The sequence below is a fragment of the Janthinobacterium sp. SUN137 genome, assembly GCF_030587265.1.
GTDB lineage: Bacteria > Pseudomonadota > Gammaproteobacteria > Burkholderiales > Burkholderiaceae_D > Janthinobacterium > Janthinobacterium kumbetense.
Genome location: NZ_JAPWHZ010000003.1, coordinates 115,344 through 342,322, shown reverse-complemented (window position 1 = coordinate 342,322; position 226,979 = coordinate 115,344). Strand labels below are relative to the sequence as shown.

203 protein-coding genes and 2 riboswitches (2 of these 205 cut by a window edge) are annotated in these 226,979 nt (G+C 63.5%); of the genes, 113 read left to right on the top strand and 90 right to left on the bottom strand.

Annotated features, from left to right (window positions below; translation table 11 throughout):
* The 5 genes from O3298_RS16460 to O3298_RS16440 all read left to right on the top strand — a co-directional run.
* On the top strand, positions 1 to 1,975 hold the 3' portion of the coding sequence (locus O3298_RS16460) for a TonB-dependent siderophore receptor (RefSeq protein WP_305060021.1). 374 nt of this gene lie to the left of the window's left edge; 1,975 of the gene's 2,349 nt are visible here — the last part of the coding sequence; its start codon lies off the left edge, out of view; the stop codon is at positions 1,973 to 1,975.
* A 133-nt stretch (positions 1,976 to 2,108) separates the two neighbouring features.
* Positions 2,109 to 2,606 (top strand): Fur family transcriptional regulator, encoded by a 498-nt coding sequence (locus O3298_RS16455; RefSeq protein ID WP_305060020.1) that lies wholly within the window; start codon positions 2,109 to 2,111, stop codon positions 2,604 to 2,606.
* 117 nt (positions 2,607 to 2,723) lie between these two features.
* Complete coding sequence (locus tag O3298_RS16450) at positions 2,724 to 3,824, top strand: branched-chain amino acid aminotransferase (RefSeq protein ID WP_289911536.1); 1,101 nt, start codon at positions 2,724 to 2,726, stop codon at positions 3,822 to 3,824.
* Between the two features lie 69 nt (positions 3,825 to 3,893).
* Positions 3,894 to 4,610 carry a hypothetical protein gene (locus tag O3298_RS16445; protein ID WP_289915726.1) on the top strand — a complete coding sequence of 239 codons (717 nt, stop codon included), beginning with the start codon at positions 3,894 to 3,896 and terminating at the stop codon, positions 4,608 to 4,610.
* A gap of 73 nt (positions 4,611 to 4,683) precedes the next feature.
* Positions 4,684 to 6,099 carry an MFS transporter gene (locus tag O3298_RS16440; RefSeq protein ID WP_305060019.1) on the top strand — a complete coding sequence of 472 codons (1,416 nt, stop codon included), beginning with the start codon at positions 4,684 to 4,686 and terminating at the stop codon, positions 6,097 to 6,099.
* A gap of 4 nt (positions 6,100 to 6,103) precedes the next feature.
* On the opposite strand, the gene O3298_RS16435 is transcribed toward O3298_RS16440, so the two are convergent.
* A complete protein-coding gene (locus tag O3298_RS16435) occupies positions 6,104 to 7,738 on the bottom strand; it encodes an acyl-CoA synthetase (RefSeq protein ID WP_305060018.1) in 1,635 nt (544 codons plus the stop codon).
* Positions 7,739 to 7,865: 127 nt separating this feature from the next.
* Between O3298_RS16435 and O3298_RS16430 the strand changes: the two genes are divergently transcribed.
* From O3298_RS16430 to bla, 12 genes are all read left to right on the top strand, one after another.
* Positions 7,866 to 8,567, top strand: a complete 702-nt coding sequence (locus O3298_RS16430) for a Crp/Fnr family transcriptional regulator (protein ID WP_152283032.1) — start codon at positions 7,866 to 7,868, stop codon at positions 8,565 to 8,567.
* Between the two features lie 62 nt (positions 8,568 to 8,629).
* On the top strand, positions 8,630 to 9,223 hold the full coding sequence (locus tag O3298_RS16425) for an AraC family transcriptional regulator (protein WP_305060017.1): 594 nt from the start codon (positions 8,630 to 8,632) through the stop codon (positions 9,221 to 9,223).
* Between the two features lie 24 nt (positions 9,224 to 9,247).
* On the top strand, positions 9,248 to 9,646 hold the full coding sequence (locus O3298_RS16420) for a DUF2946 domain-containing protein (protein ID WP_305060016.1): 399 nt from the start codon (positions 9,248 to 9,250) through the stop codon (positions 9,644 to 9,646).
* Between the two features lie 62 nt (positions 9,647 to 9,708).
* A complete protein-coding gene (locus O3298_RS16415) occupies positions 9,709 to 10,305 on the top strand; it encodes an SCO family protein (RefSeq protein WP_305060015.1) in 597 nt (198 codons plus the stop codon).
* 20 nt (positions 10,306 to 10,325) lie between these two features.
* Positions 10,326 to 10,796 (top strand): copper chaperone PCu(A)C, encoded by a 471-nt coding sequence (locus tag O3298_RS16410; RefSeq protein ID WP_099380679.1) that lies wholly within the window; start codon positions 10,326 to 10,328, stop codon positions 10,794 to 10,796.
* 122 nt (positions 10,797 to 10,918) lie between these two features.
* A complete protein-coding gene (locus O3298_RS16405) occupies positions 10,919 to 11,593 on the top strand; it encodes a CerR family C-terminal domain-containing protein (RefSeq protein WP_305060014.1) in 675 nt (224 codons plus the stop codon).
* Positions 11,590 to 12,798: a multidrug effflux MFS transporter gene (locus tag O3298_RS16400; protein ID WP_305060013.1), complete on the top strand. Its 1,209-nt coding sequence runs from the start codon at positions 11,590 to 11,592 to the stop codon at positions 12,796 to 12,798. Before O3298_RS16405 ends, O3298_RS16400 begins: the two co-directional genes overlap by 4 nt.
* A 99-nt stretch (positions 12,799 to 12,897) precedes the next feature.
* Entirely contained in the window at positions 12,898 to 14,244 is a 1,347-nt protein-coding gene (locus O3298_RS16395) for a DUF3422 family protein (RefSeq protein ID WP_305060012.1), read from the top strand.
* A gap of 104 nt (positions 14,245 to 14,348) precedes the next feature.
* A complete protein-coding gene (locus O3298_RS16390; RefSeq protein ID WP_289911525.1) occupies positions 14,349 to 15,848 on the top strand; it encodes a hypothetical protein in 1,500 nt (499 codons plus the stop codon).
* Positions 15,849 to 15,911: 63 nt separating this feature from the next.
* A complete protein-coding gene (locus tag O3298_RS16385) occupies positions 15,912 to 16,304 on the top strand; it encodes a BlaI/MecI/CopY family transcriptional regulator (RefSeq protein WP_099664459.1) in 393 nt (130 codons plus the stop codon).
* On the top strand, positions 16,301 to 18,064 hold the full coding sequence (locus tag O3298_RS16380; protein WP_305060011.1) for a M56 family metallopeptidase: 1,764 nt from the start codon (positions 16,301 to 16,303) through the stop codon (positions 18,062 to 18,064). The genes O3298_RS16385 and O3298_RS16380 overlap by 4 nt, the downstream gene beginning before the upstream one ends.
* A gap of 60 nt (positions 18,065 to 18,124) precedes the next feature.
* Positions 18,125 to 19,087, top strand: a complete 963-nt coding sequence (gene bla, locus O3298_RS16375; RefSeq protein ID WP_305060010.1) for a subclass B3 metallo-beta-lactamase — start codon at positions 18,125 to 18,127, stop codon at positions 19,085 to 19,087.
* Between the two features lie 7 nt (positions 19,088 to 19,094).
* On the opposite strand, the gene O3298_RS16370 is transcribed toward bla, so the two are convergent.
* A complete protein-coding gene (locus O3298_RS16370; protein WP_289915704.1) occupies positions 19,095 to 19,418 on the bottom strand; it encodes a tetratricopeptide repeat protein in 324 nt (107 codons plus the stop codon).
* Between the two features lie 183 nt (positions 19,419 to 19,601).
* Between O3298_RS16370 and O3298_RS16365 the strand changes: the two genes are divergently transcribed.
* From O3298_RS16365 to O3298_RS16325, 9 genes are all read left to right on the top strand, one after another.
* Positions 19,602 to 20,462, top strand: a complete 861-nt coding sequence (locus tag O3298_RS16365) for an AraC family transcriptional regulator (RefSeq protein WP_305060008.1) — start codon at positions 19,602 to 19,604, stop codon at positions 20,460 to 20,462.
* A gap of 119 nt (positions 20,463 to 20,581) precedes the next feature.
* A complete protein-coding gene (locus tag O3298_RS16360; RefSeq protein WP_305057216.1) occupies positions 20,582 to 22,741 on the top strand; it encodes a TonB-dependent siderophore receptor in 2,160 nt (719 codons plus the stop codon).
* A gap of 4 nt (positions 22,742 to 22,745) precedes the next feature.
* On the top strand, positions 22,746 to 23,870 hold the full coding sequence (locus O3298_RS16355; RefSeq protein ID WP_305060007.1) for an ABC transporter substrate-binding protein: 1,125 nt from the start codon (positions 22,746 to 22,748) through the stop codon (positions 23,868 to 23,870).
* Between the two features lie 29 nt (positions 23,871 to 23,899).
* Positions 23,900 to 24,937: an iron ABC transporter permease gene (locus O3298_RS16350; RefSeq protein ID WP_305060390.1), complete on the top strand. Its 1,038-nt coding sequence runs from the start codon at positions 23,900 to 23,902 to the stop codon at positions 24,935 to 24,937.
* Complete coding sequence (locus tag O3298_RS16345) at positions 24,934 to 25,719, top strand: ABC transporter ATP-binding protein (RefSeq protein WP_305060006.1); 786 nt, start codon at positions 24,934 to 24,936, stop codon at positions 25,717 to 25,719. Before O3298_RS16350 ends, O3298_RS16345 begins: the two co-directional genes overlap by 4 nt.
* Positions 25,716 to 27,452: an ABC transporter ATP-binding protein gene (locus O3298_RS16340; RefSeq protein ID WP_305060005.1), complete on the top strand. Its 1,737-nt coding sequence runs from the start codon at positions 25,716 to 25,718 to the stop codon at positions 27,450 to 27,452. Before O3298_RS16345 ends, O3298_RS16340 begins: the two co-directional genes overlap by 4 nt.
* Positions 27,449 to 29,191 carry an ABC transporter ATP-binding protein gene (locus O3298_RS16335; RefSeq protein WP_305060004.1) on the top strand — a complete coding sequence of 581 codons (1,743 nt, stop codon included), beginning with the start codon at positions 27,449 to 27,451 and terminating at the stop codon, positions 29,189 to 29,191. Before O3298_RS16340 ends, O3298_RS16335 begins: the two co-directional genes overlap by 4 nt.
* A 70-nt stretch (positions 29,192 to 29,261) precedes the next feature.
* Positions 29,262 to 31,349 (top strand): TonB-dependent siderophore receptor, encoded by a 2,088-nt coding sequence (locus O3298_RS16330; RefSeq protein ID WP_305060003.1) that lies wholly within the window; start codon positions 29,262 to 29,264, stop codon positions 31,347 to 31,349.
* 9 nt (positions 31,350 to 31,358) lie between these two features.
* On the top strand, positions 31,359 to 32,516 hold the full coding sequence (locus O3298_RS16325) for a DUF1624 domain-containing protein (protein WP_305060002.1): 1,158 nt from the start codon (positions 31,359 to 31,361) through the stop codon (positions 32,514 to 32,516).
* A gap of 7 nt (positions 32,517 to 32,523) precedes the next feature.
* On the opposite strand, the gene O3298_RS16320 is transcribed toward O3298_RS16325, so the two are convergent.
* From O3298_RS16320 to O3298_RS16310, 3 genes are all read right to left on the bottom strand, one after another.
* Entirely contained in the window at positions 32,524 to 34,395 is a 1,872-nt protein-coding gene (locus O3298_RS16320) for a hypothetical protein (protein ID WP_305060001.1), read from the bottom strand.
* Positions 34,396 to 34,502: 107 nt separating this feature from the next.
* Positions 34,503 to 35,033, bottom strand: coding sequence for an isochorismatase family protein (locus tag O3298_RS16315; RefSeq protein ID WP_099664454.1), 531 nt, complete (start codon positions 35,031 to 35,033; stop codon positions 34,503 to 34,505).
* 42 nt (positions 35,034 to 35,075) lie between these two features.
* Complete coding sequence (locus tag O3298_RS16310) at positions 35,076 to 35,993, bottom strand: LysR family transcriptional regulator (protein WP_289911510.1); 918 nt, start codon at positions 35,991 to 35,993, stop codon at positions 35,076 to 35,078.
* Positions 35,994 to 36,114: 121 nt separating this feature from the next.
* Between O3298_RS16310 and O3298_RS16305 the strand changes: the two genes are divergently transcribed.
* The 3 genes from O3298_RS16305 to mmsB are packed head-to-tail and all read left to right on the top strand — an operon-like array spanning position 36,115 to position 39,789.
* Positions 36,115 to 37,332: an ABC transporter substrate-binding protein gene (locus O3298_RS16305; RefSeq protein WP_305060000.1), complete on the top strand. Its 1,218-nt coding sequence runs from the start codon at positions 36,115 to 36,117 to the stop codon at positions 37,330 to 37,332.
* Between the two features lie 26 nt (positions 37,333 to 37,358).
* Positions 37,359 to 38,873, top strand: a complete 1,515-nt coding sequence (locus tag O3298_RS16300; protein ID WP_305059999.1) for a CoA-acylating methylmalonate-semialdehyde dehydrogenase — start codon at positions 37,359 to 37,361, stop codon at positions 38,871 to 38,873.
* A 10-nt stretch (positions 38,874 to 38,883) separates the two neighbouring features.
* A complete protein-coding gene (gene mmsB / locus O3298_RS16295) occupies positions 38,884 to 39,789 on the top strand; it encodes a 3-hydroxyisobutyrate dehydrogenase (RefSeq protein WP_305059998.1) in 906 nt (301 codons plus the stop codon).
* Here the strand turns inward: mmsB and O3298_RS16290 are convergent.
* Entirely contained in the window at positions 39,786 to 40,175 is a 390-nt protein-coding gene (locus O3298_RS16290) for a DUF1090 family protein (RefSeq protein ID WP_180278561.1), read from the bottom strand. The two genes, mmsB and O3298_RS16290, sit on opposite strands and share 4 nt — an antisense overlap.
* Before the next feature lie 134 nt (positions 40,176 to 40,309).
* Between O3298_RS16290 and O3298_RS16285 the strand changes: the two genes are divergently transcribed.
* From O3298_RS16285 to O3298_RS16270, 4 genes are all read left to right on the top strand, one after another.
* Positions 40,310 to 41,152 carry a tetratricopeptide repeat protein gene (locus O3298_RS16285; RefSeq protein ID WP_305059997.1) on the top strand — a complete coding sequence of 281 codons (843 nt, stop codon included), beginning with the start codon at positions 40,310 to 40,312 and terminating at the stop codon, positions 41,150 to 41,152.
* Entirely contained in the window at positions 41,149 to 42,150 is a 1,002-nt protein-coding gene (locus tag O3298_RS16280; protein ID WP_305059996.1) for a tetratricopeptide repeat protein, read from the top strand. The genes O3298_RS16285 and O3298_RS16280 overlap by 4 nt, the downstream gene beginning before the upstream one ends.
* 68 nt (positions 42,151 to 42,218) lie before the next feature.
* On the top strand, positions 42,219 to 43,433 hold the full coding sequence (locus O3298_RS16275; RefSeq protein ID WP_305059995.1) for an AGE family epimerase/isomerase: 1,215 nt from the start codon (positions 42,219 to 42,221) through the stop codon (positions 43,431 to 43,433).
* A complete protein-coding gene (locus O3298_RS16270; RefSeq protein ID WP_305059994.1) occupies positions 43,430 to 44,362 on the top strand; it encodes a carbohydrate kinase in 933 nt (310 codons plus the stop codon). The genes O3298_RS16275 and O3298_RS16270 overlap by 4 nt, the downstream gene beginning before the upstream one ends.
* Positions 44,363 to 44,390: 28 nt before the next feature.
* Here O3298_RS16270 and O3298_RS16265 read toward each other — a convergent pair whose 3' ends face one another.
* Complete coding sequence (locus tag O3298_RS16265) at positions 44,391 to 45,485, bottom strand: LacI family DNA-binding transcriptional regulator (RefSeq protein WP_305059993.1); 1,095 nt, start codon at positions 45,483 to 45,485, stop codon at positions 44,391 to 44,393.
* The gene (locus tag O3298_RS16260; RefSeq protein WP_305059992.1) at positions 45,469 to 47,382 is read right to left on the bottom strand and encodes a glucokinase; all 1,914 of its coding nucleotides are present in this window, start codon (positions 47,380 to 47,382) and stop codon (positions 45,469 to 45,471) included. The genes O3298_RS16265 and O3298_RS16260 overlap by 17 nt, the downstream gene beginning before the upstream one ends.
* Positions 47,383 to 47,728: 346 nt before the next feature.
* Between O3298_RS16260 and O3298_RS16255 the strand changes: the two genes are divergently transcribed.
* The 5 genes from O3298_RS16255 (at position 47,729) to O3298_RS16235 (ending at position 53,638) form a co-directional block, all read left to right on the top strand.
* Positions 47,729 to 49,042, top strand: a complete 1,314-nt coding sequence (locus tag O3298_RS16255) for a carbohydrate porin (protein WP_099664440.1) — start codon at positions 47,729 to 47,731, stop codon at positions 49,040 to 49,042.
* 357 nt (positions 49,043 to 49,399) lie between these two features.
* Positions 49,400 to 50,653: an ABC transporter substrate-binding protein gene (locus tag O3298_RS16250; protein ID WP_099664439.1), complete on the top strand. Its 1,254-nt coding sequence runs from the start codon at positions 49,400 to 49,402 to the stop codon at positions 50,651 to 50,653.
* 115 nt (positions 50,654 to 50,768) lie between these two features.
* On the top strand, positions 50,769 to 51,653 hold the full coding sequence (locus O3298_RS16245; RefSeq protein WP_010397323.1) for a carbohydrate ABC transporter permease: 885 nt from the start codon (positions 50,769 to 50,771) through the stop codon (positions 51,651 to 51,653).
* A complete protein-coding gene (locus tag O3298_RS16240) occupies positions 51,650 to 52,519 on the top strand; it encodes a carbohydrate ABC transporter permease (RefSeq protein ID WP_034777933.1) in 870 nt (289 codons plus the stop codon). Before O3298_RS16245 ends, O3298_RS16240 begins: the two co-directional genes overlap by 4 nt.
* A gap of 9 nt (positions 52,520 to 52,528) precedes the next feature.
* The gene (locus tag O3298_RS16235; protein ID WP_099380230.1) at positions 52,529 to 53,638 is read left to right on the top strand and encodes an ABC transporter ATP-binding protein; all 1,110 of its coding nucleotides are present in this window, start codon (positions 52,529 to 52,531) and stop codon (positions 53,636 to 53,638) included.
* 67 nt (positions 53,639 to 53,705) lie between these two features.
* On the opposite strand, the gene O3298_RS16230 is transcribed toward O3298_RS16235, so the two are convergent.
* The 3 genes from O3298_RS16230 to O3298_RS16220 form a co-directional block, all read right to left on the bottom strand.
* Positions 53,706 to 55,361: a ParB-like protein gene (locus O3298_RS16230; RefSeq protein ID WP_305059991.1), complete on the bottom strand. Its 1,656-nt coding sequence runs from the start codon at positions 55,359 to 55,361 to the stop codon at positions 53,706 to 53,708.
* A 77-nt stretch (positions 55,362 to 55,438) separates the two neighbouring features.
* Positions 55,439 to 56,479 carry a ParB/Srx family N-terminal domain-containing protein gene (locus O3298_RS16225; protein ID WP_305059990.1) on the bottom strand — a complete coding sequence of 347 codons (1,041 nt, stop codon included), beginning with the start codon at positions 56,477 to 56,479 and terminating at the stop codon, positions 55,439 to 55,441.
* A gap of 88 nt (positions 56,480 to 56,567) precedes the next feature.
* Positions 56,568 to 57,113, bottom strand: coding sequence for a TetR/AcrR family transcriptional regulator (locus tag O3298_RS16220; RefSeq protein WP_305060389.1), 546 nt, complete (start codon positions 57,111 to 57,113; stop codon positions 56,568 to 56,570).
* A gap of 229 nt (positions 57,114 to 57,342) precedes the next feature.
* On the opposite strand from O3298_RS16220, the gene O3298_RS16215 reads away from it, so the two are divergent.
* Entirely contained in the window at positions 57,343 to 58,722 is a 1,380-nt protein-coding gene (locus O3298_RS16215) for an MFS transporter (RefSeq protein WP_305060388.1), read from the top strand.
* A gap of 3 nt (positions 58,723 to 58,725) precedes the next feature.
* Here the strand turns inward: O3298_RS16215 and O3298_RS16210 are convergent, their stop codons facing one another.
* Positions 58,726 to 59,943: a hypothetical protein gene (locus O3298_RS16210; protein ID WP_305059989.1), complete on the bottom strand. Its 1,218-nt coding sequence runs from the start codon at positions 59,941 to 59,943 to the stop codon at positions 58,726 to 58,728.
* Between the two features lie 240 nt (positions 59,944 to 60,183).
* Between O3298_RS16210 and O3298_RS16205 the strand changes: the two genes are divergently transcribed.
* Together O3298_RS16205 and O3298_RS16200 are read left to right on the top strand one after the other, a co-directional pair.
* On the top strand, positions 60,184 to 60,558 hold the full coding sequence (locus tag O3298_RS16205) for a type II toxin-antitoxin system RelE/ParE family toxin (protein WP_305060387.1): 375 nt from the start codon (positions 60,184 to 60,186) through the stop codon (positions 60,556 to 60,558).
* Positions 60,515 to 60,853: a DNA-binding protein gene (locus O3298_RS16200; protein WP_305059988.1), complete on the top strand. Its 339-nt coding sequence runs from the start codon at positions 60,515 to 60,517 to the stop codon at positions 60,851 to 60,853. The genes O3298_RS16205 and O3298_RS16200 overlap by 44 nt, the downstream gene beginning before the upstream one ends.
* 13 nt (positions 60,854 to 60,866) lie before the next feature.
* Here the strand turns inward: O3298_RS16200 and O3298_RS16195 are convergent, their stop codons facing one another.
* From O3298_RS16195 to O3298_RS16185, 3 genes are read right to left on the bottom strand one after another with little or no spacing between them, the layout of a single operon-like run.
* Positions 60,867 to 61,889 (bottom strand): Gfo/Idh/MocA family oxidoreductase, encoded by a 1,023-nt coding sequence (locus O3298_RS16195; RefSeq protein ID WP_289915662.1) that lies wholly within the window; start codon positions 61,887 to 61,889, stop codon positions 60,867 to 60,869.
* A 28-nt stretch (positions 61,890 to 61,917) separates the two neighbouring features.
* Complete coding sequence (gene iolG / locus O3298_RS16190) at positions 61,918 to 62,904, bottom strand: inositol 2-dehydrogenase (RefSeq protein WP_305060386.1); 987 nt, start codon at positions 62,902 to 62,904, stop codon at positions 61,918 to 61,920.
* Positions 62,897 to 63,763 (bottom strand): MurR/RpiR family transcriptional regulator, encoded by an 867-nt coding sequence (locus O3298_RS16185; RefSeq protein ID WP_034757651.1) that lies wholly within the window; start codon positions 63,761 to 63,763, stop codon positions 62,897 to 62,899. Before O3298_RS16185 ends, iolG begins: the two co-directional genes overlap by 8 nt.
* Before the next feature lie 251 nt (positions 63,764 to 64,014).
* Between O3298_RS16185 and O3298_RS16180 the strand changes: the two genes are divergently transcribed.
* From O3298_RS16180 to cobA, 11 genes are all read left to right on the top strand, one after another.
* Positions 64,015 to 65,061, top strand: coding sequence for a sugar ABC transporter substrate-binding protein (locus O3298_RS16180; RefSeq protein WP_251351991.1), 1,047 nt, complete (start codon positions 64,015 to 64,017; stop codon positions 65,059 to 65,061).
* A 171-nt stretch (positions 65,062 to 65,232) separates the two neighbouring features.
* On the top strand, positions 65,233 to 66,354 hold the full coding sequence (locus tag O3298_RS16175; RefSeq protein ID WP_289912220.1) for an ABC transporter permease: 1,122 nt from the start codon (positions 65,233 to 65,235) through the stop codon (positions 66,352 to 66,354).
* A 3-nt stretch (positions 66,355 to 66,357) separates the two neighbouring features.
* Positions 66,358 to 67,143 (top strand): ATP-binding cassette domain-containing protein, encoded by a 786-nt coding sequence (locus tag O3298_RS16170; protein WP_251351989.1) that lies wholly within the window; start codon positions 66,358 to 66,360, stop codon positions 67,141 to 67,143.
* Positions 67,144 to 67,151: 8 nt separating this feature from the next.
* On the top strand, positions 67,152 to 69,098 hold the full coding sequence (gene iolC / locus O3298_RS16165; RefSeq protein WP_305059987.1) for a 5-dehydro-2-deoxygluconokinase: 1,947 nt from the start codon (positions 67,152 to 67,154) through the stop codon (positions 69,096 to 69,098).
* Positions 69,095 to 70,936, top strand: a complete 1,842-nt coding sequence (gene iolD, locus O3298_RS16160) for a 3D-(3,5/4)-trihydroxycyclohexane-1,2-dione acylhydrolase (decyclizing) (RefSeq protein WP_305059986.1) — start codon at positions 69,095 to 69,097, stop codon at positions 70,934 to 70,936. The genes iolC and iolD overlap by 4 nt, the downstream gene beginning before the upstream one ends.
* The gene (gene iolE / locus O3298_RS16155) at positions 70,933 to 71,847 is read left to right on the top strand and encodes a myo-inosose-2 dehydratase (RefSeq protein ID WP_289917219.1); all 915 of its coding nucleotides are present in this window, start codon (positions 70,933 to 70,935) and stop codon (positions 71,845 to 71,847) included. The genes iolD and iolE overlap by 4 nt, the downstream gene beginning before the upstream one ends.
* Positions 71,844 to 72,638, top strand: a complete 795-nt coding sequence (gene iolB, locus O3298_RS16150; RefSeq protein WP_305059985.1) for a 5-deoxy-glucuronate isomerase — start codon at positions 71,844 to 71,846, stop codon at positions 72,636 to 72,638. The genes iolE and iolB overlap by 4 nt, the downstream gene beginning before the upstream one ends.
* Positions 72,639 to 72,651: 13 nt before the next feature.
* Positions 72,652 to 74,151 (top strand): CoA-acylating methylmalonate-semialdehyde dehydrogenase, encoded by a 1,500-nt coding sequence (locus O3298_RS16145; protein ID WP_305059984.1) that lies wholly within the window; start codon positions 72,652 to 72,654, stop codon positions 74,149 to 74,151.
* A 76-nt stretch (positions 74,152 to 74,227) separates the two neighbouring features.
* Positions 74,228 to 74,866 carry an ANTAR domain-containing response regulator gene (locus O3298_RS16140; RefSeq protein ID WP_099664422.1) on the top strand — a complete coding sequence of 213 codons (639 nt, stop codon included), beginning with the start codon at positions 74,228 to 74,230 and terminating at the stop codon, positions 74,864 to 74,866.
* Positions 74,867 to 75,023: 157 nt separating this feature from the next.
* Positions 75,024 to 76,202, top strand: a complete 1,179-nt coding sequence (locus O3298_RS16135; protein WP_289913942.1) for a CmpA/NrtA family ABC transporter substrate-binding protein — start codon at positions 75,024 to 75,026, stop codon at positions 76,200 to 76,202.
* A 14-nt stretch (positions 76,203 to 76,216) separates the two neighbouring features.
* Positions 76,217 to 76,981 (top strand): uroporphyrinogen-III C-methyltransferase, encoded by a 765-nt coding sequence (gene cobA / locus O3298_RS16130; protein ID WP_305059983.1) that lies wholly within the window; start codon positions 76,217 to 76,219, stop codon positions 76,979 to 76,981.
* Position 76,982: 1 nt separating this feature from the next.
* On the opposite strand, the gene O3298_RS16125 is transcribed toward cobA, so the two are convergent.
* Positions 76,983 to 77,975 (bottom strand): cyclase family protein, encoded by a 993-nt coding sequence (locus O3298_RS16125; protein ID WP_305059982.1) that lies wholly within the window; start codon positions 77,973 to 77,975, stop codon positions 76,983 to 76,985.
* 108 nt (positions 77,976 to 78,083) lie between these two features.
* Between O3298_RS16125 and O3298_RS16120 the strand changes: the two genes are divergently transcribed.
* The 6 genes from O3298_RS16120 to O3298_RS16095 all read left to right on the top strand — a co-directional run bounded on the left by O3298_RS16120 (position 78,084) and on the right by O3298_RS16095 (position 93,367).
* The gene (locus tag O3298_RS16120) at positions 78,084 to 78,974 is read left to right on the top strand and encodes a LysR family transcriptional regulator (protein ID WP_305059981.1); all 891 of its coding nucleotides are present in this window, start codon (positions 78,084 to 78,086) and stop codon (positions 78,972 to 78,974) included.
* Between the two features lie 200 nt (positions 78,975 to 79,174).
* Positions 79,175 to 82,165 carry a CHASE domain-containing protein gene (locus O3298_RS16115; RefSeq protein WP_305059980.1) on the top strand — a complete coding sequence of 997 codons (2,991 nt, stop codon included), beginning with the start codon at positions 79,175 to 79,177 and terminating at the stop codon, positions 82,163 to 82,165.
* 75 nt (positions 82,166 to 82,240) lie between these two features.
* Positions 82,241 to 85,660, top strand: coding sequence for an exodeoxyribonuclease V subunit gamma (gene recC, locus O3298_RS16110; RefSeq protein ID WP_305059979.1), 3,420 nt, complete (start codon positions 82,241 to 82,243; stop codon positions 85,658 to 85,660).
* Positions 85,657 to 89,328, top strand: a complete 3,672-nt coding sequence (recB, locus tag O3298_RS16105; protein WP_305059978.1) for an exodeoxyribonuclease V subunit beta — start codon at positions 85,657 to 85,659, stop codon at positions 89,326 to 89,328. Before recC ends, recB begins: the two co-directional genes overlap by 4 nt.
* Positions 89,318 to 91,285 carry an exodeoxyribonuclease V subunit alpha gene (recD, locus tag O3298_RS16100; protein ID WP_305059977.1) on the top strand — a complete coding sequence of 656 codons (1,968 nt, stop codon included), beginning with the start codon at positions 89,318 to 89,320 and terminating at the stop codon, positions 91,283 to 91,285. Before recB ends, recD begins: the two co-directional genes overlap by 11 nt.
* A gap of 159 nt (positions 91,286 to 91,444) precedes the next feature.
* On the top strand, positions 91,445 to 93,367 hold the full coding sequence (locus O3298_RS16095; RefSeq protein ID WP_305059976.1) for a methyl-accepting chemotaxis protein: 1,923 nt from the start codon (positions 91,445 to 91,447) through the stop codon (positions 93,365 to 93,367).
* Positions 93,368 to 93,374: 7 nt separating this feature from the next.
* Here O3298_RS16095 and O3298_RS16090 read toward each other — a convergent pair whose 3' ends face one another.
* Positions 93,375 to 94,274: a LysR family transcriptional regulator gene (locus O3298_RS16090; RefSeq protein WP_305059975.1), complete on the bottom strand. Its 900-nt coding sequence runs from the start codon at positions 94,272 to 94,274 to the stop codon at positions 93,375 to 93,377.
* 109 nt (positions 94,275 to 94,383) lie between these two features.
* On the opposite strand from O3298_RS16090, the gene O3298_RS16085 reads away from it, so the two are divergent.
* Positions 94,384 to 95,316 (top strand): DMT family transporter, encoded by a 933-nt coding sequence (locus tag O3298_RS16085; protein WP_305059974.1) that lies wholly within the window; start codon positions 94,384 to 94,386, stop codon positions 95,314 to 95,316.
* Between the two features lie 119 nt (positions 95,317 to 95,435).
* Here the strand turns inward: O3298_RS16085 and O3298_RS16080 are convergent, their stop codons facing one another.
* The gene (locus O3298_RS16080) at positions 95,436 to 96,314 is read right to left on the bottom strand and encodes a serine hydrolase (protein WP_152255233.1); all 879 of its coding nucleotides are present in this window, start codon (positions 96,312 to 96,314) and stop codon (positions 95,436 to 95,438) included.
* A gap of 416 nt (positions 96,315 to 96,730) precedes the next feature.
* Here O3298_RS16080 and O3298_RS16075 point away from each other — a divergent pair, with 416 nt between their 5' ends.
* From O3298_RS16075 to O3298_RS16065, 3 genes are read left to right on the top strand one after another with little or no spacing between them, the layout of a single operon-like run.
* A complete protein-coding gene (locus O3298_RS16075; RefSeq protein WP_305059973.1) occupies positions 96,731 to 97,990 on the top strand; it encodes a sensor histidine kinase in 1,260 nt (419 codons plus the stop codon).
* On the top strand, positions 97,987 to 98,736 hold the full coding sequence (locus O3298_RS16070; protein WP_305059972.1) for a LytTR family DNA-binding domain-containing protein: 750 nt from the start codon (positions 97,987 to 97,989) through the stop codon (positions 98,734 to 98,736). Before O3298_RS16075 ends, O3298_RS16070 begins: the two co-directional genes overlap by 4 nt.
* A gap of 42 nt (positions 98,737 to 98,778) precedes the next feature.
* Positions 98,779 to 99,207 (top strand): DsrE family protein, encoded by a 429-nt coding sequence (locus tag O3298_RS16065; protein WP_305059971.1) that lies wholly within the window; start codon positions 98,779 to 98,781, stop codon positions 99,205 to 99,207.
* Between the two features lie 51 nt (positions 99,208 to 99,258).
* On the opposite strand, the gene O3298_RS16060 is transcribed toward O3298_RS16065, so the two are convergent.
* Positions 99,259 to 99,477: a molybdopterin-binding protein gene (locus tag O3298_RS16060; RefSeq protein ID WP_034757699.1), complete on the bottom strand. Its 219-nt coding sequence runs from the start codon at positions 99,475 to 99,477 to the stop codon at positions 99,259 to 99,261.
* 177 nt (positions 99,478 to 99,654) lie between these two features.
* On the opposite strand from O3298_RS16060, the gene O3298_RS16055 reads away from it, so the two are divergent.
* Positions 99,655 to 100,155, top strand: coding sequence for a hypothetical protein (locus O3298_RS16055; protein ID WP_289913920.1), 501 nt, complete (start codon positions 99,655 to 99,657; stop codon positions 100,153 to 100,155).
* Positions 100,156 to 100,217: 62 nt separating this feature from the next.
* Here the strand turns inward: O3298_RS16055 and O3298_RS16050 are convergent, their stop codons facing one another.
* Positions 100,218 to 101,273 (bottom strand): sulfate ABC transporter substrate-binding protein, encoded by a 1,056-nt coding sequence (locus O3298_RS16050; protein WP_099664405.1) that lies wholly within the window; start codon positions 101,271 to 101,273, stop codon positions 100,218 to 100,220.
* Positions 101,274 to 101,735: 462 nt separating this feature from the next.
* On the opposite strand from O3298_RS16050, the gene O3298_RS16045 reads away from it, so the two are divergent.
* A complete protein-coding gene (locus O3298_RS16045) occupies positions 101,736 to 102,266 on the top strand; it encodes a GNAT family N-acetyltransferase (RefSeq protein WP_099402317.1) in 531 nt (176 codons plus the stop codon).
* Between the two features lie 66 nt (positions 102,267 to 102,332).
* Here O3298_RS16045 and O3298_RS16040 read toward each other — a convergent pair whose 3' ends face one another.
* Entirely contained in the window at positions 102,333 to 103,145 is an 813-nt protein-coding gene (locus O3298_RS16040; RefSeq protein ID WP_305059970.1) for a class II glutamine amidotransferase, read from the bottom strand.
* Between the two features lie 234 nt (positions 103,146 to 103,379).
* On the opposite strand from O3298_RS16040, the gene O3298_RS16035 reads away from it, so the two are divergent.
* Together O3298_RS16035 and O3298_RS16030 are read left to right on the top strand one after the other, a co-directional pair.
* Entirely contained in the window at positions 103,380 to 104,213 is an 834-nt protein-coding gene (locus O3298_RS16035) for an EAL domain-containing protein (protein WP_305059969.1), read from the top strand.
* A 125-nt stretch (positions 104,214 to 104,338) separates the two neighbouring features.
* The gene (locus O3298_RS16030; RefSeq protein WP_369811599.1) at positions 104,339 to 105,088 is read left to right on the top strand and encodes a YcbK family protein; all 750 of its coding nucleotides are present in this window, start codon (positions 104,339 to 104,341) and stop codon (positions 105,086 to 105,088) included.
* 25 nt (positions 105,089 to 105,113) lie between these two features.
* Here O3298_RS16030 and O3298_RS16025 read toward each other — a convergent pair whose 3' ends face one another.
* Positions 105,114 to 105,317 (bottom strand): DUF3460 family protein, encoded by a 204-nt coding sequence (locus tag O3298_RS16025; protein ID WP_289913918.1) that lies wholly within the window; start codon positions 105,315 to 105,317, stop codon positions 105,114 to 105,116.
* Between the two features lie 74 nt (positions 105,318 to 105,391).
* Here O3298_RS16025 and O3298_RS16020 point away from each other — a divergent pair, with 74 nt between their 5' ends.
* Complete coding sequence (locus O3298_RS16020) at positions 105,392 to 106,273, top strand: LysR family transcriptional regulator (RefSeq protein WP_099664400.1); 882 nt, start codon at positions 105,392 to 105,394, stop codon at positions 106,271 to 106,273.
* On the opposite strand, the gene O3298_RS16015 is transcribed toward O3298_RS16020, so the two are convergent.
* Entirely contained in the window at positions 106,249 to 106,716 is a 468-nt protein-coding gene (locus tag O3298_RS16015) for a PACE efflux transporter (protein ID WP_099664399.1), read from the bottom strand. The genes O3298_RS16020 and O3298_RS16015 overlap by 25 nt on opposite strands.
* A gap of 182 nt (positions 106,717 to 106,898) precedes the next feature.
* On the opposite strand from O3298_RS16015, the gene O3298_RS16010 reads away from it, so the two are divergent.
* From O3298_RS16010 to O3298_RS16000, 3 genes are all read left to right on the top strand, one after another.
* A complete protein-coding gene (locus O3298_RS16010; RefSeq protein ID WP_099664398.1) occupies positions 106,899 to 107,354 on the top strand; it encodes a hypothetical protein in 456 nt (151 codons plus the stop codon).
* A gap of 158 nt (positions 107,355 to 107,512) precedes the next feature.
* A complete protein-coding gene (locus tag O3298_RS16005; RefSeq protein WP_305059968.1) occupies positions 107,513 to 108,358 on the top strand; it encodes a DUF5672 family protein in 846 nt (281 codons plus the stop codon).
* A 118-nt stretch (positions 108,359 to 108,476) separates the two neighbouring features.
* Complete coding sequence (locus O3298_RS16000; RefSeq protein WP_305059967.1) at positions 108,477 to 110,642, top strand: bifunctional diguanylate cyclase/phosphodiesterase; 2,166 nt, start codon at positions 108,477 to 108,479, stop codon at positions 110,640 to 110,642.
* Here O3298_RS16000 and O3298_RS15995 read toward each other — a convergent pair.
* The 12 genes from O3298_RS15995 to flgB form a co-directional block, all read right to left on the bottom strand.
* Entirely contained in the window at positions 110,639 to 111,682 is a 1,044-nt protein-coding gene (locus O3298_RS15995) for a hypothetical protein (protein WP_305055147.1), read from the bottom strand. The two genes, O3298_RS16000 and O3298_RS15995, sit on opposite strands and share 4 nt — an antisense overlap.
* 5 nt (positions 111,683 to 111,687) lie before the next feature.
* A complete protein-coding gene (gene flgL / locus O3298_RS15990) occupies positions 111,688 to 112,599 on the bottom strand; it encodes a flagellar hook-associated protein FlgL (RefSeq protein ID WP_099664395.1) in 912 nt (303 codons plus the stop codon).
* A 10-nt stretch (positions 112,600 to 112,609) separates the two neighbouring features.
* Complete coding sequence (gene flgK / locus O3298_RS15985) at positions 112,610 to 113,971, bottom strand: flagellar hook-associated protein FlgK (protein ID WP_305059966.1); 1,362 nt, start codon at positions 113,969 to 113,971, stop codon at positions 112,610 to 112,612.
* An 81-nt stretch (positions 113,972 to 114,052) separates the two neighbouring features.
* Complete coding sequence (locus O3298_RS15980; protein ID WP_369811596.1) at positions 114,053 to 114,445, bottom strand: flagellar biosynthesis protein FlgJ; 393 nt, start codon at positions 114,443 to 114,445, stop codon at positions 114,053 to 114,055.
* Positions 114,442 to 115,554, bottom strand: coding sequence for a flagellar basal body P-ring protein FlgI (locus O3298_RS15975; RefSeq protein WP_070219890.1), 1,113 nt, complete (start codon positions 115,552 to 115,554; stop codon positions 114,442 to 114,444). The genes O3298_RS15980 and O3298_RS15975 overlap by 4 nt, the downstream gene beginning before the upstream one ends.
* Before the next feature lie 9 nt (positions 115,555 to 115,563).
* Positions 115,564 to 116,226 (bottom strand): flagellar basal body L-ring protein FlgH, encoded by a 663-nt coding sequence (gene flgH, locus O3298_RS15970; RefSeq protein ID WP_180278556.1) that lies wholly within the window; start codon positions 116,224 to 116,226, stop codon positions 115,564 to 115,566.
* Positions 116,227 to 116,237: 11 nt separating this feature from the next.
* Positions 116,238 to 117,026 carry a flagellar basal-body rod protein FlgG gene (gene flgG / locus O3298_RS15965; RefSeq protein WP_171985002.1) on the bottom strand — a complete coding sequence of 263 codons (789 nt, stop codon included), beginning with the start codon at positions 117,024 to 117,026 and terminating at the stop codon, positions 116,238 to 116,240.
* Positions 117,027 to 117,058: 32 nt separating this feature from the next.
* Complete coding sequence (locus O3298_RS15960; RefSeq protein ID WP_305059964.1) at positions 117,059 to 117,787, bottom strand: flagellar basal body rod protein FlgF; 729 nt, start codon at positions 117,785 to 117,787, stop codon at positions 117,059 to 117,061.
* A gap of 26 nt (positions 117,788 to 117,813) precedes the next feature.
* Positions 117,814 to 118,992: a flagellar hook protein FlgE gene (locus O3298_RS15955; protein ID WP_305059963.1), complete on the bottom strand. Its 1,179-nt coding sequence runs from the start codon at positions 118,990 to 118,992 to the stop codon at positions 117,814 to 117,816.
* A gap of 58 nt (positions 118,993 to 119,050) precedes the next feature.
* Entirely contained in the window at positions 119,051 to 119,704 is a 654-nt protein-coding gene (locus O3298_RS15950) for a flagellar hook capping FlgD N-terminal domain-containing protein (RefSeq protein WP_099664390.1), read from the bottom strand.
* 3 nt (positions 119,705 to 119,707) lie between these two features.
* A complete protein-coding gene (gene flgC, locus O3298_RS15945; RefSeq protein ID WP_034757795.1) occupies positions 119,708 to 120,124 on the bottom strand; it encodes a flagellar basal body rod protein FlgC in 417 nt (138 codons plus the stop codon).
* Between the two features lie 8 nt (positions 120,125 to 120,132).
* A complete protein-coding gene (flgB, locus tag O3298_RS15940) occupies positions 120,133 to 120,495 on the bottom strand; it encodes a flagellar basal body rod protein FlgB (RefSeq protein ID WP_034758109.1) in 363 nt (120 codons plus the stop codon).
* Between the two features lie 254 nt (positions 120,496 to 120,749).
* Between flgB and flgA the strand changes: the two genes are divergently transcribed.
* Positions 120,750 to 121,397, top strand: coding sequence for a flagellar basal body P-ring formation chaperone FlgA (flgA, locus tag O3298_RS15935; protein ID WP_099664389.1), 648 nt, complete (start codon positions 120,750 to 120,752; stop codon positions 121,395 to 121,397).
* 5 nt (positions 121,398 to 121,402) lie between these two features.
* On the opposite strand, the gene O3298_RS15930 is transcribed toward flgA, so the two are convergent.
* The 17 genes from O3298_RS15930 to O3298_RS15850 form a co-directional block, all read right to left on the bottom strand.
* Positions 121,403 to 122,155 carry a glycoside hydrolase family 73 protein gene (locus O3298_RS15930; RefSeq protein WP_305059962.1) on the bottom strand — a complete coding sequence of 251 codons (753 nt, stop codon included), beginning with the start codon at positions 122,153 to 122,155 and terminating at the stop codon, positions 121,403 to 121,405.
* A complete protein-coding gene (gene flgN / locus O3298_RS15925; RefSeq protein ID WP_077403142.1) occupies positions 122,142 to 122,582 on the bottom strand; it encodes a flagellar export chaperone FlgN in 441 nt (146 codons plus the stop codon). The genes O3298_RS15930 and flgN overlap by 14 nt, the downstream gene beginning before the upstream one ends.
* Positions 122,579 to 122,869, bottom strand: a complete 291-nt coding sequence (flgM, locus tag O3298_RS15920) for a flagellar biosynthesis anti-sigma factor FlgM (RefSeq protein ID WP_034757812.1) — start codon at positions 122,867 to 122,869, stop codon at positions 122,579 to 122,581. Before flgM ends, flgN begins: the two co-directional genes overlap by 4 nt.
* A gap of 16 nt (positions 122,870 to 122,885) precedes the next feature.
* Positions 122,886 to 123,947, bottom strand: coding sequence for a flagellar motor protein MotB (locus O3298_RS15915; protein ID WP_099664387.1), 1,062 nt, complete (start codon positions 123,945 to 123,947; stop codon positions 122,886 to 122,888).
* On the bottom strand, positions 123,874 to 124,788 hold the full coding sequence (gene motA, locus O3298_RS15910) for a flagellar motor stator protein MotA (protein WP_034757817.1): 915 nt from the start codon (positions 124,786 to 124,788) through the stop codon (positions 123,874 to 123,876). The genes O3298_RS15915 and motA overlap by 74 nt, the downstream gene beginning before the upstream one ends.
* A 56-nt stretch (positions 124,789 to 124,844) precedes the next feature.
* Positions 124,845 to 125,588: a FliA/WhiG family RNA polymerase sigma factor gene (locus tag O3298_RS15905; protein ID WP_077403148.1), complete on the bottom strand. Its 744-nt coding sequence runs from the start codon at positions 125,586 to 125,588 to the stop codon at positions 124,845 to 124,847.
* Between the two features lie 33 nt (positions 125,589 to 125,621).
* Positions 125,622 to 126,089, bottom strand: coding sequence for a flagellar basal body-associated FliL family protein (locus O3298_RS15900; RefSeq protein ID WP_251349230.1), 468 nt, complete (start codon positions 126,087 to 126,089; stop codon positions 125,622 to 125,624).
* 5 nt (positions 126,090 to 126,094) lie between these two features.
* On the bottom strand, positions 126,095 to 127,234 hold the full coding sequence (locus O3298_RS15895) for a flagellar hook-length control protein FliK (protein WP_305059961.1): 1,140 nt from the start codon (positions 127,232 to 127,234) through the stop codon (positions 126,095 to 126,097).
* Positions 127,231 to 127,509 (bottom strand): hypothetical protein, encoded by a 279-nt coding sequence (locus tag O3298_RS15890; protein WP_289915605.1) that lies wholly within the window; start codon positions 127,507 to 127,509, stop codon positions 127,231 to 127,233. The genes O3298_RS15895 and O3298_RS15890 overlap by 4 nt, the downstream gene beginning before the upstream one ends.
* Before the next feature lie 31 nt (positions 127,510 to 127,540).
* A complete protein-coding gene (fliS, locus tag O3298_RS15885; protein WP_070219791.1) occupies positions 127,541 to 127,930 on the bottom strand; it encodes a flagellar export chaperone FliS in 390 nt (129 codons plus the stop codon).
* Positions 127,931 to 127,980: 50 nt separating this feature from the next.
* Positions 127,981 to 129,390 carry a flagellar filament capping protein FliD gene (gene fliD / locus O3298_RS15880; RefSeq protein WP_289915603.1) on the bottom strand — a complete coding sequence of 470 codons (1,410 nt, stop codon included), beginning with the start codon at positions 129,388 to 129,390 and terminating at the stop codon, positions 127,981 to 127,983.
* A gap of 89 nt (positions 129,391 to 129,479) precedes the next feature.
* The gene (locus O3298_RS15875) at positions 129,480 to 129,917 is read right to left on the bottom strand and encodes a flagellar export protein FliJ (RefSeq protein WP_077403163.1); all 438 of its coding nucleotides are present in this window, start codon (positions 129,915 to 129,917) and stop codon (positions 129,480 to 129,482) included.
* Between the two features lie 8 nt (positions 129,918 to 129,925).
* Positions 129,926 to 131,236: a flagellar protein export ATPase FliI gene (gene fliI / locus O3298_RS15870; RefSeq protein WP_077403166.1), complete on the bottom strand. Its 1,311-nt coding sequence runs from the start codon at positions 131,234 to 131,236 to the stop codon at positions 129,926 to 129,928.
* Complete coding sequence (gene fliH, locus O3298_RS15865; RefSeq protein ID WP_034787861.1) at positions 131,233 to 131,922, bottom strand: flagellar assembly protein FliH; 690 nt, start codon at positions 131,920 to 131,922, stop codon at positions 131,233 to 131,235. Before fliH ends, fliI begins: the two co-directional genes overlap by 4 nt.
* On the bottom strand, positions 131,919 to 132,959 hold the full coding sequence (locus O3298_RS15860) for a flagellar motor switch protein FliG (RefSeq protein ID WP_077403172.1): 1,041 nt from the start codon (positions 132,957 to 132,959) through the stop codon (positions 131,919 to 131,921). Before O3298_RS15860 ends, fliH begins: the two co-directional genes overlap by 4 nt.
* Entirely contained in the window at positions 132,937 to 134,667 is a 1,731-nt protein-coding gene (fliF, locus tag O3298_RS15855; protein ID WP_305059960.1) for a flagellar basal-body MS-ring/collar protein FliF, read from the bottom strand. The genes O3298_RS15860 and fliF overlap by 23 nt, the downstream gene beginning before the upstream one ends.
* Positions 134,668 to 134,727: 60 nt before the next feature.
* The gene (locus tag O3298_RS15850) at positions 134,728 to 135,066 is read right to left on the bottom strand and encodes a flagellar hook-basal body complex protein FliE (RefSeq protein WP_034787870.1); all 339 of its coding nucleotides are present in this window, start codon (positions 135,064 to 135,066) and stop codon (positions 134,728 to 134,730) included.
* A gap of 551 nt (positions 135,067 to 135,617) precedes the next feature.
* Between O3298_RS15850 and O3298_RS15845 the strand changes: the two genes are divergently transcribed.
* The 7 genes from O3298_RS15845 (at position 135,618) to O3298_RS15815 (ending at position 142,076) form a co-directional block, all read left to right on the top strand.
* Complete coding sequence (locus O3298_RS15845; RefSeq protein WP_257218649.1) at positions 135,618 to 136,496, top strand: FliM/FliN family flagellar motor switch protein; 879 nt, start codon at positions 135,618 to 135,620, stop codon at positions 136,494 to 136,496.
* A 1-nt stretch (position 136,497) separates the two neighbouring features.
* Entirely contained in the window at positions 136,498 to 136,863 is a 366-nt protein-coding gene (locus tag O3298_RS15840) for a FliM/FliN family flagellar motor switch protein (protein WP_077403184.1), read from the top strand.
* Positions 136,860 to 137,630, top strand: a complete 771-nt coding sequence (gene fliP, locus O3298_RS15835; RefSeq protein ID WP_251349167.1) for a flagellar type III secretion system pore protein FliP — start codon at positions 136,860 to 136,862, stop codon at positions 137,628 to 137,630. The genes O3298_RS15840 and fliP overlap by 4 nt, the downstream gene beginning before the upstream one ends.
* Positions 137,631 to 137,633: 3 nt before the next feature.
* On the top strand, positions 137,634 to 137,906 hold the full coding sequence (locus O3298_RS15830) for a flagellar biosynthetic protein FliQ (protein WP_034757874.1): 273 nt from the start codon (positions 137,634 to 137,636) through the stop codon (positions 137,904 to 137,906).
* Positions 137,907 to 137,917: 11 nt separating this feature from the next.
* A complete protein-coding gene (locus O3298_RS15825; protein ID WP_077403190.1) occupies positions 137,918 to 138,715 on the top strand; it encodes a flagellar biosynthetic protein FliR in 798 nt (265 codons plus the stop codon).
* Between the two features lie 137 nt (positions 138,716 to 138,852).
* Positions 138,853 to 139,992 carry a flagellar biosynthesis protein FlhB gene (locus O3298_RS15820; RefSeq protein WP_077403194.1) on the top strand — a complete coding sequence of 380 codons (1,140 nt, stop codon included), beginning with the start codon at positions 138,853 to 138,855 and terminating at the stop codon, positions 139,990 to 139,992.
* The gene (locus O3298_RS15815; protein ID WP_099664380.1) at positions 139,989 to 142,076 is read left to right on the top strand and encodes a flagellar biosynthesis protein FlhA; all 2,088 of its coding nucleotides are present in this window, start codon (positions 139,989 to 139,991) and stop codon (positions 142,074 to 142,076) included. The genes O3298_RS15820 and O3298_RS15815 overlap by 4 nt, the downstream gene beginning before the upstream one ends.
* A 68-nt stretch (positions 142,077 to 142,144) precedes the next feature.
* On the opposite strand, the gene O3298_RS15810 is transcribed toward O3298_RS15815, so the two are convergent.
* The 10 genes from O3298_RS15810 to O3298_RS15765 form a co-directional block, all read right to left on the bottom strand.
* Entirely contained in the window at positions 142,145 to 143,245 is a 1,101-nt protein-coding gene (locus O3298_RS15810; RefSeq protein ID WP_305059959.1) for a hypothetical protein, read from the bottom strand.
* Positions 143,246 to 143,301: 56 nt separating this feature from the next.
* The gene (locus tag O3298_RS15805) at positions 143,302 to 144,180 is read right to left on the bottom strand and encodes a flagellin (protein WP_099664379.1); all 879 of its coding nucleotides are present in this window, start codon (positions 144,178 to 144,180) and stop codon (positions 143,302 to 143,304) included.
* A 172-nt stretch (positions 144,181 to 144,352) separates the two neighbouring features.
* Positions 144,353 to 145,231 carry a flagellin gene (locus tag O3298_RS15800; RefSeq protein ID WP_077403203.1) on the bottom strand — a complete coding sequence of 293 codons (879 nt, stop codon included), beginning with the start codon at positions 145,229 to 145,231 and terminating at the stop codon, positions 144,353 to 144,355.
* A 184-nt stretch (positions 145,232 to 145,415) separates the two neighbouring features.
* Complete coding sequence (locus O3298_RS15795; protein WP_099664378.1) at positions 145,416 to 146,267, bottom strand: flagellin; 852 nt, start codon at positions 146,265 to 146,267, stop codon at positions 145,416 to 145,418.
* Between the two features lie 184 nt (positions 146,268 to 146,451).
* Entirely contained in the window at positions 146,452 to 147,303 is an 852-nt protein-coding gene (locus tag O3298_RS15790; protein WP_099664377.1) for a flagellin, read from the bottom strand.
* Positions 147,304 to 147,475: 172 nt separating this feature from the next.
* Positions 147,476 to 148,072, bottom strand: a complete 597-nt coding sequence (locus O3298_RS15785) for an acyltransferase (protein WP_305051622.1) — start codon at positions 148,070 to 148,072, stop codon at positions 147,476 to 147,478.
* Positions 148,065 to 148,808, bottom strand: coding sequence for a CatB-related O-acetyltransferase (locus tag O3298_RS15780; RefSeq protein ID WP_305059958.1), 744 nt, complete (start codon positions 148,806 to 148,808; stop codon positions 148,065 to 148,067). Before O3298_RS15780 ends, O3298_RS15785 begins: the two co-directional genes overlap by 8 nt.
* Positions 148,805 to 149,938: a DegT/DnrJ/EryC1/StrS aminotransferase family protein gene (locus tag O3298_RS15775; protein WP_289915595.1), complete on the bottom strand. Its 1,134-nt coding sequence runs from the start codon at positions 149,936 to 149,938 to the stop codon at positions 148,805 to 148,807. The genes O3298_RS15780 and O3298_RS15775 overlap by 4 nt, the downstream gene beginning before the upstream one ends.
* On the bottom strand, positions 149,935 to 152,544 hold the full coding sequence (locus tag O3298_RS15770) for a tetratricopeptide repeat protein (RefSeq protein ID WP_305059957.1): 2,610 nt from the start codon (positions 152,542 to 152,544) through the stop codon (positions 149,935 to 149,937). Before O3298_RS15770 ends, O3298_RS15775 begins: the two co-directional genes overlap by 4 nt.
* Positions 152,545 to 152,774: 230 nt before the next feature.
* Positions 152,775 to 154,451, bottom strand: coding sequence for an electron transfer flavoprotein-ubiquinone oxidoreductase (locus O3298_RS15765; RefSeq protein ID WP_174718100.1), 1,677 nt, complete (start codon positions 154,449 to 154,451; stop codon positions 152,775 to 152,777).
* A 264-nt stretch (positions 154,452 to 154,715) separates the two neighbouring features.
* On the opposite strand from O3298_RS15765, the gene O3298_RS15760 reads away from it, so the two are divergent.
* A complete protein-coding gene (locus tag O3298_RS15760; RefSeq protein WP_034752351.1) occupies positions 154,716 to 155,492 on the top strand; it encodes an SDR family oxidoreductase in 777 nt (258 codons plus the stop codon).
* A 100-nt stretch (positions 155,493 to 155,592) separates the two neighbouring features.
* Here the strand turns inward: O3298_RS15760 and O3298_RS15755 are convergent, their stop codons facing one another.
* The gene (locus O3298_RS15755; protein ID WP_305059956.1) at positions 155,593 to 156,159 is read right to left on the bottom strand and encodes a LuxR C-terminal-related transcriptional regulator; all 567 of its coding nucleotides are present in this window, start codon (positions 156,157 to 156,159) and stop codon (positions 155,593 to 155,595) included.
* Positions 156,160 to 156,306: 147 nt separating this feature from the next.
* On the opposite strand from O3298_RS15755, the gene O3298_RS15750 reads away from it, so the two are divergent.
* Positions 156,307 to 157,005 (top strand): CoA transferase subunit A, encoded by a 699-nt coding sequence (locus O3298_RS15750; protein WP_099664372.1) that lies wholly within the window; start codon positions 156,307 to 156,309, stop codon positions 157,003 to 157,005.
* Between the two features lie 157 nt (positions 157,006 to 157,162).
* On the top strand, positions 157,163 to 157,813 hold the full coding sequence (locus tag O3298_RS15745; RefSeq protein ID WP_251349161.1) for a CoA transferase subunit B: 651 nt from the start codon (positions 157,163 to 157,165) through the stop codon (positions 157,811 to 157,813).
* Between the two features lie 52 nt (positions 157,814 to 157,865).
* Here O3298_RS15745 and O3298_RS15740 read toward each other — a convergent pair whose 3' ends face one another.
* Entirely contained in the window at positions 157,866 to 158,276 is a 411-nt protein-coding gene (locus tag O3298_RS15740; RefSeq protein ID WP_077409084.1) for a DoxX family protein, read from the bottom strand.
* A 237-nt stretch (positions 158,277 to 158,513) separates the two neighbouring features.
* Complete coding sequence (locus tag O3298_RS15735; protein WP_289905371.1) at positions 158,514 to 159,851, bottom strand: dicarboxylate/amino acid:cation symporter; 1,338 nt, start codon at positions 159,849 to 159,851, stop codon at positions 158,514 to 158,516.
* 215 nt (positions 159,852 to 160,066) lie between these two features.
* On the opposite strand from O3298_RS15735, the gene O3298_RS15730 reads away from it, so the two are divergent.
* The 3 genes from O3298_RS15730 to O3298_RS15720 are packed head-to-tail and all read left to right on the top strand — an operon-like array spanning position 160,067 to position 163,644.
* Positions 160,067 to 160,948, top strand: coding sequence for an alpha/beta fold hydrolase (locus O3298_RS15730; protein ID WP_077403235.1), 882 nt, complete (start codon positions 160,067 to 160,069; stop codon positions 160,946 to 160,948).
* A gap of 53 nt (positions 160,949 to 161,001) precedes the next feature.
* Positions 161,002 to 161,352 (top strand): RidA family protein, encoded by a 351-nt coding sequence (locus tag O3298_RS15725; protein WP_034784210.1) that lies wholly within the window; start codon positions 161,002 to 161,004, stop codon positions 161,350 to 161,352.
* A gap of 39 nt (positions 161,353 to 161,391) precedes the next feature.
* Entirely contained in the window at positions 161,392 to 163,644 is a 2,253-nt protein-coding gene (locus tag O3298_RS15720) for a bifunctional (p)ppGpp synthetase/guanosine-3',5'-bis(diphosphate) 3'-pyrophosphohydrolase (RefSeq protein ID WP_099664369.1), read from the top strand.
* A 41-nt stretch (positions 163,645 to 163,685) separates the two neighbouring features.
* Here the strand turns inward: O3298_RS15720 and O3298_RS15715 are convergent, their stop codons facing one another.
* From O3298_RS15715 to O3298_RS15705, 3 genes are all read right to left on the bottom strand, one after another.
* Positions 163,686 to 164,636 carry a cation diffusion facilitator family transporter gene (locus O3298_RS15715; RefSeq protein ID WP_305059955.1) on the bottom strand — a complete coding sequence of 317 codons (951 nt, stop codon included), beginning with the start codon at positions 164,634 to 164,636 and terminating at the stop codon, positions 163,686 to 163,688.
* A gap of 116 nt (positions 164,637 to 164,752) precedes the next feature.
* The gene (locus O3298_RS15710; RefSeq protein WP_305055162.1) at positions 164,753 to 165,628 is read right to left on the bottom strand and encodes a pirin family protein; all 876 of its coding nucleotides are present in this window, start codon (positions 165,626 to 165,628) and stop codon (positions 164,753 to 164,755) included.
* A 57-nt stretch (positions 165,629 to 165,685) separates the two neighbouring features.
* Positions 165,686 to 166,285 carry an FMN-dependent NADH-azoreductase gene (locus O3298_RS15705; RefSeq protein ID WP_099664366.1) on the bottom strand — a complete coding sequence of 200 codons (600 nt, stop codon included), beginning with the start codon at positions 166,283 to 166,285 and terminating at the stop codon, positions 165,686 to 165,688.
* A gap of 124 nt (positions 166,286 to 166,409) precedes the next feature.
* On the opposite strand from O3298_RS15705, the gene O3298_RS15700 reads away from it, so the two are divergent.
* Positions 166,410 to 167,315 carry a LysR family transcriptional regulator gene (locus tag O3298_RS15700; RefSeq protein WP_099664365.1) on the top strand — a complete coding sequence of 302 codons (906 nt, stop codon included), beginning with the start codon at positions 166,410 to 166,412 and terminating at the stop codon, positions 167,313 to 167,315.
* Between the two features lie 17 nt (positions 167,316 to 167,332).
* Here O3298_RS15700 and asd read toward each other — a convergent pair whose 3' ends face one another.
* A complete protein-coding gene (asd, locus tag O3298_RS15695) occupies positions 167,333 to 168,181 on the bottom strand; it encodes an archaetidylserine decarboxylase (protein WP_251349155.1) in 849 nt (282 codons plus the stop codon).
* 284 nt (positions 168,182 to 168,465) lie between these two features.
* On the opposite strand from asd, the gene O3298_RS15690 reads away from it, so the two are divergent.
* The 6 genes from O3298_RS15690 to O3298_RS15665 all read left to right on the top strand — a co-directional run bounded on the left by O3298_RS15690 (position 168,466) and on the right by O3298_RS15665 (position 175,690).
* The gene (locus O3298_RS15690; protein WP_305059954.1) at positions 168,466 to 170,649 is read left to right on the top strand and encodes a TonB-dependent siderophore receptor; all 2,184 of its coding nucleotides are present in this window, start codon (positions 168,466 to 168,468) and stop codon (positions 170,647 to 170,649) included.
* A 118-nt stretch (positions 170,650 to 170,767) separates the two neighbouring features.
* Positions 170,768 to 172,006, top strand: a complete 1,239-nt coding sequence (locus O3298_RS15685; RefSeq protein WP_099668119.1) for a DEAD/DEAH box helicase — start codon at positions 170,768 to 170,770, stop codon at positions 172,004 to 172,006.
* A gap of 67 nt (positions 172,007 to 172,073) precedes the next feature.
* Positions 172,074 to 172,691, top strand: coding sequence for an LON peptidase substrate-binding domain-containing protein (locus O3298_RS15680; RefSeq protein WP_305059953.1), 618 nt, complete (start codon positions 172,074 to 172,076; stop codon positions 172,689 to 172,691).
* Positions 172,692 to 172,833: 142 nt separating this feature from the next.
* Positions 172,834 to 173,577 carry a DNA-binding protein gene (locus O3298_RS15675; RefSeq protein WP_046684938.1) on the top strand — a complete coding sequence of 248 codons (744 nt, stop codon included), beginning with the start codon at positions 172,834 to 172,836 and terminating at the stop codon, positions 173,575 to 173,577.
* Positions 173,578 to 173,703: 126 nt separating this feature from the next.
* Entirely contained in the window at positions 173,704 to 174,690 is a 987-nt protein-coding gene (locus O3298_RS15670; RefSeq protein ID WP_289905363.1) for a chemotaxis protein CheB, read from the top strand.
* A 52-nt stretch (positions 174,691 to 174,742) separates the two neighbouring features.
* On the top strand, positions 174,743 to 175,690 hold the full coding sequence (locus O3298_RS15665; protein WP_305059951.1) for a cupin-like domain-containing protein: 948 nt from the start codon (positions 174,743 to 174,745) through the stop codon (positions 175,688 to 175,690).
* A 3-nt stretch (positions 175,691 to 175,693) separates the two neighbouring features.
* Here the strand turns inward: O3298_RS15665 and O3298_RS15660 are convergent, their stop codons facing one another.
* On the bottom strand, positions 175,694 to 176,599 hold the full coding sequence (locus O3298_RS15660; protein ID WP_305059950.1) for a DMT family transporter: 906 nt from the start codon (positions 176,597 to 176,599) through the stop codon (positions 175,694 to 175,696).
* Positions 176,600 to 176,650: 51 nt separating this feature from the next.
* Between O3298_RS15660 and O3298_RS15655 the strand changes: the two genes are divergently transcribed.
* The gene (locus tag O3298_RS15655) at positions 176,651 to 177,208 is read left to right on the top strand and encodes an XRE family transcriptional regulator (RefSeq protein ID WP_251349148.1); all 558 of its coding nucleotides are present in this window, start codon (positions 176,651 to 176,653) and stop codon (positions 177,206 to 177,208) included.
* A 7-nt stretch (positions 177,209 to 177,215) separates the two neighbouring features.
* Here O3298_RS15655 and O3298_RS15650 read toward each other — a convergent pair whose 3' ends face one another.
* From O3298_RS15650 to trpS, 4 genes are all read right to left on the bottom strand, one after another.
* Positions 177,216 to 177,947: a bifunctional 2-polyprenyl-6-hydroxyphenol methylase/3-demethylubiquinol 3-O-methyltransferase UbiG gene (locus O3298_RS15650; RefSeq protein WP_305059949.1), complete on the bottom strand. Its 732-nt coding sequence runs from the start codon at positions 177,945 to 177,947 to the stop codon at positions 177,216 to 177,218.
* On the bottom strand, positions 177,944 to 179,197 hold the full coding sequence (locus O3298_RS15645) for a voltage-gated chloride channel family protein (RefSeq protein ID WP_305059948.1): 1,254 nt from the start codon (positions 179,195 to 179,197) through the stop codon (positions 177,944 to 177,946). Before O3298_RS15645 ends, O3298_RS15650 begins: the two co-directional genes overlap by 4 nt.
* Positions 179,198 to 179,232: 35 nt before the next feature.
* Positions 179,233 to 180,822, bottom strand: a complete 1,590-nt coding sequence (locus tag O3298_RS15640) for a pyridoxal-dependent decarboxylase (protein WP_305059947.1) — start codon at positions 180,820 to 180,822, stop codon at positions 179,233 to 179,235.
* A gap of 129 nt (positions 180,823 to 180,951) precedes the next feature.
* Entirely contained in the window at positions 180,952 to 182,031 is a 1,080-nt protein-coding gene (gene trpS, locus O3298_RS15635) for a tryptophan--tRNA ligase (protein WP_289913851.1), read from the bottom strand.
* Positions 182,032 to 182,348: 317 nt separating this feature from the next.
* Between trpS and O3298_RS15630 the strand changes: the two genes are divergently transcribed.
* Complete coding sequence (locus O3298_RS15630) at positions 182,349 to 184,292, top strand: CocE/NonD family hydrolase (RefSeq protein ID WP_305059945.1); 1,944 nt, start codon at positions 182,349 to 182,351, stop codon at positions 184,290 to 184,292.
* Here the strand turns inward: O3298_RS15630 and O3298_RS15625 are convergent.
* From O3298_RS15625 to O3298_RS15610, 4 genes are all read right to left on the bottom strand, one after another.
* Positions 184,289 to 185,146, bottom strand: a complete 858-nt coding sequence (locus O3298_RS15625) for a DMT family transporter (protein WP_305059944.1) — start codon at positions 185,144 to 185,146, stop codon at positions 184,289 to 184,291. The genes O3298_RS15630 and O3298_RS15625 overlap by 4 nt on opposite strands.
* Before the next feature lie 7 nt (positions 185,147 to 185,153).
* Complete coding sequence (locus O3298_RS15620) at positions 185,154 to 185,975, bottom strand: ABC transporter substrate-binding protein (RefSeq protein ID WP_305059943.1); 822 nt, start codon at positions 185,973 to 185,975, stop codon at positions 185,154 to 185,156.
* A gap of 100 nt (positions 185,976 to 186,075) precedes the next feature.
* Positions 186,076 to 187,359 carry a TCR/Tet family MFS transporter gene (locus tag O3298_RS15615; RefSeq protein ID WP_099664352.1) on the bottom strand — a complete coding sequence of 428 codons (1,284 nt, stop codon included), beginning with the start codon at positions 187,357 to 187,359 and terminating at the stop codon, positions 186,076 to 186,078.
* A gap of 156 nt (positions 187,360 to 187,515) precedes the next feature.
* A complete protein-coding gene (locus O3298_RS15610) occupies positions 187,516 to 188,166 on the bottom strand; it encodes an HD domain-containing protein (RefSeq protein WP_289913843.1) in 651 nt (216 codons plus the stop codon).
* A gap of 319 nt (positions 188,167 to 188,485) precedes the next feature.
* Between O3298_RS15610 and O3298_RS15605 the strand changes: the two genes are divergently transcribed.
* The 3 genes from O3298_RS15605 (at position 188,486) to O3298_RS15595 (ending at position 192,646) form a co-directional block, all read left to right on the top strand.
* On the top strand, positions 188,486 to 188,977 hold the full coding sequence (locus tag O3298_RS15605; RefSeq protein WP_035818113.1) for a chemotaxis protein CheW: 492 nt from the start codon (positions 188,486 to 188,488) through the stop codon (positions 188,975 to 188,977).
* Between the two features lie 309 nt (positions 188,978 to 189,286).
* Positions 189,287 to 190,927: a methyl-accepting chemotaxis protein gene (locus O3298_RS15600; RefSeq protein WP_289913841.1), complete on the top strand. Its 1,641-nt coding sequence runs from the start codon at positions 189,287 to 189,289 to the stop codon at positions 190,925 to 190,927.
* Between the two features lie 72 nt (positions 190,928 to 190,999).
* Entirely contained in the window at positions 191,000 to 192,646 is a 1,647-nt protein-coding gene (locus tag O3298_RS15595; protein WP_289913839.1) for a methyl-accepting chemotaxis protein, read from the top strand.
* Here O3298_RS15595 and O3298_RS15590 read toward each other — a convergent pair.
* Positions 192,643 to 193,335: a ribonuclease HI family protein gene (locus O3298_RS15590; RefSeq protein ID WP_305059942.1), complete on the bottom strand. Its 693-nt coding sequence runs from the start codon at positions 193,333 to 193,335 to the stop codon at positions 192,643 to 192,645. The two genes, O3298_RS15595 and O3298_RS15590, sit on opposite strands and share 4 nt — an antisense overlap.
* 143 nt (positions 193,336 to 193,478) lie before the next feature.
* On the opposite strand from O3298_RS15590, the gene O3298_RS15585 reads away from it, so the two are divergent.
* Together O3298_RS15585 and O3298_RS15580 are read left to right on the top strand one after the other, a co-directional pair.
* The gene (locus tag O3298_RS15585) at positions 193,479 to 194,687 is read left to right on the top strand and encodes an NAD(P)/FAD-dependent oxidoreductase (RefSeq protein WP_305059941.1); all 1,209 of its coding nucleotides are present in this window, start codon (positions 193,479 to 193,481) and stop codon (positions 194,685 to 194,687) included.
* A 59-nt stretch (positions 194,688 to 194,746) separates the two neighbouring features.
* Positions 194,747 to 195,313 carry an Rrf2 family transcriptional regulator gene (locus O3298_RS15580; protein WP_289905349.1) on the top strand — a complete coding sequence of 189 codons (567 nt, stop codon included), beginning with the start codon at positions 194,747 to 194,749 and terminating at the stop codon, positions 195,311 to 195,313.
* An 11-nt stretch (positions 195,314 to 195,324) separates the two neighbouring features.
* On the opposite strand, the gene O3298_RS15575 is transcribed toward O3298_RS15580, so the two are convergent.
* The 4 genes from O3298_RS15575 to O3298_RS15560 form a co-directional block, all read right to left on the bottom strand.
* The gene (locus O3298_RS15575) at positions 195,325 to 195,678 is read right to left on the bottom strand and encodes a hypothetical protein (protein WP_305059940.1); all 354 of its coding nucleotides are present in this window, start codon (positions 195,676 to 195,678) and stop codon (positions 195,325 to 195,327) included.
* A gap of 36 nt (positions 195,679 to 195,714) precedes the next feature.
* The gene (gene mgtA / locus O3298_RS15570) at positions 195,715 to 198,399 is read right to left on the bottom strand and encodes a magnesium-translocating P-type ATPase (protein ID WP_289913833.1); all 2,685 of its coding nucleotides are present in this window, start codon (positions 198,397 to 198,399) and stop codon (positions 195,715 to 195,717) included.
* A gap of 386 nt (positions 198,400 to 198,785) precedes the next feature.
* Positions 198,786 to 199,397 carry a TetR/AcrR family transcriptional regulator gene (locus O3298_RS15565; protein ID WP_305055178.1) on the bottom strand — a complete coding sequence of 204 codons (612 nt, stop codon included), beginning with the start codon at positions 199,395 to 199,397 and terminating at the stop codon, positions 198,786 to 198,788.
* Positions 199,398 to 199,419: 22 nt separating this feature from the next.
* Positions 199,420 to 200,637 (bottom strand): Bcr/CflA family efflux MFS transporter, encoded by a 1,218-nt coding sequence (locus O3298_RS15560; protein ID WP_305055179.1) that lies wholly within the window; start codon positions 200,635 to 200,637, stop codon positions 199,420 to 199,422.
* A 163-nt stretch (positions 200,638 to 200,800) separates the two neighbouring features.
* Here O3298_RS15560 and O3298_RS15555 point away from each other — a divergent pair, with 163 nt between their 5' ends.
* The gene (locus O3298_RS15555) at positions 200,801 to 200,959 is read left to right on the top strand and encodes a hypothetical protein (protein WP_171985004.1); all 159 of its coding nucleotides are present in this window, start codon (positions 200,801 to 200,803) and stop codon (positions 200,957 to 200,959) included.
* A gap of 80 nt (positions 200,960 to 201,039) precedes the next feature.
* Here O3298_RS15555 and gcvP read toward each other — a convergent pair whose 3' ends face one another.
* The 3 genes from gcvP to gcvT form a co-directional block, all read right to left on the bottom strand.
* A complete protein-coding gene (gene gcvP / locus O3298_RS15550) occupies positions 201,040 to 203,940 on the bottom strand; it encodes an aminomethyl-transferring glycine dehydrogenase (RefSeq protein WP_099664341.1) in 2,901 nt (966 codons plus the stop codon).
* A 103-nt stretch (positions 203,941 to 204,043) separates the two neighbouring features.
* Positions 204,044 to 204,424 (bottom strand): glycine cleavage system protein GcvH, encoded by a 381-nt coding sequence (gcvH, locus tag O3298_RS15545; protein ID WP_077403327.1) that lies wholly within the window; start codon positions 204,422 to 204,424, stop codon positions 204,044 to 204,046.
* Positions 204,425 to 204,495: 71 nt separating this feature from the next.
* A complete protein-coding gene (gene gcvT / locus O3298_RS15540; RefSeq protein ID WP_251349130.1) occupies positions 204,496 to 205,617 on the bottom strand; it encodes a glycine cleavage system aminomethyltransferase GcvT in 1,122 nt (373 codons plus the stop codon).
* Between the two features lie 74 nt (positions 205,618 to 205,691).
* Positions 205,692 to 205,797, bottom strand: a riboswitch (glycine riboswitch).
* 28 nt (positions 205,798 to 205,825) lie between these two features.
* A riboswitch (glycine riboswitch) is annotated at positions 205,826 to 205,912 on the bottom strand.
* Between the two features lie 169 nt (positions 205,913 to 206,081).
* Here gcvT and O3298_RS15535 point away from each other — a divergent pair.
* The 7 genes from O3298_RS15535 to def all read left to right on the top strand — a co-directional run bounded on the left by O3298_RS15535 (position 206,082) and on the right by def (position 216,147).
* Entirely contained in the window at positions 206,082 to 206,654 is a 573-nt protein-coding gene (locus O3298_RS15535) for an ATP-dependent Clp protease proteolytic subunit (protein ID WP_289913826.1), read from the top strand.
* A gap of 147 nt (positions 206,655 to 206,801) precedes the next feature.
* Complete coding sequence (locus O3298_RS15530) at positions 206,802 to 207,437, top strand: phosphatase PAP2 family protein (protein ID WP_305059939.1); 636 nt, start codon at positions 206,802 to 206,804, stop codon at positions 207,435 to 207,437.
* 190 nt (positions 207,438 to 207,627) lie between these two features.
* A complete protein-coding gene (gene smc / locus O3298_RS15525) occupies positions 207,628 to 211,155 on the top strand; it encodes a chromosome segregation protein SMC (RefSeq protein ID WP_305059938.1) in 3,528 nt (1,175 codons plus the stop codon).
* Positions 211,152 to 212,315, top strand: coding sequence for a cell division protein ZipA C-terminal FtsZ-binding domain-containing protein (locus O3298_RS15520; RefSeq protein ID WP_251349126.1), 1,164 nt, complete (start codon positions 211,152 to 211,154; stop codon positions 212,313 to 212,315). Before smc ends, O3298_RS15520 begins: the two co-directional genes overlap by 4 nt.
* Before the next feature lie 14 nt (positions 212,316 to 212,329).
* A complete protein-coding gene (ligA, locus tag O3298_RS15515; RefSeq protein ID WP_305059937.1) occupies positions 212,330 to 214,696 on the top strand; it encodes an NAD-dependent DNA ligase LigA in 2,367 nt (788 codons plus the stop codon).
* A 24-nt stretch (positions 214,697 to 214,720) separates the two neighbouring features.
* Positions 214,721 to 215,614: a UTP--glucose-1-phosphate uridylyltransferase GalU gene (gene galU, locus O3298_RS15510; protein ID WP_077403348.1), complete on the top strand. Its 894-nt coding sequence runs from the start codon at positions 214,721 to 214,723 to the stop codon at positions 215,612 to 215,614.
* Positions 215,611 to 216,147 carry a peptide deformylase gene (def, locus tag O3298_RS15505; protein ID WP_076569759.1) on the top strand — a complete coding sequence of 179 codons (537 nt, stop codon included), beginning with the start codon at positions 215,611 to 215,613 and terminating at the stop codon, positions 216,145 to 216,147. Before galU ends, def begins: the two co-directional genes overlap by 4 nt.
* A 177-nt stretch (positions 216,148 to 216,324) precedes the next feature.
* Here def and O3298_RS15500 read toward each other — a convergent pair whose 3' ends face one another.
* The 4 genes from O3298_RS15500 to map form a co-directional block, all read right to left on the bottom strand.
* A complete protein-coding gene (locus O3298_RS15500; RefSeq protein WP_305059936.1) occupies positions 216,325 to 217,089 on the bottom strand; it encodes a flagellar brake protein in 765 nt (254 codons plus the stop codon).
* Between the two features lie 152 nt (positions 217,090 to 217,241).
* Positions 217,242 to 217,991 carry a pseudouridine synthase gene (locus O3298_RS15495; protein WP_034752263.1) on the bottom strand — a complete coding sequence of 250 codons (750 nt, stop codon included), beginning with the start codon at positions 217,989 to 217,991 and terminating at the stop codon, positions 217,242 to 217,244.
* A gap of 40 nt (positions 217,992 to 218,031) precedes the next feature.
* Positions 218,032 to 220,599 carry a [protein-PII] uridylyltransferase gene (locus tag O3298_RS15490; RefSeq protein WP_289913815.1) on the bottom strand — a complete coding sequence of 856 codons (2,568 nt, stop codon included), beginning with the start codon at positions 220,597 to 220,599 and terminating at the stop codon, positions 218,032 to 218,034.
* Positions 220,600 to 220,633: 34 nt separating this feature from the next.
* Positions 220,634 to 221,446 (bottom strand): type I methionyl aminopeptidase, encoded by an 813-nt coding sequence (gene map / locus O3298_RS15485; protein ID WP_099668116.1) that lies wholly within the window; start codon positions 221,444 to 221,446, stop codon positions 220,634 to 220,636.
* A 390-nt stretch (positions 221,447 to 221,836) separates the two neighbouring features.
* On the opposite strand from map, the gene rpsB reads away from it, so the two are divergent.
* The 7 genes from rpsB to ispC form a co-directional block, all read left to right on the top strand.
* Positions 221,837 to 222,589 carry a 30S ribosomal protein S2 gene (rpsB, locus tag O3298_RS15480; protein ID WP_010397614.1) on the top strand — a complete coding sequence of 251 codons (753 nt, stop codon included), beginning with the start codon at positions 221,837 to 221,839 and terminating at the stop codon, positions 222,587 to 222,589.
* Between the two features lie 158 nt (positions 222,590 to 222,747).
* Positions 222,748 to 223,659 carry a translation elongation factor Ts gene (gene tsf / locus O3298_RS15475; protein WP_034752260.1) on the top strand — a complete coding sequence of 304 codons (912 nt, stop codon included), beginning with the start codon at positions 222,748 to 222,750 and terminating at the stop codon, positions 223,657 to 223,659.
* A 148-nt stretch (positions 223,660 to 223,807) separates the two neighbouring features.
* Entirely contained in the window at positions 223,808 to 224,524 is a 717-nt protein-coding gene (gene pyrH / locus O3298_RS15470; RefSeq protein WP_034752258.1) for a UMP kinase, read from the top strand.
* A 178-nt stretch (positions 224,525 to 224,702) separates the two neighbouring features.
* The gene (gene frr, locus O3298_RS15465) at positions 224,703 to 225,263 is read left to right on the top strand and encodes a ribosome recycling factor (protein WP_034784152.1); all 561 of its coding nucleotides are present in this window, start codon (positions 224,703 to 224,705) and stop codon (positions 225,261 to 225,263) included.
* Positions 225,264 to 225,362: 99 nt separating this feature from the next.
* Entirely contained in the window at positions 225,363 to 226,130 is a 768-nt protein-coding gene (uppS, locus tag O3298_RS15460; protein ID WP_099664331.1) for a polyprenyl diphosphate synthase, read from the top strand.
* Positions 226,130 to 226,963, top strand: coding sequence for a phosphatidate cytidylyltransferase (locus O3298_RS15455; protein WP_251349122.1), 834 nt, complete (start codon positions 226,130 to 226,132; stop codon positions 226,961 to 226,963). The genes uppS and O3298_RS15455 overlap by 1 nt, the downstream gene beginning before the upstream one ends.
* Before the next feature lie 8 nt (positions 226,964 to 226,971).
* A protein-coding gene (gene ispC, locus O3298_RS15450) for a 1-deoxy-D-xylulose-5-phosphate reductoisomerase (protein WP_099664329.1) crosses the window boundary here: on the top strand, positions 226,972 to 226,979 show its beginning. It continues 1,177 nt past the right edge of the window; only the first 8 of its 1,185 coding nucleotides appear in the window; it begins with the start codon at positions 226,972 to 226,974; its stop codon lies off the right edge, out of view.

The following is a 226,979-nucleotide window of genomic DNA, read 5'->3' as shown; positions in this document are numbered from 1 at the left end:
CGGCAACCCTGTGGGCGACAACCTGTTTATCCGCGGCTATAACGCGCAAACGGATACGTATATCGACGGCATCCGCGACACGGGTTCCCAATCGCGTGAAATCTTTGCGCTGGAACAAATCGAAGTCGTCAAGGGCCCGAACTCGGCCTACGGTGGACGTTCGTCCGCGGGCGGCGGCGTCAACCTGATCAGCAAGACGCCGAAAGTCGACAATTTCACCAACGCCACCGTGGGCCTGGGCAGCGCCAAGTACCGCCGCGCCACGGCCGACGTGAACCGCGTCATCAGCGACGACGTGGCCGTGCGCCTGAATGTGATGGCGCATGACGCCCACGTGGCCGGCCGCGACTACATCAATGGCGACCGCTGGGGCATCGCGCCATCGATCACCTTCGGCCTGAAATCGGCCACGCAGGCGACCCTCAGCTACTACCACATGCAGTCGAGCGAATTGCCGGACACCGGCTTGCCGTTCAACAACCCGTTCTCGTCGGGCGCGAATGTATCGAAAAACGGCAACGGCACCCCCGTCAACGTGCCGCGCGACACCTTCTATGGCTTGCTCAACCGCGATTTCCGCGACACGCAAAGCGATATCGGCACCATCGACGTGCGCCACGACTTCGGCAACAAGTTGATTTTGCGCAACGTGACCCGTTACGGCAAGACCAGCAATGACTACGTGTGGACCCAGCCCGACGATTCCAAGGGCAACACCATGTTGTACGGCACCGTCTGGCGCCGCGCCAACACGCGCACGACCGATACGGACGCGCTGGCCAATGCGACCAGCCTGGGCGGCGAATTCCTGGCCGGCGGCGTGAAGCACACCTACACGGTGGGCCTGGAAATCGGCCGCGAGGAAACGGATCGCAGCTCCTATATATTCAGCCCGGGGGCGAACAACCCGCTGGAAAAAGTCGGTTCCAACTGCCCGACCTATGGCGCGGCCACCCTGTACAACTGCGCACCGTTGCTCAACCCGAACGCCAACGACCCGTGGGTCTACACGCGCACGGTGTCGCCGGCACGCACGAATATCGTCACCAACACGCGTTCCGTGTACGGCTTCGACACCATCGAGTTCACGCCGCAATGGCTGCTCAACGTGGGTATCCGCTGGGATGACTACAAGAGTTCGCTGAACACGCCGCAATACACGCTCGACGGCAAGACCACCGCCGCCACCAGCGCCAAGGTGCACGCCACCTTCGCCAGCTACCAGGCGGGTCTGGTGTACAAGCCATCGACCAACAGCAGCGTGTATGTTTCCTACGGCACCTCGTCCACGCCACCGGGCAATGACGGCGGCGACGGCATCGACGGCTTGACGGTCGCCATCCAGAACCTGAAGCCGCAGGAAAGCAAGAGCTTCGAGCTGGGCACGAAATGGGAAGTGCTGCCGGGTGGCCGCCTGTCCGTGAGCGGCGCCTATTTCCAGAGCGACATGAGCAATGCGCGTGTGACGGCACCGGACGGCACCACGCAAAACGTGGGCGACAAGCAAGTCAAGGGTATCGAGCTGGGCGTGAGCGGCAATATCACCAAGGAATGGTCGGTGTTCGGCGGCTACACGCACCTGAACGCCATCGTGGAAAACAATGGCTACGTCAATACGGGCACGACGGCGGTACCCGTGTATGCACCGTCGCCATACAACGGCAACCAGTTCCCGACGACGCCGAAAAACAGCGCCTCGCTGTGGACGTCCTACCTGGTCACGCCCGCCATCACGGTGGGCGGCGGCGTGAACTACGTCGACAAGGTCTACGCGAACGTGGCCAACAACAAGTTTGCCCCGGCCTACACGCGTTTCGACGCCATGGCCAGCTATGTGGTCAACCGCAACGTGACCCTGCAGCTGAACATCCAGAACCTGACGAACAAGCTGTACTTCGACAAGGTTTCCTCGCCGCATTACGCTGGCGTGGCACCGGGCCGCTCGGCAACCCTGACGGCCAACATGAAGTTCTGATGGTTGCCGGTTTGAGGTAGCGCAAGGCGCCGTTCCAGTAGTCGGGAACGGCGCTTTTTTTCATTTCCCGGTTCCCTTTTGCGCTTCTCGCTTGGCAATGTCAGTAGAGCAGAACGCACAAGCGGAGAATCCCATGCAAGACATTCAATACCAGGACGATGGCCGCGTGTTCGAGCGCTTGCGCGCCGTGCGCCTGCGCCCGACCAGCGCGCGCATCTGCATCTTGCAAGTGCTGGCCGGTACGCAGCGGCAAGCGATGAATGCGGAAAGCATTTATCAGCAACTGCTGCACATCGGCATTGCTGTCAGCCTGGGCACGATTTACCGCGTGCTCAAGGAAATGGAACTGGCCGGCTTGCTGCTGCGCGAGCGCGAGGCTAGCGCCAGCGGCAACAAGGCGCGTTACTTGATCAAGCCCGACCAGGTGGAAACGGACAGCTGCTACCTCGTGTGCCGCGTGTGCGAACGCAGCGTGCTGGTGCAGGATGCGCCGCTGGTGGAGCAGCTGCGCCAGGCGGCGCTGGCGCACGGCATGGACATCGGCGCCAACGTGATTTCCGTGCAGATGCGCTGCAGCCAGTGCGCCGGGGAAGCGCAAGCAGGGCGGGGCAAGCCCCTGCGGGCCGCCTGACGGCGCCGCCTTTTGATGCGGCGCAACATTGCTGTAAGGCCATCCGCCGCCTCGCCGCGCGCATTAGGCGCTACAATAGGGAATCTCTTTATTCTCCCTGACTCGTCTTCTGCTGCCATGACCACTTCCACACCGAATCTCGTCGTCACCCCATCCGCCCACCCCCTGTCCGACGCCGAACGCGCCGCGCGCATGGTCAATCCCGCCTTCGGCCGCATCTTCACCGACCACATGGTGGTGATTCCTTACCGCGACGGCAAATGGCAGCAGGGCGAACTGAAGGCTTACGGCCCGCTGATGCTGGACCCGTCCGCGTCGTCGCTGCACTACGGCCAGGCCATCTTCGAAGGCTATAAGGCGTTCGCGCAGCCCGATGGCAGCATCAAGACTTTCCGTCCGGAACAAAACGCGGAACGCTTCAACCGCAGCGCCGCGCGCCTGGCCATGCCGGCCATCCCTGTCGAGCTGTTCCTGGAAGCGGGCGACGCGCTGATTGCGCAAGACCGCAACTGGGTGCCGAAGAACACGGGCGAGAGCCTGTACATGCGTCCGCTGATGATCGCCACCGATCCTTACCTGGGCGTGCGTCCTTCGGAAGAATACCTGTTCGTGCTGTTCGCCTCGCCGGCCGGCGCCTATTTCCCGAAAGGCGTGAAACCCGTCACCGTGTGGATCAGCGAAGACTTCGTGCGCGCCGCGCCGGGCGGCACGGGTGAAGCCAAGTGCGCGGGCAACTACGCGGCCAGCCTGATGGCCCAGTCGCAAGCGCAAGAGAAGGGCTGCGACCAGGTCGTCTGGCTGGACGCCGTGCACCGCGAATTCATCGAAGAAATGGGCGGCATGAACTTGTTCTTTGTCTACCAGGATGGCGAGAAAGTCACCGTCGTGACGCCGGAATTGACGGGCACCTTGCTGCCAGGCATCACCCGCCGCAGCCTGCTGGAAATGGCGAAAGACCTTGGCTATGCGACGGAAGAGCGTAAATTGTCTGTCCAGCAATGGCGCGACGACATCGCCTCGGGCCGCATGACCGAAGTGTTCGCCTGCGGCACGGCCGCCGTCATCACCCCGGTGGGCGTGGCCAAGGCCAATGGCTTTGAAATGACCATCAACAACAATGAAAACGGCGCCGTCACGCTGGCCCTGCGCGAAGCGCTGCTGGGCTTGCAGCATGGCACGGCGGCTGATACGCATGGCTGGATGCACAAGGTTTGTTAATCAGTTTGTTTGATTGATACCGCGCCGGCACTCAGTTGCCGGCGTTTTATATTCTGAAAGGGAAACCCGATGCAATTGAGAACTGTCTTGCCCGCGCTGGCCGCCGTGTTCATCAGCCTGTCTGCCGGCGCCGTCCACGCGGCCGACGCCAGCTGCGCCATTCCCCGCAACGTCAGCTACTACGATTACGACGTCAAGCCGTCGGACGAGAAAAACACGTGCTACAAGCAAAGCACCAACGTGCCCACCGATTACTTCATGCTGGCGCTGTCGTGGTCGCCAGGATTTTGCGACAGCCAGCGCCGCCGTGGCGCCGTGTCGAAGAAGGCTGCCTTCCAGTGCGCCGATAGCAATCACTTCGGCTGGATCGTGCATGGCCTGTGGGCGCAGTCGAACAACCCGGCCAGCTGCGACGACATTTCCGTGACGCCGCCGCGCAAGACGGAACTGCACCCGCGTTACTGCAAGGGCAATTTGCCGAAGCTGGCGCCGTCCGAGATCCTGCCCTATATGTGCATGCAGCCGGGCGAAGCCTTGCTGCAGGGCGAATGGGAAAAGCATGGCGCCTGCGATTTCGATACGGCCAAGCAGTATTTCGAGAAGGAACGCGAGCTGTTCCAGGCCTTGAAGTTGCCGGACTCCAGCATGCCCAAGAATGAGTTGTTCCAGTGGATGAAGCAGCATAATCCGCAATTGAAGGGCCGCTGGCTCGGCTATGAAAAGCATTCGGGCGAGTTGCGCATCTGCTACTCGAAAGATTTCAAGGTCATCGATTGCCAGAAGTAAGCTGGCCTGTCCTGCAGGTTTCTTACATACATGTTAGTGTATTGGCCGGATCAGCAAGATGAACAGGTAGTGTATGCAGCAGTCTATGCGGCAGCAAACGCAAGCCGTGATGGTGGGCGAGGACGGCTTGCCGCCCGGCGCCCGTGTATGGGCCATGCTGGCGCTGGCCATCGGCGTGGGCATGGCTTCGCTCGATACGGCGATCGCCAACACGGCCTTGCCGGCCATCGCCGGCGAGCTGCACACGACGCCGGCCGCTTCCGTCTGGATCGTCAACGTGTATCAGCTGGCCATGGTGGCGACCCTGCTGCCGTTTTCCGCGCTGGGTGAAATCGCCGGCTACCGGCGCGTGTTTATCTCCGGCATGTTCCTGTTTACGTTGGCTTCGCTCGCGTGCGCGCTGGCCTGGTCCTTGCCGTCGCTGGTGGTGGCGCGTTTGTTCCAGGGCGTCGGCGCCAGCGCCATGATGAGCGTCAATACGGCGCTGCTGCGCGCCCTGTACCCTAAACACTTGCTGGGCCGCGCGTTCGGCAACAATGCGCTGGTGGTGGCCGTCGCGTTCGCCATCGGGCCCACGGCCGCCTCCTTGATCCTGGCGACGGCCTCGTGGCCGTGGCTGTTCGCCATCAACGTGCCGCTCGGCGTGGCCGGCTTCTTCCTCGCCAGCCGCATGCTGCCGGCCACCAAGTTGTCCGGGCATACCCTCGATGCGCGCACGGCGCTGTACAACGTGGGCGCCTTCGGCTTGCTGATCCTGTTGTTTGGCGACGCGGCCCATCACGCGGCGCTGTCGACCTTGCTGCCGGAACTGGTGGCGGTGGTGGTGTTCTTTGTTTTGCTGCTGCGCCGCCAGGCGGGGCATGCGGCGCCCATGCTGCCGATCGACCTGTTCCGCCGTCCCCTTTTTTTGCTGTCGTCGCTGACGGCCATCTGCACGTTTGCCGCGCAGGGGCTGGCCTTCGTCTCGCTGCCGTTTTACTTTGAAGTCACCCTGGGCCGTTCACCCGTCGAGACGGGCTTCCTGATGACGCCATGGGCCGTGCTGGTGGCCGTGATGGCACCCGTGGCCGGGCGCCTGAGCGACCGCTATTCGCCGGGCGTGCTGGGTGGCATCGGCCTGGCGGCGCTGGCGGGCGGCTTGCTGACCCTGGTGTGGATACCGGCCCACCCGAGCGTGTTCGACATCGGCTGGCGCATGGCCCTGTGCGGCATCGGTTTCGGTTTCTTCCAGGCGCCCAATCTGAAAGCCATCATGGGCAGCGCGCCGCCCGAGCGGGCTGGCGGCGCCAGCGGCGTGGTGGCCACGTCGCGTCTGATCGGCCAGGCCACCGGCGCGGCGCTGGTCGCCTACTGCTTCACGGTCTCGGCCAGCCGGGGCACGACGTATGCGCTGTGCCTGGCGGCAGGTTTCGCCGCCGTGGCCAGCATCGCCAGCTTTTCACGCCTGGTGGTGCCGCAGCCGGCGTGGCTGTCCGGCAAGGGCAGCTAAGCGCCTAGACGTCGATGGCCTTGTCCGACTGCATGCGCTTGCGCAGTTCGAACTTCTGGATCTTGCCCGTCGACGTGCGGGGCAGGGGACCGAAGTAGATCGCTTTCGGCACCTTGAAGCCCGCCAGGTTGTTCTTGCAAAAGGCGATCAATTCCGCTTCCGTCACCGTGCCGCCCTCGCGCAGTTCGACGAACGCGCACGGCGTTTCGCCCCATTTTTCGTCCGGCTGGGCAATGACGGCGGCGGCCAGCACTTGCGGGTGGTGGTACAGCGCATCTTCCACTTCTACGCTGGAAATGTTTTCGCCGCCCGAGATGATGATGTCCTTGCTGCGGTCCTTCAGTTTGATATAGCCGTCCGGATACATCACCCCGAGGTCGCCCGTGTGGAACCAGCCGCCCGCAAACGCTTCCTGCGTCGCCTTTTCATTCTTTAGGTAACCCTTCATGCAGATGTTGCCACGGAACATGATCTCGCCGATCTGTTCGCCGTCGGCCGCCACGGGCTGCATGGTTTCCGGGTCCAGCACGGCCACGGCGCTTTGCAGGTGGTAGCGCACGCCCTGGCGCGATTTCAAGACGGCCCGTTCTTCCTGCGACAGGGCCGCCCACTCATCCTGCTCGGCGCAGATGGCGGCCGGGCCGTACACTTCCGTCAAGCCATACGAGTGGATCAAGTCAAAGCCCATCGCTTCGATCTTCGCCACCATGGCCGCTGGCGGCGGCGCACCGGCCACCATGCCGCGCACGGTCCAGGCTATGCCTTCGCGCCAGCTGGCGGGCGCGTTGGCCAGGGCCGCGTGCACGATGGGCGCCGCGCAATAGTGGGTGATGCGCAATTCGCGCATCAGGTCGAACACGAGTTTCGGCTCGAACTTGCGCAGGCACACGTTCACGCCCGCGCGGGCGGCCACCGTCCACGGGAAGCACCAGCCGTTGCAGTGGAACATGGGCAAGGTCCACAGGTAGACGGCATGCTTGGGCATGTCCCATTCCAGGATGTTCGACAGGGCATTCAGGGCCGCGCCCCGGTGGTGGTAGACCACGCCTTTCGGGTCGCCCGTGGTGCCGGACGTGTAGTTGAGGGCGATGGCGTCCCATTCATCGGCGGGCGGCTGCCAGTCGTATTCGGGGTCGCCGCTGGCCAGCAAGGCTTCATAGTCGAGCTCTGCAAAGGGCTCCACTTCGGGTCCCAGCACGTCATTGACCTGGATCACGCGCAAGCCGGGAATCTGCGCCGCCATCTGGCGCGCCAGCTCGGCAAACTCCGTGTCGGCCAGCAAGACTTTCGCCTGGCCATGGCGCAGCATGAAGGTCAGGGAAGCCAGGTCGAGGCGGATATTGAGGGCATTGAGGACGGCGCCCGCCATGGGCACGCCAAAGCTCGCTTCCACCATGGCGGGCGTGTTCGGCAGCATCACGGCCACCGTGTCGCCCGTGCCCACGCCCAGCTTGACGAGGCCGGATGCCAGGCGGCGCGTGCGCGCATACGTTTCGCGCCACGTTTGGCGCACGCTGCCATGTGCAATTGCCAGGCGATTGCCATATACTGCGGCTGCCCTGGCGATATAGTCGAGCGGGGTGAGGGCGGCGTAGTTGGCGCTGTTTTTGCCGAGGCCGGTGTTGAAATCAGGTGTCATGTTTGTCTCCTGGTAAATAATCCTGGTACTGCAATTCTGCAGCTCCCTGTTTCGGGATTGATAGGGGCCAGCATAGCACCGGCGCTTGAAAATCACTGTCATCTTAGTGACAGGTTTGAAGGATGGAATGGATAGCAACGATAGTGTAGACCGTGTGGTGCCCGAACTCGACAGCCACGACTGGTTCGCGGCCCTCGATGTCCGGCACCAGGCCCTGTTGCGTGCCGACAGCACGGTCCGGCATTACGAGGCGGGCGCCTTCATCACGCGGCGCGGCGAACCGTCGGCGCACTGGATAGGCGTGCACACGGGCTTGATCAAGCTGGCCGTCTACAACGCCGATGGACGCGGCGCCACGTTTTCCGGCGTGCCGGCGGGCGGCTGGTGCGGCGAGGGCAGCGTGCTCAAGCGTGAACTGCGCCGCTACGACGTGGTGGCCGTGCGCGCATCGACCATCATCCTCGTGCCCGTGGACCTGTTTCATCTGCTGCTGGCCGAAAGCCTGTCCTTCAATGCCTTCGTGATCCGCCAGCTGAACGAACGCATGGGGCAATTCATCGCCACCATCCAGAACCAGCGCCTGCTGGCCGTCGACGCGCAAGTGGCGCAAGCGATCGCGCAACTGTTCCACCCCATGTTATATCCGCGCACCTCCAGCGTGCTTGAGCTGTCGCAGGAAGAAATCGGCTTGCTGACCGGCATTTCCCGCCAGCGGGTGAACCAGGCGCTGGGCCATCTGGCCGAACTCAAGCTGATCAGCATTGCCTACCAGGCCATCCGCGTCGTCGACCTCGACGGCCTGCGCCGCTACGGCGTGGCGTCGCTGTGATGACAGACGGCGTGTGCGATGTGTGGCATGCTGGCGGCTCGTTCATTACATTGACCTGACGCATGGCCCTCGTTTCCGATCATCCCTTGCACCTGCTGGGCTTGCGCTTTCCGCTGCGGCTGCGCGTCACCGTGCGCCAGGGCTTTGTCACCTTGCATAATGAAATCGCCACCAAGAAGCTGGCCAGCGGCGACAGCTTCGTCGTGCCCGCCTTCCTGCGCTTTGCCTGCGACGTGATGCCGGGGCGGGGCAAGCCGGCCGTGTTCACCCTGGCGCTGGAGGGCGACGAGGCGCAGGGCGGCCACGGCGGCGGCAAGCGCTGGAGCCAGGCGCTGGCGCAGCACATCTTCGATACGCCGCAAGGCAAGTGGACGGCGGCGCGCCTGGCGGCCCTGTGGCAAGTGACGCCGCACAAGGCCAGGGCGCGCCTGTTTGCCGAGGGCGAGGCACTGCTCAGTCTGGTGCGCGAACAGCGCCTGGCGCACGCGCTGCATACGGCGGCGCAGGCGGAGGCCGACGACGGGCACGGCGGGCGCGACCTGGCGCAAGTGGCGGCCGGTTCCGGCTTTGCCTCGATCCCCGCGTTTTGCGACGCCTGCGTGGACGTGGCGGGCGTGCGTCCCAGCCTGTTCCTGCGCGGCCAGGCGCCCGGATAGCCAGACTCCGTTATAATCGGGGCCATGGGATCATTATTGAAGCGCAAACAGTGGCATATGTGGTTCGCCTGCCTGGCGATACTGCTCAATGCGCTGTCGCCATCCCTGTCGTATGCGTTTGCCTCGCTGCACGCCAACGCGAACAATGCCGCCGTCGAGATCTGCTCGGCCAGCGGCGCCGTCTACACGCAAGCGGACCTGGCGCCGGCAGCCAAGTCCACCACCGATTCCGTGCTGCACCACATCGAACATTGCCCGTTCTGCATGAGCCATGCGGGCAGCGTGGGCTTGCCGCCATCGTCGTCATCGACGCTGCCCGTCATCACGGGCCACGACCTGTATCCGCCCCTGTTTTACCAGGCGCCGCGGGCTCCGTTCGCGTGGCTGGCCGCCAGCCCGCGCGGCCCCCCTGCGGCTGCCTGAACGCTGCCGTCACGCTTTCCACGTCTTAACTGTATCCACTACGCCCATCGGGCCAGAATGCCATGAAACGTCGTCTTTTCCTTCTCGCCGGCACGGCGGGATTGCTCACGCTTGCCGCTTGCGAACAAGCGCCCAAACCCCATTACAACGGTCTCGACTTGACGGGAGGCGATTACAAGCCCGACTTCAAATTGAGCGGCCCCGACGGCAAGGTCTACACCCTGGCCGACTTCAAGGGCAAGTATGTGATGGTCTTCTTTGGCTTCACGCAATGCCCGGACGTGTGCCCGACAGCCCTGTCGCGCGCGCTGGAAATCCGCCAGAAACTGGGGCCGGACGCCAACAAGCTGCAAGTGATCTTCATCAGCATCGATCCCGAGCGCGATACGCCCGAGTTGCTGGGCGAATACATGCGCGCCTTCGACCCCAGCTTCCTCGGCCTGCGCACGGACCCGCAGGCGACGGCGCAGACGGCCTTCAACTACAAGGTCTTCTACCGCCGCGTGCCCAGCGGCAGCTCGTACACGATGGACCACACGGCCATCAGCTATGTGCTCGATAACGAGGGGCGCATGCGCCTGGGCTTGAAACACCAGTTGACGGGCGACGAGTGCGTGCAGGACATCAAGACCCTGATGAAATCGAAATACACCTTGTAACTCTCACGAAAGGAATCATCATGACCCATCTGAAAACCCTGCTGGCCACGGCCCTGACCGTGCTGTCTTTCTCCGCCGTAGCACAGACGTCCGTGCAAATCACCGACCCGTGGGTGCGCGCCACCGTGCCGCAGCAAAAAGCCACGGGCGCCTTCATGCAGATCACGGCGCCGAAAGCCATGCGCCTGCTGGAAGTGCGCTCGCCCGTGGCCGGCGTGGCGGAAATCCATGAAATGAGCATGACGGACAATATGATGCGCATGCGCCAGGTCAAGGAAATCGCCTTGCCAGCCGGCAAGGCCGTCGAACTGAAACCGGGCGGCTACCACGTCATGCTGCTGGAACTCAAAGGGCAGGTGAAGGCGGGCGACAAGATCCCGCTGACCCTCGTCGTCGAAGGCGAGGACAAGCGCCGCGAAACCATCGAAGTCAATGCCGTGGCCCGTCCGCTGGGCGCGACCTCGGCCCCGATGCCGGCGATGAAGCATTAAGCTGTCGATACGCCTTTGAAAAGCCCGGTTCGCCGGGCTTTTTTGCGTCCGCCTGAAAGTTAAACGGCTGTTTGATATAATTCCATCCAATATTAAACAGCTGTTTAAATGGTGGGAATGGCATGACAGAAGAAAAGAGAAGCGACCAGGAAACGGAACCGGCGCGCGCGCGCATCCTGCAGGCGGCGGCCCAGCTGTTTGCCGACGAAGGTTACCGGCTCGCGTCCGTGCGCCGGATATGCGAGGCGGCCCGTGTTAACGTGGCCATGGTCAATTATTATTTTCATAGCAAGGAAGAGCTGCACCTGGCCGCTTTTGACTATGCACGCGAGCTGGCGCGCGCTTCGGCCGCCGACGTGGCGGCCGCCAGCGCGCGGGCGCAGTTGCCGCCCGTGGAACAGTTGCGCCTGGCCATCGAAGCGCTCGTCTCCGACATGCTGCGCTCGGGTCCGGCTTCCCTGTTCAGCCGCCTGGTGGCGCGCGAGCTGATCGAACCGACGGCCGCCATGCACAAGCTGGCCGAACGCAATGTGCGTCCGCAACACGCCTTGTTCACGGGCTTGATCCGTGGCGTGGTGGGGCCGGCCATGCCGGACGACGTGGTGCAGAAATGCGTGTTCAGCGTGATCGGCCAGGCCGTGTTTTATGCCCGTTCGCGCATCGTGCATGAGCTGGTGGCGCCCGAGATCACCTATGACGAGGCTGGCCTGGGCAGCATCGCGCGCCACGTCGCGCAATTTTCACTGGCGGCCCTGGAGGGCATGCGCCGTCAATATGCCGTGCAGGCGGACGCATGAAGGCGCGCAACCTGACCCTGGTGCTGGCCGGGCTGGCCATGCTGGGCCCGTTCGCCACCGATACCTTCCTGCCATCGTTTCCCGCGATCGGCACGCATTTCGAGGTCAGCAGCGTGCTGGTGCAGCAGACCCTGAGCGTCTACCTGGCCACATATGCCTTCATGACCTTGTTCTACGGCACCTTGTTCGACTCGTTTGGCCGCCGCCCCGTGATTCTCGCCTCGCTGCTGATCTTTGCTGCGGGCTCCATCGGCGCCGCGTTCGCGCCCAGCTTTGGCTGGCTGCTGTTCTTCCGCGGCATGCAGGGCGCCTCGGCCGGAGCGGGCAGGGTCATCGGGCAAGCCATCGTGCGCGACAGCTTGTCGGGCGCGGCCGCGCAAAAGATGCTGGCCAATATCATGATGGTGTTCGGCATCGCGCCCGCCATCGCGCCCATCATCGGCGGCTGGCTGCACGTGGCCTACGGCTGGCAATCGACGTTCGTGTTCACGTTTTCCGTCACGCTGCTGCTGGCGCTCGCCTGCCTGAAAGGCTTGCCGGAAAGTCTAGCCGTCGAGCAACGCCAATCCTTCCACCCAGGCAACATCGCGCGCAATTACTGGCTGGCCTTGCGCCACCGGGCATTCCTGCTGCGTTCGCTGGCCGTGGCCTTCGCCTTTGGCGGCTTTGCCCTGTACATCGCGTCCGCGCCGCATTTCATCCTGGAACTGCTGCGCTTGCCGGAAACGGCGTTCGGCTGGATGTTCATCCCCATGGTGGCGGGCCTGGTGGGCGGTTCGGCGCTGTCGGGCAAGCTGGCCCATGCGGTGAAAAGCACCGTGCTGGTGCGCTGGGGCTTGCTGGCCATGGCCGCCACGGGCGCGCTCAATATTGCATATAACCACTGGTTCGCGGCCAGCATCCCGTTCGCCGTCGCGCCCGTGATGCTGTACGCGTTCGGCATGTCGCTGGCCTTGCCGGGCATGACCATGTCGACGCTCGACATCTTCCCGCAGATGCGGGGCCTTGCCGCCTCGTTGCAAAACTTCGTGCAAATGCTGGTGTTTGCGCTGGTGTCCGGTTTTGTCGCACCGTTGCTGTTCGACAGCGCATTGAAATTGGCGCTGGGACAGGCTTCGGCCGTGGCGCTGGCCGCGTTTTTCTGGTGGCTGGGCACGCGCCAGGACGCGGCGCAGGGCGCGATGGGAGTTGCTAAAACGGCATGAGCGGAGTTTGAAAAGGATGGCATGCTTTCTGCTTTGTTACACTGTGACAATCAGACCCGCACGGGTCTAAGCAGTTTTGCAACTTTACCTTTGGCTATCATGCACTTGATTAACTCCAGTTTGAACCACGCCTTGCGCGTGCCGCTGGCCGCGGAAATCCACTCGCGGCCATTCTTGCAGCTCGACGCCCCCGAGCTGATCACCCATCTGGCCGTGTATAAAGATGACAGCGCGGCGCCGGGTGCGTCGAATATGGCGGCTCAGCACGCCACCCTGGCGGCCCTGTGCACGCATTTCGGCGTCACGCCGCCAAGCACCGAAGCCAAGTATTTTTACTACGACTTCGGCCGCTTCCGCCTGAAATGGGAATGCCACACGGAATTTGCCACCTTCACCTTCGCCGAGCATCCTGGTACCGCCTTGCCCCTGGAGCAGGCGTTCGAGCGCATGCCGCTGGCGCAATTGCCGCAGCAATGGCTGGCGGGCTTGAAGGGCAAGCTGATGGTGGCGGCGCACGTGGTGCTGGAGCAGGCGACCGAGCCGGCCGAGATCTTCATGCAGGGCTTGTCGCGCGTGTTCGAAGGCAATACCTTGGCGGGCAGCAAGGTATTGCAGGGCGGAGAATTGTGGACGGATTTCACCATCCAGTCCGACGGCTTCAGCCGTTTCGTCATCCGCGACGCGGGCATGCGTTCGCAGCAGTCGGGCCGCTTGGTGCAGCGCGTGCTGGAAATCGAAACCTACCGCATGATGGCCTTGTTGGGCCTGCCTTACGCCATGCAGGCGGCACCATCCTTGAATGCCATCGAGAATGAACTGGCGACCCTGGCGGCCGCCATGGTGGACACGGACGATGCGCCGGGCCTGGTCAAGGCCGACGAAGGCGTGGCCGAACAAGCCTTGCTCGACCGCATCACGCGTTTGGCGGCGCGCATTGAAAAGTTGTCGCTCGACAATAGCTACCGTTTTTCCGCCTCGAAAGCCTACATGGGCCTCGTCAAGGCCCGCATCGACGAGTTGCGCGAAGTGCGCATCGAAGGCATCCCCACGGTCGAGGAATTCATGGACCGCCGGTTGACGCCCGCCATGAATACGTGCGCAGCGATGGCCAGCCGCCAGGAAGCGATGGCGCAGCGCATTGCCAACACGAATGACTTGCTGCGCACGCGCGTGGGCATCGTGCAGGAATTGCAGAACCGGCAAATCCTGCAATCGATGAACGCCCGCGCGGCGCAGCAGCTGCGCCTGCAACAGGCGGTGGAAGGCTTGTCGGTGGCCGCCATTTCGTATTACGTGATCGGCCTGTTCAGCTACACGGGCAAGGCGGCCAAGGTGCTGGGCTTGCCCGTGAACCCGGAAATCCTCGTCGGCGCCCTGGTGCCGTTCGTGGCGGCCGCCGTGTGGCTGGGACTGCGCCGCATGCACCACAAGCTGCACGCGGACTGAACAGGACGACATCGCGCTGTCATTTTTGCTATCTTTCAACATTCGACCGTCAGGTGTTTTGAAAAGGAAGTTGCGTGCTAGCGAATGTTGGAGATGTTTACAGTGTGTTTTCGCCCGAGCTGCAGCAGTATGTGGCTTGCCAGGTCACCCGCATCAAGGATGCATCTTCGTCCAGGCCGGTAGCTGCCGTGCTGGAGCTGGACTGGACCGGTGACGCCTTGCCCGATGCGGCGGCCGTGCAAGCCATGCGGCCGCTGCTGTGCGATTATTTCTTTTGGAACAATCGCCACGATCACTGCTATGCCACGGCGAACGTGCCGCCTGGCTATACGCTCGTTGGCAATATCGCGCCGCTGGTGGATGTGGAAGTGAACAGCTACCGCAGCGCCTGGTACGTGGGCGACAGCGTGCTGCGCCAGCGCAACTGGGAGCGCATCGATCCGCTGCGGCGCCAGCAGTTCAAGGCCGCGTCGGACAAGCGTGAAGTGACCTTGGGCGGCCAGGTCTTGCGGCAAGACGCGACGAAAATCAATGACAGCGTCTTGCAGGCGCTGGGCGACGTGTCCGAGCTGGAGAAACTGCCTTGCCTGATGTCGATCGAGACGGGCAACGGCACGCAAGCCTTGATGGAGTTTATCCAAGGCAATCCCTTCATCAATGAGCTGGACTGGCAATCATCGACGGTGCATGCGCTCGATTTCAGCGGCAGTGGCCTGGAACGCCTGATCCTGCAGCCCGATGGCGTCACCAGCCTCGTCTTGAACGAAGGCTTGAACCTTCTCGCGCTGGACAGCGCGCCATCGCCGGCGCTGCGCATCGAAGATGGCGCCGATGGCCGCCACCTGACACTGCAGTGCAAGCACGCGCTGCCGCCGTTTCACGGCCTCGGCCAGCTGGGCGGCCTGTCGCTGATCGGCATGAAAGAAGTTGATCTGGCGCAAGTGGCGCGGCGTTTTCCCCATCTGACCTCCTTGCGCATCTGGGGCAAACCCGGAATGGCGTCGCAGATGGCCAGCCTTGCGCAGCTGACCCGGCTGCGGACGTTCACCGCCTATGACCTGTTCGGCTTCACGGCGGAGGAGTTCCCATCGGCCGCGCAATTGCCGCAGCTGTCGGCCTTGTGGCTGACCAGCTTGCCAGCCGATGTCGCCAAGGCCATCAAGGCCGGCTACAAGAAAGCGGCGGCGCAGGGACTGGACCTATCGGTCACCAAGGCGCGCAAGCCGGAATGGCTGGCTGAAAACCTGCTCAACCCGTTCCGCGACTGGGATGGCCGCGAGCAAATTTCCCCTGCGTATGCGAAAAAGGCGGCGCTGGCCTACAAGAACATGCTGGCCGTGACGCGCAGCCTCGATGCGGCCATGGCGGCGACGGCCGCTGCCGCCGCGCTGGAAGCGATGGTCGCCGCCTATGTGGAGGCATTCAACAAGATCGAGCGGCGCGCCAGCATCATCGAGACGGTCGAGCGCGAGGAAATCTACACGGTGCTGGCGGAATTGCTGGCCCAGCTGCGGCAGCAATTGCAGCAAGCGGGCGGGCAGGGGGCTGCGCTCGTCGACGAGGCGGCCTTGCTGGACTTGTTCGACCGCTTGCGCGAATTCTAGGCTTGCCGGCAATCTAGAAAAAAAGTTCTAGACAGGGCGTTCTAGACTGGGTATTATAGCGTCATGCTAAAAAATACCTCCACTCCCCATCCCACGGCCGCCGAACTGGACCTGCTGCGCATCCTGTGGCAGCGCGGTCCGTCCGACGCCCGCGCCGTGTATGACGCCCTGGCCGCGGAGCGTGCCGACGCCAGTTACGCCACCGTGCTGCGCCAGTTGCAATTGATGCATGGCAAGGGCTTGCTGAGCCGCGATGAAAGCCAGCGGCCGCAGCTGTATGCCGCCGTCGAAGCGCAGGAAAAACTGCAGACCAGCTTGCTCAAGGACTTGATCGGCAAGGTGTTTTCCGGTTCCGGCAAGGCGCTCGTGCTGACGGCGCTGCGCGAGCACGTGAGCGACGCGGAACGCCTGGAAATTGAAAAAATCCTGAGCAGCAAGGATGGCAAGGCGCCATGAACGTGGACATGCACCTCGGCATCGATGTGGGCAACCTTGTCCCCGCGCTGGGCTGGGTCTTGCTGTACTTCGTCTGGCAAGGCTTGATCGTCGGCGCCGTATCTGCCGTAGTGCTCCGGCTGCTGCGCCACGCCAGTGCGCGCTGGCGCTATGCCGTCTGCGCGCTGGCGTTGCTGTTGTGCCTGTGCATTCCCTTTGTGCACCTGCTGTCTCTGCTGTCGGGCGTCTCGCCGGCCCGGCTGCCGGTGGATGCGCCGCCCGCCTGGCGCGCCGCGCTGCAAGCCTGGATGCCGGCCCTGGTACTGGCCTGGAGCGCGGGCGTTGGCCTGATGAGCTTGCGCCTGTGCCTGGGCCTGGCCTGGGTCGGCAAGCTGCGCCGCCAGGCGGTGGCTGCGCCGGCCATCTGGCAGGGCCGCCTCGATGCGCTGGCGCAGCGCATGGGCTTGCGCCGCAGTGGCCCGATTCCGCTGAAATTGCATGCGGGCCTGGCCAGCCCCGTCACCGTGGGCTTCTGGCGCCCCGTCATCCTGCTGCCGGCCGCCTTGCTGAGCGGCATGCCCGTCGCCTTGCTGGAAGCGCTGCTGGCGCATGAACTGGCCCACGTGCGGCGCTGGGATTACCTGGTCAACCTGTTGCAAAGCGTGGCCGAGGCACTGCTGTTTTTTCACCCCGTCGTCTGGTGGCTGTCGGCACGTATGCGGGCCGAACGGGAACAGGTGGCCGACGCCCTGGCGGCGCAAGCGCTGCAAGACCCGCAGCAGCTGGCCACGGCGCTGCATGCGCTGTCCCTGCACGCTGCCGCGCCGCATCATTCCGGCTTGCTGATGTCGGCACGTGGCGGGGCCTTGCTGACGCGCATAGAACGCCTGATGGCGCCCGGCCCGGACACGGCCGGCTGGAAACTGGCCGTGCCCGCCTTGTTGCTGGCTTGCGCCACCTTGCTGCTGCAGGTGCAGGGCAAGCCCGCCGTCAACGGGGCGACCCTGGCCGAGGCCGCCTCCGGCATGCTGGCCTTGCCCGTCAGCGCGAAACACATGCTGGTGTTCGATGACGCCAGCGGCAAGGTGCTGATGGCGAAGGATGCGGACACCGTCGTGCCCATCGCCTCGATCACCAAGCTGATGACGGCCATGGTGGTGCTGGATGCGGGCCTCGATCCGGAGGAACAGTTGCGCATCGTGCGCGCCGATGGCGACGCTTCCATGCAGCGCCACAGCCTGCTGGCCGAGGGCGTGGCCGTGTCGCGCGGCGCGCTGTTGCAACTGGCGCTGCTGCCATCCGAAAACCGCGCCGCCGCCGCGCTGGCGCGCACCTATCCCGGTGGCAGCGTGGCGTTTCACCTCGCCTTGCAGGCGAAGATACGCCAGCTGGGCTTGACGCGCACCACCTTGACGGACCCGGTCGGCAGTTCGCCGGCGAATACGTCGACGGCCAGCGAAGTGGCGAAGATCGTCGCGGCGGCCGCGCGCTATCAGGACATCGCGCGCATCACCAGCCACCCGCAGGCGAGCGTGGCCGTCAATGGCAGGACGCGCACCTTGCACAACACGAATCCCTTGGTGGGCGGCAAGGGCTGGGACATCTTGCTGTCCAAGACGGGCAGCAGCAACGCGGCGGGCAGCTGCCTGACGATGCGCATGCGCAGCGGCGGCAAGCACGTCACCGTGGTGCTGCTGGATGCCGCCGGCGCGCAGCGGCGCTCGCTCGACGCCGGACACATCCGCGACACCCTGGCCGACAGGACCGGCCGCATGCATTGATACCCCCCCCCCGGGCGCGCCAGTGCGGGCGCCCTTCTTTTTGACACTCTGGAGATGAAGATGACACTATTGGCGAAGTTGATGCTGGCTACGGTTGCGACCATGGCGGCTGGCACGGTGCAGGCGAAGACGCCCGCACCGGTGCAGGATAAACCTGTTAATTGTGATAGTTGCAAGGAATGGAACGCGCCCGTCAAGCCGTTCAATGTCTTTGGCAATACCTGGTATGTGGGCACGGCTGGCCTGTCCGCCGTGCTGGTGACGAGTCCGCAGGGCCATATCCTGCTCGACGGCGCGCTGCCGCAATCGGCACCCCTGATCATCGCGAATATCCAGGCGCTGGGCTTTCGCATCGAGGACGTGAAATATATCCTCAATTCGCACGCCCATTGGGACCATGCGGGCGGCATTGCCGCGTTGCAACGGGCCAGCGGCGCCACCGTGATGGCCAGCGCCTCGGGCGCCCTTGGCCTGCAAAGCGGCACGAATGGCAAGGACGATCCGCAATACCAGGCCAATCCCGTCGTGCACGTCGCCAAGGTGCGCAAGGTCAGCCTGGTGGGCGAGGGCGATACCGTCAAGGTCGGACCGTTGACCTTGACGGCCCACATGACGCCGGGCCACACGCCAGGCGGCACGACGTGGACGTGGACCTCGTGCGAAGGCGACCGCTGCCTGGACGTCGTGTATGCGGACAGCCTGAACCCGTATGCGAGCGGCGATTTCCGCTATACGGGCAAGGGCGCGGGCAAGGGTGGCACGCCTGACATCTCAGCCTCGTTCGAAGCGAGCATCGCCAAGGTAGCAGCCTTGCCATGCGACATCATCATCCCCGTGCATCCGGGCACGACGGACGTGCTGGGCAAGGCCGCCAGGCGCAGCGGTACGGACAATCCCCTGATCGACGCCAGCGCCTGCCGCGCCTATGCGGCCGAAGCGGGCGGCTTGCTGGCCAAGCGCCTGGCGAAGGAGCGGGGTGAAACGCTGCCTGCGGAGGCCAAGGGCGCGGCGCACGCGCACTAAACCGTTTTTACTGTGTCGCCTGCTGCTGTTTTTGCAGGCGTTTCAGGAACACCGTCATTTCCTTGACCGCTTGCAAGTCGCCTTGCTGCCGGGCCACCGTCATGCCGGTGGTCCAGGCGGCTTGCGCGTCATCCAGCCGGCCCAGTTGTTGCAAGGCCTTGCCCAGCAGTTTCCAGGCGGCGGAATAGCCAGGTTGCTGCACGGTGGCTTGCGCCAAGTGCAGGGCCGCTTGCTGTGCGTCATGCTCTTTCAGGCAGGCGTCGCCCAAGCCAAAGCGCAGCAGCGCGTTGTCGCGCCCCTGCGCCAGCAGTTTTTCCAGCTTTTCACGCATGCCCGGCCTCATTAATATGCAAGTATATTCTTGTATATTAACGCTTCCGCGTGCCTGTAACAAGCCGGCGTTCGACCGTGCAAGCGTTCGTGGATTTTCTGGCGCAGATCTTCCATGGCCGGCACGCATCCGAGACTTCGCTGTGCTACCATAAATGAGAATTATTCTCATATGGAGTAGGGCGTGGTATCGACTGTGTGGACGCGGCATCTGTCTTCCGAACTGACCTTGTCGGCCGGTTCCGTGCTGTCACCCACTCCCATCACCGTCAATACGCCCGTGTTCGAGGGTTTGCAAGTCATCGTCTCGCTGAATGGCAAGTTGAGCGGCAGCGTGGATGGCCGCGCGCCGTTCGCCATTACCGATGCGGGCGTCTACCTGGTGCTGGCGCGGGGCCGCCACGAAGGCTGCGACCGCTTTGAAGCGAATACCTTGCAGCGCTACGTGAAAGTGGGACTCGACGCGGGCCATGCGCAGCGCAGCGGTTTCGACCTGGAACGCCTGGCCGTCACGGGCGGCCAGCAGCTGCACCGTGATGGCGTGCTGGTGATGCGCCAGGTGTTGACGCCGGCCCTGCGGGCCATCGCCACGCAGATCCTGATGTGCCCCTTCGACGGCGCCGTGCGCGACATGTATATGGCGGGCAAGGCGCTGGAGATGGCGGCCGTGGCCAGCGACCGGGTGTTGGGACGGTCGCGGGGCGGCGCTGGCGGCGCGGATTTGAGCGCCTTCGAGATTGAGCGCCTGCAGCAGGCGCGCGAGCTGGCCGAACAGCATTTCCAGCAACCGCTGGGTTTGCCTGAAATAGCCAGATTGAGCGGCTTGAACGTGAAGAAGCTGACGGCCGGCTTTCGCCAGCTGTTTGGCGTCAGCGTGTTCGAGCATGTGCAGGATTACCGTCTGCAGGAAGCCTATCGCATGCTCAGCGCGGGCGGCTATACGGTGACGCAGGTGGCGTGCTTTGTCGGCTATGCCATTCCGCATTTTTCCACCTTGTTTCGCAAGCGTTTCGGCATGCCGCCCAGCCAGCTGGCGCGCGCATAGCCGGCTGCATCTTTTCCGTTTTTCGTAAGCCGAAGGCCCGATAACGAAAGCAGCCGGTGCTTCCAGATTTTATGATGAATGATATTCATTCTCATTTAAAGCCTGGAAGGACACACCGTATGTCACGCTCGCAGTCCCACCGTTTGCCGCGCCTTGTGCGCGCCGTTCCCATTCCTCTCGTGCTGGTCCTGGCTTGCCGCGCCGCCTATGCCGCCGCAGCGCCGGAGGCGCCGCAAGCCATGCAAGGCGTGACGATCGAAGCGCAGCGCTTGAAAATCGCCACGCAAAGCACGACATCGAGCAAGACGGATACGGCGCTGATCGAAACGCCCGCTTCCGTTTCCGTCATCACGCGCGACCAGATGGATGCCCAGGGCATCCAGTCTGTCGGCGAGGCGCTGCGTTATTCGGCCGGCGTGCTGGCCAGTCCGTCGATGGCTGCGTCGCAGCGCTATGATCGTTTCGATAACGTCAAGATCCGCGGCTTCGACGTGGGCAGCAACGGCATGCTGCGCGACGGCTTGCGCGGCACCACAGTGCAAGCCTGGCCCAAGGTCGAGCCGTATGGCTTGGAAGCGGTGGAAGTGTTGCGGGGACCCAGTTCCGTGCTGTATGGCCAGAATTCGCCGGGCGGCATCGTCAACCAGATCAGCAAACAGCCGCTGTTTCAGCCATACCGGGAGCTGCAATTGCAGACGGGCAACTTCCACCGCAAGCAGGTGCAGGGCGATGTGAGCGGCCCCGTGGGCGAGGGCGGCGACTGGGCTTACCGCATGACGGGCTTGCTGCGCGATAGCGATTCCCAATTCACAGGCGTGCCGGACGACAAGGTATATTTCGCCCCCGCCCTTGCCTGGCGCCCCAGCGCGGCCACCAGCCTGACCTTGCTGGCCGATTACACGCGCGACAAGTTCGGTCCGCCCGCCGTGGTGGCGCCCATCCAGGGCACCCTGTTGCCAAACCGCCATGGCCGCCTTCCCTACAACCAGATGCTCAACGAAAAGGGCCTGGACAATCACCGCGTGCAATATTCGCTGGCCTATCTGCTCGAGCACCGCATCGACGACGTGTGGAGCGTGCATTCCAAGGCCCGCTACGGGCGGGTCAACCTGATCACGGAAACCATCCAGGGCCGCCTGCTGGCCGACCAGCGCACCTTGCGCCGCACGCCATATTTCTTCGATATCGATGGCGAGAGCTGGTCGCTGGATAACAATGCCAAGGCCAGCTGGCGCAGCGGCGGCGCCGAATTCGAAACCCTGGTGGGCCTCGACTACCGTCACACGAAAGAGGATTATGTGCTCAATGGCGGCCCGGCCGGCGCCGAGATTGATATATATCAGCCTGTCTACCTGGGCCATATGCTGCCCACGCCGGAGCGCTATGCCAGCACCGTGCAAAGCTCGGACCAGTACGGCCTGTACGCGCAGCAACAGATCAAGCTGGCGCGGCAATGGGTGCTCAGCGCTGGACTGCGCAAGGATTGGTCGGACACGTCCACGCGCGACCGCCTGGACGGCGTCACGCCGCCGTCGCAAAAGGATGACGCGCTGACGTGGAAGGCGGGCGCCGTCTATCTGGCCGAGAATGGCCTGGCACCTTACGTCAGCCTGATGACCTCGTTCAATCCCGTGCTGGGCAACGATTTCTATGGCAAATCCTACGACCCCACCAAGGGCAAGCAGGCGGAAGTGGGCGTGAAATACCAGCCGCCCGGTTTCGACGGATTTTTCACGGCATCCGTGTTTGATTTGCGTCAGGAAAACGTGCAGACCCTGGACCCGAACAATTCGCTGAACCGTTTGCAGACGGGCGAAATCAAATCGCATGGCGTGGAACTGGATGCGCTGGCCAATCTCACGCGCAATTTCAACGTGGCGGCCAACGTCACGTGGAACCGCCTGGAAGTGAGTAAAAGCAATAACGTCAATGAAGTGGGCAAGCGTCCCGTCGGCATGCCGGAGACCATGGCCAGCGTATGGGGCAAGTACAAACTGGTGCAAGGCCCGCTGGCGGGACTGGGCATAGGCCTGGGCTTGCGCTACACGGGCGCCACCAAGGCCGACGTCGCCAACCGTATCGACGTGCCCTCCTACCTGCTGACGGACCTGGCGCTGGACCTGGATCTGCTGCGGCTGTCGCCGTCCCTGCGGGGCACGCAGCTGGCGCTGAACGTGACGAATCTGAGCAACAAGCATTACTACGACAGTTGTTCATCGAGCAATTGCAGCACGGGCGATGCGCGCCGCTTGCTGCTGACCGTCAAGCATGCGTGGTGATGCCATGAGAAAAATCGTATCCATGCTGGCCGCCGCGTTGTTGTCCTGCATCAGTTTGTCGGTTGAAGCCGTCACCGTCACCGACCTGGCGGGACGCACGGTGAACGTACCCGACAAGGTGCAACGCGTCGTGCTGGGTGAGGGCCGCCTGATCTACACCTTGTCCATCTTGGAAGGAAAAAATCCCTTTGCCCGCCTGGCGGGCTGGCAGGGCGATTTCCGCCACCTGGATGTGCAGGGCTACGCGGCCTACCGCAAGGTCTTTCCGCAAGCGGAGCAGGTGCCCCTGGTGGGCGCCACGTCGGCCGACAGTTTTAGCGTGGAAAAAGCGCTGTCCTTGCGGCCCGACCTGGCCATCCTGGCCCTGTCGGGCGGCCACGGCCCCGCGCCGGGCAGCGACGCCGTGCGCCAGCTGGAAGCGGCCGGCGTGCCCGTGATCTTTGTCGACTTCAGCAACCATCCGCTTGCAAATACCGTGCCCAGCATGCGCCTGATGGGCAAGGCGCTGGACCGCCAGGCGCAGGCCGCCGCCTTCATCGCCTTTTACGAGGAGCAGGTGGGTCAAGTGGCGCGCGCCGTGCAAGCGGCGCAGGCCAGGCCGGGCTTTCGCCGCCCCGCCATCTTTGTCGACATGCTGGCGGGCTTGCAGGGCTGTTGCGGCTCTCCCGGCACGGGCAATTTCGGCGAGATGATCGCCCTGGCCGGTGGCGAGAATATCGGCGCCGGCAAGATTCCCGGCCCCATCGGCACCCTGAACCCGGAATACATTCTGTCGCGCGATCCCGACGTGTATGTGGCGACGGGCGTGTTCGCCAGCGGGCAGGGGGGCGTGACCCTCGGTTACCAGGCCACCTTGCCGCAGGCGCGCAGCAGCCTGCGCGCCGTGGCCTCGCGCACGGAAACGGCCCAACTGCGCGCCGTGCGCGAAAAAAATGGCAGGCGCTCGCACGGCCTGTGGCATGTGTTCTACGATTCGCCCGAACACCTGGTGGCGGTACAGGCGCTGGCCAAGTGGCTGCATCCTGAGCTGTTTGCGGACCTGGACCCGGCCCGCACGCGCCTTGAAATGTATCGCCGCTTCATGCCGATTCCCGCCACGGGCGTGCTGTTCGTGGACATGCAGCCGTGAGCGCCGTGCTGACACAAGCGCCGCCTGCCATGGCGGCGGGCGTGGCGTACCGCCAGCGCCATGTGCGCCGCGTCATGCTGGTGGGCGCGCTGCTGTGCGCGCTGGCCGTCTCGCTGGCGATGGACATCGCCACGGGACCGTCCGGCATGGGCATCACCCGCCTGTTCCAGGTGCTGCTGCAGCCCGATGGCGTGCCGCGCATGGAGCAGGTCATCGTGTGGGATGTGCGCCTGCCATATGCGCTGATGGCTGTGCTGGTGGGCGCCGCGCTGGCGCTGGCGGGCGCCGAGATGCAGACCATCCTTGTCAATCCGCTGGCCAGCCCGTTCACCCTGGGCGTGTCGGCCGCCGCCTCGTTCGGCGCCGCGCTGGCCATCGTCCTGAACTGGAGCTTGCCCGGGGTGCCGCCCCAGTACGTGGTGTCGGCGAACGCCTTCCTGTTCGCTTTTGCGTCGGTCGGCCTGCTGCACCTGCTGACGCGCTGGCGGGGCTTCGGCGTGGAAAGCCTGGTGCTGTTCGGCATTGCGCTGGTGTTTGCCTTTAATGCGCTGGTGGCCCTGCTGCAGTTTGTCGCCAGCCAGGACAGCTTGCAGCAACTGGTGTTCTGGACCATGGGCAGCCTGTCGCGCTCTTCCTGGGACAAGATCGCCATCCTGGCCGCGGCGCTTGCCGTGATCGCGCCCTGGGCCGTGCGCGACAGCTGGGCCATGACGGCGCTGACCATGGGCGAGGACCGCGCGCGCAGCTTCGGCGTCGATGTGCGCCGCTTGCGCATGCTGTCCCTGCTGCGTATCAGCCTGCTATCGGCGCTGGCCGTGTCCTTTGTCGGCACCATCGGTTTCGTCGGCCTGGTGGCGCCGCATATCGCGCGCCTGCTGGTGGGCGAGGACCACCGCCTGCTGTTGCCCGCGTCCGCGCTGGCCGGCGCGCTGATCCTGTCGCTGGCCTCGATTTGCAGCAAGACGCTGATCGACGGCGTGCTGATCCCCGTCGGCATCGTCACGGCGCTGGTCGGCATCCCGTTTTTCATGGCCATCGTCATGCGCCAGCGGGGAGGTGCGGCGTGAGCGGTTTGCTGGTGCGCAATGCCTGCGTGGCGTATGGACGGCGCGACGTGCTGCTTGGCGTCAGCCTGCCGCTCTTGTTGCCGGGCAGCGTGACTGCCCTGATCGGCCCGAACGGGGCCGGCAAATCGACCTTGTTGCGCGGCATCGCCGGCTTGCAGGCGATGCAGGGCGCCGTGCTGCTCGATGGCGTGGACCTGGCCTGCGGGCCGCAAGCCCGGCGCGCGCAAAGCATGGTGTACCTGCCGCAAAGCCTGCCCTCGCGCACGCGGCTGGGCGTGTTCGAGGCTGTGCTCAGCGCCGCGATGGCGGGGCGCAGCGAAGGCTGGCTGGGGGCGAAGGTCGATGCGGGCGCCGTGGCCAGGGTGGAGGCCGTGCTGGCGCGCCTCGACTTGCTGCCCCTGGCCAGCCGCCAGGTCGAGGCGCTGTCGGGCGGCCAGCGCCAACTGGTGGGCCTGGCCCAGGCATTGGTGCGCCAGCCCAAGGTGCTGCTGCTGGACGAGCCCACCAGCGCGCTGGACCTGTATCACCAGTTCCAGGTGATCGAGGCGATAGGGCGCGCCACGCGCGAACATGGTTTGATTACCGTCATCGTCCTGCACGACATCAACCTGGCGCTGGGCTGCGCCGACCAGGTGATGGTGCTGCACGATGGCGTGCTGGCGGCGTCCGGCGCGCCGCATGCCGTGATTGACGCCGCCCTGATCGCTCGCGTCTACCGGGTACGAGCCAGGGTACGCCAGCTCGACGCGGATGCCGTCGTCTGCGTGGAGGGGACACTGTGAGCGACTGGCGCGAGTTATCGGCCTTGCTGGCGCCCGTGCGGGGCCGCTTGCTGGGGGCTGGCGCACTGCAGGCGCTGGCCGCCCTGTGCGGCGTACTGCCATATGTTGCCATGGCGCAATTGGGCGCCTTGCTATTGGCATCGGATGTCGATGCCGGCCGCGCCTGGAAAGTGCTGTGGCTGGCACTGGCGGCGCTGTGCCTGCGTCAGCTGACGACGGCGCTGGGGCTGCACCTGACGCACCTGGCCGATGCGGACTTGCAGTGCCAGTTGCGCCTGCGGCTGGCGCGGCAGTTGTCCAGGGTACCGCTGGGCTGGTACGCGGGCAGCAATGCGGCCAGGGTCAACGAAATCGTGCACGCTGACGTGGCTGCGCTGCACCGCCTGGTGGCGCATGCGCCGTCCGACCTGGCCGCCGTGGTCGTCGCTCCCGTGGCATGCCTGGCCTGGCTGCTGCATGCGGACTGGCGCATGACGGCCATCACCCTGGTCGCGCCAGCCCTGGCCTGGTGGCGCTATCGGGGCATGGCCGCGCCAGCCTTCCGCGAGGGGCTGGCGCAGTTGCAGCGCACGGGCGGCGAACTGGCGGCGGCGATGGTGGAACTGGTGCAGGGCATGGCCGTCTTCAAGACGTATGCGCGGCAGACATTGCCGCAAGCACGCTTTGATGCGGTGGCGGGACGCCATGCGCGGCAGTTTCTGGCCTGGGTGCGGCGCTGGGGCGGCATGGGCGCGCTGGTCGATGTGCTGCTGTCGCCGCCCGTCGTGCTGGCTTTTGTCGTGAGCGGCGCCTGGCTGGGTGCGCAAACCTGGGCGATGGCGCCCGCGCAGATGCTGCCGTTTGCCTTGCTGGGCATGGCCTTGTGCGCGCCCGTGGCCGCGCTGGGGCACGGCGCCGATGGCTTGAAGGGCGGCTTGGCGGCGGCGCGCAGGATAGGCGCCTTGCTGGCCGAGGCGCCCATGCCGCAGGCGGAAGCGCCGTTGCTGCCCGCCGGCGACGATGTGCGTTTTGAACAGCTGCGTTTTGCCTATCCGGGCGGTACCGATGTGTTGCACGGCATCGATTTATGCCTGCCTGCGGGCAGCGTGACAGCCCTGGTGGGGCCGTCGGGCGGCGGCAAGTCGACCCTGGCCATGCTGTTGCCGCGCCTGTGGGACGCGACGGCCGGCGCCGTGCGCGTCGGCGGCGTCGATGTGCGCCAGATCGATCCCGCCGTGTTGTATGCGCGTGTGGGGTTTGTCTTGCAGCACGCGCAAGTGCTGCGCCTGTCCGCGCGCGACAACATCCGCCTGGGGCGGCCGGAGGCGAGCGATGCCCAGGTGGAAGCGGCGGCGCGCGCCGCGCACATCCATGCCCGCATCACGGCCTTGCCGCAAGGGTATGACACCTTGCTGGGCGAAGGCCTGGCGCTGTCGGGTGGCGAGGCGCAGCGCCTGGCGATCGCCCGCACCCTGCTGGCCGATCCCCGTATCGTCGTGCTGGACGAGGCGATGGCAGCCCTCGACCCCGAGTCGGAAGCGCAGGTGCAGGCTGGCCTGTCGGCCTTGCTGGCGGGACGCACGGTGCTGGTGGTGGCGCACCGGCTGCAGACCATCGTGCAGGCCGACCAGATCGCATTGCTCGACGGCGGCCGCCTGTGTGAGCTGGGCACGCATGCGCAACTGCTGGCCGCGCGGGGCGCGTATGCGGCCCTGTGGGAGGCGCAAAGCCTGGTTGACGAGGTGGCGGCATGATCGCCGCCGTGCGTTTGCTGTTGCGCCTGCTTGATGGCGCGGCCGCCGGCAAGTTGCGCCTTGCGCTGGCGCTGATGGGGGCCAACAGTATCCTGAGTGCGCTGGCCCTGTGCATGCTGCTGCCGCTGCTGCGCGCCTGGCTGGCGCCGCAGCCGGGGCAGGCGCAAGGTGCATGGCTGGTCCTTTTTCTGCTGTTGGCAACGGCCAGCGCCGCGCTGCGCCATGTCACGCGCTTGAAAGGCTATGCGGCCGGCGCCCACTGCGCGCATGCGCTGCACCGGCGCCTGGCCGATAAAATCGTGCGCCTGCCGCTGGCCTGGTGCACGCCGCGCCGCGCCGGCGATATGCGCCAGCTGGCCTCTGGCGGCGTGATGGCCGTGATGGGCGCGCCCGCGCATTTGCTGCAGCCCCTGTTCGATGCCGTGCTGGCGCCGCTGGTGGTCGGCTTGCTCTGGCTGGCCGTCGACTGGCGCCTGGGTGCGGTGCTGCTGCTGGCCATGCCGCCCTTGTCGTTCGTGTATCGCTGGGCGCTGGCCTGCGGCAGCCGGGCCGAGACGGCGCTGGCGGCCAGCAGCGCCGAGGCGAACGGCCGCGTGCTGGAATATATCGCGGCGCAACCCGTGCTGCGCGCCACGGGCCGGTCCGGGCTGGGCAGCGCCATGCTGGAACAGTCGCTCATGGCGCAGCGCCAGGCGGAAAGGCGTTCCCAGCGTTTGCTGTTCCCCGCCGCTCTCGGGTTTACCGTGGCGGCGCAGCTGGCGTATGCGCTGTTGCTGGCCATCGGCTTGCGCCAGGTGTTGGCCGGCGCCCTCGATGTGCCGGCGCTGCTGGCGACATTGATCGTCGCCACCGTGCTGGCCGAGGCGATGGCCGCCGTCGTGCACACGGGCGCCGCCCTGCAACAGGTGGCCCACGCCCTGCGCCAGTTGGATGGCGTGCTGGCGGAGCGGGAATTGCCCGTGCTGGCGTTGCCCGGCGGCGCGCCGGAACAGGGGGCGCCAGCCGCCGAGGCGCGCCATGTCTGCGTGCGGCGCGGCGGACGCCCCATCGTCGATGAAGTCTCGCTGGAGATTGCTCCGCGTTCCCTGACGGTGCTGGCGGGCGCTTCCGGCTCGGGCAAGACGACCTTGCTGCAATTGCTGTGCCGCCAGCTGGATCCCGATAGCGGCGTGCTGCTGGCCGGCGGCGTCGATATGCGGACCAAGGACGACGCCGCGCTGGCCAAACTGGCGACACCGATGTTCCAGCATGCCTGGCTGCTGCCGGCCAGCTTGCGCGACAATCTGAGCCTGGGCCGGCAGATCGCGGCGCAGGATCTGCTGGCGGCGCTGTCGGCGGCCGGCCTGGCATCGCTGGCGCAGTCCTTGCCGCAGGGCCTGGACACGGTGGTGGGCGAAGGCGGCTGGACCTTGTCGGGCGGGGAGCGCCAGCGGCTGGCGTTCGCCCGCGCCTTGTTGAAACCCGCGCCGCTGATGCTGTTCGACGAACCGCTGTCGGCGCTTGACGCCATCAGCGAACGGCGCGCCATCGCCACCCTGGCTGGCTTGGCGCGTACCCATGCCGTGGTGGTCGCCACGCACCGGCTGGCGATTGCCGCGCAGGCGGACCAGATCCTGGTGATGCAGGCGGGGCGCATCGTCGAGCGGGGCACGCATGCGCAATTGCTGCGGCAGGGCGGCGTGTACAGCGGCATGCTTCGCCAGGCGGGCCAGGCACGGGGCTGGCATCTGGGAGTCTAGGTCTTTATTGAGAGTAAATTATCATTTATAATGCAATTCATTTGCATGTAATTTTCTTTCAGGAATCCCCATGTGCCTCTTTTTACAGCGTCCGATGGCGCTGCTGCTGGCCGCTGCCAGTCCGCTGGCCCTGGCGGATGGACCCGCTGGGCAGGATGTCGTCACCGTCAGCGCGGAGCGCCAGCATTACCGCAGCCTGTCGGCCACGGGCGCCACCAAGACGGATGCCTTGCTGATGGATTTGCCGCAAAGCGTGCGCGTGCTGACCGGCGACTTGCTGCGCGACGCGGGCGTGACGACCCTGGCTGGCGCGCTGGACCTGGCCAGCGGCATTGCGAAGCAAAGTCCGCTGGGCGGCCTGTGGGACAGCTATGCCATGCGCGGCTTCACGGGCGACCCGAATTTCGGTTCCGACTACATGGTCAACGGTTTCAGTTCCAGCCGCGGCTACAACGGCATGCGCGACGGCGGTAATACGCAGGCGGTGGAGGTGCTGAAAGGCCCCGCTTCGGCCCTGTATGGCAGGGGCGAGCCGGGCGGCACGGTGAACATCACGACGAAAAAACCGAAGTTCGCGCCCGAATATGGCGCGGATTTTTCACTCGGCAGTTTCCAGACGCGCCGCGCCGCCGTCGACTTGACGGGACCCGTAAGCGGCACCATCGCCTACCGCCTGAACGCGGCGCATGAAGAGGGGCACAGCTTTCGCGATACCGTGAAGGTCGAACGCAGCCTGTTTTCGCCTTCGTTTCTCTGGCTGGCGGGCGAGCACACGACCGTGTCGTATGAAATCGAAGCGGTGCGGCAGCGCGCGCCGTTCGACCGGGGCGTGGTGGCCGTCAATGGCCAGCTGGGTCTTGTCCCCGTCTCGCGCTTCCTGGGCGAACCGGATGACGGTCCCATGACGGTCAAGTCGCTGGGACAGCAGCTGTTCATCCACCACGCGCTGTCCGACGACTGGTCGGTGCAGGCGGGCGCTTCCTACCGCGACAGCGAATTGACCGGTTACTCGACCGAGGCGAACAAGCTGCTGGCCGATGGCCGCACCTTGAACCGCCAGCGCCGCCACCGCGATTTTTCGGCCACCGACGCGTCGGCCCGCGTCGAGTTGCTGGGCAAGTTCAGGACGGGCGCCCTGGTGCACGAAGTGCTGGCCGGTGTCGACGCCTATCATTTCGACGACCACCGGGTGCAGCTGCGGCGCAATCCCTCGGCAGCAAATGCCTATGCCATCGATATCTTCAATCCCGCGTATGGCGGCAAGGCCGATCCGCTAGCCCTGTCCATCGATACGCAGGAAGGGCAACGGGCGCGCGGCCTGTATGCGCAGGATCAGGTCGACCTGGGTGCGCAGTGGAAGGCGCTGGTCGGTGTGCGCCACGATACGTACACGCAGGACGTGACGAACAGGCGCCTGAATGTCAGCAACCGCCAGTCGCTGTCGGCCACCAGCCCCCGCGTGGGCCTCGTCTACCAGCCGACGAAGGCATGGTCGCTGTATGCGAGCGCGGCGAAGGGCTTTCGGCCCAACAGCGGCATCAGCATCGCCAACCAGGCTTTCCCGGCCGAGCGCAGCCGCTCGTATGAACTGGGCGCGAAGCTGGAAACGGGCAAGCTGACAGGTACCGTGGCCGTGTACGACATCCGCAAGCGCAATGTGCTGACGACAAATCCCGCCAACACGGACTTTGCCATCGCAGCGGGCGAGGTGGGCAGCCGTGGCCTGGAGCTCGACGTGTCGGGCGAAGTGGTGCGCGGCTTGCGCGTTTCGGGCGCCTATGCTTATACGGACGCCAGCGTCACGCGCGGCGACAATACGATCGTGACGGGCAGCCGCTTCGCCAACGTGCCGCGCCACAGCGCCAATGTCCTCGCCACGCAGCAGTTCGCGCTGGGTACGGGCACGGCCAGCGTGGGCGGCGGCGTGCAGTACGTGGGCGAGCGCCTGGGCGACGTCGCCGTCAGCAGCAGTTTTACCTTGCCGGCCTACACGACGGCCAAATTGCTGGCCTCGTATTCGCCCAACGCCAAACTGCGCCTGGCGGTGAATGTGGAAAACCTCTTCAACCGCAGCTACTATGCGAGTTCCTATAGTCAGCTGTGGGTGGCGCCGGGGGCCGAGCGCACGCTGACCCTGAATGCGCATTACCGTTTTTAAGCTATCACCATGACATCGACTTCTTCTGCTACCCTGCGCGCCCGCATCGCCGTCATCGACGTATTGCGCGGCCTCGTCATGCTGATCATGCTGTTCGACCATGTGCGCGAAACGGTCTTCCTGCACCACCAGGTGAGCGACCCGATGGATGCTGCCAGCGTCGATCCGGCCCTGTTCTTCACGCGCCTGGCGGCCCACGTGTGCGCACCCATGTTCGTCTTCCTGACGGGTTTGTCCGCCTGGCTGTACGCGCATCCGGCGGCCGGGTCCCGCAGCGCCAGCGGTTTCCTGTTCAAGCGGGGCTTGCTGCTGGTGCTGCTGGAACTGGTGTTCGTCAACTTCGCCTGGAGCGGGGCGTTTCCACCGGCCGTGCTGTATTTGCAGGTGATCTGGGTCATCGGCCTGGCCATGATGGCGCTGGCCGTGCTGCACCGGCTGCCATTGAAAGTGCTGGCGCTGCTGGGCGTGGCGATCATCGCGGGCCAGCATCTGTTGACCGGCTTGCGCGCGGAAGAGGGCAGCTTTGCCTATTATCTGCTGACGGTGCTGCTGCAACGGGGCTACCTGGTGGCCGACGGCGTCATGAAAATCAAGGTCAGCTACCCGCTGCTGCCATGGATAGGCGTGATCGTGCTCGGCTATGCGGCCGGGCCCCTGTATGCGCGCGGCCGGTCCGCCGAAGGACGGCGCCGCCTGTTGCTGGCGCTGGGCGGCGGCAGTTTGCTGCTGCTGGCCGTGCTGCGCGGTTTGAATATCTATGGCGAAACCTTGCCGTGGGTGGCGGGCGACACTGCCTTGCGCACGGCCATGAGCGTGCTGAACTTCACCAAGTATCCGCCATCGCTGGATTTCCTGCTGTTCACCCTGGGCCTGGGCTTGCTGGGCCTGGCCTGGCTGGAAAGCGTCGACAACTGGTTCACGCGGGCATGCGCCACCTTTGGCGGCGCGCCCATGTTTTACTATCTGCTGCATTTATACCTGCTGCTGGCCATCGGCCTCGCCTTGACGGCCGTGCTGGGCGCCAACCACGGTGCCCGGTATGGCGTCGAGCATGTCTGGCAAGTGTGGCTGATCGCGCTGGCTCTGATGCCCTTGCTGTACTTTCCCTGTCGCGCGTTTGCCCACTACAAGCGCACCTCGCAACGGGCGTGGGTGCGCTATTTCTGAAGCATGCCTACTTGCAGTACAGCCTGTCGATGCTGTGGCTGGACGCCAGATAATGCCGCGTCTGCCACGAAATCGCCACGCGGTAGGCGCATGGCGGATCGAGCGCCACGTTGACGGGGAAGCCGCCATTGTTGCCCGATAAATGCGGTCCGCCCGCACCGCCGCGGAACAGATAGTTGCTCGGTGGCGGCGGTGGGGTAAAGCTGGCGGCCGGCAGCGGTGGCGGCGGATGCTGGATGCCGTTGTTGTTGGAAATTGTGATATTGAAAAAGCGCAAATGCGGATGGTCGATCGTGTACAGGATATGCACGAGGCCGCCCGCGATGGGGTTGCAGGCATTGCTGCGCAGCTCTTCCAGATCCAGCGCCACGATGACGGGCGAGTTGTCGAAGACGATGGAGTCGAGCCCGTCCGTCGCCACCTGTGCAAGGCTGATGCCGTCGCGCACTTCGAAGCCCAGGCGGTAGCGGCGTATCGGTTCGCTCTCGGCCGCCGTCAGGCTGCGGCCTGCATCGAGGATGGGCAAGCCGCCCGGCAACTTGGCCGGATGCAGGCTGGTGATGGCCGGCGTATTCACCGTCAGTAGATCAAACGTGCGCAGGAAGATGTTGGGCGCCACGTTGACGACGGCCGTCGTGCCATCGCGCATGTCCACCGTGACGGGCTTGCCGTCCACCCGTATCCAGCCGCCCGCTTGCAGATCGCCCGCATCGATGATAACGGGCGCCGAATCGGCGAGGCCCAGGCCATTCGTATAAAACACATAGCCGACATGCGTGCCCAGCACTTGCGTCAACGGCGCCAGGCTAGCCGGCGCCACCGTGGGCAGCGCCGTGGGATCGTCCGTGCCGCCGGGCCAGGACCATTCGCCGATCAGGAAACGGTATTCGAGCGGGTTGGCGGGGATGGCGCTGTTGCGCAGCGGGCAATTGCCTTTCAGGGTGACGCCGCCGGCGAAGACATACGAGGCGCCCGCGCCGCCCGCATAGCCTTGCGGGGAAAAGCCCGCCAGCGAGGGAAACGGGTGGATGTCGAAGATTTCCACCTGTTGCCAGTGCGGCACGCCTTCCACGTCGGGTGGCAAGACTTCTTTCGAGCACAATTCCACGCAGAAACAGTGGCCCACGTTTTCCCGGCCCGGCTGGCGGCCGTTGGCCTGCGTTTCAGACAGGATGGTCACGCTGCCCAGCTGCGCCGTGAAATACACGTCGGGCCCGCTGGCGAACTCCACGTTGATGAATGGGGAGAAGGGCGTCAAGGTGAAGTCGGATGTCAGGTAATCGATGCGGAAGCGTCCACTGGCATCGGTGATCGCCTGGCCCAGCGCGTCGTCCTGCAGCCAGTCGGCGTCGAACGCCCGCACGGTGGCGCCGGCGATCGGCGCATGCGGCGCATCGCAGGTGCGCAGCCGGCCGCAGATGGTCCAGGCGCCGAAGCGGGCGCGCACCAGGCACCAGAAGCGTTGCGGCAGGCAATAGTCCCAGACGGCGAGGAAATCATTGTCGGCCTGGCGCCAGCGTGGTTGGAGCGTGGTGATGGAAAACTGCAGCGGCACGGGGTCTTTCGGCCCCGGTTTCAGATGCGGCACGGTAGGGCACAGGATGTCGACTTCAACGGCCTCGCCCTGATAATCGCCTGCCAGGGTAAAACTGTAGTTGCCATCGTCATCCGTGCGCGTTTCGGCCAGCAGGAAAGGCGCCTTCGCCTGCACTTCCTCGTCCGTGAGGATGGCGAAGGTTTCCTTGGCGCTGGCCACGGCCAGGGCCGTGACGTTTTGCGACGCGCGCAGCCGGTACAGGCGCACGATGACGTGGGATAAGGCTTCAGGACACTCGGCGCAGATCAAGCCGCACAGCTTGCCTCGCAGGATATAGGCCATGATGGTTCCCTTGCTGAGATGGACGGCGCGCCGCTCGCAATGGCGGCGCTGTTACCAAGCTAGCAAATGGGCCGCCGAAGGGCTTGATCTGGCTTAAACCTCGCGTATTATTTAATTAACGCCAGCACTTCGCGGAAACGCGGATGCTTGCAGTCGCGCAACCACTCGAAGGCCAGCATCTCGACCGTCACCAGGTGGGCGCCCAGCTTGTCCAGGCGCGCCAGTGCCGCGTCGCGGCTGGCGGCCTGGCGCGAACCGACGGCGTCGATGGCGATGCTCACGTCATAGCCGCGTTCCAGCAGGCCGATGGCCGTCTGCAGCATGCACACATGGGCTTCGCAACCGGTGACGACGATCTGTCTGCGCCCGGCGGGTAGCATGTCCTGCAAGCCATCAAAACAGGCGCCGAAATGCGTCTTGTGCAAGGTCCGTTCGCACAGGGCGGCGATCTCTTCCACGTTCGGCCCCAGCCCCTGGCGGTTCTGTTCCGTGCCCAGCACGGGCACGTCGAGCAGGCGGGCGATCTTGGCCAGACGCAAGTTTTGTGCCAGCACCAGGCCGGCATCGTGGATGGCCGGCATCAAGCGGCCTTGCAGGTCGACAATGACCAAAACAGCCTGGTTTGCATCCATCAGCATCGCATCCTCCTAATTAGTCTGTGGCGACAGTGTAGCGCGCAGTCAGCTTGGCCAGCTGGGCGTGGCCGTTTCGCCCATCAGGTAGGCGTGATTGAGGTCGATGGCCGTGCGCAGGTAGTTCCACAGGGCGCTGACCCGGGCGATATTGCGCCGCTCGCTCGGCGAGATCATCCAGAAGGCGCGCAGCAGGTCGATCTCGCCATCGAGCACGGGCACCAGTTCGTTCGATTGCTGCGCCACGAAACAGGGCAGGATCGCCAACGCCTGTCCTGCGCGCGCCGCGTGGTACTGGGCGATGACGCTGGTGCTGCGAAACGCGCGCAGGGAATCGGGCGCCACGTTGTCCATGTAGCGCAGTTCCGCGCTGAAGACCAGGTCGTCCACGTAGCCGATGATGGGGTGCTGCGCCAGTTGCGCCACGCTGGTGATTGGCGCGTGGCGCGCCAGGTAGCCTGGCGTGGCGTACAGTTTCAGGCGGTAGTCGGACAGCTTCGTCACGACATACGGGCCGGACAGGGGGCGCTCGATGGAGATGGCCACGTCCGCTTCGCGCTTGGACAGGCTGACGAAACGGGGCACGGCGATCAGGTCCACGCTGATGTGCGGGTATCTGCCGCAAAACTGCGCCAGGTGGGGCGCCAGCACGATGGCGCCGAAACCCTCGGTAGCGCCCAGGCGCACCTGGCCCGACAGCAGGCGATTGTGTTCGCCCAGTTCCTCGGTGGCGGCAAACACCGTGCTTTCCATGGTTTCCGCGTATTCCATCAGGCGGTGGCCCTCGGGCGTCAGTTGGTAACCCACGTAGTTGCGGTCGAACAGTTGCGTGCCCACTTGCTCCTCGAACTTGCGCATGCGCCGCGACACGGTGGAATGGTCGATGCCCAGCTTTTTTGCCGCATCGACGAGGCCGGCGCTGCGCGTCAGTTCCAGGAAGACCCGTACATTGTCCCAATCGAGCATGGCAAACCCTCTCTGTGCATTTTTGCAAAGGAATTATGCATTAATTTCACTTGAGCGCATATTTTTACACATGCAGAATGCAGATATACATATAAGAAAACCCATCCACCTGGAGACACGCATGAAAAAAACCGTTCTGGCCATGGGCGCGCTGGCGCTCACCCTTTCCTTTGGCGGCGCGCACGCGCAAATTTCCGATGGCGTCGTCAAGGTGGGCATCTTGACCGACATGTCCGGGCCGTATTCGGCCATGGGCGGGCGCGGCTCCGTCGTCGCCAGCCAGATGGCCGTCGAGGATTGCCTGAAGGCCGAATGCAAGGGCATGAAGATCGAGATCCTCTCGGCCGACCATTTGAACAAGGCCGACATCGCCGCCTCCAAGGCGCGCGAATGGATAGACCGCGACAAGGTCGACGCCATCGCCGATCTCACCAATTCCTCGGTGGCCCTGTCCGTGCAAAAGCTCATGAAAGAAAAGGGCGGCATCGCCATGTTCAGTGGCCCTGCCACGGGACGCCTGACGAACGAGGATTGCTCGCCGAACGGTTTCCACTGGATGTTCGACACCTATTCGCAGGCGGCCGGCACGGCGGCGGCATTGACCAAGCTGGGGCAAAAATCCTGGTACTTCGTCACCGTCGATTACGCGTTCGGCCACTCGCTGGAAAAGGATGCCAGCGAAGTCGTCAAGCGCAACGGCGGCGCGGTGCTGGGTGCCGTGCGCCATCCGCTGAACGCGTCCGATTTTTCGTCCTTCCTGGTGCAGGCGCAAGGGTCAAAAGCGCAGGTGATCGGCCTGGCCAACGGCGGCGCCGACACGGTATCGGCCATCAAGCAGGCGCGCGAGTTCCGCATCGGCAGCGGCAAGGACCAGCGCCTGGCCGCCTTGCTGGTGTTCCTCTCGGACGTGCACGCGCTGGGGCTGGAAACGGCCCAGGGCCTCGTCTACGCGGACGGCTTTTACTGGGATTACGATGACCGCAGCCGCGCGTTTGCGAAACGCTTTGAAGCGCTCAACAAGGGCGCCAAGCCGACCATGGTGCAGGCGGGCGTGTATTCCAGTGTCTACCACTACCTGAAATCGGTGGCGGCGGCGAAAAGCGACGATTCGAAGGTCGTCGCCCAGAAGATGCGCGAGCTGCCCATCAAGGATGCCGTCATGAACAACGCTTCCATCCGCCCCGACGGTCGCGTGATCCACGACATGTACCTGGTGCAGGTCAAAACCCCGGCCGAATCCAAAGGCGCGTGGGATTACCTGAAAGTGCTGTCCACCATCCCCGCCGACCAGGCCTTCAAGCCGATGGATGCGGCGGCGTGCAACCTGGTCAAGAAATAACCATCGAATACCTTACGGAGCCTCACATGAACCAAGCCCTCACCCAAGTCCCGACTGTCCCCCTGCACATCGGCGGCAAGCACCACGCCTCGAGCAGCAGCGAATGGCGCGACGTCGTCAACCCGGCCACGCAGGAAATCGTCGCCAGGGTGCCGTTTTCCACGCCCGACGAAGTCAACCTGGCCGTCGCCACGGCCAAGGAAGCCTTTAAAACCTGGCGCAATACCCCGCTGGCGGCGCGCATGCGCATCATGCTCAAGTACCAGCACCTGATCCGCGAAAACATCGGCGCCCTGGCCGAACTGATCACGCGCGAACATGGCAAGACCTTGCCCGACGCGGAAGGGGAGGTCATGCGCGGCCTGGAAGTGGTGGAACACGCGTGCTCGATCGCCACCCTGCAGCTGGGCGAAATCGCGGAAAACGCGGCCACGGGTGTCGATGTCTACAATATCTACCAGCCGCTGGGCGTGGGCGCCGGCATCACGGCCTTCAACTTCCCCGTCATGCTGCCGTGCTTCATGTTCCCGATTGCCATCGCCTGCGGCAATACGTTTGTCTTGAAACCGTCGGAACAGGACCCGTCGTCGACCATGTACCTGGTCGAACTGATGTACCAGGCGGGCTTGCCGGCCGGCGTGCTGAACGTCGTGCATGGCGGCGCCGACGTCGTCAACATGCTGTGCGACCATCCCGACATCAAGGCCGTCTCCTTCATCGGTTCCACCCACGTGGGCACGCATGTGTACCGCCGCGCCAGCGAATCGGGCAAGCGCGCGCAATCGATGATGGGCGCGAAAAACCATTGCGTCGTGCTGGCTGACGCCAACAAGGAACAGGCGATCAATAACCTGATCGGCGCCGCCTTCGGCGCGGCCGGCCAGCGCTGCATGGCCAATTCCGTCGTCGTGCTGGTGGGCGAGGCCCGTTCCTGGCTGCCGGAAATCGTCGCCCGTTCGCAGGCCCTGAAAGTGGGGCCGGGCAGCGACCGCGATGCCGACCTGGGGCCGATGGTGTCGAAAGCGGCCATGCAGCGGGCGGAAAAGCTGATCCAGGCAGGCGTGGATGAAGGCGCGCAGCTGCTGCTCGACGGCCGCGGCCACAAGGTGGCCGGCTACGAGGGCGGCAATTTCATGGGGCCGACGATCTTCTCGAAGGTGGCAGCGTCGAATTCCGTCTACACGCAGGAAATCTTCGGCCCCGCCATGTGCGTGGTGGAGACGGACACCCTGGACCAGGCCATCGCCTTCATCAACGCCAACCCGAACGGCAACGGTACCTCGATCTTCACTTCGTCCGGCTGGGCGGGGCGCAAGTTCCAGAACGAGATCGACGTGGGGCAGGTAGGCATCAACGTGGCCATTCCCGTGCCCGTCGCCTATTTCAGTTTCACGGGGTCGCGCGCGTCGAAGCTGGGCGATCTGGGCCCGAACGGCAAGCAAGCCTTGTACTTCTGGACGCAGACCAAGACCGTCACGGCACGCTGGTTCGCCCCGGACGACGGCGGCAGCGGCGTCAATACCACCATCTCGATGAAGTAAGGAGGCGGCGATGAGCACCAATATCGTTTTCATCGGCCTGGGCAACATGGGCTTGCCCATGGCGCAGAACCTGGTGCGGGCCGGCCATGCGGTGACGGGTTTCGACTTGCTGCCGGCCAGCGTGCGGCAATTCGCCGATGGCGGCGGCCTGGTCTCCGATGACCAGGCGGCGGCGATAGGCCAGGCCGACATCGTCATCACCATGCTGCCGGCCAGCCGCCACGTGCTGGGTGCTTATTTGGCTAACCCTTTGGGGGACTCTGGCATCCTGGCGCAGGCGCGGCCCGGCACCCTGCTGATCGACTGCTCGACGATTTCCACCGAGGCGGCGCGCCAGGTGGGCCGCGCGGCGCAGGATAAGGGCATGCCGATGCTGGACGCGCCCGTGTCGGGCGGCACGGCGGGCGCCACCAACGGCACCTTGACCTTCATGGTGGGCGGCGAAGAATCCGCGCTGGCGGCGGCGCGGCCCTACCTGGACGTCATGGGCAAGGCCATCTTCCACGCGGGCGGCTCGGGCTGCGGCCAGACGGTCAAGATCTGCAACAACATGCTGCTGGGGATACTCATGATCGGCACCAGCGAAGCGATACGCCTGGGCGTGGCCAATGGCCTGGACCCGAAGGTGGTGTCGGACGTGATGGCGAAAAGCTCGGGCCGCAACTGGACCCTGGAAGTCTACAACCCGTGCCCCGGCGTGGCCGAAAACGTGCCCGCGTCGCGCGGCTACACGGGCGGCTTTGGCGTCGACCTGATGCTGAAAGACCTGGGGCTGGCCGTGGAAAGCGCGCTGGCCAGCGGAGCGAGCGTGCCGCTGGGCGCCTTGTCGCGCAACCTATATAGTTTGCACAGCAAGGCAGGGGCGGGCGCGCTGGATTTTTCCAGCATTTATCAACTGCTGGGCGAGAAGGATTAAGGCTGTTGCGCCTGCAGGGCCGCCAACTCGGCCCTGGCTTTTTCCAGCTTGCCTTCCAGCTTGGCGATCTTCTTCGGCTCCTTGTTCGCTTCCTGGGCCAGGCGCAGCGAACGCTCCGTCTGGTTCACCTTCGCCTGCGCCTTGACGATTTTCTTGTTGTGGCGCTCGATCAGGGTACTGTCGCGGCAGTGGGCGTTGACTTCGTCGAGCGCGCGCGTCAGGCCCGCGACCTTGTCGGACAGGCCCTGTTCCTGCGCCTGGTGCAATTCGCTGCGGATGCTTTCGCGCTTGGCGGCGCAGCCAGCCAGCTGGGTGTCGGCGGCGCTGGCGCCCACGGAGGCTGCGGCGAGCAGCAGGGTCAAGGCGGTTGTGGCGAGGCGGTTCATGGCATTCCTGTGTAAGTGGTAGGCTCGTGCAATGTAAGCCTGCCGGCTTGCCCTGTCAAACTTCTTGTGCAGTGCGCGCCTGTCTGGCATGGCATCGGCTACCATGCGTGTTTTCTTCTTCCCGATACCGTCGCATGCCCAAGAAACTCCTCTTGCTGATTCCCTTCCTGCTGCCGTTGCCGCTCCTGGCCCAGACCCCGCCCACCTTGCTCGACCTGCAGCTGCTCGCCATCAAGGTCAGGGCGGATGCTGCTAGCCATAGCCCGGAAAGCATCGCCGAATTTGCCGAGGCACGGCGCGCGGCCGAAGCGGGCGACGTGGAGGCGCAGCTGGACCTGGCGCGCATGCTGCAGCTGGGCGTCGGCACGCCGCAAGATACGGCGCAGTCGATGGCCTGGATACGCAAGTCGGCCGAAGGCGGCTATGCGCCGGCGCAAGCGGCCATGGGGGTAGCCTACACCTTGGGCGGCAAGGTGCCCATCGACCGCGCGCAGGGCGAATACTGGCTGCGCAAGGGCGTGGCGCAGGGCGATGCAGAGGCGCAAACCATCCTGGCGATGGAATTCATCGATGGCGACAGCAGTGCCGAAGAGCAGGCGCTGGCCATCACCTGGCTGAAGGCGGCGGCGAACGAGCAGCACTTTGTGCCCGCCTACAATGCGCTGGGCGAGCACCTGATGCGCGCAGCCGTCGATGAACAGGATCGCGGCGAGGCTTTTCACTGGTATTACAGATCGGCGCGTGAAAAGGAGCCGGCCGGCATGCGCAACCTGGCCCGCGCTCATGAACTGGGCCTGGGCGTGGCGCAGTCGGACAAGTGGGCCCTGGTCTGGTACGAGCGGGCGGGATGGAGCGGCGACGTGCCCGCCATGCGGCGCATGATCGAGGTGTACGTCAAAGGCGAACTGGGAGAACAGGCGAATGCCGAAGACGCGGCCGAATGGCGCGCCAAGCTGGCAGAGAAGGAAAACAAATGAAGACCATCCTGTTGATATTGAGCGTGGCCCTGGCGCAGAGCGTGCTGGCGCAGCCAGCGTCCACGAACGCACCGCGCCAGCATCCGGCGCTGGCCGAATTCGATATGTCCGGCCTCGATGACATGCGCGCAAGGGTGCGGGCCGTGGTCGACCGTCCCGCCGACCTGTCGCCGGACAAGGTCGCTGCCTTCGGGAAGGCGCACCTGGCCGCGGAAGGGGGGAATGCGGCTGCCCAGTTGGAGTTGTCGCAGATGCTGCACGGCGGCGAAGGCACGCCGCGCGACCGCGACCTGGGCCTGGCGTGGCTGAAGAAGGCGGCCGAAGGCGGCAACGGTCCCGCGCAGGCTTTCCTGGGCGTCGCTTATACGCTGGGGCAAGGCATGGCCAGCGACCGCAAGCTGGGCGAATACTGGTCGCGCAAGGGCGCCGCGCAAGGCGTGGAACTGGCCAACTTCACTGTGGCCATGCACTATGAAAATATCCGCAGCAACCCGGAAGAACAGGCGCACGCGCTGCTCTGGCTGAAGTTCTATGCTGAAAACGGCTTCATCCCCGCCTACAATGAAATCGGCTACCGCCTGATGATGACGGCGCAGGACGAGGCGCAGCGCAAGCAGGCATTCACCTGGTACATGCGGGCGGCCAAGGCGCTCGATCCCTCCGGCTTGAACAATGTGGCGTACTCGTATGAAGTGGGACAGGGCGCGCCACAGAGCGACGAGGCGGCCCTGGGCTGGTACGAAATGGCCGCCATCGCCAAAAGTCCGCCCGGCCAGACGGGCTTTGCGCGGTTGCTGGAGCAGGGCCGGGGCGGTCCGACCCGGCAAGGGCCGGCGCCCAAGCCCTTCGCGCTGTACCTGCTGGCGGCGAAGCAGGGCGACCTGGAAGCCATCGAACGGCTGGTCAAGGTGTACGATAAGGGCGAGCTGGAACAGGCGGCCGACCCCGCGCAAGCGGCCCTGTGGCGCGAAAAACTCAGGCTGGCCAAGACTCCTTGAGCCGGCATGACGGCGCGGGGACGGCATGCTATCATCATTGTTATCGATAACAATATCATGAGAGACCCATGAATCCCGATTTCCGCTCCAGGGACATGCTCGAAAAGCATATCCAGCACACGATGAATTTTTATCACCCGCGCGCGATTGATCCCAGCGGCGGCTTTTATCACTACTTCCTCGATGACGGCACGGTGTACGACGCCAGCACGCGTCACCTGGTCAGCAGCACGCGCTTCATCTTCAATTACGCCATGGCGTACCGCCACTTCGGCGATGAAGGTTGCCAGGCGGCCCTGCGCCACGGCGTGGCCTTCCTGCGCGACGTGCACCGCGACCCAGCCACGGGCGGCTATGCCTGGCAACTGTCCTGGAAAGACGGCGTCAAAACGGTGGAAGACGGCGCCAACCACTGCTACGGCCTGGCCTTCGTGCTGCTGGCCTATGCGCACGCCTTGCAAGCTGGCGTGACGGAAGCGCGCGCGTATCTGGACGAGACCTTCGAATTGATGGAACAGCGTTTCTGGCTGCCCGAACACGGCCTGTATGCGGACGTGGCCAGCGCCGACTGGTCCACCCTGGACGGCTACCGGGGCCAGAACGCCAATATGCACGCCTGCGAAGCCATGCTGGCCGCGTTCGAGGCGACGGGCGAAGCGAGATATCTGCACCGCGCCGAAACCCTGGCGCACAACATCACGGTGCGCCAGGCGGGCTTGGCGAACGGCATGATCTGGGAGCACTACAAGCCTGACTGGTCGATCGACTGGGACTATAACCTGCACGACAAGAGCAATATCTTCCGTCCGTGGGGCTACCAGCCCGGCCATTTCACGGAATGGGCCAAGCTGCTGCTGATCATGGAGCGCCACAGCCAGTTCATGGCCGGCCCATCGGACTGGCTGCTGCCGCGCGCGCGCGCCCTGTACGACACTGCGCTGGCCAAGGCCTGGGATGGTGCGCATGGCGGCATCCACTACGGTTTCGGTCCGCAGGACGAGATCTGCGACGGCGACAAATACTTCTGGGTGCAGGCGGAAAGCTTCGCGGCCGCCGCCGTGCTGGCCGTGCGCACGGGCGACGAGGCTTACTGGCATAGCTACGACAAGATCTGGGACTACAGCTGGACGCACTTTGTCGACCACGAACACGGCGCCTGGTACCGCATCCTGACGCCTGAAAATCAAAAAATCAGCAACGAGAAAAGCCCGGCCGGCAAGACCGATTACCACACCATGGGCGCCTGCTATGAAGTGCTGAACGTGATTGGCGGTGCCGCATGAGCGCCGCCGCTTTTCCCGCTTTCCCCGCTTTTGTGTCGGCCGGCGAAGCGCTGACGGACATGCTGCGCACGGGCGCCGACTCCTGGAACAGCCAGGTGGGCGGTTCGACCTGGAACGTGGCGCGCGTGATGGCGCGCCTGGGCGTGCCCAGCGCCTTTGCGGGCGGCGTCAGCCTGGACGTCTTCGGCGATGCGCTGGCCGCTGCCACCGGGGCGGCGGGCCTGGACATGCGCTTCCTGCAGCGCCATGCGAAGTCGCCGCTGCTGGCCATCGTGCATGAACTGCATCCGCCTACCTATTACTTCATCGGCGACGACAGCGCCGACCTGCATTTCGACGCGTCGCTCCTGCCGGCCGGCTGGATGCAGGGGGCGCAGTGGGTGCATTTCGGCGGCATCAGCCTGGCGCGCGAACCGCTGGCGGGCAAGCTGGTGGCGCTGGCGCAGGAACTGAAGGCGGCTGGCGTGAAGATCAGCTACGACCCGAATTTCCGCATCATGATGGATGAGCGCTACGACGCCAACTTGCGCCGCATGACGCAGCTGGCCGACGTGATCAAGGTGTCGGACGAAGACCTGGCGGGCCTGTTCCGCCATGACGACATCGATGGCGCGTTTGCCACCCTGCGCAGCTGGAATCCGCAAGCCACGTATTTGTATACGCGCGGCGCGCAAGGCGCGGCGCTGTACCGGGGCGAGCAGACATGGCAGGCGGCGCCGCCCGTCATCGAGGTGGTCGATTCGGTGGGGGCGGGCGACGCCAGCATCGGCGGCTTGCTGTACAGCCTGATGTACCGGCCCGAGGCCGATGGCGGCCAGCATTTGCGCTTTGCCGTCGCGGCGGGCGCGGGCGCCTGCCTGGCGGCCGGTGGCGCTCCCCCTTCGGTGGAACTGGTGGAGTCGCTGGTGCAGCGCACGGTGGTGCGCTAAGGGGCGCTCGACGGGTTGGTGGGGGCAGTCACTTTGCGACCGGAATGTGCCCTACTGGAGCACATTCCCCCGTCGACGCCCGCGCGATCAAGGTGAACGCCATCAAATGATGCGTGGCGGGCGCCGTTTCTCCGGCGCGGCGCTGGCGGATTTCGTCGATGACGAGATTGACGGCGGCGCGCGCCATGTCGGCGATGGGCTGGTGGATGGTGCTCAGCTCGGGCCAGACCGTGGTGGCGACGGGCGTGTCGTCGAAGCCGCACACGCTCAATTCCGTCGGTACCTGCAAGCCCATGCCGTGCGCCACGGCCAGGGTGGCGGCGGCCATGTCGTCGTTGCTGGCGAAGATGGCGCTGGGATGCGGTGCTTGCGCCAGCAGTTGGCGCGCCGCGTCGAGACCCGAACGATACGTAAAGTAACCTTGCGCCACCCTGTGCGGCGCTACCCGCAAACCCGCTTCCCGCATGGCGTCCTCGAAAGCCTGGCGGCGCAGCAGGGCCGGCGTGTGCGCCGGATCGCCCTCGATGAAGCCGATGTCGCGGTGGCCCAGCGCGAGCAGGTGGCGCGTCATGGCCAGCGCGCCCTCGTAATCGTCGATGCGCACGGCCGAAACGCCGGGCGAGGGGCGCGCCGTGGCCACGGCGATGGCGGGGATGCCCATCCGGTTCAACTGCGCCAGCACTTCCGGCGAATCGCAGAGGGGCGGCGGCACGAGGATGCCGTCCACGCCGGCCGCCACCAGGCAATCAATGCCGGCGCGCTGGCTGTCCAGGTCTTCGCAGCGTTCCAGCAGCAGCTGGCCGCCGCCCTGGCGGCATTGATCCATGGCGCCAACTAAAAATTCACTGAGGAAGGCCGCGCTCGGGTTGCTGTACAACAGGCCGATGCGCAGGGTGCCCGTGCGGGCCGCCCTGGCCGCGAGGTTGGGCTGGTAGTGCAGGCTGGCGATCGCCGCCTCGACCTTGTCGCGCGTGGCCGCGCTGACGCTGGCGCGCCCGTTGATCACGCGCGACACCGTCATGGCCGACACGCCGGCCACGCGCGCCACGTCGTGCACGGTGGCGCCGCTGGCGGCGTCGGAGGAGGTGGGGGCGGCGTGCGCCGCCTTATTCGAGGTGGCCACCGAATTTCAGCTTGCCGCTGATGCGCATGCCGTGCAATTGACCCTCTTCCAGTTCGGCGGCGCTGGTGCGCTGCGCCGTGTCGCGCCGCGCCAGTCCGACGGACAAAATATCGAGCATCATCAGCTGCAGCAGGCGCACGATCATGGGCACGAAATTGAGGTTGCCTTCCGGGTGGTTCAAGGTCAGCAGCACGTCGGCCAGCTTGGCCAGCGGCGAACCGCTGGCCGTGATCGCCAGCACGCGCGCGCCGCAGCCCTGCGCCACCTTGACGGTGCGCAGCAGGTCGGGCAGGGCGCCGGAACGGGAAATGACCAGCGCCACGTCGCCTGGTTTCAGCATGGCGGCGCTCATTTCCTGCGCCTGCGGGTCGGCAAAGAAGCTGCTGACGATGCCCAGGTTGAGCAATTTGTGCTGCATGTCGTCGGCCACCACGCGGGCGCTGCCCACGGCCAGCAATTCCACGCGCTGCGCGCCGCGCAGCAGTTCGATGGCGGCCGTCAGCGCTTTGACGTCGAGCATGTCGCGCAGGGCCAGCGCGGCCGAGGCGTTATTGCCCAGCACCTTGCGCGCCAGTTCGGCGTCGGAATCCGAGATCTCCACGTGGCAGTGGGCCACCGTGATGGCGCCGCCCGTCAGGCCGGACGCCAGCTTCAATTTGAAGTCGGCCAGGCCCTGCACGCCGATCGAGCGGCAAAAGCGCATCACGGTCGGCTGGCTCACGCCGACGCGCTGGGCGATTTCGGCGATCGGCAGGGTCAGCATGGCGTTCGGCTCCTTCAAGACCCAGTCGGCCACCTTGCATTCCGAGGGGCTCATCCTGCCGCGCGCCTGGCGCACGGATTCGAGCACGGGCGCGCCGGAATGGGCGCGCTTGAGCTTTTGCGCGAGGATGGCGGCGATGCCGAGGAAAGTCGGCAGTTCGGCCGTGATCAGAAAGGTGGGAATTTGCGCCAGGTACTCGTTCAGGCGGCCTTTTTGCTCGAAGCGGGCGCGGAACTGCGACTGTTCGAACAGGGGCCCCAGGCGCGGCACGATGCCCCCGCCTATATAGATGCCGCCCAGCGCACCCAGGGTCATGGCCACGTTGCCGGCGATGGAGCCGAGGATGGCGCAGAAGCAGTCCACCGCTTCGAGGCACACGTCGCATTCATTGTTCAGAGCGCGGCTGGTGATTTCGGCGGCCAGCAGCGGCAACGCATCGGGCTTGCCGGCGCGCTCGGACAGGGCGCGGTAGATCAGTTCCAGGCCGCGCCCGGAAGCGAGGCGTTCGGCCGAGACGTGCGACAGTTCGCGCCAGGCGAAGGACAGCACGTCCATCTCGCGCTGGTCGCAGGGCGCGAAGCTGACGTGGCCCCCTTCGCTGCCCAGCGCGATCCAGCGGTCTTCGGTGGGGATCATGCCCGACACGCCCAGGCCCGTGCCCGAACCGAGCAGGCCGATGACGCTGTCGGCGCGCGCCATGCCGCCGCCGATCTGCAGGCGCTGGTCGGGCCGCAGATAGGGCAGGGCCATGGCCAGCGCAGTGAAGTCATTCACCACCAGCAGGGTGTCGAGGCCCAGCGTGGCGCGCATGGCCTCGATCGAGAAGAACCAGTGATGGTTCATCATGCGGATATTGTCGTCGTCGATGGGATTGGCGATGGCGATGGCCGCATGGCGCACGCGCGCCGAACCGGCGGCGCGCGCCTCGCTGCTATCCATATAGGCGGTGATGGCGTCGAGCAGCGACGCGTAGTCGTCGCAGGGCAGCACGGCGACCGCTTCCAGGTGGCCCTGGCGCGTTTCGAGCACGAAGCGCGCGTTGGTGCCGCCGATGTCGGCCAGCAAGCGTGGCCCTTCACTGAAACGCTCCGCCGGATCGCTGCCTGCTACTTCCATTTTTTCATCTATTTTCATGGCGGTGCCTAGTCTCGTCTGCGTGCGCTGTCTTGGCGGCGCACTGTCGTTATGGCAAAAACCAAGGATTTTAATTCGTATACGTGCCGCGTGCCGAAAAATGCGGGACGCCTGCATAAATGCTTGTCCGCGGTGCCGGAAACGGGCGGCGCCGGCGGAAAAAACAGGGCAGTCAACGCGCCTGTCGGTACGCAAATAAAGTGTCGCAGAGTAGTCGTAGGATTACAACATAATATGTTGATATTTGTTCGTAGTATAGTTACTATGTCCCTGCTGGAAAGAATTCTGGCCAGTACATTCGGCCACGAATGACTAGATAAAAAATAAATTACTGAGGAGACTTACCATGCTGCATCGCACCATGTTGAAGGCCGTGTTGAAAACACTGCCAGCTGCCATCGTCTTAGCCATCGCCAGCGGTTCCGCTGCCGCCGACCCGATGTACCCATCCGACTCCGAAGGCTTCCACGGCTACCTGCGCGCCGGCGCCGGCAGCAATACGTCGGGCGACGGCGGTTCGCAAGGCTGCTTCGGCCTGGGTGGCAATACCATGAAATACCGTCTGGGCAATGAGTGCGACGCCTACACGGAATTCGGCTACACCAAGTCCATCGCCAAGTCCGGCGGCGTGAACTACCTGGCCACCATCTGGGTCAACGCCTACGCGCCAAACTCGGATTTCGGCGACAACAAGCTGGGCATCGTCAAGGCCTACGTCGAAGCGCAGGGACTCGATTTCCTGAACGGCGGCACGGCCTGGATCGGTAAACGCTTCTACTACCGCCCTGACATCCACATGTTGGACTTGCAATACATCAATATGAACGGCACGGGCGCCGGCCTGGACCGCATTCCTGCTGGTCCTGGTAAATTCTCGTATGCCTTCTTCAAGGACAACGATTTCAACAAGTTCGATGACAGCCTCGGCACGATCAGCGGCAAGCCGGGCGCCTTGCTCGGCACCCGTTCGGCCGTGCGCCAGAACTTCATCTACGGCGAGATTCCCGTCAATGAAAACGGCACGCTGGACCTGGCCGCGACCTACATCATCGGTGAAGGCAAGGACAACGACTTGTACGGCAAGAAACACAATGGCTGGCAGCTGTCGGCCTTCCACCGTCAAGGTAAAGTGTTTGGCGGCGGCAACACCTTCGGCGTGCAGTACGGCGTCGGTCCCGGCACGGGCAAGGGCGCGCAGTTCGGCGCTTCGGGCGACACCAGTTTCGGTTCGGACGTCAAGCGCACGCGTATCTTCAATGACATGGCGATCCAGCCGATGGCCAACTTCGGCATGGAATTCGTCGCCCTGTGGCAAAAAGACGAGTCGAACGCCAACGGTTCGTCGACCTGGACCTCGGTTGGCGTGCGCCCTGTGTACGCATTCACCGACAACTTCAAGCTGGTGGGCGAACTGGGCACGGACCGCGTGACGCAAGCGGGCGGCCTGCCGGCCAAGCGCCTGACCAAGCTGACCATCGCCCCGACGATCTCGGCCGGTCCTGGCCTGTGGTCGCGTCCAGAGCTGCGCGCTTTCGTGACCTACGGCAAATGGAACGATGCGGCCACCGCCTCGGTCAATGCGTCGAACAACGGCGGCCCGATCTATAACAACAACACCAGCGGCACGTCCTATGGTTTCCAGGTAGAAACCTGGTTCTAAACACCGAACCAAACCTGCTGCGCGGCGCGCTTTGCGGCCTGCGATGCTCACCGTGCTCTAGCACGGTTGCGCTTCTTAGCCACAAATCACTGCCGCTCGCGACGGTTTTGTTCAGTGTTGATGTTTGTAATGCAGATCAACCTGGCGCATCCTTCGCGGATGCGTTTTTGGCGCCGTCCCGTGATATAAATGCAATGTAGTCGTTTCATGGATCACGGCGCCGTCTTTTCACTGAAGATGATGCCCGTTTGCAAGCGGGTCTGAGCACAAGAGCGCCGGTACAGGCGCAGATTTCACCTTTTTCGGCCCCCGTATGCCGAAGCCCCCTAAAAGCTTGATCAAAAAAGGAATGTGGAGATGAAACTGAAATTCAAGATTACCCAACTGGCCGCGTTGACCACCCTGGCATTTGCCGGCAGCGCCTTTGCGACCGACGTGGAAGTGTTGCACTACTGGACCTCCGGCGGCGAAGCGAAGTCCGTGGGCCAGTTGCAGCAAATCGTGAAGGAAAGCGGCTTTGGCTGGAAAGACTTCGCCGTGGCCGGTGGCGCTGGCGAAAACGCCGCGACCGCGCTGAAAACCCGCGTCATTTCCGGCAACCCGCCAACGGCCGCCCAGATCAAGGGCCCGTCGATCCAGGAGTGGGGCGCGGAAGGCGTGCTGGCCAATATCGATGATGCCGCCATTCCAGGCAAATGGGATGCCGTGCTGCCGAAAGTCGTCGCCGACATCATGAAATACAAGGGCCACTACGTTGCCGCTCCCGTCAACGTCCACCGCGTCAACTGGATGTGGGTTAACCCGGAAGTGCTGAAAAAAGCCGGCGTGGCCACCACCCCGACCACCTGGGATGCGTTCTTCGACGCGGCCGAGAAAATCAAGAAATCGGGCGGCATCGCGATCGCCCACGGCGGCCAGCCATGGCAGGACGCCACCGTGTTTGAATCCGTCGCGCTGGGCGTGGGCGGTACGGAATTCTACAAGAAGGCCATCCTCAAGCTGGACCAGAAGGAATTGACCGGCCCGACCATGCTCAAGGTGTTCGATACCCTGGGCAAGGTAAAGACCTACATCGACAAGGATGCGGCAGGCCGCGACTGGAACCTGGCCACCGCCATGGTCATCAACAACAAGGCCGGCTTCCAGTTCATGGGCGACTGGGCCAAGGGCGAGTTCACGGCCGCAGGCAAGGTGCCGGGCAAGGACTATCTGTGCGTGGCCGCTCCTGGCACGGACAAGGCCTACACCTTCAACATCGATTCGTTTGCCATGTTCACGCAAAAGGATGCGAATGCGAAGAAAGGGCAGATCGCCCTGGCCAACGCCATCATGAATCCGAAGTTCCAGTCGATCTTCAACCTGAACAAGGGTTCCATCCCCGTGCGTTCCGGCGTATCGAAGGACAAGTTTGACGCTTGCGCCCTGAAATCGATGGAAGACATGGATGCCACCAACAAGAACGGCGGCCTGGTGCCATCGTTCGCCCACGGCATGGCGCTGGCATCGGCCACGCAAGGCGCCGTGACCGACGTCATCGCCAAGTTCATGAACACGAACATGAGCTCGAAAGACGCGGTTGCTGCATTGGCCAAAGCGGCAAAAGTGAAGTAATCACGACGGCGCCGGCACTCCCGCCGGCGCCCTCTGCATCGCATGCATCGCAGGCGTCCGCCCTGGCATTCGTCCAGGCCGGCGCCACACGCAGTTCTACTTCTACGGCTGTCCTATGTCCATACGCAAGCAATTCGACCGATGGATACCGCAGATGGTGCTGGGCCCCACGCTCATCGCCAGCTTGGTATTCGTCTATGGTTTTATCTTTTTGACCGGTTGGCTGTCGCTGACCGAATCGCGGCTGATGCCGAACTACGAGTTCGCCGGCCTGGTGCAATACGTCGAGCTGTTCGACAACGAGCGCTGGTGGACCTCGCTCAAGAACCTCGGCATCTTCGGTGTCCTGTTCATCGGTTGCAGCATCGCCATCGGCCTGTTCCTGGCCATCCTGCTGGACCAGAAAATCCGCGCCGAAGGCGCGCTGCGCGCCATCTACCTGTATCCGATGGCGCTGTCCTTCATCGTCACCGGCACGGCGTGGAAATGGATGCTCAATCCCAGCCTGGGCCTGGAAAAGGTCATGCACGACTGGGGCTGGACCTCGTTTACCTTCGACTGGCTGGTCAATTCCGACATGGCCATCTACACGGTGGTGATCGCCGGCGTGTGGCAATCGTCGGGCTTCGTCATGGCGCTGTTCCTGGCGGGCCTGCGCGGCATCGATGATGAAATCATCAAGGCGGCGCAAGTCGATGGCGCATCCCTGCCGACGATCTACTGGCGCATCGTGATTCCCGCCATGCGTCCCGTGTTCTTCAGCGTGCTGCTGATCCTCGCGCATATCGCCATCAAGAGCTTCGACCTGGTCATCGCACTGACGGCTGGCGGACCTGGCAATTCGTCGTCCGTGCCGGCCATCTTCATGTACCAGTTTTCCTTCACCCGCGGCCAGCTGGGCCTGGGCTCGGCATCGGCAATGATGATGCTGGCCACCATCGTGGCCGTGCTCGTGCCGCTGATGTACCTGGAAACGCGCAGCGCAAAGGCGATGAGATGACACCTACACGCAATAATCGCCTCACCCTCGGACGGGTGGTTGTATATCTGCTGCTGATCCTGTTTGCGGTGTACTACATCGTGCCCCTGTACGTGACCCTGTCGACGTCGTTCAAGTCGCTCGACGAGATCCGCAGCGGCAACCTGCTGGCACTGCCGCACGTGTGGCAGTTCGACTCCTGGTCCAAGGCCTGGTCCTCGGCCTGCACGGGCGTCACCTGCGACGGCATGCAGCCGTTCTTCTGGAACTCGATCAAGATGGTGATTCCCGCCGTGCTGATCTCGACCTTCCTGGGCGCCTTCAACGGCTACGTGTTCGCGCACTGGCGCTTCCGCGGTTCGGAAATCCTGTTTGCCGCCTTGCTGGTGGGCTGCTTCATTCCGTTCCAGGTGGTGATCCTGCCGATGGCGCGTTTGCTGGGCGAATTCGGCCTGGCCAATACGACTACCGGCCTGGTCTTCGTCCACGTGGTGTATGGCACGGCGTTCACGACCCTGTTCTTCCGTAACTACTACATCGGCGTGCCGGAAGAATTGATCAAGGCGGCCCGCATCGACGGCGCCGGCTTCTTCTTGATCTTCCGCAAGATCGTGCTGCCGATTTCGGGTCCGATTTTCGTCGTCTGCATCATCTGGCAATTCACGCAGATCTGGAACGACTTCCTGTTCGGCATCGTCTTCGCCAGCGGCGATTCGCAGCCGATCACGGTGGGCTTGAACAACCTGGTCAACACGTCCACGGGCGTGAAGGAATACAACGTCAACATGGCGGCCGCGGTGATTGCCGCGCTGCCGACCCTGCTGGTCTATCTGGTCGCAGGCCGTTATTTTGTGCGCGGTCTGACCGCAGGCGCAGTCAAAGGTTAAGGAAAGAATATGTCCAGTTTATCGATACGCAGCATCCGCAAGGTGTACACGAATGGCGTCGAAGTCCTCAAGGGCATCGACATCGAGATCAAGGATGGCCAGTTCCTGATCCTCGTCGGCGGCTCCGGCTCCGGCAAGTCGACCTTGCTCAATATGGTGGCCGGCCTGGAAAGCGTCACTTCCGGTGAAATCCTCATCGACGGCAAGGTGGTCAACGACCTGCCGCCGAAGGACCGCGACATCGCCATGGTGTTCCAGTCGTATGCACTGTACCCGTCGATGACGGTGCGCGAAAACATCGCGTTCGGCTTGAACGTGAAAAAAGTGCCGAAGGCGGAGCAGGAAGAAATCGTCGCCCGCGTCGCCGAAACCCTGCAGATCACGCATTTGCTGGACCGCCGCCCGGCGCAGCTGTCCGGTGGCCAGCGCCAACGGGTCGCCATGGGCCGCGCCATTTCGCGCAAGCCGTCGCTGTTCCTGTTCGACGAACCGCTGTCGAACCTGGACGCCAAGCTGCGCGTGGAAATGCGCGCCGAGATCAAGCTGCTGCACCAGCGCCTGAAGGCCACCATCGTCTACGTCACGCATGACCAGATCGAGGCGATGACCATGGGCGATTTGATCGCCGTCATGAAGGATGGGGTGGTGCAGCAACTGGGCACGCCGCAGGAAATCTACGACAATCCGGCGAATTTGTTCGTGGCCGGCTTCATCGGCTCGCCATCGATGAACTTCATCACTGTCAAGCCTGTCATCGAAGGTAACGAGGTGTTTGTCGCCATCGAGAACGCAGGCAAGAGCATGCGCTTGGCCTTGCCGTTCGCCACCGACAAGCTGCGCAGCTATGCGGGCCGCGACGTGATCCTGGGCGTGCGCCCGGAGCAGATCACGGACATGAGCAGCGCGCACGGCGACGTGGGCCAGGAACTGGGTTGCCTGATCGACCTGGTCGAGCCGACCGGCCCGGATACCCTGCTGACGACGCGCCTGAACGGCGCCGCCGTGACTTGCCGCACGCATCCGCGCGAAGCCGTGCTGCCAGGACAGACCATGCAGCTGTCGTTCAACCTGTCGAAAGCGGCCCTGTTCGATCCGGAGAATGGTGAACGCATCGCGTAAGCGACGTTGCCCATAAAAACGGCCCGCCTGTCAGCTGACAGGCGGGCCGTTGTCGTTTGCGCCGCGCTTACTTGGCCAGCGATTTTTTATACGCGATGGAGTAGCTCAGCTTGCCCGTCGGCGTGACCAGGTCGTCCAGCGCGGCCTGGCTGAAGACGCCCGTCCAGCCCAGGGTTTGCGCCGTCACGCCGCGGCTGACGATATCGTTCGCCTTCAGGCCCGCCATCGCCGTCGATGCGCTCTTGATGGTGGCCATGTAGCTGGCAACGTCGCGCGTGTCCGTCTTGGCCAGGTCGATGCCGGGTTGCGTGCGCAGCCAGTCGGCCCAGTAGAATTCGAGGAATTCCGTGGCCGTCGACGGCACCACGTAGCCGGCGTCGCGCGTAAAGTAGACGAGCGAGCGGTACGGGTCGTTACCCAGCGACTTCAAACCGATGGACGCGGGCAGCTGGCTGGTGGCGATGGCCTTGTTGCCGCCATCCTTCAGCCAGACCTTGTTGACCTTCTTCATCTGCGCCCAGAAATCGTATTCACTGAGCTTGCTGAAATTGTCCGTCACCTTGACCCACACTTTCAACTGCAGGTTCTGGCCATTGTCGGCATCCCGGAAGGCGCTGAACGTGTGGTGGCCGTCCGTCAGGTACAGGGTGCCGTTCGGGCCGATGACGACCGTCTTCATGTCGCCCGGCTTGGTGCCCACGGCGGACTTGCACTGGAACGTGGCCGGTGGATTGCTCAGGGTGGCGCCGGCCACGTTGGCCGTCTTGCTCACCACGTCGTCCTGGCCGTTGGCTTCGCACAGTTCGGCGAATTTCTTCGGCTTGTTGGTCTTGGCCATGACCAGGTCTTCCGCGCCGTAGCGGCCCAGCTTGTAGTAGATCTGGTCGTAGCCGACGGCTGGCTGCGTGGGATGCAGTTCGTCGAGCGACACTTGCAGGAAGACGGGCGCCGCATCGGTGCCGGCAACCGTGGCGGCCAGTACTTGCTGGCGCGCGCTGAGCACGGGCGGCGTTTCCAGCACGCTCTTGCCGGTGGCGAGCGGCGCGCCGCCATCGATGATCTGCGCGACGATGCTGCCGCTGGCATTGACGATGTCGATATCCGTGCCGCTCTGTTTCACCTGCAGGTTGTCGAGCAGGACGTCGGCCGGGTCCTTGCTGTTCGGCGTCAGGGCGCCATTGACGAAATCATAGTTGGCCGCCATGCCCAGGGTTTGCAGGGGCGCCGCCAGGGCCGTGCCCAGCTGCGTCTGCGCCGTTTGCAGTCTGGCCGCATCGATGGCGGCCAGGCTGGCGGGGGACGCGCTTGAGGGGATGCTGCCCAGCAGCTGCATGGCGATGACGGAGGTGAGCGGCGTCAGGTTGACGGCGCTTTCCTTCAGCGACAGCGCGTACAGGGTGGTGCCGCCTGCCGGCGTGACGGAGACGAGGAAGGGAGCCTTCGCCGCGGCAGCCAGGGTGATGGCCACTTTGCCTGTCGCGTCCGTGGTGCCGCTGCCGACGACATTCTTGCCGGCGTCGAGCACGGAGACGGAAGCATTCGCCACGGCCTTGCCGGTCGCCGCTACCACGTTCAGGATGCGTGCCGGGGTGACGGGGTTCACCGGGGCGACGGGCGCCGTGGTGTCGCGATAGTCTGTGCCGCCACAGGCGGCCAGGCTGGCGCCCAGTGCGAGGGCGATGGCAATCGATAAGGTACTGCGGCGGATGCTGTGCTTGTACATGGTGTCCCGTGATGTCGGCCTGAAAAGTGCCGACATGCTAGCGGGCGCAGATGTCAGGATGATGACACGCCTGGATGTTACTGACGCAGCAGCGACTTGCGGTAGTCGATGGCGTAGCCCAGCTTGCCCTTGTCTTCGGTCAGCTCGTCGAATGCTGCGTGGTCGATTTCGCGCAGCGCGCCAAGGTCCGCCGCGCGCTTGCCGCCACTGACGAGCTCCGCCGGTTGCAACGCCGCCATCGCCTGCGCCGCCAGCAGGATGATGCTGGCATACGCGACGGGATCAAGCAGGTCGACACGCGCCAGATCCAGCGCCGGTTTGCGGCGCAGCCAGTCGGCCCAGTAGAATTCGAGAAATTCCGTAGCCTGGTCGGGCGGCTTGTAGCCGATCCCGCGCGTGAAGTACACGAGCGAGCGGTAGGGATCGTCGCCCAGGGATGCGAGGCCGATGGCGGACGGCAACTGCTGCGGCGTGATGGCCTGGTTCCGGCCGTTTTTCAGCCATACCTTGTTTTCCGCGCGCATGCGGACCCAGAAGGCCGCTTCGCCCAGCGCGCTGAAATTGTCGCTGACCTTGACCCACACCTTGAGTTGGTGGTTGCGCCCGCCATCGGCATCCCAGAAAGTGGAAAACGTGTGGTGGCCATCGGTGAGGTATACCGTGCCGCGCGGGCCGATGACGACAGTCTTCATGTCGTCGGGACGGCTGCCCACGGCCGCCTTGCAGCGGTAGCCGGGCGGTGGCGTGGCCAAGGTGGCGCCGGCGACATTGGCCGTGCCGGGCAAGACGTCGCCCTGGCCATTTGCTTCGCACAGGTCGGCGAATTTCTTTGGCTTGGCGATGTCGGCGATATGTTTTTCTTCGGCCGCATAGCGTCCCAGCTTGTAGTACACCTGGTCGTAGCCGATGGCCGGCTGGGTCGGATGCAGTTCATCGAGGCGCACCTGCAGGATGCGCGGATGGGCGGCGCTGCCCGCGACGGTCGCCATCAGCGCCTGCTGGCGCGCACTGAGGGCGGGCGCGACGGCAGCATCGCGGGCCAGTGCCGGCGGCAGGAAGGCTGCAAGGCAGGCCAGGGCCAGCAGCAGGGCGGGGATGCGGGAGAGAATCCGGTTCATTGCCTGTGTCTCCAATCGATACAGTATGGATGACGTCAGGCGCCGTGCCTTGATGCCGCGCAGGAGTGGCTCACATCGCTGCGCGCCGTCAGCGGCCCAGCATGCGCAGGCAGGCGTCGGCCACGTCGGCGGCGAAGGCGCTGCTGTCCTGTAACTGCGCGGCGATGGCGTCGTCCGTCACGCCATGCACGGCCGAGTAAATCATCAGGGCCGCCAGGCGCGGCTGCGGCAAAGGCCAGGTGCCGGCCGCCGCGCCGCCCGCCAGGATGGCGCCCAACTGGGCCAGGATGGCATTCTTGTCGGGATTGTCCGCAGAATCGATGCCGATGCTGCGCCTGTGGCTCGTGTAGACGACGTCGTGCAATTGCCAGGTGCGCAGGTAAGTGGCCACATTCGCCTGCACCCACGCGCGCAGCCGGCCTTCCCAGTCGCCGGGCATGCACAGGTCGACGGCCGTTTCCAGGCTGGCCAGGAAGTGCTGCGTATAGCGTCCGGCCAGCGCCGCCAGCATCTCGTGCTTGGACGGAAAATAGTGATAGAACGTGCCTTTCGCCACGCCGGCCAGGCTGGTGATGTCGCTGACGGTGGTCGCGTCCACGCCCTTGTCGAGAAACAGGCGCTCGGCGGCGGCCATCAATTCATCGAGGCGCACTTCGGCAGGCTTGGTGCGCGGGCGAACGGGGGCCGGCGCGGCTGCGGCATCGGGCAGGGCGGGGTTGGCGTGTCGTGTCGTGGTCATGCGCCCAGTATAAGTGAAGCGCGGGCGACGCCCAAGCACCCGCCATGCAAGACTGTATCTTTTAATTGACTGACGGTCAGTCGATGGTTATGATGAAGGCGAACTCATGAATTGGAGACACGCCATGCAGCGCTATCGCCGCGCGGCCCTGGTGGCCGCCGCCTACCTGGGCACCTTTCTCGCCTCGCTCGATATCAGCATCGTCAACGTGGCTTTGCCCACCTTGCAAACGGCGCTGGCGACGGATATGGCGGGTTTGCAGTGGGTGGTCAACGCGTATGCGCTGTGCCTGTCGGCCTGCATGCTGTCGGCCGGACCGCTGGGCGACCGGCATGGGCACAAGCGCATCTGGCTGCTGGGCGTGGCGTTATTTACAGTGGGCTCGCTGCTGTGTGCGCTGGCCGCCAGCCTGCCGCTATTGCTGATGGGCCGTGCCGTGCAGGGCGTCGCGGGCGCCTTGCTGATTCCGGGCGCCATGCCGATACTGAGCCACGCGTTTCCCGACCCGCGCGAGCGGGCGCACGTGATCGGCGGCTGGTCGGCCTTCAGCGCGCTGGCGCTGATCCTGGGACCGCTGCTGGGCGGCATGCTGCTGGAGGCCACGGGCTGGCAAAGCATCTTCCTGATCAACCTGCCGCTGGGCGTGCTGGCCGTGCTGCTGGGCGCCTGGGGCATGACGGAACGCCATTACCGGGAACAGGCGGCGCTGGACCGGACGGGGCAGGTGCTCAGCATCGTCTGGCTCGGTGCGCTCACCTACGGCTTGATCGCGCTGGGCGAGGTGAACGGACCGGGCGGCATGGCTGCCTGGCCATCGCTGGGCGTGGCGCTGCTGGCTTTCGTCGCCTTCCTGGCCGTCGAAGCGCGCGCGCCACGTCCTCTGTTGCCGTTGCGGCTGTTTTGCGACCGGACCTTTGCGTTGATCAACCTGGCGTCGCTGGTACTGGGATTTGCCTGCTACAGCAGCCTGTTCTTTTTCTCGCTGTACCTGCAGCAAATCCAGGGCTGGCCGGCGGGCGCCAGCGGCTGGCGCATGTTGCCGCAGTTCGTGGCCATGGGCGTCGTTTCCCTGTGTTTCGGCCGCCTCAGCCGCCACTTGTCGCTGCGGCGAATGATGCTGGGCGGCTATGTGCTGGCGGGCCTGGTGCTGCTGGCGACGGCGACCTTGGCGCCGCGGACGCCCTACGCCATCGTCGGCAGCCTGTTCGGCCTGCTGGGCCTGGCGATGGGCCTGGCCGTGCCGGCCACCGGTTTGCTGGTGATGGCATCCGTGCGCGGCGAGCAAGCCGGCATGGCTTCGGCCATCATGAATGCCTTGCGCCAGGCGGGCATGACCCTGGGCGTGGCCGTGCTGGGCAGCGTGATGAGTTTGCGTGCCGCCGCCCTGCTGGAGCGGGCGGGGCAGGTTGCCGCCCTGGCCGCCGGTTTTCAGCTGGCCATGCTGCTGGCGGGGCTGGCGTGCCTGGCCGTGGCCTTGCCGCTGTACTGGCTGCCGCCGAAGTAAGGCTTATGCCTGCAAATGGCTGGGCACGCGCGGCGACGACATCAGGTCGCGGAACGCGGCCCAGTGCTCGGCGCGCGTCGCACCCTGGCGTTCGACATAGGCTTTCGCCATGTCCTGGCCCAGGTTGTAATTAATCACATAGGCACCCATGGCGTCGTAGAACTGCAGGCGCTGCGCGGATTTTTCGGCCGGGTACAGGCGCACGTTGACCAGCCATTCCAGCGCTTCTTCGCGGGTCAGGCTGCCTTCGAGGTACTGGCGCGCGATGTCGTTGTCGGCGTAGCCGAGTTTGGCCAGCAACTGGTTCAGCTGTGCGTAGCGGGGCGCCAGCGCAGGATCGAGGCCGGCCAGCGGGTACAGCACCTGCTGTTCGAATGCCAGCCGTTCTGCATCGGTAAAACTCAGTTCGATGCCGTAATTGGCCGTGCCTTCGGCGATCAACGATTGCGGCGAGTACAGCGGATAGATGCAGTATTCCATCCAGCCCTTGCCGCGCACCAGGTCGCGCTCGAGCAGCACGTTGTAGACGTGGTGACCGGGATACGCTTCGTGGCAGCCGAGATCGACCGCGCGGTCGATATACACGGGCAAGTCGGTATTGATCTGGATCACGCTCTGGTAGTTGCCCTTGTACCAGTTGTAGCCGCTCCACGGCTTGTCGGTGACGAATTCCAGCACGAAATCCTCGCCTTCGGGCAGGGCAATGTACTGCAAGGTGCGTTCGCGGCCCGCGCGGATGGCCGCATCCATGACGGCGCGCAGCTTGTCGGCGGGAATGACGAGTTGCGCGCGCAAGGCGTTGACCCGGTCGCTGACCGTGCCGTCGCCAGGCAGCAGGGCGTCGATCTGCGCCACCAGTTCTGCGTAATATGCGCGGCTGTGGTGGGGCGAGACGGCGTCGTACAGGCGCGCGCTTTCCGTGTCGAAATCCAGACGTGTCCCTTGCAGCATGTCCGCCTTGGCCAGCACGGCTTGCAACTGCTTGCGCAGGTTGAGGGCGCGCAGGCAAGAGGCGTCGGACAGCAGGGCCAGCGCCGCGTTTGCGCCATCCTTGATATCGCTCAAACTCTGCGGCTGTTTGACCGCTGCGGCCTGCCACGCGGGCGGGCCGTAATAGGCGTCGACATACGAGGCATCGTGCTGGCCCATGGCCAGGACCAGCTTGACGTAGCGTTCGGCCACGTCGGCGAGGGAAGGGGAGTTGCTGTCGTTGTTGCTCATGGAGGCAGGGTTCTTCACGGTTGGACAGCGCCTATTGTATAGCGCAATCAGCCAGACGTGAGGCACGGTCGGGCGACATCATTTCCCTATAACAATGAGAGAAATGCATCTTGATGTAGCTCAGTGAACCTGGCATTCGTGGCCTGTGTGAGCGGGTTTGGTAGCAAGATGGGTGGTCTTCTTTTTTTATGTGCAGGCGTGATTTTCTCCTTGATCTTTCTTCGTTTATGGACGAATATGATGTACGAGATCCGGCACTACCTGACGTCATCGGGCAGGGATTTATATACGGAATGGCTGAAGCGCCAGCGCGACAATACGGCCAGGGTGGCCATCGTGCGCCGCGTGTTGCGTATGATTCCTGGCAATTTTGGCGACCACAAGTTTTGCCACGACGGCGTGTGGGAGTTGCGCATCGATGTGGGGCCCGGCTACCGCGTGTCTTACGCCATCGCCGACGGGCAGATCATTTTATTGCTGTGTGGAGGCGACAAGCGCACGCAACCGAAAGATATCGAGTACGCCTGTGCCTGCTGGCACGACTGGAAGGAGAGGGGACATGAGAGAGAACATGAACGAGGACATCCGCAAACAACCAAGAGACCGCTCGCATGACGAAGCGATGGCTGAGCTGTACCGCGACGATCCCGCCTTCGCCCTGGAATTGATCAACAATCTCCTCGTCGACGGCGACCATGGCGAACTGCTGGCCGTGCTGCGCCAGCTGACGCGCGCCTTTGGCGGCGTGCCCGCCGTGGCGCAGGCGGCCAAGCTCAACCCTACCCAGCTATACCGCACCCTGTCGCCTGAGGGCAATCCCTCGCTGAGCACCTTGACGGCCATTCTCGACGCCATGGGCTTGCGGCTGGCCGTGGAACCCAAGCAACCGTTTCCTGCACCGGCTGCCTGAGTCCACTGGCAGCTTAAAACTCGACGGGCCGCGCTTCGCGCATCGCTTGCGTCATGGCCAGGCCGATGCGCGTCGCTTCCGTCGCGTCGTGCAAGGTCAAGGACAAGGTGCGCCGGCCCAGCGCCGCATCCGTAAACTCCTGCGCCTCGATCAAAAAGGCGTCGGCGAAGCGGGCATAGAAGTCCGGCGTGCATTCATTGCGCACGCCATGCGCATCCGAAATTTCCACCCTGTTCAGGCGCGGATTGCTGCCCACGGCCAGGCGGCCGCCCGTGCCGAACACTTCCGTCAGGGTTTCATGGCCATGCGCCATGGTGCGCGACGCCATGAAGCTGGCCATGCTGCCATCGGAAAACTCGACCGTTGCCAGGCCATTGTCGACGTCGCCGAACGCTTGCAAGCCCGTGTGGATGGCGTTGGTGCCGCTGGCATACACGCGTTTGGGCACGGGATTGCCCAGCAGCCAGCGCGCCAGGTCGATATCGTGCACGCTGCAATCGAGGAAGATGCCGCCGCTGGTGGGGGCGAAGCGCATGAAGGCGCCGCTGGGGTCGTTCTGGTCGCAGGTTTGCGAACGCACCAGATACGGCTTGCCGATCAGCCCTTGCGCGATCTTTTGCTGCGCGTCATGGTAGCTGGCGTCGAAGCGGCGCACGAAGCCGATCATGATGGTCAGCTGCGGGTGGCGCGCCGCTTCCGCTTCCACTTTCAGGCAGTCGGCCAGGTCCAGCGACAGCGGTTTTTCGCAAAACACGTGCTTGCCGGCGCGCAGGGCGGCGATGATCTGGTCCGCGTGCAGCGAGGTGGGCGTGACGAGGAAGACGGCGTCCAGGCCCGGGTGGGCCAGCAGGGCGTCGTAATCCGCATAAGCATTGGTGATGCCGAGCGTGCTGGCGGCCCAGTCCAGTTCGGCTTGCACAGGACTGCAGGCGGCCACGACCTCGGCATTCGGCACGCGTTGCGCCAGGTTGATGGCGTGGCGCTGGCCCAGCCGGCCCAGGCCGACGATGCCGACTTTTAATGTTGGGGATGACATGGTGTCTCCAGATATTTTTATTATTGGTTTATAAAGTGACCACGCGCTGTTCGCGCCACGACAAGGTAGCCGCCTCGGCCAGTTCCAGTGCCTTTAGACCATCGTGGACGGTGGTACGCAGCGGCGTGCCGTGGGTGAGGGCGTCAAAGAAGTGCGCCATTTCCTGCGCGTAGGCCACGCGATAACGTTCCAGGAAAAAATCTTCCGGCCTGTCCACGCTGACGTTCACGGAACCATAGGCCGTCACTTCCGTCGGCTTGTGGTTGCCTGCCTGCAGCATGCCGGCGCTGCCCAGCACTTCGAAGCGCTGGTCGTAGCCGTAGGCGGCGCGGCGAGAGGCATTGATCTGGCACAAACGTCCTTTCGCCGTGCGGATGGTGACGACGGCCGTGTCCAGGTCGCCAGCCTCGCCGATGGCGGGGTCGACGAGGCAGCTGCCCGTGGCGTGCACGCTGACGGCTTCATCGTCGAGTATCCAGCGGAAAATGTCGAAATCGTGGATCAGCATATCCTTGAAAATACCGCCCGAGACCTTGATGTAGCTCACGGGCGGCGGGCCGGGATCGCGGCTGGTGACCACCAGCAATTCCGGCGTGCCGATCTCGCCCGCTTCGATGCGTGTCTTGACGGCATTGAAAGTGGGGTCGTAACGGCGCTGGAAACCCAGCATGCATAGTACCTTCGCTTCCTTGACGGCGGCGGCGCAGGCGCGCGCCCGGGCTATCGTCAGGTCGACGGGTTTTTCGCAAAAGATGGCCTTGCCGGCGGCGGCCGAGCGCAGGATCAGGTCCGCGTGCGTATCCGTGCTGGAAGCGATGACGACGGCCTTGATGGCCGGGTCGGCCAGCGCCGTTTCGACAGTTGCGCTGCTGCCGCCGTGCAAGCCGGCAAGGGCGGCGGCCGCTTCCTGGTTGACGTCGACCACGTACTTGAACTGCACGCCGGGTTGGGCAGCCAGGTTGGCCGCGTGGATTTTGCCGATGCGTCCGGCGCCGAACAACGCTACTTCAATCATCATGTTCTCCTGGGGTGTGGATTTCTTCGATGTCGAGCTCTAATTTGTATGCCAGCGCGATGAACAGCGCCTGGCATAGGCAGATGGTGCTGGTCAGCGAGCGGAAGGCGAAGGCGCTGCCCTCGGTGACGGTGAGCAGCGCGTCGGCGGCCCGCGCGAGCGGGGCCAGCTTGCTGTCGGTAATCACCAGGACCTTGGCACCCTTGTCTTGCGCCGCCTTGATGCACTGCTGGGTTTCCTTGCCGTAAGGCGAGAAACTGATGGCGATCGCCACATCGCGTTCGCGTACGCTGCGCATCTGTTCGCGGTGCATGCCGCCCAGTCCGCTAATCAGGTGCACGCGCTTGTCCGTGTGTTCCAGCGCATAGGCGATGTAGGAGGCGATCGGAAAGGACCGGCGCACGCCGATCACATAGATGTTTTCTGCTTTCAACAGCAGGTTGACGGCCGCTTCCAGCTGCGCGTCGTCGAGGCCGGCCGCCAGGTCGTCGAGGCCGGCGCGGCTGGCGCCGACGAATTCGCGCGTCAGGTCGCCTGCGCTGAGGGCGGCGTCGCGCGTGGAAATGAGCTTGCGGATGCGCTGCTGGTAGTCGGGCGTGGCGCCGGCCTGGTCCGTGTACGCCTGGCGGAACACGTCCTGCATTTCCGAAAAGCCCGTATAGCCGAAGCGCTGCGCGAAGCGCACGATGGCGGACGGCTGCACGTCGCAGGCGGCCGCGATGTCGCTGATGCGTTCGAGCATCAGGCTGGCGCGGTGTTTTTCAATGTATTGCGCGATGACTTTCAGCTGGCGCGACAGGTTGTCGTACTCGGCGGCAATGTGCTGCATCAGCTGTTCGATGGGGGCGGTGGCTGCCATGGTGTTTTCCTCGGTTGCTTGCTGGGCCGCGCAACAGGATTGCGACGGCTGGTTCTGGCGAGAATTATAGGAGTGAATCCAAAAAATAGAAATGATTTTCTATTTATATTTATTTTGAAAATTTTATTGCATTTGTCTTTTTTGTGGCCTAAGCTGTGCGCAGTGCATCGGGTCTTGCCGGTCTTCCGGCTCCCCGCTGACACGCGACAAAAGCTGGCAACTATAAAAATTAATCCTTCAAGGAGACATTCATGCAAAGCAATAAGCGTAAGGGATTTCTGAAGCACCTGGCCGTGCTGGGCCTTGGCCTGGGACTGGGTCTGGGCATGAGCGCCAGCCACGCGGCAGGCGAGAAATTCGTGCTGATCAGCCATGCGCCCGATTCCGATTCCTGGTGGAATACGATTAAAAATTCCGTCAAGCAAGCAGGCGAAGACTTCAATGTCACCGTCGATTACCGCAATCCACCGAACGGCGACCTGGCCGACATGGCGCGCCTGGTCGAGCAATCGGCTGCCCGCAACTACGACGGCGTGATCGTCAGCATCGCCGACTTCAGCGTGCTGCAAAAACCGCTGGGCCTTGTTGCTGCCAAGAAGATTCCGTTTGTCACGATCAATTCGGGCACCCTGACGCAAAGCGAGCAGCTGGGCGCCGTGATGCACGTGGGCCAGCCTGAATACGAGGCAGGCAAGGGCGCCGGCGAAAAAGCCAAGGCGGCCGGCATCAAGTCCTTCGTTTGCGTCAACCACTACGCGACGAATCCGTCGTCATTCGAGCGCTGCCGCGGCTTTGCCGAAGCCATCGGCGTCGATTTCAAGGCTGCCACCCTGGATGCGGGCGAAGATCCGACCACCATCGAAAGCAAGTTGAGCGCCTACCTGCGCAACAACCCGAAAACCCAGGCCGTGCTGGCGCTGGGCCCCACCTCGGCCCACGCTTCGCTGAAGGCCCTGGAAAAAATGGGTTTGAAGGGCAAGATGTGGTTCGCCACGTTCGACCTGTCCGATGAAATCTCGAAGGGCATCAAGGATGGCAGCATCCAGTTCGCCATCGACCAGCAACCTTACCTGCAAGGCTATATTCCCGTTGCCGTGCTGGCCATCATGAAGCAGGACAAGACCACGGACCTGGCCAAGGTACGCGAAAAGCTGATCAATAACGCCAAGTTCAAGGCGCGCCTGGCCGAGTACGGCCTGGCACCATCGTATGGCCCGCGCCATATCGGTTCCGGTCCTGGTTATGTCACCAAGGACAATATCGGCAAGGTAGAGAAATACGCCGGCCAGTTCCGTTAAGCACCCGCTTTTCAGTTCAATCAAGACCTTAGTCGTTGTCCCCGCGCGCAGGCCATGCTTGCCGGCGCGCGGGTCCTGCCGCCCTGGAATTGCTGTCGAGGCTGGTAGGTTGCTATAAAACAAGGGAGACATAGCATGAGTACCGTGAAATTAAGCGTGGAGCAGGGTGGCATGGCCGCCTCGGGCACGCCGCCGCAAAAGCAGGGCGTTGATGAGCGCGTGGGGCAGGTCAGCTGGCTCAAGCGGCTGTTCAGCCGCCCGGAATTCGCCTCGATCTCGGGCGCCATCCTGGTGTTCGCCTTCTTTATCCTGACGGCCGGCGACTCCGGCATGTTCAACCTCGACGGCGTGATCAACTGGGCGCAAGTGGCCGCCTACCTGGGCATCATCGCCATCGGCGCCTGCGTATTGATGATCGCCGGTGAATTCGACCTGTCGATCGGCTCCATGATCGGCTTTGCCGGCATGATGATCGCCATCCCTTCCGTCTACTTCCACTGGCCCGTGTGGGCCGCCATCCTGTTCGCCTTTGCCGGTTCGATGGCGCTGGGCTGGCTCAACGGCTACCTGGTCATCAAGACGCGCTTGCCTTCGTTTATCGTCACCCTGGCCTTCCTGTTCATCCTGCGCGGCCTGACCCTGGCCCTGTCCATCATGTTTGCCAACCGCACCATCGTCAGCGGCATCGGCGCGCTGGCCGCCGACGACTGGCTGGCCATGACCCTGTTCCATGGCGAAGTGGGCACGTCGCTGTTCGCCTGGATGGCCAAGGCGGGCTGGATCACGGCCCTCGACAATGGCGCGCCGCTGGTCAAGGGCATCCCCAAGGTCATCGTCTGGTGGGCGGGCCTGGCGCTGGTGTCCGGCTTCGTCCTGGCCCGTACCCGCATCGGCAACTGGATCTTCGCCGTCGGCGGCGACGCCAACGCGGCCAAGAACGTGGGCGTGCCCGTGAAAACCATCAAGGTATCGCTGTTTGTCTTCACGGCGTTCTGCGCTTGCCTGTTTGCCACGCTGCAAGTATTTGACGTGGGTTCGGCCGCCGCCGACCGCGGCATGCAAAAGGAATTCGAAGCCATCATCGCGGCCGTCATCGGCGGCGCCTTGCTGACGGGCGGCTACGGTTCCGTCGTCGGCGCCTGCTTCGGCGCGCTGATCTTCGGCGTGGTGCAGATCGGCATTACTTATACCAATATCAATTCGGACTGGTTCCGTGTCTTCCTCGGCGTCATGCTGCTGATCGCGGTACTGTTCAACAACTTTGTCCGTGCCCGTGTCACGGAAGCGAGATAAGCCATGAGCGAATACATCCTTGCGCTGGAAAACATCAGCAAACGTTTCGGCTCCGTCATCGCCCTGCAAAACGTCACCCTGCGCCTGAAACCGGGCGAAGTGCACTGCTTGCTCGGTGATAACGGCGCCGGCAAGTCGACCCTGATCAAGACCTTGGCCGGCGTGCATCGGCCCACCAGCGGCGAGTATCTGGTTGACGGCAAGCCCGTCAGCTTCAATTCGCCGAAGGAAGCGCTCGACCTGGGCGTGGCCACCGTCTACCAGGACCTGGCGTTGGTGCCATTGCTGTCCGTGGCGCGCAATTTCTTCATGGGCCGCGAACCGATCCGGAAAATGTTTGGCGTGCTGCCCGTGATGGATATGGAATACGCAGCCACCACGGCGCGCGACAAGCTGGCCGAAATGGGCATCATGGTGCGCGACCCGCACCAGGCCGTGGGTACCATGTCGGGCGGCGAACGCCAGTGCCTGGCCATTGCCCGCGCCATCCACTTCGGCGCGCGCGTGCTGATCCTCGACGAGCCGACGGCGGCCTTGGGCGTGAAACAGTCGTTCAATGTGTTGAAATTGATCTACAAGGCGCGCGAACGGGGCTTGTCCGTGATCTTTATTACCCACAATGTGCACCATGCCTACCCCGTGGGCGACTCGTTCACCCTCTTGAACCGGGGTAAATCGCTGGGCACTTACACCAAGGAAACTGTTTCCAAGGATGAAGTACTCGACATGATGGCGGGCGGTGCGGAAATGCAAACGCTGATGAGTGAACTCGACGGTGTCACGATTTAAGGATAACCATGAATAACCCGACACAATTTGCCCAGGGCCGCGCGCTGGACGTCATCTGCCTGGGCCGCCTGGCGGTGGATCTGTACGCGCAGCAGATCGGCAGCACCCTGGAAGACGCGACCAGTTTCGCCAAGTACCTGGGCGGCTCGTCGGCGAATATCGCCTTCGGCACGGCCCGCCTGGGCTTGAAGTCCGCCATGCTGTCGAAAGTGGGCGACGACCACATGGGGCGTTTCTTGACGGACACGTTATCGAAAGAGGGTTGCGACGTCAGCCATGTCGGCATCGACCGCGACCGTTTGACGGCGCTGGTGATGCTGGGCATCAAGGATAAAAACACCTTTCCCCTGATTTTCTACCGTGAAAACTGCGCCGACATGGCCATCGAGCCATCCGCCGTCGACGCCGCCTTTATCGCTTCCAGCAAAGCGCTGTTGATCACCGGCACGCATTTTTCGACGGCTGCCATGCACGCCGTCAGCACGCAGGCCCTGAAATTGGCGCGCGCCAATAACGTGCGCACCGTGCTCGACATCGATTACCGGCCGGTGCTGTGGGGACTCTCCGGCAAGGCGGACGGCGAAACGCGCTTCGTTTCCAACGACGGCGTGACGCGCCACCTGCAGGCGATCCTGCCGCAATTTGATTTGATCGTCGGCACGGAAGAGGAATTCATGATCGCCGGCGGCGGTGCCGACATCATGGCGTCTCTGCGCGCCGTGCGGGCCGTTACCCTGGCCACCTTGGTCGTCAAGCGGGGCCCGCTGGGCAGCGCCGTCATCGACAACGTGGTGCCGCACAGCCTGGACGACGCCTATAACTACCGCGGCGTGCGTGTGGAAGTGCTGAACGTGCTGGGCGCGGGCGACGCCTTTCTGTCCGGCTTCCTGAAAGGCTGGCTGCGCGGCGAGGATTATGAGGCGTGCTGCCGTTACGCGAACGGTTGCGGCGCCCTCGTCGTGTCGCGCCACGGCTGCGCACCGGCCATGCCGTCGCCCATCGAGCTCGACTATTTCCTGGCCAATGCGGCAAAACTGACGCAACCGGACCAGGACGCCACCTTGTCGCGCCTGCACCGCACGACGGTGGCGCGCAAGGAGTGGAATGAACTGTGCGTGTTTGCCTTCGATCACCGCACGCAATTCTTTGAGCTGGCGCAACAGGCAGGCGCGCCCGAATCGGCTATTTACGCCCTGAAGCAACTGATGGTGCAAGCCGTGGCGCAGACGGAAGCGGCCTTGCAACTGGCTGGCAAGACGGGCGTGCTGATCGATGGACGCTATGGCGTCGACGCGCTCAACGATGCGACGGGGCGCGGCTGGTGGATCGGCCGTCCCGTGGAATTGCCCGGTTCCAATCCGCTGCAATTCGACTGGGGCCGCTCCATCGGTTCGCACCTGCTCAGCTGGCCCAAGGAACACGTGATCAAGTGCCTGGTGCAGTTGCATCCGGACGATACCGTGGAAAACCGATTGGAACAGGAAGCGCAGATCAAGGCCCTGTATGACGCGGCGCAAGTGAGCGGTCACGAACTGTTGTTGGAAGTCATACCGTCGGAATCCTTGCCGCACGGCGACGACACGGTCTTGCGCGCCGTCAAGCGCCTGTACAACCTGGGCATTTACCCGGAATGGTGGAAGCTGGAAAGCATGTCAGCCCAGCAATGGCAAGCCATCGATGCCCTCGTGCACGAGCGCGATCCGTATTGCCGTGGCGTGGTATTGCTGGGCTTGAACGCTCCGATCGCCGCCCTGGCCGCCAGTTTTGAACAAGCCAGTGCCAGCACGACGTGCCGCGGCTTCATGGTGGGCCGCACCATCTTCCAGGAGCCGAGCCGCCGCTGGCTGGCCGGAGAGCTGGACGATGCGGGCCTGATCGCCGCCGTGCGCGCCAACTTCGAGCAGCTCATTGCCCTGTGGCAGCGCACGCGCAACCGCCTGGAGCGTGCAGCATGAGCGCCACGATCAGATTGACCATGGCGCAGGCTTTAGTCCGCTACCTGGCCGCCTTGCGCACGGAAGAGGGCGATGGTTCCTTGATCCCCCTGTTCGGCGGCGCCTTCGCCATCTTTGGCCACGGCAATGTGGCGGGCCTGGGCGAGGCGCTGTACCAGTACCGCGACAGCTTCCCCACGTACCGCGCCCACAATGAACAGGCGATGGCGCACTCGGCCATTGCCTATGCGAAAGCCCACATGCGCCGGCGCATGCTGGCCGTCACCAGTTCCATCGGCCCCGGCGCCACCAATTTGTTGACGGCCGCCGCGCTGGCGCACGTGAATCGCTTGCCGGTCTTGCTGTTGCCCGGCGACGTGTTCGTCTCGCGCGCGCCGGACCCCGTATTGCAGCAGCTGGAAGACGCCACCGATGGCAGCGTGTCGGTGAATGATGCCTTTAAACCTTTATCGCGCTATTTCGACCGCATCGTCTATCCGGAGCAATTGCTGACGGCCTTGCCGCGCGCCATCGCCGCCTTGACGGACCCGGCCGCCTGCGGTCCCGTCACGTTATCTCTGCCGCAAGACGTGCAGACGATGGCGTATGACTATCCGGCCGACTTTTTCGAGCCGCGCACCGTGCGTTTCCGCGCCGTGCCGCCCGTCGAGCAGGAACTGGAAGAGGCGGCCGCCTTGCTGAAACATGCGAAACAGCCGCTGATCGTGGCCGGCGGCGGCGTGCTGTACGGCAAGGCCAGCGCCGCCTTGCAGGCGTTTGCCGAGCGCCATGGCATCCCCGTGGCGGAAACCCAGGCCGGTAAAAGTTCCCTGCCGTGGGACCATCCGCTGCAGCTGGGCGCCATCGGCGTCACCGGCTCGCCCGCCGCCAACAGCCTGGCGGCGCAGGCGGACGTGGTGCTGGCTGTCGGCACGCGCTTGCAGGATTTTACGACGGGCTCGAACTCCCTGTTTGCGCAAGCGCAACTGGTCAGCCTGAACGTCAACGCTTTCGATGCGCTGAAACGCCGTGGCCTGGGCGTGCAGGCGGACGCGACGCTGGGCTTGCAGGGCTTGTCGCGGTACTTACCTAACTGGAACAGCGCGGGCCAGTGGCTGGACCGCGCGCAGCAGGCAGGCCAAGCCTGGCGCGCGACGGTGGACACGATTACAGGCCAGCGCGAGGTGGCCGGCTTGCCGTATGACGGCGAAGTCATCGGCGCCGTGCAGCGTTCCGCTCCCGATTCCACCAGCCGCGACATCGTCGTTTGCGCGGCGGGGACGCTGCCGGCCGAACTGCACAAACTGTGGCGCACCAGCACGCCCGGCGGCTACCACATGGAATACGGCTATTCGTGCATGGGCTATGAAATCGCCGGCGGCCTCGGCGTCAAGATGGCGAAACCGGATGCCGAGGTTGTCGTCATGGTGGGCGACGGCAGTTATTTGATGATGAATTCGGAAATCGCCACGTCCGTCATGCTGGATAAAAAACTCATCATCGTCGTGCTCGACAACCGGGGTTACGGTTGCATCAACCGCCTGCAGCAGGCGTGCGGCAACGCGTCATTCAACAATATGTTGCCCGACAGCGCACCCGCCATCGACTTCGCCCTGCATGCACGGTCGCTGGGTGCGCTGTCCGAGCACGTGGCCAACATCGCCGAGCTGGAGCAGGCCATGCTGCGCGCCCGCGCCGCATCGCGCACCTACTTGATCTGCATCAATACGGACGCCACGCGCACGACCGAGGAGGGGGGGTGCTGGTGGGAAGTGGCCGTACCCGAAGTCTCGACGCAAGCCAGCGTGCAATCTGCGCGCGCCCGTTATGAACTTGACCGCCAAGGACAACAAAAATGACTACATGGAATGTGAAGATCGGCATCAACCCGATCTCGTGGATGAACGACGATTTACCGTCGCTGGGCGGCGAGACGCCCCTGGAAACGGCCTTGAAAGAGGGCGCCGAGATCGGCTACGTGGGTTTTGAATTGGGCAACAAGTTTCCCAAGGATGCCCCCACCCTGAACGCCGTGCTGGGGAAATACAATCTCGCCTGCGTTTCCGGCTGGTATTCGGGACGGCTGGCGCAGCGGTCCGTGGAAGAGGAGATTGCCGCTGTCGGGCCGCATCTGCGCTTGCTGGCCGGCAGCGGCGCCACCGTCATGGTCTACGGCGAAGTGGCGGACGCGATCCAGGGCGAAGCCCGCCCGTTGTATAAACGTCCGCGCTTCCAGTCGGCGCAGCAATGGCAGGCGTACGCGGACAAATTGACGGCGTTTGCGAAACACTTGCTCGACCACGGCGTGCGCCTGGCTTACCACCACCACATGGGCGCCTACGTGGAAACCCCGGCCGACGTGGACCAGTTGATGGCCTTGACGGGGTCGGAAGTGGGCTTGCTGTTCGACACGGGCCACATCACCTTTGCCGGCGGCGATGCGCTGGCGGTCTTGAACAAGCACATCGATCGCATCTGCCACGTGCATTGCAAGGATGTGCGCCCCAACGTGGTGAAACTGGCGAGAAATGGCCACTGGAGTTTCCTGCAAGCCGTCATCAATGGCGCCTTCAGCGTCCCCGGCGACGGCAGCATCGACTTTCCGGCCATCCTGACGCGCCTGTATTTGCACGGCTACGAAGGCTGGCTGGTGGTGGAGGCGGAGCAAGATCCGGCCGTGGCCCCCAGCTATCAGTATGCCAAGATGGGCCACGATTACCTGGCGCGCCTGGTCGACGCGATTCCCCGCCTGGGGCGGGAGGCGGCATGAGCCCGCTGCTGGTCAAGGCTAGGGCCGGTTCGGCCATCGTCGAAGTGACGCCAGAGTCGGCCGGCTGGACGCACGTGGGCTTTGCCGCGCACCGTCTGGCGGCAGGCGAACAGCTGACGTTGGAGACGGGCAGCCGCGAACTGTGCCTCGTCGTGCTGACGGGCACGGTCACGGTGCAGGCGGGCGGGCAGACCTGGGAAGCCATCGGCAATCGCCAGAGCGTGTTTGAAGACGTCTCGCCCTACGCCGTGTATGTGCCGCTGGAAACCACGGTCGGCATCACGGCCGTGAGCAACGCGGAAGTGGCGCTGTGCAGCGCGCCGGCCACGACCCATCGCCCGGCGCGCCTGATCGACCCGCAGTCGATGACGCGTTCCGTGCGCGGCAAGGGGGCGAACACCCGCTATGTGTGCGATATCTTGCCGCAGACGGCCGAGGCCGATGGCTTGCTGGTGGTGGAAGTGGTCACGCCGTCCGGCCATTCGTCCAGCTATCCGCCGCACAAGCATGACGATGACAATATTCCGCTGGAAAGTTCGCTGGAAGAAACGTATTACCACCGCCTCAATCCCGAGCAGGGCTTTGCGTACCAACGCGTCTACACGGACGACCGCAGCATCGACGAAGCCATGGCCGTGGAAAACCACGACGTGGTGATGGTGCCCAGGGGTTACCACCCCGTCACCGTGCCGTATGGTTACGATGGCTATTACCTGAACGTGATGGCCGGCCCGCAACGCGTGTGGCACTTTAAAAACGACCCGGCCCATGACTGGCTGATGACGAAATAACAAGGACAAGACAATGACTACCCCGATGATCGGCCACTTTATTGGTGGCAACCCCATGGCGTCGCGCTCCGAGCGCACCAGCGACGTCTTCAACCCCGCCACGGGTAGCGTCACGGCGAAAGTATCGCTGGCGACGCCTTCCGAGCTGAACGCGGCCGTGGCTGCCGCTCACGCGGCCTTTCCCGCATGGTCGCAAACCTCGCCCCTGCGCCGCGCCAGGGTCATGTTCAAGTTCAAGGAGTTGCTGGAAGAACATGCGGATCAATTGGCGGCCCTGATCACGGCCGAACACGGCAAGGTGTTCACGGATGCCAAAGGGGAAGTGACGCGCGGCATCGAAGTGGTGGAATTTGCCTGCGGCATCCCGCAGCTGATGAAGGGCGAATATTCGGAGCAAGTGGCCGGCGGCATCGACGCCTGGTCGATCCGCCAGGCATTGGGCGTCTGCGTCGGCATCACGCCGTTCAATTTCCCCGTGATGGTGCCGATGTGGATGTTCCCGATGGCGATTGCCTGCGGCAATACCTTCGTCTTGAAACCGTCCGAGCGCGACCCGTCGGCCAGCCTGCTGCTGGCGCAGTTGTTGACGGACGCGGGCTTGCCGGACGGCGTCTTCAACGTGGTGCAGGGAGATAAAGAAGCCGTGGATGGCTTGTTGCACCACCCGGACGTGCGCGCCGTCAGTTTCGTCGGTTCCACGCCGATCGCCGAGTATATCTATGCCACCGGCTGCGCCCAGGGCAAGCGCGTGCAAGCCTTGGGCGGCGCGAAAAACCACATGGTCGTCATGCCGGACGCGGACATTCCGCAGACGGTCGACGCCCTGATGGGCGCGGCGTTCGGTTCGGCGGGCGAGCGCTGCATGGCCATTTCCGTCGTCGTGGCGGTGGGCAATGTGGCGGATCAATTGGTCGAGGCGCTGGTGCCCCGCATCGCCGCCCTGAAAATCACGCAAGGCATGGATTTAACAGCGGAAATGGGCCCCGTAGTGACGCAAGTGCACAAGGACAAAATTGCCGGCTACATCGCCACGGGCGTCAAGGAAGGCGCCAAGCTGGTCAGTGACGGGCGCGGTTTCGTCTTGCCCGGCCACGAAAAGGGCTTTTTCCTTGGCGGCAGCCTGTTCGACCATGTCACGCCGGAGATGACGATCTATAAAGAGGAAATCTTCGGCCCCGTCCTCTGCATCGTGCGCGTGCCCGATTTCGCTACCGCGCTGGACCTGGTCAATGCGCACGAGTATGGCAACGGCACGGCTATTTATACGCGCGACGGCAACACGGCGCGCGAATACACGCACCGGGTACAAGTCGGCATGGTGGGCGTGAACGTGCCGATCCCCGTGCCGATGGCCTTCCACAGTTTCGGCGGCTGGAAGCGCAGCCTGTTCGGCGACCACCACGCGCACGGCCCGGAATCGGTGCGTTTCTACACGAAACAGAAGGCTGTCACGCAGCGCTGGCCGGCCTCGACGGCGGCCGGGGCGGAATTCGCCATGCCGACCTTGAAGTAAAATCCGCTGTAAAACCGGCTGGTTCGCTTCTTGCTTACTGCAATGGTTAATTGTTTAGCCATTGCAGATCGCTCCCATGACGTCCAGCCGTACCCAGCCTTTGCGCATCGTTGTCGTCAACACCATTGTCGAGCACGGCGTGCACGAGAATGCGGCCCTGGCTGCCCAGGTGCAGCGCGGCAATGCCCTGCGCATCGGCTTGCTGGAATCGGGTTTCGACATCGTCGCCTCCCTGCCAGCCGACCTTTACCTCCCCGAGCGCATCGCGCAACTGCAGCCTGACCTCATTATCATCGACGCCGAATCGGATGCGCGCGACGTGCTCGAGCACATCGTCATCGCCACGCGCGACGAGCGCCGTCCCATCGTGCTGTTCACGGAAGACGGCGCCACGGCCAGCATCGATGCGGCCATGGCGGCCGGCGTGTCCGCCTATATCGTGGCCGGCTTGCATGCCGAGCGCATCTTGCCCGTGCTGAACGTGGCGCTGGCGCGCTTTCGCCAGGAAGAAAAATTGCGCGCCGAATTGCTCGACACGCGGCACAAGTTGTTTGAGCGCAAGGTGATCGAACGGGCCAAGGGCCTGTTGATGACGCATCACGGCTTGACGGAAGACCAGGCTTACCAGCGCTTGCGCAGCATGGCCATGAACAAGAAACTCAAGCTGGCGGACATTGCCCAGCGCATCCTCGACGTGGAGGACTTGCTGGGATGAATCGTCCATTTCCTGACACATGTTGGTGCAGTGCACCATTCCGGTGCGCTTCCAGCTGCCTGGGACAGGGCATGCGCAGGCACGGTCCTTGCTGCTGGATGGGCATGACCTTGCCCATGTCGGCACGGCAAAACAGTATTTATCAGCAAGGAATGGTATGACACAGCAAGCGGGCGCCAATGCCCACCCGACGCGCCCACTGCAGCCGGAAAAACAGACGATACGCATCGGCTACCTGCCGCTGACCGATTGCGCCTCGCTGGTGATGGCTTCAAAGCTGGGCCTGGATGAAAAATACGGCATCAAGATCGAACTGAGCCGGGAGATGTCGTGGGCCGGCGTGCGCGACAAATTGAATAGCGGCGAACTCGACGCTGCCCACGTGTTGTACGGTCTCGTGTATGGCGTGCAGATGGGCATTGGCGGGCAGCGGCACGACATGGCCGTATTGATGAATCTCAATCACAGCGGCCAGGCCGTCACCCTGTCGGCGGCGCTGGCGCGCGAGGGCGCCCACGATGGCCCCACATTGGCGCGGCACATGCGCGGCGCGGCGCGGCCCTTTGCGTTTGCGCATACTTTCCCGACCGGCAACCACGCGATGCTGTTGCAATACTGGCTGGCCGCGCAGGGCATCGATCCGCTGCGCGACGCGCGCGTGATGACGGTGCCGCCGTCGCAGATGGTGGCCGCCTTGCGCGCGGGGCAGATGGATGGTTTTTGCGCGGGCGAACCATGGGGTTACAAGGCCATCGTCGATGGCGTGGGCGTGACGGCCACCACCAGCGGCGCCATCTGGCCCGACCATCCGGGCAAGGTGCTGGGCACCAGCGCCGCGTTTGCCCACCAGCATCCGAACAGTTGCCGCGCCCTGATCGCCGCCGTGCTCGAGGCGGGGCGCTGGATCGATGCCAGCGATGCCAACCGGCTGGCCATGGCGGCCACCCTGGCCGAGCCTGCTTATCTGAATACGCCGCAGGAAACGCTGGCGCCGCGCATCCTCGGTCATTATCAGGATGGCCTGGGCAAGACGTGGGACGAGGCGCACGGTTTGAAGTTTTATGGCGCCGGCGCCGTCAATTTCCCCTACCTGTCGGACGGCATGTGGTTCATGACCCAGCACCGGCGCTGGGGCTTGCTGCGCGACGAACCCGATTACCTGGCGGTGGCTAGGCAAGTCAACCGCATCGACCTGTATCGCCAGGCGGCGGAAATGACGGCCACGCCCTTGCCGTCGTCACCGCTGCGCAGCTCGACCCTGTGCGACGGCGTCGTGTGGGACGGCAGCGCACCGGAAGCGTACGCGGCATCGTTTGCCATCGGCCATTTTTTCTGATTGGAGAGTTCATCATGGCGCAACTTGGAAGCGTGACCCTGGTCGGCGCCGGTCCCGGCGATCCGGACTTGCTGACCATCAAGGCCGTGAAGGCCATCGCGCGGGCCGACGTGGTGCTGATCGACGATCTCGTCAATCCGGCCATCCTCGCGCATGCGGCGCCCGGCGTGCGCGTGGTCGAGGTGGGCAAGCGGGGCGGCTGTGCTTCCACGCCGCAAGCCTTCATCGAGCGCCTGATGCTGGCCGAAGCCCGCGCCGGCCTGCACGTGGTGCGGCTGAAAGGGGGCGACCCCTATCTGTTCGGGCGCGGCGGCGAAGAGCGCGCCTACCTGCGCAGCCACGGCGTGGCCGTCGAGGTGATCCCTGGCATCAGCAGCGGCCTGGCCGCGCCGTCCAGCATCGGCGTGCCGCTGACGCACCGCGGCTGGAGCCAGGGCGCCATTTTTGTCACGGGCCATGGCAAGGATAGCGCGTCCGAACCGAACTGGCTTGCGCTGGCGCAAAGCGGCCTGACGCTCGTCATCTACATGGGCGTGGCCAGGGTGGTGGCCATCCAGGCCGGCTTGCTGGCTGGCGGCATGGCGCCCGGCACGGCCGTGGCCGTGGTGCAATCGGCCAGCTTGCCGGCGCAACGCCAACTGCTGAGCACCTTGCAGCGCTTGCCGGACGATTTGCTGGCCAGCGGCTTGGGCAGCCCCAGCATCATCGTCGTGGGCGAGGTGGTGCGCTGCGCCGATGCCTGGGGTGACCATGGCGCCTTGCTGGCCGCGGCCGTGTGACTTAGCGGATCGGCAGGGCCACGGGGCGGATGGGCGCCGCGTCGCCGCCGCGGAATTTCAGCGAGGCGCCGATGAAGGCGAACTGGTAGACCTTGTCGCGCGACAAGCCTTCCAGGTCGACCAGTTCCAGGATGGGCGTGCCCTGCTGCGCCAGCAGATACGTGTGCACGGGCAAGTAATTGCCGGCCACTTCGGAGGGAAACGCCTCGAAACTGAGGTTGTCCGCGCCCACCACCATGGCGCCGCCATCTTCGACGAGGAATTTCGCCGCGTCCAGCGACAGACCGGGCGGGTTCGCCATGTAGGCTTGCGCCTGCTCATAGTGCTGCATGCGGCCCGTGCGTATCAGCACCACGTCGCCTTTTTCCAGCGTCACCTTCTGTTGCGCCAGCGCCGCGCGCAAATCCTGCCGCGTCACGCGGTAATTGTCGGGCAGTTGCTGTAACCCCCTGGCCACGGCCACGTCGATCAGCACGCCGCGCGCGACGATGGGCGGCAGTTTTTCCGCGCCCGTCACGGTCCAGCCCCGGTCGCCCAGGTATTGCTCTTCCGTAAAACCGTTCCAGATCTTGCCGTTCAAGCCGAAGTGGTTGAGCGCGTCGATATGCGTGCCCATGTGCGCATACATGGACACGGCCGAGCCCGTGTAACTGACGTGGCGGTTCATCTGTTCGCCCACGTGCATCGAGTCGGCCACCACGTTGCCCTTCGGCGTGTGCGTCATCCACATCTGGTAGGGCGGGTCGCCTGCCGCCTGCCAGCTGGGCATGCCGATGTAGAAATCGACGGCCAGGTCGTAGCTCTTGCCGCCGTCGATGCGGGCCAGGATGGCGGCGCGCGAGGCGGCCGTCATCAGGTTCAGGCGGCCGATCTCGTCTTTCGGGCCCCAGGGGCTGATGCCCACTTCGGGCAGGGCGGTGGCCGGGGCGGCTTGCACTGCGCCGGCCAGCAGCGCCAGCAGCAGGGTGGCCAGGGTGGCGGATGGTTTGAACATGGGGTACTCCTTGCGTGACATGAATGAAGAAGCCGCCATCATATTATTTTCAATTTCAATGATAATCAGCGATAAAATAATAAGATATTCAACTGCAAGGAAAGAATCATGGATGTCCTGGCGCACATGCGCGTGTTTCGCAAGGTGGTCGAGCGCGACAGCTTCAGCAAGGCGGCGCTGGACCTGCACCAGTCGGCGGCGGCCATCAGCAAGCAGGTGCGCCAGCTGGAGGCGCATCTGGGCACGGTGCTGCTGGTGCGCACGACGCGGCGCATGAGTTTGTCGGACGGCGGGCGCGCCTATTATCTGGAATGCTGCCGGCTGCTCGATGAAATCGACGCGCTGGAACTGGCCACGCGCGGCTGCACCGGCAAGGTGGCGGGACGCTTGCGCGTGAATGCGCCGCTGTCGTTTGGCTTGAAGGTGCTGTCGCCGCTGCTGCCGGTGTTCATGGCGCGCCATCCGGAAGTGAGAATCGAGATGACGCTGGACGACCGCCTGCGCGACGTGGTGGGCGAGGGCTATGACGTGTCGCTGCGCATCCGCGCCGCGCTGGCCGATTCGTCCCTGGTGGCGCGCCGCCTGGGCGATGTCGAGCAAATGATTTGCGCATCTCCCGCCTATCTGGCGCGGCGCGGCACGCCCCGGCTGGCGCAGGACTTGCACGGCCACGATTGCCTGGCTTACCGCCTGGCCGACAGCCCCGGCGTCTGGCAGCTGGACGGCCCGGAAGGGAGCAGCAGCATCGTCCTGCCCGTGCGCTTTTCCGCCGACAGCAGCCTGCTGCTGGCCGACATGCTGGCGGCGGGCATAGGCGTGGGCGCGCTGCCGTCGTTCGTCGCCGCGCCGCTGCTGGCCAGCGGCGCCCTGGTGCGCGTGCTGCCGTCGCACGGCATGGCCAGGCGCGGCGTGTATGCCTTGACGCCCGACGGACGCCACGTGCAGGAAAAGGTGCGCGCCTTTTGCGACTTCCTGGCCGGGGCGTTGCGGGGTGCCTAGGCGCCAGGTGTTTTCCAGGGCAACCATCGAACGCGCTTTTTTTCATGTACAGGTGCGTCGCACAGGGGCTTTGATAGTATCCTCGTACTTGCTGGGCGGCCGGGGCGCCGCACATTCAAGGAAACCGGAATAAGCGATCGACAATGCACACTTTGAGCAAGCGCGGGGCGGGATCAGGCATCAGGATATGGGCGGGTGGCTTGCTGCTGGCATTGGCGGTGGGCGGCGCCCTGTATGCGGGCGCGGCGCGCACGGTCGACGACGATGCCGAACAGCGTTTCGACAACCTCACGCATGGCGCCCAGCATAGCCTGATCACGCGCGTAAAAAGCTATTCCGACCTGCTGCGCGGCCTCGAAGCCCTGTTTCGCACGAGCGAGCAGCTGACGCGCCGGCAGTTTCACGATTACGTGGCCGGCCTCGATATCGCGCGCCAGTTCCCGGCCATCGAATCGGTCAATTACGCGGTGGCCGTCCCGTCGGCGCAGCGCGCCGCCTTCATCGAGGCCGTGCGCCGCGACACCAGCCTGGCGCCGCGCGGCTATCCCGCCTTCACCATCCGTCCCGCGGGGGAGCGGCCGGAATACGCGGTGCTCACCTATCTGGAACCCGATTCCCTGCTGGCCGAACGCATGGGCGTCGATATCGGCGCCAACCCGCTGGTGGCGCAGTCCCTGGCGCAGGCGCGCGACAGCGGCGAAGTCAGCGCGTCTGGCCAGGTGATCATGATCAAGGGGCCTCCCGCGCACGTGGGCCTGGGCATGCGCCTGCCCGTGTACCGCAACGGCATGCCGCAAGGCAGCGTGGCCGAGCGTCGCGCCGCCTATCAGGGGTCCGTCGGCATCGGCTTTGGCGTGGCGCAGCTGGTGCACAGCGCGCTCGAACGCAGCGCCCTGGAGCCGCTGCACCTGACCCTGTACAGCGCTGCCGATGCGACGCCCGCCGATGGCGTCCTGCGCATCACGCCGCAGGACCGCTTGCTGTTCAACGATGACGGCGACCTGGCGGCGACGCCGCCGCAACCGGGCAGCGATGCCGACTATTTCGACCAGGTGCTGCCCGTGGCGTACCAGGGCGGCCTGTGGAAAGCCCATTTCCGCGTGCGCAAGGCGGAGCTGTACAGCCCCTTCGACCGCTATTTCCCGTGGCTGGCGCTGGCCGTCGGCGTGGCCGGCACCCTGCTCATTTATGGCTATATCTTCACCCTGTACCGTTCGCGCCGCAACGCGGTGGCGCAGCGCACCCTGCTCGATACGGTGCTCGACAGCGTCGACGCCTACGTCTACATGAAGGACGCCGACCTGCGCTACCGCTACGTGAATGCGCGCACGGCGAAGATACTGGGCCGTTCGGTGGAGCAGCTGATCGGCCGCCAGGATGGCGAATTGATGCTCGGCGATGCGGCGGCGTCCGTGCAGCGCACGGAGCGCCAGGTGTTCGACAGCGGCGCCAAGTTCGTCGGCGAGGAGCGCTTCGTCGATGCGCAGGGCCAGGTGCATCACTTGTGGAGCGTGAAGGTGCCGCTGGGCTTGCCCGGTCCCGTCACGGGCCTGATCGGCCTGTCCACCGACGTGACGGAATTGCATCGCCTGAAGGAACAGGCCGACGCGGCCAGCCAGGCCAAGAGCGACTTCCTGTCGAACATGAGCCATGAAATCCGCACGCCGATGAACAGCATCATCGGCATGGCGCACCTGGCGCTGAAATCCGTGGCCGACGCGCGCCAGCGCGACTATCTGCAGAAGATCTTCCACTCGGGGCAGCACTTGCTGGGCCTGATCAACGACATCCTCGACTTTTCCAAGATCGAAGCGGGCAAGCTGGAACTGGAAGTGCTGGACTTCCGTCTCGACACCCTGCTGGCGAACATCGCCAGCCAGCTCGGCGACGCGGCCGCCGTCAAGGGCCTGGCGCTGCAGTTCGATATCGCGCCGGAACTGCCGCAGCGCTGGCGCGGCGACCCGCTGCGCCTGGAGCAGGTCCTGCTGAACCTGACCAGCAACGCCATCAAGTTTTCCGACAATGGCAGCATCTTCGTGCGCGTGCGCCAGTCCGAGGAGCGGGGCAGCCACGGCATGCTGCGCTTCGAAGTGCAGGACCGCGGCATCGGCATGAATCAGGAAGAGGTGGCGCAGCTGTTCCGCTCCTTCCACCAGGCCGACCCGTCGACCACGCGCAAGTATGGCGGTAGCGGCCTGGGGCTGGTGATCAGCAAGCAGCTGGTGGAGCTCATGGGGGGCAAGGTGGGCGTGTACAGCCAGCCTGGCCTGGGCAGCACCTTCTGGTTCACGGCGCGCCTGGAGAAAAGCGCGCAGGCCAGCGACGAGCGCATCGCCGAAGTGGAACCGGAAGTGCTGGGCGTGATCCGTGGCGCATCCATCCTGCTGGTGGAAGATAACGTCTTCAGCCAGCAGGTGGGCTGCGAATTGCTGGAAGACGCTGGCGCCACCGTCTGCGTCGCCTGCAATGGCCGCGAAGCGCTGGAATTGCTGGCCCACCGGCGCTACGACTGCGTGCTGATGGACGTGCAGATGCCGGAGATGGACGGCTTCGAGGCGACGCGCCGCATCCGCGCCGACCCGCAGCTTGCCGGCCTGCTGGTGATCGCCATGACGGCCAATGCAGGCAGCGAAGACCGCGCCCGCTGCCTGGCGGCCGGCATGGACGAATTTTTGACAAAGCCGATCGCCCCGAATCTGCTGTTCCACCTGCTGGCGAAATGGTTTCGCCTGCGTGGCGGGATTGGCGGCATCGGCGGCATCGGCCATGTGCGCGCGGGCGACAGGCTGGTGGCGGTGCCGAAAGCGCCGCCATCGGCCGCCTCGCCGGACTTGCGCGATACGGCGATTCTCGACCTGGCCACCCTGGCGCTCACGTTCAGCAATGACCCCGTGAAGATGCGCAAGTACACCCAGCTGTTTCTCGATACGGCGCGCGACGGCATCGCCGAAATGGAGCAAGCCATGGCGCTGGAAGACCTGGGGCGCCTGGCCGACCTGGGACACCGCAGCAAATCGTCGGCGCTGGCCGTTGGCGCCCATGCCTTTGCCGGCCTGTGCGCGTCGATCGAAGGCTTGCGCCTTGGCGGCGACTTGCAGCAGGCGCGCGCCTTGCTGACGGCCCTGGGGCCGGCCCTGGCGCAGGTGGCGGAACAAATTTCCGTGGAATTTGCCGCCAGCGACGCCCCCTGACGCAGGCAGCGGCGATAATACGCGTTTGACGTCTCCGGCCACCCGGCCGGAGACGCGGCAACCCATCGGATCTGCATGCATACTCCCGTCACGCCCGGCCTCCTCATCCTGCATGGCAACCAGCTGGAACAGCTGCGCGCCGCCGTCTTCCAGTGGCTGCGCCAGCATCCGCTGGCGCCCCTGGAAACGGATATCTTCCTGGTGCAGTCGAACGGCGTGGCCGAATGGCTGAAGATCGCCCTGGCCGAGGAGATGGGGGTGTGCGCCGCCACGCGCATCGCGCTGCCGGCGCGCCTGCTGTGGGAAAGCTACCGGGGCATGCTGGGGCGCGAGCGCGTGCCGCGCGTGTCGCCGTTCGATAAATCACCGCTGACGTGGCGTTTGATGCGCCTGTTGCCGTCCTTGCTGGCCGAGCCGGTATTCGCGCCGCTGCGCTACTTCCTTGCCGATGGCGACAGCGAGCGCCGGCTGCAGCTGGCCGAGCGCCTGGCCGACTTGTTCGACCAGTACCAGGTCTACCGCGCCGACTGGCTGGCCGACTGGGCGGCGGGGCGCGACCAGCTGCGCACGGCCCGCAATGAAACCATCGCACTGAAGGACGACCAGCGCTGGCAGGCGCAGTTGTGGCGCGCCGTGGCTGCCGACGTCGAGGCTTTCGAGCGTGACACGGGCCGCGCCGACATCCACGACGCCTTCCTGGCGGCGATAGCCGCCGGCGATGCGCCTGCCGGCAAGCTGCCGCGCCGCGTGGTGCTGTTTGGCGTGTCGGCCTTGCCGTACCAGACCTTGCAGGCGCTGGCCGCGCTGGCGCGCCACACGCAGGTGGTGCTGGCCGTGCCGAATCCGTGTCAGTTCTACTGGGGCGACATCATCGACGGGCGCGACTTGCTGCGCGCGGAAAACAAGCGCCAGCGGCAGCGCAACGGCACCGACTTGGCGCAAATCCCGCTCGAAGCGCTGCATGCGCACAGCCACCCGCTGCTGGCCAGCTGGGGCAGGCAAGGGCGCGATTTCATCCGCATGCTCGACGAATTCGACGAACACGCGCAAGCCGAGGGGCGTGACGACAGCCTGCGCATCGACCTGTTTGGCGAGGAAACGGGCGAGACCCTGCTGCAGCAGGTGCAGGTGGCCATCCGCGAACTGCGCCCGCTGGCCGAGCATGAGCAGGTGCCGCCCGAGCCAGGCGACCGCTCGATCGAATTTCACGTGGCGCACAGCGTGCAGCGCGAAGTGGAAGTGCTGCACGACCAGCTGCTGGCCATGTTCGCGCACAGCGCCGAAACGGGCCTGCGCCCGCGCGACGTGGTGGTGATGGTGCCCGACATCGACACCTTCACGGCCGCCATCCACGCCGTCTTCGGCCAGTACCGGCGCAATGACGAGCGTTTCATCCCGTTCGAGATCGGTGACGTGAAGGACCGCAGCGTCAACCCGCTGCTCGTCGCGCTCGAGTGGCTGCTGCAGCTGCCGCAGCAGCGCTGCCGCCAGAGCGAGGTGCGCGACTTGCTCGACGTGCCGGCGCTGGCGACACGTTTCGGCCTGCAGCCGGACGACCTGGCCACGCTGGGCGCCTGGATCGAAGGGGCGGGCGTGCGCTGGGGCCTGGACCAGGAACACCGCGCCGGCCTGGGGCTGGGTGCGGCCGGGGAACAGAATGCGTGGATCTTCGGCGTGCGGCGCATGCTGCTCGGCTATGCCAGCGGCAGTGGCGCCAGCTTTGGCGGCATCGAACCGTATGCGGAAGTGGGCGGCCTCGATGCGGCGCTGGCGGGCTCGCTGGCGCAATTGGTCGAGGCGCTGCTGCACTGGCGCACGGTGCTGGCCGGCGCGCGCACGCCAGCCGAGTGGGGCGTGCAGGCGCGCGCGCTGCTGGCCGCTTTTTTCGACGCCGACGACGAGGGCGACCGTTTGACCCTGGCGCAGCTCGAAGGCGCCTTGCAGGGCTGGCTGGAAACCTGCGAACACGCGGGCTTCGTCGAGCCGGTGCCTCTGTCCGTGCTGCGCGTGGCGTGGCTGGGCGCGCTGGACGAGCCGACCCTGAATCATCAATTCGTCTCCGGCGGCGTGACTTTCTGCACCCTGATGCCGATGCGCGCCGTGCCGTTCCGCGTCGTGTGCCTGCTGGGCATGAACGACGGCGATTTCCCGCGCCGCGCGCAGAAGGCCGATTTCGACTTGCTGGCGCTGCCCGGCATGGCGCGCCCGGGTGACCGTTCGCGCCGCGACGACGACCGTTACCTGATGCTGGAAGCCTTGCTGGCCGCGCGCGATAAATTGTACGTGAGCTGGGTGGGGCGCAATGTGCGCGACAATTCCGAGCAGCCGCCGTCCGTGCTGGTGTCGCAGCTGCGCGATTACCTGGCCGCCGGCTGGTCGCTGGACCGGCACCTGGTATCGCTGACCACCGAGCATGCGCTGCAGCCGTTCAGCCGCCGCTATTTCGAGGCCGATGGCTTGCTCACGTATGCGCGCGAATGGCGTGTCGCGCATGCCGATGCGGATGCGCAGGCCGCCGTGCTGCCGCTGGGTCCTTACGAGCTCGATCCCGGCACCCGCCTGAAACTGGGCGAGCTGGCCAGCTTTTTGCGCCAGCCCGTCAAGTACTTTTTCCGCCGCCGCTTGAGCGTGTATTTCGCCGATGCGGCCATGCTGGGCGAGGATGAAGAGCCATTTGGCCTGAATGCGCTCGAACGCTATCTGCTGGAAGACACCATGCTGGACGACGGCGGCGCCCTGGAAGCGGCGGACGACGTGCGCGCCAGCCTGGAAGCGCGCGCAGCGAAGCTGGCGCGCGAAGGCGTGCTGCCCATCGGCTTGATCGGCCAGCAAGTGCAGGCGCAACTGGTCGAGGCGCTGGTGCCCGTGCGCAGCGCGTGGCTGTCCTTGCGCGCCTCGTTCCCGTACGCGGCTGACAAGCGCGCCATCAACCTGCCGTTTGGCGAAGTGCAGATCGACGACTGGCTCGACAAATTGTGCAGCAACGGGCGGGAGACGGCCTGGCTGATGCAGATTTCCTCGAAGGTGACGGACAAGGCGGGCCTGGCGCGCGGCGACAAGCTGATGCTGATGTGGCTGCGCCAGCTGGCCGCCGCCGCCCTCGGCTTTCCCGTCACCGGCTACCTGGTGGCGCGCGACGCCATCGTCAGCATGGCGCCGCTCGATTCGGCCGCTTCGCGCGCCGCCCTGGCCACCTTGCTGGCGCTGTGGCGCGAAGGCATGAACCATCCGCTGCCCACGGCGTGCAAGACGGGGCTGGCGCTGGTACAGCAGGGCGACCCGCGCGCCGTCTACGATGGCGGCTTCGATATCTCGGGCGAGCGCGATGAACTGTGCCTGGCGCGCTTGTGGCCCGAGTTTTCCGCGCTGGCCGCCGAAGAAGCATGGCAGGACTGCACGCGGGAGCTGTATGGCCCGCTGGCCGATTGGCTGCAAGAACACATCACCATCGACCCGATCAGCGCGCCCGATGACGGCGCGGGAGAAGAACAATGACGAGCCATCTGCTCAACCCCCTGGCGTTCCCCCTGCATGGCTCACGTCTGATCGAGGCCTCGGCCGGCACGGGCAAGACCTGGACCATCGCCGCGCTGTACGTGCGCCTCGTGCTGGGGCATGGCGACGACGGCAGCCGTTTCATGCGCCCCTTGCTGCCGGCCGACATCCTCGTGATGACATTTACCCGCGCCGCCACGCGCGAATTGTCGAACCGCGTGCGCGAGCGCCTGATCGAGGCGGCGGCCTATTTTCGCCACGAATTCGGCATTGGATCCGGCGGCAACGACCCGTTTCTCGACGCCTTGCTGGAGTCCTATCCGGACGAGAGCGAGCGGCAAAAGGCCGCGCACCGGCTGATGCTGGCCGCCGAGACGATGGATGAAGCGGCCATTTTCACCATCGACGCCTGGTGTCAGCGCATGCTGCGCGAGCACGCGTTCGACAGCGGCAGCCTGTTCGACGAAGAGCTGGTCAGCGACGAGCAAGCCCTGTTCGAGGATGCGGCCCACGATTACTGGCGCCAGCAAGTCTATCCCTTGCCGCCGCAGGCACTCGACGTGCTGCTGGCCTGCTGGTCCGACGTGGGGGCGCTGAAGAAGGGCGCGCGCGAGCTGGCGCGCCGCGCGGATATCATGGGCATGGCCGACGAAGAACCGCTATCTGCCCTGATCGCGCGCGAACAGCGGGTACTGGCCGCGCAGCTGGCCAGCCTGAAGGCGGGCTGGGTCGAGCGCGTCGACCAGATGGCCGCCTGGATCAACGACCACCGCGCCGCCAATCCCAAGTGTTTTAACGGCGTCAAGATGAAGCCGGACAATCTGGCGAAGTGGTTCGACGGCTTGCGCAAGTGGGCGCAAGACCCGCTGTTGCTGCTGCCGGCCATCACGGCCAAGGCGTGGGAACGCTTGACGCCGTTCGGTATCGAAGACGCGTTTGCCAAGAGTTTCACGGCGCAGGTGCCCGAGTGCTTCGCGCATACGGAGGCGCTGGGAATCGCCCTGGCGGCATTGACGCCGCTGGCGCACAAGCTGCACCTGCATGCGGCGGCGGCCATCGCGCGGCGGATGGATCAGTTGAAGCGCCAGTCGCGCCAGTTCGGCTTTGCCGACATGCTGCAACGGCTGCACGACGCGCTGGCCGGCGAGAATGGCGCGGCCCTACGCCAGCGCATCATCGACCAGTATCCGCTGGCCATGGTCGACGAATTCCAGGATACGGCGCCGGCCCAGTACCAGATTTTCAACCTGCTGTACCGCATCGCCGACAACGATCCGGCGCTGGGCCTGTTTTTGATCGGCGACCCGAAACAGTCGATCTACGGCTTTCGCGGCGCCGACATCCAGAGCTACCTGGCGGCGCGCCGCGCGACGACCGGCCGCCACTACCAGCTGGGCACCAACTACCGCTCGACGGCGCCGCTGGTCGCTGCCGTCAACCAGCTGTTCCTGCACGCGGAGCGCGACGAAGTACCGCTTGGTGCCTTCCGCTACCGCAAAGGGAATGACAATCCGCTGCCGTTCGAAGCCGTCGACGCCAAGGGCCGCGCCGAGCACCTGGTGAACGCCGGCGGCCCGCTGCCGGCGCTGCTGGCCGCCTGCGCCAGCGATGAAGGGCTGCGCGGCGACAGCTACCGCGAGTATTTCGCGCAGCACTGCGCCGAGCACATCGTCGCCATGCTGGGCGATGCGCAAGCCGGTTTCGATGGCCCCGACGGTTTTGCGCGCCTGCAGCCGGCCGACGTCGCCATCCTCGTGCGCGACCGCAAGGAGGCGGCCGCCATCCGCCGCGCGCTGGCGCGCCGCCGGGTCGCCAGCGTCTACCTGTCCGACAAGGATTCCGTCGTCGACAGCGAGGAAGCGCAAGACGTGCTGCGCTGGCTGGCGGCGCTGGCCAACCCGCTCGACGGGGGACTGGCGCGCGCCGCCTTTGCCACGCGCACCATCGGCCTGTCGCTGGGCGAGCTGGCGCGCCTGTCCAGCGACGAACTGGAATGGGAACGCCGGGTCGAGCAGTTGAAGGCCTTGCACCTGATCTGGCAGCGCCAGGGCGTGCTGGCCATGCTGCGCCGCTTCATCCACGAGCTGCAATTGCCCGCCATGCTGCTGCAGCAGACGGGCGGCGAGCGGCGTTTGACGAATCTGCTGCACCTGGCCGAACTGCTGCAATCGGCCAGCCGCCAGCTCGATGGCGAACAGGCGCTGATACGCTGGCTGGCCGAGCAGATCGCCGGCGAAGGCGAGGGCGGCGACGAGCGCGTGCTGCGCCTGGAAAGCGATGCGGAGCTGGTGAAAGTCATCACCGTGCACAAATCCAAGGGCCTCGAATACCCGCTCGTGTATCTGCCGTTTGCCGTCACGGCGCGCAAGGTGGATAAGCGCAACCGCAGTTTCTTCGACTATGCGGATGACAAAGGCGAACGCCGCCTCGACTTGTCGCTGTCCGACGAAGCCATGGCGGCGGTCGAGGAAGCGCGCATCGAGGAAGACTTGCGCCTGCTGTACGTGGCCCTGACGCGCGCGCGCCACTTCCTGTGGCTGGGCGTGGCCGCCCAGGCGGCGCGCAAGGCGGGCGAGAATACCTTGCACGAATCTGCGCTCGGCTATCTGCTGACGGGCGGCGACAAGCTGCCGGCGGAGCAATTGCTGCTGCGCTGGCAGCAGGTGGCGGGCAGCTGCGACGCCATCTACGTGGCTTCCCTGGCGCAGCCCGACGCCTGCACGGTGCTGGACCGGATCGAGCGGCGTCCCGAACTGCGCCCCGCGCCCGTGTTCGCGGGCGAATTCGAGCGCGACTGGTCGGTGGGCAGCTTTACGTCGCTGACGCGCCAGATCGGCGCCGTGGCGGCCCCGCACGTGCCGCAGCGGGCGCTGGAAGAAACCCTGCTGGAAGATGGCACGGGCGTGCCAGCGGTCTCGCCGCTGCAGACGGGCGACGCGCCATGGCACCGCTTCCCGCGCGGCTCCGTGCCCGGCAATTTCCTGCACGAGCAGCTCGAGTGGATGGGCAGCGAAGGCTTCGACAGCGTCCACGAAGCGCACTTCGACGCGCGCCTCGCGGCGCGCTGCGAGCGGGCGGGCTGGGGCCACCGCCAGGAAGACGCCATCGCCTGGCTCAGGGAAGTCGCCGTCACGCCGCTGCCGCTGCTCGATGCGTCGCTGTCGCAGCTGGACAGCACCTTGTCCGAGATGGAGTTCTGGTTCCCCAGCGAGCATTTGTCCACGGGCGCGCTCGACCAGCTGTGCACGCGCCTGCTGCTCGACGGCACGCCCCGTCCCGTGCTGCCGCGACGCCAGCTGCACGGCATGCTGAAAGGCTTTGCCGACCTGGTGATCGAACAGGATGGCCGCTATTGGGTGCTCGACTACAAGTCGAATGCGCTGGGCGCCAACGACGCGGCCTACCACACGGCCGCACTGGCGGCGGGCATGGCGCAGCACCGCTACGATATCCAGGGCGCCATCTACATGCTGGCCCTGCACCGGCTGCTGAAAAGCCGCCTCGGCGACGCCTACGACCCGGCCGAACACCTGGGCGGCGCCATTTTCCTGTTCCTGCGCGGCATCGCGAATGCGGACACGCATGGCTGCTACTGGCTGGCGCCGCAGCTGGAACTGCTGGACGGCCTCGATCAACTGTTAGAAGAAACGGAACACCATGCAGCATGACGCACAGATGAACGCTTTGTTTGCCCATGTCGACGGCGTCGCCGAGGATGGCCATCTGCGCCGCCTGAGCGCCGCCTTTGCCCGCTTCATCGCCAGCCTGGACGAGCAGGCGCCGGATGCGCCCGCCGTGGCGGTGGCGTGCGTGGTGCTGTCCGAGCTGGAAGGGCGGGGCCACAGCTGTTTGATGCTGGCTGACCTGGCCGGCGAACCGTCGCAGCTGCTGGGCTGGAGCGAGGAGCTGTGGCATGCGGTGCTGGCCGTTTCCGGCCCGCTGCCCGACAGCGCCGCAGGCTGGCGCGCGCTGCTGGCCCGCGCGCCGCAGGTGTGGCTGGTGGGCGCCGCCGACGTGCGCCAGCCGCTGGTGCTCGATGGCGACCGCTTGTATCTGCGCCGCTACTGGCGCGACGAGACCCTGGTGGGCGGAAAAATCGCCTTGCGCGCGCAGGATTTGAGCACGCCGCCGCTGGCGCAGGTGCGGCAATGGCTCGACATCCTGTTCGATCAACCGACCCGGGACGGTGGCCCGGACTGGCAAAAAGTGGCGTGCGCCGTCGCCCTGCGCGGCAAGGTGGCCATCATCACGGGCGGTCCCGGCACGGGCAAGACGTACACGGTAGCCAGCCTTTTGACCCTGCTGTTTGCCGTCTCGCCGCAGCCGGAGCAGCTGCGCATCGCGCTGGCCGCGCCCACGGGCAAGGCGGCCGCGCGGCTGAAGCAGTCGATCGACAAGGCGCTGGAAGGCTTGGCGGCGAAGGCGGCGCGCGGTGATCAAGGCTTGCCCCTGCTGGAACTGGCGCGGCGCATGGGCGCGGCGCGTACCCTGCATAGCCTGCTGGGCGCGCGGCCCGATACGCGCGCCTTTGCCCACCACGCGGGCAATCCGCTCGAGGTCGACGTGCTGATCGTCGATGAAGCGTCGATGGTGCACCTGGAGATGATGGCGTCCGTGCTCGACGCCTTGCCGCCCACGGCGATCCTGATCCTGCTGGGTGACAAGGACCAACTGGCGTCCGTGGAAGCGGGCGCCGTGCTGGGCGACTTGTGCCACGACGCGCAGGCGGGCGGCTATACGGCCGATACCATCGCGTATGCGCAGGCGGCCAGCGGCGTGGCCATTCCACCTGCCTTTGCGGGGGCGGCGGGCGCGCTGGCGCAGCAGACGGTGATGCTGCGTCACAGCCACCGTTTCAGCGGTCCGATTGGCGAACTGGCGCTGGCCGTGAACGGCGGCAGGCCGGATCTGGCCAAGGCCTGTTTCGCCGGCGACAGCGGCGGCCAGCTGGCGTGGAGCGTGACCGCGCAGCCGGACGAGGTGCTGCGCCTGGCCCTGCGCGGCAGGAGCGATGCGCCGGGCGGCTACCAGCCCTACCTGGAACTGGTGAATGCGGGTGAGGAGGGCTATGCGCAGCACGACGACTGGGTGCGCGCCGTGCTGCACGCTTTTGAAGCGTTCCGCATCCTGTGCGCCGTGCGCGAGGGCGAATGGGGCGTGGCGGGCCTGAATACGGCCATCGAGCTGCGGCTGGAAAAGGAAGGGCTGATACGCCGCAGCGAATGGTATGTGGGCCGTCCCGTGATGGTCACGCGCAACGACTACGGCACGGGCGTGTTCAATGGCGACATCGGGCTGACCCTGCGCGACCCTGCGCGGCCCGGCTCCCTGCGCGTGTATTTCCTGGAAGGCGAAAACGTGCGCAGCGTGCTGGCCACGCGTTTGCGCCACGTGGAGACGGCGTTCGCCATGACGGTGCACAAGTCGCAAGGCTCGGAATTCCGCCATACTGTGCTGGTGTTGCCGCAGGAAGGCGGCGCCATGCTGGCGCGCGAACTGGTTTACACGGGCATCACGCGCGCGCGCGACTTCTTCACCCTCGTCTCGCCCACGCAGGCCGTGCTGTTCGACGCCATCCTGCGCCGCACGCAGCGGGCCAGCGGCCTAAGGGGGTTGATCGGCTGATGGCTTGACCGGGTTAGACAGGTTTCCATGTGGAAATATATGTGTTGTATTCCGAATATTGATGAAAATTGTTCCGATTTTTGTGTGAGAATGCTTTCGTAGAGAAAGTAGTGCAAAAGCACTGTTTCACGCCAATAAAATCGAAACGAGGAGCCCATCATGTTGTCTTCCCTTCGCACGCGGCTGGTACTCATTTGCGTGGCCATCGTCGTGCTGTCCATGCTGGCCTTGTCGGTCGCCAATTACGTCACCACGCGCAGCAGCATGCTGGCGTCGTCTGACCAGCAGATGCAGCAACTGCTGCAAAGCCAGTCGGCCGTGCTGGCGCAATGGGTCGATGGCAAGAAAAAGGTCATGGCGTCCATCGTCATGTCCGCCGAGACGCCCGATCCGCTGCGCGCCTTCCAGATCGCGGAAAAGGCCGGCGATTTTGCGGAAGTGTTCATCGGCTACTCGGACAAGCGCTCCGTGTTTACCCATCCGGGCCGCCCGGCCGATTTCGATCCCACCGCGCGCGCCTGGTACACGGACACCGTCAAGGCCGGCGTGCCGATGCTCACGCCGCCGTATGTGGACGCGGCCAGCCACAAGCTGGTGGTGTCGTTCACGGCGCCCGTCGGCCCGAAAGAGGCGCCGAGCGGGGTGGCCGGCGCGGACGTGCTGCTCGATACGGTGATCGCCAACGTGGTGGCGATCAAGCCGACGCCGCACAGCTTTGCCTTCCTCGTCGACCAGAGCGGCACCATCATCGCCCATGCGAACAATGATTTGAGCCTGCAGCCGGTGGTGAAACTCGATGCGGCGCTGTCGGCCGCGCAGGTCAACCGCCTGGAAAGCACGCGCACGAGCGATGCCGTGCGCCTCGATGAGCGCGACGGCAAGCTGTATGTCACGCGCGTGGCCGGCACCGACTGGCTGCTGGCCGTGGTGCTGGACCAGCAGGAAGCCATGCAAGCGTTGCAGACGATGCTGACGACGGCCACCGTCACGGCCGCGCTGTTGACGGGGCTGGCGGCGCTGCTGCTGTCGCTGCTGGTGTTCAAAATGCTCAAACGCCTGGAACTGGTGCGCGATGCGCTCGACGATATCGCCTCGGGCGAAGGCGACCTGACGCGCCGCCTCGACGCTTCCGGCGTGGATGAACTGGCGCAGATCGCCGGCGCCTTCAACCGCTTCATCGACAAGATCGCCGCCGTGCTCGTGAAAATCCGCACGGCCAGCGAATCGGTGAAAGTGTCATCGTCGGAAATCGCCGCCGGCAACCAGGACCTGTCGTCGCGCACGGAACAGCAAGCCAGTTCGCTGGAAGAAACGGCCGCCTCGATGGAGGAGCTGACCAGCACCGTGAAACAGAATGCCGACAATGCGCGCCAGGCCAACCAGATGGCGCAATCGGCGTCCGGCGTGGCCAGCAAGGGCGGGCAAGTGGTGGCGCAGGTGGTCGATACCATGGCCTCGATCAACGATTCGTCGAAGAAGATCGTCGACATCATCAGCGTCATCGACGGCATCGCCTTCCAGACGAATATCCTCGCGCTCAATGCGGCCGTGGAAGCGGCGCGCGCGGGCGAGCAGGGACGGGGCTTTGCCGTGGTGGCGACGGAAGTGCGCAGCCTGGCGCAACGCTCCGCCGGCGCAGCGAAGGAAATCAAGCTGCTGATCGACGATTCCGTGGGCAAGGTCGATTCGGGCGCGCGCCTGGTCGACGAGGCCGGCGCGACGATGCAGGAAATCGTCGACAGCGTGCGCCGCGTGACCGACATCATGGGCGAGATCACGGCCGCCAGCGCCGAGCAAAGCTCCGGCATCGAGCAGGTGAACCAGGCGATTGCGCAAATGGACCAGGTGACGCAGCAGAATGCGGCCCTGGTGGAAGAGGCGGCCGCCGCGGCGGAAAGCCTGCAAGACCAGGCCAGCACCCTGGCGCAGGTGGTCGGCGTGTTCAAGCTCGATGACGGACAGGCGCCGGCGCCTGTCAAACCGGTGGCGCGCCCACCTGTCGTGCAGCGCATCGCCAGCCGTCCTGTCGCCAAGGCGGCTGCCCGCAAGACGGAACAGTCCGAGGAGTGGGAGACTTTTTAAGTCGTGTTTAGACCCGCCGGGGCGCCAGGGTCGGCGCCATCTGCCTGGCCACGTCGAAAAAGGCGTTGGTGGCGGGCGTGTTCTGGCGCCGGTCGCGCACGGCCAGGCCCACCTTGCGGCTGACGGGCGGATTGAGCGGCAGGGCGACCAGCTCCGGATACTGCTCGCGCAGGCGCTGCGGCAGGGCCAGTTCGGCGACGATGGACAGGCCGTCGCCGCGGCTGACCATGTCGAGGATGGTGATCACCTGACTGATGCGGTAGGGCACGTGCGGCTGCAAGCCCGCGTTGGCGAACAGCGGCTCGATCAGGCAGGCGCAGCCCGCCTCGGACATGATGAACGGCCCTTCGCACAGCTGCGCCAGGGTGATGGCGGTTTCGCCGGCCAGCGCATGGCTGCGCGGCACCAGCGCCATCATCTGGTCTTCCACCAGCGGCGCCGTATCGAAACGCTCGTCTGGCAGCACGACGAAGCCGACATCGACCCGGCGTTCGCGTATCCACTGCACCACTTCATGGTCGGCGCCTTCGTCGATGCGCAGGTCGATGCCCGGATAGCGCAGGCGAAATTGCGCCGTGATGGCCGGCAGCAGATTCAAGGAAGACGTCGGGCCGAAGGAGCCGATGCGCAGGGTGCCCTGGCGCTGGCCCAGCACGTCGGCCGCTTCCTGGCGCATGGCTTCCGACAGGCCGAGGATTTCGCGCGCGCGCACGAGCAGCTGGCGGCCCACGTCCGTCAGCTCGGCCGAGGCCTGGTGGCGCACGATCAGGTCCACGCCCATCTCCTTTTCCAGCGCTTTTAATGCATGCGAGACGGCCGACTGGCTGATGCCCAGCTGCGCGGCGGCGGCGGAAAAGCCGTGCAGTTCGGCCACGAGGGTAAAAATTTCCAGTTGCGTGAAGGTCATGGTGTGGTTTTGTTGAGTTATGAGTATTTACTCATTATTTCATGAGTTAATATTAGTATTAATATATACGTACACCACCCGCCGCACAAGCGGCTTTACAGGATATCCCATGTCTTCTTCCGCCGTACCCCAGGCTCCGCTGCTCGCCGCGCAGTCGCCGCTCGTCTACATCAAACTGATCTTCGTCGCCCTGTTCTGGGGCGGCACCTTTATCGCGGGGCGCGTGCTGGCGCAGCAGATGCCGCCCATGACGGCCGCCAGCGGCCGTTTCGGCGTGGCCGTGCTGTTGCTGCTCGTGCTGGCGTGGAAGCTGGAAGGGGGCTTGCCGCGCCTGGACCGCAAGCAGCTGGCAACGACGGCGGCCCTGGGTTTGACGGGTATATTCCTGTACAACCTGTGCTTCCTGGCGGCCCTGTCGCGCATGCCGGCGGGGCGCACGGCCCTGTTCGTGGCCCTGAATCCCATCGTCACGGCGCTGGCCTCGGCCATGCTGTTCCGCGAACGGCTCGGTTCCTTCAAGTGGCTGGGCATCATGCTGGCGTTTTGCGGCACGGCCATCGTCATCACGCGCGGCGATCTGGCCGGCGTGCTGCACGGCACGGGCGGCGGCATCGGCATGGGCGAAGTATTCATGTTCTGCGGCATTTCCAGCTGGGCCGCCTACACCCTGATCGGCCGGGTGGCGCTGAGGGGCTTGTCGCCGATTGCCGCCACCACGTATGCGTCGATGTGGGGCCTGGCCTTTTTGCTGGTGGGGGCGGCCGTGGAATTTCCCACGGTGCCGTGGCACAGTTTTGGCTGGCAAGTGTGGGCCGCCATCGGCTACCTGGGCGTGTTCGGCACGGTGATCGGCTTTGTCTGGTATTACGAAGGCGTGAAAGCGCTGGGTCCGTCGCGCACGGCCGTGTTCAACAACCTCGTGCCCGTGTTCGGCATCGTGCTGGCGGCAGGGCTGCTGGGCGAGCCCGTGCTCGCCTCGATGCTGGTGGGCGGGGCGGTGACGATTGCCGGCGTGGTGATGACCAACCGGCAAGCGAAATAAGTAGCTTTCCGGTATGAAAGCACGCCTGAAAAACGTTCAGGGCAAGGCACAGTGCCGCAGGCAGTACGTTAGTACGGCCAGGCACTGCAACGCCGCCATGGGCGTTTTCTCAGCCGTGCTTATTTTGCGCGGCGGCGTTTGGAGGGCTTCGCCGGCGCCTTCTTGTGCCGGCTGACGGAGGCGCGCATCACCTTCGGTTCTTCGATGCCGTTCTCGGCCGCCAGCATGCGGCGGATGTTGACGGCGTCCATGGCGCGCACGGAATTGGCTCGCGCGTTGAGCAATATCATGGTGGCGAACTTGCCGGCCGACTTGATGCGCATGATCAGGCAGCGGCCCGCTTCATTCGTGTAGCCCGTTTTCGACAGGCCGATATCCCAGCCCTTGGCGCCCACCAGGCGGTTCGTGTTGTGGTATTCCACGTCGCGCCCCTTGATCTGGATCACGTCCTTCGAATCGGTGGTGATGCGGCTGATTTCCGGGTAGCGTGAGGCGGCCACGGCCATCTTGACGAGGTCCGCCGCCGTCGACTGGTTGTTCGGCGACAAGCCCGTCGGTTCCTCGATCACGGTCTGGTGCATGCCCAGGGCCTTGATCTTGGCGTTGACGGCTACGGCAAAGGCGGTGGGGCCGCCGGGGAAGGTGCGCGCCAGCGAGGCGGCGGCGCGGTTGTCGGACGACATCAGCGCCAGCTGCAGCACGTCGTGGCGGCTCAGCGTGGCGCCCACGGGCACGCGCGACGTGCTGTGCTTCAATGTATCGACATCCTCGCGGTCGATGCTGATCTCTTCCTGCATGTTCGCCTTGGAGTCGAGCACGACCATGGCCGTCATGAGTTTGGTCAGCGAGGCGATGGGCACCACCACGTTGGAATTTTTTTCAAGCAAGACTTTGCCTGTGCCATCTTCGACCACCAGTATCGACTGGGAACCGAAGGGCACGGCGATGGCCGCTGTCGAAAGCGTCATCAGCACCGCGGCGAACATTTTTTTGAGCATGGGATTGTATGTGGAAAAGCAGTTTTGGGGCGCCATCGAGGGCGCTGCGCGCAAATCCGGAAGCGGGCCGTGCGGGGACACGGCGTGTATCTCGGAGGCAATATTTGCCAAGCTTAAACAATACCATTAAAGATCAAGCGATGTCTACGGGATAAGGGCGCCACAGGCTGTGTAGCGGCCAATTTGACAAATAAACGGGGCTATTCTTGCCGTAGTGAAAATTGTTGCACGATTATTGATTTCGTCTTGGAAACTTCGTATTATTTCAGCAATATTGGCAGCCATGGTCCGGCAGGCGCCGCGCGCTTCGTCGTTGATGCCTGCCGCTTCGTGCTTCGTCGCCCCGCGCTATGCCCTGCAACGGGGGCGCCGTAGACTGCGTTCATGCCTGAATCACAGACCACGGAGAACGCATCGTGTTAAAAAAATGTATGGACTGGTACCGCAGCATTGACGAAGAAGCGCTGCGCGTATTGAAACATCCCGAGATGGCGGCGCAGCTCCAGGGACGGGGGCGCCGCTACGTCGCCATGAAGCTGGCCGGGCTGACGCCGATCGAGCGCCAGCAGCTGCACGATTTCCTGCTCAAGTATCGCGGCGCCGGTTTTTATATCGCCGCGTTCAAGCTGATGCTGCTGTTCAGCGCCATCGGCGCCGTCCTGCACCTGCTGCTGCCGGCCAAGTTCGAATTGCTCAAAGCCGTCATCTTCAGCAACGGCCTGGGTTTTGCGCTGGCGTGGGGCCTGGTGGGCGTCTGGTTCAATTACCGCAGTTCCGTGCGTAACAAGTTCAAGAAACTCTTGCTGATCGTGTCGACCTGCGCGGCAGGGGTATCGGCCGGCGTGCTGCTGGCCGGCTTGAGCGATACCGGGTCCATGGGCATGGCTTTCGAGCGCTTGCTGCGCGTGGGCGGCATCGCCTTGCTGGTGGCCAGCCTGTTTTACATGGTGCCGCTGGCAATCGTGACCACCTGGCGCAACCGGCAGTACGAGGCGCTGACCTTGCAGCTGCAGCAGGATGCCGAGCGCGACCGTCTGGCGCGCGAACTGAGCGAATCGCAGCTGCGCCTGCTGCGCGCGCAGATCGAACCGCATTTCCTGTTCAATACCCTGGGCGCCGTGCAGCAACTGGCGGAGCAGGGCGCGCAAGGCGCCGGCAGGGCCGCGGCGCTGACGGCCGACCTGATCGCCTTCCTGCGCGCCAGCCTGGCGGAGATGCGCAGCGAACAAGTGCCCTTGCAAAGCGAGTTTGACATGGTGGCCGCGTATCTGCGCGTGATGCAGGCGCGCATGGGTTCCCGATTGCGCTATGCGCTGGACTTGCCGGCCGAGTTTGCGCACGCGACGATCCCCAGCATGATCTTGCTGACCCTGGCGGAAAATGCCATCAAGCACGGTATTGAACCATCCTTGCGCGGTGGCGAGATCAGCCTGTCGGCGCTGCGGGTGGACGGCATGCTGCGCCTGCGCGTGCAGGATACGGGCATGGGGTTGCCGGAAGGCGGCACGGGCAGCGCCCAGGGAGGCGGCCTGGGCCTGGAAAACGTGCGCAGCCGGCTGTCGCTGTCCGATCCGTCCGCCAGCCTGAGCGTGCGCGACGGCGACGAGGGCGGCGTGATCGCCGAGATATTGCTCCCCATTAAAATTGCATCCAGCCTGAAAGAACTTGCCGCATGAACCCCACCATCCTGATCGCCGAAGACGAACCCCTGATGCGCGAACGCCTGCAAACGATGCTGGCGCTGGCCTGGCCCGAGGCGCGCATCGTGCTGGTGGCGGAAAACGGCAACGATGCCTGGGACGGTTTCCTCGAGCATGAGCCGGACGTGGTCTTTCTCGACATCCGCATGCCGGGCCTGTCGGGCCTGGAAGTGGCCGAGCGTATCGGCACCCGGGCGCACGTGGTATTTGTCACCGCGTATGACCAGTATGCCGTTGATGCCTTCGACGCGGGCGCCGTCGATTATCTGTTGAAACCCGTGCAGGCCGAGCGGCTGCAGCGGGCGCTGGCCCGGCTGCGCGACAAGCTGGGCGCCCAGCCGGCCGACATGGCCCACTTGCTGCAGTCGCTGCGCGCCGCGCTGCCCGCGCCGCCGCGCGAAAAACTGAAATGGATCAAGGCCAGCGTGGGCAAGCAGATCCGCCTGATCGATATCGACGACGTGCTGTTCTTCCAGGCCGACACCAAATACACGCGCGTGGTGCTGGCCGGCTCGGAAGCGCTGGTGCGCACGCCGCTGAAGGATTTGCTGGGCGGCCTCGATCCGGAACAGTTCTGGCAAATCCACCGCGGCACCATGGTCAACGTGAAAGCCATCGAGGCGGCCGAGCGCATCGACGCCGAGCGCATGCAGGTGCTGCTGCGCGGCAGCACGGAAAAGCTGCCCGTCAGCCGCACGTTTACCTATTTGTTCAGGGATTGATATGATGGCAATGTTTTTAATCTGCCACCATATGGACTTTTCATGACAATTCTACGCCGCTGGTTCGCCGCCATCCTTCTTTCCTTGCTCTCCTGTACTGCCGCCCACGGGGCGCAGAAGGAGGAAAAGGTCGTGTATCACGTCAATGACGCCAGCAATGCCACGGCTGCGCTGAGGAATATCCGCAACCACCTCGATGCCAGCCCGCAGGCGACCATCGTGCTGGTCGCCCACGGTCCCGGCATCGACTTCCTGCTCGACGGCGCCATCGACAAGCAGGGCACTCCGTATGACGTGGCGGTGCGCGAGCTGGTCAAGCGGGGCGTGAGCTTTCGCGTCTGCAATAACACCTTGCAAGGACGCAATATCGACCGCCAGCGCGTGCTGCCCGAAGCCGTCATCGTGCCGTCGGGCGTGGCCGAACTGAGCCGCCTGCAGGCGCAGGAAGGTTATGTGTATATCAAGCCCTGACGCACGCGCCGTTGCCGGATGGCAAGGGCGCGGCGCATGGACAGGCGATGCTTACTGGATCTTGGCGATCGACACTTCCGTCGATTTCACCAGCGCGATGACTTCGCTGCCCACTTTCAGGTCCAGGTCCTTGATCGAGCGCGAGGTGATCACCGACGTGACGATGCCGTGCGGCGTTTCCACGTCCACTTCCGACACCACGGGGCCAAAGATGATTTCCTTGATCTTGCCGCGAAACTGGTTGCGTACATTCACTTCCGAGATAGCCATGATATTTCCTTTGTACCCGTAATACGCCGTGCGGCGCGACATGGCCAGAGTACGGCGCGCGCGCGCTTTTGACCACGAATCGATGCGCATATCGATATGCGGAAATGGTGCGCGGATGCCGCCGCAAGCATATTATTCGCCTATACTCATCTGTCTATCCACGGGGAGAGGTTTGCCATGCGTCCATGCTTGCTGTCGTTCCTGTCGTTGCCCCTGCTGTTGCCCACCTCGGCCGCGCTGGCGCAACCGGTCGCTGCCCTGCAACCGATGGCTTTCCTGGCCGGGCATTGCTGGAAGGGAGAGTTTCCTGGTGGTAAGCAGACGGATGAGCACTGTTTCCAGTGGCTGTATGGCGGCCGGATGCTGCGCGACGTGCACACGGTGCGCAGTCCCGGCAAGCCCGACTACGTGGGCGAAACCACGTATTACCACGACGCCGCCGAAGGCAAGGTGGCCTTTCTGTATGTGGAAAACAGCGGCGGCTACAGCCGCGGCACGATGCTGCCGGCGGACGGCGGCCTCGACTTTCCTGCCACGCAATACGTTGGCGCCGGCGGCAAGGCGCTGACCTACCGCGTGCGCTGGACGCCGTCGGGCGATGCCTACGAGGCGGCCAGCGAGATGCTGGTGGACGGGCGTTGGCTGCCGCAATTCAAGCTGCTGCTGAAAAAGCAGTGACGCGGCGGCGGCAATAAAAAAACCGGGACTCGTCCCGGTTTTTTTATTGATGTGGCGCAAGCTTACTTCTGATAAATCTTGTCGAACTCGCCGCCATCGTCAAAATGTTTCTTTTGCGCTTGTTTCCAGCCGCCAAAGACGTCATCGATGGTGAACAGGGTGATCGGCTTGAAGCTGGCTGCGTATTTTTTCGCCACTGCCGCCGAACGGGGGCGCAGATAGTGCTTGGCGACCAGTTCCTGGCCTGGCTCCGAGTACAGGTATTGCAGGTAGGCCGTGGCTTCCTTGCGGATGCCGCGACGGTCGACGACTTTGTCGACGACGGCCACCGGCGACTCGGCCAGGATGGAGATGCTTGGATACACGACTTCGAAGTTGTCGCCGAATTCGGCGCGCACCAGTTGCACTTCATTTTCAAACGTCACCAGCACGTCGCCGATTTCGCGCTGCGTGAAGGTGGTGGTGGCGCCGCGGCCGCCGCCGTCGAGCACGGGCACGTTCTTGAACAGCTTGGTAACGAGCTCGCGCGCCTGCGCTTCGCTGCCGCCTTTTTTCACGGCATAGCCCCACGCCGCCAGGTAGGTGTAGCGGCCATTGCCCGAGGTTTTCGGGTTCGGCACGATGACCTTGATGCCGGGCTTGGCCAGGTCGTCCCAATCCTTGATGTGTTTCGGGTTGCCTTTGCGCACCAGGTACACCATGGTCGAGTAGAACGGCGCCGCATTGTTCGGGAATTTCTTGGCCCAGTCGGCCACCACCAGGCCGCGGTCGACGAGGATGTCGATGTCATTGGCCTGGTTCATGGTCACGACGGACGCTTCCAGGCCATCGGCGACGGAGCGCGCCTGCTTGCTGGAGCCGCCGTGCGATTGCTTGATGGTAATGGTTTCGCCCGTTTTGGCTTTCCAATCTGCAATAAATGCGGGATTCACGTCCTTGAACAGTTCGCGCATCACGTCGTAGGACGCGTTCAGCAAGACCACCGGTTCGGCGGCGCTGGCGGCCATCGGCAGGCTCATGGCGGCAGCGGAAGCGGCCAGGGCGCTGGCCAGGAACCAGCGGCGCGAGCGTTGGGTGAGCGTTGCTGCGGCAGTCGATACGGCGTTGGAATGGGTCATGTTGAACTCTTGTTGTGAGAATAGATAGACATAGTCTAAAATTCCGGCCGGAAAAGAAACGAATTTTTCGTAATATGCTTAGAGCCTATCCCAGCAGATGAATACATCCCCTGCTGGCGCCCCTCAGAAGCGGGGACTGCGTTGATCGTCGTCGCGTGGCTCGCCACGCGTCCTCCTCACGCCTTGTCCGCGCTCCTGATGCGCTGCCAGCAGAAGACGCTCCCTGCGGGGATAGGCTCTTAGATTCGATTCCCGTTTGCGCTAAAAAACATATATCGATTTCTGGAAACATTCGTGGGCAAGATGCGCGTCAGCACTTAGTCTGCACGCATGGCGCCATAGGCAAAACCGGTCCGTGGCGTGCGGCAAAAAACCCGAAAGCGCCGCTTGGTGTATAGTCGAATCGCACGATACAGGGGTAAAACCGCCTGCATCGGCAACTGGAATATTTTGTGAGCGTACATGAGTCTTGAAATTCGTATTGCAACATCGACCGACGCTTTCGAGGCGTGCAACGTATTACGACGCTCCATCGTCGAATGCTGCAGCCTCGATCATCGGGACGATCCGGCCATCCTGGAAGCCTGGCTGGGCAATAAAACACCGCAGATGGTGGCGTGCTGGTTCGCGTCGCCCACCAATTTTTCGCTGGTCGCAGTCGAAGCGGGTGCCGTCGTCGGCGTCGGCTTGCTGACGCGCGCCGGCAAGCTGGCCCTGTGCTACCTGCTGCCCGAGGCGCAAGGCCGCGGCGCCGGCAAGGCGCTGGTGGAGCAACTGGAAGCGCAGGCGCGCGAGTGGGGCATCAAGGCCCTGCAACTGCACAGCACGGCCAGCAGCCAGGCCTTTTTCGTCAAGCAAGGGTATGTCGAGGCGGGCAATGTCCGCTCGCCGTATGGCGTGGAAACGATTTTTTGCTGGAAACAGATTGACCCCGCAGGCATCGCCAGCGGCGACCCCAAGCGCAAGCGCTTTTGCAACTGCAATTCGGCCTGACGCCGGTCTTGCACCTCGGCCCGCCCATCCGGCGGCGGGCCATTTCCTCCCTTTGAATATTTCCCTTCAGTAACTGATCTGGATATACACGCCTTGTTGCGCGCTATCGTTTGCCGGCAGCAAGGTGCCGCCGGCAAACAGTTTCAGTTCGCCGGGCGCGAACGCCAGCCAATCCTCGTTTTGTGTCAATGGATGCGTGGCGATGACGGCGATGCGGTCGTCCAGGTGATTATGCTGGCGAAAGTCGATGCTGCGCTCGCAGTCGATCAGTTGCGCCACGGAAAACGGGTATTCGCGTATCACGTAGTGCAAATGCGTGGAACAGTGGGCAAATAGCAACTCGCCGTCCGACAGGATGAAATTGAAGGTGCCGTGCGCGGCAATCTCGCGCGCCACTTCGCCGATGGCGGCGCGCAAGTCGGCGCGCGCGGGTTCGCCCAGGGGAAACTGCGTGCGCAAGCGGGCCAGCAAGTGGCAGAACGCCTGTTCGCTGTCCGTGTCGCCGCTGGCACGGTAGTGTGCATTGGCGGGCGCGCGCCACGTTTTCAAGTCGCCATTGTGGGCGAAAGACCAGGTCTTGCCCCACAGGTCGCGGGCGAACGGGTGCGTGTTTTCCGGCGCGATGCGGCCTTGCGTGGCCTTGCGGATGTGCGCGACGATGTTTTTCGCTTTCACGGGATGCTGCTGCACCCGGGCCGCCAGCGGCGAATCGATGGCCGCCAGGTGATCCGTCAGCAAGGTGCAGCCGCTACTGGAATGATAGGCAATGCCCCAGCCGTCGCGGTGCTCGTCCGTGCGTCCGCCCCGTTCGGCAAAGCCGGCAAAGGAAAATCCCAGCGCGGCTGGCTTGCTGCTGTTCATTGCGAGTAACTGGCACATGGCGGCCCTTCCTGATGGTATCGGTACACGCCCACAGTAAAGGCCGGGACAGGCCGCCGGAACGAATGTTTCCGACTATCGTTATGCACTGTCCGTTGTTGCGGCCATATATGCTGGGCGCATATCAAATGGCGAAACCATTCGTTCTCCTTTGGTTGGCGCTGCCTTACTCTGCACACTTTGGCGCCGCCTTCCCCATGAGGGCAGTTGGCGCAGCCCGATGAAGGAGCACGTATGCCATTTCCCGTCCTGAAAAACTACCTGGCCCGCCTGTCGCACCAAACCCAGGCCGGCACCAGTGTCTGGCTCGACGGGGAGGGCAGGGCGCTGGGGCGTTTCTTCAATTGCACCATGACCAGCGCCTTCCAGCCGCTGCGCGAATTCGAAAGCGGCAAGCTGGTGGCGTTCGAGGGCCTGGCGCGCAGCGTGTCGAAGGCGGACGAGGGCTTGTCGCTGTGGCGTTTGCTCGACCATGCGGCCAGCGACGACGAATCCGTGGAGCTGGACCGGTTGTGCCGCATGTTGCACGCCATTAATTTTTTCCGGCAGGCGGAAGCGGAGCAGGCCGACCTGTACCTGAACGTGCATGACCGCCTGCTGAGCGCCGTCAGCAGCAATCACGGCCACGCCTTCCAGCGCATCCTCGATGCGCTGGGCTTGCCCATCGAACGCATCGTGCTGCAATTGCCGACGGTGACGCCAAACCAGGGTTGGCTGCTCAACTATGTGGCCGACAATTACCGGCGCAATGGTTTCCGTCTGGCCATCAACGTGGCCAGCGTGCATGAAGCCACGGGCATGCTGGAGCGCCTGCACCCGCATGCGTTCAAGCTCGACGCGGGCAACCTCAGCGACGAGCAGGCCGTCGCCAGCTTCGTCACCCTGTGCCATGCGGCGAAAATCCGCGTCGTCTTCAAGCGCCTCGACACGCCGGCCGCGCTGGCTGCGCTGCAGCGCGTCGCCGCCATCACGGGCTTGCCCATCGTGGCCCAGGGTTATCTGCTCGACAAGCCATTGACGGCGCTGGCGCAGGCAAAGCAGGATGCGGCCGCCAGCGCCGCCGCGTGAGCGGTTTCCCCCTTAAGCCAGCTCAGCGGAAAATACGTGAGAAACAGGCAGAGACGATAGAAAATGAGGGTTTTTCTTCGCAGCACAATACGCTATAGTATTCCCATCGTTATATTGGATTGACTATGGCATCGCGCAGAAACTTTCTACACCACGGTATGGGCCTGGCCGCGTTGGGCCTGGTTGCCACTCCTCTCATCGGCTGCGCCTCGCGCACGGCCGCTCCCGCCTCTGCTTCGGCCAGCGCCAAGCCGCGCGCGCCGCGCACGGGCGTGCCGCCCCAGCCGACGCAACTGGCCAGCATCGACCGCTCGATCACCTCGCAGCCGCGCGCGGCCATCACCGAGATGGAACCGCCTCCCGACATCTTCGACGCGCAGGCACTGGACCTGGAATTCTGGCTCAAGCCCCGCACCCTGGAAGTGGTGCGCCCGGCCAGCAATGAAAAAGCCAGGCTGCTGTACTGGAAAGATGGCGAAGTCATCGATTCCGCCTACCAGGAACTGTGCCACTTGCTGCGCGACGTGAACGGCAAGAAGACGGCGCCCATCGACCCGAAACTGCTGGAAACCCTGTGGGGCACGCAGGCGTTCGTGGCCCGCTACGGCATCGAGCAGCCGCTGGAAATCTTGTCGGGCTACCGCACGGCCGAGTCGAACAGCCGTCTGCGCGAAGCGGGCGTGCCGGCCGCGCGCCAGTCGCTGCACATCTCCGGCCGCGCCGCCGACATCCGCGTGGCGAACTTGAACGCGGAAGTACTCGGTTCGCTTGTGCGCAGCTTCAAGCAGGGCGGCGTGGGCTTCTATTACCGCTCCGGCCCCCGTGGCGGCTGGATCCATGCGGATACGGGCCTGCAGCGCACCTGGAAGGGTTAAGCGTTAGCACTGAGCGCTAGTCACGCTAGTCATAGTGATACGGCGGTTCCGGCACGCTGTCGTTGCCGGCGCGCCGCCATGCGTCGAAATTCACGGGGCGTTCCCAGTAAATGCGCCAGCCCAGGCGCTGGCTGGCTTGAGCCTCGGGATGCGCGCGCAGATAGCCGTCGATAAAGCGCGTGAATTCCGAGACATAGCCGCCGCGGCGGTAGGGAAGTGGACGAGTCATGGCTCCTCCTGCTGTTGACATTTCTTTCATTCTATCGCCAGCGGCGGAAAAGCGCCGCCCGTTTCCAGCTTCCCATGAAACTCTCCAGCCATAACATCGAACTGTTCCTGGCCGTCGTCGACGGCGGCTCGTTCTCGGCCGCCGCGCGCGCCTTGCGGCGGGCGCCGTCGGCCGTCAGCATGGCGATGGCCAATATCGAGGCGGAACTGGGCATCACCCTGTTCGACCGGGGTGCGCGCGAAGCCGTGCCCACGCCGGCCGCGCTGGCCCTGCTTCCCCACGCGCGCCTGATCGCCGAGCAGTTGAAGCAGTTGCACTTGCACGTGCAGGAATTGTCACAGGGATTGGAAAGCCGCATTTCGCTGGGCATCGCGGCCGAGCTTGACCATACGCCCTTCCTGGCCGCCGTGCGCGCGTTGTCGCAGCGCCATCCGCTGCTCGACATCGAAGTGCTGACGGCGCCGCAGGACGATGTGCTCGACATGCTGCACCGGGGCCGCATCAGCGCCTGCATGGCTTTCGCAGGCGGGCGCATCAATCACGAAGAACAGTTCCAGCTGGTGGGCAGCGATGCCTTGCTGGCGATTATTTCCACCCAGCATCCGCCCAGCGCGGCGGGTCAGCCCTTGTATATCGAGGAATTGGTGAATTTGCGCCAGATCATCGTCGCCAGCCGCGAACTCGACCTGGCCGATGCGCGCCCGGTGGTGGGGCTGTCCTATTGGCGCACGGACAGCTTGCCGATGGCGCTGGCCATGGTGGAAGCGGGCTTGGGATGGGGCAACTTTGCCGCCTCGGCCATCCAGCATTCTCTGGCGGCGGGGCGGGTGCGCTGCGTGGCGTTCAAGAATACGGGCAATGGCCTGGTCGTGCCCATCCACCTGGTGTGGATGAAGGACCGGCCGCTGGGCATGGCGGCGCGGTCCTTTCTTCAGTTGCTCAGCGAAGCAGCCTGAACGTCAGTGGCTTCTTCCTTCGGCTGCTGCGCCGACAGGGGCACGCCGAACAGGCCGTCGAAGAAGTAATTGAAAATGAAGCTGTAGCACGGGATGATCAGCATCAGCGCGAAGTCCAGCACGAACGCTTGCCACAGGCTGATATCGAGCCACCAGGCGATCAGCGGGATCAGGTAGATGACCAGGGTGATCTGGAAGCCGATCGCGTGCAGGATGCGGCGCCAGACGGTGCGCGTGCGCGATACTTGGCGGATTTCCCAGTATTCGAAGGCCGTGTTGTAGAGCAGGTTCCAGATCACGGCGATGGTGGTGATCATGATCGCCAGGGGCCCCGTGCTGGTGGGCGACTCGCCCGAAAGCAGGGTCAGCCAGGCCGTGGAAATGGCCATGCCGATGATTTCAAAGGCGGTGACGTAGACGATTTTGCGTTTGATGCCTTGCATGTAAAGCCTGTAAAGAAGAGATGGTGCGTATTTTAAGTCAGGTGTGCTGATGTTTGAAGTCGATAGCTGTCAGTTTTTCTGATGGATTCGCTGTGGGAATACCGTGCGTGGCGCGAACGGTGGATAATGGCGGCTGGCAGGCAACCGGTCCCGCCGCATCACCGCAGAAAAGGTCAACGAGCATGCAAGGCGCAGCAGACAGCAACATCCCCGATACCCCCGCCGATACCCCCGCCGGCGCGGACGAACGTCCCCGTTTCCGCCCCCGTCCGTGGGAGCACCTGGAAACGCCGTACGACGTGGAAGTGTGGATCGAAGAACATAATCGCAGCATGCAGGACAATATCCGCGCCACGGAAACGGGCGTGGGCATCTGCTTTACCCTGGCCGAAGGGGGCGATATCTATATGCAGACGAGCGCCGACGGCGCCGTCGTGCTCGACGTGACGCCGGACGCGGCCTGGGTCTCTCCCCTGATCAGCGCAGCCACGGGTTGCGAGACGCCGGATGGGTCGCTGTGGATCTTGCCTGACGATAAGTTGATCCAGCTGATCGTGGGGCTATCGAGCCTGGTGGCCAGCACCTTGCTGGTGGTGGGCCATGATTTCGGCTTGCGCCGGCGCGGCATGGGCCGCTGAGCCGTTCGCGCGCCGCCGGGGCCGGGCGGCCATGCTCCATGCCCCATGTTCCATGCCTCTTGTCCCGCTCCCGTTTGCGCTGTATCATGCGGGCGTTGCAAAATATGCCATGCCCGCGCCTGGCATGCCTTCCGCCTACATTCGATGAAAAGCCTGTAATGCATAAAGACAAGCTGGACCTCCGCGACATCAGCCTGGTGTGCGTGGAAACGCGTTATCCCGAGCTGGCCAGTTTTGCCATCGAGCGCTGCTTGGCCGGCGCCGATTTCAAGGAATGCCTGCTGTTCACTTCCCGCCTGCATGACTTGCCCCCGCATATACGCCAGGTGCTGATCGCCCCCATCGAGAGCGTGGAAGCGTATTCGGCATTCATGGTGCATGAGCTGGGCGCCCATTTCAGCGGCACGCATGCGCTCGTCATGCAGTGGGACAGTTTCATCGTTGATGCGCGTCAATGGCAGAGCGCTTTCCTCGACTGCGATTATATCGGCGCACCGTGGTCGCATCGCCCGGTGGCCGTCGGCAATGGCGGCTTCTCGCTGCGTTCGCGGCGCCTGTATGACATCTTGCCGCAGCTGGCCATCACGCAACCCCATCCTGAGGATTATGCGATCTGCGAATTGCATGGCGAGCGGCTGCGCGAGGAGTTTGGCGTGCGTTTCGCCGATGCGGGTCTGGCTTCCAGCTTTGCCTTCGAAGGCATCATGCCGGCCGGCCCCACGTTCGGTTTCCATGGTTTTTTCAACTTTGGCGAAGTGCTGGACGACACGGAACTGACCGATTACCTGCGCAAGTGCGACGATGCCATAATGCATGCGCCAACCGCGCGCGGGCTGATCAAGCAGCTGTACCGCTCCGGCCGCTACCGGATGGCGGCCCGGATATTGCGCCGGCGCATCAACGGCGGCGCGGCGCTATTCGGCGATGCCTGCCTGCTTGCCTTGCGTACAGGCATGCACGCGCTCAGGCACGGCCGCTCGCGCCCAGCGTCGCCGCGCGCATAGCCGTCCTGGCGGCTGCCGCACCGGCTGCCGCCATGCATCGCTCGACACTGAGCCTTGCGCATGCTAGTCTCGGGACAGCATCCGCCTGATCGCCTGGGCGGTGGTGCAAAGGATAGCCATGGACAATACACCGCATGCGGTCTCAGCTCCTGATTCCTCCCTGCATGGCCAGGACCCCGTGCCGTGGCCGGCCACTCCCTTGCTTGACGATGGCGTCTTCAGCCCGGAACGGGTGAAGGCCGAGCGCGAGCAAGCCTATTTCAACGATTTATACCTTCTGGCACCCGTCGCCTATTTCGTGCTCGGTCTCGATGGCGTGATCGTGCAAGTCAACCTGGTGGCGGCCGAATTGTTCGGCCTGGTGCGCGAGCGCCTTGGCCACGTGCTGTTCCGTTCGTATGTGCACGAGGCGTTCCGCCACGATTTCGAGCAATTCGTGCAGCGCGTGCTCAATAGCAGCGAGCCCGAGCGCATCCAGCTGCAGGTGCGGCGGCGTCCCGGCGCGCGCGAGGCCGGCTTGCCCGTCAGCCTGCTGGGCAGCGCCGATCCGAACGGCCAGGCGCTGCGCCTGGTGCTGGAGCAGGCCGAAGGCAAGCTGGCCGCGCTGGAACGCAGCGAAGAGCGTTTCCGGCGCATCGTGCACAGCGCCGAGGAGGGTATCTGGGAAATCGATGCGCAGGCGCTGACCAGCTTTGTCAATCCGAAGATGGCGCAGATGCTCGGTTGCCAGATCGAGGATATGCTGGGCCAGCCGCTGGCCGCCTTCATGGATGACGAGGGGCGCGCCATCCTGGAGCGTAACATTGCGCGGCGCCAGGATGGCATCGTCGAGCGCCACGAATTCAAGTTCCTGCGGCGTGACGGCAGCACCTTGTGGGCCACCCTTGCCACCAATCCCATCTTCGACTCCGGCGGCGCCTACCTGGGCGCGCTGGCGCTGGTCAGCGATATCACGGTGCAGCGCACGGCGTCCGAGCGCCTCTGGCGGCAAGCCAATTTCGACCCCTTGACGGGCTTGCCGAACCGCCACCTGTTGCTCGACCGCTTGCAGCACGAGGCGCGCCACGCCAGCCGCGAAGGCGGTTGCCTGGCCTTGCTGTTCATCGACCTCGATTATTTCAAGCTGGTGAATGACCGCCTGGGCCAGGAGAAGGGCGACATGCTGCTGCGCCAGGCGGCGCTGCGCATCTGCGAGCGGGTGCGCGCCAGCGATACGGTCGCGCGCCTGGGCGGTGACGAGTTCGCCGTCATCCTGGCCGGCGTGCGGCAGCTGGGCGGCATCGAGCGCGTGCTGCAGGAATTGACGACGGCGCTGGCCCTGCCTTTCGTGCTCGACGGCGACACGGCGCACGTGTCGGCCAGCGTGGGCGTGGCGCTGTATCCGGCCGACGCGGAGGCGACGGACAGCTTGCTGCGGCATGCCGACCAGGCCATGTATGCGGCCAAGAGCGCGGGGCGCAACGGCTACAGCTACTTCACGCCGGCCTTGCAGCAGGCGGCCGACCTGCGCCGCGCGACGGTGCGCGAGATGCGCCTGGCGCTGGCGCAGGACCAGTTCGAAGTGCATTACCAGCCCATCATCCGCCTGTGCGATGGCAGCATCGAGCGGGCAGAGGCGCTGCTGCGCTGGCGCCATCCGCTGCGCGGCTTGCTGCTGCCCGCCGATTTCATCGCCTTCGCCGAGGCCAACGGCCTGATCATCGATATCGGCGAGTGGGTCTTCCGCCAGGTCGTAAGCCAGGCGCGGCAGTGGCAAGCGGCGCATGGCGCCGTGTTTCAGATATGTATCAACAAGTCGGCCGTGGAATTTCGCTGCGATGCCGCGCTCTACCAGGACTGGGGCAATGCGCTGGCGCGGGCGGGCCTGGCGCCGGGCGCCATTGTCATCGAGGCACCGGAAGCCGTGCTGCTCGACGAGACGCGCCCGGTGGCCGACCGTCTGCGCCAGTTCCGCGCCATGGGCCTGGCGCTGGCGCTCGACGACTTTGGCGCCGGCAACACTTCGCTGGCTTGCCTGAAGCGGGGCGATCTCGAGGTACTCAAGCTCGACCCATCGCTGGTGCGGGAACTGGGGGCGGGAAGCGCGGCGCTGGCTGTCTGCGCGGCCATCATCAGCCTGGCGCAGGGGCTGGGCCTGAAAGTGGTGGCGGAAGGGGTGGAAACGGCCGCGCAGCGTGAGTTGCTGCGGGCCGCCGGTTGCGATTATGCGCAGGGTTATGTATTTTCAGGCGCGGTACCTGTGGAGCAGCTCAGTGCAATGCTGGCCGCGGGCCGGCGTTTTTAATCCAGGCCCAGCAGTGCAACGACGCGTTCGCGGCTGATGCCGACCAGCGCGGAGCTGATCGCCAGCAGCGATTCATAGCCGGGCTGGCGGGCCTTTTCCATGAAGTTTTCCGCCAAGGTATCCATGCTGACGTGCACTTGCACCGGTTGCGCGCGGGCCACCCGTCCCGTGGCTTGCGCCAGGGCCAGGCTGACGGAGCTGCGCGCCGCCTGCAACTGCGCCAGCGCCTGCACCACTTGCTGCAAGGTGGCGCGCAGGGCTTCCGTGTCGCCGGTATTCCATTCTTCCGGGGCGATGGCGGCCGGTTCCGCATCCGTGCGCACGCGGCTCATCTGGCCGGTCGGGTAGCGGATGCCGCTGCCGCGCACGGACAGGCTGTCGCGCACGTTGGCCCAGGCCGCTTCCGAGGTGCTGAACACCAGTTCGCCATTCTCGCCCAGCTTGACGCCGATGCCGGACGGCATCAGTGCGCGGTCGAAGCGGGAAACGATTTCACTCTGGCTCAAGCCAGGTTCGATGTTGACCGAGCGCAAGGCCTGGTTCGCGCCGCCGACGGAAAAGGCCAGCACTTCCTGCGGGCCTTCCTGCAGGCTGGCCATGGTCAGGCCGCGGATGCTGAAGTTTTGTTGCGCCGCCTGCGGGCTGGTATAGCTGAGCTGTGCATCGAGCGTGCCGCCCGAGGCGCTGGCGCGCTGGCGCCAGGTATTGCTGAACTGGCGTACCCTGGCCTCGACTTGTCCTTCGCGGCCCTGGCGCGCGGCCAGCTTGGCCGCCAGTTCGCTCTTCAGCGCTTGCAACTGGCTGCTGCTGCGGTCCAGGTAGTCGAGGGTTTGTTGCGCGTTAGAAATTTCTCCCTGCAGCTGGTGATCCCAGTTGCTCAGGCCACGCTGCAGGCTCGCCGTCGAACTCCTCGCCGCCGGCGCGTCGCTGCGTGCGCTGGTGCCGCTTTTGACCGCGGCGGATGCGTCATCGACGACGCGGGCTGTGCCGGCGCCTTTGGCATTGACGCCGGACGAGGAGGAAGTCTGAACGATTTGCATGATGGTCAGAGAAGATCAAACAGGGAAAGGGTGCCAACCTTGGCGTACGCCTTGTATGTTGCCTGCAGGGCCGTCTGGTAGCCGTTCAGCTCGATGGCGGCCGCGCCCATGTCGGTCTTCTTCAAGTCGGACAAGGCCATGTCATTCGACAACGAGACGTTGGCCAGGTTGCCGGAGAGCGTGGTCAGGATGTTTTGCGCGCCGCCAAAGATGGCGATCTTGCCAGAGAGTAAATCCATGCCGTCATCGGTGCCATCGAGCGCCGCGCCCACCACGCTGCGTACGGCCGGGTCGTTCGGGCTGACGCCAGGCTTGCCCAGCGTATCGATGGCCTGGTCGATCTTGTTCAGCCACACTTCCAGCTTGTCCACGTCGACGTTGGCCGCCTGCGTCACGCCATTGCCCACCACCACGGTCTGCGTGGCGGTGTTGCCGTTGTACGTGTAGCGCGAACCGGGGGCTGCAGCGGGATTGAACGCGATGGCCGGCTTGTCGGTATCCGTGCCGGAAAACATGTAGCGGCCTTCCTGGTCCTTCAGGTTGGCCGTGTACAGCACGCTGTCGCGCATGGCGATCAGCGATTGCGTCATCGCATTCAGGTCGTCCGGCGCATTGCCGCCGTCGGCGGCCCACACCAGCAGGTCGCGCGCCTGGCCCATGTCGGTGACCATGCTGGTCAGATAGTTTTCGTTTTTCAGCAGGCGCACTTTCACCGTGGCGATATTGTCCTGGTATTGCGTGACCATGGCTTGCTCGCGCGTCAGGCGCGAAATGCGCACGTTGCCGATCGGATCGTCCGATGGCAGCTGGATGCGCAAGCCCGAAGCCATCTGCTGGGTCAGGTAATTGATGCGCTCTTGATTTTGCTGAAGAGAAATATTAATCAGTGATTGGTACTGGCTGCTGGCGACACGCATGATCTTCTCCTTAACCCATCATTTGCAAAGTGGCATCAAACAAGGTATTCGCCACGGAAATGACTTTCATGTTTGCCTGGTACATATTCTGGAATTCGACGAGGTTCATCGCTTCCTCGTCCTTGTTCACGCCGCTGGTCGACTTCCAGTCGTCGATGGCTTGCGCGCGCACCGTGTTGGAAGTCTTCAGCAGGGCCTGGTTCTGCTGGCTGTAGATGGCCAGCTTGCCGACGAGCTGCGTGTCCGCATCGCTCATCAGGACCGAACCCACCCAGCTGACGTTGATCGGTTGATTCTTGATATTGATCAATTCCTGCAAATTGCCGCTGTCGCCGGCCGCGCCTGTCAACGACAGGGCCAGGTCCTTGGCGTTGAAGCCGGGGGTAATGCTCAGCTTGCCATTCGCGTAGGCCAGCAGGGGACCGCCGGATGTGCCAGCCATGGTCTTGCCCAGGGCCAGTTGCGCGTTGACCTTGCTGGTCAGCTGGGTGGCCATGTCTTGCAGCGATTGCTGCAGCGGTTTCAGGGTATTTTTCTCGAATTCGCCCAGGCCACCCATCTGGCCGCCGATGGCGACCAGATCGAGGTTGTACGAGGACTTGGCGAAATCGAGGCTCAGGACCTGGTCGCCCGTGTTCGTCATGCTGCTGGTCAAGGTGCCGGCCAGGCTGCCGATGACCAGCGGCTGGCCCGACTTCAGCGCGATATTGCGCGAGCCGTCCGGCTGGTCGAGGACGTCGATGCCCATTTGCGAGGCCAGGCCGTCGATCAGCTGGTCGCGCGCATCCATCAGCGAGGACACGTTCGTGCCCGAGGCCGTGGCGGTGCTGATGCGCTGGTTCAGCGCGGCGATATTGGCCAGGGTGGTATTGGCTTGCGGCACGATCGCTGCGCGTTGCTGTTGCAACGACAGCAACTGGTTGCCCATCACGGTGCTGATGCTGTTGAAGCGCTGCGCCATGGAGTCGGCGGAGGTGATGATCTGCTGGCGCAGCGGCGTCGACGTCGGGTCGACGGCCGAGGCGTTGAGGGCGGCGAAAAAGCCGTCGATGCCGTTGCTGATGCTGGAAGCGTCGTCGCCCATCACGCGCTCGAGCTGGGTCAGGTAAGGCTGGGTCTGCGAACGGGCGCCCTGGTCGGACGCGGCGCGCCACATTTGCTGGCTTTTATAGGCATCGGCAAAGCGCAGCAAGGCGGACACTTCCACGCCATTGCCGGCCGAGCGTACGCCGGCGGTGGCGCCCAGCGATGACAGCAACACACCCTGGCGCGTGTAGCCCGCCGTTTGCAGGTTGGCGATGTTCTGGCTGGCCGCATTGAGTGCGGCCTGGGCGGCGATGCTGCCTGACAATGCATTGCTGATGATGCTCATTGGGCAAGTTTCTTTCGTGAAGAGTGTGGCGCGTGCGGGTGGGCAAGCATTGAATCGTTGTTACCTTGTACAGGCGACGCTTCAGACGGATTTATTAAGCGGTGCCGCAATATTGTCGGTATTGACAGTGCTTTTGGCGGCCACGGGGGCGCCGGCCGCCGGCAGCAGCTGGCGCAGGATGGCGTCGGCGATGCCGAAGGCGCGCTGGCCGGCCATCTTGTCGGCCACCAGGTTGTCGGCCATTTCCAGCATGTCGCTGTTGATGGGGTCCTTGAAGACGCTGTCCTCGCCCGCCATCTCGCGCGTGCCCGAACGCATCTGGCGCAGCATGTGCGAGATGAAGAACGCTTCGAACTTGACGGCCGCCTCGGTGGCCTTGGCCGCATAGCGCGGGTCGGCCGGCGTGGCAGCGGCAGGGGAGCGGTCGTCGAGCGCCGAGGGCAGGGCGCTGCTGCTGTCGTTGATATTGATCATATGACCACCAGTTCGCCTTCGATGGCGCCAGCCTGGTCGAGGGCTTGTAAAATTGCCATGATGTCATCGGGCGACGCACCCAGGCTGTTGACCACGTCGATGATCGATTGCAGCTTGGCGCCGGCCGGCCATTTGAACATATTGCCGTTGCCCTGGTCGACGGACACCTTCGATTGCGGCGTGACGGTGGTCTGGCCGCGGCCGAACGGCGCCGGCTGGCTGACGGCCGAGCTTTCGGAAATGACGACCTTGAGCGAGCCGTGCGTGACGGCGGCCGCCTTCACGCGCAAGCCTTCGGCGATGACGACGGTGCCCGTGCGCGAATTGAAGACCACTTTCGGCGTATCGACGCCGACGTCGACGCTCAAGGCTTCCAGCTTGGCCATGAAGGCTACGCGCTGGGTCGGGTTTTCCGGCGCCAGCACTTCCACGCTGGTGGCGTCGCGCGTGGTGGCGACGGCGCCAAAGCGGCGGTTGACGGCTTCGACGATATTGATGGCCGTCTCGAAATGCGGGTGGCGCAAGTTCAGGGTGACGGTCGGCTTGGTCGAGAAATCGCTGAGGATCTCGCGCTCGATGTTGGCGCCGTTGGGAATGCGGCCCGAGGTGGGCGTATTGACGGTGACGGACGAGCCGCTCTTGCCGGTGGCGTTCAGGCCGCCGACGACGACGTTGCCTTGCGCCAGCGCATACGTTTCATTGTCGGCTGCGCGCAATTGCGTCAGCAGCAGGGTGCCGCCGCGCAAGCTTTTCGCATCGCCCAGGGAAGACACGGTGACGTCGATGGCCTGGCCACGACGGTACCCTGGTGGAAACACGGCGCTGACCATGACGGTGGCGACGTTCTTGCTTTTCGCTTCGGCGCCATCCGGCATCTTCACGCCGAACTGCTTGAGCATGTTGACCACGGACTGGCTGGAGAACTTCACCTGGGTGGTGTCGCCGCTGCCGTTCAGGCCCACGACGAGGCCGTAGCCGACCAGCGGGTTGTCGCGCACGCCCTCGATACTGACCAAGTTGCGCAGCACTTGCGCAGCGCTGGCGGGCAGGGCAAAGCCGGAGAGCGCGGCCAGCATGGCTGCCAGGGGCAGGGCGGAACGAAATTTCATGAGGTCACCTTAAAACGGCATCCATGGGCCGACGAAGAAGCGCGTCAGCCAGCCTGGTGTATTGGCTTCGGCCAGGGTGCCCTGGCCGGAATAGGCGATCTGTGCATTGGCAATGCGCAAGGACGAGACCTGGTTGCTGGAATCGATGTCGGCCGCGCGCAGGTAGCCGCGCAGGCGCACGAATTCCTCGCCCTGGTTCAGGGTCAGGGTTTTTTCGCCCTGTACGCGCAGCAAGCCGTTCGGCAGGACTTCCTGCACGATCACGGTGATGGCGCCGGACAGCGCATTTTGCTGCGTGCTGGTCGAGTCGCCGGCGAAGTTGCGGTCGGCCGACAGGTCGACGCCCGTCTTGGGCAGGGTCTTGCCGAGGATATTGGCCGCCTTCACGCCGACGGACGAGCCCTTGTTGAACGAGGTGCCCGCCTTCTTGCTGGCCTGCGTGGTTTCCTGCAGCGCCACCGTGACGACGTCGCCGACGCGGAAGGCGCGGCTGTCCGAGATCAGGTCCAGGCTTGCGTCGGGATTGAACACGCCGCCGGCCACGCCGCCGCGCGCAGCGCTGCGCGGCGCCACGGGCAGCGGCGTATCGGAAAAGCTCGGTGCCACCGGCGCGGCCGGCTGGCTGGCGCAGCCGGCCATCAATACCAGCAGCATGGCTGCCGTGGCTTTCATGGCGACTGTCATCAGCGTGCCGCTTGCGCCAGGTATTGCAGCATATTGTCGGCGGCCGACAGCACCTTGGTGTTCATTTCATAGGTGCGCTGGGCAGCGATCATGTCGACCATCTCCTCGACCACCTGCACGTTCGAACCTTCCAGCGCGAACTGCTTCAGCTTGCCCAGGGCGCCTTCGCCGGGACGGCCTTCCGTCGGCGTGCCGCTCGATGCCGTTTCCTGGAACAGGTTTTCACCGAGTGCCAGGAGGCCCGTCGGGTTGACGAAGCTGGAGAGGTTCAGCTGGCCCAGCTGGGTGCCGTTGACATTGCCCGGCACGGTGGCCGTGACCATGCCGTTTTCGCCGATGGTGATGGCCGTGGCGTTGTTCGGCACGGTGATCTGCGGCACCAGGGGCAAGCCCTGGGCGTTGACCATCACGCCGTTTTCATTGATGCCCAGCTGGCCGGCGCGCGTGTAGGCCGCTTCGCCGTTCGGGCGCAGCACCTGCAGGAAGCCGTTGCCGGTGATGGCGACGTCGAATTCGCGGCTCGTCGTTTGCAGGCTGCCGGTGGTAAACACCTTTTGCGTGCCGACCATGTGCGTGCCGTTACCCAGCTGTACGCCCGAAGGCGAGAGGGTGTTGTCGGCGCGCTGCGTGCCCGGCTGCTGCTCAACCTGGTAAAACAGGTCTTCGAAGACGACGCGGTCGCGCTTGAAACCGACGGTGTTGACGTTGGCCAGGTTATTCGCGATGGCTTGCAGTTTGGCATCTTGTGCCTGCACGCCGGTCTTGCTGATCCACATTGCTGGATTCATGTGTTGCTCCTAGTAATAGATTGGCGTGGGGCTCAAGCGCCCAGCAGGCGGTTGCCCGATTCCGTCATGGAATCGCTGGCCTTGAATACTTTCATCTGCATCTCGAAACTGCGGTTCAGGCTCATGGTGGCGACCATTTCCTCGACGGCCGAGACGTTGCTGCCTTCCAGATGGCGGTCGCGGATGCGTACCGCCGGATCGGCCTGCAAGTTTTCGCCGCTGCGCGCCACGATCAGGCCCGCCTCGTTCTTGGTTAGCTCGCCCGCTTCGGCGTTGACCAGCTTGAGCTTGTCGACCGTCTGCATTTGCGCGGTGCCCGGCACCTGGATGGAAATCGTGCCATCGCTGCCGATCGACAGGCTGGTGTGCTCGGGAATTGTGATCGGGCCGCCTTCGCCCAGCACGGGCCGGCCATTGATGGTCAGCGCGCCCGTTTCATCGAGGTCCATGGCGCCGGCGCGCGTGTAGGCTTCGCCGTTTTGCCACTGCACCGCAAGAAAGCCGGGGCCCGTGACGGCCACGTCGAGTTCGCGTCCCGTTTCCTTGATGGCGCCCGTGCGCGTGCCGACGGCGCTCGACTGTGTCTGCGTCATGTGGCGGTCGTCGTAGCCATAGCCGTTTTGCAACGGCTGGGCAGTGGACACTTCCAGGTTGGCGCGAAAGCCGCCCGTCTCGATGTTGGCCAGGTTGTTGGCGTGTACCTGCTGTGCCCGCAGGGCACGGTCGGCCCCGCTCATGGCGGTATAAATCAGCGCATCCATTGCTCTTTACCTTTGCGTATCGTGGATTACAGCGCTTGCATCAGCGATTGCAGCATGGCGTTCTCGGTCGAGATGACCTTCGAGTTCGCCTGGTAGTTACGCTGCGACGTCATCAGGCCCACCAGTTCGGAGGTGATGTCGACGTTCGACTGTTCCAGCGAGTTTGTCACCAGTTTGCCGGCCATGCCGGCGCCCGGACGGTCATAGATGGCGGTGCCGGACGTGGTCGAGGCGACCCAGCTGGTATCGTTGACGGCCGTCAATGCGCCTTCGTCGGGGAAGGTGGCCAGGGCGATCACGCCGATGCTTTGCTTCTGGCCGTTCGTGTATTTCGCCACGACGGAGCCGTCATCGGCCAGTTCCACGCCCGTGTAGGTGCCCGAGGCATAGCCGTCGGCGCGGTCGGTCGAGGTGGTCGCTTCGCCGGCGAACTGGGTGGTGCCCGTGTAGTCGATGGCGATCGACAGCGGCGCGGCGCCTGTCGGCGTGCCCAGCGCCAGGTTGACCGGCGCGGTCAGGTTCAGCTTGCCGGAGGTATTGAAGGTCATGCTCGTCACCGTCCCCAGATCGGCGTTGTCGAGGGTGTAGTGCACGTCCACGCCCGTTGCCGTCTTGACGAAGTACTGGCCCACCGAGTGCTTGGCGCCCAGCGAATCGTAGACGATCGAGGACTTGGCGCTGTTGTAGCTCAATTCATTGGTCTTGTCGAAAGCCGGGGTCTTGATGGTCCATTCGGACGACATGTTGGCGGCATATGCCAGCTTGGTCGATGCCACGGCAGGAATCTGGCCCGTCGGAATGTTCATGTCGCCCATGGTGCCCAGGGTGGTGCTGCCCTTGACGGCGGCATAACCCTGCACCAGGCGGCCGTTCGAGTCGATCAGCTTGCCCTCATTGCTGGCCGAAAAGATGCCGACGCGGCTGTAGGTCATGGTGTTTTGCGCATCGCGCGTGACGAAGTAGCCGCGGCCATCGATGGCTGCGTCGAGCGCGCGGCCCGTGTTCAGCACGCCGCCATTGAGCGACATGCTTTGCGTGATCGAGCCCACTTCCGTGCCCGTGGCGCGCGAACCGGCGTACATGGCCGAAAAGTTGGCGCGGCTGCTCTTGAAACCGTAGGTGCCGGCATTGGCGATATTGTTACTGGTGCTGTTCAACTGTTGGTTGATGGACTGGATACCGGACAGGGCGATGTCGAAACTCATGTTGACTTCCTTTAGTGAAGGACGAGATTAGTGTGCAGGAAACGAAGGGGCGAGCGGATCAGGCCGTCTTGCCGTTAAAGCCGGTGATCGCGCCAGGGTTGACTTCGCCCAGGTTCGACACGCTCAAAATCATGCTGCCGCTGGACGACAGGCGCACGCTGTTGAGCTTGCCTGCAATGTCGACCGTTGGTTTTTCGGCGCCGCTGGTACTGACCGTCATGCTGTAGGTGCCGGCAGGCAAGCCCAAGGCCACGGGATCGATGGTGAACGGCACCGTGCCGGGCGCCTTGGCGCCCAGTTCGATCTTGTATTCCTTGTCGTCCAGCCCTTTCAGGGTCACGGTGGTCTTGGTGGTGCTGGCGGCCAGCGCGATGGTGCCGCTGACCTTGCTCTTGTCGAGCTGGACCGTTTCGGTGTTGACCATGACTTCCGAGCCCACTTGCGCGCCCAGGGCCAGCACTTGCATCGATTGCAACACGCTGGCATTGGCGCTGGTCAGCGCCGACAGGTTTTGCATCGCTTCCGTCTGCGCCTGCTGCGTCAATTGATTGACGAACTGGCTCGGATCGGTCGGCGCGAGGGGATCCTGGTTCTTGATCTGCGCGACCAGCAACTTGGTGAACATATCCTGGGTGGCATTGCTTTGCGACTTGACGGCATTGCTGTTGCTATTGCTGCCGCTGGTGTTATTTGTAAAGAGGTTGGTTTCCATGGATTATGCTTCACCTAATTTGAGGAGCGATTGCTGCATCGACTTGATGCGGCCCAGAACTTCGACATTTGTTTCAAACGCGCGCGACGCCGACATCATGTCGGTCATCTCGGCAACCTGATTGACGTTGGGATAGAACACCATGCCATCGGCATTGGCCATCGGGTGGCCCGGTTCATAGACCTTGCGCAGCGGCTCATCGCTTTGCACCACGTCGAGTACCTGTACTCTTCCACCGGCGCCGCTGGCGCCCGGGCCGTCCATCACGGCCGCAAACACGGGCTTGCGCGCGCGGTAGGTTTCGCCTTCGGAACCGGCAACGGAATCGGCATTGGCCAGGTTGCTGGCGATGGTATTGAGGCGCACGGTTTGCGCCGCCATCGCCGAACCGGCGATCTTGGAAATGTCCTGGAAGCTCATGCTGATCCTTATTGTCCGGAAATGGCCTTGGACAGACCCTTCAGTTTCATGTTGACGAAAGTGAGGCTGGTCTGGAAGTCGGTGGCATTCTGCGAGAACGCCGCCTGCTCGACGCCGATTTCGACGGTGTTGCCGTCGCGGCTAGGGTGGTAGGGGACGCGGTACAGGGCGCTGGCATCGTCATCGGTCGACAGCAGGCCCGCCTCGTTGTCCTGCAACTGCTGCAGGGCGCTGCCGAAATCCATGTCCATGGCCTGGAAGCCGGGCGTGTTTTCATTGGCGATGTTGGCGGCCAGTACGCGTGTACGGTCGGCACGCAGCGCGAGTGCATCGGCGTGCACGCCCAGCGCATCCTTGAAATTAATCCCCATGGTCATCCTTTGTGTTGAATTCGATCGTGCTTTTTGCGGTTCGGGCCAGAAAATAGGTGGTGCAGAGGTAAAATCCCAGCCTGGTCATGTTGACGCATGGTAAGGTCATGCCGCTTCAGTATCTTTGATTAAGGTTAGCAATGATTTACTTTGAGAACTATTCCGTGATGTGGAACAAGGCGCAATGTCGTCACATACTGCTTCCGGGCCTCTTTTTACTGACCAGCCTATATAGTAGTGCAGGATGCGCAGAATTGCCAGCCGACAATATATTTTCGCGTGTGGAACAATTGGCGCGCGAGCAATTGGTGCAGCAAGCAGCCTCGGCGGGACTGCTGGAACCGCAGTTTCAAGTGGCCGTGGTCAAAAGCACGCGCCCCGTGCCGGCGTGCGCGGCGCCCGTCGCGCTGGAAACGGCGGACAGCCGTTCGGCGCAGCGCATGCGCTTCGTGGCAGTGTGTCCTGGAAGCAACGGTTGGCGCTATGAAATGCTGGCGCGCGGCAGCATCACGGCCCAGGTCGCGGTGACGAGCGCCCCCGTGACGGCGAATACGCCGTTGCAGGCGGGCGACGTGACCCTGGCGCGGCGCGATGTGACGATGGTGCCGGACAGTATTTCCTCCTTGCCCGGCGCCGTTGGCCTGTCGAGCCGGCGCAGCTTGCGTGCCGGCGAAGTGTTGCGGCAAGGGCAACTGGCGTCGCCCGTGTTGATCAAGCGGGGCAGTGCGGTGAATATCGTGGCCCGCAAGGAGCAGGTGGAGGTGAGCATGGCCGGCGAAGCGCTGGATCCGGGCGCGCTGGGCGAGGTGATTCGCGTGCGCAACGCCACCAGCGGCACGGTGATACGTGCCAGGGTGGTCGATGCGGGCGTGGTGGAACCGGCCGAACTTCCCGGCCGTTAAGGAAACTACTCGGCGGCGGCCGTGCGCTGCAAACGCGTCGCCAACTGGGTCAGCTTGGCGGCGTAGTTGGGGTCGGTGGCATAGCCGCCGCGCGCCAGGCCTTGCGCGAAAGCGCCCGCGTCGCTACCCGTGTTCAGGGCGGCGCGGTAGCGGGGATTGTCGAGCAATACTTGCGCATAGTCGCGGAAGGCGCTGGCCTGGTCCGGATAACTGCGGAAACGTTCCGTTTTCTTCAGGGCCGTGCCGCTGCCCGCCTCGTATTCGGTGGTGACATTGCTGGCCACGTCGCCCTGCCATTTGCCGCCGGCCTTGATGCCGAACAGATTATTCGTGTCCGCGCCCGTGCCCTGGCGCAGCGGACGCTGGCCCCAGCCCGATTCCAGCGCCGCGTGGGCGGCGACGATTTCCGGCGCCACGCCCAGGCGCGCGCCCGTTTCCTGCGTCCATGGCTTGATCGAGGCGAGGAATTGCTGCTGCGTTTCGCCGATCTCGCCGCCCTGGTTGATGCTGCCCAGCACATTGACGGGCTGGCTCTGCTCCAGGTAGGCGCGGCCTTGCGGGTTTAGGCTGGTGGCGTTGCCGCCGCCCTGTTCGATGAAGCGGGCCACTTCGCCCTGTACTTGCCGGAACACGCTGCTGAAACTGCCGGCGGCGGCCGTGGCAGGGGTTGCGTGCATATTGCTTTGCACGGCATTCGTCGCCATCGTCGACGGCGTGGCAGCCATGGCGCGCATCTGTGAAAAATCAGCCTGGCGCATACGTATCTTCCTCGCCATGCAGCACGCGCTGCATGATGCTGTACTGCTCTGTTAATAAATCGCTGTTGCGGGCATTCAGGCGCTTGCATTCGAGCACCATCTGCTCGAGCGCAGCCCAGTCGCGCTCGGCGGTGGCGCGCGCGTCATCTTGCAACAACGCAAACAATTGCGGCATATCGCCTTGCGGGCCCAGCAGGGCAGTGACGAGGCTGACCCGCTGGCGGCGGCGCGCATCGAGGGGCTCGACGGCGGCGATGACCTGGTCGGCCAGTGCCGTCAATTGCGCGCTCTGATGGTGCAAGGTCGCCTGGAATTGCTCTTCCAGCACGGTTTGCAGGGCGGCATAGCCGATGCTGTCGTCTTTCATGCCTTGCAGCACGCGGCGCATGGCTTCCTGGCGCGTGATGCCCTTGCGCGGCGCGGTCACGATTCGCCGCCGTGGAAACGCTGGATCAAGCCTGCCAGTTTCGACGGATCGAACGGCAATTCGCCCTTGGCCAGCGCATCGCGCAGCATGGCCACGCGCTCATGGTCGATTTCAGGCATGGCGCGCAGGGCGGCCATGGCCGGTTGCAGCACGGCCGATTGCAGTTCCGCCCCGGCCGACGAGCCGCCCATGGCGCCGGCGGCGCCCGCGTTCTCGGCGATCGCCTCGGCCGGCGCGACGGCGCTGCTGCGTACGGCAGCTCCGGTATTGCCGGAGGAGATTTTCATACGTTGTCCCTTGCCCTTAATTTGCATGCTCATCCCGCTCCTTCTTTGCGGGCAAGCCCAGTTTCTCGCGCAGGCGCTGCAAGGTGCCCGAGTCCGGTTCGCCCACTTGCAATTCTTCGCCCTGCGGCTTTTGTCCGGCCATGCCGAACATGGCGGCGATGCTGTCAGCCTGGCCACGCGTCAATATTAACAGTTCGATGCGGCGGTTGATGCCGGCGCTGGCGTTTTTTACGTCCAGCGGCGCGCGGTCGGCCATGCCGACCACTTGCAGCACGCTGTCCGGACTCATGCTGCCGATCAACAATTGCGCGCGCGCCGACATGGCGCGGTTGGCCGACAGGGTCCAGTTCGAAAAACCTTCATAGCCGGTATTGGCGTATTGCATCGAATCGGTGTGGCCGACGATCAGCATCTGGTTATCCATTTGCGCAAACACGGGGCCCATCTGGCGCAGCAGCTTGCGGAAACGGTCGGTCGGCACGGCGCTGCCGCGCACGAACATGCCTTGCTTGTCCGTGTCGTGCAGCATGACGCGCAAGCCGTACGGCGTGATCACGGATTGCAAATTGCTCTTCAATCCCGCTTCATCGCTGAGCTTATCGAGCGCGCGCGACAGGCTCAGCAGGTCTTCCGGCGACTGGTAGCTGACCTTAGTCTGGTTTTGCGGCGCGGCGCCAGCCTTGCCGTCCTGCATCTGCTTGCCTTCCGTGCGCGTGTCGCCCGTGCCCTTGCGGGGCATGGGGAAACGCTCGATCAGGCTGCCACGCGGACCGCCTTTCTGTTCCGGCATGACGCCCTGGCCTTCGCCCTGGCGGCTGCCTGCCGACGCATCCATCATGATTTCCTTCATCGCCTGCTGCTCGCGCGCGGCCATCAGCCACAGCACGAGGAAGAGCGACAGCAGGGCCAGGCAAAAGTCGGCGAACGCTACTTTCCAGGCGCCGCCATGGCCATCGTCGTCGTGCTTGCGACCGGCACGCTTGATGATGGCCTGTTCATGTTTCTCATGCGGCTTTAGCACGGCGGCCTCCCCGGCCTTGGCCTTGCTCTTGTTCGGCGCCGCCATCTTCCAGCGCATTGATCCAGCTTTCCAGCTGGGCGAAGCTAGGCTTGATGTTCAACTGCACCAGGCGGCGGCCCGCATCGATGGCCAGCAGGGGCGGTTTGCCCGCCACGTGCGTGACCAGCACGACCTTCACGCATTCCATGGTCGAGCCTTCCTCGCCCACCAGCTGTTTCATCATGTTGCACATCGGATCGAGCACGCCGTAGCAGAAGAAGATGCCGATGAAGGTACCGACCATGGCGGCGCCCACTTTTTCCGAGATTTCCGCCGCATCGGCGCCGTCGGCCACGGAATTCATGGCCATCACGATGCCCAGAACGGCGGCCAGGATACCGAAACCGGGCATGGCTTCGGCGATCTTGTGCAAGGATTTCGACGGTTGCAGCAATTCGTCGTGGATGGCTTCCAGTTCCTGCTCCAGCACGCCTTCCAGCTCATGCGCGTTGATCTTGCCCATCGCCATCAAACGGAAGTTGTCGACGATGAAGGCGAGCAGCTTCGGCTCTTCCAGCACCAGCGGATAGCGCTGGAACAGGGCGCTTTCGCGCGGCGCCTCGACGTGGGCATCGAGCGCCTTCAGGCCGCCGGCGGCCGTTTGCAGCAGTTCATACATCAGCAGCAGCAACTGGCGCTGGAATTCCGAGCCTTGCTTCTTGTGCGTGACGATCTTGCGCATCTGGTGCAGCATTTCACCGAGTACATGCTTGGGGTTGCCCAGCACCAGGGCGCCGACGGCGGCGCCGATGATGATGATCAACTCGACCGGTTGCCAGATCGCGTGGACGGTGCCGCCCATCAGGGCGAAGCCTCCGAATACACACCCCATCACGATTAAGATACCGATAATTACCATGTCAACTGCCTTTCTGCGTCATTGTGCTGCGTCAATTTGATGGATAGTGCTGAAACTTATGCGTCTTGCAGCATGGTTTTCATCTTGCCCAGCGCCGTCTTGTTCAACTGGCAGACGCGGGCGTCGCTCAGGTCTAGCACGGCGGCAATTTCTTTATAGCTCAGTTCGAATTCGTAATACATCTGGATCACGCGCTGTTCCCGTTCGTCCAGCGTGCGCAGCGCCTGTTCCAGGCTGCGCCGCACCATCAATTGCTCTTCCGGGCTCGGTGCGCTGTCGGCTTGCCCCAGGCTTTCCTGCAGCACTTCATCAAAACTGGCGATCAGCTCGGCATTTTCCGCCAGCTGGTACTCCTGGAAGGCTTCCGGCGTCAGCTTCAGGGCCGCCATGATTTCCGCTTCCAGCGGCTCGCGCCCCAGGCGCCGGGTCAGGGCGCGCACGCTGTCGCGCAGGCGGTGGCTTTCCTGGCGCACGGCGCGCGGACGCCAGTCCTGGCGCCGCAGCTCATCGAGGATGGCGCCGCGGATGCGCAGGCTGGCATAGCTGCCGAACGACTGGTCCGGCACGCCGTAGCGGCGCAAGGCTTCGAGCAAGCCCATCAGGCCGATCTGTTCCATGTCGTCGCGGTCGATGGCGCCCGACACCTGCGAATTGAGCTGGCGCACGATGCGTTTCACCAAAGGGGAGTACGCCACCAGATGTTGTTGTTCTTCGGCAACACTGAGCACTGCCGCGCAAGCGCTGGCGGCGGCATATTCGCCGGCGCCATACGCTTCCTGGTATTGCTCTACATAGGCCAAGGGATCTCCCACTAGGTCGGCTGGCGTGTTGGCTTATTCAATGATCAGCTTGCCGACCATGACTTCGGTGAACGGTTTTTCCATCTGTTCGCGTTCATAGCTGACATTGAAGGCCTTGTTGATCTGTTCGGCAAATTGCTCCACCGTCATCGTCTGTGCCTTGTCCATCGGGAAACTCGACAGGGTGCTGACGGCGATCGAACGCATCAGCGGCAAGTGGTCCTTGGTCAGCTTTTCCTTTTCCTCGGTGGTGGCGATCACCAGGTCGGCCGACAGGTAATGCGTTTCGCCTTCGCCGGGGCCGCGGCGCAGCATCACGATGACCTTGTCCAGCGTGAGGAACTTGCGCGCCTTCTTGCCCGTGGCCGGCGGCGGGGTCTTGGCTTCGGCCACCTCGGCATGGCCGGCAACCGGCTTGGCCAGGTACCACATGGCGCCGCCAGCGGCGCCGGCGGCCAGCACGGCCACGGCGACAAAGCCGCCTATCAGTTTCATTTTCATATTCATCAGGCAGTCTCTCGCTCATGCATGGCGTAAGTGGTACCGGCAGGGCTGCCGTCGGACAGGGCGCGTCCCGGTTCCGCGTCGTCGTTCTGGCGGCCCGGTTGACGCTGGCCGCGCGCATCGCCTTCGGCAAATGCCTGGGCGGCGGGGCTGCGCGGGGTGGCGCTGATATTCACGGCCACCTCGGTGTACTGGCGCTGCGCCAGGTCGCTGCGCATGTTTTCGCCGATGCCTTGCAGCTGGCGCAACACTTCCGAGTTCGACGCCGTGACGTTCACCTGCAGCGCGCCAGCCGTGTGGCGGATGGAAATTTCAATGCGGCCCAGCATGGGCGGGTCGAGGCGGATCGTCGCGTGTTCGCTGTTGCGGCCGATCTGCGTCTGCAGGCGTTCGCCCAGCGCTTCGCGCAGCGGTTCCTGCCATTGCTGGGCAGGGCCGCTGAGCTTGATGGTATCGCCGGACGGAGCCGTCGTGGCCGTATTGCCAACTGCGCCCGTCAAGCCCAGGTTGGGCGTGGCGGGGGCCGGTGTCGCGGCGCCGCGTTCGCCCTCGCGCGCGGCAGGGGCGGCGGCGGCCGTCACGGGAGCGCCCTGTTGCAGCAGCGCTTCGAACGACTGTGCCGGCGCGCTGCCCTTGGCGGCGCTCGCCGGGTTGGCGGCGGCCAGCGGTTCGCGCGTGTCGCGCCCTGGCGCTGGCGCCATTGCCGGCGCGGAGAGGGTGACGGCAGCGGGATGCAGGCTGATGTTGAGTGCCGGGTTGGCTTGCGCCGCATTCGCCTGCACCGGTGTTTGTGCCTGGGCTGCGGCGCGCGCCTCGGCTGCGGCCGCGTCCGTTGGCGGCAGCATCGTCACCGGCAAGCCGATGACGGGGGCGGCCATGGCCGGCAGGCTGCCGTCGGCCTGGGTGTCGCTGTCGCCGTCCTTGGCGGGTGCAGGCGCGGGCGTGCCGGCATCGGCCGTTTCCACGGCGGTCACATCGAGCACCTGCGCAAACAGGGGCAGGGCGGAGGGCGCCGTCCCGCTGCTGCCATAGCCCGGCGTGCCGGGCAAGGCAGCGGCCTGTGCCGGCGCTGGCGCCGGTGCGGATGCAGCGGAGGCTGCCGGTGCCGGAGCGGCCGGCGCCGTGTTGAAGTTCATGATCATGCTTGATTCCCGTCCGAGTCGTATTCGCCGAGCGCGGCGTAGGCGACCCAACCTTCCTTATTTGCCTGTAATGCACCCAGGTGTAATCCCAGGCGTTCTTTTTCCTCAGAGCAAATTTTAACCGCTTGCGCGTGAATTTTGCGCAATTGCAACAATTCTGTTTGTTCCAGCGCATTCCATGCGCCCCGTTCGGCCAGCAGCGGGATGTTTTTCGCCAGGCTGGCCGAGAGTTTTGCCATCGCCTCCCAGTCCGGCTGCGCGATGGCCGCGCTCAATTGCCGGCTCAGCTGCTGCAGCGCGGCGCGCCTAGGCATTGTTGGCCTGGACGCCCACCCAGCCGCGCTTGATGGTGGTCATCAAGGTCGTCACTTCGTCGATCAGGGTCGGGTCGAGCTTGATGCCGGCCGTGTACAGGCGCGCCACGCAATAGTCGTACAGGCGCGCCAGGTTGACGACCACTTCGCCGCCATTGTCGAAATCGAGCGAGCTCGACAGACCGTTGATGATCTGCGTGCATTTATCCAGGCTGATGGCCTTTTGTTCGTAGCGCTTGCCCACGATATGCCCGCGCGCGCGCGCCAGTTCTTCCAGCAGGCCGTCCGTCAGCACCAGTACCAGCTCGACCGGTGTGGCGCGGGCGGTCTGGGCATCCAGGTTGACGGCGTGGTAGTTGCCGTAAGCTTCATTGTTTAACATGATTGTATTCTCGCTATGTTAACTGTGGCGGCGCGGCAGGCGCATCCGCCTTAGGATTTATTGTTGCTAAACATGGCATCGAACATATCGGACGTCTTGCTCATTTGCTCCTGCATTACTTGCAGGCGTGAAAATTGATCGAGGAAACGTTTGTATGCCGTGTCATATTGGGCCGTGAGGCGCTCGCCGCTCTTGACCAGGCTTTTCTGCAGCTTGTCCGTGGCGGCCTGGCGCTGCGTGATCTGGCCCTTGGTGACATTGCTCCATTGGCCCAGTACCTTGTCCAGGCTGCCGAGCACGCCGGCCGGGGCGGACAGGCTGTTGTTGCCAAAAAGCTTGTCCAGGCCCGTCGGGTTGTCTGCCAGCTTGGCCGTCAGCTTGGCGGCGTTGAGGCTGATGGTACCGTCGCGCTGGGCCGTAATGCCGTAGGACACGAGCGAGACGCCATTGACGTTCAGGCGCAGGGCATTGCCCATGCTGCTGCGCAGGGCATTCAGGCCGGAATCATGGGCGAAGATGCCCGCGGCGATGTTCTTTTCCGGATTGCCGGGGCTGGCCAGGCCATCCATCAGGGTTTTCAGCTTGTTGTAGGCATCGACGAACGCCTGCACGTTGGCGGCGGTGCCGGAGTTGTCCGTGGCGACGGTCAGCGTGACGGGCGCTTCGGCGGCAGTCATGGCGCGCGTGAACGTGATTTTCACATCCTGCACGTTGGTGAATGTATTCGATGCCTGCGTGATGGCCGTGCCGCCAGGTTTGCCGCCCAGCCAGACGGTGGCGTCGTCAGCCTTGACGACTTCCTTGATGTTGGCCGGAGCGATCAGCGCGCCTTTCAGCGCGATATTGTCGACAGCGCTGGCGTCGAGCGTGGCTGCGTTGGCAATGCCCGTCGCATTCGACGTCAGTACCAGTTGCGCCTGGTTATTGATGGTTACGATGGAAGCGGTGACGCGCGAATTGTTCTTGCTGTTGCCGTTGATGGCGGCAGCGATTTCCTGCGGTGTCAGTGTGCCGTTGCCATCCTTGTCGGCGGCGGCCAGGTCGATGTCGAGCGTGTTGTCGCCCACGCCATCGCCGATTTTCACTTTCAGCGTACCCGTGCCATCGGCGGTATTGACGCTGCTCAAGCCGCCATACGACATCTGGCTGGCCGTGGCCAGTTTTTCAACAAAAAAGGAATAGGTGCCCGGCGTCGCATTGATGCCGGCCGTGGCCGTACCGTAACCGGCGGCCGGAAAGGTGGCGGACTGGCTCAGCACCGACTTGCTGCTGGTCATGGACGACATGGCGCTCTGGAAGGCCGAGATGGCCGACTTCAGGTTGCCCAGCGCCGTGCTGGTATTGCTGGCCAGCGTGTTTTGCGCCTGCAGGGCGGCCTTTTGCGCGGCGACAGCCTTGGTGGCCAGTTTTTCGGCCGTTGGGATCGGATCGTATTGCGGTGCAGTAATTACGCTTGCCATGCCAGACTCCTGAATAAAGGGATATACCGGTACAAGGCGACCCCCATTCCCGTTTTGTGAAGTTTTCCTGAAAGAAACTTACACAAACCTCATTTTACCTGCCCGCGGAACCAGAATTGCGTCGCCAGCTCGTCTTGCCGTTTGGCATCGACACGTTGTTGCTCATTTGCAACGTATTTTTGTTTCTGCGTGAGGACCTGGTCCAGCACTTCGCGCTTGGCCCAGGCCGTATTGAGTGCACGTTGCGAAACGGCCATGTTGGCTTCGTGCAAATGCAGGTCGGTACGGTGCTGGTCGGCCATCTGCATGACGGCTTGCTTGAAGTTGCCGCAATTGACGGACAGGGCCAGGGGCAGGGCGCCGCTGGGGCCGCTATCCGTGTACAGGCCCGTCAGGCGCTCCAGGTTTTTCTGGTAGCGCTCGCGCACGGCCGTCTGCGCCGCCATTTCGCCTTGCAGGCGTTCCACTTCGGTGCTGCGCAGGCCGACCAGAGTGGTCAGGTTGCGGATGGTATGCGCGTCGCTCACGTATGCTCCTAGGCCATGATCTGTTCAAGTTGTTCGATGCACGGCCCCATCGGCGCCTCTTCCTTGGTGCCCTGGCACAGGAAGGCTTCGATGGGCGCGTGCAGCTGGACGGCGCGGTCGGTGATCGGGTCGGCGCCGGGCACGTAGGCGCCCAGCGGGATCAGGTCGCGCACGCGCGCATGGCGCGCCATCGACGCTTTCAGCGCGCGCGCCGCCTGCATGTGGGTGGGCGTGATCACCTGCGCCATGCAGCGGCTGATCGAGGCGGCGATGTCGATGGCGGGGTAGTGGCCCCGCTCGGCCAGTTCGCGCGTGAGCACGATGTGGCCGTCGAGAATCGCGCGCGCCGTGTCGACCACGGGATCTTGCTGGTCGTCGCCCTCGGCCAGCACCGTGTAGATGGCGCTCATGCTGCCTTCCGGGTGGGCGCCATTGCCGGCGCTTTCCACCAGTTGCGGCAAGTTCGAAAACACGGACGGCGGGTAGCCGCGCGTGGCCGGCGGCTCGCCCAAGGCCAGCGCCACTTCGCGCAAGGCCATCGCATAGCGCGTCAGCGAGTCGACCAGCAGCAGCACGTGCTTGCCCTGGTCGCGGTAGTGGGCGGCGATCGAATGGCACAGTTCGGTGGCCATGATGCGCATCAACGGCGATTCATCGGCCGGGGCGATCACCAGCACGGCTTTTTTCAAGCCCTCGGCGCCGAGCGACTTTTCGACGAATTCGCGCACTTCGCGGCCCCGTTCGCCGATCAGGCCGACGACGACGACATCGGCCACCGTCTGGCGCGTGATCAGGCCCAGCAGCACGCTCTTGCCCACGCCGGAACCGGCCATCAGGCCCACGCGCTGGCCCTTGCCCAGGGTTAGCATGCTGTTGATGGCCCGCACGCCCACGTCCAGCGGTTCGACCACCGGTTGTTTCTTCAGGGGATTGATTTTTGGCGGCGTGACTTCCAGGATGTGTTCGCCGCCGAGGCGGCCCAGGTCGTCGATCGGCTCGCCCAGGCCATTGACCATGCGGCCCAGCCACGACGGGCCGATCTGCAGGCTGGCCTTGTCGGGCAAGGGCAGAACCCTGGCGCCGGTGGTCAGGCCCGTGGCCTTCTTGAACGGCATCAGGTAGGACAGTTTTTCGCGAAAACCCACGACTTGCGCATCGAGCCACTCGCCGCTCACAGTTTCAATTTGACAACGCTGGCCCGTGTGCAGGCGGCAGCCGGCGCTTTCCAGCAGCAGGCCGGAAGCGCCGACCAGGCGGCCGGTGGGTGTCGCGACCGGGATATCGCCGATCTCGAAACTGCGCAGCGTGTCGGCGATCATGCAGGCGCGCCCTGGTCTGCGTGTTCGGCGGCCAGCGCCAGGTGGCTGCTGACTTGTTCCATGCAGGCCGACAGGCGCTGATGGCAGCCCGCGTCGACTTCATTGTCGCCCGCCTTGATGCGGCATTCGCCCGCGTCGAGGCGCGCGTCGGCGATCAGGTTCCAGCGCTTGGCGCGCTTCGGATCGAGTTCGCTGATGCGTTTGAGTTCTTCCGGATTGAGGAAGACGTCGATTTCCTCGCGCGTGGGCGGCATCGAGGCCAGGGTCTCGTCGACCAGGGCCAGCAATTGCACCGGCTGCAGCGCCAGTTCCGCGCGGATCACCTGGCGCGCCACCTTGGCCACCAGGTCGACCACTTCCTTGCGCTGCGCTTCGCGGTAGTCGGCGCGCACTTTTTTCAGGTCGCGCAGGATGGCGTCGACGGGGCGCGCCAGGCGGTCCAGCGCCACCAGGGTTTCATTGCGGCCTTCTTCTCGGCCCTGCGCCATGCCGTCGTTGCGTCCGGTGTCGTAGCCGTCCTGCTGGCCTTGCACCAGGCCCACTTCGTAGCCGTCGCGCTGGCCCTGCTCAAAGCCTTCCGAGACGGACGCCTGCCACTGGCCGTCCGTGTCCTCGTTGGAGGCACGCTGGCCGGCGGCGATGAATTGCGACAGGGGCGGGAAACGATACGAGCGGAAGTGTTTCATTCGATCACCGCTTCGGCAAACAGTTGCACTTCGATCTCGCCCGCATCGGCGAGGCCCTTGACGGTGGCCATGATTTCCTGGCGCGTTTGTTCGATACGGCTCAAAGGCACGGGACCGGAACGGCGCATCATGTCTTCGAAGCTCTGTGCCTGGCGGCGCGGCATGGTTTTCAGCACGGCGTCGCGGATCGACGGCTCCGCGCCCTTGAGGGCGATGGCCCACTGTTCCATCGGCACGTCTTCCAAGATGCGCGTGAGCGTGACATCGCTCTGCGTGGCCAGGATCAGGAAGTCGTACATGCTCAGTTCGATTTCCGACACCACTTCCGGGTCGTGCGCGCGCAGCAGTTCGACCAGCGCGGCGCGGTTGCCCGGCATGCGGTTGAGAATCTCGGCCGCCTGGCGGATGCCTTCCACGCTGGTGCTTTGCGTGTCGAGCGTGCCCAGGCAGCGGCCCACCAGTTCGTCGAGCTCGACCAGCAGGTCGCGGTCGATCTCGTCCAGGCGCGCCAGGTTCAGCAACACCAGGTCGCGGCCTTCGACGGGCAGGGCGTCGAGGATCTGGCCGGCCAGCGCCGGCGGCAGGAAGGCCAGGAATACGGCTTGCATCTGCACGTGTTCATTGACGATGTATTCGGCCAGCCATTTTGGCGAAGCCCACTGCAGGCGCGCCATCTTGGGGCGGATCGCATCGCCGTAAATGTTGTTCAGCACGCTATTTGCGATATCGCTGCCCAGCGCCATGTCCAGCGAACGCTTCAGGTAGCTGCGCGAGGCGCCGTGCACGCCGCTTTGCTGGCGGTAGTCGTCGAAGAAGGTCTGCATCGCCGTTTTCACGGACTCGACCTTGATGCCGCTCATGCGTGACATCACTTGCGTGACTTCCAGCAATTCTTCGCGCGACAGGCAGCGCAGCACGTTGGCCGCCTGCTCTTCGCCTATGCTCAGCAGCACGATGGCAGCCTGTTCCACGGGGTTCAGGCTGGCGCTTTCGTATTCGGCGCCGTCGGAGGGATTATTGTTGTTGAGTTCGGCCATTTTTCTGCATCCATTGTTTGACGACTTCGGCGACACGCTCGGGTTCTTTTTCAGCCAGCACTTTCAGGTGGTCGACCATCACGTCGACCGCCGAGCCAGGTGGCGGCAAGTCATAGTTTTCCAGCAACGGCACGACCGGCATGCTGCCGGCGGCGGCTTCGCCTTCGAGCGCCAGCGGTGTGCCATTCACGCCCAGGGCTGGCGCGCCGGCAACGGCCGCGCCGTTGGCGCCGGCGGCGGCGCTGCCGCCCAGTGCCAGGGCAGGGTCGAGCTGTTTCAGTGCAGGCGGCGCCAGGCGCGTGGTCAGCAGGCGCAGCAGCGGACGCAGGATCAGGAAGTAGCCGAGGATGGCGCCCAGGGCGTACAGCAGCCAGCTGCTGAAATCGACGACGGTGTCGCGCTCTTCCCACCACTGCGCCACGGGCGGCTTGGCGGGGAAGGCCAGCGCCGTCAGGCTCAGGCTGTCGCCGCGCTGGGCGTTGATGCCCAGGCCGCTGTTGAGCATTTTTTCAATATTGCCCAGTTCGGCAGGAGTCCAGCCCGTTTTCGGGTTCGGTGCGGCGGCGCTGTTGAGGACCACGGCGACGCTGAGTTTTTCCAGGCGGCCACGGCTGCGCTTGATCTGCGTGATGCTGCGGTCGTAGGCGTACTGGCGCGTGGTGGCGTTCTTGCGGGCCGTGCCGTCGTCGGACGGTTTCGGTGCGCCGTCGGCGGGGGCGGCGCCTGCTGCGTCGGCCGGTGCCGGCACGGCGGCCGCTGGCGGACGGTTCGACAGGCTGCCGGGAATGCCGGCCACGGTGCGGTTGCGTTCCTGCTCTTCGCGCATCGCTTCGCTCGTCACTTTCGGGGCTTCGCCGTATTTTTCCAGCGTTTCGTCCACGCGGTCGTTGTTCACGGCGGCCGTCACGCTGAGCTTGAAGTTGTCTTCGCCGATGACGGGGCCGAGCAAGCCCGTGACGTTGCGGCGGATTTCATCCTGGAAACGTTTCGCGCCTTCATTGCCGGCGGCCGAAGCGTCGAAGCCGTCCGTCAGGTCGACGTGCGCGGACAGCAGGTTGCCGCCCTGGTCGACCAGGCTCACGCGCGTGGGCGCCAGGCTGGCGACGCTGCCGGCCACCATGTTGATGACGGCGGCGATCTGTTCCGGTGCCAGGGTGCGGCCCGGCTTCAGCGCCACGACGATCGAGGCGGACGATTTGTCGCCGTCGCTGGCGACGAACGACGTCGATTTCGCAATCGACAGATGGACGCGCGCCGAAGCGATCGCGTCCATCGTCATGATGCTTTGCGCCAGTTCGCCTTCCAGGCCGCGGCGGAAGCGCACGTCCTGCACGAATTGCGATACGCCCAGCGGGTCATTCTTGTCCATCAGTTCCAGGCCGGCCGGCAGTTGCGCCGTCACGCCTTTCGAGGCGAGCAGCATGCGCACCTTGCCCAGCATGGCGTCGGGCACCAGCACCTGGCCGCTGTCCGGATGCAGGCGGTAGGGGATGTGTTCGGCGTCCAGCGTGGCCATCATGTCCGTCACGGCCACTTTTTCGCGCGCGCCAAACACCGGCTTGTAGTTGGCCTGGTCGCGCCAGGCATACATGGTCACCATGGCGGTGATGCCGATGGCCAGCACGACGATGGGAACCAGGTTTTTCAGCAGGGCGGGCGGGATGGCGGGCTGGGCACCAAGGCGCCAGCGCGCAAATGCGGACTTCATGGGGGTAATCACTTGGGGTAACTTTCGCTGGGAGGCTGGGCGTGGATCAGGACGTGAAGATTACAGAGGCAGTTTGATGAGTTCGTCGACGGCGCCCATGACCTTGTTGCGCACTTGCATCAACATGGAGAAGGACAGGCTCGCTTCCTGGCTGGCCAGCATGGCGCCGACCATGTCGTCGCTCTTGCCGCTGTCGACGTCGCTCATTTTCTGCGCTGCCATGCGGTCATCGCCGTTGACCTTGCCGATGGCGTCTTTCATGCTTTGCGCAAAGGAGAAGCCGGATTGTTCCGGCGCGCCGAACTGGGCGGCGGGAGCGATGCTGGCGCCCAGGGCGCGCGCGTCATTGCTCAGTGCTGCCAGATCGGCCTTGATCAGACCTGCGAGTTCGTTGCTCATCGTGCCCTCTACTTTCAATATGCGGTGACGTATCAATCAGAAATTACTGGTGTTGCCATTCCGGCATGCATGACATCCCGCGCCATCTTGCCCGGCCCGCTTACAGGGCCCATCAGTTTTATCAGTTGCCACACCATCCGCTCAAGCAGATTCAAACAAACCCGGCAGACCTGCGCCGACGTGATTCACATGGCCATGACAACTAATAATTATCTGATAAAAGTTTCTTCTGGTGGCAATAAGCGGGACTGGAAACTGCCATAAAAACCGGAATCAGGTAAGCGGAATGGCGCACTGCAAATCTATATTTTGTCGCTATAAGCTTACCTCGCGGCAACTATAAAGTAAAGAGAGGATTGCCTCAAGGAATATTGATACATGGCAATATTTAGCTTTTTCATGTATTGTTCAGCACCGTAGTCATCCAGCATGCGATACGATGCGCAATCGTTTGCTTGCAGACCGGTACGCCAGGTCAAGATGATGCTGTATTTAATTTCGGGCGATCCGTATAATTTGTTCTGCCACCGCAATACCGACATGACCACTACATGACAATCCTTACCAAGACAGATCAAACTGTGCGCCATCAAGTCCTCGATTCCTGTCTGCTTGGACGTCCTGTCCATTTGCTGCATGTATTCGGCGCCCAGCTGCGCGACGACCTGGCCGTGGCCCTGCGCCAGCCGATGAGTCGCCGCTACTGGGGGAATTTCCAGATCGATGCCGTGACCTTGTCGCGCGTGGAAAACGAGGACAGCGTGAACCGCTGGCTGAGTTTCTCCACGCCGGCCAGCCAGACGGGCTTTGCCCTCGAACGGCAGATACTCTTGAGCGTGCTGAACTATCGCTATGGTAGTGCCGGCGCCAAGGGCGCGCTGCCCGATCCGGCGCAGGTGCGCGTGACGGCCACGGAAGAGCGCCTCGCTGTGGTGCTTGGACAACAGTTGGTGAACAGTTTGTTCTCCCGCGTGCACAAGAACCTGCAAACCCTGGGCAAAAGCAGCGACATCGACACCAGTGCCGAGGTCGCCGCGCAGTCGGGCGTGCATCCGGCACGCGGCAGCTGGATCGTCACGGTGGCGCTCAGCGATGTCGAGGCGGGGCAGAGCGGCCAGTTCTGGTTCTCGCTGGACAAGCGCCTGATGGCCGACGTGCTGCGCGGCTTGCTGCCCGAGCGCGCGCAGGCGAAGAAAGCCTTGCGCGGCAGCGTGCGTCCGCTCGCGTCGCGCCTGCAAGTGACCCTGGAAGGCCGGCTCGTCAGCAAACAGGTGCAGCTGGGCGCCTTGTTCGACTTGCGCGTGGGCGACGTGATTCCCGTTAGCCTCAGCCGCACCGACGTCATGCTCGACGACTCCCGTCTCTTTACAGCTGCTGTTTCCGAACACAAGGGCAAGCTCTGTTTAACCTCCTTTGAAGATGTCGAATAATATGAATATGACCGATACCAACCAGAGCGAAACCCTGCTGGAAGACCTGGGCGATGACATGATCATCGACCAGGGCGACGTGTCCGACGTGGCCAGCGGCCGCGCGCGGCGCGACATTCCGCAGATGATGCGCAAGATTCCCGTCACCCTGACCCTGGAAGTGGGCTCGGCCCGCATTTCGCTGGAAGAATTGATGGCCATCGGCCCGGAAAGCGTGATCGAACTCGACATGCTGGCCGGCGAACCGCTGGTGATCAAGGTCAACGGCACGCCGATCGGCCGTGCCGAAGTGGTGGTGGCCGGCGAGAACTATGGCCTGAAAGTCATCGACCTCGACGGCCTCAATCTCGACCTGATGACAGCATGAAGCTGGCGGTACCCGGCTTGAGCCGGCGCCGCGGCGCGCTGGCTGCTGCGCTGGCTGTTCCCGTTCTGATGCTGTGCTGCAACGCCGCTGGCGCGCAGGACCTGCTGTCCGGCGTGGTGCCGGGCGCGAAGACCGACCTGTCGGTGAAGATGCAGATCCTCGTCGTCATGACCCTGCTCGGGCTGCTGCCCGTGATGGTCATGATGATGACCAGCTTTACCCGCTTCGTCATCGTGCTGTCCCTGCTGCGCCAGGCCCTGGGCCTGCAGCAGGGCTTGCCCAACCGCATCGTCACGGGCATCGCGCTGATCCTCACCCTGCTGGTCATGCGCCCCATCGGCGACCAGGTGTGGAAGGAAGCGTTCGTGCCGTACGACCGCGACCAGATCGGCATGCAGGAAGCCCTGAAGATCGCCGAAGTGCCGATTTCGCGCTTCATGCTGGCGCAGACGAGCAAGGCCGCGCTGGCGCAGATCGCGCACCTGGCCGGCGAGCCGTCGACCATGCGCCCGCAAGACCACAGTTTCACGGTCAAGCTGGCTGCATTTGTGTTGTCCGAACTCAAGACGGCGTTCCAGATCGGCTGCATGCTGTTCATACCGTTCCTCATCATCGATCTGGTGGTGGCGTCCGTGCTGATGGCCATGGGCATGATGATGCTCTCGCCGCTGGTGATTTCGCTGCCGTTCAAGCTGCTGCTGTTCGTGCTCGTCGACGGCTGGACCCTGACCGTCAACACGCTCGTTACCAGCATACAGGGCTATTGATCCATGTTTACCCCTGAAGTCGCCGTCGACCTGATCATCGAAGCGCTGCACGTCGTGATGCTGCTGGTGGTGATCCTGGTCGTGCCCGGTTTGCTCATGGGCTTGCTGGTCGCGCTGGTGCAGGCGGCCACCTCGATCAATGAACAGACCATGAGTTTCCTGCCGCGCCTGCTGGTCACCCTGCTGGCCCTGATCCTGGCCGGCCGCTGGATGGCCGGTTACCTGATGGATTATTGCGTGTCCATTTTTCAGCGCGCCGCCACCCTGGTCGGATAGCGCCGCGCGCCATGGATCAGATTTTCAATCAGGTGCTGCCGTTTCTGCTGGCCGTGTGGTGGCCGTTCTGCCGCATCCTGGCCATGCTCAGCGCCTCGCCCGTGATCGGCGACGCGATGGTGCCCGTCCCCGTGCGGGTGCTGCTGTCGCTGGTGCTGGCGATCCTGATGCTGCCCGTGATGCAGGCGTCGGGCATCTCGCAGGACTTGCTGAAGATCGATCCGTTTTCCCTGCACGCCGCCGTCGCCACCCTGGAGCAGGCCATCATCGGCTTCGTCCTCGGCCTGGCCTTCCACTTCGCCATGTCCGTCATGTCGGTGCTCGGTTACCTGGTGTCGAGCCAGGTGGGCTTTTCCATGGCCGTGATGAACGACCCGCTCAATGGCACCTCGTCGGACGTGATCACGGGGATGCTCACCATCATGTGCATGATCGTGTTTTTCGCCATCGACGGTCACCTCGTGCTGACGGGCGTGATCGGCGCCAGTTTCACGGCCTGGCCCGTGGGGCAGGGCTACGGACCGCTGCTGCTGCAGACGGTGGCGTATAACGTGGCATGGATTTTCGCCGCCGCCATGCTGCTGGCCTTGCCCATCGTCTTTTCCACCATGGTGGTGCAGCTGGGCTTTGGCTTCCTGAACCGGGTGGCGCCGTCGCTGAACCTGTTTTCGCTGGGTTTTTCCATGATCACCGTGTTCGGCCTGCTGATGCTGGGGCAGATCGTGCGCTTTATCCCCGAGCACTACATCGCCATGACGAATCGCGTGCTGGAAATGATCGCCGAACAGATGCGGGTAGCCCATGGATAGCGCACGTGCCAACAAGCTGCTGCGCAGTCCACTTCCGGGCATCCGTTGCTCGCTGTACCTCCGTACAGCTGCGCTACTCAACCCGGCATTGAACTTGCTCGCTACGCTTGTAGGGCGCGTGCGGAAAGGTGTGGTCCATGGCGGATAGCAGCACGGGCGACAAGACAGAAAAGGCGTCACAGCAAAAGCTGAAGAAGTCGCGCCAGGAAGGGCAGGTGGTGCGTTCGCGCGACCTGTCGACGGCGCTGGGCATCCTGATCAGCATGAAGGTCTTCATTTACCTGCTGCCAAGCTATCTGCTGAGCTTTCGCGAGCTGTTCGCCATGGCTTTCATGCCGCTCGACAGCAAGGGCGCGCTGGAAAATGCCATGTCGATGGCGTTTACGACGTCGGTGGGCTTGCTGATCAAGATGATCGTGCCGCTGTTTTGCGTGCCCCTGTTCGTCGTGCTCGGCTCCTTGATCCCTGGCGGCTGGGTCATCAGCACGAAGAACTGGATGCCGAAGATGGAGCGTCTGAGCCCGGCCAAGAACCTGGGCCGTCTGTTTGCGCCCAAGCATGCTTTTGAATTCGGCCTGTCCATCGCCAAGGCCGCCGTGCTGGGCATGGTGCTCGTGCATGTGAGCCGCTCCAGCCTGACGCAATACGTGGATTTGCAACACCGGCCCCTGCAGCAGGCCATGCTCGACGGCTCGGCGCTGATGCTCGACGGCTTGATGGCGCTCATTTCCGTCTTTGTCCTGTTTGCCATCATCGACGTGCCGGCGCAGGCGTTCTTCTTTGCCCGCAACCAGCGCATGAGCAAGCAGGATGTCAAGGAAGAGCATAAAAGCAGCGAAGGGCGTCCCGAAGTGCGCCAGCGCATCCGCCAGCTGCAGCAGCAGATCGGCCGGCGCAGCGTGCGCAAGACCGTGCCCGACGCCGACGTGGTGATCGTCAATCCCGAGCATTACGCCGTTGCATTGAAGTATGACCAGGACCGCGCCGAGGCGCCGTTTGTCGTTGCCAAGGGCGTCGACGAGATGGCGCTGTATATCCGGCAAGTGGCGAAGGAACACGATATTGAAACGCTGGAGTTGCCGCCGCTGGCGCGCGCCATCTACAACACCAGCCAGGTGCAGCAGCAGATTCCCGTGCAGCTGTACCAGGCCGTGTCGCAGGTGCTCAACTACATCCTGCAGCTGAAAGCATTCCGTTCTGGGCAGCGCGCTGCCCAGCCCCCATTTCCCACCGAGGTGGTCGTGCCATCTCATTTGAGCGAGGTAGTACCTTCATGAATTTCCTGAACCGGTTGGTTGCCGAAATGCGCCGCCACAAGTTCGCCACGCCGCTGTTCCTGCTGGTGATCCTGGCAATGATCATCCTGCCGCTGCCGCCGGTGCTGCTCGATATCTTGTTCACTTTCAATATCGTGCTGGCACTGATCGTCATCCTCGTCAGCGTGTCGGCCAAGCGGCCGCTCGATTTCTCCGTCTTCCCGACGGTGATCCTGGCCACCACCATGCTCAGGCTGACCCTGAACGTGGCGTCCACGCGCGTGGTGCTGCTGCACGGCCACACGGGCGCGGATGCGGCCGGTAAGGTGATCGAGGCGTTTGGTAACGTCGTGATCGGCGGCAACTTCGTCGTCGGTATCGTGGTCTTCGTGATCTTGATGATTATCAACTTCGCCGTCGTCACCAAGGGCGCCGAGCGTATCTCGGAAGTGTCCGCGCGCTTTACCCTCGATGCCTTGCCGGGCAAGCAGATGGCCATCGATGCCGACCTGAACGCCGGACTGATCAACCAGGAAAAAGCCCAGATCCGCCGCAAGGACGTGGCCGCCGAAGCGGATTTCTACGGCGCCATGGACGGCGCGTCGAAGTTCGTGCGCGGCGATGCCGTCGCCAGTATCCTGATTTTGATCATCAACATGGTGGGCGGCGTGGCCATCGGCTCGCTGATGCACGACCTGTCGTTCGGCGACGCTTTCCGCCAGTACGCACTGCTGACCATCGGCGATGGCCTGGTGGCGCAGATTCCGGCACTGCTGCTGTCGGCCGCGGCCGCCATCCTGGTCACCCGCATCAGCGATTCGGGCGACTTCGAACAGCAAGTGGCAGGCCAGGTGCTGACGTCGCCGACGGTGATCTTCAGCGCGGCCGGCATGATGGTGGCGCTGGCCCTGATTCCGGGCATGCCGTGGTTCATGTTCATGACGTTTGCCGCTGTGCTGGCCTTCGTGGCCTGGCGTTTGACCAAGCGCGTGAAGGGGCCGGACGCGGCCGGCATGGCGGCCATCGAGGCGGCCTTGCGCGAGGAGCGCCCGGCCGAGCTGGAGTGGCAGCAACTGCCTGCCGTGCAGCCGCTGATGGTGATGCTAGGCTATAAACTGGTCGGCATGGTTGATAAAACGCAAGGCGAACCGTTGAACAAGCGCGTCAAGGGCGTGCGCCAGAGTCTGTCCGAAGCGATGGGCTTGCTGCTGCCGAATATCGGCGTGCGCGACGACCTGGCCCTGAAGCCGTCGCAATACGCGATCGTGCTGTCGGGCACCGTGGTGGCGCAGGCGGAAGTGCAGGCCGACCGCCTGATGGCGATCCCGTCGCCGAACGTGTATGGCCAGCTGGACGGCATTCCCGGCATCGAGCCGGCCTACGGCATGCCCGTCACGTGGATCGAGCCAAGCGAGAAGGCGCATGCGCTGGGTCTCGGCTACCAGGTCATCGAGGCGCCCAGCGTGATCGCCACGCACTTGTCGAAAATGGTGCGCGAATACTTGCCGGAACTGTTCCGCCACGAAGACGTCTCGAACATGATGGAACGCCTGACGGCCCTGTCGCCCAAGCTCGCCGGCGCGCTGGACAAGGCGCTCACGCACACGCAGCTGTTGCGCGTGTTCCGCGTCTTGCTGGCGGAAAATGTGTCACTGAAGGATATCGTGCCCATCGCCACCACCTTGCTCGACAGTTCGGAAACGACCAAGGACCCGATTCTGCTGGCGGCCGAGGTGCGTTGCGCGCTGCGGCGCCAGATCGTCAGCGGCCTGTTCGGCCAGAAGATGGAAATGCAGGCGTTTAACCTGGGCGGCGAGCTGGAAAACATGTTGCTCGGTTCGCTGAACCAGGCGCGCCAGGCGGGCAAGGTTACGCTGGATAATTATCCGATCGATCCGCACCTGCTGTCGCAGCTGCAAGTGAACATGCCGGTGGCGCGCGAGCAGATGAAGCAGCAGGCCACGCCGCCGCTGTTGCTGGTGCTGCCGCAGATCCGTCCGTTGCTGGCCCGCTATGCGCGCCTGTTCGCGCCGGGCCTGCATGTGCTGTCGTACAACGAAATCCCGGAAAACCGCGAAGTGAGCATCATCGGCACGGTGGGATAAAACGCTGGCATGAAAAGAAAAACGGCGCTGCGGGCGCCGTTTTTTTATGCTGTATCAATTCTGTTGCTTCAATCCTGCTCGTCGATGGGCGGCAGCAGGTCGTGCTCCTGGCCGTCGGCCAGCAGCAGCACGGTGCGGCCATGCGCCGTTTCTTCTTCGTCGCCATAGTCGTAACCGAGCGGCGCCGCCACTTCCTTCGAAACGATGATGGTTTCCTCTTCGGCCGCGTCCGCGGGGGCCGCGGGCGCATCGGGATCGGCCGCCGCTTCCGCTTCCGGCTGCGTCAGCAGCAGCGCCACTTCGGCCATGGCGCGGAACAGGGCCAGCGACAGCGAGGCGGCGCCCGCCTGCATCGGGTAATTGCCGTGCACGCGCTGCGCGTGCAGCTGGCGGTTCAGGCGGCAGCGCACGACGCGCAGGCCGGCGCGCCGCACGGCGTCGGCGATCTCGGGCAAGGCCAGGCGCAAATGGCGCAATGCGGCTTCCTCGTCGGCAGCCAGCTCCAGCAGCACGCCGTCGCCGGACGGTTCCATCTGGATCACGACCCGGCCGATGCCGATGATGATCAGTTCCACGCGCAGCGCCACCTTGCCGCGCCGCCGGGGCGTTGCATCGTCTTCCTCGTCGCTGGCCAGCACGCGCAGCAGCAGGCGCTGGCCGCCCCAGCCATACACGGCGAAGCGCCACGCTTCGCTGTCGACCGTCAACGGCGGGCGGGCGCCTTCGCGCAGCAGGGCTGGTTGCTGCTCGGCCATGAACAGGTTGCCCGGCACGTGCTGGCCGCGCGCCTGTTCCTGCAAGGCCGCATATTGTTCGCCATACGTCTTGACCATCACGCGCCACGAGGCGGCCAGCTGCGCGGCGTCGGGCGGCTGCCAGACCAGCTGGCGCGTGAAGAACAGTTGATTGACTTGCATGGCGCTGCTGTCGCGCGGCATGGCGCCGCCCGCCCCGTCGGCATTCGGCTTGATGAGGGACGCCAGGCTGTCCTGTCCCTGCTGTTGCAGCTGGGCGGGCAGGGTGCCGGCGTCGGGCGCGGGCGCCATGTAGGGGCCGATGGGCACCAGCGGCTGAACCACGCCCGGCACCATCGGCGTGGCGGGGCTGACGTCGAAGCGCTGGGTAATCAGGGGAACCGGGTTGCCCGATGAAATGCGGTCTATCGCCATGCCACTGTGTCCAGATGAAAGTCTATAAGAGCCGGTGAATCAGGCGGCATCAGCCATCATGGCTGCAACAGGGACAGTATCATTTTCTGCATGCTCTGGCTTTGCTTGAGCATCGCAGTGCTCGCCTGCAGCAACATTTGTGCCGACACCATGTTAGCGCTTTCCGCCGCGTAATCGACATCCATGATGCGGCCGATGGCGGCCTTGGTATTGGTGACCATGTTGGCCAGGTTGTTGTGCACGTGGTCGAGGCGGTTGGCCGCCGCGCCCAGGGCCGAGCGCACGCCGCCGACCTGGTCGAGCGCCGCCGCCAGCTGGTCGATCATGTTGTTGGCGCTGCCATTCGTGCCGATTTCGCTGCCGGCCGTGCCGCTGGCGGCAAAGTTGGCCGAAATGGCTTTCAGCAAGGTGTCCAGGCCGCCCATCTTGCCTGACACGTCGAACTGCATGGTTTCGCTGCTGCTGGCGCCGATCTGGAAGGTCATCGCCTCCGACAGGGTGCCCTTGCCGGCACTGCCGTTGCCCAGCAGCAAGCCGCCGCCGTAGGAAGTGTTGGTCATGACGTTGTACAGCTCGAGCCCCAGCGCATCGTATTCGGACTGCATGGCGTCGCGGTCGGTCTGGTTGGACGAAGCGTCGGCCGCCTGCGTGGCCAGGTCTTTCATGCGCACCAGCATGTCGGTGACTTCGCCAAACGCGCCTTCGGCCGTCTGCAGCATCGAGGTGCTGTTCTGCGTGTTGCGCATGGCCACCGTCATGCCGCTGACCTGGGCGCTGAGGCGCGTGGCGATCTGCAAGCCGGCGGCGTCGTCCATGGCCGAGTTGATGCGAAAGCCGGTGGACAGGCGCTGCATCGACGTCGCCAGCCGGCTTTGCGCACTGGCGGCGGCGCTTTGGGCGTACATTGCGGCGATATTGGTGTGAATGCTCAGCACAAGGCGGCTCCGGTGGGCGGTGAGGGTGAATCGGGTCTACCTTGTATAGGCGACTGCGCCGTCCGCATTGTTAAATCGAAAGGCAATATAGTCAAATAAATATGTTTCGCGCATAAAAAAGCCAGACCGCAGTCTGGCTTGGCGTTGCTGGCCGCAAGCGGCCCGGCAAAGATTATTGCAGCAAGGACATGACCATCGAGGACATGCTGTTGCTTTGTTTCAGCATCGCGGTGCCGGCTTGCAGCAGCATTTGCGACGAGGTCATGTTCGAGCTTTCGGTGGCGAAGTCAACGTCCATGATGCGGCCGGTAGCGGCCTTGGTGTTGGTGGCGATGTTCGACAGGTTGCTGTTGACGTGGTCGAGGCGGTTGGCTGCGGCGCCCAGGGAAGAGCGGATCGTGCCGACATTGTCGATGGCATTTTTCAGCAGGTCGATCGTGGCGTTTGCCGTGCCGGTCAGTTCCGTGCCGACGCCGGCGCTGGTTGCCTTGAAGTTGTTGGCGGACAGGCCTTTCAGCGCGCCGTCCAGCGTGACCATGCCTGCTTGCACGGTGAAGTCCATGGTTTCCGACTTGGCGGCGCCGATCTGGAAGGTCATCTTGGCTTCCGACAGGGTGCCCTTGCCGGTCGTGCCGTCGCCCAGCAGATTCTGGCCGCCGAACGTGGTATTGGTCATCACGTTGTACAGTTCCAGGCCCAGTGCGTCGTATTCGGCTTGCATGGCGGTCTTGTCGGCCGTGTTCGACGAAGCATCGGCAGCTTGCGTGGCCAGATCTTTCATGCGCACCAGCATGTTGGTGACTTCACCGAACGCGCCTTCAGCCGTTTGCAGCATCGAGGTGCTGTTTTGCGTGTTGCTCATGGCGACCGTCATGCCGCTGGTCTGTGCTTTCAGGCGGGTAGCGATCTGCAGGCCGGCAGCGTCGTCCATTGCCGAGTTGATGCGGTAGCCGGTCGACAGGCGGGTCATTGAGGTCGACAGTTGCGATTGGGTCTTGGCGATCGAGTTCTGTGCGGACAGCGATGCGTTGTTGGTGTGAAGGCTCAGCATTGTATTGCTCCTGGTAAGTGAATTCGTCGAGCGGCAGGTAATTTCTTGCCCTCACCCCTACAAGGCGACAGGGGAGCGTCTTTCATTAAATTCCACATGGAAATTTTTTATCTGGCGCGCCACCATGAAAAAAAGCCCCGGCAATCGCTTGCCGGGGCTTTCATGTGGCGCGAGGCGCCGGTGATTATTGCAGCAAGGACATGACCATCGAGGACATGCTGTTGCTTTGTTTCAGCATCGCGGTGCCGGCTTGCAGCAGCATTTGCGACGAGGTCATGTTCGAGCTTTCGGTGGCGAAGTCAACGTCCATGATGCGGCCGGTAGCGGCCTTGGTGTTGGTCGAGATGTTCGACAGGTTGCTGTTGACGTGGTCGAGGCGGTTGGCGGCGGCGCCCAGTGCCGAACGTACCACGCCGATGCTGTCGATGGCCGAAACCAGGCTGCCGATGGCGGCGTTGGCGCTGGCGGTCAGTTCGGTGCCCAGGCCGGCGGCGCCGAAGTTGGCGCTGGCCGAACCCAGTGCGGCGGTGACGCTGCCCATCGAGGTGGACAGGTTGATGCTCATCGTTTCCGACTTCGCGGCGCCGATCTGGAACGTCATGGCGCTGGCGATGGTGCCGCCGGTCAGCAGAGCTTGGCCGCCGAACGTGGTGTTTTTCATCACGTTGGACAATTCCAGGCCCAATGCGTCGTATTCGGCTTGCATGGCGTCCTTGTCGGACGTGTTCGACGAAGCATCGGCAGCTTGCGTGGCCAGGTCTTTCATGCGCACCAGCATGTTGGTGACTTCACCGAACGCGCCTTCAGCCGTTTGCAGCATCGAGGTGCTGTTTTGCGTGTTGCTCATGGCGACCGTCATGCCGCTGGTCTGTGCTTTCAGGCGGGTAGCGATCTGCAGGCCGGCAGCGTCGTCCATTGCCGAGTTGATGCGGTAGCCGGTCGACAGGCGGGTCATCGAGGTCGACAGTTGCGATTGCGTTTTGGCGATCGAGTTTTGTGCGGACAGCGATGCGTTGTTGGTGTGAAGGCTCAGCATTGTATTGCTCCTGGTAAGTGAATTCGTCGAGCGGCAGGTAATTTCTTGCCCTCACCCCTACAAGGCGACAGGGGAGCGTCTTTCATTAAATTCCACATGGAAATTTTTTATCTGGCGCGCGGCCATGAAAAAAAGCCCCGGCAATCGCTTGCCGGGGCTTTCATGTGGCGCGAGGCGCCGGTGATTATTGCAGCAAGGACATGACCATCGAGGACATGCTGTTGCTTTGTTTCAGCATCGCGGTGCCGGCTTGCAGCAGCATTTGCGACGAGGTCATGTTCGAGCTTTCGGTGGCGAAGTCAACGTCCATGATGCGGCCGGTAGCGGCCTTGGTGTTGGTCGAGATGTTCGACAGGTTGCTGTTGACGTGGTCGAGGCGGTTGGCGGCGGCGCCCAGTGCCGAACGTACCACGCCGATGCTGTCGATGGCCGAAACCAGGCTGCCGATGGCCGTGTTGGCCAGGGTTTTCAGTTCGGTGCCGCCGGCGGTGCCGGTGAAGTTGGCGGTGGCCGAACCCAGTGCGGTGGCGACGCTGCCCATCGAGGTGGACAGGTTGATGGTCATCGTTTCCGACTTCGCGGCGCCGATCTGGAACGTCATGGCGCTGGCGATGGTGCCGCCGGTCAGCAGAGCTTGGCCGCCGAACGTGGTGTTGTTCATCACGTTGGACAATTCCAGGCCCAGTGCGTCGTACTCGGCTTGCATGGCGTCCTTGTCGGCCGTGTTCGACGAAGCATCGGCAGCTTGCGTGGCCAGATCTTTCATGCGCACCAGCATGTTGGTGACTTCGCCGAACGCGCCTTCAGCCGTTTGCAGCATCGAGGTGCTGTTTTGCGTGTTGCTCATGGCGACCGTCATGCCGCTGGTCTGTGCTTTCAGGCGGGTGGCGATCTGCAGGCCGGCAGCGTCGTCCATTGCCGAGTTGATGCGGTAGCCGGTCGACAGGCGGGTCATCGAGGTCGACAGTTGCGATTGGGTCTTGGCGATCGAGTTTTGTGCGGACAGCGATGCGTTATTGGTGTGAAGGCTCAGCATTGTATTGCTCCTGTAGGATATATTCAGCGAGACGCGCTATTTTTCTGCTCTCACAAGCACAAGGCGGCTATTTCCGCTTATGTATTAAATGCTACATGGAAATATTTTTTATCTGGCCGCTGGCCTGCGCTGATTTTTTATTGCCATGGAAATTATGATTAAAAATATACTTTTAACTATTTTTCACGGCATCCCGCGCGCGCAATTGCTCTTCCGCAATTAACAGCCCCTGGTCGCGGCTGTTGATACGCTTCGCCGGTGTGCCCGCATAGATTCCCCACGCCGGCAGGGACTTGGTGACCAGGCTGAGCGCGCCCACGGCGACGCCTTCGCCAAGCTGCGCGCCGGGCAGCACCACGCTGCCCGAGCCGATGATGACGTGCCTGCCCAGGTGGACGGCGCCGCTCTTGCAGTTTGTAAATTCCGCCGGCACGGTGGGGTTGGTCATGCTCGCTCCGCTGTAGTCATCGGTCTTGCTGTACAGGCGCACGCCTTGCGACAAGCCGGCGTAGTCTTCCAGCGTGATGCCTGCGCCGCCGGAGAGAAAGCAGCCGCCGCCAATGTGAACGTAGCTGCCGATGCGGATATGGCCACCTGCCGCCACCAGCGTGCTGTAGCCATCGATGCGCACGTTGTTGCCGATGGCGATATTGTCGATGCCGATGATGACGCAGTTCCTGGCGATGCGCACGTTGTGGCCGAGGCTGCGAAACCCCGCGCCGTGCAAGTCTTCTTCGGTGTAATAGCCGGGATTGAAAAGTTCAGACATGGTCATCCTTGTGCGGGTGTGCGGCGCCGGCTTCCAGGTGGCGGCGCTTGCTTTCTGCCAGTTCGGCAATGATGCGCAGCGCCTCGCCGTCGTCGGCCGTCATGTTTTGCAGGAAATGCGCATTATTCTCGCGTATCCAGCTCAGCGGCAGTTCCCACCAGGCCAGCGCCAGCAGGGCTGCGCGCACTTCCTCGCTGAAGCGGAAGCGCAGCAGCCGCGCAGGCGTCCCGGCGTAAATGCCGTAGGGTTCGCTGCGGAAATTGGGCGGCACCAGCGTGCGCGCACCGATGACGCAGCCATTCTCGATGACCGCGCCGCCCAATATCATCGCCTCGTCGCCGATCCACACATCGTTCTTGATGACCGTATCGGCATATTGGGGAATCGGGCTGTTTTCCAGGCCCATGCCGCCCAATGCCAGAAGATACGTGGAAATGGTGCGCATGTCGTGCTGGCCGTTGAGGATGAAGCGCAGATTCGCGCCGCCGGAAACGTAGCGCCCGATTTGCAGGTGCTGCGCGGTCGAATCGTATTTGGCTTGCGAACCGATGCCGATGCCGGAACAGCGGCCGATGGTAAATTGCCCGAAGTCCGGCTCATTGCCCAGCCAGTTACGGAAAAAGCCATGCGGTATCAGGGTCTGGCCGCCGTCCTTGTAGGACAGCACGGTAAATTGTGCCGCCCAGCGATGGTCGTCGATGGTGCCGAAAAAGTCGGTGTCTGTGGAAATATTCATGGAGTCAGGTCGGCCTGTGCGTGACGCTCGACGATGGCGCAGATGGCATCGACCTGATCGAGACCCAGGCCGGGATAGATGGGCAGGCAGATGATTTGCCGCGATGCCTGCAGCGCGTTCGGCAGATTGCTGTGGGCGGCGGTCGGCATGCTGCGGTACATGGGGAAGTCGCTGATGAGCGGATAGAAATAGCGGCGCGCATAGATATTCTCGTCCCGCAGCAGCTGGAACAGTGCGTCGCGGCTGATGCCGTAGGCTTCCTTGACGAGTATGGGAAAGTAGGAATGGTTGGCCGATTCTTCCTCTCCCGCCGGCAGGCAGTCGATGCCGGCGATGGCCGCCAGCCGTTCCCGGTAGCGGCCATCGATGGCGCGGCGCTGCAGGCGAGCCGCGTCGATGCCCTTCAATTGCAGGAGGCCGAATGCGGCGTTGATCTCGCTCATCTTGCCGTTGATGCCGGGTGCCACCACCGTCACTTCGTCGACGAAGCCGAAATTTTTCAGATGGTCGATGCGTTGCTTGGTCTTGGCGTCGGGGCAGACGATCGCGCCCCCTTCAAAGGTATTGAAAATCTTGGTGGCGTGAAAACTCAGCACGGACAGGTCGCCGCAATTGAGCACGCTGCTGCCCTTGTGCCGCACGCCGAACGCATGCGCCGCGTCGTAGATGACTTTCAAGCCATAGTTGTCGGCGATCTTTTCGATGCGTTCCACGTCGCAGGGACGGCCATAGCAGTGCACCGGCATGATGGCGGTGGTGTGCGGCGTGATGGCTGCCTCGATCCTGGCGGGATCCATATTCAGGCTCAGCGGGTCGATATCGACAAAAATGGGCTTGATGCCATTCCACAGCAGCGAATGGGCGGTGGCGACGAAGGAATAGGGCGTGGTGATCACTTCGCCGGTGATGCGCAGCGCCTGCAGGGCCGTGATCAGCGCCAGCGTGCCATTGGTAAACAGGCAGATGTGCTTGACGCCCAGATAGTCGCACAGCGCCTGTTCCAGTTGCTGGTGGAACGGGCCGCCGTTGGTGAGGATCTTGTTTTCCCAGATTTCTTCCAGATACGGCAGGAAATCTTGCAAATCCGGCATGAGCGGCTGCGTGACGTAAATCGGCTTCTTGTCGCTCATGACTGCACCGCCTGCTTGCTGGCGTCGTCGGGCGCAATGGCGAACGATGCGGGCGGCAAGCCGCCGCACCAGCGCTGCCACATGGTGCGGAAAGCCTGTTCCATATTGTGGGCGATGGCCCGGGAGTCGGCCAGCGCCGACTCTTGCATGCGGTTGCGCAAGTCTGCGCGCAGGACGGCCAGTTGCATGATGTTGTTAGACAAGAATATTCCTTTCCGGACGAAATCGTCGTCGTCGGTCGCGATGAAAGCGTCGAGACCCACATGCTGCAAGATGCAGGCGCCGGCATGGCTCGGTACGCTTGTACCCTTGAGCGTCAGCGTGGGCACGCCCATCCACAGCGCGTGCAGCGTGGTGGTGCCGCCCGTGTACGGGAAGGTGTCGAGGCAAAGGTCGATTTGCTGGTGCAGGGCCAGATAGCCGCCCAGGTGGGTGCGGCCGTGGAAGGTCAGGCGGTCGGCGGCGATGCCTTCCTGCGCGAACCAGGCTTGCAAGGTGGCGATGTCGCTGTCCTTTTGCATGGCAGCCAGATGCATTTTCGCTTCGGGCAGGGCCCGCAGCAGCTTTGCCCAGCGGGCGATGACGCCTGGATTGAGCTTGCTGAGCCGATTGAAGCTGCCGAAGGTCAGGTAGCCGTTGCCCAGCGCGGGCGCGCGGACCAGTTCCGGGGAGTCCGACGATGGCAGGAAGGGCACGCTGGCGGGCAGCAGCACGACTTTTTCCGTGAAGTACTTTTCATCGACGTCGAATTGCGGGTCCGTCAGGTAGTAATCCATGGTTTTCAGGCCCGTTGTGCCGGGATAGGCGATCCAGCTGACCTGAATCGGCGCCAGTTTGCGGCCAAAGGCCGTCAGGCGGTTGAAGGCCGTATGGCTGGACAGGTCGACCAGGATATCGATGCCGTCTTCGCGGATCTTTTCCTGCAAGTTGCTGTCGCTCACCTCGATGATGTTTTGCCAATGCGGGAAATAGCCGCGCAGGCGCTGCGTGACGGCGTCTTCCAGCGTATTGTTGTAATAGGCATACAGGCTCAGGCCGGGGCTGGCGCTCAGGTGCGCGATCACGGGCACGACGAAATTGGACACCACGTGCGAATTGAAGTCGCCCGAGACAAAGCCGACCCTGATGCGCCGCGCGGGATCGTTGTCGTTGTGGAAAACTTGGCCTTCCGCTGTCCCGGCCGCAGACGGGCGGTCGAAGGCGTCGCCGAAGCGGCAATGTTCCTCAAACAGGCGTTGGGCGTCGATATCGATGCTATGGCTGAGGCAAAACAGCAGGCCGCTGTGGCTTTCCGGAATATGCGGCGCCACCGTCCGCGCGCGATAGCCGCTGGCGATGGCTTCCTCCAGGTGGCCTTCGGCATGGAGTAGCGAGCACAGGTTGATTTCCGCCGCTGCGTAGTCGGGCTTGATTTCCAGGGCGCGCTGGAACGCGGCCAGCGCTTCCTTGCTTTTGCCCATGGTGCGCATGACATTACCTAAATGAAAGTGCAATTCTTCATCATCTGGTTCGGATTCCATGGCCGTGTTGAGGCACGTCAATACATCCTGATACTGTTTCAGCGCCAGGTAGGCGGCGACCAGATTGTTCCGTGCCGCCCGGTAATCGGGTTTGATCTGCAGCGCGCGCTGGAAGCTGCGCACGGCGTCCTGCACATTTTTGTTTTCGTGCAGCGCCTGGCCGAGCCGGTTGTGCGCTTCGGCGTCGTCGGGCAATGCAAGGGTGGCGGCGCGGAAACTGTCGGCAGCGGCGCCAAACTGTTTCTGGCGCAGCAGCGCATTGCCCAGGTTAAATGCCGCCAGCGCGTAGTCCGGCTTCAAGGCAAGGGCGCGGCGGTAGCTCGCCACGGCCTCGTCCAGCCGGTTTTCCGCCTGGAGCAGGTTGCCCAGGTTGCAGTGCGCCTCGGCGAACGCCGGCTCGATTTCCAGCGCCCGCAGGTAGCAGTCGCGGGCTGCATCGAGTTTTCCGGCCGTTTGCCAGGCATTGCCCAGGTGGCCATGCGCCTGCGCATCGTGCGGCGTCAGTTCCACCGTCCGCTGCAGCGTGGCGAGGGCATCCTTGCCTTGCAGTTGCAGGGCCGTGCCCAGCACGCTCCAGCCGAACGGCGAGTCGGGATAGCTTGCCAGCAATTGCCGGCAGGCCGCTTCCATCTGCGCATGCTGGCCTGCCTGGTACAGCTGTACGATGTGGTCCATTTCCGGCTGCGACGGCGACAGGGCCGCCAGCGCGACGGCTTCCTGCGCCTGCCGGCGCAGCGCTTGCGAAGCATCATTGTCCAGTCCGCGGGCGATGGCGGTGTCGACGATGTCGAGCGCTTCGTCGGGCTGTCCCGCCTGCAGCAATCCCTGCGCATAGGACAGCCAGAACTGGCCTTCGTCCGGGGCGACGGACAGCGCCTTGCGCAAATACGGCAGGCCGGCCACGTGCTGGCCTACTTGTCCGGCCAGCAAGCCCAGGTTGTGGTTGGCGATGGCATGGTAGGGATGGGCCTGCAGGATCGACAGGTAAATCTCTTCCGCCTCGGCAAAACGCCCTGCCTGGTGTTCAGCGATGGCTTGCTGTAATTCGGTGTCGGGGGAGACTGCGGGAGGGAGGGTCGGGTGCATGGGCTGAGGCTGGCAGAAATGTTTAGCAACGGGAATTGTAACTGGTGACAGTGCCCGTGAGAAACTTTCCGAGGGGAATTTGTTGACGCACGCCGCGCGAATGCGCACTTGCTGTTGCAGTTGGTCCAAAGTGCGGGCAATTCTGGTCCTTCCGACAAAAAAACAGCGCACTGCCGGACGGGAGTGCGCTGTTCTGGCCGATTGTCAGCCGCTGCTGCGGAGCCTTGCGATTACATATTCGGATAGTTCGGCCCGCCGCCGCCTTCCGGTGTCACCCACACGATGTTTTGCGTTGGATCCTTGATGTCGCAGGTTTTACAGTGCACGCAGTTCTGCGCATTGATCTGCAGGCGTTCGGCGCCGTCGTCGTTCTTCACGAACTCGTACACGCCGGCGGGACAGTAACGGGCTTCCGGACCCGCATACGTGGCCAGGTTGACGTCGACAGGCACGCTGGCGTTCTTCAGCGTCAGGTGGATCGGCTGGTCTTCCGCGTGGTTCGTGTTCGAAATGAACACGGACGACATCTTGTCGAAGGTCAGCTTGCCATCCGGTTTCGGATACACGATCTTCTTCGACTGGGCGGCCGGTTTCAGGCATTCGTGGTCGCCATGCGAGTGGTGCAGGGTCCACGGCGCCTTGCCGCGGAAGATCAGCTGGTCGATGCCCGTCATCAGGCTGCCCAGGTACAGGCCTTTCGACAGCCATGGCTTGACGTTGCGCGCCACGTGCAGCTCTTCATGCAGCCAGGATTGTTCGAAGGCGACAGGGTAGCTCGTCAGTTCGTCGTGCTGGCGCTGTTCGCCCAGCGCGCCGAAGGCCGCGTCCGCCGCCAGCATGCCGCTCTTGATGGCCGCGTGGCTGCCCTTGATGCGGCTCATGTTCAGGAAGCCCGCATCGCAGCCGATCAGCGCGCCGCCGGCAAACACCAGTTTCGGCAACGATTGCAGGCCGCCGGCCGCAATCGCCCGCGCGCCGTACGAGATGCGCTTGCCGCCTTCGAAGAACTTGCGGATTTCCGGATGCGTCTTGTAGCGCTGGAATTCCTCGTATGGTGACAGGTACGGGTTTTCGTAGTTCAAGCCGACCACATACCCCACCATGACCTGGTTGTTTTCCAGGTGGTACAGGAAGGAACCGCCGTAGGTTTTCGTGTCCAGCGGCCAGCCGCTCGAGTGGATCACCAGGCCCGGCTTGTGCTGGGCGGGGTCGATTTCCCACAATTCCTTGATGCCGATGCCGTAGGACTGCGGGTCCTTGCCGGCATTCAAGTCATACTTGGCCATCAATTGCTTGCCCAGGTGGCCGCGCGCGCCTTCGGCGAACAGGGTGTACTTGGCGTGCAATTCCATGCCCAGCTGGAAGTCGGGGCCCGGCTCGCCGTCGCGCTTGACGCCCATGTTGCCGGTCGCCACGCCTTTGACGGAACCGTCGTCGTTGTAGAGGATTTCCGCGGCAGGGAAGCCGGGGAAGATTTCCACGCCCAGGTTTTCCGCCTGCTGGCCCATCCAGCGCACCACATTGCCCAGCGAGACGATGTAGTTGCCGTGGTTTTCAAAGCAGGCCGGCACGGCGAAGCCCGGCGTCTTATACGCTTTCGTTTCGGTCAGGAACAGGATGCGGTCTTCCGTCACTTCCGTGTTCAGGGGCGCGCCCAGTTCTTTCCAGTTCGGAATCAGTTCGGTCAACGCTTTCGGGTCCATGATGGCGCCCGACAGGATATGCGCGCCCAGTTCGCCGCCTTTTTCCAGCACGCAGACGGACACTTCCTGGCTCTTTTCAGCGGCCAGCTGCTTCAGGCGGATCGCCGCGGCCAAGCCTGCGGGGCCACCGCCGACGATCACCACATCATACTCCATGGTTTCGCGCGGTCCGTACTGTTCAACTAAGTTATTAGGCTGTGTCATGGTCTCGATTTATAGTCACTCAATTAGGTAGCAAGGATAGGGAATAAAGCATCATCGGGGAAATTTAAGCACGAGTGTGCTTGTTTTTGACGAGGATTGCAACTTTGGCGCCATTTTGCGTGACATTGCCCCTCGCCGCAATCTAAATCCGGCCATTTTGTGTAATGATGGCGTTTACCTTTGCTCAAGTGCGACGCAGGGTATTTTGCCCCTGCGCCATCGGCACGGCGTAAAGTGTTATCTAAAATAAAACAGGAGTAGCTCGTGGGCATAGAAGTCAATTTCGAGGGCAAGATTGCCCTGATTACCGGCGCATCGAGCGGCCTCGGCGCGCGCTTTGCGAAAGTGCTGGCCCAGGCCGGCGCGCAGGTCGTGCTGGCGTCGCGCCGCACCGAACGCCTGAAGGAATTGCGCGCCGAAATCGAAGCCGATGGCGGCGCCGCGCACGTGGTGTCGCTCGACGTGACCGACTTCGCCAGCATCAAGTCGGCCATCGCGCACGCGGAAACGGAAGCGGGCCCCATCGATATTCTCGTCAACAATTCCGGTGTCTCCACCACGCAACGCCTGGTCGACGTCACGCCCGAGGATTACTCGTTCGTGATGGATACCAACCTGCGCGGATCGTTCTTCGTGGCCCAGCAAACGGCCAAGCGCATGATCGCGCGCGCCAAGGGCGACCCGAAGAAGCAGCACCGCATCATCAATATCGCCTCGATGGCGGGCTTGCAGGTGCTGCCGCAGATCGGCGTGTACTGCATGAGCAAGGCGGGCATGGTGCACATGACGCGCGCCATGGCGGTGGAGTGGGGCAAGTACGGCATCAACACGAACGCCATCTGTCCCGGCTACATTTCCACGGAAATCAACGAAGATTACTTTGCCACTGAACAGGGCAAGAAATTGATCGAAATGCTGCCGAATAAACGTCCGGGCAAGCCGGAAGACCTCGACGGCCTGCTGCTGCTGCTGGCGGGCGAGGATTCGCATTTCATCAACGGCGCCATCATTTCCGCCGATGGCGGCATGAGCACCTTTTAACGCCATAAAACCTGCTGCGCGTTGCGCTTCTCGGCCACCAATCGCTGCCGCTCGCGACGGTTTTACTTGGCGTTAAACGATAGTCACCATGGCTGCAGCCCTAGCGCTGCAGCTGCAGTCCCACCAGCTTGTGCACCAGCTCGGACGACGTGGAGGCGGCGAACTTGCGCATCAGCTTGGCGCGGTGCATTTCCACCGTGCGGGGGCTGAGGTCGATCTGGCGGGCGATGACCTTGCTGGTCTTGCCTTCCACCAGCAGGGCGGCGATTTCGCGCTCGCGCGGCGTCAGTTCCGCCGTCACGGGACGTTTTTCGCTGACATCCTCGAACGTCCAGATGCCCGGCCCCAGCGGTTCCTGCGGCAGCATGGCGTGGCCCGTGACGTGGCACCAGAACAATTCTCCATTACTGCGGCGCATGATGCGTTCGTCCGAATAGCGGCCCTTGGCGTTCATGATGGGGATGATGCGGTCACCCGTGCGCAGGAATTCGTCGTGCGTGGGGTAGAGTACTTCGAACGACTGGTCGTCCAGCTGGGTGCGCGCATAGCCGAACATGGCCGCCAGCGCTTCGTTGCAACTGCGCATGATGCGGTTTTCCGACATGCACATGCCCACGGGCGCGTGCAGGAAGATACTTTCATAATCGATGGCTGACGCGGCGTTCATCTGATACGTATCACTCTCACAGGGGGATTGCCGGCACGGTGCCGGTAGTTCTACGGTATTGTACTTTCCACTCGCGTATTTTATGCTGAGTCGCTGCCTGAGTCATGGACTCAAGACCAAAGCTTAACAAAAGATAGAGGGACACCCATGAATAAAGTTTATCCTGACGCCGCCTCGGCGCTGGCCGGTATCGTCCAAGATGGCCAGACCATCGCCGTTGGCGGCTTCGGCCTGTGCGGCATACCTGAAGCCCTGATCGGCGCCTTGCGCGATTCGGGCGTGACGGGCCTGACGGCCATTTCGAATAACGCCGGCGTCGACGGTTTCGGCCTGGGCCAGCTGCTGACCACGCGCCAGATCAAGAAAATGATCGCCTCCTATGTGGGCGAAAACAAGGAATTCGCGCGCCAGTACCTGGCCGGCGAACTGGAACTGGAATTCACGCCGCAAGGCACCCTGGCCGAGAAGCTGCGCGCCGGCGGCGCCGGCATTCCCGCCTTCTTCACCAAGACGGGCGTGGGCACCATCGTCGCCGACGGCAAGGAGCTGCGCGAATTCGACGGCGAACAATACGTAATGGAGCGTAGCCTCGTGGCCGACGTGTCGCTGGTGAAAGCCTACATGGCCGACCGCGCGGGCAATTTGGTCTACCGCAAGACGGCGCGCAATTTCAACCCGAACGTGGCCATGGCGGGCAAGATCACCATCGTCGAAGTGGAAAAACTGGTCGAAGTGGGCGAGATCGACCCGGACCAGGTGCATACTCCCAGCATCTTCGTGCACCGCATCGTGGTCAACGCGAACCCGGAAAAACGCATCGAGCAGCGCACCGTGCGCACTGACTAATAAATAGAAGATTTACGCATGGCAAAACCGTAGCGAGCGGCAGTGATTTGTGGCTAAGAAGCGCAACCGTACTTTAGTACGGTGAGCATCGCAGGCCGCAAAGCGCGCCGCACAGTAGGTTTGGACAGGCGTTCCACGAAAATTGAGGGAGATGATAATGGCTTGGACACGTGATGAAATGGCCGCACGCGCGGCAAAGGAATTGCAGGATGGATTTTATGTGAACCTGGGCATCGGCTTGCCGACCCTGGTGGCGAACTATGTGCCGGAAAATATCGAAGTGTTCCTGCAGTCGGAAAACGGGTTATTGGGCATCGGCCCGTTTCCCACGGACGAGGAAGTCGATGCCGACCTGATCAATGCCGGCAAGCAGACGGTGACGGCCTTGCCGGGCGCCGCCTACTTCAGCTCGGCTGACTCGTTCGGCATGATCCGCGGCGGCAAGATCAACCTGGCCATTCTGGGCGCCATGCAAGTGTCGGAAAAGGGCGACCTGGCGAACTGGATGATCCCAGGCAAGATGGTCAAGGGCATGGGCGGCGCGATGGACCTCGTCGCCGGCGTCAAGCGCGTCGTCGTGCTGATGGAACACGTGGCCACGGCCAAGGATGGCACGACGTCGCACAAGCTGCTGAAACAGTGCGACTTGCCGCTGACGGGCGTGGGCGTGGTCGACGTCATCATCAGCGACCTGGGCGTGATCGACGTGACGGAAAACGGCCTGAAGCTGGTGGAACTGGCGCCGGGCGTGACCAAGGAGCAGGTACAGGCGGCCACGGGCGCTGAACTGGACGTTTCCGCCGTATAAAACGGATCGTCGAAGGCAATGAAAGGGCGGACAGCGATGTCCGCCCTTTTTTTTATGCGCCTGCCTTGCCGCGCAAGCCGTCCAGGCTGTAGGCGCCGGCGCCTGCCACTGCGAAATACAGGAAGGTGAAGCAATACATGACGGCCATTTCGCCGCCGTTCAGGATCGGCAGGAAGCCGGCAGGCGCATGCGCCATGAAGTAGGCGGCCGCCATCTGGCCCGACAGGATGAAGGCGACGGGGCGCGTGAACAGGCCCACCAGCAGCAAGCTGCCGCCGACGAGCTCGATGACGCCGGCCGCGCCCATCACGGACAACAGTTGCAAGCCGTCGAACATGGCCACGTGCGGCGCGCCGAACAGTTTGGCCGTGCCGTGTTGCAGGAAGAGGAAGCCGAGGATGATGCGCAGCAGGCCCAGCAGGCGTGGGTTCCAGGTGGCGTAGAAGGCGGGCGAGAGGGACATGACGTACTCCATTCAAAGGTGAGGATGGTTCGGTGTCAGGCTTGCATTAACGCAATGTCATTATGCGGGAACCAGGTGGCGAACAGGTGACAGTACTGTAATAGTTTTTCATTCATTGATCATCCAATGAAATATTGATGCATGATTTACTGTTTGTTGATCATGCTGGCAAAAGCCTGCGCGCATGAAAAAAGCCCCGCAGATCGCTCTGCGGGGCTTTTCAATGAAGCGTACGGCTTACTTGACGATATTCACGGTCGGGGCGACATAGGCGTCGTCGGTCGGGTGGGTTGGATGGGCCAGCTCGCTATGCAGCTTGTCCATGTCCAGTTCTTTTTCCCATTTCGACACGACGATGGTGGCCACGCCGTTGCCGACGAAATTGGTCAGCGCGCGGCATTCGCTCATGAAGCGGTCGATGCCCAGGATCAGCGCCATGCCGGCCACGGGAATCGTCGGCACCACGGCCAGGGTGGCGGCCAGGGTGATGAAGCCGGCGCCCGTGATGCCGGACGCGCCTTTCGAGGTCAGCATCGCCACGCCCAGGATGGTCAGTTCCTGCCAGATGGTCAGTTCCGTGTTGGTAGCTTGCGCCACGAACAGGGCAGCCATGGTCATGTAGATATTGGTGCCGTCCAGGTTGAACGAGTAGCCGGTAGGCACGACCAGGCCGACGACTGGCTTGGAGCAACCGAGGCGCTCGAGTTTTTTCATCAGGGCCGGCAGGGCCGATTCCGACGAGCTGGTACCGAGCACGATCAGCAGTTCTTCCTTGATGTACAACAAGAAGCGGCCGATGGAGAAGCCCGTGTATTTGGCGATCAGGCCCAGCACGACGAAGACGAACAGGAAGCAGGTCAGGTAGAAGGAACCCATCAGTTTCGCCAGCGGGATCAGCGAAGCCAGGCCGTATTTACCGATGGTAAAGGCCATCGCGCCGAACGCGCCGATGGGAGCGACTTTCATGATGATGTTGACCATGCCGAAGATGGCATGCGACAGCTCGTCGATCAGCTTGGTGACCGGACGGCCGCGCTCGCCCAGCAGGGACAGCGAAAAGCCGAACAGGATGGCGATCAGCAGCACTTGCAGGATGTCGCCCTTGGCGAAGGCGTCGACGAAGGTCTTCGGGATGATATTCATCAGGAAGTCGACGGTGCTCATGCCTTCGGCGTGCGTGTATTGCGCGATCGACTTGGCGTCCAGGTGGGCCGGATCGGCGTTGAAGCCGGCGCCCGGTTTGAGGATGTTAGCAACCAGCAAGCCGATGGCCAGCGCGAAGGTGGAAACCACTTCGAAGTACAGCAGCGCCTTGCCGCCCACGCGGCCGATTTTCTTCACATCCTGCATGCCGGCGATGCCGGAGACCACGGTACAGAAGATCACCGGGGCGATGATCATCTTGATCAGTTTGATAAAGCCGTCGCCCAGCGGTTTCATGTCGACAGCGTTCGTTGGGTAGAACACCCCCAGCAGCACGCCAGCCACGATGGCGAACAGCACCTGTACGTACAGGATTTTATAGAATGGTTTTTTCACGAGTGGTCTCCTCTTGCGGGTTGATGCTGCGATCATCCGCCCATTGCCAGGCAGGCTCAATTGTGGATAACCGCAGATATGCACTTTCGCTATATCGGGTATTGCGCCATGGCGGACGTGCTGCGCTGCAGCATTTCAGGCGCGCGCTTGGAGCATTGCCCGCGCTGCGCTACACTGCCGTAGCGTCGCGCGCGGGACACCCCATGGCTGGCAGGAAGCGGTGCTCTTTTTATATCGAATAAGGAAATCGCATGATCGAAGCGAGCATCAAGTCAGTGCAATGTATCTCCCCCGCAGGCTTGCACACCATGTCGTATAAAGAGTGGGGCGCGGCGGACAATCCGAACGTGCTCGTCTGCGCCCATGGCGTGACGCGTGTGGCGGACGACTTCGACAACCTGGCGCGCGCCATGGCCAGCGATTACCGCGTGATCTGCCCCGACGTGGTGGGACGCGGGCGCTCGGGCTGGCTGGCCAACCCGCAGTTTTACCGCGTGCCGCAGTATGTGAGCGACATGGTGACCCTGCTGGCGCGCGTGCTGGCCAATGGCGAGCGCCAGACGGTGGACTGGTTCGGCACCTCGATGGGCGGCTTGATCGGCCTGGGCCTGGCATCGTTGCCGGACAGCCCGATCAGCAAGCTGGTCTTGAACGATATCGGCCCGACACTGGCGCCGGAAGCCTTGCAGCGCATCGGCGACTACATCGGCCAGGATCTGCGTTTCGAGACATTCGAGCAAGGCGCCAGGTTCGTGCGCGACGTGTCCGCCAGCTTCGGCCCGCACACGGACGCGGAATGGCATAAACTGGCGGTGGATGTGTTGCGCCAGGATAAGGATGGCCACTGGCGCCGCCACTATGATATGGGACTGGCCATGCCGTTCCGCTCGGCCACGCCGGAATCGGCGGCCAGCGACGAAGCCATGCTGTGGGCCGCGTATGATGCCGTGCGCTGCCCCACCTTGCTGGTGCGCGGCTCGGAATCCGATCTGCTGTCGCACGAGACGGCCACGCTCATGCTGGGCCGTGGCCCGAAGGCGGAGCTGGTGGAAATCGCCGGCGTTGGCCATGCGCCCACGTTCGTGCACGACGACCAGATCGCCATCGCCCGCAAGTTTTTGCTGGGCAAGTAATGCTGGGCAAGTAATACCGCTGTACAGATTTTGAAACAACCGAAAGAAGAAGCATGGAAATTACACGACTGCACGTAGGCAAACGCCTCTCCGAAGTAGCCATACACAACAACACCATCTACCTGGCTGGCCAGATCGCGGAAGACACCACGCAAGGCATCGTCGGCCAGACGCGCGAAGTGCTCGGTCACGTCGACCGTCTGCTGATGGAAGCGGGCAGCGACAAGACTTGCATCCTGTCGTGCCAGATCTACATCGCCGACATGAAAGATTTTCCCGGCATGAATGAAGTGTGGGATGACTGGGTGGCTTCCGGCCACACGCCGCCGCGCGCCACGGTGGAAGCGAAGCTGGCCAATCCGGCTTGCCTGGTGGAAATCGTCATCATCGCTGCAGAGCGTTAAGTTATTCAGTTGTTGAGTTATTAAGTTTAAAGGTATTACATGGTTTCCATCTCGGCCCCGAATAGCGTCACCTCGGAACAACTGGTAGAGGGCTTGAGTGCGCCGGACAGCGCGCGCGTGCTGGACGCGCTCGCGTATGCCACCGAAGCGTATGGCGACAAGCTGACCTTTGCCGGCCGCTCCGCGCTGGAGTTCGCCCTCGGCGTGGCCACCACGCTCGCTTTCCTGCGCAGCGATGCGGAAACGCGCATCGCCGGCCTGATGTTCGAGCTGACCCTGCTGGAACCCGACACGGCGGCCGATATCGAACCGCGCTTCGGCAAGCAGGTGTGCGACCTGGCAACAGGCGTGCGCCAGCTGATCCGTTTGCGCGCGCTGACCCAGGCGCAGCACGGCAGCGCTGGCGGGCGCGGCAAGAATGCGGCGCAGCAAGCCGTGGCCCAGGTGGAAACCCTGCGCAAGATGTTGCTGGCGATGGCGTCCGACATGCGCGTCGTGCTGGTGCGCCTGGCTTCGTGCGTGACGACCTTGCGTTACTTTGCCGAGTTGAAATTGTTCAATGAAATGACGCGCGAGTATGGCAAGGAAACCCTGGATCTGTACGCGCCGCTGGCCAACCGCCTCGGTATCTGGCAGCTGAAGTGGGAACTGGAAGATTTGTCGTTCCGCTTCATCGAGCCGGAAGCGTATAAACGCATCGCCAAGATGCTGGAAGAAAAGCGCATGATGCGCGAGGGTTTTGTTTCCTCGGCGATTCTGCGCCTGCAGACGGAGCTGGCCTCGGCCGGTATCCAGGCGGAAGTGTTTGGCCGCCCGAAACACATTTACAGCATCTGGAACAAGATGCGCGGCAAGGAGCTGGACTTTACGGCCCTGTACGACGTGCGCGCCTTCCGCGTCATCGTTGCCGACGTGAAAACCTGCTACACGGTGCTGGGCGTGGTCCACAATATCTGGACCCCCATCCCGAAAGAATTCGACGATTACATTTCGCGGCCGAAACCCAACGGTTATCAGTCGCTGCACACGGTGGTGACGGCCGAGGATGGCCGTCCGCTGGAAGTGCAAATCCGCACGAATGAAATGCACAGCTTTGCCGAGTACGGCGTGGCCGCGCACTGGCGCTACAAGGAAGAGGGCGGTTCGAACTTTGCCGGCCAGAAATACGACGAAAAGATCGCCTGGCTGCGCCAGTTGCTGGCGTGGAAAACGGAAGTAGCCGACGCCGTCGTGGGCCAGGAAGAAATCCAGCGCGAATGGGTGGAAAAGCTGAAATCGGCCACCCTGGACGACCGCATCTTCGTCATGACGCCGCAGGCGCGGGTGCTGGAATTGCCCGTGGGCGCCACGCCCGTCGATTTTGCGTATCACTTGCATACGGACGTGGGCCACCGCTGCCGCGGCGCCAAGGTCGACGGCATCATGGTGCCCTTGAATACGCAATTGAAGAACGGCCAGACCTGCGAAATCATCACGGCCAAGGGCGCGCCGGGCACGGCGGGGCCGTCGCGCGACTGGCTCAGCGCCGGCTACGCCGTCAGCACGCGCACGCGCTCGAAGATCCGCGCCTGGTTCCACGCCATCGACATGCAGGAAACCCTGGCCCACGGCCGCGCGCTGGTGGAAAAGTCCTTGCAGCGCGAAGGCAAGACGGCCGTCAACCTCGAAGCGTTGGCGCAAAAGCTGGGCTTTGCGAAAGTCGACGAACTGTTCCTGTCGGTGGGCAAGGATGAATTCAGCCTGCGCCATGTGGAGCAGGCGCTGCACGACAATGGCGAAGTGGTGGTGCCAGAAGACGCCGTGCTGGTCGGCAAAAGCCGCGCGTCCAGCGTGGAGCAGGGCGCCAAGTCCGGCGTGCTGGTGGTGGGGACCGAGGGCTTGATGACGGTGCTGGCCAAGTGCTGCAAGCCGGCGCCGCCGGACAGCATCGTCGGTTTCGTGACGCGCGGCAAGGGCGTCTCGATTCACCGCGCCACGTGCAAGAACTTCGAGGAAATGCGCGCCAAATCGCCCGAGCGCGTGATCTTCACGGAATGGGGCAGCACGGGCGGGCACGACACCGTGTATCCGGTCGACATTTTCATCCTGGCCGGCGACCGCCAGGGCTTGCTGCGCGACATCTCCGAAATCTTTTCGCGCGAAAAGATCAACGTGATCGGCGTCAACACCCAAAGCGCCAAGGGCCAGGCCCGCATGACGTTTACGGCCGAGATCAGTTCGACGGCGCAGTTATTAAAAGCGCTGAATGTGATCAAGGACGTCAGTGGCGTGCTGGAAGCAAGAAGAAGTTAATTTATCTGTGGGAATCCGGCCCGGATTCCCACGTCTCCCTGTCAATGCGTCTTGTCGCTCGCATGCAGCCCCGCCATCGTGGCCGTCTCCGGCTGCAAAGTAATGTGGTCGATGCCATGCTTACTCAATAACATTTTCTTGATCGCGCGCAATACCTTCGGCCAATGGTCGAGGTGCTCGATTTCCACGTGGCCGATCAGGGCCGGCTGGCCCGGCGACATGTCCCACACGTGCAAGTCGTGCACGGCAATCACGCCGTCCACTTCTTCCACGTCCGCACCCACCTGGATGTAGTCGATATGCATGGGCACGCCTTCCATCAGGAAATGGTAGGACTCGCGCAGCACGCCGAATGTCGACTTTAAAATCAGCAGCGACACCAGCACGGAGAGCAGCGGGTCGATCTGCATCCAGCCCGTGAAGTAAATCACGGCGCCGGCGACGATGGCGGCGACCGAGCCCAGCAAATCGCCCATCACGTGCACGAGGGCGGCGCGCGTGTTCACGCTTTGCTTGTCTTTCGATAATACCCACGCCACCACCACGTTGATCGCCAGGCCGATGAAGGCGACGATGAAGACCATGCCGCCCTTCACGGGTTGCGGGGAGGAAAAGCGCAGCGCCGCTTCGTAGCAGATCCAGCCCACCACGCACAGCATGGCCAGGCCGTTTACGAAGGCGGCCAGCGCCTCGGCGCGGCCAAAGCCGAACGAGTGGCGCGGCGAAGGAGGGCGGCGCGCGATCAGTTGCGCCAGCAGTGCCAGGCCCAGCGCGGCCGCGTCCGTGACCATGTGGCCCGCGTCGGAAATCAGGGCCAGCGAATTGGACTGGAAGCCGGCCGCCACTTCGATGCCGGCAAATGACAGGGTCAGCCCCAGCGCCCACGCGAGGATACTTTGGCTGCGCCCCTCGAACGAGTGGGTGTGCTTGGCGTCGCCCTTCAGGTGGGCGTGCAAATGGGTGGCGTCGTGTTCGGTGTGCGTCGGCTGCATGGAATGCTTTGTGGAATGATGTTGCCGCCAGTGTAATTGAAAAGCAACAATATAGTCGGCACGAAAAAAAACCTGCAAGCCCGGAGGACTGCAGGTTTTTGATGGAACAGGCAATTTTATTGCGCCGCCGTCTCGCCAAACTTCCCTTCACGGAAATCCTGTACGGCCTGGAACACTTCTGCCTGGGTATTCATGACAAACGGGCCATATTGCGCGATCGGTTCGTTCAAGGGCTGGCCGGCGACGAGGATCACGCGGCCGCCTTGCGGCGCTTCGATGCGCACGCAGTCGGATCCTGGCGTGTTGGCGAAAATCGCCATGCGCAGGGCGGGCACGGCCTTGCCATCGACTTGCACTTCGCCACGGAAGGTGTACAGGAAGGCATTATGGCCTGGCGGCAAGGGCTGCTCGAAGCTGGCGCCGGCCGGCAAGTCGATGTCGAGGTACAGCGGTTCCGTCAGCTCGCGCTGCACGGCGCCCGTCACGCCATGGCTGGCGCCGGCGATCACTTGCACGGTCACGCCCGCGTCCGTCGTGTAGCGGGGGATTTCGCTGCTGTCGAAGTCGCGGTACCACGGCGTGCGCATCTTGTCGCGCGCGGGCAGGTTCAGCCACAGCTGAAAACCTTCCATCACGCCTTCTTCCTGTTCCGGCATTTCCGAGTGGATCACGCCGCTGCCGGCCGTCATCCATTGCACGCCGCCCGAGGTCAGCAAGCCTTCGTGGCCCGCGCTGTCCTTGTGGCGCATGCGTCCCGTGATCATGTACGACACGGTTTCGAAGCCGCGGTGCGGATGCTCGGGGAAGCCGGCGATATAGTCGTTCGGCTTGTCGCTGGCAAAGTTGTCGAGCATCAAGAACGGGTCGAGGCGGCGCTGCAGCTGCTGCGTCAGCACGCGGTTGATCTTCACGCCGGCGCCATCCATGACGGCCTGGCCGGCGATCACGCGCTCGACGGCGCGTGGTTTGTTGATGGTGGTGGTATCGCTCATTGTTCTCTCCTCTAGGCCAGGACGGCGCCAGTGCGCCGCCCCTTTCACTGCTGGGGATTACACCAGGATCGCGTTGATCTCGGCGTCCGCCTGGGCTTGCGCCTTGGCCACGGCTTCCGGGCCCATGCCCATGCCTTCCGAATACACGTATTGCACGTCGGTCAGGCCCAGGAAGCCGAACATGGTGTTCAGGTAAGGCACCTGGCTATCGTTGGCGCTGTCGCGGTGCAAGCCGCCGCGGGACAGGCCCACGTAGACTTTCTTGCCGGTCAGCAAGCCCACGGGGCCGTTTTCCGTGTACTTGAAGGTGACGTTGGCGCGGGCAATCGCGTCGAACCAGCTTTTCAGTTGCACGGTGATGCCGAAGTTGTACATGGGCGCGCCGATGACGATCACGTCAGCCGCTTGCACTTGCGCAATCAGCGCGTCGTCCAGGGCGATGCGGGCCGCCTGCTCCGGCGTACGCTTGTCCGCTGGCGTGAACAGCGCTTGCAGGGTCGGCTCGTCGAGCACGGGGTGCGGTGCGGCAGCCAAGTCGCGGCGCACCAGGGCGGCGCCTGGGTTGGCCGCTTGTACGCGGGTAACGATGGCGTCAGCCAGGCGGGTCGAGGCGGAACCGGTGCTGCGGGCGCTGGAATTGATTTGCAGGATGTTCATCTTGTTTCTCCGTTGTGAGGTGTCTTGCGATGGATGAACTATAGCAATTCCAAAATTGATGCGGAAGCCGTTAAAATGGATAACATTAATCCACTAGTGGAACAATTGAACGTAAAGGTCAGTGATGGATATCGATCCCGGAGATTTGCTGCTGTTCGCCCGCGTCGTCGAATGCGGTAGTTTCTCGCGCGCCGCCGTGCGCGTGGACTTGCCCAAGTCGACCCTGTCGCGGCGCATCTCGCTGCTGGAAGCGAAATTGGGCGAACGGCTGCTGCTGCGCACCACGCGCAAGCTGGCGCTGACGGAATTCGGCGCCAGCCTGCTCGAGCATGCGCGCAAGGTGGTGGAGGAAACGGAGGCGGCCGGCGCGCTGGCCCAGCACCGCCAGGCAGGCCCCAGCGGCTTGCTGCGCATTTCCATGCCGGCCGATTTTGGCGACACGCTGATGCGCCAGGTGCTGGCCGAGTTCGTGCGCCGCTATCCGGCCATTTCGCTGGAACTGGACTTGTCGGCGCGTCGCGTGGATTTGCTGGAAGAGAACTTCGACCTGGCCATCCGCATGGGCAACTTGCCCGACGATGCCAGCCTGGCCGCGCGCCGCGTGGCCTTCAGCACCCTGGCGCTGTATGCCTCGCCGCAATACACGAGCGTGCACGGCTTGCCCGAGCATCCCGACGATCTGTATGGCCACGATTTGCTCAGTTTGCCACGGTCCGTGCATGGCCTCGTGCACTGGACTTTGATCCGCGGCAAGACGACGTGGGAGCGGGACTTGCCCGTGCGCCTGCTGGCGAACTCGCCGGAATTGCTGGTGCGCATGGCGTGCACGGGCGTGGGCATCGCGGCCAGCACGGACCGTTTTGCCAAGGCGTATGTGGCGACGGGGGAATTGGTGCGGGTCTTGCCGGAATGGAGTTTTCCGCTCGTCACGGGCTGGGCCGTGTTTCCCGGCCGGCGCTTGATGCCGGCCAAGACGCGCGCATTTCTGGACTTGATGGAGGAAATGTACCGAACCGACGCGCCCGTCTAGGCGCGCGTCTTGTTGCCTTACTTGGGCAGCTTGCCCATGACTTCGCCCAGCTGCACGGGGCCGGCCGGTTGCCAGCTGGCATTGAAATCGACCGTGTTTTTCGGGAACAGCATGACGACGGTGGAACCGAGCAGGAAGCGGCCCAGCTCGTCGCCTTGTTTCAGCACGACATTGTCGTTCGCATAGCTCCAGTCGCGAATTTCACCCGTGCGGGGCGGGTTGACGACGCCGTGCCAGACGGTGGCCATGCTGCCGACGATGGTGGCGCCCACCAGGGTCATGACGAAGGGGCCGTTGGCCGTGTCGAACACGCAGACGACGCGCTCGTTGCGGGCGAACAGGCCGGGAATGCCGCGCGCCGTCGTCGGGTTGACGGAAAACAGTTCACCGGGAACATAAATCATGCGCGTCAAGCGGCCATCGCAGGGCATGTGGATGCGGTGGTAGTCGCGCGGGCTCAGGTACAGATTGGCAAAGCTGCCGTGTTCGAACTGGGCCGCCAGGGCCGCATCGCCGCCGACCAGGGCCGTCGTGCTGAAATGGTGGCCCTTGGCCTGGAAGATCTGGTCCTTGTCGATCGTGCCGAACTGGCTGATGCGGCCATCGACGGGGCAGACGTAGTCCGCTTGCGCCAGCGGACGCGCGTCCGGGCGCAGCGCGCGCGTGAAAAAGTCGTTGAAGCTTGCGTAGTGCGTGATGTCCGGGTCCAGCGCCTCATCCATGTTGACGTTGTAGCGGCCGACGAACCAGCGGATCAGGCGCGTCGTCATGGCGCCGCCCTTGGCACCGGCGATCCGGCCGGCAAAATTGGTCAACGCTCCCTTGGGCAGCAGATATTGAGGCAAAACGGCAAGACGGTCAGACACGATGGGAAGCCTTTGACGGGGTGATGGGAACAATGATGAAAACGCATTATAGCGGCGATGTGGCGCGCAATGATATGTACCGTATGCAAGGGGGCGTAGCGCAGCCGGTTACCGAATTTAATTTGCCATAGGAAATATTTTCAGGAAACTGTGCCACGCGGAAAAAATTACAGCACAATACAGCGGCCTGTTTTTTAGCTTTTAGCCATTTTTATTCAGCCAACTTTTTTAGCCAGGTCATGATGCCACGCCGTTGCCTTCGCCTTACCGTCCTTTGTTCCTCCGTGTTACTTGCCTGGAATGCCCAGGCCCAGCAATCCGAAACGCCAGCCGCGGATGCCGCCGCTGCGCCGCTGAAGGCCGAGAAGGCCGAAAAATCCGCCGCTCCCGCCATGCAGACCGTCGAAGTGAAGGGCAGCGGCTACGATCCGCGCCGCGACGATACGGCCAGCAAGATGATCGTGGGCAGCGAGGAAATCCTCAAGTATGGCGACACGAATGTCACCGACGTGCTCAAGCGCCTGCCCGGCATTACCGTGTCCGGCGCGGCCGGACGCTCGGGCGGCGAAATCCGCATGCGGGGCCTGGGCAGCGGCTATACGCAGATATTGCTCAATGGCGAGCGGGCGCCGGCCGGTTTTTCGCTCGACACCCTGTCGCCCGACGTGATCGAACGCATCGAGATCTTGCATGCGGCCAGCGCCGAATACAGCACGCAGTCGATCGCCGGCACCATCAACGTGGTGCTGAAAAAGGCCGTCAAGACGGCGCAGCGCGACGTCAAGCTGGGCGTGGGGGGCGGGCGCGATGCGTTTTCCAGCAACGGCAACCTGCAATTGTCGGACAAGGATGGCATTTTTTCCTATTCGCTGGCGGCCTCCTTTTATCGCTACGATTATCACTATGAAAACCCGGCACGGGACCTGGGCTATGCGCCGGAAGGCCAGCAAAATCTGCTGCGCAGCAGCAAAGGCACGGGCGATGGCCGTTCGGAAGGCATCAATATGTCGCCGCGCCTGAACTGGGCTTTTGCCGGCGGCGACAATCTGACGGCGCAATTTTTCCTGAATGTGGGACGCAACGAAAGCCGTACGCACAGCCGTACCGACACGCTCATGGGCTTGCGGCCGGACTACGATACGAATGACAGCGACGGCGGCAACCATTATGTCTTTGGCCGTACGGATCTGACCTGGGTGCGCAAGCTCGATGGCGGCGCCAGGCTGGAGCTGGGACTGCGCGTAGGCCTGAGCAATAATTCCTCCGATAACCATCCGCTCGGCCATATCGATGGCGTGGGACTGGCGCTGGACCGTAGCGCGCGCGTGGATGCGTCGGAAAAGAGCGTGTCGTCCACCGGCAAGTATTCTTCGCCGCTCATCCCGGGCCATGCCTTGTCGATGGGCTGGGATGGCAGCTACGGTAAGCGGGACGAAGAGCGCTGGCAGCGTGAGCTGGCCTTGCCGGGCGGGCGCCCTCCATTCAACGTCGATGAAGACTTCAATGCCGACATCAAGCGCCTGGCGCTGTATGCGCAGGACGAGTGGGAAATCACGCCGCGCTGGTCCATGTATGCGGGCGTGCGCTGGGAAGGCATCGATACGCGCAGTATCGGCAATACGTATGACGAGGTACAGCAGCGCAGCAGCGTCTGGAGCCCGCTGCTGCAAACCTTGTGGAAATTGCCTGATACCAAGGGTGACCAGGTGCGCCTGGCCTTGACGCGCACCTACAAGGCGCCGGCCACCTCCAGCCTGATTCCGCGCCGTATGATGTCGACGAACAATAGCCAGACCGAGCCTGACCGCGAAGGCAATCCGAACCTGAAGCCGGAACTGGCGCTGGGCATCGACGCTTCCTACGAACATTACTGGGCCGAAGGTGCCTTGCTCAGCGCGCGCGCCTCGGCCCGCCGCATCGATGGCTACACGCGCCAGGGTTTGTTATATATCAATGAGCGCTGGGTATCGACGCCCGTCAACGACGGCCGCGCGAATACGCAGACACTGGAACTGGAAGCGAAGTTCCCGCTGCGCGCCGTGCTGGCCGCGCCCGTGCCGGCCATCGACTTGCGCGCCAGCGTCAGCCGCAACTGGTCGCAGGTGGAGCACGTGCCGGGACCGGACAACCGGCTCGACCAGCAAACCCCCGTCAGCGGCAACGTTGGCCTCGACTACAAGACGCCCGATGGCATGCTCACCACGGGCGGCAGTTTCAATTTCCGCAATGGCGGCCCCGTGCGCATCACGGAGCGTCAGAGCGCCTACACGTCGCCGCGGCGCGATCTCGACATTTATGCGCTGTGGAAATTCGATGCGAAGAACCAGTTGCGCCTGGCCGTGTCGAATTTGCTGGCGCAGGATTTTGAAAGCACCACCACGTATGCGGACGCCAGCGGCACGATCGTGCGCAATAACATTTCGCCGAGTTCGCCGCAGGCGCGCGCGACCATGGAAATGAAGTTCTGATGGCGATGTTTTAGTCGTGAAACCCCGGCCGGCATCCCCGCTGGCCTATAATCTCGGCAATTGCGCGCACGGCCCGTCCGTGCACGCCACCTTTTCCTTTGCCAAGATTGCTTTTCCCATGACGTTTTCCTCCCTCGGCCTGATCGATCCCCTGGTCCGCAAACTTGACGAGCTCGGCTATGCCAAGCCCACGCCCGTGCAGGCGCAAGCGATTCCTGCCGTGCTTGCCGGGCGCGACCTGATGGCCGCCGCCCAGACGGGCACGGGCAAGACGGCCGGCTTTGCCGTGCCGCTGCTGCAGCGCCTGACCCTGGAAGGCGTGGTGGCGCCCCAGTGCGTGCGCGTACTGGTGCTGGTGCCCACGCGCGAACTGGCCGAGCAAGTGTATGCGAGCTTCCGCAGCTATGGCGGCAACTTGCCGCTGCGCAGCTTTGTCGCGTATGGCGGCGTGCCCATCGAGCCGCAGATCAGCAAGTTGCGCAAGGGCCTCGACGTGCTGGTGGCCACGCCGGGCCGTTTGCTCGACCTGCAGACGCAGGGCGCCGTCAAGTTCGAGCAGGTGCAAACCCTGGTGCTGGACGAGGCGGACCGCATGCTGGACCTGGGCTTCGAGCGCGAACTCGATATATTGCTGATGACCATGCCCAAGCAGCGCCAGACGCTGCTGTTCTCGGCCACCTTCTCGGACGCCATCCGCGCCATGGCGAAAACCATGCTGAAGGATCCCGTCTCGGTGGAGGTCAGCGCGCGCAACAGCACGGTCAAGGCCGTGAAACAGTCGGTGATCGTGTGCGACAAGAAACGCAAGCCGGAACTGTTTTTGCACTTGCTGAAGAAAAAGCGCTGGGGCCAGGTATTGGTCTTCGTCAAGACGCGCAAGGGTGTCGAGCTGCTGGTGAACACCTTGCTGGAGCAGGGCGTGCGCGCCGATTCGATTCACGGCGACAAGACGCAGCCGAACCGCCTGCGCGCGCTGGCCCGCTTCAAATCTGCCGAGGTGCAAGTACTGGTAGCCACCGACGTGGCCGCCCGCGGCCTCGATATCGATCAATTGCCCGTCGTCGTCAATTTCGACTTGCCCACCGTGGCGGAAGATTATATTCACCGCATCGGCCGCACGGGCCGCGCGGGCGCCTCGGGCGAAGCGGTCTCGCTCGTTTGCGCCGACGAGGTGGAATTGCTGTCGGCCGTGGAAGCGCTGACCCGGCAAACCCTGAAACGCAACGAGGAAGCCGGTTTCGAGGCGGAACACCGCGTGCCGGGCACGTCCGCCGGCGGCACGATACAGAAGAAAGCCGTGAAGGTGCTGGCGCCGAAGGCGGCGGAGCGGGCGAAAAAACGCCGCTTCTACAAGTAAGCGGCGAAGTTGGCCGGGCAGGGCAAGGCGCGCAGCACGGATATGCCATTCGTGCCATCATGCGCCTATGACCTCGATACCTTTGTTCCCGCTCAATACGGTGCTGTATCCCGATGGCTATCTGCCCCTGCAGATCTTCGAGGTACGCTACCTGGACATGATACGTCAGTGCATCATGGGCGAGCAGCCGTTCGGCGTGGTGCAGCTGCTGGACGGCGCGGAAGTGCGCAAGCCGGGCCAGCAGGAAACCCTGGCGCCCGTGGGCACCCTGGCGCGCATCGTCGACTGGGCCGCGCCCCTGTCGGGTTTGCTGCAAATCAAATGCATGGGCATGCAGCGCTTTCACATCGTGTCCAGCGAGCAGCTGAAGCACGGCTTGTGGGTGGCGCGGATCGAAATTTTGGCAGCCGACAAAACCATTCCCATCCCGCAAGAGCAGCAGAACGTGGCTGACGCGCTCGGCGCCCTGATCCGCACCTTGCAGGAGCAAAAGATCCCGCCTGACCAAATGCCCCTGCAGCCGCCATACCGGCTCGACGAGTGCGGCTGGGTGGCGAACCGTTGGTGCGAGCTGCTGTCGCTGAACGCCATGCAGAAGCAGCTTTTGCTCAGCCAGGACAATCCCGTGCTGCGCCTGGAACTGGTGCAGGATATGCTGACGGAAAATGGCTTGCTGGAAGAATAAATCAGCCGAAGCCGCATGTTTGCACATGCTTCCGTTGTGCAATTGCAATTTCTATTGAGAAATACTTTACGCTTTGCCGCCGCTGGCATAAGATAATGCCCCTGGGCAAGATTGCCCTGAGCAATATTCAAGAGTAAACGACATGGCAAAAGTAAGCGCGGAACAGATCAATGCGGCAATGGAAGCGATGGCGGGCGAAGGCCAGGCCATCACGGTGCGCGCCTTGCGCGAACGGCTGGGCAACGGCGCCTGCCTGGGCACCATCAGCAAGCTCTTGCAGCGCCGCAAGGCGGGTGCGCAGCGCCAGATCGCTGCCGCCGCCGAACTGTCGCCCGTGCTGCAGCAAGCCATCCTCGATTATGTAGGACAGGAATTAAGCGCCAGCCACAGCGCGCATGAAGCCGAGATGAACGACAATCAACAGGAATTGATGGACCTGGCCAGTGAGAACGAGCGCCAGCAAGAGTTGCTCGACTTGCAGGCTGGCGAGCTGGAAACCTTGCGCGAGGAGCTGGAACGGGAGCGGCAAGTGGCGAACCAGGCCCGCACGGACCTGGCCAAGGCGCAGTTGCGCCTGGAAGGCTTGCCGCGCCTGGAAGAGGCGGCCGAGCAGGCGCGCATGGACTTGGCCAAGGCGCAATTCAAGCTCGAAGGCATCCCGCGCCTGGAAGAGGCTGCCGAAGCGGCACGCGCCGAACTGATCCAGGCCCAGCTGAAGCTGGAAAGCCTGACGCGCGTGGAAACGGAACTGGCGGCCGCGCGCCTGGAACTGGAAGCGGAACGCGAAGAGCTGGGCGAAACGCGCGCCGAGCTCGATGAAGAGCGCACCTTGCGCATCAAGGCCCAGCAATTCATCGTCGATCCGATTTTCAAGACGCCCGTCTGAGGGCGCCTGGCCCCGATGCGTCCCAGGGTGACATGGCGTCATGTGGCCCTGTGTTAGGCGGCGCACGGAATCGCGATGCAAGGCGCCGCAGAATAACCGCTGGACCTGTGCGCGAAAGGGGCCGGCATGGAAACGCTGATCGTCATGGGCGCCTCGGTGGGCGGCGTGGAAGCGCTGTCCGCCATCTTTGCCGCCTTGCCTGCCAATATGCCGGCGCCCGTGCTGGTGGTCGCGCATGTGGGGCGGCGCAGCAGCGTCCTGCCCGAGATTCTCGCTAAAACCTCCGCCTTGCCCGTGCGCTTTGCCGAAGAGCGCGAACCCGTGCGCGCGGGGCGCATCCTGCTGGCGCCGCCGGACCGGCACATGCTCGTTGCCAACCTGGCCGGCCAGGCGACGGTCGGGCTGAGCCGGGGCCCCAAGGAAAACCATACGCGTCCCGCCATCGACCCGCTGTTCCGCAGTGCCGCCGCCGCTTTCGGGCCGAAGGTGGTGGGCGTGATTCTCAGCGGCTACCTCGACGATGGCACGGCAGGCTTGCAAGCCATCAAGGCCTGCGGCGGCAAGGCGCTGGTGCAGGAGCCGCAGGACGCGGTGGCGCCGTCGATGCCGCAAAGCGCGATCGAGCATGCGGGGGTGGACTGGCGCCTGCCGGCCGCCGAGATCGGTCCGGCCCTGCTGGCGCTGGCCAGCGGCACGCCGGCCCGCGCCGCGCAGCCCTTGCCGCCCGCGCCCCCATGGATTGCCGTGGAAAACCGTTTTGCCCGGGGAGTGGGAAATATGGACCAACTGGAAAAAATTGCCACGCCATCGACTTTCACCTGTCCCGAATGCCAGGGCACCCTGTGGGAGCTGCATGGCCAGCAGCCGCAGCGTTTTCGCTGCCATACGGGCCACAGTTTCACGGCACAAATGCTCGGCGAGTTGCAGCATGACAAGGCGGAAGACGCCATCTGGGCCGCCGTCAGGGCGTTGCAGGAAAAAGAAAGGCTCTACCTGAACCTGGCCGCCAAGGCCCAGGCCTGGCTGCATCCGGGCACGGCCAGCGAATATGCCGCCAAGGCGCGCCAGGCGGGCGAGCAGGCCGATGTGCTGAAACGGACCTTGCTGGCTTAAAATAGCGCACTGTCGCGCCATGCCGCGCGGCCCCTGATCGCAAAGAAGATTTATGTCTGCAGAAAAAAAAGAGCCGCTCCCGCTTGCGGCAGCCCCCATATCGACGCGCGCGCTGCCGCCCAGGCCGCCAGCAGAATTCAGTTCTGCCGCGACAGCCCTTGCGCATAAGCAAGCGCGCGAAGCCAAGGATGCACAGGTGCGCGGCGTCACCTCGATCGACGCCATGCGCGAGGCCATCAAGCAGGCGGCGCGCGACTTGCCCAGCATCACCGAGGTGCCGCGCCTGGCCATGCTGGACGCCGCCGCCTTCCGCGCGCGGGCCGCGCTGGGCCTGCCTTTCCTGATGCGGGGGCTGGTGCAGCGCTGGCCCCTGTCTGCGCTGGACCCCGACGTCTTGCGCGAGCAGTTCAGCCACGTGCCCGTGCGGGCGCGGGTGGGCGATTACATCAACACGGCTTTTGCGACCGACCGCGCCATGCAGGATATGTCGATGGGGCAATACCTGGACCTGGTGGCAGAGGGCAGGCACGCGTTGCCGCCTTACCTGGGCAACCTGGAATTGCGCGAACTGAACCGTTTGTGCCACTGGCCCACGTATTTCGACAAGATGGGCCCGCCGCGCTTCTGGGTGGGGCCGGCCGGCACGGTCACTCCCCTGCATTGCGATTACGACGACAATATCTTCGCGCAAGTGTGGGGCCGCAAGCGCATCATGTTATCGCCGCCGCACCACGACGCCTTCCTGTATCCGAGCGAAGCGAACGCCATCCTGTTCGGCTCGCCCTTCGACCCGGAAGTACCCGATTTCGAGCGTTTTCCCCTCGCGCGCCAGGCTGCCATGATCGAATGCCTCGTCGAGCCGGGCGACATGCTGTATGTGCCCGCCGGCTGGTACCACCAGGTGCGGGCGCTGACGTTTTCCCTGTCCTCGAACCGCTGGGCCAGGGCCGTGCCGCTGGCCTTGCATGGCGATGCGGCGCTGCGGCGGGGCGGGGATTGAAGCTTATGGCTGCACGGCCTTGGCCGCGCCGCGGCCCCGCTTCGGCCGCCACTCGCTGAGGATGCCCGCACAAATGATCAGAATCGCGCCCACGATGGCCAGGGCCGGCAGGCGCTCGCCCGCGATGCGTCCGATCACGCCGGCCCAGACCGGTTCGCCCGCATAGATCAAGGTGGCCTTGGTGGCGGAAATGCGCTTTTGCGCCCAGTTCATCACATACTGGATCAGCGCGCTGGCGCAGCCCAGTGCCAGCACGCTGAAGATGAAGGTCTTGCTGAGGACGGGCGGCGCTTCACCCATGACGGGCATCAGCAGCAGGGCGATCAGGGACGCCGTGGCCAGTTGCACGATGGTCACACGCAGGATGTTCAACTGCGGCGAGACGCGGCTGATGAGGATGATTTCCAAGGCAATCGCGATGGCGCCTACGGCCGTGATCAGCTCGCCCTTGCCAAAACCCATGCTCAAGCCATCCGTGCCGGTCAGCAGCAGCAAGCCGATGAACGCCAGCACGACGGCCGCCCATACGGCAGGGTGGGGCCGCTGCTTGAAGACCAGCCATTGCACCAGCGGCACGATGGGCACATAGAAGGCCGTGATGAAGGCCGACTTGCTGCTCGTGATATACATCAAGCCATAGGTTTGCAGCGCGTAGCCACCAAAGATGCTCACGCCGATGGCCATGCCCGTCAGCAATTCCGCCTTCGTCAACTGGCGCAGCTGGCCGCGGCAGATCAGGGCGCCGATGCTGGCGGCCACGGCAAAGCGGGCGGCGACAAAGGCCAGCGGACCGCTGACCGTCACGGCATGTTGCACCACTAGAAAAGTGCCGCCCCAGATGAAGGTGATGGCGATCAGGGCCAGTTCGGGCAGGCCGAGGGCGGGCGGGGGACTTGCGTGTGTTTTCATGGGGAGCTATGCTGTGAGCAAAATATTTCCCATCATCATAGGAGCAATATATTGCGCAGTCAAGCCGAGGCCGGTGGCGTGCTGGAACACCTGGCCAAAAATCTGCGGCGCTTGCGCCTGGCCGCCGGCCTCAGCCAGGACGAGCTGGCGCGCAAGTCGGGCCTGAGCCGGCGCATGGTCAACGGCGTCGAGGCGGGCGGCACCAACATCAGTTTGGCCAACCTCGACCACGTGGCCGCCGCCTTGAACGTGGCCTTCGTCGACCTGGTCCAGCCGCCGCGGCAGCCGCACGACAGCTTGCGCGTGCTGATGTGGCAAAGCGCATCGCAAGCCAGCCAGGCCGTGCTGCTGGGGGCGGCCCCCGCCAGCCGCCAGGTGGAGCTATGGTCGTGGATACTGGCGCCGGGCGAGCGCTACGATGCCGATCCTGATCCGGCCGGCTTCAGTGAAATGCTGTACGTGCTGGAAGGCGAGCTGCAGCTGGAGCTGGCGGCCGGGACGAAAACGCTGGGCACGGGCGATTTCTTCGTGTTCAGCAGCGCGCAAGCGTACAGCTATGTCAACGCTGGCTCATCCACCTTGCGCTTTACGCGCAACGTGGCCAGCTGAGGGGAGACTACGCCAGGCCGCAGCCGATGAGGAGCAGCATGGGCCGTTCGCGCTCTTCCGCCAGGGCCGGCTGCAGGGCGACCTGCTCATCGCTGGGACCCCATTCTTCCACGTGTTCCAGCTGGAAACCCGCTTGCAGCAGCGCATTGATGGTCGTGCCCAGCGTGCGGTGCTGCTTGATCACACCGGGTGCCAGCCAGTCGGACACGCGCGGGCCTTGTTCCTGGTAACTGTCGACGGGCCAGCGCTTGCGGCCTTGCGCATCCGTCAGCCAGCCGGGTTGGCGCGGCGCCATGAAGATCGGATGCTCGATGGAAAACACCAGCTTGCCGCCCGCTTGTAAACCCTGGCGGATGGCGGCCAGCAGCGTAGCGAACCGTTCGATGTAGTGGAAGGCCAGCGAACTGTAGACCAGGTCGTAGCTGGCCTGCGGCAAGGCCAGTTGTTCCAGGTCAAGCCGGGCATAGCTGACGGCCGCATGGTCTCCCATGCCGGCTGCCTGCGCCAGCATCTTTTCCGACACGTCCACGCCCAGCACCCGCGCCGCGCCGGCCTCGGCAGCCCAGCGGCAAAACCAGCCATAGCCGCAACCCAGGTCCAGCACGCTCTTTCCTTGCATCTCCGGCAGCATGGCGCGCAGGGCTGGCCATTCGGGGGCGCTGTCGAGTCCGCCGACGGAGCGCGGCAACTGGCTGTAGGCCGTGAAGAAGGCGTCGTTGTCGTAGATGTTCTGTGTCATGGGTCGACTTCCTCGCGGGTCGTGCGCTTGGCGTGGCCGCCCCGCTGCGCCCGGTAAATGCCCGCGTGGCCGGAAAACAGGTAGGCCACCACGCAGGCGATGGCCGCGTATATGCCGATCTCCGCGCCGAACAGTTCCATCGCCATCAGGGTCGAGGCGATGGGCGTGTTGGCGGCGCCCGCAAACACGGCGACGAAGCCGATGGCGGCCAGCAGGGTGACGGGTTGGTGCAGCAGCGGCCCCAGCGCATTGCCCAGGGTCGCGCCGATGAAGAACAATGGCGTCACTTCGCCGCCCTTGAAACCCGTGCCCAGCGAGACGATGGTAAACGCCATCTTGCCGAGGAAATCCCAGGCGGGCAGCGCTTCCTTGAGCGCATCGACGATGGTGGGAATGCCCAGGCCGATGTAGCGATCCGTGCCCAGCAGCCACACGGCGAGCGCGACGACGAGGCCGCCTATCAGCGGGCGCAGCGGAGCGTAGGCAATCTTGCGTTTCATCAAGGCACTCAAGCCGTGCGTGGCTTGCGCAAACACTTTGCCGGTCACGCCGAACAGCACGCCCGCGATGACCATCGCGGACAAGGTCCAGGCGGAAATGGCGGGGGTCAAAGGTACGGCGTAATGCGTGTGAGCAATGTGCAAAAGCGGACCCCACAGCAGGACCACCTGGTCGGCGATGACGGCGGCAGCCAGGCAGGGTAGCATGGCTTCGTAGCGCAGGCGGCCGATGGCCAGCACTTCCAGACCGAAGAGGGCGCCCGCCAGCGGCGTGCCGAAGACGGAGGCAAAGCCGGCGCTGATGCCGGCCATCAGGATGATGCGGCGGTCTTCATTGTTCAAACGAAACATGCGGGTCAGCTGGTCGGCCAGCGCGCCGCCCATCTGCACGGCCGTGCCTTCGCGTCCGACGGAGGCGCCGAACAAATGCGAGACGACGGTGCCGCCCAGCACCAGCGGCGCCATGCGCAAGGGGATGATTTTTTTCGGGTCGTGGATTTCATCGATGAGCAGATTCGCGCCGCCTTCGACGCTGCTGCCGTAGCGCAAATACAGCCAGCCGACGGCAAAGCCCGCCACGGGCAGCAGCCAGATCAGCCAGGCGTGCGCCAGGCGCGTGCGCGTGGCCCAGTCCAGGGCGAACAGGAAAGCGGCCGAGGCCGACCCTGCCAGCACGGCCACGACGCTCGCCAGCAGCAGCCATTTCAACAGATGCTTTAACAGATCGGTGAGGGCGCTGAGGCGGTGCATCGGGCATCCAGTCAAGGTTGATGGGTGGAACGTTCTTACAATCCCAGTTCCGCCGTCAGCGCCTGGCCGATGGCCCGCTGTTCGGCCAGGATGGCGCGCAAGTGGTGGGGGCGCGTCTTGACATTCGTCATGACCACGCGCAGCACATTGGTCGGGCCGGGGTAGCGCGTCGACTCGAGTACCGTGCGCGACACAAAGCTGTGGCCTTGCGCCTTTTGCCGGTTTTGCAGCTTGGCGTTCAAGGTGTTCAGCTGCTTGTTCAGTTCGGTCGCCGCGTCCACCTGGCCACCGGCCAGCAAGCTGTCCATGCGCTGGCGCAAGTGCGCGGGTACGTAGCGGTAGGTCAGGATGAAGGTGTCGGAGCGCGTGACGAGTTCGAAATCCTGCTGGTCGGCCAATAAATCCTGCAACTGGCCGGACAAGGTGGCCGCCTGCTGCAGCAAGGTCGTGTAGCCGGACACACCCAGCACCTTGAACGAGGTCCACAGTTTCAAGGCGTCGAAGCGGCGCGAGCCTTCCAGCGAAGTCTGGCCCAGGTCGCCCGAGTTGTCGCGCAAGATGTAGTTGGCGTTGTGCTTCAGCAAGTTCAGGCTGGCGCTATCCTTGAACAGCACCATGCTTTGCGCCATCGGCACCCACAGCAATTTATGCCCGTCGATGACGACGGAGTCGGCCAGCGCGATGCCGTCGTACAGCCCGCGGTACTGTTCCGCGATCAGCAGCGCGCCGCCCCAGGCCGCATCCACATGGAACCAGATGCTTTCCCGCGCGGCAATGGCTGCCATGGCGGCCAGCGGGTCGATGGCGCCCGTTTCCGTCGTGCCGGCGATGCCGATCATGGCGACGACCTTGATATTGCGCAATTTCAAGTCGGCAATTGTCGCTTCCAGCGCCTGGACGTCGATGCGGTTGTCGCGGTCGACGGCCACCAGGTGCAAGGCGTTTTCACCGAGGCCCAGGGTCGCCAGCGCCTTCTTCACGGAATAGTGGCTGCGGGCCGAGCCGATCACGGCCAGCCCCGCATAGCCGGATTCTTGCATGGCGGCAAACAGGCCACGCTTGCGCGTGCCGGGCAGCTGCCGTTCCAGCGCCACGGCCAGGGCCGTCAAATTGCCCATGGTGCCGCCATTGACGACATTGCCCAGCGCGCCGCTGGTGGCGGCCATGGCTTGCGTGTAGACATGTTCGGGCTGCTGGTACACCTGGCGGTGCAGCCAGCCGAGGATCTGCTTTTCGATCAGGGTCGACACATACGCCGTCTCGATCTTGACCTGGTTCTGGTTCAGGGTGGCCGTAAACGCTTCGGCCAGCACGCTGATCCACGGCAAGGCCTGGGTCATGTGGCCGATGTATTGCGGGTGGTTCAGCTGGGCCGTATTGGCCAGCACGGTGGTGTCGAGTTCTTGCAGGAAATCCGCCACGGGCATGCCGTGCGCGGGCAGGCTGGTGTCGGACAGCTGCGTCAGCAGCTCCGCATACGGCGTGTGCGGATAGGCCGTGTCGCGCTCGGCGGCCAGCCAGCCGCCCAGCATGCCCAGCGCCTGCCGCAGGGGCGCGGGCGCCTGCTGCAATGCATCGATGGAAAAATGCTGCTGCAGCAGCTGTTCGACAGGGGTATCGGTCATGGCGCGTTGTTTTCTCTACGGATTGCTGGTGCCACGGTGACAAACGAATTGCGCCCAGGCGGAAGCGGGATTTTACCCGACTCCGCCTGAGCGCATCAGTTTGCTATGTCAGTTTGCTATTGCTGCTGATCAGAAATAGTTCAAGCCCAGCGCCGACTTGACTTCATCAGCTGTGCGGGCCGCCACTTCGCGTGCCTTGAAGGTGCCTTCTTTCAGCATCTGGATGACTTGTCCCTTGTCCTTGGCGAACTCTTCGCGGCGGGCGCGGATCGGCGCCAGCATTTCCTGCAAGACCAGGTCCAGGCGCTTCTTGACGATGCTGTCGCCCAGGCCGCCGCGCACGTAATGGGCTTTCATTTCGGCCAGCGCCGCTTTTTCCGGGTCAAACGCATCCAGGTACGTAAAGGCGATGTTGCCTTCCAGGTGGCCCGGATCTTCCACGCGCAGGTGCAGCGGGTCGGTATAGACTTTTTTCACGGCGGCCGTGATTTCGGCCGGGGTCGCGCCCAGGTTGATGGTGTTGCCCAGCGATTTGCTCATCTTGGCCTTGCCGTCGATGCCGGGCAGGCGGCCGATGTCCGGCACCAGCGCCTTGCATTCCATCAATACTTCGCGGTTGTACATGCGGTTGAAGCGGCGCACGATTTCATTCGTTTGCTCGATCATCGGAATCTGGTCTTCGCCCACGGGCACCACGCCCGCCTTGAAGGCCGTGATGTCGGCCGCCTGGCTGGCAGGGTAGGTCAAGAAGCCGGCCGGAATGTCGCGCTCGAAGCCGCGCAGGCGGATTTCTTCCTTGACGGTGGGGTTGCGCTCGAGGCGCGCCACGGTGACGATGTTCAGGTAGTAAAAGGTCAGTTCGGCCAGTTCCGGAATCTGCGACTGGATGAACACGGTGGTTTTCGTCGGATCGATGCCGACGGCCAGGTAATCGAGCGCCACTTCGACGACATTGCGGTGCACCTTGTCGATGTCGTCCATATTGTCCGTCAGCGCCTGCGCGTCGGCCAGCATGATGAATTGCTTGTAGCTGTTTTGGTAGCGCACGCGGTCGCGCAGGCTGCCCACGTAGTGGCCCAGGTGCAAGGGGCCAGTGGGGCGGTCGCCCGTCAGGATCACGGATTGCGAAGCGATGGCGGCGGCGGACAGCGGCGCGGCGTCGTTCTGGTCCTGGCTGTCGGGGGTATCGGGCGTATTAGGCAAGCTCATCAAGTTTCCTTTTGAGCCGCCTGCATCGGGGATGATCCAGGCTGAGCCTGTTACGCCACCGATCGAGGCGGCGTGGATCAAATTCACATCACTATGCAGTGGCCGCGCGAAAGTGAGCGGGACCACCAATTCAAGCAGGCGTGTTGTGAAGGGATAAATTTCATGGCGTTATGGTTGCAGTTCGGGCGCGTTCTGTCAAGTTTGCGCCCGGATTTATCTGCTGCGCTGCGTCAGAGGCTTGCCTTATGTAAAACTTGCTTTCCGGGTACTATTGCCGTTCGGCCACTTTTGCGTGGCATGAATCATTGGAGAACAGTATGCGCATGTCGTCCCCCGTCCGGCTCACCGGCCTGGCTTTGGTTATCAGTTCCTTGTTTGCAGCACCCGCGATGGCGCAAACGCCGCCCATGACGCCCGATATCGGCGCCAAGCTGGTCATGCCCGATGTGAATGACTACGTCAAGCGCGTGGTGATGATCCCCATGCGCGACGGCGTCAAGCTGTACACGGTGATCGTCGTGCCGAAAGACGCCAAACGGGCGCCGATCATGCTCACGCGCACGCCGTACAATGCGGCCCGCCGCGCCCAGCGCGCTGCCAGCCCCAGCATGCTGGCCGCCCTGCCGCAGGGCGACGATACCCTGGTGGAAAACGGCTACATCCGCGTATTCCAGGACGTGCGCGGCAAGCATGGCTCGGAAGGCGATTACGTCATGACGCGCCCCGTGCGCGGGCCGCTGAACCATACCAAGGTCGATAACGTGACCGATGCGTGGGACACCATCGACTGGCTCGTCAAAAACGTGCCGGAAACGAATGGCAAGGTGGGCATGCTAGGTTCCTCGTACGAGGGTCATACGGTGCTGATGGCCCTGGTCGACCCGCATCCGGCGCTGAAGGTGGCCATTCCCATGAGCGCCATGGTCGATGGCTGGCGCGGCGACGACTGGTTCCACAACGGCGCCTTCCGCATGCCGAGCCTGTCCTACCTGGCGTGGCAGACGAGCGCGCGCGGCAGTAGCGAGGCGCCGGCGCTGGGCGTGTATGACGAATACGATGCCTATCTGCGCATCGGCTCGGCCGGCGATTACGCGAAGAAGTTCGGCATCGACAAGCTGACCTACACGAAAAAGCTGTTCGAGCACCCGGCCTATGACAGTTATTGGCAGGAACAGGCGCTCGACAAGATCCTCGCCAAGCGCCCGCTGATCGTGCCTACCATGCACGTGGTGGGGCAGTGGGACCAGGAAGACATCTATGGCCCTTACGCCACCTACACGGCGATGGAGGGGCGCGACAAGCGCAACAACCTCAATTACCTGGCCATCGGCCCGTGGCGCCATAGCGGCGTCAACTATGACGGCTCCAGCCTAGGTGCCCTGAAGTTTGACGGCGATACGGCGCGCCAGTTCCGCGAAAAAGTCATGCAGCCGTTCCTCAATCAATACCTGAAGGATGGCGCGCCGGAAGCGAACACGGCGCCCGTGGTGTCGTACCAGACCGGCACCAACCAGTGGCAGCGCCTGCAGCAGTGGCCGCTGGCCTGCGAGACGTGCGACACCAAGCTGACGCCGATCTACCTGCAGGACGGTTCCAGGCTGGGCTTTGCGGCGCCGTCGGGCGCTGCGGATGCGGCTGAAGGCGCCTTCGATGAGTACGTGGCCGATCCCGCCAAGCCCGTGCCTTTCGTGCCCCGTCCCGTGCGCCTCACGGACCCGGACGTGTGGAAGCCATGGCTGGTCAGCGACCAGCGCGGCTATGCCGACCGCACGGACGTGCTCAGCTATATGTCCGAACCGTTGAAGACGGCCGTGCGCATCGCCGGCGCGCCGATGGTGAACCTGTTTGCCGCCACCAGCGGCACGGATGCCGATTGGGTGGTAAAACTGATCGATGTGTATCCGGACGAAGTGCCGTCGCAGCCGGCCATGGGCGGCTACCAGCTGGGCGTGGCGATGGATATCTTCCGCGGCCGCTACCGCGACAGCTTCGAGCACCCGACGCCGATACCGGCAGGTAAAGTGGAACGCTACCGCTTCGCCTTGCCGAACGCCAATCACGTCTTCCTGCCCGGCCACCGCATCGCCGTGCAAGTGCAGTCGAGCTGGTTCCCCCTGTACGACCGCAACCCGCAAAACTACGTGCCGAACATCTTCCTGGCCGACCCGGGCCATTATAGAAAGGCGACGCAGCGCGTGTACCACGCGGCAGGGGCGGCCAGCGCGATCGAGTTGCCGATTGCGCCGCTCGACGCCCGCTAAGCGATTCGCATGAGGATGGCGCCCGCCGCGATCAGGCCGATGGCCAGGTAGCGGCGGGAGCTGATTTTTTCGCGCAGGAACAGGGCCGCGATGGCGATGGCGAACAGGATCGACGTTTCGCGCAGGGCCGCGATGGCGGCCACGGGCGCCTGCGTCATGGCCCACAGGGCCAGGCCGTACGAGGCGAGGGTGCCGAAGCCGCCAACGGCGGCCAGGCGCCATTGCGTTTGCGCATACGCAAGCAAGTCGGCGGGACGGCGCAACGCCGTCCACAGCAGCAGTCCTGCGCCGTTCAAGACAAAAATCCACATGGTGTAGGCGGCCGGCGCGCCGGACAGGCGCACGCCGATGCCATCGATCAAAGTATAGCTGGCGATGACGCAGGCGTTGCCGAGCGCAAAGGCGGTGGCGCGGCCCGTGTTTTTCGGCATCCTGCCGATGGCGCCCGTACGCGCGGCCACGTACAGGCCGAGGATGCCCGCGCAGATGCAGGCGACGGCGCCCATCTGCATGGGAGACAGGCGTTCGCCGATCAGCGGCCAGCTGGCCAGCGCCACGAGCAATGGCGCGCTGCCGCGCATCAAGGGGTAGGCATGGCTCATGTCGGCCGCCCTGTAGGCAGCCGCCAGCAGCGAGTAATATGCCAGCTGTGCCACGGCCGAGGCGGCGAGGTAGGGCCAGCTGGCGGGCGCGGGAGTGTTGACGAAGGGCAAGACGGCCAGCGAAATCAGGGCCGCGCCCACGGAAACGAGCACCGTGCTGAGGAAGGTATCCTTGCCCGACTTGACGATGGCGTTCCAGCTGGCGTGCAGCAGGGCGGCAAACAGGACGACGGCGACGACCAGACCGGACATGCAGGCCTTAGCGGGGGCGTATGCTCAGCGACAACAGTTCCTGGCGGTGATGGCGCTGGAAGCCGTCCATCACGGCGCCGGAGCGGCCCGCCCTGTCGAGCAGTTCGCGCAGGGTCGCCTGGTCTTCCGCCGTCAGCGACTTGCGCGACAGGTAGACGCCGCTCATGCCCCAGGGCAATTCCGGCAACGCTTCCAGGCGCAGGCGGTCGGCCAGGCCATACACGCGCGCATCGTTTTGCGCCACGCCGGCGAGGATGGTGGGCGCCATGATGGTGGCATCGATGAAGCCGCTTTGCATCAGGCGCGCCACGGACAGGGCGTCGACTTCGTAGAACAGGCGGCCCTGGCTGCTCAATTCCTTGGCCAGCGCCTGGTACGGTGCGCCATAGTCGTAGCCGCGCACGAGCGCCACGCGCAATTCGCGCCGCTCGATCAATTCCTGCATGGTGTTGATGGGCGGTCGCGCGCCCTGGAGCGAGATCAGCAGGGGCCGGCTGCCCAGCATGGGGATGAACAGGCCATGCTGGTCGCGCCGCAAGGTGCTGCTGGCCGGGATCAGCAAGTCGGCCTTGCCCGCCTCGAACATCGCTTCCAGGCGCGCGCGGGGCACGGCCGTGAAGATGAAATTGCAGCCGAGCTTGGCGCCCATGCCGCGCAGCAAGTCGGGATAGATGCCGCTGATGGCGGCGCCATTCACCACCACGCTGGCGCCGATGGCCGAGACGGGCACCTGGATGTCGCGCGAGCATTGCGCGCCCGCCAGCGATGGCAGCGCCAGCGCCAGCATGGCCACGGTTCGGCGCCAGGCGCTGGAATAAAAGTCAGTCATACCCATCCTTGCTCACCATCGTATCGCCGGCGTCGGCAACGCCCGCTTGATTATCCCATTCTCGCCTATTTATTTCCCAAATACAATATTATCCCGCCGACTACTTTGTGGTGGAAACCATAAGTCTTGCCTGGCGTTGCGCCTTGAAGTAGCGCCAGGCCACCAGGATGCCCAGGGTTTGCATGATGGCGCACAGGTAGAAGGTGCTGCCGATGCGCCAGTCTTGCGGCGGCAAGTGGCTCACTTCGCCGAGGATCATGCTGCCGAGCAAAGGCATGAAGATGATGCCCAGGCTGCTGATCGATTGCAAGGAGCCCATCAGTTCTCCCTGTTCGCTGGCGTTGGACGATTTCGAGATGATGCCTTGCAGCGCCGGTCCGGCGGCAAAGGCCAGCAGGTTGCACAGGATCAACGCATACATCATCCAGCCCTGCGTCGCCAGGCCGTACAGCAGATAGGTGAGGGCGCCCGAGGCCATGCCCAGCAGGGACAGGCGCACTTCGCCGAAACGCTTGATGAGGATGCCCAGCAAGCCCGCCTGCACGACGGCCGCGCACAGGCCCACGCAGAACAGGGCGATGCCGTTCTGGCGCGGCGTCCAGTCGAAGCGGAAGTGCGTGTACAGCACCCAGGTGGTGTTGAGCATCATTTGTGCAAACGTCATCAGGCCGAAGGCCAGCACCAGGCCGCGGATCTCCACGCGGCGCACCAGCTTGAGCAGGGCGGCAAACGGGTTGATGCGCGCCAGGGTGAAGGGTGCGCGCGGACCAGGCTGCAGCGATTCGGGCACGCAGAAATAGCCGTAGATGAAATTGGCCGCCGACAGGCCCGCCGCCACGTAAAACGGCAGGTGCAGGTTGATCTCGCCCAGCAGGCCGCCCAGCATGGGGCCGCAAATGAAGCCCAGGCCGAAGGCGGCGCCGATCTTGCCGAAGCTCTTGGCGCGGTTGTCGTGCGTGGAGACGTCGGACGCATAGGCGGACGCGACCGACATGCTGGCCGACGAGACGCCGCCGATGATGCGGCCGATGAACAGGCAGGCCAGGTTCGGCGCCCAGCCCGTGGCGAGAAAGTTGATGCCCATGCCGGCCATCGAATACAGCAGTACGGGGCGGCGTCCCACGCGGTCGCTGATGGCGCCCAGCATGGGCATGAAGATGAATTGCAGCAAGCCGAAGACGGCCGCCATGATGCCGTACCAGAATGCTTGCTCATCCTTGCCGTTGACAAAGTCGCCGATCAGGATGGGCAGCACGGGCACCACCAGGCCGATGCCCAGCATGTCGATGAAGACGCAGACGAGGATGAAATTGAGGTTGCCGGCGCGCGCGGGCGCGGCGGGCGATGACGGTGAATGGCTGTCGGGGCTGGTTTTATCGGACATGCATGCTTTCGGCGCGCACCCCGCGCCGCCGTGCGGCGTGCGGAGTTCAGTTGTTGGCGTGGCGCCGGCGCGTGGCAGCTTCCTGCTGGCGCGCGGCGCGATAGCTGAGCCTTGCATTATAGACAGCGTGGGCCATGCTGGCTATCGCCACCCATGCTAGATGGCAATTCCCCATTCGTCGGCGAAGGCGGCGCGGAAATCCGTCAGCACGGCCAGCCGCTGTTCGGCCAGCGCGCGGCCCGCCGCCGTCTGCATCTTGCCGGGCAGCTTGTCGAGCTTGGTGACGATATGGTCGAGTGCGTAAGCCTTGTCGTCGAGCGGACGCTGCTGCGCCAGCGGGTCCGTGCCATGCGCCAGCGCGCTATCCATGCGCGCCGCCGTATAGAACAACCGCGCCAGTCCCACGGCGCCCAGCGCATCGATGCGGTCGGCATCCTGCACGATTTGCGCTTCGAGCGTGTGCGGCGGCAAGTCGGCGGAAAAACTGTGCGTCTCGATGGCGTGGGCCACGCCAGCCAATCTTTCTGATGGGAAATCCAGTTCCGCCAGCTGGCGGCAAGCCAGCGTTGCCGCCTGGCGCGAGGCCAGGTGGCGCTCGGGGTGGTTCTTGGGCAGGTTGACCAGGTCGTGCAGGTAGCAGGCGGCCATCACGGTGAGGGCGTCCGCGTCCGCATGCTCTTGCAGCAGGACACTGGCATTGCGCCAGACGCGGTGCAGGTGGTTGAGGTCGTGGGCGCCGTCATCACCCAGGCCGGCCGTGGCCAGCGCCAGCAGGCGTGGTTGCCATTGGGAAAGCAAAGAATGCATGTTCACAGTCGTAAAAAGCAGGGGCCGCCAGTGTGGCATAAAACGTCGCCGCGCGTGGTGGTGGCCGGCGTGCTGTAATCGCCACATAAATTGCATCTTTGAAAATCAAAAATCAGACGGTCGCTCTTTTTTAGTGCATGTAAAATTTACATGGGGTAACATTGCCGCACGGAAATTAGAGGCATAAGCTAATTGCTAGAAAATATTTGCAAAAACACACAAGTGGCGGCCATCCCCTGTTGGGTGACTCTGCCACGTCCAAGGCTTGCTTGCAGCGTGCCTTGGCCTGCGCCCCAGGCGAGTTAACGAAAGGAATATCATGAACACCATTTCCAGCGACACTGGCGCAACCGTTGCCAAGGCTGCCGAATACCTGGCCTTTACCCTGGGCCAGGAAGAATATGGCATCGACATCCAGAAAGTCAGCGAAATCCGCAGCTATGAAACGCCGACCCGCATCGCCAACGCGCCCGAGTTCGTCAAAGGCGTGGTCAACCTGCGCGGCATCATCGTGCCCATCGTCGACATGCGCATCAAGTTCAACCTGGGCACGCCCAGTTATGACCAGTTCACCGTCGTCATCATCCTCAATATCGGCAACCGCGTCGTCGGCATGGTCGTCGACCGCGTTTCCGACGTCACCACCCTGATGCCGGAACAGATCAAGCCGGCGCCGGACATGGGCCGTTCGATCAACACGGAATACGTGATCGGCCTGGGCACCATCGACGAGCGCATGCTGATCCTGGTCGATATCGACCAGTTGATGTCCAGCGCCGACATGGGCTTGATCGAAAAATTGGCAGCCTAGGCCGCCAGGAAAAGTCCAGGACGGCGTTGCATTGCCTCGCCGTACATTCGTACTGTCTTCGGCAACGCGCCTTGCCCTGAACATTTCCTGACACCCTAGTGCGATAGGGTTTTTTAGAAACAATTGACCCCAAGCATTGTTTGCTTTTTCTGCAAGGCGCACGCTAGCGCATTTCCTGGCGCACGGTTCAGCCGAACCGTGCGCCAGTTTCACTTGAGTTTCACTTTTTACGCCCGTTTCGCCATGGCAGCCAGCCCGCAGCAGCGCGAAACTGCCAGCCATGGCATCAGGGCTCTTTAGGATAGTCACATGAATTTATTACGCAACGTCAGCATCGGTGTCCGCCTGGGACTCGGTTTTGCCGTGATTTTGCTGTTTTCCATGCTCATTACGGGCATCAGCGTCTGGCGCTTGCACGATGTGGCCAGCGCCACGCGCGTCATGATGGAGCAGCCGCTGGCGAAGGAACGCTATATTTCCGACTGGTATGGCCGCATCGACAGCGCCGTGCGCCGCACCATCGCCATTGCCCGCAGCAGCGATACCTCGCTGAGCGGCTATTTCGCCGAAGAATCGAAAGTCTCGTCGTCCAGCTCGGCCGAGCTGCAAAAGAAAATCGAGGCGCTGATCGACAAGCCGGAGGAAAAAGCCATGTTCGCGGGCTTGCTGGAACAGCGCAAGGTGTACATCGGTTCGCGCGACCAGGTCTACAAGCTGAAGGGCGAAGCGCAGGTCGATGCCGCCAACGACGTGTTTGAAAAGACGTTCGTGCCGGCTGCCGCCAAATACCAGAAAATGGTGTCGGACTTGCTGGAACACCAGCGCGCCACGATCGACGCCACCGCGCGCGAGATCGACGCCGTTGCCAATACCAGCCGCAACCTGATGCTGGTGCTGGCCGCGCTGGCGCTGGCTTTCGGCGTCGTGTGCGCCTGGGTCTTGACGATGGGCATCGTGCGCCCCCTGCGCACGGCCGTGGACATCGCCCGCAAGGTGGCCGATGGCGACTTGACGGCGCAGATCGACGCCAGCGCCAAAGATGAAACTGGGCAACTTTTGCTGGCCCTGAAGGACATGAACACGAGCTTGCTCAATATCGTGGGCGAAGTGCGCAGCGGCACGGACAGCATCGCGACGTCGTCGACGCAAATTGCCGCCGGTAACCAGGACCTGTCTTCCCGCACGGAAGAGCAGGCCGGTTCCCTGGAAGAAACGGCGTCGTCGATGGAAGAGCTGACAAGCACCGTGAAACAGAATGCGGACAATGCGCGCCAGGCGAACCAGTTGGCGGCGTCGGCTGCGCAAGTGGCCGTCAAGGGCGGGGCAGTGGTGGCGCAGGTGGTGGGCACGATGGAATCGATCAATGCTTCGTCGAACAAGATCGTCGACATCATCAGCGTGATTGACGGTATCGCTTTCCAGACGAACATTTTGGCCCTGAACGCGGCCGTGGAAGCGGCGCGCGCAGGCGAACAGGGCCGCGGTTTTGCCGTCGTGGCATCCGAAGTACGCAACCTGGCGCAGCGTTCCGCGTCGGCGGCGAAAGAGATCAAGACCCTGATCGGCGCTTCCGTGGAGCAAGTCAACGCGGGCAGCATGCTGGTGGCGCAAGCCGGTTCGACCATGAACGACATCGTCGACAGCGTGCAGCGCGTGAGCGACATCATCACGGAAATCACGGCGGCCAGCAGCGAGCAAAGCGTGGGTATCGACGAGATCAACCGCGCCATCGGCCAGATGGATGCCGTGACGCAACAAAATGCGGCCCTGGTGGAAGAGTCGGCGGCCGCCGCCGAATCGATGCAGCACCAGGCGCACAACCTGGCGCAAGTCGTCAGTGTCTTTAAACTCAATGGCCAGCAGGCCGGCGCCGGCGGCGTGAAGGGTGTGCAACACGCGCAGAAACGCCCGGCAGCGCAGCAAACCACTTTGCGCATCGGCACGCGCTGATACCGCCGCGGCTGCCCCAGGCAGCCGCAACCCCTTTTATATAGTCTGGTTCCGCTTTTTTAGGATATTCACATGAATTTGTTAAGAAACGTCAGTATTGGTGTGCGCCTCGGCCTGGGTTTTGCCGTGATTTTGCTGTTTTCCATGCTCATTACGGGCATCAGCGTGTGGCGTTTGCACGACGTGGCCATGGCCACGCGCACCATGATGGAGCTGCCGCTGGCGAAGGAACGCTATATTTCCGACTGGTATGCAAAGATCGATAGCGGCGTGCGCCGCACCACGGCCATCGCGCGCAGCAGCGACACGTCACTGGGCGCGTATTTTGCGGAAGAGGCCAAGCAATCGTCCGTCGTGTCGGGCGAATTGCAAAAGAAAATCGAAGCCTTGATTTCCAGCCCGGAAGAAAAGGAACTGTTCCGCCTGGTGAGCGAACAGCGCAAGGTCTACCTCGATTCGCGCGCGCAAGTGTCGAAGCTGAAGGCGGATGGACAGGAAGCCGAGGCAGAAAAGGCGTTCCAGGGCATCTTCGTGCCCGGTTCGACGAAATACCTGAAAGTGGTCAACGACATGCTGCAGCACCAGCGCGCCAGCATCGACACGACGGCGCGCGAGATCGACGAGGTCGCCAAGACGAGCCGCAACTTGCTGCTGACCCTGGCCGTGCTGGCGCTGGGCTTTGGCGTCGTCTGCGCCTGGCTGTTGACGACGGGCATCGTGCGCCCCCTGCGCACGGCCGTGGACATCGCCCGCAAGGTGGCCGATGGCGACTTGACGGCACAGATCGACGCCAGCGCCAAAGATGAAACTGGGCAACTTTTGCTGGCCCTGAAGGACATGAACACGAGCTTGCTCAACATCGTCAGCGAAGTGCGCGCAGGTACGGACAGCATCGCCACGTCATCGACGGAAATCGCCGCCGGTAACCAGGACCTGTCTTCCCGCACGGAAGAGCAGGCCGGTTCCCTAGAAGAAACAGCTTCGTCGATGGAAGAACTGACCAGCACCGTGAAACAGAATGCGGACAATGCGCGCCAGGCGAACCAGTTGGCGGCGTCGGCCGCGCAAGTGGCCGTCAAGGGCGGCGCAGTCGTGGCGCAGGTGGTGGGCACGATGGAATCGATCAATGCTTCATCCAATAAAATCGTCGACATCATCAGCGTCATCGACGGCATCGCCTTCCAGACGAATATCCTGGCGCTGAATGCGGCCGTGGAAGCGGCGCGCGCGGGTGAGCAGGGCCGCGGCTTTGCCGTCGTGGCGTCCGAAGTGCGCAACCTGGCCCAGCGTTCCGCGTCGGCGGCGAAAGAGATCAAGACCCTGATCGGTGCTTCCGTGGAGCAAGTCAACGCGGGCAGCATGCTGGTGGCGCAAGCCGGTTCGACCATGAACGATATCGTCGACAGTGTGCAGCGCGTGAGCGACATCATCACGGAAATCACGGCGGCCAGCAGCGAGCAAAGCGTGGGCATCGACGAGATCAATCGGGCCATCGGCCAGATGGATGCCGTGACGCAACAAAATGCGGCCCTGGTGGAAGAGTCGGCGGCCGCCGCCGAATCGATGCAGCACCAGGCGCACAACCTGGCGCAAGTGGTCAGCGTGTTCAAATTGAATGGCCAGCAGGCCGGCGCCGGCGGCTTGAAGGCCGTGAGTGGCGGCAAGCGCCCGGCGGCCAAGGCGCCGCAAGAGGCATTGCAGATCGGCCGCGCCGCCTAAACGGCAAGGGGTGGAGGGTCTTCCTCCACCCAGCCGGCGATCGCCAGCTGCGACAGCCGATCCGCCTCGCCATTGCGGTGGCGCGGCAGCCAGCGCAGTGTTACATCGTGTAATTGTTCCAGCAGGGCCACTACGGTGGCCCTGTGTATTTCCAGTCCCTTGGCGCCTGCCGCCGCCGTTCCCAGCACATCGTTGATCACCACCTGGCTGTCGCCGTACAGCAGCAGTTGCGCGGGCGGCGGGCGCACGCCGAGTGCCGCCTGCAGCACGGCCGTCAGGGCCGCATATTCCGCATCGCTGCTGCTGCCATAACCGGCCGCCTCGCTCACTTCGATACGTTCGCCGTTCGGCCCCAGCAGCAGGGCGCCGATGCCCAGCTTGCCCGGATTCGGGTGGGCGGAGCCGTCGAACCAGCCGCGCCACGCCGAAGCGGGGCCAGCCGGCAGGCGCCTGGCCGCTTGCGCCTGCTGGCGGTCGCTGATCTTTTGCGCCTTGCGCTGCGCGTCGGCCGCGCGCGCCTGCGTCCGCGCCGCCAGCAGGGCGGCAAGGCCCTGCGTGCCGGCCGCCTGTTCCAGTATGCGCTGCAGTGCCGCGTCGCCGGCGATGCCGTCCAGCGCCGCCAGCCGGCGCGCCTGTATCCGCTCGCTCTTGAACGCTGCTGTCAGCAATGTTTCCAATTCCTCTTGCATGGGGCTTTCCCTGTTCGTTGTGCCGCGAATCTACGCGAGTGCGGCGCGGACCGCAAGACAGGCTGCGCCTTTTTCGGCATGTCCGCTTGCGCCGCATAACACGGAGTGATATAGTCTGCGTTATTAAATCAAGGAGAAAAAACATGACACAGCGCGTATTGATCATTGGTGCCGGCTTTGCCGGCTTGTGGAGTGCCCTGGCTGCCGTGCGCCGCCTGCGGCTGGAAAACGTTCCAGCGGGCGAGATCGAAGTGGCGCTGGTGGCGCCCGAAGCCGTGCTGACGATGCGCCCGCGCCTGTACGAGCCGGCGCCCGCCGGCATGGTGGCGCCGCTGCAGCAACTGTTCGACGACACGGGCGTGCGCTTCATCGCGGGCAAGGTCGAGGCCATCCGCAGTGCCAGCGACGAGGTCGACATCGTGGCCGCCGACGGCAGCCGTTCCACCCTGGCCTATGACCGCCTGGTGCTGGCGGCAGGCAGCAGCCTGTTCCGGCCGGAGATTCCGGGTCTGCAAGAATTTGCCTTCAGCGCCGACCAGCGCGACGACGCGGTGGCGCTCGATGCGCACCTGCACGGGCTGGCCGCCCGTCCCGTATCGGCCGCGCGCAATACGGTCATCGTGGCCGGTGGCGGCTTCACGGGCATCGAGCTGGCGGCCGAGCTGCCGGCCCGCCTCCGCGCCATCCTGGGGCAGGATGCCGAGATCAAGGTGATCATCGTCGAGCGGGCGCCCGACATCGGCCCCGACCTGGGTCCGGGACCGCGTCCCGTCATCGAGCAGGCGCTGGCGGAACTGGGCGTGGAATGCCGGCTCGGTTCGGCCGTCGCCGCCATCGACGGGGACGGCTTGACGACGGCCGATGGCGAGCGCATCGAGGCGGCCACCGTGGTGTGGACGGCGGGCGTGCGGGCCAGTGCGCTGACGGCGCAGATTCCCGGCGACAAGGACGCGGCGGGCCGCCTGCGGGTGGCGCACGACTTGCGCGTGCCTGGCGCGGGCAAGGTCTTTGCCACGGGCGACGCGGCCGTCGCGGCCACGGACGACGCTGGCAATCACACGCTGATGAGCTGCCAGCACGCCATGTTCCTTGGACGTTCTTCGGGCGACAATGTCGTGGCCGACCTGCTGGGCCTGGCCACGCGGCCCTACCGCCAGCCCTATTATGTGACGTGCCTGGACCTGGGGGCGTGGGGCGCGGTCGTCACGCAGGGCTGGGAGCGCAAGGTGTGGATGACGGGCAGCGAAGGCAAGGCCTTGAAGGTGGCCATCAACGGCCGCGTGATTTATCCGCCGGCCGACAGCGCGGCGGCGCTGGCAGCCGCCGATCCCGCGTTCGAGCTGTCGTTGTAGCCTTGCGGCTGCAAACGGGGAGTGCTACAGTCCCCGTTTTGCAACGGAGGAATGGCATCATGGCACATTATGGAAGCGGCACCGAGTATGGCTTGCATTGCCTGCTGTATCTGGCGCAGCCGCTTGCCGAGCCTGCCAGCAGCCGCGACCTGGCGGAATTGCAGGGCATTTCCGTCTCTTTCCTGGCAAAAATCTTCCCCAAGCTGGAAAAGGCGGGCATCGTGACGGCATCGGAAGGCATACGCGGCGGCTACCAGCTGGCGCGTCCGGCGGCCGAGATCAGCGTGCTCGACGTGGTGGACGCCATCGAGGGGCCGAAACCGCTGTTCGATTGCCAGCAGATCCGCAGCCGCTGCACCCTGTATGAAGGCGAGCCGCCCGGCTGGATGACCAGCGGCGTGTGCGGCATCCATGCCTTGATGCTGCGCGCCGAGAAAAGCATGCGCGCCGAGCTGGCCAAGACGACCCTGGCGGACCTGGCGCAAGGCGTGGGCAGTGCGGCGCCGGCCGGCTTTGGCGAGGATTTGCAGGGCTGGTTCAGCGGCCGAGTGCAGGTGCGCAGCGAAGCGCGCATCGCCGCCGTGCGCGGACCGAAGCCGCGCCGCGTCAAGGGCGATGCCGTCTGACGCCAGCGACCTTACGGCTTCAATAGCATGGTATCGACGAGGCTGCCGATCCAGCACGCCACCAGCACACAAACGGCCACCGTCATGGCGGGGCCGTCATGGGCCGACAGCGCATCGACTTTTTCCACGATCAGCTGCACGTCGAGGGGCAGGGCGCCGCTGTCGATCTGCGCCATAACTTGATCCAATCGTGCCATGATCTGGCGCAATACGAGCACCAGCGCGATCAGCGCGGGCACAATGAACAGGCAGCCGCGCGCCTTGCGTTTTAATAAGAAATGCCCGCTGCCGGGAAACACGAGGCCCGACAGCAGCAGGGCCTGCGTGCGTTTGGATATGGATGAAGGTGAGGGGGAGCCGCTCATGCGTGCCTTGTGTAGGGGTAAGAGCGGCCCATCATACTATTGCCAGCCGAATTTGCGCAGGTACACGCGTTTCATGAACGTCGTCAGCAGTGTGTAGCAGACGAGGATGCCCAGCAGCCATGGGAAGTAGCCCAATGGTAAGGCTTGCAGCTTGAAGTAAGTCGCCAGCGGACCCATCGGCAGGAAGACGCCCACGGCCATGATCAGGGTCGTGGCCACCAGCAGGGGCACGGAGGCGATGCTGTCGATGAAGGGCAGCTTCGGCGTGCGGATCAGGTGCACGATCAGGGTTTGCGTCAACAGCCCCACGACGAACCAGCCGGACTGGAACAGGGTTTGCTGTTCCGGGGTATTCGCGCCGAACACATGCCACATCAGGATAAATGTGCTGATGTCGAAGATCGAGCTGATGGGGCCGAAAAACACCATGAAGCGGCCGATGTCGCGCGGGTTCCAGCTCAGCGGCTGCTGGATCAGTTCGGCGTCGACATTGTCGAACGGGATGGCGATCTGCGACACGTCGTACAGCAGGTTTTGCACCAGCAAGTGCAGCGGCAACATGGGCAGGAATGGCAGGAATGCGCTGGCCACCAGCACGGAAAACACATTGCCGAAGTTCGAGCTGGCCGTCATGCGAATGTATTTGAGCATGTTGCTGAAGGTGCGGCGGCCTTCCAGCACGCCTTCTTCCAGCACCATCAGGCTCTTTTCCAGCAGGATGATGTCGGCCGCTTCCTTGGCGATATCGACGGCGGAATCGACGGAAATGCCGATATCGGCCGCGCGCAGGGCGGGCGCGTCGTTGATTCCGTCGCCCATGAAGCCGACGATGTGGCCATTGCCGCGCAGGGCGCGCACGAGGCGCTCCTTGTGCAGCGGGCTGAGCTTGGCAAACACCGTGTTGTCCTCGGCCGCTTTCGCCAGGGTGGCGTCGTCCATGTCGTCCAGTTGCGGGCCTTGCAGCACGCCATGCACGGCCAGGCCCACTTCGCGGCAAATCTTTGCCGTCACGAGGTGGTTGTCGCCCGTCAACACTTTCACGGTCACGCCGTGTTCCGCCAGCGCGCGCAGGGCGGGCGCCGTCGATTCCTTCGGCGGATCGAGGAAAGCGACATAACCGATCAGCGTGAGCGCCGTTTCATCGGCCACGCCGTACACGGTTTTATGGGGCGGGACTTCCTTGACGGCCACGGCCACCACGCGCAAACCTTCCGCGTTCAGGCCATGCGTGGTTTCCAGCACCTTGTCCAGCAGGGCCGCGTCGAGGGGAATATTCACGCCGCCCAGGCGCAGGTGGCTGCAGGCGGCGAGGATTTCCTCGACGGCGCCCTTGCAGATCAGTTCATGGTGATCATTCTTTTCGGAAACGACGACGGACATGCGGCGGCGCACGAAATCGAACGGGATTTCATCGACTTTGACATAGTCGCGCGCCAGCTGCATTTCCGTCTGCAATTCCACGTGGTCGAGCACGGCGCGGTCCAGCAGGTTTTTCAAGCCCGTCTGGTAGTGGCTGTTCAAATAGGCGAATTGCAGCACTTCATCGGATTGCTGGCCGAACACGTCGGTATGGCGCTCGAGCACGATCTTGTCCTGCGTCAAGGTGCCCGTCTTGTCCGTGCACAACACGTCCATGGCGCCGAAGTTCTGGATGGCGTCCAGGCGCTTGACGACGACTTTCTTTTTCGACAGTTTCACGGCGCCCTTGGCCAGCGTGCTGGTGACGATCATGGGCAGCATTTCCGGCGTCAGGCCGACCGCCACGGACAGTGCGAACAGGAACGCTTCCATCCAGTCGCCCTTGGTCCAGCCGTTGATCAGGAAGACGAGCGGCGCCATCACGAGGGCAAAGCGGATCAAGAGCCAGCTGACGCTGTTCACGCCCGCCTCGAACGCCGTCGGCGTGCGCTCGGTGGCCGTCACGCGCGTGGCGATGGTGCCGAAATAGGTGCGGTTGCCCGTAGCCAATACCAGCGCCGTGGCGGCGCCGGAGATCACGTTCGTGCCCATGAACAGCAGATTGGCCAGTTCCATGGGATCTTTGCCATGGGCGTCGGCCAGTTCGGCCATCTTTTCCACGGGCAAGGATTCGCCCGTCATGGCGGCCTGGCTGACGAACAGGTCTTTCGCGGACAGCAGGCGGCAGTCGGCGGGGATCATGTCGCCGGCCGACAGCACGATGAGGTCGCCCTGCACCAGCTGGCGGATAGGCAGCTCGACTTGCTGGCCATTGCGCAGCACGGTGGCTGTATTGCTGACCATGGCTTTCAGGCGCTCGGCGGCCCGGTTCGAGCGGCCTTCCTGCACGAAACGCAGCAGGGTCGACAAGATCACCATGGTGCCGATGACGATGGTCGCCTTCGGGTCTTCCGTCAGGTAGGAAACGATGGCCAGCACGGTCAGCAGCAGGTTGAACGGATTCTTGTAGCACAGCCACAGGTGCTGGTACCAGGCCAGCGGTTTTTCATGTTCGACCTCGTTCGGACCCGTTTGCGCGCCGATCACTTGCGCTTCGGCATCGCGCAAGCCTTCCAGGCGCGTGTGCAGGCGGTTCAGGGCGCTATCGAGGTCTTCATGGGCGGCGGCCAGCAACTGGCGCGCCAGGTGGTCGGGCACGGGGCGGGCCGTGCTGTTTTCCAGCGGCATGGCGCGGCGGCGGAAGTTGCCTGCCGTATGGCGCTTGCGCAGGAACGATTCGAATAAGCGGGTGAAGAGATTCATTGCTCTTCCTTTCACGACGAGGTGTTGACGGGCGGCGCAGCCGCAGGCAAGACTTGCGTGCCGCCAAAGCACGATAGTGCTGGCGGGCAATCCGGGTCAGTAGCCGGTCGCGATCGGAAAGAGGGGGGAGAGGCGTGCGGCCATACTGGCCGCGCGAGACACCGCACCTTGCTCAGCAAGGCACGGAGGAAAGAGAGTTCCGCGTTGCTTGCTGTTTAGCTGCCGAGGCAATCGCCGATACAAGATCGGCTACTGTCACTAGAACAAGTACCCACGTGGGACTCCGTAAATGAATAATGGGGGCATCTTATGCACATGCTGCAAGAGTGTCAACTGAAGAAATCTTAGGTTTCCAAAGTGTAATGTGACTGTGGCAGGCCGCATGCTCAGCCATGTTGCGTGGCCATCGCCAGCGAATCGGACAATATCTGCCACAGCGCCGCATGACGCTGCTGCAGCGCGGCGCCGCCCGCGTAGATCAGCTCTACGTGCAGGCTGTCGACGATGCCCAGGTAGGCTTGCGCATACAGGTCGATGCGCTGCGACGATAACGTGGGCGCGAGACGGGCCAGGCTCTGCACGTAATACTGCTGCAGCTGCGCCAGCAAGGCTTCGTAGCCCGTGCCCACTTCCACGCGCAGGGGGGCGGGCGGCAAGTAGGCCGTGCGCAGCAGAAAGCGCAAATGGGCCGAATCCGCATAGCGCTGCGCCATGCGGTCGCAGTACAGGGCGCCGGCTTGCTGGCCGCCGGGCGCCGCCAGCGCCGCTTCGTCGGCGAAGCAGCTGTCCATGAAGGCTTGCTCTTCGGCCAGGGCGTCGGCAAACACGTCGAGGAAGAGGGCGTCCTTGCCGGCGAAGTGCGAATACAGCGAAGCCTTGCGCATGCCCGCCTGCGCGGCGATGTCGCTGAGGGACGAAGCGTCGTAGCCGTGTTCCGAAAAGTGGACGACGGCGACGGCACAGATATTATCGGCCGAGGCCGAGCGTTTTTTCATCATGGGGGTGATATGGGGTGAGGCGTCAGTGCGCTCCCAGGCTGCTGGCATGGACCGGATGGACGCGCGCAGTGGCCAGGGTCAGCCATGATACCAGCAGGCCGGCCACGGTCAAGAACAGCAGCCACGGCAGCGGCCCCCATTCCGACAGGCTGGCCGCCAGCGGCGTGGCCAGCGACGACAAGGTCATCTGGATGGCACCCAGCAGCGCGGCCGTGGAACCGAGCGCACGCTGCTGGGAACCCATGGCCATGGCCATCAGCGCCGCTTCCGCGATGCCCAGGCCAAACAGGGCCACGAACATGCCCGGCACGACAGCGGCGATGCCTGCTCCTGCCCAAGCGCCGAGCAGGGCCAGCCCCGCGCCGCCCAGCATGGCCGCGCTGCCCGCCACGCAAAGGCGCGCCACGCCGTGCTTTTCCACCAGGCGGCCGCTGGCCATGGCGCCCAGCAGCACGGCCACGCCCGTGGCGCCGAACACGAGGCCGAAGCTGCCCGCGGACAGGCCGAAATCGCGCTGGTACACGAGCGACGCTCCGCCGATATAGGCAAACAGGAAAAAGAAAGTGGCGGACAGGGCCAGTGCGGGCAGCAGGAAGGCGCGGTCCAGCGCGATGCGCGCATACGTGCGGTGCATGCCGCGCGGCGCGACGCGTCGGGCCGCTGGCAGGGTTTCTGATAGGAACAGCGCGCTATTGAGCAGGGTCAAGAGACCCAGCGCGGCCAGGGCCAGCATCACGGCGCGCCAGCCGTAGTGGGCGTCGAGCAAGCCGCCCACGGCGGGCGCCAGCACGGGCGCCAGGCCGACGATGGTCATCAAGAGGGCAAACAGCTGCGCCGCTTTGACGCCATCGGCCACGTCGCGCACCATGCTCATCACCACGACCAGGGTCAGCGCGGCGCCCAGACCTTGCAGCAAGCGCGCCAGCAGCAGGGTGCTCAATTGATCCGCCTGCGACGCCCACACGGCGGCAAGAATGTACACGGCGATGCCGGCCAGCAGCGGACGGCGCCGGCCCAGCATGTCGGTCAGCGGCCCGCACAGCAATTGCCCGCCGCCCAGGGCCAGCAGGAAAACCGTCAGGCTCAGCTGCACGTTCGCATACGAGGTGTGCAGCTCGCGCGCCATGGCGGGCATCGAGGCCAGGTACATGTCGATGCCGGCCGGGCCGAGCACGGCCACCAGGGCCAGGGAAGCCGCCAGCCCGAGACTGGCGGCGGGGAGAGTGGTTTGCTGCTGCATTGCGCTTCCTTTGTATCGTCAAAAAACACGGCATGGACATTGCCGTCTTTTTTATTGTACACTGACTACCTACCGATAGGTAGCCAACTCAATAAAGGCAAAGGATGACGACGATGATGAACGTAACAATGGCGGCTGCGCCGTATCTGCGGGGAGAGCGGTCATGACGGAAGTGGGAATTTCGCTCAGCGGCGTGGCCGTGGCCTTGCTGTTTGCCGCCTGGAGTTCGCACCGCGCCCGCTGCGAACGGCGCGATGTCGTGCTGCTGACGATGCTGGGCACCGCCCTGGGATTGCCGGGCGCGGCCTTGCTGGCGCTGTAGCGCGGCGCATAAAAAAAACGGCAGACCTTGCGGCCTGCCGTTCTGTGTTCCTCCTGCCCGGCTAGCCGGGCAGATGGCGTTTACTCTTCTTCGTAGGAACTGATCGGTGCGCAACCGCAGAACAGGTTGCGGTCGCCGTACACGTTGTCGGCGCGGCCGACCGGCGGCCAGTACTTGCGCTGGCGCAAGGAAGCGACGGGGTAGGCGGCGATTTCGCGGCTGTACTTGCGTTCCCAGTTGTCCGACATCAATACCTGTGCCGTGTGCGGCGCATTTTTCAACGGGTTGTCGTCGTGGTCGAATTCACCGCTGGCGACCTTGGCGATTTCCGCGCGGATGGCGATCATGGCGTCGATGAAGCGGTCGATCTCCACTTTCGATTCGCTTTCCGTCGGTTCGATCATCAGGGTGCCCGGCACGGGGAAGCTCATGGTCGGCGCATGGAAACCGAAGTCCATCAAACGCTTGGCCACGTCTTCGTTGCTGATGCCGGTGGCGTCCGTGATCGGGCGCAGGTCCAGGATGCACTCGTGCGCGACCAGGCCGTCGTGGCCCGAGTACAGCACGGGGTAGTGCGGCGCCAGGCGGCGCGCGATGTAGTTCGCCGCCAGGATCGCCGTCTCGGTGGCGGCCGTCAAGCCTTCCGCGCCCATCATGGCGATGTACATCCACGAAATCGGCAGGATGCTGGCCGAGCCGAATGGCGCGGCGCTGACGGCGCCGATGCCGGCAGCATCGCGCTGGTAGCCCGAGGAACGCTGGTTCGGCAGGAATTTCGCCAGGTGGGCGCCCACGCCGATCGGGCCGACGCCCGGTCCGCCGCCGCCGTGCGGGATGCAGAAGGTCTTGTGCAGGTTCAGGTGGGACACGTCGCCGCCAAACGAGCCGGGAGCGGCCACGCCGACCAGCGCGTTCATGTTGGCGCCGTCGATGTAGACCTGGCCGCCGTGCGCGTGGATGATCTCGCACAGTTCCTGGATGCCTTCTTCAAACACGCCGTGGGTGGATGGGTAGGTGACCATCACGCAAGCCAGGTTGGCGCTGTGCTTTTCCGCCTTCGCCTTCAGGTCGGCCAGGTCCACGTTGCCGTTGGCGTCGCAGCTGGTGACGACCACCTGCATGCCGACCATGTTGGCCGAGGCGGGGTTGGTGCCGTGCGCCGACGAGGGAATCAGGCAAATGTTGCGATGGCCTTCGCCGCGCGACTCGTGATACGCCTTGATCACCAGCAGACCCGCGTATTCGCCCTGCGAGCCGGCGTTCGGCTGCAGCGAGACGGCCGCGTAGCCCGTCAAGGCGCACAGCATCTCTTCCAGCTGCGAAATCATCTCGCGGTAGCCGACCGTTTGCGCGTCCGGCGCGAACGGGTGGATATTCGAAAATTCCGGCCAGGTGACGGGAATCATTTCGCTCGTCGCGTTCAGCTTCATGGTGCACGAACCGAGCGGGATCATGGTGCGGTCCAGCGCCAGGTCCTTGTCGGCCAGGCTGCGCAGGTAGCGCAGCATCTCGTGTTCCGAGTGGTAGCTGTTGAAGACGGGGTGGGTCAGGTAGGCGCTCTCGCGTGCCAGGTTGGCCGGCAGCGCGCTGGTCACATTTGCTTCCACGCTGTCCAGGTCCGGGGCGGCAGGCGCGTTGGTCAGGCCGTGCGCGAACACTTTCCACAGCAGCGCGATATCGTCGCGCGTGGTGGTTTCGTCGAGCGACACGCCCACGTGGGTATTGTCGATCTTGCGCAGGTTGACGCCGTGGTGCATGGCCGTCGCGTGCAGCTGCGCCGCATCGGCGACGTTGATGGTCAGGGTGTCGAAGTAAGTCGCATTGACGACGCCATAGCCGAGGGTCTTCAGGTTGGCCGCCAGCACGCCCGTAAAGCGGTGCACGCGGCGGGCGATCTGCAGCAGGCCGGCCGGGCCGTGGTAGACGGCGTACATCGAGGCCATCACGGCCAGCAGCACTTGCGCCGTGCAGATGTTCGAGGTCGCCTTTTCGCGGCGGATATGCTGTTCGCGCGTTTGCAGGGCCAGGCGGTACGCCTTGTTGCCTTGCGCATCGACGGTCACGCCCACCAGGCGGCCCGACATATTGCGCTTGAATTCATCGCGCGTGGACAGATAGCCCGCGTGCGGGCCGCCGAAGCCGAGCGGCACGCCGAAGCGCTGGCTGTTGCCGACGACGACGTCGGCGCCCCATTCGCCCGGAGGCGTGAGCATGGTCAGGGCCAGCAGGTCAGCCGCGACGATGACCATGGCGCCGTTCGCGTGCAGTTTTTCCACGCCGGCGCGGTAGTCGCGCACGACGCCGTTCACGCCAGGGTATTGCAGCAGCACGCCGAAGCAGGCGTCCAGCGACTCGATTTCTGCCGGATCAAACGTGCGCACTTCGATGCCGATCGGCTGGGCGCGCGTCTGCACCACTTCCAGCGTTTGCGGCAGCACGTCATTGGCCACATACAGCACGTTCGACTTCGACTTGCCCACGCGCTGGATCAGGGTCATCGCTTCGGCGGCGGCAGTGCCTTCGTCCAGCATCGAGGCGTTCGAGATGCCCATGCCGGTCAGATCGGTGATTACTTGCTGGAAGTTCAGGATCGCTTCCAGGCGGCCTTGCGAAATCTCAGGCTGGTAAGGCGTGTACGCCGTGTACCAGGCCGGATTTTCAAAGATGTTGCGCAAAACGACACCGGGCGTGAATGTGTTGTAGTAGCCTTGGCCGATCAGGGATTTGAGAACCTGGTTCTTGCCGGCGATGGCTTTCAGGCGCGACAGGGCTTCCTGTTCCGGCATCGGCTGCGAATACGCGCCCAGGGGCAGGGCGCCCTTGTTGCGGATGTTGGCCGGTACCAGGGCGTCGATCAGCGCGGCGCGCGATGGATAGCCGAGGGTCGCCAGCATGGCTGCTTGTTCGGTGTGGGAAGGGCCGATGTGGCGGGCGATGAAGGCATCGCGTGCTTCGAGTTGGGTCAGGCTGGTGCGGGTCATGATATAGAGGCCAAAAAAGACTGAAAAACCGGGATGCGGCGCGCGGGCGCAGCGCAGAAAAAATGCAAACGGGCCGCGATTGCGGCCCGTGAGTCAAACGCGATTACGCGCCGGTGGTGGCGCCATAGGCGGCAGCGTCGAGCAAGCCGTCCAGGGCCGACACGTCGGCTGGCTTGATCTTGAACAGCCAGTTGGCGTAGGCGTCGGCATTAATCGACTCGGGCGAGTTGACCACGTCGTCGTTGACGGCCACGACTTCGCCGGCGATCGGCGCGTAGATGTCGCTCGCTGCCTTGACCGATTCCACCACGGCGGCGTCGTCGCCGGCGCCGTAGGTGTTGCCCACGGTTGGCAGTTCGACGAAGACGATGTCGCCCAGGGCGTCCTGCGCGTACTCGGTGATGCCGACGGTGATCGTGCCGTCGCCTTCAAGGCGTACCCATTCGTGGGAAGCGGTGTACTTCAGGTCTGCAGGAATGTTCATGTGTGGCTCCAGATGGTAAGTGTTCGTTATTGATTATGGTTGTACGGTCTTGCGGGCGGCTCTATAAAACCTTACGCAGCCAGGATTTTACCGTTACGCACGAAAGGCAGCTTGACGACGGAAGCGGCCAGCTGCTTGCCGCGGATTTCCACGTGCACGGTGTCGCCCACGGCGACGCCGTTCGGCACGCGCGCCAGCGCGATCGCTTCCTGCATCGTCGGGCTGAAGGTGCCGCTGGTGATTTCGCCCGTGGCTTCGCTGCCGGCGATGATGACTTTCTGGTGGGCGCGCAGCACGCCGCCTTTTTCGCGCAGGATCAGTCCGACGAATTGCGCGTTCTGGCCCTTGGCCAGCAGGGCCGCCTTGCCGATGAAGTCGCGCTCGCTGACGAGGTCGATGGTCCACGCCAGGCCCGCGTCGAGCGGGTTGACGGTTTCATCCATGTCCTGGCCGTACAGATTCATGCCCGCTTCCAGGCGCAGGGTGTCGCGCGCGCCCAGGCCGGCAGGCTTGACGCCGGCCGCCGCCAGGGCGTTCCACAGCGCTTCCACCTGGGTGGCGGCCACGCCGATTTCAAAGCCGTCTTCGCCCGTGTAACCGGTGCGCGCCAGCATGACTTCGCCGAAAGCCGTGTCCTTGACGATGACGACATTGAACGGCTTGATGGCTTCGGAGGCGGCTTGCGTTTCCGGCAGCACTTGCCACACCTTGGCGCGCGCGTTCGGGCCTTGCACGGCTACCAGGGCCATCGGATTGTTGGCATTGCGGCGTTCGGTGATCGTCAGGCCGCTGTTGGTGTTGGTGTTTTGCTGCTGCATCCACGCCACGTCTTTTTCAGCCGTGCCCGCGTTGACGACGAGGCGGAACCAGTTTTCGTTGAAGAAGTAGACGATCAGGTCATCGATGACGGTGCCTTCGGCATTGAGCATGCACGAGTACAGCGCCTTGCCCGACACTTGCAGCTTGTCAACGTTGTTGGCCAGCAAGCCGCGCAAAAAGGCGCGCACGTTCGGACCTTCGATATCGACCACGCACATATGGGACACGTCGAACATGCCGGCATCGCCGCGCACGGCGTTGTGTTCTTCGATTTGCGAGCCGTAGTTGACGGGCATGTCCCAGCCGCCGAAATCGACCATGCGGGCGCCGAGGGCACGGTGGGCGTTATTGAGTGGGGTCGCTTTGAGCGTCATGGATTCCTCGGGACGAAGGTAAAAGGGGAGTTAACAAAACATAGAATAGCCAAACACGGCTTTCCAGCGTGATCACTGACCCCCCTGTCCTTTGTACCTGAGAGATTACGGGGGCTTGCCCCGTGCGCCCCTTCGGTGGGCCGCCGGCAATAGCCGCGGCCGCTCTCCAGAGTTGAGCTGAAACGTGTCGCCAAAGCAACAGCTTCAGTCCGCCTGATCGGTCCTTTTGCCTGAGAGTTTTTGGGTAGTGCCCCTTCGGCGGCAACGCTGGTTTGCCCTCTCCCGATCAAGTGGGAGGAATATATGCCAGCAGGGTGTTTCTGTCAATCTGAAAAGACGTTGCCAAATTGCAGCAAAAGCCCCGGTTTGCGGGGCTGTCAGGGGGCTGGAGACGCCGCAAAAGGGCGCCCGGACGCGCGGGAATGCGCTATGATGAAATTCTGGCTTTCTTGCGGGTGCCTGCCATGAACACTACACAAAGCGAGACGCAAAACAACACCGAGCAGCACGGTTACTTTACCCTCTCGGGCGACGTCAACAGCGATATGGTGCGGCGCGTCTTCAACGCCGCGGCCGACATCACGGAAGACAAGCTCACCACCGCGCACATCCTGATCCAGTCGAACGGCGGCTACGTCAGCGACGGCATCTGTCTGTACAACTTCCTCAGCAAGTTGCCGCTCGACATCATCACCTATAACGCGGGCGCCGTGGCCTCCATCGCCGTCACCCTGTTCCTGGCGGGGCGGCGCCGCCATGCCAGCGACACGGCCCGCTTCATGGTGCACAAGTCGCATGCGACAGCCTCGCCCGGTTCCCGCCCCGACGCGCTCAGCATCATCGTCGAGGGCTTGCGCGCCGACGACATGCGTACCGAGCGCATCCTGCGCGGCCACGTCAGCCTGACGGAAGAGCAGTGGCAGGTGCATGCGTATTCCGACCTGCACCTGACGGCCGACCAGGCGCTGGAAGTGGGCATGATCGAATCGATCCGCGACTTTGCGCCGCCCAAGGGCAAGCGCCTGACGAATATCTGACGCCTGCCGCGCCATGGCGGGCCGATGGTTTCAGCGTGGAAAGTTTGTAATCGAATGTAATTCTTCGCTGCAGCACAGCAAAAGCCGCGCGGAACAGGGCAGAGTCGTGGCATAGTGCAAGCTGATCATGAAATAAGTGCAGGCGCGATGACTTGGTGGAATGGGATTTCTTTTGCGGCCGATATGTCCGTGATGGGGCCGGCTGGCGTGGCGATTGCCCTGTGGCTGCTCGTCTCGCGCCAATGGCGCCTGGTGCTCAGCTGGAGCCTGTGGTACGGCGGCGGCCTGGTCCTCGTGGTGTTGTCGAAGCTGGCCTTCATGAGTTGGGGCGTGGGCAGCAGCGCGCTCGATTTTACGGGCTTCAGCGGCCATGCCATGCGCGCCGGCGCCGTGTTTCCCGTGCTGATGTATGTGCTGCTGCAGCGGGCCGCACCGCGCTGGCGCCATGCCGGCGTGCTTGTCGGCGTGGCCTTTGCCGTGCTGGTGGCCATTTCGCGCGTGGTCGTGCATGCGCACAGCGTGTCGGAAGCCGTCAGCGGCTGCGTGCTGGGCCTGGCGCTGGCCCTGGGCTTCATGTGGAGCGCCCGCGGCGCCGTGAATATCGCCGTCAGCCATGCGCTGGCCCTGGCCAGCCTCGTGCTGATGATGGGGCTCAGCTTCAAGGCGGAGCCCATGCCGACCGAGCAATGGCTGCAAAAACTGGCCCTGGCGCTGTCCGGTCATGAGCGTGTTTTTTCCCGCGAAGACTGGAAACTGGCGCAGGATGGCCGCCCAGCCCCGTAAGGCGGGGCACGCCGGCGCCTGGCGCTGCGGTTTTTTGGCCAGAAAAGCATCAGGAAATGGTATGATGAACCACTCCCTGCGGTGAGTGGATAGACTGTTGCCGCAAGGGTGGCCAAGGTGGCCATGAACTGAATATGAACCGGGTTCACCCAAATATAACCGCCAGCATAGGCCAGGAACTCTAAAACACGTGCGTCTCTCTTCCATCAAGTTGTCGGGATTTAAGTCTTTCGTCGATCCCACCAATTTCCAGGTGCCAGGCCAGCTCGTGGGCGTGGTCGGGCCGAATGGCTGCGGCAAGTCGAACATCATCGACGCCGTGCGCTGGGTGCTGGGCGAATCGAAAGCGTCGGAATTGCGCGGCGAATCGATGCAGGACGTCATTTTCAATGGCTCCACCCACCGCAAACCGGCCGGGCGCGCTTCCGTGGAACTGGTGTTCGACAATAACGATGGCAAGGCGTCCGGCCAGTGGGGCCAGTACGCCGAGATCGCCGTCAAGCGCACCCTGACGCGCGACGGCACCTCCACCTATTACATCAATGGCCAGCCCGTGCGCCGGCGCGACATCCAGGATATCTTCCTTGGCACGGGCCTCGGTCCGCGCGCCTACGCCATCATCGGCCAGGGCATGATTTCGCGCATCATCGAATCGCGCCCGGAAGAATTGCGCGTCTTCCTCGAAGAAGCTGCCGGCGTGTCGAAATACAAGGAACGCCGCCGCGAGACGGAAAACCGCTTGCAGGACACGCGCGAAAACCTGTTGCGCGTGGAAGACATCTTGCGCGAACTCAATGCCAACCTGGAAAAGCTGGAAGCGCAGGCCGCTGTCGCCACCCGTTTCCACGCCTTGCAGGCGGACCAGGAAGAAAAACAGAAGCTGTTGTGGCTGCTGCGCAAGAACGAGGCGCAAAACGAGCAGACGCGCTATTTCCGCGAAGTGGAACAGGCGCAGACGGACCTGGAAGAGCAGACGGCCAAGCTGCGCAACGTGGAACTGACCCTGGAGCAGATGCGCCAGGCGCACTTTGCCGTAGGCGACCGTTTGCATACGGCGCAAGGCCATCTGTACCAGACGAATGCGGAAATCGGCAGCCTGGAAGCGCAGATCAAGTTCGTCATCGAATCGCGCGCCCGCCTGCAGGCGCAGCTGGCCACCCTGACGGCCCAGCGCGACCAGTGGACCAGCCAGGGCGGCGAATACCAGGAACAGATCGAAGAGGCGGAATTCCACCTCGAAGAGCTGGCTGCGAAGGTGGAACAGTCGCAAATGATGGCGGAACAGAAGGGCGAGCAATTGCCCGAGCTGGACGCCGCCTGGCGCGCCGCGCAAAACAAGAGCACGGAATCGCGCGCGCGCATCATGCAGGCGCAGCAGCAACTGGAACTGGAATCGGCGCACCAGCGCAACGCCTCGAACATCCTGGCCAGCCTCTTGAGTCGCCGCGAGCGCCTGCAGCAGGAAAAGAACAGCCTCAGTCTGCCCGACAGCAGCCACCTGGAAAACCTGAAGCTCCAATTGGAAGAAAAGCAGCAAACCCTGGAAGAGCAGGGGTTCTACCTGGAAGAGGCGCTGGAGCAGCAGCCAAAGCTGGAACAGGAACGGGCCGAGGCGCAGGCGCAAGTCAATGCCGAGACGGCGGCGAATGCCCAGCTGGAAGCGCGTCTTTCCGCTTTGAAACAATTGCAGGAACGGGTACAGACGCAGGGCAAGGTCCAGCCATGGCTGAAAAAGCACGAGCTCGACACCTTGCCGCGTCTGTGGCAAAAGTTGCAGATCGAAGCGGGCTGGGAAGCGGCCATGGAATCGATCTTGCGCGAGCGCACGTCGGCCTTGCAACTGTCGAATATCGACTGGGCCAAGGCCTTCTTTGCCGACGCGCCGCCGGCCAAGCTGGCCCTGTACGCGCCATCCACGGTGGCGCCCCTGCCGCTGCTGGAAATCGCCGGCCTGAAACCGTTCCTGAACTTGTTGAAACTCAACGATCCGGGCTTGCGCGGCTTGCTGCAGGATTGGCTGTACAACGCCTATGCCGTGGAAGACGCGGCCGAAGCGCTGGCCGAACGCGCTAAATTGCCGCCGGGCGGCTATTTCGTCACGCGCGCCGGTCACGTCGTGACAGCCACCAGCGTGCGCTTCTATGCGGCCGATTCGGAGCAGGAAGGCATGCTGGGCCGCCAGCAGGAAATCGACAATATCGGCAAGCAGTTGCGTGCCCAGCAATTGCTGGCCGAAGAGGCGCGCGCCCGCTCCGTGCGGGCCGATGCGGCCGTCGCCACCCTGACGCGCAATCTGTCCGACTTGCGCTTGCGCATACAGCAACTGACGTCTTCCGTGCATACTCTGCAACTGGACGTGGTGAAACTGTCGGAAGTGGAAGCGCGCTTCAACCAGCGCAGCACGCAGATCGGTGCGGATCTCGCCGAGATCGCCGCGCAGGAAGCGGAGCAGATGCAGACCAAGCTGGAATCGGAAGAGAAATTCGAACAGCTGGACATGGAGCTGGGCAACTTGCAGGAAGCGCACGAAGACGGCCACACGGACTTCCTGCGGAAGGAACAGCTTTTGTCCGAAGCGCGCGAAGCCTTGCGCGACCTGGAACGGGCCGCCAAGGATACGGAATACGCGGAAAAAGCCCACCGCGCGAAGATCGAGGAATTGCGCCGCAACATCGCCACGGCCAGCACGCAGGCGCAGCAAGTGACGGAAAGCCTGCAGGCGGGCGAACTGGAATTGGCCAACCTGGAAAGCGGCGCGGCCGCCGACGGCTTGCAGGACTTGCTCGAACGCCGCACGACGCAGGAGCGGGCGCTGGCGGACGCGCGCCACGAACTCGATCAAATTACGCAGCAGCTGCGCCTGTCCGAAGATGCGCGCACGCAATCGGAACGCAGCTTGCAGCCGCAGCGCGACAAGATCATGGAAATGCAGCTCAAGGAACAGGCTGCGCGTCTGAACCAGGAGCAATTCGCTCAGCAATTGCTGGAAGCGGGCGCCGACGAGGCCGCGCTGACGGAAAAATTGCACCCGGATATGCGTCCATCGTATCTGCAGGGCGAAGTCACGCGCCTGACGAATGCCATCACGGGCCTGGGCGCCGTCAACCTGGCCGCGCTGGACGAACTGGCGCAGGCATCCGAGCGCAAGAATTTCCTCGACGCCCAGAATGCCGACCTGACGGAAGCGATCAACACCCTGGAAGACGCGATCCACAAGATCGACAAGGAAACGCGCGACTTGCTGCAAGACACGTTCGACAAGGTCAACCATCACTTTTCCGAACTGTTCCCGATTCTGTTCGGCGGCGGCCAGGCCAGGCTCACCATGACGGGCGACGAGATTCTCGATTCCGGTGTACAAGTCATGGCGCAGCCTCCCGGCAAGAAAAATGCCACCATCCACCTGTTATCGGGTGGAGAGAAGGCGCTGACCGCGACCGCATTGGTGTTTTCCATGTTCCGCCTGAATCCGGCGCCGTTCTGCCTGCTCGACGAAGTCGATGCACCGCTGGACGATTCGAACACGGAACGCTTCTGCCGCATGGTCAAGCGCATGTCCGACCAGACCCAATTCCTTTTCATTTCGCATAACAAGATTGCGATGGAAATGGCCCATCAATTGATCGGTGTGACGATGCAGGAGCAGGGCGTATCGCGCATCGTGGCGGTGGACATGGAGTCCGCCGCAAATTTTGCAACCGAGGCACAAGCAGCATGACAGACCTTCAAATTACCTTGTTCGGCGCCGGCGGCGTCTTTATCGTCGGCGTTTTCTCGTACAACAAATGGCAGGAATACAAGGCCAAGAAAAGCGTGGAACGGGCTTTTTCCACCGACCACGACGACGTGCTGATGCGCGAGGGCGACGCCCCTGCCGTGGAAGCCCAGGAACCCGTGCTGCGCCAGGAACCGCGCTTCGACGCGGCGCCCGCCGCCAAGGCCGAACCGTCGTTCGGCGCGCCGCCCGCGGCCGTGGTGCCGGACGCGCCCGTGCATGCGGAACCGTCGCTGGCCGATGCCGACCCTGCACCCGCCGCTCCTGCCGCGCCGGCGCAGCCGGAAGTCAGCGCCGCCAGCGAGCAGGCGACCAGCCTGGTCGACCCGCTGATCGATTGCCTGCTGCCTTTGTCGCTGGAAGCGCCCGTGCGTGGCGACAAGATCCTGCCCGTGCTGCAAACCCTGCGCCTGGTGGGCAACAAGCCCGTCCACTTCATCGGTTTGCACGTGAATGGCGACTGGGAACCGATCACGCATGGCGGTGTCTATACCAAGATGCAGGGCGGCGTGCAGCTGGCCAGCCGCAGCACGGCCCTGAATGAACTGGAATACTCGGAACTGGTCACGCGCCTGCGCGGCGTCGCCGACGAGATCGGCGCCGAGCCGGAAGTGCCCGACATGATGGAAGTGATGGCCGAAGCGCGCAATCTGCACCGCTTCGTGGCCGGTCACGATGCCCAGCTGGGCGTCAACCTGCATACGAATGGCGCGCCATGGGCCATTTCCACCTTGCTGTTCGCGCTGGAAAAGCAGGGCTTCGACGTGCGTCCGGACGGCCGTTTCGTCATGCCGGACGGCGAAGGCGGCTATCTGTTCTCGCTGTCGACGAATGTCACCCTGGCCGAGGAAACGACGCCGCGCCTGACCTTGCTGCTGGACGTGCCATGCGTGGCGCCCGCGCGCGACGGCTTCGGCGCCATGGTCGCTTGCGCCAAGGCACTGGTGGGCCGCCTGGACGCCACCATCGTCGACGATTACAACCAGGCCTTGTCCGATGCGGCGCTGGCCGAGATCGCCGGCCAGGTGCAAGAGTTTTACCAGGAAATGGACGCGGCCGACATTCCGGCCGGTTCCACCCGCGCCCTGCGTTTATTTAGCTGAAGAATCCCGCAATAATGACTGATCCGATCAACCAGGACGCCGCCCAGCGGAATGCCGCTCAGCGCGTCCTGGCACTCACGGCCGAACTCAATCGGCATCTGCACGCCTACCACGTGCTCGACAATCCCACCATCCCCGACGCCGAGTACGACAAGCTGTTCGTCGAACTGCAGGCGCTGGAAGCGGCCCATCCCGACTTGCGCACGCCCGATTCGCCCACCTTGCGCGTGGGTGCGGCGCCCTTGCCGCAATTCGAGCAAGTCACGCACACGGTGCCGATGTTGTCGCTGAACAATGGTTTCACCGATGACGATATCGTCAACTTCGACCGCCGCGTGCGCGAAGGGCTGGACCTTGACGGCGCCGAAGTCGATTACGCTGCCGAAGTGAAATTCGACGGCCTGGCGATCAACCTGCGCTATGAAAACGGCCTGTTCGTGCAGGCGGCCACGCGCGGCGATGGCGCCACGGGCGAGGATGTGACGGCGAATATCCGCACCATTTCCGGCATCCCGCTGCGCCTGCATGGCGACAAGATTCCTGCCGTGCTCGACGTGCGCGGCGAAGTGATGATGTTCAAGGCCGATTTTGCCCGCCTGAACGAACGCCAGCGCGAAGCGGGGCAGAAGGAATTCGCCAACCCCCGCAATGCGGCGGCCGGCAGCCTGCGCCAGCTCGATTCGCGCATCACGGCCCAGCGCAAGCTGCGTTTCTATGCGTATGGCATCGGCGCCCTCGATGGCGCCGCCATGCCCGTGTCGCATTCGGCCTTGCTGGACTGGTACGAAACCCTGGGCATTCCCGTGTCGAAGGAGCGCCGTGTGGTGCAGGGCGCGCAAGGCTTGCTCGATTACTACGCGGACATCGGCGCGCGCCGTCCCGCCTTGCCGTATGAAATCGACGGCGTCGTCTACAAGGTGAACGCGACGGAAGACCAGCAAGAGCTGGGTTTTGTGTCGCGCGCGCCGCGTTTTGCGCTGGCGCACAAATTCCCCGCCGAAGAGGCGCTGACGCAGGTGCTGGGCATCGATATCCAGGTGGGCCGCACGGGCGCCATGACGCCCGTGGCGCGCCTGGCGCCCGTGTCCGTGGGTGGCGTGACGGTCACCAACGCCACCTTGCACAATGAAGATGAAGTGCGGCGCAAGGATGTGCGCGTGGGCGATACGGTTATCGTGCGCCGCGCGGGCGACGTGATTCCGGAAGTGCTGTCCGTGGTGCTGGAAAAACGGCCGGAACCGGCGCCGCCGCCGTTCAAGATGCGGGAAACGTGCCCCGTGTGCGGCTCGCACGTGGTGCGCGAAGAGGGCGAGGCGATTGCCCGCTGCTCGGGAGGCCTGTTCTGCTCGGCGCAGCGCAAGGAAGCGTTCCGCCATTTCGCGGGCCGGCGTATGATGGATATCGAAGGCTTGGGCGAACGTTATATCGATACCCTGGTCGAACTGGAATACGTGCACGGTCTGGCCGACTTGTACAGCCTGACCCTGGATAAATTGCTGGAAATGAAAGTGCGCGCCGACGAGCGCGACGGTTCGACGCCAGAAACAGTGCAACAAGGCAAGATTCCCACCAAGTGGGCGGAAAACTTGCTGGCCGGTATAGAAGCGAGCAAGCGCCCGCCGCTTGAGCGTTTCCTGTTCGCGCTGGGCATCCGCCACGTGGGCGAATCGACGGCCAAGACCCTGGCCGAGTGGCTCGGCAGCCTGGCGTATGTGCGGCAAGCGCCCGCGGCCTTGCTGCGCGTGCTGCCCGACATCGGCGGCACGGTCGCCGAGTCGATTGCCGATTTCTTTGCCGAAGAAAAGAACCAGCAGGCGCTGCAGGCGTTGCTGGACGCGGGCGTCGCGCCGCAAGGCGAACATGCGCCCAGCGCCAAGCTGCGCACGCAGCTCGAACAAACCACCTTGCTGGCCGCCATCGGCATCCCGAAGCTGACGGAGCCGCGCAGCAAGCAGCTGGTGGAGCGGGGCGTGACCCTGGCCAGCCTGGCCGCGCAAGGCGCCAGCTTCCATGCGGGCTTGCCTGCCGCCGTGGCCGAGTCGCTGGCGCAGTGGCTGGCCGATGAGGGCAATGTCAAGCTGCTTGGTCAACTGGACGCCCTGCGTCATGAATTACTGTCACAATTGCCTGAAATGCCAGCCGCTGGCGGCAAGCTGGACGGCAAGACTTTCGTCTTGACGGGCACCTTGCCCAATATGAGCCGCGACGAGGCGGCGGAGCTGATCGAAGCGGCCGGTGGCAAGGTCAGCGGTTCTGTTTCGAAGAAGACAGGATATGTCGTGGCCGGCTCGGACGCCGGCAGCAAGCTGGCCAAGGCCCAGGAACTGGGCGTGGCCATCCTCGACGAGGCTGGTTTGCTGGCCTTGCTCGCGCTGGATTAATTCTTAAAATATTACAGAAGACCCATGAAAAAAATCAGAAAAGCAGTCTTTCCCGTCGCCGGCCTGGGCAGCCGCTTCTTGCCAGCGACCAAGGCACAACCGAAGGAAATGTTGCCCATCGTCGATAAACCGCTGATCCAGTACGCGGTGGAAGAAGCCGTGGCGGCCGGTATCACGGAAATGATCTTCATCACGGGACGCAACAAGCGCGCCATCGAAGACCATTTCGATACGGCTTACGAGCTGGAATCGGAACTGGAAGCGGCCGGCAAGCGCCAGTTGCTCGACATGGTGCAAAACGTCATTCCCAAGCATATCAATTGCATTTACATCCGCCAGTCGGCGCCGCTGGGCCTGGGGCATGCCGTGCTGTGCGCCCGTCCCGTGATCGGCGACGAGCCGTTTGCCGTCTTGCTGGCCGACGATTTCATGGATGTACAAGAAGGCGTGCGCCCCGTGCTGGCGCAGATGACCGATGTCTTCCAGTATGAAAATTGCTCGCTGCTGGCCGTGCAGGACGTGCCGCGCGCGGAAACCAAGCAGTACGGTATTGTGTCGGCGAAGAATTATCAGCCCGACCTGGAGCTGGTCTCGGCCATCGTGGAAAAGCCCGCGCCCGAAGAGGCGCCGTCAACCCTGGCCGTGGTGGGCCGTTATGTGCTGACCAGCCGTATCTTTAACCATCTGGAAAATATCGGCACGGGCGCCGGCGGCGAAATCCAGTTGACGGATGGCATCGCCGCCCTGATGCGCGAAGAGCGCGTGCTGGCTTACCGCTACCAGGGGCAGCGTTATGATTGCGGCTCCAAGCTTGGTTACCTGAAGGCAACGACGGCGATGGGCATGAAACATCCGGAAACGGGCGCCGCCTTCCGTAGTTATCTGCAACAACTGCAAGCGACACTGGAAACAAAATGACGGTACGTGACATCCTCAAGATGGGTGATCCGCGCCTGCTGCGCATGGCCGAGCCCGTGCGTGAATTCGATACGCCCGAACTGCATGCCTTGATCGCCGACATGTTCGACACCATGCATGCGGCCAATGGCGCGGGCCTGGCGGCGCCGCAGATCGGCGTCAACCTGCAGCTGGTGATTTACGGCTTCAAGCAGAACCTGCGCTATCCCGATGCGCCGCAAGTGCCGGAAACCGTGCTGATCAACCCTGTGCTGACGCCTTTGTCGGAACGCAAGGAAGAGGGTTTCGAGGGCTGCCTGTCCGTGCCCGGACTGCGCGGCAGCGTGCCGCGCTGGAGCGAACTGCATTACGAAGGCGTGGACCAGTTCGGCCAGCCCATCAGCCGCGACTGCGACGGTTTCCATGCGCGCGTGGTGCAGCATGAAGTGGACCACTTGCACGGCATTTTGTATCCGATGCGTATCGTTGATTTTACGCAATTCGGCTACACGGAAGTCATGTTTCCTGACCTCGACCCGAACGACGACGATTGATCGGCGGCTGAGAAAACGCCCATGGCGGCGTTGCATTGCCTCGCCGTACTCTTCGTACTGTCTTCGGCAATGCGCCTTGCCCTGAACGTTTTTCAGGCGCCTCGTGACTTTGGCTGTTAAACAAAAAATGGCCGCGCAGCATGAGCTGGGCGGCCATTTTTCATGCGTGAAGCAAAGCTAGCGCACCTTGCGGCTGCTGCCCAGGTTATCGAGCAGCATCTTCAACTCATCCTGCATGGCATCCGTCAGGTTCAGGAAGCGGCAGCCGATCTGCACCTGCTCGCCCAGCAGGAAGGAACGGAAGGTGCGCGACAGGCGGATTTCCAGGTCGGCGATCATGACCTTGTTCGGTCCCAGCTCCAGGCGCACGCGCGACAGCTTGCGCCCCACGTACAGGCCTACCGTGTCGCGCGGATGGGCGCGCATGCCGATGCCGCCGGCCGAGAAATCATACAGCTGCAATTCATACGGACGGCCCTCGAGCACGAAGGCGGCCAGGTAGTACACGCCCAGCGGCGTTTCCAGGCGTGCCGATTCGCGCCGTTCCAGCACCAGGCAATGGCTGGGGAAGTTCGTCAGGTACACGTTCGGCCGCTCGGGATACGCTTCCCATTCGCCATTGATGGTAAATTGCAACTTGGCGCTTTGCACCCACGACACAAACGTGGCGCCGCCTTCGGGCAGGGTGGCACCTTCATTCAGTTCCAGCATGAATTGCGGCAAGTCGTCGTCGACGGACAGGATGCGCGCCATGATGACGTCTTCGCCGCCCGCCGGGTAGATGGAAATGGCGTCGCCGTTGTCTGCCAGGCTGCACAGGGTTTCGCCGATATCCCACGGATCGCTCATATGGTGCGGCTTGGTGCCTGGCGCCATCGGCTCGGCCACGTCAGCCAGGCTGGGCGCGCCTTTGCGCAGGGGATTGGGGATGGGATCGTTCACGACAGCGTATCTCTTTTGTTCTGATGGGGAATAGTGTATAGGTTTAAAGCAATATTTACTAAGTAAATCACAATAATTGTTTTTATATCACTATATTCCTGTTGCTTATATGGCTTGGCATGCCCTGCGGCATGCCACTTTGATGCCGTCGCTTAAAACTGTTCGTCCGCGCTCAGGTAACGCCATTGGCCCGTCGGCAAGTCGCCCAGCTTGACCTTGCCGATGCGCACGCGTTTCAGGCCCAGCACTTTCAGGCCGACGGCTTCGCACATGCGGCGGATCTGGCGTTTCTTGCCTTCGCGCAAGGTAAAGCTCAGCTGGTCTTCGTTTTGCCAGCGCACCTTGGCCGGCAGCAGCGGCTTGCCGTCGAGCCACAGGCCGTGGTTGAGCTTTTTCAGTTCGCTGTCGGGCAGAGTGCCGCCCTTGGTGTAGCTCACGCGCACCAGGTATTCCTTGTCGATATCGGTATCGTGGCCGATCAGCTGCTTGGCCACGCGGCCGTCCTGGGTCAGGACGAGCAAGCCGACGGAATCGATGTCCAGGCGGCCCGCCGCCACCAGGCTGCGCAGCTGGGTGGGGTGGAATTGTTCCGGGCTGCGGTCTTCCGCCCAGCGGTTTTCCGCCTTGATCAGGGCCACGGCGGGCGTGTAGCCGTCTTCGGCCTGGCCGCTGACGTAGCCGACGGGTTTGTTGATGAGGACGGTGACCCGCTTCGATTGCTCGGCCGCCGCCTGGCGTTCCACGGTGACCCGCTGGCTGGGGTAGACCTTGCTGCCCAGCTCGGACACCACCTTGCCATCCACACGGACCCAGCCGCGTGCGATCCATTCATCGGCTTCACGGCGGGAGCACAGGCCCAGTTCGGACATGCGTTTGGACAAGCGTAATAATTCTTCGGTCATGTTGTTTCAGTTTCAGTAAGGTAGGCGCTGCGCGGAAAGTCTACACTTTCAGCGCATCGAGTAAATCGGTTTCCAGCAATATCTGGTTGCGGGCATTGTTGAGCGCGGGACCGTCGACGAGGAAAACGTCTTCGACCCGCTCGCCCAGGGTCATGATCTTGGCCGTGTGCAAGTTGATGCGGTACTTGGTCAGCACGTTGGCGATCGCATACAGCAGCCCCGTGCGGTCGTTGGCCGCCACCGACAGCAAATAGTATTGGCCCTTTTCATCGGGCCGCAAATCCACGGTCGGCTGGAAGGGGAAGGTGCGCGACAGGCGCGACAGCCGTCCCTTGCCCGGCGGCGGCAGCGGCGTTTGCGACTGCAGCAGCTCGCCCAGCTCATGCTCGATCAGGCTGATGATGTCGCGGTAGCTCTTGGCGAAATTTTGTTCCGTGACAAGGAACGTGTCGAGCGCATAGCCATTCTTGGTCGTGTGGATCTTCGCGTCGAGAATGCTGAAGTTCTTGCGGTCGAAATAGCTGCAGATGCGCGCGAACAGGTCGGGCTGGTCGGGAATGTACACGGCCACCTGCAAGCCTTCGCCGATGGGCGCCAGCCGGCATTTTACCACCGGCAACTTGCTGTCGAGCTTGTCATACAGCGAGCGCGTTTGCCAGGCGATGTCGGACGCGTCGTGGCGCAGGAAATACGCCACGTCCAGCTGCTGCCACAGCTTCAGATGGGCGTCCGGCGGCAAGCCGTACAGGCGCAAGGTGGCCAGCGCTTCCTGCTGGCGGTTCTTCAGCTCGCGGTCGGCCGTGTGCGGTTCGCCGCCCAGCACGCGCAAGGTGATCTTGTACAGGTCTTCCAGCAGCTTGCCCTTCCAGGCATTCCACACTTTCGGGCTGGTGCCGCGGATGTCGGCCACCGTCAGCAGGTACAGGCCCGTCAGGTGGCGCTCGTCCTTGACCACCTTTGCAAAGGCGGCGATGACGTCGGGATCGGACAAATCCTGCTTTTGCGCCACTTGCGACATGGTCAGGTGATTTTCCACCAAGAAAGCCACCAGTTCCGTGTCTTCTTCCGACAGGCCATGCTCCTGGCAGAACTGGGTGGCGTCGGCCACGCCCAGCTTCGAATGGTCGCCGCCGCGACCCTTGGCGATGTCGTGGAACAGGGCCGCCACGTACAGCAGCCACGATTGCGAGAAATCGGCCATCAGCTGGCTGCAGAACGGGTATTCGTGCGCGTGTTCGCTCATGGTGAAGCGGCGCATGTTGCGCACCACCATCAAAATATGCTGGTCGACCGTGTACACGTGGAACAGGTCGTGCTGCATCTGGCCCACGATGCGGCGGAAATTCGGCAGGTAGCGCCCCAGGATGCTCATCTCGTTCATGCGCCGCAGCGCATGGATGATGCCGACCGGCGCTTGCATGATGCGCAGGAAGAGGGCGCGGTTGACGGGGTCCTGGCGGAAGGCGGCGTCGATCTTGAAGCGCGCGTGCCACAGGGCCCGCGTGGCGCGCGAGGTCATGCCCTTCAGGGCGGGGCGTTCCGTCATCAGCACGAAGACTTCCAGCATGGCCGATGGGTATTGTTCGAAGGTATCGTCGGCGCTGATGTCGATCAGGCTATTGACTTCATTGAAGCGTGCGTTGATGGGCACGGCCACATTGTCTTGTGGAAACAATCGCGCTTCGATGTTTTGCAGCAAGATCGTGTTGAGCTGGGTCACCGTCTTGGCGGCCCAGTAGTAGCGCTGCATGAGGAATTCGCTGGCGCGGCGCATGTGCGGCCCGCTGCCCGTCGCCTGCAAGCCCAGCGATTCGGCGATGGCCGTCTGCACGTCGAACACGAGGCGGTCTTCGCGCCGCCCCGCATGCAGGTGCAGGCGCACGCGGATATCCTTGAAGGCGCGCTCCTTTTCCATCAGCTGGCGCGCTTCCGTCAGGGTGATCAGGCCGCCCGTGGCCAGGGTGCGCCACGAGTTTGCCAGGCCGGCCGCCTTGGCTACCCACAGGATGACCTGCAAGTCGCGCAAGCCGCCCGGGCTTTCCTTGCAATTCGGTTCCAGGCTGAAGGCCGTGTCTTCATATTTGGCATGGCGCTGGCGCATTTCCGCCGTTTTCGCCTGGAAAAACGCCTGCGGGTCCATGGCCGCGTCATAGCGTTGCTGCAATTGCGCGAACAAGTCCGCGTTGCCGCACACGAGGCGCGCTTCGAGCAAGCTCGTTTGCACGGTGATGTCAGCCTTCGATTCGACCAGGCATTCATCGACCGTGCGGATGCTGTGGCCGATTTCCAGGCCCAGATCCCACAGCAGCTGCACCAGTTCCTCGAGCTTTTCCTGCGTGGCCCCATCGGGCGCCTGTTGCAGCAGGATCAGCAGGTCGACGTCGGAATACGGAAACAGTTCGCCGCGGCCATAGCCGCCCACGCCCACCAGGGAAGTGCCTGGCGGCAAGCCCGCTTCCTGCCAGGCGCGCGCCAGTACGCCGTCGACGCTGTGGCGCAGGCTGCGCAGCAGTTTTTCAGGCTTGCCGTCGGCCTGGAAGGCCGCAATGACGACCTGGCGGTCGGCTTTCAGTTGCTGTTTCAGCTGTTCCCGAACTTGCTTTTTCATCTGGGCCCTGGGTGGCGGTGCGTGGGGTGGAGAATCAGGCTTTGTTCAGGATCAAGGCCGGTGGCGGCGGCATGCCGGGCGAGACGGTCAGCACTTCATAGCCCGTTTCCGTCACCAGCACCGTGTGTTCCCATTGCGCCGACAGGCTGCGGTCCTTGGTTTTGATGGTCCAGCCATCGTTCATTTCGCGGATTTCGCGGCGGCCCGAGTTGATCATCGGTTCGACGGTGAAAATCATGCCCGCTTCCAGGCGTTCCAGGGTGCCCGGCTTGCCGTAATGCAACACTTGCGGTTCTTCATGGAAGACCTTGCCGATGCCGTGGCCGCAGAATTCGCGCACCACGCTGTAGCCGGCCTTTTCCGCGTGCTGCTGGATGGCGTGGCCGATATCGCCCAGGTGGGCACCCGGCTTGATCTGGGCTATGCCCAGCCACATGCATTCATAGGTGATTTCCGACAGGCGCTTGGCCAGGATGGTCGGCGTGCCGACGAGGAACATGCGGCTGTTGTCGCCGTGGTAGCCATCCTTGATGACGGTGATGTCGAGGTTGACGGAGTCGCCGCTTTTCAAGACCTTGTCGCCGGGGATGCCATGGCAGATGACGTCGTTGACGGAGGTGCAGATGGCTTTCGGGTAGGGCGTGTAGCCGGGCGGGCAATAGTTCAGCGGGGCAGGGATGGTGCCTTGCACGTTGACCATGTATTCGTGGCACAGGCGATCCAGTTCGCCGGTCGTGACGCCGACCTTGACGAAGGGAGTGATGTAGTCGAGCACTTCGGCGCCGAGTTTGCCGGCAACGCGCATGCCTTCGATGTCGGCGGCGGTATTGATACGGATGGTGGACATGATGTAATTCGCAATCTGCAAGTTGTTCGGGTGAAAAGCACAGACGAATCTCAGCGTAGGAGGAAAAGTCTGCAAATATGTCGAAATTATAAACGAGGCGCCCTGTATCCGCCGCCTCCATCCTAGGGCGAGCAGGCGTTTTTTGCGGGAATGGCCATGGCGGATACGCGTTGCACCAGCGTGGTGCAACGCTTGCCGTCGCTGCGCGCGCGATTTGCGCCGTGGACTTGATGAAATGGGCATTTCGGTGTAGAATTCCGGGTTGCTTGAATTCTCTTTTAAGCAATGTAGTAAAACAGTGTCTTTAATTTATATAAACACGCGAATCCGGTCGACAAGGGTGCCTGTATGGTGACTGATCGGATTCCAGACCCAACCCTGGAGTTAATAATGTCCGTAACAATGCGCGAAATGCTGGAAGCCGGTGTCCACTTTGGTCACCAAACCCGTTTTTGGAATCCAAAAATGGCACCGTTCATCTTCGGCCATCGCAACAAGATCCACATCATCAACCTGGAAAAAACCATGGCGATGTACCAGGACGCAATGAAGCACGTGCGTCAACTGGCTGCAAACCGTGGCACCATCCTGATGGTTGGCACCAAGCGTCAAGCTCGCGAAATCATCGCTGCTGAAGCACAACGCGCTGGCGTGCCTTTCGTTGATCAACGTTGGTTGGGCGGCATGCTGACCAACTTCAAAACGATCAAAACCTCGATCAAGCGTCTGAAAGACATGGAAGTGATGATCGAAGACGGTTCGATCGAGAAGCTGTCGAAAAAAGAAGCGCTGATGTTCTCCCGCGAAATGATCAAGCTGCAAAAATCGATCGGCGGCATCAAGGACATGGGCGGCATTCCTGACGCAATCTTCGTCGTCGACGTCGGCTACCACAAAGGTGCGATCACCGAAGCAGCTAAACTGGGTATCCCGGTCATCGGCGTTGTCGATACCAACCACTCCCCAGAAGGCGTGAACTTCGTGATCCCAGGTAACGATGACTCCTCGAAAGCCATCATGTTGTACGCTCGCGGTGTTGCTGATGCAATCATCGAAGGCCGTGCAGCTGCCGGTAACGAAGTTGTTGAAATGGTTAAAGCAGCCGCTGGCGACGAATTCGTCGAAGTAAACGAACAGGCTTAATGGCCAGGCTATCGCAGGATAGCCGTTTGTAAGCACAGCAGTAAGGGAAAAGGGGTGGCAGCAGCTCCCCCTTTTTTTTAACAAAAAAACGATAGTGACCGCTGGCGAGGCATGCATGCCCGGCCGCGACTATCGACTCACCGAATCAGGAGAAACACATGGCAGCGATTACAGCAGCGATGGTAGGCGAATTGCGCGGCAAAACCGACGCACCAATGATGGAATGCAAAAAAGCACTGACCGAAGCCGAAGGCGACATGGCTCGTGCGGAAGAGATCCTGCGCGTCAAACTGGGCGGCAAGGCATCGAAAGCATCGGCACGCATCACCGCTGAAGGCGTCGTGGCAACTTACATCGCCAATGGCGTAGGCGCCCTGGTCGAAGTGAACTCGGAAACCGACTTCGTTGCGAAAAACGACGATTTCCTGGCACTGGCCAACAACGCTGCCCGTCTGGTAGCGGAACACAACCCGGCTGACGTCGCTGCTCTGCTGGCCCTGCCACTCGATGGCAAGACCCTGGAAGACGTGCGCGCTGCCCTGATCGGCAAAATCGGCGAAAACATGACCATCCGCCGCTTCCAGCGTTTCGAAACCAGCGCCAAGCTGGCTTCGTACCTGCACGGTTCGCGCATTGGCGTGATCGTCGAATTCGACGGCGCCGATGAGCAAGTCGGCAAAGACGTGGCCATGCACATCGCTGCTATGAAGCCAGTGTCGCTGTCGTCGAACGAAGTTCCTGCGGAACTGATCGAAAAAGAGCGTTCGGTTGCACAACTGAAAGCCGAAGAAGACGCAGCCAAAGCGGCCGCCGAAGGCAAGCCAGCGCAATCGCCGGAAATCCTGGCCAAGCGCCTGGAAGGTTCCGTACAGAAGTTCTTGAAAGAAGTTTCCCTGCTGAACCAAGCTTTCGTGAAAAACGACAAGCTGTCGGTTGAGCAAATGCTGAAGGCGGCTAACACCAGCGTCAAAGGTTTCGCCATGTACGTAGTGGGCGAGGGCATCGAGAAGAAGCAAGACGACTTCGCAGCAGAAGTCGCAGCACAGATGGCTGCCTCCCAGGGAGCGTAAGTAAAGCGGGCCGAGAGGCCCGTTTTTTTGGCCCGCCCGCACCTGTCGTGCCGGGCGGCGGCATGGGCAGCTTCCTCCCGCCTATCCGGCGCTGCAAGGCGCTGCGCCATGTCATACTCGAATAACCTCATTTATGGAGCCCCAGCTCATGTCAAAACCAGCCTACAAGCGCGTCCTCCTCAAGTTGTCCGGCGAAGCCCTGATGGGTGATGATCCCTACGGCATCAACCGCGCCACGATCGAGCGCATGGTGGCCGATGTGGCCGAGGTGGCAAAGTTGGGTGTGGAACTGGCAATCGTGATTGGCGGCGGCAATATCTTCCGCGGCGTCGCGCCTGGTGCGCAAGGCATGGACCGCGCCACCGCCGACTACATGGGCATGCTTGCCACGGTGATGAATGCACTGGCCCTGGCCGATGCCATGCGCCACGTCGGCATTACCGCGCGCGTCATGTCGGCCATCGGCATCGAACAAGTGGTCGAGCCGTACGTCCGCCCGAAAGCCCTGCAATACCTGGAAGAAGGTAAAGTGGTCGTCTTCGCCGCCGGTACCGGCAATCCGTTCTTCACCACTGACACGGCAGCCGCCTTGCGCGGTTCCGAGATCAGCGCCGAGATCGTCCTGAAGGCCACCAAGGTCGACGGCGTCTACACGGCCGATCCGAAGAAGGATCCGAACGCCACCCTGTTCCACACGATTACGTTCGACGACGCCATCGCCAAGCACCTGCAAGTGATGGATGCCACCGCATTCGCCCTGTGCCGCGACCAGAAACTGCCAATCAAGGTGTTTTCGATCACCAAGCCGGGCGCGCTGATGCGCGTCATCATGGGTGAAGACGAAGGCACGCTGGTTCACGTATAAGGAAAGCGGAGCGCCGAGAAACCGCTCATGGCTGCGTTGCAGCGCCTCGCCGTACATTAAGTACTGTCTTCGGCGCTGCGCCTTGCCCTGAACGGTTTTCGGCACTCCCGACTGCGCGGGTTTGTTTGCTGAATCCGGCAAAGTAGAATATTCATTGTTATCAAGATTGGAGAGCAGCATGTCCTTAGCTGACGTTAAAAAGAACACCCAGGAACGCATGACGAAGTCGCTGGAAACACTGCGGGCCGACCTGGCCAAAGTGCGTACCGGCCGCGCCCATACGGGTATCCTGGATCACGTGATGGTCGATTACTACGGTTCGCCGACGGCGCTGACCCAGGTCGCCAACGTGACCCTGATCGACGCGCGCACCATCGGTGTGCAGCCGTACGAAAAGAAGATGGCCAACACCATCGAAAAAGCCATCCGCGACGCCGACCTGGGCCTGAACCCGTCGGCACAGGGCGACCTGATCCGCGTTCCGACGCCGCCGCTGACGGAAGAGCGCCGCAAGGAAATGGTCAAGCTGGTCAAGAGCGAAGCGGAAGACGCGAAGATTGCCGTGCGTAACATTCGCCGCGATGCGAACGAGTCGCTGAAGAAACTGGTCAAGGAAAAAGCCTGCTCCGAGGACGATGAGCGCCGCTCGTCGGAAGAAGTGCAGAAGCTGACGGACAAGTTTATTGCCGACATCGACAAGATGGTGGTCGACAAAGAAAAAGAAGTGCTGACGGTCTAGTTTTCAGTTCTTTTGACGCTGCCCGGAAAAGCATGGCTTTTCCGGGCAGTGCTATTTGGCGCATAATAGCTATCTTTTATTTTTGGTATTCGTGTTTTCATGATCTATTCGAGTTCGACAACGGCAGTACCTGAGGTGGGCACGGTGCCGCGCCATGTGGCAATCATTATGGATGGCAATGGCCGCTGGGCAACCAAGCGCTTCCTGCCCCGCGTGGCTGGCCACGTCAAGGGCGCCGACGCCGTGCGCGGCATCGTCGAGACTTGCCTCGATCGCGGTGTCGAGTACCTGACCCTGTTTGCCTTCAGTTCGGAAAACTGGCGCCGCCCGGAAGAAGAGGTGTCGATGCTGATGCGCCTGTTCGTTACCATGCTGGAACGCGAAGTGGTCAAGATGCATGCCAATGATATCCGTCTGAAGGTCGTGGGCGACCTGTCGCGCTTCAATGAGCAGTTGCAAACCCTGATCGCCAATGCGGAGCGCAAGACGGCGAACAACACGCGCCTGACGGTGTCCATCTGCGCCAATTACGGCGGCCGCTGGGATATCATGCAGGCAGTCAACAAAATGACGGCCGAGGCGGCAGCCAACGGCCAGAGCGCCGGGCACGCCTACACGGAAGAGCAACTGGCGCCGCACCTGGCCATGGCTTACGCGCCCGAGCCCGACCTGTTCATCCGCACGGGCGGCGAGCAGCGCATTTCCAATTTCCTCCTGTGGCAACTGGCGTACACTGAGTTGTTTTTCACCGAGACTTTCTGGCCCGACTTCAATGACGAGTGCCTCGACGCGGCAATCGCGTCTTACCAGCAGCGCGAACGGCGCTTTGGCCGTACCAGCGCGCAATTAACTGAAAAGACAAACTGATGCTGAAAACACGGATAATCACCGCCCTGGTCTTGTTGGCGGTCTTGCTGCCGGTTCTGTATCTGAATTATTTCCCCGCCTTCGCCGTGATCGCCACGGCGTTCTTCGGCGCCGCCATCTGGGAAAGCTTCCGCATTTTCAAAAATCGCCAGGCGCTCTTGATTGCCGCCATCTGGACTGCCGCCTTCGCTTATACGTTTTTTGTCGGCAACGGCATGGCGCAGCTCAATTTCTGGTTCGCCCTGTGCGTGGCCATCTGGCTGATCCGCTTCGTGCCTTCGCTGGCGACGGGCTTGCCGCCCACCGAAGGCCTGGGCAATACCTTGCTCAGCCTGGTGTATCCGGTGACCATCGTCGGCTGCTTCGTCGCCATCATTGCCTTGTTCCTGCATAGCCCCTTGTACCTGCTGTCCGTCATGGCCCTCGTGTGGATCGCCGATATCGGCGCCTATTTCTCGGGCAAGGCTTTCGGCAAGCGCAAGCTGGCGCCAAGTATTTCTCCTGGTAAATCCTGGGAAGGCGCCATCGGCGGCGGCATCGCCGTGCTCGTCATCGCCGCCATCACGATTTTCGCCGCGCCAGCACTGCCGGTCTTGCAAGACACCTTTGCCGTGCAGCTGCAATTGCGCCGCGGCTGGCTGGTGGCTTTGCTGGTGCTGCTGCTGATCGTCGCCGCCAGCATCGTCGGCGACCTGTTCGAATCCCAATTGAAGCGCCGCGCCGGCATCAAGGACAGCAGCAACCTGCTGCCTGGCCATGGCGGTGTACTCGACCGCATCGACGCGCTGATCCCGGTTCTGCCATTTGCCGCCCTCGTGGCCAGCTGGCTTTAAGGAAACTCATGCAATA

Excerpts from the sequence above, each read along its gene's own strand:
- O3298_RS15950 (WP_099664390.1), bottom strand. The coding sequence starts at position 119,704 with ATGGAAACCAACCTCTTTACAAATAACACCAGCGGCAGCAATAGCAAC.
- O3298_RS16215 (WP_305060388.1), top strand. The coding sequence starts at position 57,343 with ATGCAGCGCTATCGCCGCGCGGCCCTGGTGGCCGCCGCCTACCTGGGC.
- O3298_RS16005 (WP_305059968.1), top strand. The coding sequence starts at position 107,513 with ATGCATAAAGACAAGCTGGACCTCCGCGACATCAGCCTGGTGTGCGTG.
- O3298_RS16305 (WP_305060000.1), top strand. The coding sequence starts at position 36,115 with ATGAAAAAAACCGTTCTGGCCATGGGCGCGCTGGCGCTCACCCTTTCC.
- O3298_RS15730 (WP_077403235.1), top strand. The coding sequence starts at position 160,067 with ATGATCGAAGCGAGCATCAAGTCAGTGCAATGTATCTCCCCCGCAGGC.
- O3298_RS16040 (WP_305059970.1), bottom strand. The coding sequence starts at position 103,145 with ATGTGCCAGTTACTCGCAATGAACAGCAGCAAGCCAGCCGCGCTGGGA.
- iolC (WP_305059987.1), top strand. The coding sequence starts at position 67,152 with ATGAATAACCCGACACAATTTGCCCAGGGCCGCGCGCTGGACGTCATC.
- mmsB (WP_305059998.1), top strand. The coding sequence starts at position 38,884 with ATGAGCACCAATATCGTTTTCATCGGCCTGGGCAACATGGGCTTGCCC.
- O3298_RS16300 (WP_305059999.1), top strand. The coding sequence starts at position 37,359 with ATGAACCAAGCCCTCACCCAAGTCCCGACTGTCCCCCTGCACATCGGC.
- O3298_RS16145 (WP_305059984.1), top strand. The coding sequence starts at position 72,652 with ATGACTACCCCGATGATCGGCCACTTTATTGGTGGCAACCCCATGGCG.
- iolG (WP_305060386.1), bottom strand. The coding sequence starts at position 62,904 with ATGATTGAAGTAGCGTTGTTCGGCGCCGGACGCATCGGCAAAATCCAC.
- O3298_RS15915 (WP_099664387.1), bottom strand. The coding sequence starts at position 123,947 with ATGCGCTGGAAGATGGCGGCGCCGAACAAGAGCAAGGCCAAGGCCGGG.
- flgL (WP_099664395.1), bottom strand. The coding sequence starts at position 112,599 with ATGCGTGTCGCCAGCAGCCAGTACCAATCACTGATTAATATTTCTCTT.
- O3298_RS16280 (WP_305059996.1), top strand. The coding sequence starts at position 41,149 with ATGAAGACCATCCTGTTGATATTGAGCGTGGCCCTGGCGCAGAGCGTG.
- O3298_RS16260 (WP_305059992.1), bottom strand. The coding sequence starts at position 47,382 with ATGAAAATAGATGAAAAAATGGAAGTAGCAGGCAGCGATCCGGCGGAG.
- fliI (WP_077403166.1), bottom strand. The coding sequence starts at position 131,236 with ATGATCGCCGACACGCTGCGCAGTTTCGAGATCGGCGATATCCCGGTC.
- O3298_RS15600 (WP_289913841.1), top strand. The coding sequence starts at position 189,287 with ATGAATTTATTACGCAACGTCAGCATCGGTGTCCGCCTGGGACTCGGT.
- O3298_RS16400 (WP_305060013.1), top strand. The coding sequence starts at position 11,590 with ATGAAGGCGCGCAACCTGACCCTGGTGCTGGCCGGGCTGGCCATGCTG.
- O3298_RS16360 (WP_305057216.1), top strand. The coding sequence starts at position 20,582 with ATGTCACGCTCGCAGTCCCACCGTTTGCCGCGCCTTGTGCGCGCCGTT.
- gcvT (WP_251349130.1), bottom strand. The coding sequence starts at position 205,617 with ATGACGCTCAAAGCGACCCCACTCAATAACGCCCACCGTGCCCTCGGC.
- O3298_RS15610 (WP_289913843.1), bottom strand. The coding sequence starts at position 188,166 with ATGCATTCTTTGCTTTCCCAATGGCAACCACGCCTGCTGGCGCTGGCC.
- O3298_RS16255 (WP_099664440.1), top strand. The coding sequence starts at position 47,729 with ATGCTGCATCGCACCATGTTGAAGGCCGTGTTGAAAACACTGCCAGCT.
- O3298_RS15820 (WP_077403194.1), top strand. The coding sequence starts at position 138,853 with ATGGCGGATAGCAGCACGGGCGACAAGACAGAAAAGGCGTCACAGCAA.
- O3298_RS16350 (WP_305060390.1), top strand. The coding sequence starts at position 23,900 with ATGGCGGCGGGCGTGGCGTACCGCCAGCGCCATGTGCGCCGCGTCATG.
- O3298_RS15745 (WP_251349161.1), top strand. The coding sequence starts at position 157,163 with ATGGCTTGGACACGTGATGAAATGGCCGCACGCGCGGCAAAGGAATTG.
- O3298_RS16385 (WP_099664459.1), top strand. The coding sequence starts at position 15,912 with ATGCTAAAAAATACCTCCACTCCCCATCCCACGGCCGCCGAACTGGAC.
- O3298_RS16285 (WP_305059997.1), top strand. The coding sequence starts at position 40,310 with ATGCCCAAGAAACTCCTCTTGCTGATTCCCTTCCTGCTGCCGTTGCCG.
- O3298_RS15850 (WP_034787870.1), bottom strand. The coding sequence starts at position 135,066 with ATGAGCAACGAACTCGCAGGTCTGATCAAGGCCGATCTGGCAGCACTG.
- O3298_RS15720 (WP_099664369.1), top strand. The coding sequence starts at position 161,392 with ATGGTTTCCATCTCGGCCCCGAATAGCGTCACCTCGGAACAACTGGTA.
- O3298_RS15710 (WP_305055162.1), bottom strand. The coding sequence starts at position 165,628 with ATGAGCGATACCACCACCATCAACAAACCACGCGCCGTCGAGCGCGTG.
- flgG (WP_171985002.1), bottom strand. The coding sequence starts at position 117,026 with ATGAATCCAGCAATGTGGATCAGCAAGACCGGCGTGCAGGCACAAGAT.
- O3298_RS16250 (WP_099664439.1), top strand. The coding sequence starts at position 49,400 with ATGAAACTGAAATTCAAGATTACCCAACTGGCCGCGTTGACCACCCTG.
- O3298_RS15490 (WP_289913815.1), bottom strand. The coding sequence starts at position 220,599 with ATGAAAAAGCAAGTTCGGGAACAGCTGAAACAGCAACTGAAAGCCGAC.
- O3298_RS16355 (WP_305060007.1), top strand. The coding sequence starts at position 22,746 with ATGAGAAAAATCGTATCCATGCTGGCCGCCGCGTTGTTGTCCTGCATC.
- frr (WP_034784152.1), top strand. The coding sequence starts at position 224,703 with ATGTCCTTAGCTGACGTTAAAAAGAACACCCAGGAACGCATGACGAAG.
- O3298_RS15595 (WP_289913839.1), top strand. The coding sequence starts at position 191,000 with ATGAATTTGTTAAGAAACGTCAGTATTGGTGTGCGCCTCGGCCTGGGT.
- O3298_RS16135 (WP_289913942.1), top strand. The coding sequence starts at position 75,024 with ATGACACAGCAAGCGGGCGCCAATGCCCACCCGACGCGCCCACTGCAG.
- O3298_RS16395 (WP_305060012.1), top strand. The coding sequence starts at position 12,898 with ATGCACTTGATTAACTCCAGTTTGAACCACGCCTTGCGCGTGCCGCTG.
- O3298_RS16370 (WP_289915704.1), bottom strand. The coding sequence starts at position 19,418 with ATGCGTGAAAAGCTGGAAAAACTGCTGGCGCAGGGGCGCGACAACGCG.
- O3298_RS15795 (WP_099664378.1), bottom strand. The coding sequence starts at position 146,267 with ATGCTGAGCCTTCACACCAACAACGCATCGCTGTCCGCACAAAACTCG.
- O3298_RS15955 (WP_305059963.1), bottom strand. The coding sequence starts at position 118,992 with ATGAGTTTCGACATCGCCCTGTCCGGTATCCAGTCCATCAACCAACAG.
- pyrH (WP_034752258.1), top strand. The coding sequence starts at position 223,808 with ATGTCAAAACCAGCCTACAAGCGCGTCCTCCTCAAGTTGTCCGGCGAA.
- O3298_RS15785 (WP_305051622.1), bottom strand. The coding sequence starts at position 148,072 with ATGTCTGAACTTTTCAATCCCGGCTATTACACCGAAGAAGACTTGCAC.
- O3298_RS16330 (WP_305060003.1), top strand. The coding sequence starts at position 29,262 with ATGTGCCTCTTTTTACAGCGTCCGATGGCGCTGCTGCTGGCCGCTGCC.
- O3298_RS16180 (WP_251351991.1), top strand. The coding sequence starts at position 64,015 with ATGCAAAGCAATAAGCGTAAGGGATTTCTGAAGCACCTGGCCGTGCTG.
- recD (WP_305059977.1), top strand. The coding sequence starts at position 89,318 with ATGCAGCATGACGCACAGATGAACGCTTTGTTTGCCCATGTCGACGGC.
- O3298_RS15530 (WP_305059939.1), top strand. The coding sequence starts at position 206,802 with ATGACTTGGTGGAATGGGATTTCTTTTGCGGCCGATATGTCCGTGATG.
- O3298_RS16200 (WP_305059988.1), top strand. The coding sequence starts at position 60,515 with ATGAACGAGGACATCCGCAAACAACCAAGAGACCGCTCGCATGACGAA.
- O3298_RS16010 (WP_099664398.1), top strand. The coding sequence starts at position 106,899 with ATGCAAGGCGCAGCAGACAGCAACATCCCCGATACCCCCGCCGATACC.
- O3298_RS16085 (WP_305059974.1), top strand. The coding sequence starts at position 94,384 with ATGTCTTCTTCCGCCGTACCCCAGGCTCCGCTGCTCGCCGCGCAGTCG.
- iolD (WP_305059986.1), top strand. The coding sequence starts at position 69,095 with ATGAGCGCCACGATCAGATTGACCATGGCGCAGGCTTTAGTCCGCTAC.
- O3298_RS16245 (WP_010397323.1), top strand. The coding sequence starts at position 50,769 with ATGTCCATACGCAAGCAATTCGACCGATGGATACCGCAGATGGTGCTG.
- fliS (WP_070219791.1), bottom strand. The coding sequence starts at position 127,930 with ATGTTAAACAATGAAGCTTACGGCAACTACCACGCCGTCAACCTGGAT.
- O3298_RS15715 (WP_305059955.1), bottom strand. The coding sequence starts at position 164,636 with ATGCAGCCGACGCACACCGAACACGACGCCACCCATTTGCACGCCCAC.
- O3298_RS16185 (WP_034757651.1), bottom strand. The coding sequence starts at position 63,763 with ATGGCAGCCACCGCCCCCATCGAACAGCTGATGCAGCACATTGCCGCC.
- O3298_RS16030 (WP_369811599.1), top strand. The coding sequence starts at position 104,339 with ATGGCATCGCGCAGAAACTTTCTACACCACGGTATGGGCCTGGCCGCG.
- O3298_RS15975 (WP_070219890.1), bottom strand. The coding sequence starts at position 115,554 with ATGAAATTTCGTTCCGCCCTGCCCCTGGCAGCCATGCTGGCCGCGCTC.
- O3298_RS16060 (WP_034757699.1), bottom strand. The coding sequence starts at position 99,477 with ATGGCTATCTCGGAAGTGAATGTACGCAACCAGTTTCGCGGCAAGATC.
- O3298_RS16210 (WP_305059989.1), bottom strand. The coding sequence starts at position 59,943 with ATGAGCAACAACGACAGCAACTCCCCTTCCCTCGCCGACGTGGCCGAA.
- O3298_RS16310 (WP_289911510.1), bottom strand. The coding sequence starts at position 35,993 with ATGCTCGATTGGGACAATGTACGGGTCTTCCTGGAACTGACGCGCAGC.
- O3298_RS15565 (WP_305055178.1), bottom strand. The coding sequence starts at position 199,397 with ATGATGAAAAAACGCTCGGCCTCGGCCGATAATATCTGTGCCGTCGCC.
- O3298_RS15705 (WP_099664366.1), bottom strand. The coding sequence starts at position 166,285 with ATGAACATCCTGCAAATCAATTCCAGCGCCCGCAGCACCGGTTCCGCC.
- O3298_RS16455 (WP_305060020.1), top strand. The coding sequence starts at position 2,109 with ATGCAAGACATTCAATACCAGGACGATGGCCGCGTGTTCGAGCGCTTG.
- O3298_RS15685 (WP_099668119.1), top strand. The coding sequence starts at position 170,768 with ATGACGTTTTCCTCCCTCGGCCTGATCGATCCCCTGGTCCGCAAACTT.
- O3298_RS15495 (WP_034752263.1), bottom strand. The coding sequence starts at position 217,991 with ATGACCGAAGAATTATTACGCTTGTCCAAACGCATGTCCGAACTGGGC.
- O3298_RS15780 (WP_305059958.1), bottom strand. The coding sequence starts at position 148,808 with ATGAATATTTCCACAGACACCGACTTTTTCGGCACCATCGACGACCAT.
- recC (WP_305059979.1), top strand. The coding sequence starts at position 82,241 with ATGCATACTCCCGTCACGCCCGGCCTCCTCATCCTGCATGGCAACCAG.
- def (WP_076569759.1), top strand. The coding sequence starts at position 215,611 with ATGACGGTACGTGACATCCTCAAGATGGGTGATCCGCGCCTGCTGCGC.
- O3298_RS16410 (WP_099380679.1), top strand. The coding sequence starts at position 10,326 with ATGACCCATCTGAAAACCCTGCTGGCCACGGCCCTGACCGTGCTGTCT.
- O3298_RS15620 (WP_305059943.1), bottom strand. The coding sequence starts at position 185,975 with ATGACTGACTTTTATTCCAGCGCCTGGCGCCGAACCGTGGCCATGCTG.
- O3298_RS15790 (WP_099664377.1), bottom strand. The coding sequence starts at position 147,303 with ATGCTGAGCCTTCACACCAATAACGCATCGCTGTCCGCACAAAACTCG.
- O3298_RS16430 (WP_152283032.1), top strand. The coding sequence starts at position 7,866 with ATGGATAGCAACGATAGTGTAGACCGTGTGGTGCCCGAACTCGACAGC.
- O3298_RS16225 (WP_305059990.1), bottom strand. The coding sequence starts at position 56,479 with ATGAACCGGATTCTCTCCCGCATCCCCGCCCTGCTGCTGGCCCTGGCC.
- fliF (WP_305059960.1), bottom strand. The coding sequence starts at position 134,667 with ATGAAGTCCGCATTTGCGCGCTGGCGCCTTGGTGCCCAGCCCGCCATC.
- O3298_RS15830 (WP_034757874.1), top strand. The coding sequence starts at position 137,634 with ATGTTTACCCCTGAAGTCGCCGTCGACCTGATCATCGAAGCGCTGCAC.
- O3298_RS15725 (WP_034784210.1), top strand. The coding sequence starts at position 161,002 with ATGGAAATTACACGACTGCACGTAGGCAAACGCCTCTCCGAAGTAGCC.
- iolB (WP_305059985.1), top strand. The coding sequence starts at position 71,844 with ATGAGCCCGCTGCTGGTCAAGGCTAGGGCCGGTTCGGCCATCGTCGAA.
- O3298_RS16175 (WP_289912220.1), top strand. The coding sequence starts at position 65,233 with ATGGCCGCCTCGGGCACGCCGCCGCAAAAGCAGGGCGTTGATGAGCGC.
- cobA (WP_305059983.1), top strand. The coding sequence starts at position 76,217 with ATGGCGCAACTTGGAAGCGTGACCCTGGTCGGCGCCGGTCCCGGCGAT.
- O3298_RS16425 (WP_305060017.1), top strand. The coding sequence starts at position 8,630 with ATGGCCCTCGTTTCCGATCATCCCTTGCACCTGCTGGGCTTGCGCTTT.
- O3298_RS16405 (WP_305060014.1), top strand. The coding sequence starts at position 10,919 with ATGACAGAAGAAAAGAGAAGCGACCAGGAAACGGAACCGGCGCGCGCG.
- O3298_RS16315 (WP_099664454.1), bottom strand. The coding sequence starts at position 35,033 with ATGCTGATGGATGCAAACCAGGCTGTTTTGGTCATTGTCGACCTGCAA.
- O3298_RS16170 (WP_251351989.1), top strand. The coding sequence starts at position 66,358 with ATGAGCGAATACATCCTTGCGCTGGAAAACATCAGCAAACGTTTCGGC.
- flgK (WP_305059966.1), bottom strand. The coding sequence starts at position 113,971 with ATGAGCATCATCAGCAATGCATTGTCAGGCAGCATCGCCGCCCAGGCC.
- O3298_RS16440 (WP_305060019.1), top strand. The coding sequence starts at position 4,684 with ATGCAGCAGTCTATGCGGCAGCAAACGCAAGCCGTGATGGTGGGCGAG.
- flgH (WP_180278556.1), bottom strand. The coding sequence starts at position 116,226 with ATGAAAGCCACGGCAGCCATGCTGCTGGTATTGATGGCCGGCTGCGCC.
- O3298_RS16450 (WP_289911536.1), top strand. The coding sequence starts at position 2,724 with ATGACCACTTCCACACCGAATCTCGTCGTCACCCCATCCGCCCACCCC.
- O3298_RS16050 (WP_099664405.1), bottom strand. The coding sequence starts at position 101,273 with ATGACCCATTCCAACGCCGTATCGACTGCCGCAGCAACGCTCACCCAA.
- ligA (WP_305059937.1), top strand. The coding sequence starts at position 212,330 with ATGACTGATCCGATCAACCAGGACGCCGCCCAGCGGAATGCCGCTCAG.
- O3298_RS15455 (WP_251349122.1), top strand. The coding sequence starts at position 226,130 with ATGCTGAAAACACGGATAATCACCGCCCTGGTCTTGTTGGCGGTCTTG.
- O3298_RS16205 (WP_305060387.1), top strand. The coding sequence starts at position 60,184 with ATGTACGAGATCCGGCACTACCTGACGTCATCGGGCAGGGATTTATAT.
- rpsB (WP_010397614.1), top strand. The coding sequence starts at position 221,837 with ATGTCCGTAACAATGCGCGAAATGCTGGAAGCCGGTGTCCACTTTGGT.
- O3298_RS15765 (WP_174718100.1), bottom strand. The coding sequence starts at position 154,451 with ATGACACAGCCTAATAACTTAGTTGAACAGTACGGACCGCGCGAAACC.
- mgtA (WP_289913833.1), bottom strand. The coding sequence starts at position 198,399 with ATGAATCTCTTCACCCGCTTATTCGAATCGTTCCTGCGCAAGCGCCAT.
- O3298_RS15680 (WP_305059953.1), top strand. The coding sequence starts at position 172,074 with ATGACCTCGATACCTTTGTTCCCGCTCAATACGGTGCTGTATCCCGAT.
- O3298_RS16020 (WP_099664400.1), top strand. The coding sequence starts at position 105,392 with ATGAAACTCTCCAGCCATAACATCGAACTGTTCCTGGCCGTCGTCGAC.
- O3298_RS15675 (WP_046684938.1), top strand. The coding sequence starts at position 172,834 with ATGGCAAAAGTAAGCGCGGAACAGATCAATGCGGCAATGGAAGCGATG.
- O3298_RS16080 (WP_152255233.1), bottom strand. The coding sequence starts at position 96,314 with ATGCTCAAAAAAATGTTCGCCGCGGTGCTGATGACGCTTTCGACAGCG.
- O3298_RS15775 (WP_289915595.1), bottom strand. The coding sequence starts at position 149,938 with ATGAGCGACAAGAAGCCGATTTACGTCACGCAGCCGCTCATGCCGGAT.
- fliP (WP_251349167.1), top strand. The coding sequence starts at position 136,860 with ATGAAGCTGGCGGTACCCGGCTTGAGCCGGCGCCGCGGCGCGCTGGCT.
- uppS (WP_099664331.1), top strand. The coding sequence starts at position 225,363 with ATGATCTATTCGAGTTCGACAACGGCAGTACCTGAGGTGGGCACGGTG.
- O3298_RS15645 (WP_305059948.1), bottom strand. The coding sequence starts at position 179,197 with ATGCACCGCCTCAGCGCCCTCACCGATCTGTTAAAGCATCTGTTGAAA.
- motA (WP_034757817.1), bottom strand. The coding sequence starts at position 124,788 with ATGGTAATTATCGGTATCTTAATCGTGATGGGGTGTGTATTCGGAGGC.
- O3298_RS16140 (WP_099664422.1), top strand. The coding sequence starts at position 74,228 with ATGACGTCCAGCCGTACCCAGCCTTTGCGCATCGTTGTCGTCAACACC.
- O3298_RS15740 (WP_077409084.1), bottom strand. The coding sequence starts at position 158,276 with ATGTCCCTCTCGCCCGCCTTCTACGCCACCTGGAACCCACGCCTGCTG.
- O3298_RS16125 (WP_305059982.1), bottom strand. The coding sequence starts at position 77,975 with ATGTTCAAACCATCCGCCACCCTGGCCACCCTGCTGCTGGCGCTGCTG.
- O3298_RS16335 (WP_305060004.1), top strand. The coding sequence starts at position 27,449 with ATGATCGCCGCCGTGCGTTTGCTGTTGCGCCTGCTTGATGGCGCGGCC.
- O3298_RS15670 (WP_289905363.1), top strand. The coding sequence starts at position 173,704 with ATGGAAACGCTGATCGTCATGGGCGCCTCGGTGGGCGGCGTGGAAGCG.
- O3298_RS15980 (WP_369811596.1), bottom strand. The coding sequence starts at position 114,445 with ATGATCAATATCAACGACAGCAGCAGCGCCCTGCCCTCGGCGCTCGAC.
- O3298_RS15810 (WP_305059959.1), bottom strand. The coding sequence starts at position 143,245 with ATGGCGATAGACCGCATTTCATCGGGCAACCCGGTTCCCCTGATTACC.
- O3298_RS15665 (WP_305059951.1), top strand. The coding sequence starts at position 174,743 with ATGTCTGCAGAAAAAAAAGAGCCGCTCCCGCTTGCGGCAGCCCCCATA.
- O3298_RS15900 (WP_251349230.1), bottom strand. The coding sequence starts at position 126,089 with ATGAAAATGAAACTGATAGGCGGCTTTGTCGCCGTGGCCGTGCTGGCC.
- O3298_RS15650 (WP_305059949.1), bottom strand. The coding sequence starts at position 177,947 with ATGACACAGAACATCTACGACAACGACGCCTTCTTCACGGCCTACAGC.
- flgM (WP_034757812.1), bottom strand. The coding sequence starts at position 122,869 with ATGAAAATCTCCTCCGGCAATACCGGAGCTGCCGTACGCAGCAGCGCC.
- O3298_RS16025 (WP_289913918.1), bottom strand. The coding sequence starts at position 105,317 with ATGACTCGTCCACTTCCCTACCGCCGCGGCGGCTATGTCTCGGAATTC.
- O3298_RS15960 (WP_305059964.1), bottom strand. The coding sequence starts at position 117,787 with ATGGATGCGCTGATTTATACCGCCATGAGCGGGGCCGACCGTGCCCTG.
- tsf (WP_034752260.1), top strand. The coding sequence starts at position 222,748 with ATGGCAGCGATTACAGCAGCGATGGTAGGCGAATTGCGCGGCAAAACC.
- O3298_RS15640 (WP_305059947.1), bottom strand. The coding sequence starts at position 180,822 with ATGACCGATACCCCTGTCGAACAGCTGCTGCAGCAGCATTTTTCCATC.
- O3298_RS16195 (WP_289915662.1), bottom strand. The coding sequence starts at position 61,889 with ATGTCATCCCCAACATTAAAAGTCGGCATCGTCGGCCTGGGCCGGCTG.
- O3298_RS15815 (WP_099664380.1), top strand. The coding sequence starts at position 139,989 with ATGAATTTCCTGAACCGGTTGGTTGCCGAAATGCGCCGCCACAAGTTC.
- flgC (WP_034757795.1), bottom strand. The coding sequence starts at position 120,124 with ATGAGCTTCCAGGACATTTCCAAGATCGCCGGTTCGGCGATGGCGGCG.
- O3298_RS15995 (WP_305055147.1), bottom strand. The coding sequence starts at position 111,682 with ATGCAAATCGTTCAGACTTCCTCCTCGTCCGGCGTCAATGCCAAAGGC.
- O3298_RS16445 (WP_289915726.1), top strand. The coding sequence starts at position 3,894 with ATGCAATTGAGAACTGTCTTGCCCGCGCTGGCCGCCGTGTTCATCAGC.
- O3298_RS16325 (WP_305060002.1), top strand. The coding sequence starts at position 31,359 with ATGACATCGACTTCTTCTGCTACCCTGCGCGCCCGCATCGCCGTCATC.
- O3298_RS15580 (WP_289905349.1), top strand. The coding sequence starts at position 194,747 with ATGGCACATTATGGAAGCGGCACCGAGTATGGCTTGCATTGCCTGCTG.
- O3298_RS16120 (WP_305059981.1), top strand. The coding sequence starts at position 78,084 with ATGGATGTCCTGGCGCACATGCGCGTGTTTCGCAAGGTGGTCGAGCGC.
- O3298_RS16070 (WP_305059972.1), top strand. The coding sequence starts at position 97,987 with ATGAACCCCACCATCCTGATCGCCGAAGACGAACCCCTGATGCGCGAA.
- O3298_RS15895 (WP_305059961.1), bottom strand. The coding sequence starts at position 127,234 with ATGATCATGAACTTCAACACGGCGCCGGCCGCTCCGGCACCGGCAGCC.
- map (WP_099668116.1), bottom strand. The coding sequence starts at position 221,446 with ATGTCCACCATCCGTATCAATACCGCCGCCGACATCGAAGGCATGCGC.
- O3298_RS15770 (WP_305059957.1), bottom strand. The coding sequence starts at position 152,544 with ATGCACCCGACCCTCCCTCCCGCAGTCTCCCCCGACACCGAATTACAG.
- O3298_RS15555 (WP_171985004.1), top strand. The coding sequence starts at position 200,801 with ATGACGGAAGTGGGAATTTCGCTCAGCGGCGTGGCCGTGGCCTTGCTG.
- O3298_RS16275 (WP_305059995.1), top strand. The coding sequence starts at position 42,219 with ATGAATCCCGATTTCCGCTCCAGGGACATGCTCGAAAAGCATATCCAG.
- O3298_RS15605 (WP_035818113.1), top strand. The coding sequence starts at position 188,486 with ATGAACACCATTTCCAGCGACACTGGCGCAACCGTTGCCAAGGCTGCC.
- O3298_RS16055 (WP_289913920.1), top strand. The coding sequence starts at position 99,655 with ATGCGTCCATGCTTGCTGTCGTTCCTGTCGTTGCCCCTGCTGTTGCCC.
- bla (WP_305060010.1), top strand. The coding sequence starts at position 18,125 with ATGACACTATTGGCGAAGTTGATGCTGGCTACGGTTGCGACCATGGCG.
- O3298_RS16230 (WP_305059991.1), bottom strand. The coding sequence starts at position 55,361 with ATGTACAAGCACAGCATCCGCCGCAGTACCTTATCGATTGCCATCGCC.
- O3298_RS15735 (WP_289905371.1), bottom strand. The coding sequence starts at position 159,851 with ATGATCGCAGCATCAACCCGCAAGAGGAGACCACTCGTGAAAAAACCA.
- O3298_RS15840 (WP_077403184.1), top strand. The coding sequence starts at position 136,498 with ATGAATATGACCGATACCAACCAGAGCGAAACCCTGCTGGAAGACCTG.
- O3298_RS16240 (WP_034777933.1), top strand. The coding sequence starts at position 51,650 with ATGACACCTACACGCAATAATCGCCTCACCCTCGGACGGGTGGTTGTA.
- O3298_RS16415 (WP_305060015.1), top strand. The coding sequence starts at position 9,709 with ATGAAACGTCGTCTTTTCCTTCTCGCCGGCACGGCGGGATTGCTCACG.
- fliH (WP_034787861.1), bottom strand. The coding sequence starts at position 131,922 with ATGAAACACTTCCGCTCGTATCGTTTCCCGCCCCTGTCGCAATTCATC.
- O3298_RS15755 (WP_305059956.1), bottom strand. The coding sequence starts at position 156,159 with ATGAACGCCGCGTCAGCCATCGATTATGAAAGTATCTTCCTGCACGCG.
- O3298_RS15825 (WP_077403190.1), top strand. The coding sequence starts at position 137,918 with ATGGATCAGATTTTCAATCAGGTGCTGCCGTTTCTGCTGGCCGTGTGG.
- O3298_RS16220 (WP_305060389.1), bottom strand. The coding sequence starts at position 57,113 with ATGGCCGCCGCCGAGCGCCTGTTTCTCGACAAGGGCGTGGACGCGACC.
- O3298_RS16420 (WP_305060016.1), top strand. The coding sequence starts at position 9,248 with ATGGGATCATTATTGAAGCGCAAACAGTGGCATATGTGGTTCGCCTGC.
- O3298_RS16320 (WP_305060001.1), bottom strand. The coding sequence starts at position 34,395 with ATGGCCTATATCCTGCGAGGCAAGCTGTGCGGCTTGATCTGCGCCGAG.
- O3298_RS16065 (WP_305059971.1), top strand. The coding sequence starts at position 98,779 with ATGACAATTCTACGCCGCTGGTTCGCCGCCATCCTTCTTTCCTTGCTC.
- O3298_RS15750 (WP_099664372.1), top strand. The coding sequence starts at position 156,307 with ATGAATAAAGTTTATCCTGACGCCGCCTCGGCGCTGGCCGGTATCGTC.
- O3298_RS15845 (WP_257218649.1), top strand. The coding sequence starts at position 135,618 with ATGACAATCCTTACCAAGACAGATCAAACTGTGCGCCATCAAGTCCTC.
- iolE (WP_289917219.1), top strand. The coding sequence starts at position 70,933 with ATGACTACATGGAATGTGAAGATCGGCATCAACCCGATCTCGTGGATG.
- O3298_RS15630 (WP_305059945.1), top strand. The coding sequence starts at position 182,349 with ATGCGCATGTCGTCCCCCGTCCGGCTCACCGGCCTGGCTTTGGTTATC.
- trpS (WP_289913851.1), bottom strand. The coding sequence starts at position 182,031 with ATGAGCTTGCCTAATACGCCCGATACCCCCGACAGCCAGGACCAGAAC.
- O3298_RS16090 (WP_305059975.1), bottom strand. The coding sequence starts at position 94,274 with ATGACCTTCACGCAACTGGAAATTTTTACCCTCGTGGCCGAACTGCAC.
- gcvH (WP_077403327.1), bottom strand. The coding sequence starts at position 204,424 with ATGAACATTCCTGCAGACCTGAAGTACACCGCTTCCCACGAATGGGTA.
- O3298_RS15860 (WP_077403172.1), bottom strand. The coding sequence starts at position 132,959 with ATGGCCGAACTCAACAACAATAATCCCTCCGACGGCGCCGAATACGAA.
- O3298_RS16095 (WP_305059976.1), top strand. The coding sequence starts at position 91,445 with ATGTTGTCTTCCCTTCGCACGCGGCTGGTACTCATTTGCGTGGCCATC.
- O3298_RS15800 (WP_077403203.1), bottom strand. The coding sequence starts at position 145,231 with ATGCTGAGCCTTCACACCAACAACGCATCGCTGTCCGCACAGAACTCG.
- O3298_RS15585 (WP_305059941.1), top strand. The coding sequence starts at position 193,479 with ATGACACAGCGCGTATTGATCATTGGTGCCGGCTTTGCCGGCTTGTGG.
- O3298_RS16290 (WP_180278561.1), bottom strand. The coding sequence starts at position 40,175 with ATGAACCGCCTCGCCACAACCGCCTTGACCCTGCTGCTCGCCGCAGCC.
- O3298_RS16015 (WP_099664399.1), bottom strand. The coding sequence starts at position 106,716 with ATGCAAGGCATCAAACGCAAAATCGTCTACGTCACCGCCTTTGAAATC.
- O3298_RS16270 (WP_305059994.1), top strand. The coding sequence starts at position 43,430 with ATGAGCGCCGCCGCTTTTCCCGCTTTCCCCGCTTTTGTGTCGGCCGGC.
- O3298_RS16435 (WP_305060018.1), bottom strand. The coding sequence starts at position 7,738 with ATGACACCTGATTTCAACACCGGCCTCGGCAAAAACAGCGCCAACTAC.
- O3298_RS15660 (WP_305059950.1), bottom strand. The coding sequence starts at position 176,599 with ATGAAAACACACGCAAGTCCCCCGCCCGCCCTCGGCCTGCCCGAACTG.
- O3298_RS15615 (WP_099664352.1), bottom strand. The coding sequence starts at position 187,359 with ATGTCCGATAAAACCAGCCCCGACAGCCATTCACCGTCATCGCCCGCC.
- O3298_RS15560 (WP_305055179.1), bottom strand. The coding sequence starts at position 200,637 with ATGCAGCAGCAAACCACTCTCCCCGCCGCCAGTCTCGGGCTGGCGGCT.
- O3298_RS15520 (WP_251349126.1), top strand. The coding sequence starts at position 211,152 with ATGACAGACCTTCAAATTACCTTGTTCGGCGCCGGCGGCGTCTTTATC.
- recB (WP_305059978.1), top strand. The coding sequence starts at position 85,657 with ATGACGAGCCATCTGCTCAACCCCCTGGCGTTCCCCCTGCATGGCTCA.
- O3298_RS16380 (WP_305060011.1), top strand. The coding sequence starts at position 16,301 with ATGAACGTGGACATGCACCTCGGCATCGATGTGGGCAACCTTGTCCCC.
- fliD (WP_289915603.1), bottom strand. The coding sequence starts at position 129,390 with ATGGCAAGCGTAATTACTGCACCGCAATACGATCCGATCCCAACGGCC.
- O3298_RS15625 (WP_305059944.1), bottom strand. The coding sequence starts at position 185,146 with ATGTCCGGTCTGGTCGTCGCCGTCGTCCTGTTTGCCGCCCTGCTGCAC.
- flgB (WP_034758109.1), bottom strand. The coding sequence starts at position 120,495 with ATGGGGATTAATTTCAAGGATGCGCTGGGCGTGCACGCCGATGCACTC.
- O3298_RS15535 (WP_289913826.1), top strand. The coding sequence starts at position 206,082 with ATGAACACTACACAAAGCGAGACGCAAAACAACACCGAGCAGCACGGT.
- O3298_RS16035 (WP_305059969.1), top strand. The coding sequence starts at position 103,380 with ATGCCATTTCCCGTCCTGAAAAACTACCTGGCCCGCCTGTCGCACCAA.
- O3298_RS16045 (WP_099402317.1), top strand. The coding sequence starts at position 101,736 with ATGAGTCTTGAAATTCGTATTGCAACATCGACCGACGCTTTCGAGGCG.
- O3298_RS15700 (WP_099664365.1), top strand. The coding sequence starts at position 166,410 with ATGGATATCGATCCCGGAGATTTGCTGCTGTTCGCCCGCGTCGTCGAA.
- O3298_RS16235 (WP_099380230.1), top strand. The coding sequence starts at position 52,529 with ATGTCCAGTTTATCGATACGCAGCATCCGCAAGGTGTACACGAATGGC.
- O3298_RS15575 (WP_305059940.1), bottom strand. The coding sequence starts at position 195,678 with ATGAGCGGCTCCCCCTCACCTTCATCCATATCCAAACGCACGCAGGCC.
- O3298_RS16000 (WP_305059967.1), top strand. The coding sequence starts at position 108,477 with ATGGACAATACACCGCATGCGGTCTCAGCTCCTGATTCCTCCCTGCAT.
- galU (WP_077403348.1), top strand. The coding sequence starts at position 214,721 with ATGAAAAAAATCAGAAAAGCAGTCTTTCCCGTCGCCGGCCTGGGCAGC.
- O3298_RS15590 (WP_305059942.1), bottom strand. The coding sequence starts at position 193,335 with ATGCAAGAGGAATTGGAAACATTGCTGACAGCAGCGTTCAAGAGCGAG.
- gcvP (WP_099664341.1), bottom strand. The coding sequence starts at position 203,940 with ATGACCCGCACCAGCCTGACCCAACTCGAAGCACGCGATGCCTTCATC.
- O3298_RS15930 (WP_305059962.1), bottom strand. The coding sequence starts at position 122,155 with ATGCGCCAGGCTGATTTTTCACAGATGCGCGCCATGGCTGCCACGCCG.